Here is a 229,136-nt window from a genome sequence, read left to right as displayed (position 1 = left end):
TCGCTGAGCATGTCCCGCAGGACCTCGCCCGCGCCGACGCTCGGCAGCTGGTCCACGTCTCCTACGAAGAGGAGATGCGCGCCGGGCGCGACCGCCTTCACCAGCTTGTTGGCCAGGAGGAGGTCGAGCATGGACGCCTCGTCCACGACCACCAGGTCGGCGTCGAGCGGCCGCTCCTTGTCGTACGCGGCGTCTCCTCCCGGCTTGAGTTCGAGGAGCCGGTGCACCGTGGAGGCCTCGGCTCCGGTGAGCTCGGCGAGGCGTTTGGCCGCCCGGCCCGTGGGGGCCGCGAGGACGACCTTCGCCTTCTTGGCGCGGGCCAGCTCCACGATCGACCGGACCGTGAAGGACTTTCCGCAGCCGGGGCCGCCGGTCAGGACGGCGACCTTGCGCGTCAGAGCGAGCTTGACGGCGGACTCCTGCTCGGGGGCGAGCTCGGCGCCGGTGCGTCCTGCCAGCCAGGACAGGGCCTTGTCCCAGGCGACGTCCTGGAAGCCGGGCATGCGGTCCTCCGTGGTCCGCAGGAGGCGCAGGAGCTGGGCGGAGAGGGAGAGTTCGGCACGGTGGAAGGGGACGAGATAGACAGCCGTGACGTCTTGCTCTCCGTCAGGGCCGGGCACCGTCTCGCGTACGACCCCCTCCTCCTCGCCCGCGAGTTCCGCGAGGCAGTCGATGACCAGGCCCGTGTCTACCTGGAGCAGCTTCACCGCGTCGGCGATGAGGCGCTCCTCGGGGAGATAGCAGTTGCCCTGGTCGGTGGATTGCGACAGCGCGTACTGGAGGCCCGCCTTGACCCGTTCGGGGCTGTCGTGCGGGATGCCGACGGACTGTGCGATGCGGTCGGCGGTGAGGAAGCCGATGCCCCAGACGTCGGCCGCGAGGCGGTAGGGCTCGTTCTTCACTATGGAGATGGAGGAGTCGCCGTACTTCTTGTAGATCCTGACGGCGATGGAGGTGGAGACGCCGACTCCCTGGAGGAAGACCATGACCTCCTTGATGGCCTTCTGTTCCTCCCAGGCAGAGGCGATCATCTTGGTCCGCTTGGGGCCAAGGCCGGGCACTTCCACGAGGCGCTTGGGTTCGGTCTCGATGATGTCGAGGGTGTCGACGCCGAAGTGCGTGGTGATGCGGTCGGCCATGACGGGGCCGATGCCCTTGATGAGGCCGGAGCCGAGATAGCGGCGGATGCCCTGGATCGTGGCCGGCAGGACCGTCGTGTAGTTCTCCACCGTGAACTGCTTGCCGTACTGGGGGTGCGAGCCCCAGCGGCCCTCCATGCGGAGCGACTCGCCCACCTGGGCGCCGAGGAGCGAGCCGACGACGGTGAGCAGATCGCCGCCGCCGCGGCCGGTGTCCACTCGGGCGACCGTGTACCCGTTCTCCTCGTTGGCGTACGTGATCCGCTCCAGGACGCCCTCGACGACCGCGGCGCGGGCCGCGGGGACCGATCCCGTCGTCACTCCTGCTGGACTCGACATGATCCGACGCTACCGCCGCGCACTGACAGCGCGGGGCGCCTGTGGATAACTCCGGCCTTACAGACCCGTGGGGGCCCGGTCTCCCGACCGGGCCCCCACGGGTCTCCCCTCCCCTGCCGGCCCTCCGCGAATCCCCCCGGATCCCCCCTGCGGAAGCCCTGACACCAAGTACGACCCGCGTTGACCGGGAAGGGTTGTACGGATACGCCCACGGGTTTCCCGATCCCTGACCCGCCGCTTCGCGGCGGATCTTTCCCGCCCACCCACCCGATCACCCGGGATCACCCCGGGGCAATCGGGTGGGTGGGCGGGAAAGGCCTGTTCGCCGACCGAAGTCGCGGGGCGCACCCGCTAGGCCCAGGGGCCAGGTCAGGCGTACGCGATGTACCTCGTAGCCGTCTCCGACAGGAGTTCTCTGCCCTCCCTGGACCACAGGGTCTCGTTGAAGAGTTCCACCTCCACCGGGCCCGAGTAGCCCGCCCGCTCCACGTAGCCCCGCCACTCCCGCATGTCGATCGCGCCGTCCCCCAGTTGCCCGCGGCCGTTCAGGACGCCCTCCGGCAACGGCGTCACCCAGTCCGCCAGTTGGAAGGCGTGCAGGCGGCCCGCGGCACCCGCCCGGGCGATCCCGGCGGGTGCCTCGTCGTCCCACCAGACGTGGTACGTGTCCACGCACACCCCCACCTGCGACGCGGGAAACCGCTCCGCCAGGTCCAGCGCCTGCGCCAGCGTCGAGACCACGCAGCGGTCCGACGCGAACATCGGGTGGAGCGGCTCGATCGCCAGGCGCACGCCCCGCACCGCCGCGTACGGGGCGAGTTCCGCCAGCGCGTCGGCGATGCGTTCGCGCGCCCCGTGCAGATCCTTGCTGTCCGGCGGCAGTCCGCCGGAGACCAGGACCAGCGTCCGCGTCCCCAGCGTCGCCGCCTCGTCGATGGCCGCCTTGTTGTCCTCGATGGCCACCACGCGCGCGTACGGGTCGATCGCGGTGAGGAAACCGCCCCGGCAGAGGGTCGTCACCGTCAGGCCCGCGTCACGCATCAGCCTGGCGGTCTGCTCCAGGCCGTGGGCCGCAACCGGTTCGCGCCAGAGACCGACGCCGCGGATGCCCAGCTCACCGCACGCAGACACCAGTTCCGGGAGCGACAGCTGCTTGACCGTCATCTGGTTGATGGAGAAGCGCGCGAGTTCCTCGCTCAGTGCCGGCATTACTGGACTCCGTACACAGTGAGCAGGGACTTCATGCGGGACTCGGCGACGGCCGGGTCCGGGAACAGGCCGAGGCCGTCCGCCAGTTCGTAGGCGCGGGCCAGATGCGGGAGCGAGCGCGCCGACTGCAGGCCGCCCACCATCGTGAAGTGGTCTTGGTGGCCCGCCAGCCATGCCAGGAACACCACTCCCGTCTTGTAGAAGCGGGTCGGCGCCTCGAAGAGGTGGCGGGAGAGCTCGACCGTGGGGTCGAGGAGCTCGCGGAAGGCCTTGGTGTCGCCCGTGTCCAGGGCGCGGACGGCCTGCGCCGCCAGCGGTGCCAGCGGGTCGAAGATGCCGAGCAGGGCGTGGCTGAAGCCGTGGTAATCGCCCGCGATCAGTTCGGGGTAGTTGAAGTCGTCGCCCGTGTAGCAGCGGACACCGTCGGGGAGGCGGCGGCGCAGGGCGATCTCGCGCTGCGGGTCAAGGAGGGAGATCTTGATGCCGTCGACCTTGTCGGGGTGCGCGGCGATGACCTCCAGGAACGTGTCGGTCGCCGCGCCCAGGTCCTCGCTCCCCCAGTAGCCGGTGAGCGCCGGGTCGAACATCGGGCCGAGCCAGTGCAGGATCACCGGCTCGCCGGCCTGGCGCAGGAGGTGGCCGTACGTCTCCAGGTAGTCGTCCGGCGACTTCGCGGCCGCCGCAAGCGCCCGTGACGCCATCAGGATCACCTGCGCACCGGTCGACTCGACCAGGGCCAGCTGCTCCTCGTACGCGGAACGGACCGTCAACAGGTCTGAAGAGTCGCCGAGTTGATCCGTTCCCACGCCGCAGGCGATCCTGCCGCCCACCGACTTCGCCTCCGCCGCCGAGCGTCTGATCAGTTCCGCCGCGCCCGTCCAGTCCAGGCCCATGCCCCGTTGTGCGGTGTCCATCGCCTCGGCCACCCCGAGGCCCTGCGCCCACAGGTGGCGGCGGAAGGCCAGGGTGGCGTCCCAGTCGACGGCCGCCGGGGAGTCCGGGGAGACGTCGGCGAGGGGGTCCGCCACCACGTGGGCCGCCGAGAAGACCGTGCGGGAGGTGAGGGGCGGGCCACCGGCCTGCACGGACAGGGGTGCGTTGCGAGGCTCGTACGGGTACGTGGCGCCGTCCGCGCGGGGGAGCTGAAGCGTCACTGGGCGATCTCCGGTACGTCGATGCGGCGGCCCTCGGCGGAGGACTTCAGGCCCAGTTCGGCGAGCTGCACTCCGCGTGCGCCCGCGTGCAGGTCCCAGTGGTAGGGCGCGTCGGTGTACACGTGCTTGAGGAACAGCTCCCACTGTGCCTTGAAGCCGTTGTCGTATCCGTCGGGTCCTTGGTTGTCGGGGACCTCCTGCCACTCGTCGCGGAAGGAGTGGGTCGCGGGCAGGTCCGGGTTCCAGACCGGCCTGGGGGTCGAACCGCGGTGCTGTACGCGGCAGTTGCGCAGGCCCGCGACGGCCGAGCCCTCGGTGCCGTCGACCTGGAACTCGACGAGTTCGTCGCGGTTGACGCGGACCGCCCAGGAGGAGTTGATCTGCGCGATCGCGCCGCCGTCGAGTTCGAAGATGCCGTACGCGGCGTCGTCGGCCGTCGCGTCATAGGGCTTGCCCTGCTCGTCCCAGCGCTGCGGGATGTGGGTCGCGGTGAGCGCCTGGACGCTGCGTACGCGGCCGAACAGCTCGTGCAGGACGTACTCCCAGTGCGGGAACATGTCGACGACGATGCCGCCGCCGTCCTCGGTGCGGTAGTTCCAGGACGGGCGCTGGGCGCTCTGCCAGTCGCCCTCGAAGACCCAGTAGCCGAACTCGCCCCGGATGGACAGGATCCGGCCGAAGAAGCCGCCGTCGATCAGCCGCTTCAGCTTCAGCAGGCCCGGCAGAAAGAGCTTGTCCTGTACGACGCCGTGCTTGATGCCGGCGGCCTTGGCGAGGGATGCGAGCTCCAGGGCCCCCGCCAGGCCCGTGGCGCTCGGCTTCTCCGTGTAGACGTGCTTGCCCGCGGCGATCGCCCGCTTGATGGCGTCCTCGCGCGCGGAGGTGACCTGCGCGTCGAAGTAGATGTCGATGGTGGGGTCGGCGAGTACCGCTTCGAGGTCGGTCGAGACGTTCGCCCCGGCGTCAAGTCCGTGCCGCTCGGCGATCTCCCGCAGTGCGTGCTCTCTGCGGCCCACGAGGACGGGCTCGGGCCACAGCACCGTGCCCTCGGCATCGCCCAGGGCGAGCCCGCCCTGCTCGCGCAGGGCCAGGAGTGAGCGGACCAGGTGCTGGCGGTAGCCCATGCGTCCCGTCACACCGTTCATGGCGATGCGCACCGTCTTACGAGTCACCGGATGCCTCCGAGGATGCCCCGGCCTTCAGGCCGGGGAGGAATGGCCCCCTGCGAAGCAGGGCGGAAAGCGACGCATCGTCGGCAGGGCCATGCGTCGTCCACCCGCCACTGCCGTGATGCGACCCAAAGGGCGCAAGAAATCTCAACTGTCATACCTCCCGGTTAGATTGGCTGTCATGGCGACGGAACCGAAGAAGACGGAGGAGACCGGGCATGCCCGGTATACCTACCGTCTTCGGCTGTCGCCTTCGGCGCATGCCGCGCTCAGCGCGGAATGGGCACGGTGTATGGGGTCTCCCCTGCTCGAGCGAAGCCGAGAGCTTGGGGAAGGATCTGGAACGAGTGCGTTGCCCGTTCGAAAAAGGCCCAGCAGGCCGAAGAGAAGTGTGGTCCGGCGCGGTTGGACAAAATGCTGACCGAGGCCCGAGCCGCGCATGCGTGGCTGCGGGCGGGCAGTAGCGTTCCTCAGCAGCAGATCATCCGGGACTTCGGGAAGTCCCGCGCCAAAGCCCTCAAGGACATCAAGGTCCGCTTGCCGATGAGGCAGCGAGCCGGGATGCCGCAGTACAAGAAGAAGCACCAGGACGAACCGACGCTCAACTACACCCAGCGTGGCTTCCGGTTGAAGGACGGCCGTCTGCATCTGGCGGGCGGCATCGTCGTGGGCGTCGTGTGGTCGCGCGACCTGCCAGCGCCTGCGTCGTCTGTGCGAATCTACCGCGACTGTCTCGGGCACTGGTACTGCTCGTTCGTGGTCGCCACGACGACCGAGACCCTGCCCGCCACCGGGCGGGACATCGGCATCGACTGGGGCGTGAAGGAGACCGCGACCACCACTAGCGACGCCCACGACCTGCCCCATGCGCAGCACGGAAAGAACGCCGCCCAGCGTCTGGCCCACTATCAGCGGATAACGGCCCGCAGGAGGCCGAAGAAGGGACAGGCTGGATCGAAGGGCTACCACGAGGCGAAGCGGCAGACGGCGAAGCTCCACAAGAAGGTGGCTCGGCAGCGCCAGGACACCGGCAGAAAGTGGGCCAAGGCCGTGGTGCGGGACCATGACCGGCTCGCGGTCGAGGACTTCCGTCCCAGGTTCCTCGCCAAGTCGACTATGGCGAGGAAGGCGGCCGACGCCGCGATCGGGGCGACCAAGCACGCCCTGACTCATATGGCCCGCAAGCACGGCCGTGAGCTGCACCTCGTACACCCCGCGCACACCACCATGGACTGCGCACAGTGCGGAGCAAGAACCAAGCACGCACTACCTCTTTCGGAACGTACCTACGCCTGCACCGCGTGCGGAGCCGTATCCCCTCGGGATAAGAACTCCGCCCGCGTGATGCTGGTCCGGGCTGGTCTCAACCCGGCTGGTGCTGATCGTGTAAGAGCTGCCGGACCGCCGGTCCGCAGCCGCCGTGAGCCAGGAATCCCCCTCCGCCAGGAGGGGGAGGATTCAAAGAAGTCCCTCCGTACGCACGTAGGCGTATAGCAAGCGCTTTCTATCCAGGGAGAAGCTAGCCTGCCGCACAAGGTTCGGACAAGGGCTTCGGACCAGAGCCGTGACCGGAGGACGACGAGATGACCGTGACCCTGGCGGACGTGGCGGCCCGCGCCCAGGTCTCCCCCGCTACCGTCTCCCGCGTGCTGAACGGCAACTACCCGGTGGCCGCGGCCACCCGGGAGCGCGTACTGCGCGCCGTGGACGACCTCGACTACGTCCTCAACGGGCCCGCGAGCTCGCTCGCCGCAGCCACGTCCGACCTGGTCGGCATCCTGGTGAACGACATCGCCGACCCCTTCTTCGGGATCATGGCGGGCGCGGTCCAGTCCGAGATCGGCGGCCCCGGCGGGCGCGCGGGCGGCGAGCGCATGGCCGTGGTCTGCAACACGGGCGGCTCCCCGGAGCGCGAGCTCACCTACCTCACCCTGCTGCAGCGGCAGCGCGCGGCCGCGGTCGTCCTGACCGGCGGCGCCCTGGAGGACCCCGACCACGCGGCCGCGGTCTCCGCGAAGCTGGCGCGCCTCGCGGACGCGGGCACCCGGATCGTGCTGTGCGGACGGCCGCCACTCGCGGACACGGACGCGGCGACCGCCACCCTCACCTTCGACAACCGCAGCGGCGGCCGACGCCTCACCGAGCACCTCCTGACCCTGGGACACGTCAGGATCGGATACGTGGCGGGCCCCATGGAGCGCACCACGACCCGGCACCGCCTGGAGGGCCACCGGGAGGCGCTTGCGGCGTCCGCCGCGGACCACGGCGACCAGGACGAGCTGACCGTCCACGGCCCCTACACCCGCCGGTCCGGCTACGAGGCCACCCTCGAACTCCTGCGCCGCGCCCCGGACTTGACGGCGATCGTGGCCGCCAACGACACGGTCGCCCTGGGCGCGTCCGCCGCCCTGCGCGACCGCGGCCTGCGCATCCCGCAGGACATCTCGGTGGCGGGCTTCGACGACCTGCCGTTCTCGGTGGACGCGGTCCCCGCCCTGACGACGGTCCGCCTCCCGCTGCACGAGGCGGGCGCCCGCGCCGGCCGCCTGGCCACGGGCGCGGAGGAGCCTCCGCCGGGGGGCGTGGCGACGATCGGGGCGGAGCTGATGGTGCGGGGGTCCACGGCGCCGCCGGCTCGGTGAGTCCGCCATATCGTTTTCACCACCGGGAAACGGAGGCCCGCATGGCGACCATCACCATGGATACACCCAGCGCCTGGGACGTACTGGACGGCGTCAACCTTCCCGGCGGCTACCGCGTCGAGATCACCGCGGGGAAGATCATCATGACTCCGCAGGGTGAGCACCCGTGGAGAGTCGTCTTCGCGGCCGCCCCTCAGATCAAGCAGCGACTGGCCGGGCAGGGCACCGTCCTCTCCCGCGTCATGATCGACTTCCCCTCCGACCAGTACGGCTACGCACCCGACCTGGCAATCGTCGCCCCCGGCGCCGAGCGCAACAGCCGCGGCCGCTTCGAGTGGCACAGTCTGGAGGCGGTCATCGAGGTCGTCTCGAAGAGCAGCCGGGACGACGACTTCGCCAAGAAGGTCCATCTGTACGCCGAATGCGGCATCCCCGTCTACGTGGTCATCGACCCCGAGGACGTCGTCTGCACCATCCACCGCGGCCCGACCCGAACCGGGAGCTACGAGGACGCAACGGAGATCCCCTTCGGCCAGGATCTGGTCCTGCCCCTCCAGGGGCGTGACATCACCATCGCGACGGACAGTTTCCCGAAGGCCGGTGACCTGGACTGAGCCCGCAGGCATGGTGGTCATGGACGGCGCGGCGTACCGTTGACTCAGTCAAAGGTGACCCGTCCCGATGACCCCGGAGTGATCCGCGATGGCCCACGCCTCCGATACGCCCATCCATGAGATCCGCGCCTTCAACCGCTTCTACACGAATCTGATCGGCGCTCTCGACTACAGCCGACAGCTCTACGTCCCGTACACCCTCACCGAAGCCCGTGTCCTCTACGAGCTCGCGCATGCCTCCCATCTCGACGCGGCCGATCTGCGCTCCGAACTCTCCCTCGATGCCGGGTACTTGAGCCGTCTGCTCGGCAAACTGGAGAAGGGCGGGATCGTCGAGCGTGCGCCCTCCGTGCGTGATCCTCGGCGGCAGCGCATCACGCTCACCGCGCGGGGCCGCGAGACCGCCGATCTGCTTGACGAGCGGTCCAGGGAGGCCGTCGGCTCGCTGCTCTCGGGCGTCCCGGCCGCCGAGCGGCCCCGCCTCGCCACCGCGATGCGCACCGTGCGGGAGATCCTGAGCAATGGCGGGGGTGGGGCTGCGGTCTCGCGTCCGTTGCTCCGTGAGCCCGGGCCCGGTGATCTCGGGTGGATCGTGCAGCGCAACGCCGCCCTGTACGCGGCCGAGTTCGGGTTCAACGCCGATTACGAAGGCCTGGTCGCCCGGATCGTCGCCGACTTCGCGGAGGATCACGACCCCCATCTGGAGCGGGTGTGGATCGCCGAGCTCGACGGGCGGCCCGTGGGCTGTGTGATGTGCGTGCGCGACGAGACGCCGGGGACCGCCCGGCTGCGGCTGCTGCTCGTCGAGCCGGACGCGCGGGGGCGCGGCATCGGGGATCAACTCGTGGGTGCCTGCGTCGAGTTCGCGCGCGGGGTGGGCTATCGCGAGCTGGCCCTGTGGACCAATGACGTCCTCCGCGCCGCCCGCGCCATCTACCAGCGGCACGGCTTCGTCCTTGTCGAGGAGAAGCCCCACCGCTCGTTCGGTGTCGATCTCATGGGGCAGGACTGGCAATTGCGTCTGGGGAGCACCCCCTAGGGCCTGTCCGATGGGTCGGGCCGGTCTTCGCGCCGGGTGCCGGTTCAGCAGGGCCGAGCGGGCCCTGGTGCGTGCAGCTGCAAGGCGGAGGAGGGCGACAACGCGAATGGGGTCTCCCCTGCTCGAGCGGAGTCGAGAGCTTGGGGAAGTTGGCAACCGACGACAACGCCGCAGATGCGCGTGCCAGGGGTCGCGACCCCGGCAGGACCCATCGGACAGGCCCTAAGGTCTGCGTCATGAAACTCGCCTTCTCCACCCTCGGCGTGCCCGGACTCCCCCTCGCCGACGTGCTGAATCTGGCCACCGTCCACGGCTTCCACGGCGTCGAGCTGCGCGCGCATCCCGAGGAACCGGTCCATCCGGGGATCGGGCTCACCGAACGCGCCGACGCGGCCGCCCGGTTCAAGGACGCGGGCGTCGAGATCGTCGGAATCGCCGGGTACGCGCGCGTGGCCGCGCCCGGCGAGGACGGGCCCGTGCTCGACGAGATACGTTCGCTGCTCACCCTCGCCCGCGATCTGGGCGCCCCGTTCATCCGCGCCTTCCCCGGCGGCGGCACCGAGCAGAGCGCCGACGAGGCCGACGCGACGGCGGCCCGGCGGCTCGGCACCGCGGCCGAGTACGCCGCGGACTTCGGCGTACGCATCCTCCTGGAGACCCACGACTCGCACCGCACGGGCGCCGCGGCGACCCGCGTCCTCGGCGCCGTCGGGCATCGCAACGCGGGCGCCCTGTGGGACCTGATGCACACCTGGCTCGGCGGCGAGTCCCCCGCCGACAGCTACGCGGCACTCTCCCCGTACCTCGGCTACGTACAGGTGAAGGACATCGCGTCCGCACAGGACACGACTCCCCTGGCGCTCGGCGACGGCGTGCTGCCGATTGCCGAGTGCGTGGACGTGCTGCTCAGCGGGGAGCACCGGGACGGCTGGCTGTGCTGGGAGTACGAGAAGCGGTGGTACGAGGGAGCGGCTCCGCTGCCTGAACTGCTCGGTACGGGGAGGGAGTTCCTGTCCCGGCTCCTGAACCGCGCGGCTTGACTTCTGCTCCTGAACCGCGCGGCCCGACTTCCGCTCCTGAGCCGCGCGGCCTGACCCCGGCGAACGACGTCAGGCCGACCCCGCCCACGAGCAGCGCCGCGGCGCACCACCCGAGGCCGCTCACCGACTCGCCGAGTACCAGCGCTGCCGCCGACATGCCGAACACCGGGACCAGGAGGGAGAAGGGCGCCACAGTGGAGGCCGGGTGGCGGCGCAGCAGGTACCCCCAGGCGCCGAAGCCGAAGACCGTGGTGATCCAGGCGACGTAGACGATGATCCCTACACCCTGCCAGTCGAGGGAGCCGAGGGCTTCGAGGTCCCGCGAGGAGCCCTCGAAGAGGAGCGAGAGGCCGAGCAGCGGAAGCACCGGGACCGTGCTCACCCACACCATGAAGTTGAGGGCGTCGGGCGGGGACGCCTTGCGGGTCAGAACGTTGGATGCGCCCCAGCAGGCCGCCGCCGCGATGAGCAGCGCGAAGGCCATGAGCGTGCCGGAACCGCCCTCGTCGACGGCCGCGACACCGATGCCCGTCAGGGCGATGATCATCCCCAACAGGCGTACGCTGCCCGGCCGTTCGCCGAGCAGCGCGAAGGCGAAGACGGCCGTGAAAACCGCCTGGATCTGCAGCACGAGCGAGGAGATACCCGCCGGCATCCCGGCGTCCATGCCGATGAACAGCAGGCCGAACTTGGCGACGCCGAGGACGAGCCCGACGCCCAGAATCCACTTCCAGGCGACCTTGGGCGGCCCCACGAAGAAGACGGCGGGCAGCGCCGCCACCAGGAAGCGCAGGGCGGAGAAGAGCAGCGGCGGGAAGTGGTCGAGCCCCACCTCGATGACGACGAAATTGACGCCCCATACGGCGGCGACGAGGACGGCCAGGCAAACATGTGCGGGTCGCATGCGTCGAGGATCACCCGGCACGACCATGTAGGACCAGCGCGGATCTCTGCATGATGGGATGAAGCAACGCTAACGAATCACGTCCCGCATGGATGGATGGGTGGATCCCTGATGCTCGATCTCGCTCGGCTGCGCGCCCTGCACGCCGTCTCGGTGCACGGCACCGTCGGCGCCGCGGCCACCGCGCTCGGCTACACCCCGTCCGCCGTCTCCCAGCAGATCGCCAAGCTGGAGCGGGAGACCCGCACCACCCTCCTCGAACGGCAGGGCAGGGGCGTCGCGCTCACCGAGGAGGCACGTCATCTCGCCGCCACCGCCCAGGAGTTGATGGCGATCGTGGAGCGCGCGGAGACCGAGCTTGAGGAGCGGCGCGGGCTGCCCGCGGGACGCCTCACCATCGCCGCGTTCGCATCGGCGGCGCGCGGCCTGCTGCCGGGAGTCCTCGCGGACCTCGCCCTGCGGCACCCCGCGCTCGACGCCCGGATGTCGGAGATCGACCCGCACCTCTCCATCGACCTGGTCGCCAAGGGCGCGGTGGATCTGGCGGTCGTGCACGACTGGGACATCGCACCGCTGCCCACGCCTCCCGGCGTCGAACAGGCCGTCATCGGCGACGACCTCTGCGACCTCGTCGTGCCCGCAGGGCACTGGCTCGCGGGGCGGGCGTCCGTGCGCCGCGAGGAGCTGAAGGACGAGCGGTGGATCACCCAGCCGCCGGGGCTCGTCTGCCACGAGTGGCTGATCCGCACCCTGCGCGAGGCGGGCTGCGAGCCGGACATCGCGCACATGGCGGAGGAGAACCCCACGCTGGTCGCGCTGGTCGCCGCGGGGCTCGGCGTCGCGCTGATCCCCCGCCTCGGCCGCGGCCCGGTCCCCGACGGGGCGGTCACCGTGCGGCTCGATCCGGTGCCGGTGCGGCGGCTGTACGCGCTGTGGCGGGCCGGGGCTTCCCGCCGCCCCGCGATCGCCGAGGCGGTCAGGACCCTGCGTGAGCACTGGCCGGCGGCCGCTCCCGAGGCCGACGCAAGCACCCACTGAGCCCGAGCCCGGCAGGCTCGGGCGCGCGGCCCGACAGCACGGTCAGCCCGACCGCCCCGGACACCGCAAGGCCACGGCCCCGGCCACACGCAGAAAGCCCCCGCGGACACCCACTGAGCCCGAGAACGGCCACAGGCTCAAGCAGCGCACGCCGCCCCACAGCACGGCCACAACACCGCCAACCAGCCCGAACACCACAAAGCCACCGACCCGGCCACACACAGAAAGCCGCCGCGGACACCCACCGAGCCCGAGAACGGCCACAGGCTCAAGCAGCGCACGCCGCCCGACAGCACGGTCACGGTGCGGATCAACCAGCCCGAACACCACAAAGCCACCGACCCGGCCACACGCAGAAATCCGCCGCGGACACCCACTGAGCCCGAGAGCCCCGAAGCGGCCGCAAGCTCAAGCAGGGCGGGCCGCCCGTCAGCGCGGTCACGGTGACGCCGCGAGGTCACCGGCCCGAAACCGCCGCGGGGGCGCCCACCGAGTCCCTCCGTTCCCCGCCGTACCACTTTCCGGAAATAGCTCTCAGCCGGGAACCCACCCGAAGCGGCCGCCGTCCAAACGGCGTGCTGCCGGAGAGTCTCCGCGAGGCGGTGTCGGCATCGCTGCTGGCTGCGAACGCTGACCACCCTCTCCGCCGCCTGCGGCCGGCAGCATGCCGTCACCGGTGCGCCCCCCTCCAACAGCACCGGTGACGGCCCCTCACTCCTCCACAGTGGCCGCCGGATCCCTTGACCGGCAGAAATCTTCGGGATATCCGTGACTCTCGGAAAGTTTCCTTCAGCCGGTTTCCCCAGCCCGGCTCCGGTCCGGCATCCGTCCCCGAAGGACGTCCCCGAAGGAGCACACATGTCCCACCGCAACGCCTCCAGACGCACCCTGCTCGCCGCCACCGCCGTCGCCGCGACGGCCCTGGCCGCCCCGTCCGTGCACGCGGCGGGCAGCGGCGACCGCGACCGCGACCGGCGCCTCCGGGAGCGCATCTCCCGCATGAGCCTGGAGGAGAAGGTCGGCCAGCTCTTCGTGATGCATGTGTATGGCCACTCCGCCACCGAGCCCGACCAGGCGGACATCGACGCCAACCTCAAGGAACTGGGCGTACGCACCGCCGCCGAGGCCGTCGCCAAGTACCACCTCGGCGGCATCATCTACTTCGCCTGGGCCCACAACACCCGCTCCCCGCACCAGACCGCCGCCCTCTCGAACGGCATCCAGCGCGCGGCCCTCGCCCCGGACACCCCCGGGCAGTCCCCCACCGCGGGCATCCCGCTGCTCATCTCCACCGACCAGGAGCACGGCGCCGTGGCCCGCGTCGGCACCCCCGCCACACTGCTGCCCGGCGCGATGGCACTGGGCGCCGCGGGCTCGCAGGCCACCGCCCGCAAGGCCGCCCGCATCGCAGGCGCCGAGCTGCGCGCGCTCGGCATCCGCCAGAACTACGCCCCGGTCGCCGACGTGAACGTCAATCCGGCCAACCCCGTCATCGGCGTACGCTCCTTCGGCTCGGACCCCGAAGCGGTCGCCAGGCTTGTCGCCGCGCAGGTCAAGGGCTACCAGGGCACGGACATCGCATCGACGTCCAAGCACTTCCCCGGCCACGGCGACACCAAGGACGACAGCCACTCCAAGCTGCCGTACATCCACCACACCCGTGAGCAGTGGGAGACCCTGGACGCCCCGCCGTTCCGTGCCGCGGTGGCCGCGGGCATCGACTCGATCATGACCGCGCACATCGTGGTCCCCGCCCTCGACCCCGCCGAGGACCCGGCCACCCTCTCCCGCCCCATCCTCACCGGCATCCTGCGCGAGGAACTCGGCTACGACGGGGTCGTGGTGACGGACTCGCTCGGCATGCAGGGCGTGCGCACGAAGTACGGCGACGACCGCGTGCCGGTGCTCGCCCTGAAGGCGGGCGTGGACCAGCTCCTGAACCCGCCGAAGCCGGAGATCGCGTGGAACGCGGTGCTCCAGGCGGTCAGGGAGGGCGAGTTGACGGAGGCGCGCCTCGACGAGTCTCTGCTGAGGATCCTGCGGCTGAAGTCGAAGCTCGACCTGTTCTCCGACCCGTACGTCACCTCGCGCGGCGTCGACAAGACGGTCGGCACCCGCGCGCATCTCGCGGCCGCCGACCGGATCGCCGAGGAGACGACGACGCTGCTCCTGAACGAGGGCGGACTGCTGCCGCTGTCACGCCGTACGCACCAGGAGATCCTGGTGGTGGGCGCCGACCCGGCGTCTCCATCAGGCACGACGGGCCCGCCGACGACCGTCATCGGGCGGGAGTTGATCGAAATCGGCTTCACCGCGACGGTGCTTCCGACGGGCACGGCCCCCTCAACTACAAAGATTGCAGAGGCAGTTGCGGCGGCATCCGGCAAGGACGCGGTGCTCGTCGGCACGTACAACGTGGGGGCGGGGAGCGCCCAGATCGCCCTGGTGGAGGCCCTCGTCGCGACCGGCGTACCCGTCGTCGCCGTCGCGATCCGCAATCCGTACGACGTGGCACGGCTCGGCACGGTGGGCGCCTCGCTGGCCGCCTACTGCTGGACGGACGTCGAACTGCGCGCCGCCGTAAGGGTGATCGCGGGTCGCGCCGAGCCGCAGGGGCGGCTGCCGGTGCCGGTGCAGCGGGCGGACGATCCGGCGCAGGTGCTGTACCCCGTGGGCTACGGCCTGACGTACTGACCGTACGCCGCACAACCGGCGCACCACCGCCAACTGACCCAAAGCACCCCGTGCACCTGGCGTGCGCCCGCCCCGGCGGGTCACGCTGGGTGCACATATCGGGGGGTTTGCCATGCTGGCCATGCCTGGCTGGAACACGGCACGGCGCGTGGGGGCGAGGTGGGTGCCGGTCCTTGCGGTGCTCGCCGTACTCGTCGGCGCGGCCGGCTGCCAGAAGTCCACGGATCCGGGGGCGGGTTCGTCGGGCCGACTCGACGACGACCGGCCGTCCGCCTCGGTGTCATCCGGGTACGGAGCGGTCTTCCTCGCCGTGGACGAGTGCAGTTCGCGGGGGCGCGAGACGTTCACGGAGGTGTCGTGCACGAGTGAACGCGCGGCGGCGCGGGTGATCGCCCGCTACGACGGGAAGGTGGCGGAGGGCCCGTCGTGCCCCGCCCGTACCGACTTCGTCCTGCACATCAGCGAGGACCGGCCCGCGGTGGACGAGGACGGGAACGGGGCGGTGCCTCGCGGGTACGCGTGCATGCGGAACCTCGAGGCGCCGCATCCCGGTGACCCCGGGGGCGGGGGCGGTCCCCGTACCGTCGTCGGGGACTGCGTCTACAGCGCGGGGCGCGACGAGGTCCGCGAGACCGCCTGCGACGGGGCGGGCGCGAAGGCTCCTGAGTACCGGGTGACGACCTCGGTCTCGGACCGCGCCAAGTGCCCGCCTGCGACGGAGCTTTACGTGTCACTGGGGGGCGGGAAGCCGGTGGGGTGCGCGGTGCGGGTGTGAACGATCAAACGCCGGACGGGCTGGATACATCCAGCCCGTCCGGCGTTTGAGGACGAACTCGGCGGAGCCGGTGACTTACGGCCGCAGCGTCTGCTCCCGCTGAACGTCACGGCGGTCCAGCTTCGCGTCGTACGGAGCCAGCGGCTTCGCGGTGGCGGAGGACGTCGAGACCCCGGCCCACGCCTGGATCCGCTCCGTCGCCTTCGCCTTCTCGTCCGCGACGAGGCCCGCCACATTCGCACCATGGTTCGCGCCCGGCGCGGTGAAGACGTAGGAGTCGTGCTTACCGCCCGTGGCGGGGTGGAACGGCTCCGCACCCCACGGGTCGTTCGCCCCGTAGACGTACATCATCCGCTGCGAGTTCTTCCGCACCCAGCTGTCCACATCCCGCATCACACCCGGCTGGAACTTCATCGGGATCGAGCGCGGGACGAAGTTCCGCGGCGGCTGGTAGCCGTAGCGGCTCAGGTCGCCGAGCCAGGGCTGGGCGATGTCGGGCGAGCCCAGCTGCGTACCGGCCTGGTAGTAGTACGGCGTGTACGGGGTAAGACCCTGGTCCGTGTAGGAGGCCCAGCCGCCCACCTCGTCGACGTAGTCGAAGATCGCCTGGTCTGAGGCGGACTTGGCGTCGGGGACGTCGGCGCACGCGGCCTCCGGCTGGTACTGCCAGAAGCCCCACACCAGGTCGAGGACGACCGCCTCGTACGCCTTGTCGAGGTTCCCGACGGTCTTGAAGGTGTAGCCGCCCGCCTCGGCGAACGCGGCGTACTTCTTCTCCAGCGGCTCACGCCGCACGAGGGCCTCGCGCTGCACGGCCTCGAGGGCGGCCCGGCACTCCTTGGTGCCGACCGTCTCGAAGAACTCGTCGTAGGCCGAGTCCTCCTTGTTCACGACGTCGTTCGGCGCGACGTACGCGACGACGCCGTCCATGTCCTTGGGGTAGAACCGCTCGTAGTACGTCGCGGTCATGCCGCCCTTCGAACCGCCGGTGGCCACCCACTTCTTGTCGTAGATGGGCTTCAGCGCCTTGAAGATGCGGTGCTGGTCGCTCGCGGCCTGCCAGATGTCGAGTTTGGACCAGTCGGCGGGCTCGGGGCGGGACGGCGTGAAGAAGCGGTACTCCATGGAGACCTGGTTGCCGTCGATGATCCGCGTCGGCTCGCTGCGGCTCGGGTTGGTCGAGACTCCGTAGCCGCTGGTGAAGAAGGCGGTGGGGCGGGCGGTGTCCTTGTGCAGCACCGTCAGGCGCTGCTTGAAGGTGCCCTTGGAGGGGTGCCGGTGGTCAATCGGCTGGGTGTAGTTGAGGACGAAGTAGCGGTAGCCGGTGTACGGCTTCTCCTCGATCAGGCTCATGCCCGGTATCGCGAGGAGCCGGTCCTTTATGTCCGTGGCCGTTGCGTCGGCCGTCTTGTCGTTGGCCCGCGGCTCGGCGGCGGTGGCCGCCCCTGCCGCGGTCACTGTGCCGACGGTGCCTATGAGCACCACTAGCGACAGAAGCCATCTGAGCGCCTTGCGCATGCACTCTCCCCTAAGTTCGCGGTTGCGTCCGCCGGAACTTATCGGAGCAACTCGCTCACTACTAGGGGCTCTTGCGTCACACCAGGACGCAGTACGTCACAAAGGGGGCACTCTCCTCAGAAGCCACTGTCAGCAGTCGCCCTCAGCAGTCGCCCTCAGCACAGGATCCAGCCGGAGCTGGTGCTCCCCCGGCCCACCGTCCCCTTCACCCACACGCAACGGCGTCCCGCGTGCACCGTCACCGGGCCCGCGTGATGGGTGTACTGACCGGAGTCCTTGGCCGGGCGGTTGCCGCGGGCCTGGACGCTGACGGACATGGTCTTGCGGGCACCGGGGCGCTTGGCGAGGGTGAGGGCGCAGACGTATCCGCGCTTCTTGTAGATCTCGACCTTGCCGGTGCTGAAGGCGAGGGTGCGCACCTTGTGGCCGGCGCAGCGGGCCACCGAGGCCTGCGCCTGTGCCGTGCCCGCGCCGATGAGCCCGACCAGGACGGACGCCGCAAGGACGGCGGCACCGAGCGCGAGACGCCGCCGTATTCGACCGTTGCTCACCGGTTCCCCTCCCGCCACTTCCGCATCAGCGTACTGATGTACGGACGCGTGCCGAAGGGGGCGCGGTTGCGAAGCTGTCGCGATTCTTCGCGGCTTCCTTCACGGTTCCTGCGCGGCGATCACGCCGCCGACGGCTCCGCCTCCCCCACGAACGTCCGCCACAGCCGCGCGTACCGCCCGTCAAGCGCGAGCAGCTCATCGTGCGTGCCGTCCTCGGCGACCCGGCCGTGGTCCATCACGATCACGCGGTCCGCGCGGGCGGCCGTGGTGAGGCGGTGGGCGACGACCAGGGTGGTGCGCTTGCCCGCGATGCGGTCGGTGGCCTGGTTGACCTGCGCCTCGGTGGCGAGGTCGAGAGCGGCGGTCGCCTCGTCGAGGAGCAGGATGTCCGGGTCGACGAGCTCGGCGCGGGCCAGGGCGATCAGCTGGCGCTGTCCCGCGGAGAGGTTGCGGCCGCGCTCGGAGACCTCGTGGAGGTAGCCGCCGTCCAGGGTGGCGATCATGTCGTGGGCGCCGACCGCACGGGCCGCGGCCTCGACCTCGGCATCCGTGGCGTCGGGGCGGCCGTAGGCGATCGCGTCGCGCACCGTGCCCGCGAAGAGGTAGGCCTCCTGCGGGACGACACCGAGGCGGTGGCGGTACGAGGTGAGGTCGAGGGAGCGCAGGTCCGTGCCGTCCACCGTCACCCTGCCGCCGGTCGGGTCGTAGAACCGGGCGACCAGTTTGACCAGGGTCGACTTGCCCGCGCCGGTCTCGCCGACGAAGGCCACGGTCTGCCCTGCGGGTATCCGGAGGCGGACGTCGCTGAGGGCCTCCTCCTCATCGCCGTACGCGAAGTCCACGTCCTCGAAGGCGATCTCGCCGCGCAGGGACAGGACGTCGAGCGGCTCGTCCGCGGCCTTGGTCGAGGTGGGCTCCTGGAGGAGTTCCTGGATGCGGCCGAGCGAGACGGTGGCCTGCTGGTAGCCGTCGAAGACCTGGGAGAGCTGCTGGACGGGTGCGAAGAACAGGTCGATGTAGAGGAGGTAGGCGACGAGCGCGCCGGTGGTCAGCGTGCCCGCCTCGATCCGGCCCGCGCCGACCATGAGCACGGCCGCCGCCGCGACCGCCGAGAGCAGCTGCACGAACGGGAAGTAGATGGATATGAGCCACTGCCCGCGGATACGCGCACTGCGGTAGTCGGCACTCGCGTCGGCGAACTTCTTGCCGCCGGAGCGCTCGCGCCGGAAGGCCTGCACGATGCGCAGTCCCGCGACGGACTCCTGGAGATCGGCGTTGACCACGGACACCCGCTCACGGGCGAGTTCGTACGCCTTGACGCTGGAGCGGCGGAAGAAGAACGTGCCGATGATCAGCGGCGGCAGCGTCGCGAAGACGACGAGCGCGAGCTCCACGTCGATGACGACGAGCGCGACCATGATGCCGAAGAAGGTGACGACGGAGACGAAGGCGGTGACCAGACCCGTCTGCAGGAAGGTGGAAAGGGCGTCCACGTCCGTCGTCATCCGGGTCATGATGCGCCCGGTCAACTCCCGCTCGTAGTAGTCGAGTCCGAGCCGCTGGAGCTGCGCGAAGATCTTCAGGCGGAGGGAGTAGAGCACCCGCTCGCCCGTCCGTCCCGTCATCCGCGTCTCGCCGATCTGCGCCGTCCACTGGACGAGCACCGCGAGCAGCGCGAGCCCGGAGGCCGCCCACACCGCGCCGAGCGCGAGCTGCGAGACGCCCTCGTCGATGCCGTGCCGGATAAGGACGGGGAGCAGCAGGCCCATGCCCGCGTCGATGGCGACGAGGAGGAGGGCGAGGAGCAGAGGCTTCCCGAATCCGGCGAGGAGGCGGCGCAGCCCGTAGGACTCCTCGGGAGTGACGGCCCGCGCCTCGTCGATGCCGGGGGTGTCGGTCGCCGGGGGCAACGCGTCGACCTGGGCGAGGAGTTCGGGCGTCGCGGGCATCCCGGACAGCGCGGTGTCCTTGGTCTCGCGGTCGCCGACCCAGAGCTGCGGGGTGATGCCGCGCTCGGCGTCGAACTCGGCGTCGAGCTCCTCGCGCAGGGAGGTGTCCTCGGGGATCTCGACCGGCACCGCGCGGCCGGGCGATACGCCGCCCAGCTCGTCGGGATCGGTCAGCAGGCGCCGGTAGAGCGGGGAGTTCTCGGTCAGCTCCTCATGCGTGCCGATGGCGGCGAGGTGTCCGTCTTCGAGTACGGCGATGCGGTCGGCGAGATTGAGCGTGGACCGGCGGTGGGCGATGAGGAGCGTGGTCCGCCCGGCCATGACGCCGCGCAGGGCCTCGTGGATCTCGTGCTCGACCTGTGCGTCCACTGCCGACGTCGCGTCGTCGAGAACAAGCAGCCGGGGGTCGGTGAGGATGGCGCGGGCGAGCGCGATGCGCTGGCGCTGACCGCCGGAGAGGGTGAGCCCGTGCTCGCCGACGGTGGTGTCGTACCCGTCGGGCAGTTCGGATATGAAGCGGTCGGCCTGGGCGGCACGGGCAGCGGCCGCTATCTCCTCCTGGCCGGCGTCGGGCTTCCCGTAAGCGATGTTGGCCCGCACGGTGTCGGAAAAGAGGAACGAATCTTCCGGTACGAGCCCGATGGCGGCCCTCAGCGAGTCGGCCGTCAGCTCGCGCACGTCGTGCCCGCCGATGAGGACGGCGCCGTGCGTCACGTCGTAGAAGCGGGGCAGCAGCAGCGAGACGGTGGACTTGCCGCTGCCGGACGAGCCGACGACGGCGAGGGTCTCGCCGGGCCTGATCTCGAAGGAGAGCCCGTCGAGGACGGGCCGACTGTGCTCGTACGAGAACGACACGTCGTCGAACTCGACGGTCGCCGGAGCGTCGGCGGGCAGCTCCTTCTTGCCGTCATCGAGCGTCGGCTCGGTGTCGATGAGTTCGAGCACGCGCTCGGCGCCAGCCCGTGCCTGCTGGCCGACGGTGAGCACCATGGCGAGCATGCGGACGGGCCCGACGAGCTGGGCGAGATAGCTGGAGAAGGCGACGAACGTACCGAGCGTGATCTGCCCGCGCACCGCGAGCCAGCCGCCGAGGGCCAGCATCGCGACCTGCCCGAGCGCGGGCACGGCCTGCAGGGCGGGGGTGTACTTCGAGTTCAGCCGGATGGTCCGAAGGCGTCCCGCGAAGAGCTTGCGCCCGACCTCCCTGAGCTTCCCGGTCTCCTGCTCCTCCTGGCCGAAGCCCTTCACGACGCGTACGCCGGAGACGGAGCCGTCCACGACTCCGGCGACGGCGGCGGCCTGGGCCTGCGCGTACCAGGTCGAGGGGTGCAGGCGGTTGCGGCTGCGCTTGGCGATGAACCACAGGGCGGGGGCGACGGCGAGCGCGACGAGGGTGAGCGGCAGCGAGAGCCACGCCATGATCACGAGGGAGATCACGAAGAGCAGGATGTTGCCGATGGTCATCGGCAGCATGAAGAGCAGGCCCTGGATCAGCTGAAGGTCACTCGTCGCCCGCCCGACGACCTGCCCGGTGGACAGCTCGTCCTGCCGCCGCCCGTCGAGCCGGGTGATCGTGTCGTACATCTCGGTACGGAGATCGTGCTGGACGTCGAGGGCGAGGCGGCCGCCGTAGTAGCGGCGGATGTAGGTGAGGACGTACACGACGACGGCGGCGCCGATGAGGGCTCCCGCCCAGGGGAGCATGGACCGGGTCCGGTCCTCGACGACGTCATCGATGATCACCTTGGTGATCAGCGGGACGAGCGCCATGACGGCCATGCCGCCGAGGGAGGCCCCGAGCGCGAGCACGACGTCCTTCGGGTACCGCCACGCGTACCCGGTCAGCCGTTTCGCCCAGCCGGATTTCTCCTGCTGGACCCCGCCCCGTTGCTCCGTCACGTTCTGCCTCCCGTCGACCTGACCTGCCGAGAGGCACAACCCGGGGCGGGGCGGATTTCATCCCGCCGCAACAAAGAGTCGGCCCCAGGGTCACGAGGCCTGGGACCGGGGGACGACGGGATGGGATCGGGGAGCAGCCGACTTACGCCGCTGCTCCTGTTAGAAGGGGCCTGGGAGGGTCACGGAGATGCCGTTACCGGTGTCCACGACCACGACATTGCTCCAGACCAGGGTCATCGGCGGGCTGCACTTCGGCTTGAACGTGGCGGTGACCGTCACGGTGAAGTTCGCCTTGCCGTTCTGGACCGGGAAGACCCCTCCGCCACCGGTGGCCTGCTTGTTCTCGGCCGACGGCTCATTGCCGCCGCGGTTGACGCACTGGGCGTCGGCGGTGACGACGATGTTGACGGACTGCTGGTTGCCGAGGCCGGCTTCCTTGCCCTTGACGGTCAGGCTGCTACCGGAGGAGGTCACCGTGGGCGTGCCGACGAAGTGGGCATTGACGGCTGCGGCGGAGGGGGCGAGGAACCCCAGGATGCCGACTGCTACTCCTGCGGGCAGCAGCAGAATCGAACGACGACGACGTGGCATAGGAATTCACCTCATCGGAGAGCCACGACGCAGAAAATTACTGTGCGTGACTGATGGAGATCGCGCGGCTGCATAAATGCCGCAGATGCCCCTAGAATATGCCTAGTTGGAAAGTTGCACAAGGAACGAAGGCCACGCACAGTCACCGTCCGATGATCCGTGCGTGGCCTCTTCTCGTTCCCGCCGCTTGACTGTGCGTGGGCTCCTTGACTGTGCGTGGGCTCAGAGATGCGTCGGCTCGAACATCCGCAGCACCGCCGGCAGCACGACGACCGAAGGACCCGGAGCCGCCAGCGCCTTCGCCAGGTCGTCCCGCAGGGATTCCGGCGACGTCAGGACCCCCGGCACCCCGAAGGACTCCGCGAGTGCGACGAAGTCGGGCCGCGACAATTCCGTCGCCGTCGGTTCGCCGAAGGCGTCCGACATGTACTCGCGCAGGATTCCGTAGCCCCCGTCGTCCACGATCAGCCAGGTGACCGGCAGGTCGTGCTGCTTGGCCGAGGCCAGTTCCGCGATGGAGTACATCGCGCCGCCGTCGCCCGATACGGCGAGTACCGGCTTCGAGGGGTCCGCGGCCGCCGCTCCCAGCGCCGCCGGGAAGCCGTAGCCGAGGCCGCCCGCGCCCTGGGCGGAGTGCATCGTGTTCGGGTGGCGGGCATCGAAGGCCGACCACGCCCAGTACGCCAGGATCGTCATGTCCCAGAAGGACGGGGACGTGTCCGGAAGGGCCGCACGCACCGATGCGAGAACCTGCTGCTCCAGGGTGAGGTCCTGGGCGGCGATCCGGTCCCGGACCTTCGCGAGCACGGTCCGCACCCGCTCGGGGGCCGAGGCGTCCTCCCGGGGGGAGTCGATCGTCTCCAGGAGCGCCGAGAGAGCCAGCCGCGCGTCCGCGTGGACGCCCAGCGCCGGGTGGTTGGACTCCAGCTTCCCGGCGTCGGCCTCGATCTGGATGACCCGGCCGCGCGGCTTGAACGTGTGGTAGTTCGATGAGAGCTCGCCCAGACCCGAGCCGACGACCAGGAGGACGTCCGCGTCCTCCAGGAAGTCCGTCGTGTACCGGTCCTCCAGCCACGACTGGAGCGAGAGCGGGTGCTCCCAGGGGAACGCGCCCTTGCCGCCGAAGGTCGTGACGACGGGCGCGTTCACCAGCTCGGCGAGGGCGAGCAGCTTGCCGCTCGCGTCCGAACGAACGACTCCGCCGCCTGCGATGATCGCCGGGCGCTCGGCCCGGGACAGCAGGTCGGCCGCCACCGCGGTCAGCTCTGGGCGCGGCACGACCTCGTCCGGGGTCGCATCCATCGCCGTGACGACAGGGAGGGTCGTCTCCGCGAGCAGGACGTCCTGCGGGATCTCCACCCACACCGGGCCGTGCGGGGCGGTCAGCGCCGACTCCCAGGCCGCGGCGATCGCGGAGGGGATCTGCGAGGCCGTGCGCACCGTGTGCACGGACTTGACCACGTCCCTGAACGACGCCTGCTGGTCGCGCAGCTCGTGGAGGTAGCCGTGCCGGCCGCCGCCGAGGCCCGCCACCGGGATCTGGCTGCCGATCGCAAGGACGGGTGACGACCCGGCGGCCGCCTCCTGGAGCGCGGCGAGCGAGGTCAGCGCGCCGGGGCCGGTGGAGAGGAGCAGCGGGGCGACCTCTCCGGTGATCCGGCCGTACGCGTCAGCGGCGAAGCCCGTGTTGTTCTCGACGCGCAGTCCCACGTACGAGAGGGACGAGCGGCGCAGGGCGTCGAACATGCCGAGCGCGTGCTGTCCGGGGAGGCCGAAGACGGTGGTCGCGCCGAGGCCCTGGAGGGTCTCGACGACGAGATCGCCGCCGTTACGCCCGGCGGGCGGGTTCAGGGCGGCCTCGGTCTGGCGTGCCGTCGGGCGCAGTACCAGGTCGTGGTCGTGGGTCATGCGGCGTCTTCTCCTTCTCGCCCGGGCTGCGGCCCGGCGGGCGCTGCGGCCGCCGGGCCGCGCGCGACGGCCCGGCGTGTCCTGGTGTCCTACAGCCTTGCGGCCGTGGTCACTTCGCGTTCTGGTCCGCACCGGCGGCACGGCCGGCGGCTATCTGCCTGCTCATGATCGTCGTCAGCTCGTACGCCGTGTGGGAGGCCGCCACCGCCGTGATCTCCGCGTGGTCGTAGGCGGGGGCGACCTCGACGACGTCCGCCGAGACGAGGTTGCAGGAGGAGAGCCCCCGCAGGATCTCCAGGAGCTCGCGCGACGTCATGCCGCCCGCCTCCGGGGTGCCGGTGCCGGGCGCGTGCGCCGGGTCCAGGCAGTCGATGTCGATGGAGATGTACAGCGGGCGGTCGCCGATGCGCTGGCGCAGCTGGTCGGCGACCTCGTCGGCGCCGCGGCGGTAGATGTCCGACGAGGTGACGATGCCGAAGCCCATCTTCTCGTCGTCCGTGAGGTCCTGCTTGCCGTACAGCGGGCCGCGCGTGCCGACGTGGGAGAGCGCCTCGGTGTCGAGGATGCCCTCCTCCACCGCGCGGCGGAACGGCGTGCCGTGCGTGTACTCCGCGCCGAAGTACGTGTCCCAGGTGTCCAGGTGCGCGTCGAAGTGCAGCAGGGCGACCGGGCCGTGCTTCTTGGCGACGGAACGCAGCAGCGGGAGCGCGATGGTGTGGTCGCCGCCAAGGGTCATCATGCGGGCGCCCGAGCCGAGGAGGTCGTCCGCCGCGGCCTCGATCGTCTCGACGGCCTCGTTGATGTTGAACGGGTTGGCGGCTATGTCACCCGCGTCCGCGACCTGCGCGAGCGCGAAGGGGGAAGCGTCCTGAGCCGGGTTGTAGGGACGGAGCAGGCGCGAGGCCTCACGGATCGCGTTGCCGCCGAAGCGGGCGCCGGGGCGGTACGAGACACCGGAGTCGAAGGGCACGCCGACCACGGCGATGTCCGTCTTGCCGCCGACCTCGTCCAGGCGGGGAAGGCGGGCATACGTCGCCGGGCCCGCGTACCGGGGAATGCGGGAGGAATCGACGGGGCCACGGGGGGTCGGGGTCTCGGCGCTGGTCATGGTCGGTTTCCTCCTGCTGATGCGAGTGCTGCGTTTTCAAGTGTCGCGCGGCCCACTGACAACGAGCACAGTGAGCACCGGCCGTGGGCCGCGCGCAAAGCTAGACGGCCACCGGGGCTTCCGGTTCCGCCTCCTCCTGCGCTCCCCGCCCCGCGAGCCGCTCGCGCCACGCGGCGAGCACCACCGCGTCGGTCGGCTTCGTGGCGAGGGAGACGACGACGTACACGGCAAGGGACGTCAGGAGGCCGTAGTAGATGGGCTCGTTGGCGAGGATTCCGTAGCCCCACATGAGCCCGATGACCGAGAGGCCACCCGCGGCGACGGCCGCAAGCGCGCCGTCCGCCGTGCCGCGCCGCCACAGCAGCCCGCCGAGGATCGGCACGAGAAGGCCGGCGACGAGCAGGTTGTAGGCGACGGTCAGCGCCTGGACGACGTCGTTGAGCGCGATGGCGATGCAGACGACGGCGATGCCCATGATCAGGATGAAGAGGCGGTTGCCCTTCACCTCGTCGTGCGGCTCGTCGCTCGCTCCGTCGGCCTTGACGACGCCCCGCAGCCGCGACCAGATGTCGTTGTTGGCGACGGTCGCGCACGCGATCAGCGCGCCGGACGAGGTGGACATCACCGCGGCGAGCGCGGCCGCGAGGACCAACCCCCGCACGCCCATGGGCAGTTCGTCCCTGACGATGGTGGCGAAGGCCGCGTCCGCGCTCGGCAGCTTCGGGTACATGACCTTGGCGGCCGTGCCGATGACGGCGCCCGCGATCGCGTAGACCAGGCAGTACGTACCGGCGACGGTGCCTCCGTAGCGGGCGACCTTGTCGCTGCGCGCGGTGAAGACGCGCTGCCAGATGTCCTGGCCGATGAGCATGCCGAACGTATAGATCAGCACGTACGTGAAGATCGTCTCGCCGCCGATGCCCAGCGGATCGAAGTACTCGGTGGGCAGCTTGGCCTTCATCTCGCTGAAGCCGCCGGCCTTGACGACCGCGATGGGCAGCAGAAGGAGCAGCACGCCGATCGTCTTGACCACGAACTGCACCATGTCGGTGAGCGTGATCGACCACATGCCGCCGAGCGTCGAGTACGCGACGACGATGGAGCCGCCGAGGATGATCGCGAGCGTGCGGTTCATGTCGAAGATGACGTCGAAGATCGTGGCGTACGCGATGGTCGATGTGACCGCGAGCATCAGCGTGTACGCCCACATGACGACTCCGGAGATGACGCCCGCGCGGCCGCCGTAGCGGAGGTCGAGCATCTCGGAGACCGTGTAGACCTTCAGGCGGGCGATGCGCGCCGAGAAGAAGACGCTCAGCGCGAGCAGCCCGAGGCCGATGGTGACGACCATCCAGGCGCCGGAGAGCCCGTACTGGTAGCCGAGGCCGACGCCGCCGATGGTGGACGCGCCGCCGAGGACGATGGCGGCCATGGTCCCGGAGTACATCCACGGCCCGAGGCGGCGTCCCGCGACCAGGAACTCGCTCTTGGACTTGGCGCGACGCATGCCCCACCAGCCCATGGCGAGCATCCCGGCGAGATAGACGACGATCACTGTGTAGTCGACGGCCATAAAGGGGGCCTCCTTCGCGCACCTCGGTGGCGTGTCGTGCAGATGGGGGTGATGACCGGCCGTGGGGACATCCGCCCGTACCCGCGGCCTGTGGTCGGCACGACCTTAGGTGGCCTGAAAGCAACGCTGAAGTGTACGTTTCATCCACTCCCAGCGACCGAGATGGATGGAACGTCCACCATGGCCGACCCAGCAGTCCCCGGCACACCACCGGTCCCGCTCGCCGCGCTGCTCGCCCGCGAGGACCTCGGGCTGCGGCAGATCGCGGGCCCGGACGCGCGGACGGCGGGTACGGCCGTGCAGTGGGTACACACCTCGGAGATGGCGGACCCGTACCCCTACCTGCTCGGGGGCGAGCTGCTCCTGACGGCGGGCGTCCACATCACCGACCCGGCGGGCTCCGGGGCGTACCTCGACGACTATGTGGCCCGCATCGTCGCGGCGGGCGGCGCGGCACTCGGCTTCGGCGTCGCCCCCATGCACGACACGGTGCCGCGCGCCCTGGTGGAGGCCTGCGACCACTACGGGCTTCCGCTCGTCGAGGTGCCTCCGCGTACGACGTTCAGCGGGGTCGCCCGAGCGGTCTGGCGGCTCATGGCCGAGGCCAGGCACGCGGAGCTGCGCCGGGTGACGCAGGCCCAGCAGGCCCTCGCCACGGCGGCGGCACGGTCCGACCCGGTCCCCGCCGTGCTGCGGCAGCTGGCGTCCCGGCTCGGCGGCCTCGCGGCGCTGTACGGGCCGGAGGGGACGGAGCTGCAGGCCGCCGGGCAGACGCCGGATGCGGCGCGGGACTCCCTGCGGGAGCTGACCGAGGTCGTGCGCCGGGGCACGACCGCCGCACCGGCGTCCGCCGCCGACACGGCAGGGGGCGTCCACCTCGCCGCCTACGCGCTGGGCGGCGGCCGCGGCTTCGCGCTCGGGCTCGCCACGGAACGCCGCGAGCCGGGCGACCACACCATCGCGGGGGCGGCGGTCGTGCTGCTCTCGCTGCTCACCGGAGAACACCAGGGCGCCTCGGAGGCGGCCCGCTCCTCCGCCCTCGTACGGCTGCTGCTAGGTGCCTCCGCCGCCGAGATCAGCCCTCTCCTGGGAGGCGACCGCTGGATCGTGGTGCACGCGCGCGGGGAGGAGCACACCCCGCTGGCCGCGACGGCGCTCGGCGCGGCGCTGGGCAGCGGTTTGGTCGACCCGCGCGAGGACGACGTACGCCTGCTCGTCCCGGCGGACCGCGAGATCACCCCACCGAACGGCTGGACCCTCGGCGCGTCCGCGCCCGCCGCGACCGGCGAGCTGCCCGCCGCCGACGCCCAGGCGGCCCGCGCCCTGCGCCGCGCCGAGGCCACCCGCGCGCCGCTCGTCCGGCACCGCGATGCGGGCATCGCCGCGCTGGTCGCGCCCGCCGAAGCCGACGCCCACGCGCGCGTGCTGCTCGCCCCACTGGGCGCCAACGAGGCCCTGACGGAGACCCTGCGCACCTGGCTCTCCCTGCACGGCAACTGGGACCGCACGGCGACGGCACTGGGGGTGCACCGCAATACGGTGCGCCAGCGCGTCACGCGGTGCGGGGCGCTTCTGGAGGCGGACTTGGATGATCCGGACGTACGGATGGAACTGTGGTTCGCACTGGGCCGGGGACGGTAAAGGGGGCGGTACGGGAGCGCCCCGTAGGGGCGCGGGGCTGTGACATTTGCGGCTCCGCCGCGTGGGCGCGACAAGCCACAACGAACCCGCAGCCGAAGAACAACCCACCCCCGCCCAAGCACAGCGGCACAACTCACAGGCCCAGCCCTCAAGACGCCCCGGCCCCGCGGCCCCAGCACCGGCAGAATAGGGACCATGCCGATACCCAACCGCGCCGCGCTCGTCGACCATCTCGTACGCTCCCGCATCGCGGGCGACGTCGCCACCCCCCGCGAGAACAACCTCAGCCACTACAGGAAGCTCGCGAACGGCGACCGTCACTACTGGCTCGGCCTGGAGCTCGGCGACCGCTGGAGCGACGAGCAGGACGTCCTCGCGGTGATGGCCGAGCGGTGCGGTGTCATCGACGACGCGGAGTACCGGCAGGGGCAGGACACCATCGACCCGGAGCTGACGGTCGACGCCCTGGAGCGGATGGCCGCCCGCCTCCGGAAGGCGGCCGCGGGCAAGGAGCGGGTCCTTTTCGCGACCGGCCACCCCGGGGGGCTGCTCGACGTGCACCGCGCGACGGCCGCCGCCCTGCGCACGGCGGGCTGCGAGATCGTCGTCATCCCGGAGGGCCTCACCGCCGACGAGGGCATGGTCTTCCAGTTCGCGGACGTGGCGATGCTGGAGCGCGGTGCGACGCTGTGGCACACGCACTCCCCCGAGCCGATGAACGCGATCCTGGACGGCCTGGAGCGCGAGGGCCGCCCGCAGCCGAACCTGGTCGTCGCCGACCACGGCTGGGCGGGACGGGCGGGCCAGCGCGGCATCGACTCCGTCGGCTACGCGGACTGCAACGACCCCGCGCTGTTCATCGGCGAGGCCGAGGGCACCCTCCAGGTGACGGTCCCGCTGGACGACCACGTCACGAGCCCGCGCTTCTACGACCCGATGACGGCGTACCTCCTGGACGCGGCGGGGCTCACTCCGGAGTCCTGACTCACGGCCACGGGACTCACGGCCACGGGTTGAGGCCCTCCTCGCGCCGCTGCGCGAACCCCGGCGTCGGGTCCAGGTAGACGCGTCGTACGGCGGGGAATCGCGCCCGCAGCCGCCGCTCGGTCTGCTCACAGGCCCATTCGACCTGCGCCGCCGTGGAGGTGTCGCGGAAGTCGACCTTGGCGGCGACGAGCGCCTCGCGCGGGCCCTGGAGCAGCGTGGTCAGTTCGAGGACGGCTTCGACGTGCTCGGAGGCGAGGAGTTCCTCGCGGATGAGTTGCCGCGTCTCCTTGGGCAGCGGGCGCCCGATGAGCAGCTCGGAGTTGGCGTGCCCCAGGACCCAGGCGACGTACACGAGCAGCACGCCGATGCACAGCGACGCGACGCCGTCCCACACGCCGGACCCGGTGAGCTGCCCACCGAGCAGACCGGCCGCGGCGAGCAGGAGGCCCGCGAGCGCCGCCGTGTCCTCCAGGACGACGGCCTTGACCGCGGTGTCGGGGGTGTGGCGCAGATAGCGCTTGAGCTTCACCCCGAAGCGGTCCGCCTCGCCGCGCGCCTGCTTGAGGCCGGTGCGCAGCGAGTAGCTCTCCAGGATGGAGGCGACGCCGAGCACGATGTACGAGACGAGCGGGTCGCCCAGGTCCTCGCCGTGCGTGAGGGTGTGGATGCCGTCGTAGACGGCGAAGACTCCGCCGCCGACGAAGGTGGCGACGGAGGCAAGGAGCGCCCAGACGTAACGGGCGCCTCCGTAGCCGAGCGGGTGGTCCTCGTCGGGGGGCCGCTCGCTGCGCTTGAGGGAGACGAGCAGCATCAGTTCGGTGACCGTGTCGGCCACCGAGTGCGCCGCCTCGGAGAGCATCGCGCTGGATCCGCTGATGACGCCGGCGACGGCCTTGGCGAGCGCGATCCCGAGGTTGGCGACGGCGGCGACGATGACGGTGAAGGCGCTCTCGCCGCCGGACCCGGACGATTGCTCACTCATGTATCGGACGGTATGTCCGATCGGCGACGGCCGCGAAACCGGGCCGCCCGAAGGGACCCCCTAGCGGGGGACCCGGACCACACCCTCCTGGATCACCGTCACCGCGAGCTGCCCGTCCTGCGTCCAGATGCGTGCCTGGCCGAGGCCGCGCCCGCCGGACGCCGACGGCGACTCCTGGTCGTACAGGAGCCATTCGTCCGCCCTGAAGGGGCGGTGGAACCACATCGCGTGGTCGAGCGACGCCCCGACGACGTCGCCGACCGCCCAGCCGCCCCGGCCGTGCGCGAGCAGCACCGAGTCGAGCAGTGTCATGTCCGAGACGTACGTGGCGAGGCAGACGTGCAGCAAGGGGTGGTCGGCCAGCTTGCCGTTGGTGCGGAACCACACCTGGGAGCGCGGCTCCCGCGGCTGCCCGACGGTGCCCCAGGGCGGCACGTCCGCATAGCGCAGATCGACGGCCGCGCGGGCCTCGACAAGGCGCTCGGCGACATCGGCCGGCAGATGGCGCGGCAGCATCTCGGCGGCGGTCGGCAGCGTCTCCGGGTCCGGCGCGGGCGGCATCCCGGTCTGGTGCTCCAGGCCCTCCTCGTGCGTCTGGAAGGACGCGGAGAGATGGAAGATCGGCTGCCCGTGCTGGACGGCGACGACCCGGCGCGTGGTGAAGGAGCGGCCGTCGCGGATCCGGTCGACGGTGTAGACGATCGGCGCTCCCGGGTCCCCGGCGCGCAGGAAGTACGCGTGCAGGGAGTGGGCAGGCCTGTCGGCGGGGACGGTGCGTCCGGCGGCGACCAGGGCCTGTGCGGCGACCTGTCCGCCGAAGACGCGGGGCACGAGTGCCGAGCGGCTCATGCCCCGGAAGATGTCCTCCTCGATCTGCTCCAGGTCGAGCAGATCGAGGAGGGCTTCAAGTGGTTGGTTCATGAATCAAGTTCTACAGGGCGATCTTTACAGGCCCATGTCTTTCTCTACAGACCCATGTCCTTGGCGATGATCATCTTCATGACCTCGCTGGTGCCGCCGTAGATGCGGTTGACGCGGTTGTCCGCGTACAGGCGGGCGATGGGGTACTCGTTCATGAAGCCGTAGCCGCCGTGCAGCTGGAGGCACTTGTCGATGACGCGGTGCGCGACCTCGGTGTTGAACAGCTTCGCGGACGCGGCCTCGGCGGCGGTCAACTCACCGGCGTCCAGGGCCTCCAGGGCGCGGTCGGCGACGGCCTCGGCGGCGTCCACCTCGGCCTGGCAGGCGGCCAGCTCGAACTTGGTGTTCTGGAAGGAGGCGACCGGCTTGCCGAAGACCGTGCGCTCCTGCACGTACTGCTTGGCGAACCGGACGGCGGCCTTGGCCTGCGCGTACGCGCCGTAGGCGATGCCCCAGCGCTCGGAGGGCAGGTTGCTGCCGAGGTAGTAGAAGCCCTTGTTCTCCTCGCCGAGGAGGTCCTCGACGGGGACCTTGACGTCGACGAACGCCAGCTCGGCGGTGTCGGAGGTCTTCAGGCCGAGCTTGTCGAGCTTGCGGCCGATGGAGTAGCCGTCGGACTTGGTGTCGACGGCGAAGAGGGATATGCCGAAGCGGCGGTCCTCGGCGGTCGGCGCGGAGGTGCGGGCGCACACGATCACGCGGTCGGCGTGCACACCGCCGGTGATGAAGGTCTTGGAGCCATTGAGGACGTAGTGCGTGCCGTCCTCGGAGAGCTTGGCGGTGGTCTTCATGCCCGCGACGTCGGAGCCGGTGCCCGGCTCGGTCATCGCGAGGGCCCACATCTCCTCGGCGGAGACGAACTTCTCCAGGTAGCGCTTCTTCTGCTCGTCGGTGGCGAGCATCTTGATGTACGGCAGGGCGAGCAGCACGTGCACACCGGAGCCGCCGAAGGTGACGCCCGCGCGGGAGGTCTCCTCGTACTGGATGGCCTCGAACTTGTGCGTCTCCATGCCGGCGCCGCCGAACTCCTCGGGGACGTTGATGCCGAAGAGGCCGAGCTCGGCGAGCTTGTAGTAGAACTCGCGCGGCACCTCACCGGCGGCGAACCACTCATCGTGGACCGGGACGACCTCGGCCTCGATGAAGGCGCGCAGAGTCTCCCGGAACGCCTCGTGGTCCTCATTGAAAACGGTACGGCGCACGGAAAACTCCCTCTACCTCTACGACGACTAAGCGCTTGCTCAGCGCTCAGGCTACCCGGCAGTTACCAGAGCGTCCAGAGATGCATGTCACTCCCCGGCTGCCGAGAACGCCCCGCGCGCCAGGCGGTGCAGCAGCTCCGCCATGGCCGCGCGGCTGGGCAGCGCGTCGCGGCGGCTCAGGTGCGGCGTGGAGTTGAGCAGGCCGAAGACCGCGTGCACGGAGACCCGCGCCGCGTTCTCGGCGAGGTCCGGGTAGACCTTGCGCACGATGTCGACCCAGATCTCCACGTACTGCCGCTGGAGCTGGCGGACCAGCTTGCGGTCACTGTCCCGCAGGCGGTCGAGCTCGCGGTCGTGCAGGGTGATCAGGGAGCGGTCGTCGAGCGCGAAGTCGATGTGCCCCTCGATGAGCGAGTCGAGGACCCGCTCCGGCGAGCCGTCCGTGTCGGCCACGCACCGCTTGCCGCCCGTCAGGAGCTGGCCGCTGATGCCGACGAGCAGCTCGGCGAGCATCGCGTCCTTGCCCGCGAAGTGCCGGTAGAGGCCGGGGCCGCTGATGCCGACGGCGGCTCCTATCTCGTCCACTCCGACTCCGTGGAAGCCCCGCTCGGCGAAGAGCCGCGCGGCCTCTCTGAGGATCTGCTCGCGGCGGGTGGGGGCGTCGGTTCTGGTGGCCATGGAATTAATTCTAGACAGGTCGGTTAGCGCTCGTTAACCTGAAGGAAACGCGTTAACGCTCATTAACCGAGCAAGGGGGCTCGACGGATGCAGCAGGCACCAGTCCTTGGGAGCGCGGCTGATCCCGCGTCCGAGGCATGGCGGACGAACGAGGCGGCGCACACCGCCCTCGTCGAAGGCCTGCGGGCCAAGCTCGCGGCGGCCAGGCTCGGCGGCGGCGAGCGGGCGCGCGCCCGCCATGTCGCGCGCGGCAAGCTGCTGCCCCGCGACCGGGTGGACGCGCTGCTCGACCCCGGCTCGCCCTTCCTGGAGCTGGCACCGCTGGCGGCCGACGGGCTCTACGGCGGGGATGCCCCGGCCGCAGGCGTCATCGCCGGGATCGGCCGGGTATCCGGGCGCACCTGCGTGATCGTCGCCAATGACGCCACCGTCAAGGGCGGGACGTACTACCCGATGACGGTGAAGAAGCACCTGCGCGCCCAGGAGGTGGCCCTGGAGAACCGCCTCCCTTGTCTCTACCTGGTGGACTCGGGCGGCGCCTTCCTGCCGATGCAGGACGACGTCTTCCCGGACCGCGAGCACTTCGGGCGGATCTTCTACAACCAGGCGCGGATGTCCGGCGCGGGCGTCCCGCAGATCGCGGCCGTCCTCGGCTCGTGCACGGCGGGCGGGGCGTATGTCCCGACAATGAGCGACGAGGCGGTGATCGTCCGCAATCAGGGCACGATCTTCCTCGGCGGCCCGCCCCTGGTGAAGGCCGCGACCGGCGAGGTCGTGACGGCCGAGGAGCTGGGCGGCGGCGAGGTCCACTCCCGCGTCTCCGGAGTGACCGACCACCTCGCGGAGGACGACGCGCACGCGCTGCGGATCGTCCGCACGATCGTCTCCACGCTCCCCGAGCGCGGCGAACTGCCGTGGTCCGTCCGGCCGGTGGAGGAGCCCAAGGTCGACCCGCTGGGGCTCTATGGAGCGGTGCCGACGGACTCCCGCACCCCCTATGACGTCCGGGAGGTCATCGCGCGCGTGGTCGACGGCTCGCGCTTCGCCGAGTTCAAGGCGGAGTACGGCCAGACGCTGGTGACGGGCTTCGCCCACATCCACGGCCACCCGGTCGGCATCATCGCGAACAACGGCATCCTGTTCTCCGAATCCGCCCAGAAGGGCGCCCACTTCATCGAGCTGTGCGACCAGCGCGGCATCCCGCTGGTCTTCCTGCAGAACATCTCCGGCTTCATGGTCGGCAGGGACTATGAAGCGGGTGGCATCGCCAAGCACGGCGCGAAGATGGTGACGGCCGTGGCCTGCACGCGCGTACCGAAGCTGACGGTGGTGATCGGCGGTTCGTACGGCGCGGGGAACTACTCGATGTGCGGCCGTGCCTACTCCCCCCGCTTCCTGTGGATGTGGCCGAACGCCAAGATCTCCGTGATGGGCGGCGAGCAGGCCGCGTCGGTCCTCGCGACCGTCAAGCGCGACCAGTTGGAGGGGCGCGGCGAGGAGTGGTCGGCGGCGGACGAGGAGGCCTTCAAGGACCCGGTCCGCGCCCAGTACGAGCAGCAGGGGAACGCCTATTACGCCACGGCACGCCTGTGGGACGACGGCGTGATCGACCCCATGGAGACCCGGCAGGTCCTCGGCCTCGCCCTGACCGCCTGCGCCGAGGCCCCGCTGAGCGAGCCCGGCTTCGGCGTCTTCCGGATGTGAGGGGCGGACGATGAGCGGCTTCCACCAGAGGACCACACCGGGAAGAGGGACGATGTTCGACACCGTGCTGGTCGCCAACCGAGGCGAGATCGCGGTCCGCGTCATCCGTACGCTGCGGGCGCTCGGCGTCCGCTCGGTCGCCGTGTTCAGCGACGCGGACGCGGACGCGCGCCATGTGCGCGAGGCGGACACGGCCGTACGGATCGGTCCTGCACCGGCCGCCGAGAGCTATCTGTCCGTGGAGCGGCTGCTTGAGGCCGCGGCCCGGACGGGCGCCCAGGCGGTGCACCCCGGCTATGGATTCCTCGCGGAGAACGCGGAGTTCGCGCGGGCCTGCGCCGGCGCCGGGCTCGCCTTCATCGGCCCGCCCGCGGAGGCCATCTCCCTGATGGGCGACAAGATCCGCGCCAAGGAGACGGTCAAGGCGGCCGGTGTCCCGGTCGTGCCGGGTTCGTCGGGCAGCGGCCTGACCGATGCCCAACTGGCCGACGCCGCACGGGAGATCGGCACGCCCGTCCTGCTCAAGCCCTCCGCGGGCGGCGGCGGCAAGGGCATGCGCCTGGTGCGGGACGCCGCCCTCCTCGCGGACGAGATCGCCGCCGCCCGGCGCGAGGCGCGCGCCTCCTTCGGTGACGACACGCTGCTCGTGGAGCGGTGGATCGACCGCCCCCGGCACATCGAGATCCAGGTCCTCGCGGACGGCCGGGGGAACGTGGTCCACCTCGGCGAGCGCGAATGCTCCCTCCAGCGCCGCCACCAGAAGATCATCGAGGAGGCGCCCAGCGTCCTCCTCGACGAGGCCACGCGCGCCGCGATGGGCGAGGCGGCGGTCCAGGCGGCACGCTCCTGCGGGTACGCGGGCGCGGGCACGGTGGAGTTCATCGTGCCGGGCAAGGACCCCTCGTCGTACTACTTCATGGAGATGAACACCCGGCTCCAGGTGGAGCATCCGGTGACCGAGCTGATCACGGGCCTCGACCTGGTGGAGTGGCAGCTGCGGGTGGCGGCGGGTGAGCAACTGCCCTTCGGGCAGCAGGACATCACTCTCACCGGGCACGCGATCGAGGCCCGCATCTGCGCCGAGGACCCCTCCCGTGGATTCCTGCCGTCGGGCGGCACCGTGCTCGCGCTGCACGAGCCGCAGGGCGACGGCGTGCGGACCGACTCCGGGCTGAGCGAGGGCACGGAGGTCGGGAGTCTGTACGACCCGATGCTGTCGAAGGTCATCGCGTACGGCCCCGACCGCGCGACGGCGCTGCGGAAGCTGCGGGCCGCGCTCGCCCGGACGGTGACGCTGGGGGTGCCGACGAACGCGGGCTTCCTGCGGCGGCTCCTCGCCCACCCGGCCGTGGTCGCCGGGGAGTTGGACACGGGACTCGTCGAGCGGGAGGCGGACGACCTGGTGCCCGACGGGGTGCCCGACGAGGTGTACGAGGCCGCCGCGGCGGTGCGCACCGCCGCCCTGGAACCCACCGGTGACGGCTGGCGGGACCCCTTCTCGGCCCCCGACGGCTGGCGGCTCGGCGGCACCCCGGCGCCGCTGACGCACTGGCTCCGCGTACCGGGCAACGACCCCGTCGCGCACATCGCCGCCGAGAGTCCGCGCACGGTCGAGCCCGGCAGCGTCACGGTCCACCTGAAGGGCCTCACCCACACCTTCCACAGGGCCGGCGACTGGCTGGGCCGGGACGGCGACGCCTGGCACGTCCAGGACCACGACCCCGTGGCGGCGAACCTCAGCGGCGCCGCCCACAGCGGGGCCGACGCCCTCACCGCCCCCATGCCCGGCACGGTCACCGTCGTCAAGGTCTCCACCGGCGATCACGTGACCGCGGGCCAGAGCCTCCTCGTCGTGGAGGCCATGAAGATGGAGCACGTCATCTCCGCCCCGCACGCGGGCACCGTCGCCGAACTGGACGTCACGCCGGGTGCGACCGTCGCCATGGACCAGGTCCTGGCCGTGGTGCTCCCCGACGAGCCGGAGGAGGACAAGAAATGACCACCCCAGCGCAGCCCGGCCTCCCCATGGTCGTCCCCACCCAGGATCTCCCGCCCCGCGTCCGTATCTACGAGGTGGGCGCCCGCGACGGCCTGCAGAACGAGAAATCGGTCGTCCCCACGGAGATCAAGGCGGAGTTCATCCGCCGCCTGGCGGACGCCGGCCTCACCACCATCGAGGCGACCAGCTTCGTGCACCCCAAGTGGGTGCCCCAACTGGCCGACGCCGAGCAGCTGTTCCCGCTCGTGAGCGACCTCGTGCGGGACGCGGGCGCCAAGCTCCCCGTCCTCGTTCCGAACGGACGGGGCCTGGACCGCGCCCTGGCGCTCGGCGCCCGCAGCGTCGCCGTCTTCCTCAGCGCCACCGAGTCCTTCGCCAAGGCCAACCTCAACCGCACGATGGCCGAGGCGCTCGCCATGTCGGAGCCCGTGGTGGCCCGCGCCCGCGAGCAGAAGGTCCATGTCAGGGGCTATCTCTCCATGTGCTTCGGCGACCCCTGGGAAGGGCCTGTGCCCATCGCACAGGTGGTCCGCACGGCGAAGGCGCTCCTGGACATGGGCTGCGAGGAGCTCAGCCTCGGCGACACGATCGGTGTGGCGACGCCGGGCCATGTCCTCGCGCTGCTCGCCGAATTGAACGAGGAGGGCGTGCCCACCGACCGCATCGGCGTGCACTTCCACGACACGTACGGCCAGGCGCTCTCCAACACCCTCGCCGCCCTGCAGCACGGTGTGCGCACGGTCGACGCGTCGGCGGGCGGCCTCGGCGGCTGCCCGTACGCGAAGAGCGCCACCGGCAACCTCGCCACCGAAGACCTCGTATGGATGCTCGACGGCCTCGGTATCGAGACCGGCGTCGATCTCGGCCGTCTCACCGCCACCAGCGCGTGGATGGCCGCACAACTGGGCCGACCCAGCCCCTCCCGCACCGTCCGTGCCCTGACGGGCGCCTCCCACCAGGAGCAGTGAAGAACGATGGACCACCGTCTGTCCCCCGAGCACGAGGAACTCCGCCGCACCGTGGAGGAGTTCGCGCACGACGTCGTCGCCCCGAAGATCGGCGACCTCTACGAACGCCATGAGTTCCCGTACGAGATCGTCCGCGAGATGGGCCGCATGGGCCTGTTCGGACTCCCCTTCCCCGAAGAGTACGGCGGGATGGGCGGCGACTATCTCGCCCTCGGCATCGCCCTGGAGGAGCTGGCACGGGTCGACTCCTCCGTGGCGATCACCCTGGAGGCGGGCGTCTCCCTGGGCGCGATGCCGATCCACCTCTTCGGTACGGAGGAGCAGAAGCGTGAGTGGCTCCCCCGGCTCTGTTCCGGTGAACTCCTCGGCGCCTTCGGCCTGACCGAGCCGGACGGCGGCTCGGACGCGAGCGGCACACGGACCACCGCGGTGCGCGAGGGCGACGAATGGGTGATCAACGGCTCCAAGTGCTTCATCACCAACTCCGGTACGGACATCACGGGTCTGGTCACCGTCACCGCGGTCACCGGCCGCAAGCCGGACGGCCGCCCGCTGATCTCCGCGATCATCGTGCCGTCCGGGACGCCCGGGTTCACGGTGGCCGCCCCATACTCGAAGGTCGGCTGGAACGCATCGGACACCCGTGAGCTGTCCTTCTCCGACGTTCGGGTCCCTGCGGCGAACCTGCTCGGCGAGGAGGGCCGCGGCTACGCCCAGTTCCTGCGGATCCTGGACGAGGGCCGGATCGCGATCTCCGCGCTCGCCACGGGCCTCGCGCAGGGCTGCGTGGACGAGTCGGTGAAGTACGCCAAGGAGCGGCACGCGTTCGGGAAGCCGATCGGCGCCAACCAGGCCATACAGTTCAAGATCGCCGACATGGAGACGCGGGCGCACATGGCGCGGGTCGGCTGGCGGGACGCGGCGTCGCGCCTGGTGAGCGGGGAGCCGTTCAAGAAGGAGGCAGCGATCGCGAAGCTGTACTCGTCGACGGTCGCCGTCGACAACGCCCGTGAGGCCACGCAGATTCATGGCGGATACGGGTTCATGAACGAGTACCCCGTGGCCCGGATGTGGCGGGACTCCAAGATCCTGGAGATCGGGGAGGGGACGAGTGAGGTGCAGCGGATGCTGATCGCCCGGGAGCTGGGCTTCGCCGGGTAGCCCTGCAGCTTTCGAGGGACTCCGGTTGACCCGGGGCCTCCGAGGGCAGGCGCCAGGGGCCACTGGACACCACGTTAGGTTAGGTTAACCTAAGCGCTAGTTCCGGCCAGTGGCCCGTCGCCGTCCTCACGAAAGCAGAGACCCTCATGTCCCACGCCCGCCTCACCCAGCCCTCCCGTCGCGGCATTCTCGCCGCCGGCGGCGCCCTTGGCCTCACGGCCCTGCTGGCAGCCTGCGGTGACGACAAAAAGGGCGGCTCGGGCAAGGCGGACGCCTCGGACTCCGGGCCCTGGAGCTTCAAGGACGACCGCGGCACGACCGCCAAGAGCAAGTCCACGCCGCAGAACATCGTCGCCTTCACCGGCGTCGCCGCCGCCCTCTTCGACTACGGCATCGAGGTCAAGGGCGTCTTCGGCCCGACGAAGACCAAGGACGGCAAGCCCGACGTCCAGGCCGGCGACATGGACATCAGCAAGCTGACGATCCTCGGCAACGAGTGGGGCAAGTTCAACATCGAGAAGTACGCGGGCCTCGCCCCCGACCTTCTCGTCTCCACGATGTTCGACGACGCGGGCACCCTCTGGTCCGTCCCCGAGGAGAGCAAGGACAAGATCCTCAAGCTCGCCCCGAGCGCCGGCATCAGCGTCTTCGACCGCAAGATGACCGAGCCGCTGCAGCGCCTCCTCGCACTCGCCGAGTCGCTGGGCGCCGACGTGAAGGCCGACAAGGTCGTCAAGGCGAAGAAGCGCTTCGAGGCCGCGGCCGAGCGGCTGCGCAAGGTCGCCAAGGCGAACAAGGACATCAAGGTCCTCGTCGGCTCGGCCAGCCAGGACATCTTCTACGTCTCGGGCACAAACCTCTCCGCCGACCTGGAGTACTTCAAGTCCCTCGGCGTGAACTTCATCGAGCCGTCCGAGAGCGCCAAGAAGGCGAGCGGCGGCTGGTTCGAGAACCTGAGCTGGGAGAACGTCAACAAGTACGGCGCGGACGTGATCATGATGGACAACCGCACCGCCACCATCCAGCCCGCCGACCTGGACAAGCCGACCTGGACGAAGCTGCCAGCGGTCAAGGCCGGGCAGGTCATCCCCCGCGTCACCGAGCCCATTTACTCGTACGACAAGTGCGCCCCGATCCTCGAGGACCTCGCCGACGCGATCGAGAAGGCCAAGAAGGTCAGCTGAGCCAAGGAAGGCCAGCCGAGTCGACGCCCCGCTGAATCCGACATTCCGTCAAGAGCTGCCCCCTCCACGCATAACGGAGGGGGCAGCTCCGTTTCTGAGGCCCCTGGGTTCAATGAGGCGAGAAGTTAGGTTAGGCTTACCTCACTTCCCCAAATCACCTCACCCAGAGGACCGTTCATGCGCTCGCACCTGCTCAACGACACCACCGCGGAGCGTTACCGCAGCTCCGTGACCGAAGGAGTCGAGCGGGTGGCGGCCAGAATCGCCACCACCTCCCGCCCGTTCACCGGGATCTCCGTCGACGCGCTCGCTCCCCGCATCGAGGCCGTCGACCTGGACGAGCCCCTGCACGACACGATCGCCGCCCTGGACGAGCTCGACGAGCTCTACCTGCGTGACGCCGTGTACTTCCACCACCCCCGCTATCTCGCGCACCTCAACTGCCCGGTCGTCATCCCCGCCGTCCTGGGCGAGGCCGTGCTCTCCGCGGTCAACTCCTCGCTCGACACCTGGGACCAGTCCGCGGGCGGCACGCTCATCGAGCGCCGCCTCATCGACTGGACCGCAGAGCGCATCGGGCTCGGCCCGGCCGCCGACGGCGTGTTCACCAGCGGCGGCACGCAGTCCAATCTGCAGGCTCTGCTGCTCGCCCGCGAGGAGGCGGCCAAGGCCGGCAAGCCCGTCGACCGCCTTCGCATCTTCGCCTCCGAGGTCGGCCACTTCAGCGTCCAGAAAGCCGCCACGCTGCTCGGCCTCGGCAAGGACGCGGTCGTCTCCATCCCCACCGACCAGAACAAGCGCATGCAGACCGTGGCCCTCGCCCGCGAGCTGGAGCGCTGCCGCCGCGACGACCTCTCCCCCATGGCGGTCGTCGCCACCGCAGGCACCACCGACTTCGGTTCCATCGACCCGCTGCCCGAGATCGCCGGACTGTGCGAGCAGTACGAGACCTGGCTGCACGTCGACGCGGCGTACGGCTGCGGTCTGCTCGCCTCGCGCAAGAACCGGTACCTGATCGACGGCATCGAGCACGCCGACTCCGTCACCGTCGACTACCACAAGTCCTTCTTCCAGCCGGTGAGTTCGTCCGCCGTCCTGGTGCGGGACGGCGCGACGCTGAGCCACGCGACGTACCACGCGGAGTACCTCAACCCGCGCCGCATGGTGCAGGAGCGCATCCCCAACCAGGTGGACAAGTCCCTCCAGACGACGCGGCGCTTCGACGCCCTGAAGCTGTGGATGACGCTGCGCGTGATGGGCGCGGACGCGATCGGCGACCTCTTCGACGAGGTCTGTGCCCTCGCCGAGCACGGCTGGAAGATGCTGGCCGCCGACCCCCGCTACGACGTGGTCGTCGAGCCCCAGCTCTCGACGCTCGTCTTCCGCTACATCCCCGGGTCGATCTGCGACCCGTCGGCCATCGACCGGGCCAATCTGTACGCCCGCAAGGCCCTGTTCGCCTCCGGTGACGCCGTCGTGGCGGGCACCAAGGTGGGCGACCGCCAGTACCTGAAGTTCACCCTGCTCAACCCCGAGACCACGGCCGACGACATCGCGGCCGTCCTCGATCTGATCGCCGGCCACGCCGAGCAGTACCTGGGAGAGACCCTTGACCGCGCTTCCTGAGCCCCTCGACTTCATCGGCATCGGCCTGGGCCCCTTCAACCTCGGCCTCGCCTGTCTGACCGAGCCCGTCGACGAACTGAACGGCCTGTTCCTGGAGTCCAAGCCGGACTTCGAGTGGCACTCGGGCATGTTCCTCGACGGCGCCCACCTCCAGACGCCGTTCATGTCCGACCTGGTCACCCTCGCGGACCCCACTTCCCCCTACTCCTTCCTCAACTACCTGAAGGAATCGGGGCGGTTGTACTCCTTCTACATCCGCGAGAACTTCTATCCGCTGCGCACCGAGTACAACGACTACTGCCGCTGGGCGGCCGCGAAACTGTCGTCGATCCGCTTCAGCACGATGGTGACCGAGGTGACGTACGAGGACGAGAACGAGCTGTACGTCGTCCGCACCGACACCGGCGACACCTTCCGGGCCCGCCACCTCGTCCTCGGCACCGGCACCCCGCCGCACATCCCCGCGCCCTGCGCGGACCTCGGCGGGGACTTCATCCACAACTCCCGCTATCTGCAGGCCAAGCAGGAGCTCCAGCGGAAGAAGTCGATCACGCTCGTCGGCAGCGGCCAGTCCGCCGCCGAGATCTACCAGGACCTCCTGAGCGAGATCGACGTACACGGCTACCAGCTCAACTGGGTCACCCGCTCCCCGCGCTTCTTCCCCCTCGAGTACACGAAGCTGACGCTGGAGATGACCTCTCCGGAGTACGTCGACTACTTCCACGCGCTGCCGGAAGAGACCCGCTACCGCCTGCAGGACCAGCAGAAGACCCTCTTCAAGGGCATCGACGGCGACCTCATCAACGAGATCTTCGACCTGCTCTACCAGAAGAACATCGGCGGCCCCGTGCCGACCCGCCTGCTCACCAACTCGGCGCTGCACAGCGCCCGTTACGAGAACGGCGCCTACACCCTGGGCCTGCGCCAGGAGGAGCAGGGCAAGGACTTCGAGCTGAGCTCGGAGGGCCTGATCCTCGCCACCGGCTATCAGTACGTCGTACCCGACTTCCTGGAGCCGGTGCGCGACCGGATCCGCTGGGACGGCCGAGGCCGCTACGAGGTCGCCCGCAACTACTCCATCGACACCACGGGGCGCGGCATCTTCCTGCAGAACGGCGCCGTGCACGCCCACTCGCTCACCAGCCCCGACCTGGGCATGGGCCCCTACCGCAACGCCTACATCATCGGCGAGCTGCTCGGCTCCGAGTACTACCCCGTCGAGAAGTCCATCGCCTTCCAGGAGTTCGCCGTATGAGCGCCACCACAGGAGAGCTGACCCTCCGCCCCCTCGACCCCCTGAAGGACTCCGAGCTCCTGCACGGCTGGGTCACCCACCCCAAGGCCGCGTTCTGGATGATGCAGGACGCCAAGCTCCCGGACGTCGAGCGCGAGTACATGGCGATCGCGGCCGCCGAGCACCACGACGCGTTCCTCGGCCTGCACGACGGCGTGCCCGCGTTCCTCATGGAGAGGTACGACCCCGCGCACGTCGAACTCGTGGGTCTTTACGAGCCCCGACCCGGCGACGTGGGCATGCACTTCCTCACCGCACCGTCCGACGTCCGCGTGCCCGGCTTCACCCGCGCCGTGATCACCAAGGTGATGGCGACGCTCTTCGCCGACCCCGCCACCCAACGCGTCGTGGTCGAACCCGACGTACGCAACACGGCGGTACACGCCCTCAACGAAGCCGTCGGGTTCCGTCCCGCACACGTCATCCAGAAGCCGGAGAAGGAAGCCCTGCTGAGCTTCTGCACCCGGGAGCAGTTCGAAGCAGCAGTAACTGAAAGGGAGTTGGCGATATGACCCTGTCCGACGCCGTGGCGCACCTGACCCCCGAGCGCTGGGAGCAGGCCAACCGCCTCCTCATCCGCAAAGCCATCGCCGAGTTCTCCCACGAGCGGCTCTTCACCCCGGAGCCGCTGGGCGACGACACATTCGTCATCCGCAGCGACGACGCCCTGACCCGCTACCGGTTCAGCGCCCGCCGCCTGCGGCTGGACCACTGGCACGTCGACGCCGACTCGATCACCCGCCACCGCGACGGCGCCGAACTCCCCCTGGACGCCCTGGAGTTCTTCGTCGAGCTGCGCACGGCCCTGGGCCTGAGCGACGAGATCCTGCCGGTCTACCTGGAGGAGATCTCCTCCACCCTCTCCGGCACCTGCTACAAACTGACCAAGCCCGCGATCCCGGCCGCCGAGCTCTCCCGCTCCGGCTTCCAGGAGATCGAGACGGGCATGACCGAGGGCCACCCCTGCTTCGTCGCCAACAACGGCCGCCTCGGCTTCGGCGTGCACGAGTACCTCTCGTACGCTCCCGAGACCGCGAGCCCCGTACGCCTGGTGTGGCTCGCGGCGAGCAAGGAGCGGGCGGCGTTCACGGCGGGCGCAGGACTCGAGTACGAGTCGTTCCTGCGGGCCGAGTTGGGCCAGGAGACCCTGGACCGCTTCGACCGGAAACTCCGTGACCAGGGCCTGGACCCGGAGGACTACCTCCTGATCCCGGCCCACCCCTGGCAGTGGTGGAACAAGCTGTCGGTGACCTTCGCGGCCGAGGTCGCCCAGCGGCGCCTGGTGTGCCTGGGCGAGGGCGGGGACGAGTATCTGGCCCAGCAGTCGATCCGTACCTTCTTCAACTCCACCGAACCCGCCAAGCACTATGTGAAGACGGCGCTCTCCGTCATCAACATGGGCTTCATGCGCGGCCTTTCGGCGGCGTACATGGAGGCGACCCCGGCGATCAACGACTGGCTCGCGAACCTCATCGACACCGACGAGACGCTGAAGTCCACCGGCCTGACGATCATCCGCGAGCGCGCCGCCGTCGGCTATCGCCACCTGGAGTACGAGGCCGCGACCGACCGCTACTCCCCCTACCGCAAGATGCTCGCCGCCCTGTGGCGCGAGAGCCCTGTGACGTCCCTCGCCGAGGGCGAGCAGCTCGCCACCATGGCCTCGCTGCTGCACACCGACCGGGACGGCGCGTCCTTCGCGGGCGCCCTCATCGAGCGCTCCGGCCTCACCCCGGCCGAGTGGCTGCGCGGCTATCTGCACGCCTATCTGACGCCGCTCCTTCACAGCTTCTACGCGTACGACCTCGTCTTCATGCCGCACGGCGAGAACGTGATCCTGGTCCTGAAGGACGGCGTCGTACAGCGGGCGATCTTCAAGGACATCGCCGAGGAGATCGCGGTCATGGACCCGGACGCGGTGCTCCCGCCCACGGTCGAGCGGCTCCGCGTCGAGGTCCCCGAGGGCCAGAAGCTCCTGTCGATCTTCACGGACGTCTTCGACTGCTTCTTCCGCTTCCTGTCGGCGAACCTCGTCACGGAGGGCCTTGTCGACGAGGAGGGCTTCTGGGCGGCGGTCGCGGAGTGCGTCACCACCTACCAGGAGGCGACGCCCCAACTGGCCGACAAGTTCAAGCAGTACGACCTGTTCGCCCCCGAGTTCGCCCGGTCCTGCCTGAACCGGCTGCAGCTGCGGGACAACGAGCAGATGGTCGACCTCGCGGACCCGGCGGGCGCGCTGCAGCTGGTGGGGACGCTGAAGAACCCGCTCGCGTAAGCGGCCCCCCATAGGCCGAGTGGGGCTCCCGAGACGCTGCAGTCGATAGCGGCTGCGCCGCGGGTCGGGAGCCCCACTCATGCACGTACGCGAAGAGCTACTTACTGGGCCAAGGCACCTGAGGCGACTTGTAGTAGTCCATGCCCATCGCGTCCCAGCGCGGTCCCTGCGCGGCGAGCCGCACCTTGTACTTGTCCCAGTCGTGCGTCGACGCGGGCGACCAGCCGAGCTCGGCGATGCCCGGAAGGCGCGGGAACGCCATGTACTCGATGTGCTGGGAGGTCGAGATCGTCTCCGACCACAGCGGCGCCTCGACACCCTGGATCGAGTCCGCGGGCGCGCCCGTCAGGTACGTGCCCGGGTCCCAGTCGTAGCTGCGCTGCACCTCGACGTAGCCCGCCCAGGCCAGGCCGAGCGGGGTGTCCTTGTTGTACTTCATGTCCATGTAGGCGCGGTCGGCCGGCGAGAGGACCAGCTTGGTGCCGTTCTTCGCCGCGTTCGCGACCTGCTCGCGCTCGGCGGCACTGGTCGCGTCGTAGCCCCAGTACTGCGCGAGGGCGCCCTTCGCGGGTGTCGCGCCGGTCAGCTGGTGCCAACCGATCACGGTCTTCCCGTACTTGGCGACCACGGGCTGCACCTTGTTCATGAACGCCACATAGTCCTCGTGGCTGGTGGAGTGCGCCTCGTCGCCGCCGATGTGGATGTACTTGCCGGGCGTCATGGCGGCGAGCTCGCGGATCACGTCGTCCACGAAGTCGTACGTCACGTCCTTCTTGACGCACAGCGAGCTGAAGCCGACCTCGGTGCCGGTGTAGAGCGGGGGCGCCACGCCGTTGCAGTTCAGCTCGGCGTACGAGGCGAGCGCGGCGTTCGTGTGGCCCGGCATGTCGATCTCGGGGATCACTTCGAGCTGACGCGATGAGGCGTACTCGATGATCTCCTTGTACTGGGCCTTGGTGTAGTAGCCGCCCTTGCCGCCACCGACCTGCGTGGAGCCGCCGTACTCGGCCAGCTTGGGCCAGGAGTCGATGGCGATGCGCCAGCCCTGGTCGTCGCTCAGGTGCAGATGCAGCTTGTTGACCTTGTAGAGCGACATCTGGTCGATGTACCGCTTGACCTTGTCCACCGAAAAGAAGTGCCGCGATACGTCGAGCATGGCGCCGCGGTACTCGTAGCGCGGCTTGTCCTCGATGGTGCCGCCGGCGACCAGCCAAGGTCCGGTCTGCTTCGTCTTCCGCTCGGCGGCCGCGGGAAGCTGCTGACGCAACGTCTGCACGCCGTAGAAGAGTCCGGCGGCCTTGCGGGCGGTGATGGTGACGGAACCGCGCTTGGACTCCAGGCGGTAGCCCTCGTCGCCAAGCGACTTGTCCTCGGCGGAGAGCCGGAGGCGGATGCCGTCGCGCCCTTCGCCATCGGTGACCTTGAGCGCGTAGCCGGTGGAGGGACGCAGGACGTCCGCCAGATAGCCGCCGATCCGCTGCGCGTCACGCGAGTCGTCGACCCGGATGCGGGTCTTGGAGTTGATCTCGTACGCCGATCCGCCGGGGACGGCCGACGCGGGCGCCGGGATGACCTGGCCGAGCGGGGTCGGGGCGGGGGTCGTGACTGCCTCCTGACCGGACGGCACGGCGGCCACCGACGAGAGTCCGGCCGCGGCGACGAGCAGCAGCGAGCCGAACAGGCGGGTCGATCTGTGGTGCTCTCTCACAAGCGGGTCCCTTCGACGGGCCATCCCTGTGGTGCATCGCAACCGAACGGTCACCATGGGTACCTTGCGCCCCGCAGCGGGTCAAGGGTGTAGACCACTTCCGCCGCCCGCCGATGGAAGAATCGTCGCATGGCGGAAATCATCCAGCGCGACGGGACCTGGACCTTCGACGGAGAGACACTGCGCCTTGTGCCGGGACGCGACAAGAACGTGTCTCTGCTGCGCAAGTCGCTGGGGGAACTGGCCGTCCCCTTGGCCGCGTTGGCGGGTATCGCCTTCGAGCAGGGCAAGAAGTCGGGCCGGTTGAGGCTGCGCCTGCGGGACGGCGCGGACCCGCTCCTGCTGGCCACCGGCGGCAAGCTCTCGGACTCGGCGGACCCCTATCAGCTGACGGTGGAGCCGGACCGGTACGGGGTCGCGGAGTACGTCGTGGACGAGGTGCGCAACGCACTCCTTCTCGAACAGGTGCCGGCCGCGTCCTGCGAGAGCTATCTGCTGCCGGGGCCCTCCGTGCCGCTGTCGGTCTCCGCGGGGGACGGCACCGCAAGCTTCGACGGTGAGCACATCCGCCTGGAGTGGAACTGGAAGACGGAGGAGGCGAAGTCGGCCTCGGGCACGCGGTCGCTGGCGCTCGCGGATGTGGCCGCGGTGGAGTGGCAGCCCGCGGTCGGCCTGGAGAACGGATACCTCCGCTTCACCGTGCGGCACTCCCCCACCAAGGCTCCGCCGAAGTACGACCCGAACTCGGTCGAGCTGTGGGGCTTCAAGAAGGACCCGCTGATGGCGCTGGTCGCCGCGGCCGTCCAGGTGCGTCTGCCGCATCCCTCCGGGCCCGCCCCGGGCGAGGTTCAGGCCGCGCCCGCGTTGGCGGCGGCCCCGCCGGCGGGGCCCCCGGAACCGTCCGGGGACGATCATGACGCGCTGCTGCGGCGGCTCCGCGAGCTGGGGGAGCTTCATCAGTCCGGGATACTCACGGACGACGAGTTCTCCCTCGCCAAGCAGGCCGTCCTGAAGCGGATGTAAGCCGTCTGTAAGCCCTCGGGGCCGGATTTCGCCACGCCCCTGCCCGGAATCGGGCAGGATTGTTGCGTACGGAGGGGTATTCCTCCAGGATCAACGAATGCACGACGACCTGGTGGACCACCTGACCCGCAGCACCCCGCTCCAGCGGGGCGAAGCCCTGCGGGTCATCCAGGACGTGCTCGCCTACTTCGACGAGACGACCGAAGAGTTCGTCCGTCGCCGCCACCGCGAACTGCAAGGCCAGGGCCTGCTGAACGCGGCGATCTTCGAGCAGATCTCGGCGGATCTCGAATACCGCGCGGTCGCGCCGCCCGAGCTCAGCCTCAGACAGCTGCGCCGCATGATCTACGGCTAGAGCCCAGCAGAGATCACAAACCAAAAATCCCTCTTACGGCTAGGACACCCTCTATGTGCGGAATCGTCGGTTATATCGGCAAGCGTGACGTGGCCCCGCTCCTCCTCGAAGGCCTGCAGCGCCTGGAGTACCGCGGCTACGACTCCGCCGGCGTCGTCATCACGGGCCCCAAGGCCACCGGCCTGAAGATGGTCAAGGCCAAGGGCCGCGTCCGCGACCTGGAGGCCAAGGTCCCCGCCCGCTTCAAGGGCACGACCGGCATCGCCCACACCCGCTGGGCCACCCACGGCGCCCCGTCCGACGAGAACGCCCACCCGCACATGTCGGGCGACAACAAGGTCGCCGTCGTACACAACGGCATCATCGACAACGCCTCCGAGCTGCGCGCCAAGCTCACCGCCGACGGCGTCGACTTCCTCTCCGAGACGGACACCGAGGTCCTCACCCACCTCATCGCCCGCGCCCAGGCGGACAAGCTGGAGGACAAGGTCCGCGAGGCCCTGCGCCACGTCGAGGGCACGTACGGCATCGCCGTCCTGCACGCCGACTTCAACGACCGCATCGTCGTCGCCCGCAACGGCTCCCCCGTCGTCCTCGGCATCGGCGAGAAGGAGATGTTCGTCGCCTCGGACGTCGCCGCGCTCGTCTCGCACACCCGCCAGGTCGTCACCCTCGACGACGGCGAGATGGCCACCATCAAGGCCGACGACTACCGCACGTACACCACCGAGGGCTCGCGCACGACGGCCTCGCCGACCACCGTGGAGTGGGAGGCCGAGTCGTACGACATGGGCGGCCACGACACGTACATGCACAAGGAGATCTTCGAGCAGCCCGACGCGGTGGACCGCGTTCTGCGCGGCCGCATCGACGACCGCTTCTCCACCGTGCACCTCGGCGGCCTGAACCTGGACGCGCACGACGCCCGCAAGGTACGCCGCGTCAAGATCCTCGGCTGCGGCACCTCGTACCACGCGGGCATGATCGGCGCCCAGATGATCGAGGAGCTGGCCCGCATCCCCGCCGACGCCGAGCCGGCGTCCGAGTTCCGCTACCGCAACGCGGTCGTGGACCCCGACACCCTCTACATCGCGGTCTCCCAGTCCGGTGAGACGTACGACGTGCTCGCCGCCGTCCAGGAGCTGAAGCGCAAGGGCGCCCGCGTCCTCGGCGTCGTGAACGTCGTCGGCTCGGCGATCGCCCGTGAGGCGGACGCGGGCGTGTACGTCCACGCGGGCCCCGAGGTCTGCGTCGTCTCGACCAAGTGCTTCACCAACACCACGGTCGCCTTCGGCCTGCTCGCCCTGCACCTGGGCCGCATCCGCGACCTGTCGGTCTCCGACGGCAAGCGGATCATCGACGGCCTGCGCAAGCTGCCCGGACAGATCTCGGAGATCCTCAAGCAGGAGGACGAGATCAAGAAGATCGCGAAGGGCTACGCGGACGCCCGCTCGATGCTCTTCATCGGACGCGTACGCGGCTACCCCGTCGCCCGCGAGGCCTCCCTCAAGCTCAAGGAGGTCTCATACATCCACGCCGAGGCCTACCCGGCCTCCGAGCTCAAGCACGGCCCGCTCGCGCTCATCGAGCCCGCGCTCCCCACGGTCGCGATCGTCCCGAACGACGACCTCCTGGAGAAGAACCGCGCCGCCCTCGAGGAGATCAAGGCCCGCAGCGGCAAGATCCTCGCGGTCGCGCACCAGGAGCAGGAGAAGGCCGACCAGACGATCGTCGTCCCGAAGAACGAGGACGAGCTGGACCCGATCCTGATGGGCATCCCGCTCCAACTCCTCGCCTACCACACGGCGTTGGCGCTGGGCAGGGACATCGACAAGCCGCGAAACCTGGCGAAGTCGGTGACGGTGGAATAGTCCGGGCCCCGTAGGGGCGCGGGGAACTGCGCGACAAGCCCCCACAGCCCCGCACGGAACAGACAAGCGGAACGGGCCCTCTGCGTGCCACCAAGCGCAGAGGGCCCGTTCCCAGAGGGCCAGGGGCGCCCATTCCCCCGACCCGCGCCTGCATCAGCCGGTAGCCGTCACTCCACGGCCTGCAGGACGCCCCGGGAGAGCCGTGGGCCAGTTGGCGAGGGCCGCCGTCGCGCCGTACCAGGCGAGCAGGCCGCCGACCACGGCGAACCAGCCGCCCGCCTTCGCGAGCCCCGCGCTGTCACCGAACAGCGCCACGGCGATCAGGACGAGGGACACGAAGAGCAGTCCGTACGTCCCCCGCGCGAGCGCCGCGCCACCGGGTGCCCCCAGGGTCAGGCTGAGCGTGACGAGCGCGAAGAGCAGCAGGAAGAGGCCCGCGGCGTTGGCGGAGGCCTCGACGTCCGCCGTGATGCCCCAGGTGAACCAGAGTGCGCCGAGCGCGGTGAAGGCCGTACCGGTGAACGCGTCGCTGTCGCGGAACGCGAACAGACCGGCGACGAACAGCGCGACGCCGCCCACGAACGTCGCGAGGACGGCGGCGTCCGGCGCCGTCACCCCGTCGATCACTTCGGTGTGACCGATTCCGAAGGCCAACAGCGTGAGCCCCAGGGCGAGATGGCCGAGAGTCGAAGTGGTGCTTCCCGCAGAGACGTCTTTGTCCACGGCGGGCTCCCTTCAGGTGCGGTGTGCAGTTGTTGTGCCCCCTGTACGTACCCTTCACAAGGGAACAAACCACCTCTACGCACGAGTAGATTTATCTACAAGGGAGCGAAACAGGAAGGAAGTTGACGCCGCGACACCCGCATCTCACCTGGGACAACGGGACGTTACGGAATGACAACGACAGGCCGTTGCGCGCGGCGCGCGAGCCGGCCCGCGACCGAACCGAAGATGCGCCCCACGATCCCGTGCGTCGATCCGACGACGATGGCGTCCGCGGAGTACTCGCGGCCCACCTCTTCGAGTTCATGACAGATGTCGCCGCCCCGCTCGACGAGGATCCAGGGCACTTCGGCCAGATAGTCCGCACAGGCAAGCTCGAGCCCGAGCACTTCCGTGCGGTGGTCCGGCACATCGACGAAGACCGGCGGCTCACAACCCGCCCACACCGTGGTGGGCAGCCGGTTGGCGACGTGCACGATGATCAGGCCGGAGCCGGAGCGATGGGCCATCCCGATCGCGTACGAGAGCGCGCGCTCACTGGAGGTCGAGCCGTCGAAACCGACGACGACCCCGTGCCGGAAGGCTGGATCGCAGGAGTGACGTGGTTCTTCCGCCGCCTGGGGGGTCGCTGTCGGATCGGCGACCTGCCGCTTGCGGTCCGCGGGTTCGGAGAATTCGTGACCGGCCATGGGTGTCTCGGCGAAGGAGTCCTCTGTGGGAGGGTCGGCTTTGTTCGGGTCGTACGGCGCAGTATGGAGCTGTGTCCGGGAATCATCTTCCCAACCCCATACCCCTAAGGGTACGGCGACACTCCTCTCCTGCCCAGGTCCTGTCCAAGGCTGGGGACAGGCCCTGCGGGAGCCTCACGGCGTTCACCGGAGCATGCATGAGCGGCGCCCGTATGGCAATGGTTGCTGCCTCGTACAGGCGGTTTGGGCACCCTCCCGCGTGGCTGCCGTCAGCCACTGGGTTCACGCCAGTGACCGGCCGCGCGACCACGCGTTGAACCTCGGAACGCCACCGCCACAGGGAGCACGCCGTGCCACGACCGCCGACCGCGTCCGCACCCGTCGCACAGAGCCGCCGTCGCCCGCCCGAGGGGGCGCGCGAACGCCGGCGGGGCGGCGTCCCGGCGCCGCGCGCCGAGGAGACGCAGGCCACGCCGGCGCAGGACTCGGCGAGCGATGTCGTCCGCTGGGCCGCGTTCAGCTGCGTGCTGGTGCCCGTCGTCCTTGTCGGGTACGGGACGTCGCTGGCCGGGGCGGCCGGGTCGGCCGTCGGACTCGCCGCCGTGACGGGGGTCTGCCGGGTGCTCCTGCGGCAGTCCGAGCGGGGGGCGGCGCGACTGATCGCCGAGCAGGGATGTGCCCACCGGGGGCGGCACGGGCGCACGGGCGCGGGGGCGCACAGGGGCGGTCGGCATGCTGGTGGGTCCACGCCGGGGGACTGACCGATTCGCGCACACGCACCCGTAGCTTTTCAGCCAACTTCCCGCGGGCGCGCATTCCTTGGCCGAACGGGTACTCAACCCCGGTCCCACCAGGGCTGAAAGGTGTGAAAAAGGCGCTGGCACCCTACGGGGACCGGCCACGGAGCCGAGGCGCACTTCCCTGCAACGCCCGTGAGTGCAACGCTTCGTGATCGAATGCTTCACGCCAAGTTGCCATGTCGACATAGTGCCGGGTCCTTAACTGGTCACCCCGGCACCACGGGACGCAGTAGATTCGATCATGACTGTATTACGGCGGGGGACTGGTGGAGGACCGAGGGGAAACGTGCAGGAGCGACAGGTCCGACAAGAGCGCCGAGAACACAGAACACGCAGAGCGCGCCAAGAACAGGGAGCCGCGACGACCGAGGGGGGCTTAGCGCCATGAGCCACGACTCCACTGCCGTGCAAGAAGCCGCGGCTCGGAAACTCTCCGGGCGGCGCCGCCGGGAGATCGTCGCGGTGCTGTTGTTCAGCGGGGGCCCCATCTTCGAGAGCTCGATACCGCTCTCCGTGTTCGGCATCGACCGGCAGGACGCCGGGGTCCCGCGGTATCGGCTGCTGGTCTGCGCCGGTGAAGAGGGACCGCTGCGCACGACCGGCGGTCTCGAACTCACCGCACCGCACGGCCTGGAAGCGATCGGGCGGGCGGGCACCGTCGTCGTACCGGCCTGGCGGTCGATCACATCGCCGCCGCCGCCGGAAGCGCTCGACGCGCTGCGCCGCGCGCACGAAGAGGGCGCGCGCATCGTGGGCCTGTGCACCGGTGCGTTCGTGCTCGCCGCGGCCGGCCTGCTCGACGGCCGTCCGGCGACCACGCACTGGATGTACGCGCCGACGCTGGCCAAGCGATATCCGTCCGTCCATGTGGACCCGCGTGAACTCTTCGTCGACGACGGAGACGTTCTGACCAGCGCGGGGACCGCGGCCGGCATCGATCTGTGCCTGCACATCGTGCGCACCGACCATGGCAACGAGGCGGCGGGCGCGCTCGCCCGCAGGCTCGTCGTGCCACCGCGCAGGGCGGGCGGACAGGAGCGTTACCTCGACCGGTCGCTGCCCGAGGAGATCGGTGCGGATCCGCTGGCCGAGGTCGTCGCCTGGGCGCTGGAGCATTTACACGAGCAGTTCGACGTGGAGACGCTGGCCGCGCGCGCGTACATGAGCAGGCGCACCTTCGACCGCAGGTTCCGCTCGCTCACCGGGAGCGCTCCCCTGCAGTGGCTGATCACTCAGCGCGTACTGCAGGCGCAGCGGCTGCTCGAGACCTCCGACTACTCCGTCGACGAGGTCGCGGGCCGCTGCGGCTTCCGCTCGCCGGTGGCGCTGCGGGGTCACTTCCGCCGCCAGCTGGGCTCGTCGCCCGCTGCCTACCGGGCCGCCTACCGCGCCCGCAGGCCGCAGGGTGAGCGGTCCCTGGAGGCTGCCGCGGCCGCGGCGACCGCGCAGGCGGTGCCCGCCGCTGTCGTCGAGAGCGGTCCCGTACCGCCGCAGACACGGCGTACGGCGGCGGCGAGCGCCCTGGGACCGACGGCTTCGCTGTCGGCGGATCCGGGAAAGCCGAGCTCAGATGTGTACGCGCCAGGCCGTCCGCCTCTGCCCGGGCAGAGGAGCGCGCCGTAGGGTAAGACGCATGAACGATCGCATGGTGTGGATCGACTGCGAGATGACCGGGCTCTCGCTGACGGATGACGCACTTATTGAGGTGGCCGCACTGGTCACCGACTCGGAACTGAACGTGCTCGGCGAAGGTGTGGACATCGTGATCCGCCCGCCGGACGCGGCGCTGGAGACCATGCCCGAGGTGGTGCGCAAAATGCACACCGCCTCGGGGCTCCTCGACGAGCTGGCCGGCGGCACGACGCTGGCCGACGCCGAGGAGCAGGTCCTGGCGTACGTACGTGAGCACGTAAAGGAGCCGCGCAAGGCTCCGCTCTGCGGAAACTCGGTCGGTACCGACCGGGGCTTCCTTCTCCGCGACATGCAGACACTGGAGGAGTTCCTCCACTACCGCATCGTCGACGTCTCCTCGATCAAGGAACTCGCCCGGCGGTGGTACCCCCGGGCGTACTTCAACAGCCCGGACAAGAACGGCAACCACCGGGCACTCGCCGACATCCGCGAGTCCATCGCCGAGCTGCGCTACTACCGCGAGGCGATCTTCGTGCCCCAGCCCGGCCCGGACTCGGACACCGCGAAGACGATCGCGGCGAAGCACGTCCTGCCCGCGGAGTAGCGTCCGCGGAAGCCCTGTGTACGGGGTCCGCGCCGCATCTCGTACAGGGTCCGCAAAACGCGTGCGCGAGCACCCCTTCGGACCCTGTACACTTTTTCTCGGCCGGTCGGAAGAACGACAAAAGACCGGACATGGTGGGTGTAGCTCAGTTGGTAGAGCACCTGGTTGTGGTCCAGGTGGCCGCGGGTTCAAGTCCCGTCACTCACCCTGATTGATCAAGGCCCGATCCGCGAAAGCGGGTCGGGCCTTCTTCATGTCCTGATCTCTGGGAACAGAACGGGAACCGAGACGGCTATCCCTCCGCCGCCTTCGCGTACTCCTGTGCCATGCCTCCCGCGAAGTCGTACACGACGGCCGGTTCCTCACCCACGACCCATGCGTCGTGCCCGGGCGGGACCACGAAGACATCGCCCGGTCCGACTTCGGCCTCGCCTCCGTCGTCCATGCGGACGTGCATCCGCCCTTGCACGACATAGCCGTTGTGGTGGATCTCGCAGCTCTTGGTCCCCGCGATCGGCGCCACGGACTCGGACCAGCGCCAGCCGGGCTCAAAAGTACCCACGGCGAAGTCCAGCCCTGTGAGATGGACGGCTTCGAGGTGACCGCGGGGGAAATCACGCCGCTCGTCCGGCTTCTCGACCGCCTTGACCTCGATCATGACGACTGCCTCCATTCGGGACGTGCCCACACTCCCCCTTCATTCCATGGTCTGCCTGTCAACCGGGGGACGCCACTTGGGGGACCGCTGTGGGGTGGTGACGCCTTCACGTGATCATCGTTGTCAGTCCATGAAGAAGATCACTGCGATCGCTGTGCTCAGCGTCGCCGCCCTGGCCCTTGCCTCCCCCGCCCACGCCGACAACGGCGACAACTTCGGCAGAGGCGTGAACCCCGCGAACATCTGGAACCTCACCGCCGCTGCCGTCTGCTTGCAGGAGGTGGGCATCGTGCCGGTCCTGGGCAACCGGGTGGGCGACCACGCCAACAACTGCTTCAGCGGCAACGTGATCGACCAAGCGGGGAAGGCCCTGGCGCCCCTCCGCTGAACTCCCCTCCATCTGCCCCGCACCCGATCAGGTGCGGGGCTTCGTCACTTCGGGAGGGGCCGTCTAGTCGCCGTCGCCGCCGGACGACGACCGGCTCGAACTCCCGCTCTTCCCGGCGCCACCGACGGCCAGCGCCAGGATTCCGAGCAACACCACATTGACCATGGTCCCCATCCCCGTATTCGTATGCGTACGTATTCGTAAAGGCCTCAGGACGAGGCGCGTGGCACCAGTTCCGTGGGCAGGACGATCTGCGGGCGGTCCAAGCGGCGGGAGGCCGCGGGGCGGCGGTCGGATATCTCCGTGAGGAGTACGTCCGTCATCGTGCGGCCCATCTCCGCGATCGGCTGGCGCACGCTCGTCAGGGGCGGGTCCATATGGCGGGCGATCGCCGAATCGTCGAAGCCGACCAGGGCCACGTCCTCCGGTATGCGGCGGCCCGCGGTGCGCAGGATCTGCCGGGCGCCCGCCGCCATCACGTCGGATCCTGCGAAGACCGCGTCCAGGTCCGGCCTGCGGTCGAGCAGTTCGGCCATCGCGCGGCGGCCGCCCTCCTCGGTGAAGTCGGCGGGGGCGATCAGGTCCTCGTCGGGCGGCATGCCCGCCTCCGTCAGGGCGTCGCGGTAGCCGTCGAGGCGGCGCTGGGCGCCGTAGACGTCGAGGCGTCCTGTGATCGTCGCGATGGTGCGGCGGCCTCGGGAGAGCAGGTGCTGCACCGCCTCGCGGGCGCCGGCGAAGTTGTCGGAGTCGACCGAGGCGAGCGTCTCGTCGGCGGACCTGCGTCCGCTGATCACGGCCGGGATCTCCAGCTGTTCCAGGAGGTCGGGCAGCGGGTCGTCGGCGTGGACCGAGACCAGGAGTACGCCGTCCACGCGGTGCGCGGCCAAGTACTGGGCCAGGCGTCTGCGCTCCCGGTCGCCGCCCGCGAAGGTCAGCAGGAGCTGCATCTCCGTGTCGGCGAGGGCCGCGCCCACGCCGTGGATGATGTCGGAGAAGTACGGCTCGGCGAAGAAACGCGACTCCGGCTCGGGGACGACCACCGCGATCGAGTCCGTGCGGTTGGCGGCCAGCGCGCGGGCCGCCGTGTTCGGTACGTAGCCGAGCTCGGCCACCGCCTCCTCGACGGCGACGCGGGTGTGCTCGCTGACCCGCGGCGAGCCGTTGATCACGCGGGACACGGTGCCGCGGCCTACACCGGCACGCGCGGCCACCTCTTCGAGTGTCGGACGTCCCCCGCTGCGGCTCCTGGGCTGACGACTCCCCATCAATGCCTCCCCACCTCGCGCAATCTAACAGCCGGCCATGGTTGCAGGTCGCACACATCTACGACTTCCGCCACGGAAGGACCAACTCCCGCTGTCTGGTGCCTTGACACCCCCGGGCCGAGCCGCGACTCTTCAAGACATCACACATGGGAGCGCTCCCACCGTACCTGGCTCTTACACGACCCGCACGTACCCTGCCCCGATTCACACTCCACGCACCGCAGTTGACCAAGGGCGGCCGGCACGTCGGAGCACGAGGAGGACGCAATGCGCTTTTCACCTCGCACGTCCCGCAAGGCGGTGGTCCTCGCGGCCGTCGCCGCACTGGGCGCCGGCCTCCTTGCCGGCTGCGCCGAGGACAAGGAGGAGCCCGGCGGCTCCTCGGGCGGAGGCGGCGGAGGCGGCGAGGGCAAGACCACGCTGACCGTCGGAGTGTTCGGGGCTTTCGGTCTGGAGGAGGCCGGGCTCTACAAGGAGTACGAGAAACTCCACCCGGATATCAAGATCAAGCAGAACTCCGTGCAGCGCAACGAGAACTACTGGCCCGCGCTGCTCACCCATCTCAGCAGCGGCAGCGGCCTCTCCGACATCCAGGCCGTCGAGGTCGGCAACATCGCCGAACTGACCGGGACCCACTCCGACAAGCTGATGGACCTCGGCAAGGTCGCCGGAGTGGACGAGGACGACTTCCTCGACTGGAAGTGGCAGCAGGGCACCACCGACGACGGCAAGACGATCGGCCTCGGCACCGACGTCGGACCGACCGGCATCTGCTACCGCAAGGACCTCTTCGAGAAGGCCGGTCTTCCCAGCGACCGCGAGGAAGTGGCCAAGCTGTGGGCGGGTGACTGGAACAAGTACCTCGACGTCGGCAAGCGGTACCAGAAGAAGGCACCCAAGGGCACCTCCTTCGTGGACGGCGCGACCGGCGTGATGGCCGCCGTGCACGCCTCCGGCAAGGAGAAGTTCTACGACAAGGACGGGGAGCTGATCTACAAGGACAGCGCCACGGTGAAGGAGGGCTGGGACATCGCAGCCCAGTTCGCCGAGGCAGGACTGACCAGCAAGCTCCAGCAGTTCCAGCCCAGTTGGGACCAGGCGATCTCCAACGGCGCCTTCGCCACCATCACTTGCCCGCCCTGGATGCTCGGCTACATCAAGGACAAGGCCGGCGACAAGGGCGAGGACAAGTGGGACGTCGCCGCATCGCCCAAGCCCGGCAACTGGGGCGGCTCCTTCCTCGCCGTACCCGAAGCGGGCAAGAACAAGGAGGAGGCGGCCAAGCTCGCGGCCTGGCTGACCGAGCCCAAGCAGCTCGCCAAGCTCTTCGACGAGCGGGCCAGCTTCCCCAGCGCCGACGCCGCGTACGCCCTGCCCGAGGTGAAGGACGCCAAGAACCCCTACTTCGACAACGCGCCCGTGGGCCAGATCTTCTCCAAGGCCGCCGAGGGCGTGCCGGTCCAGCCCATCGGCCCCAAGGACGGGATCATCTCCCAGTACCTGGCCGACACCGGGATGCTCGGCATCGACCAGAAGGGAACCGCCCCCGACAAGGCCTGGGACAAAGCCGTGAAGACGATCGACAACGCACTGGACCAGTGAGCCGGAATGACCAGTGACGCACACGCCGCCGCGCCCTCCGAGCGGGAGGAGGGCGCGGCCCCCCGCGCACGGGCCGTCGCCCTGACCGATCCCGCCGACGAGCGCCGCAGGGAACGGAAGAGGGAACGCCGCAGCCGCCGCTACCGCTGGGACGTCAAATGGAGTCCCTACGCGCTGATCGCGCCGTTCTTCCTCTTCTTCATCGCCTTCGGGCTCTTCCCGCTGCTCTATACGGGGTGGGCCTCGCTGCACCGCGTGGAGCTGGGGACGCCCACCGACATGGAATGGGTGGGGCTGCGCAACTTCTCGCGCCTCATCGATGACGAGTTCTTCTGGAACGCGCTGCGCAACACCTTCACCATCGGCCTCATCTCGACCGTGCCGCAGCTCCTGATGGCACTGGGCCTCGCCCACCTCCTCAACTACCGCCTGCGCGGCTCGATGTTCTTCCGCGTCGCGATCCTCACCCCGTACGCCACATCGGTGGCCGCCGCGACGCTGGTCTTCGTCCTGATGTTCAGCCGCACCGACCACGGCATGATCAACTGGGCACTCGGGCTCGCGGGGATCGACGCGGTCGACTGGCAGAACGGCGACTGGACGGCGCAGTTGGCGGTCTCCTCCATCGTGATCTGGCGCTGGACCGGCTACAACGCGCTGATCTATCTCGCCGCGATGCAGGCCATCCCGAACGATCTGTACGAGTCGGCCGCGCTGGACGGCGCGAGCCGCTGGCAGCAGTTCCTGCACGTCACGATCCCTTCGCTGCGGCCGACGATCCTGTTCACCTGTGTCGTCTCGACGATCGGGGCGACCCAACTCTTCGGTGAGCCGCTGTTGTTCAGTCAGGGCGCGAGCCCCACCGGCGGCTCCGACCACCAGTTCCAGACCCTTGGCCTCTATCTCTACGAGCAGGGCTGGTTCAACCAGCACCTGGGACGTTCGTCGGCCATCGCCTGGACGATGTTCCTGATTCTTGTGCTGATCGGTCTCGTCAACTGGGTCATCAGCCGCCGGATCCGCAAGAGCGCGTGAGGGGATGACGTGACGACCACTCTGTCGAGAAGCGCGAAGAAGCGGGGCGCCGGCCGCCATCTGCACGGCGGCAAGCTGACGTACGCCGTGCTCATCGTCTTCACCATCGGCTCGCTCTTCCCCCTGGTGTGGACCGCGATCGCCGCATCGCGCAACAACACCCGGCTCGCCGAGACTCCCCCTCCCTTCTGGTTCGGCGGCAATCTCTTCAAGAATCTGGAGATCGCCTGGACCGACGCCAATATGGGCACGGCCCTGCTCAACACCCTGGTGGTGGCCGGCACCATCACCATCGGCACGGTGCTCTTCGCGACCCTCGCGGGCTTCGCCTTCGCCAAGCTCCGCTTCCGGTTCCGCAACACTCTGCTGCTCCTGGTGATCGGCACGATGATGGTGCCGCCCCAGCTCAGCGTCGTCCCCCTCTTCATGGTCGTGGCGGATCTCGGCTGGACCGACCAGCTGCAGTCCGTCATCCTGCCCACCCTGGTCAGCGCCTTCGGCGTGTTCTTCATGCGGCAGTACCTCAAGGAGGCGCTGCCCACCGAACTCATCGAGGCCGCACGGGTGGACGGGGCGAGCAGTCTGCGGGTGATCTGGCACGTGGTCTTCCCGGCCGCGCGCCCCGCGATGGCGGTCCTGGGCATGCTGACGTTCGTCATGGCCTGGAACGACTTCTTCTGGCCGATCATCGCCCTGACCCAGGAGGGCCAGCCGACCGTGCAGGTGGCCCTCGCCGGTCTGGGCCGGGGGCAGATCCCCGACCAGTCCGTGATCATGGCGGGCGCACTCCTTGGCACGCTGCCGCTCCTGATCGCCTTCGTGCTGTTCGGCAAGCAGATCGTGGGCGGGATCATGCAGGGTGCCGTCAAGGGCTGACCATCTGCGGGCGCCGACCACCCCTCCCTGCCAGTTCTCCCTTCAACTCTCCTTTCAACTCCCCCTTTCCGTACGAACCTTGGGAGCGCTCCTATGGCACGTGAGAACCTGCGCTTTCCGCCCGGCTTTCTGTGGGGCGCCGCGACCGCCGCGTATCAGATCGAGGGGGCCGCGCGGGACGACGGCCGCACCCCTTCCATCTGGGACACCTTCAGCCATACGCCGGGCAAGGTGCTCGGCGGGGACACCGGGGACGTCGCCGTCGACCACTACCACCGGTGGCGCGACGACGTACGGCTGATGGCGGGCCTGGGCCTGACCTCGTACCGCTTCTCGGTCTCCTGGCCGCGGGTGCAGCCCACCGGGCGCGGGCCCGCCGTCCAGCGAGGACTCGACTTCTATCGCCGACTCGTCGACGAACTGCTCGCCCACGGAATCCAGCCGATGGTGACCCTCTACCACTGGGACCTCCCGCAGGAGCTGGAGGACGCCTTCCCCAGCGGCTCCGCGGCGGGCGGCGGCTGGCCCGAGCGCGACACCGCGTACCGCTTCGCCGAGTACGCCGGGATCGTGGGCGAGGCGCTCGGTGACCGCGTGGAGATGTGGTCGACGCTCAACGAGCCCTGGTGCAGCGCCTTTCTCGGCTATGGCTCGGGGGTGCACGCCCCGGGCCGCACCGACCCCGTGGCCGCCCTGCGCGCGGCTCACCATCTCAACCTCGCGCACGGTCTCGGCGCCCAGGCGCTGCGCGAGCAACTGCCGGCCCGCGCCCGTATCGGCGTCAGTCTCAACCCGAGCGCGGTGCGCCCTCTCACCGCCTCGGCCGGCGATCTCGACGCGCGGCGCCGGATCGACGCGCTGGCCAACCGCGTCTTCACCGGGCCCATGCTCCGCGGAACGTACGACGACGATCTGATCGCCGACACCGCACGCCTCACCGACTGGTCCTTCGTCCAGGACGACGATCTGCGCATCACCCGGCACCCCCTCGACTTTCTCGGCATCAACTACTACGCGCCCGCCGTCGTCTCGGCCGCCACCGAAGACGCCGCCGCCGGACCGCGCAAGGACGGCCACGGGGCCAGCGAGCACTCCCCCTGGCCGGGCGCCGACGAGCATGTCTCCTTCCACCGGGCGCCCGGTGAGCTCACCGCGATGGACTGGCCGGTGGATCCGACCGGCCTCACGGACCTTCTACTTGAGTACACCGCTCAGGCTCCCGAGGTTCCGCTTTACGTGACGGAAAACGGCGCCGCGTACGACGACAAGCCCGGCGAGGACGGCCAGGTCCACGACCCCGACCGCGTCCGCTATCTGCACTCCCACATCGCAGCCGTGCACCACGCGATCCTCGCGGGCGCGGACGTACGCGGCTACTTCCTCTGGTCGCTCCTTGACAACTTTGAATGGGCGTACGGCTACAGCAAGCGTTTCGGCGCGGTCCATGTCGACTACGAGACGCAGGCCCGCACCCCGAAGTCGAGCGCCCACTGGTACGCGAAGGTCGCCGCGAGCGGCGAGCTGCCACGGGAGTACGTCGCCGACTGACCGCACCCAGAAGGGCGCCTCGACCGGGTGGGGGGATGCCGGTCGAGGCGCCTGGGGGGTGGTTGCTCAGGTGTGGACTCTGCGGGCTTTCCTCGCTACTTGTTGTACGCGCCGAACGCCTTCGTGAAGGCGAGCGGCTCCTGCTCGATCGATGAACAGGTCGGCTGCGCACCGTTGTTGGCGCCGCCCTCGCACGCCTTGTCGCGGGTCGACGACCACATGGCGAGCCAGCCGATGCCCTTCTCCTCGGCGAACTTCACCAGCTGTGTGGCGTCCTCCACCTTGAAGATCTCGGTGGTGACGTCGTTGACGCCGATCATCGGGGTGACCGCGACCGCCTTCCAGGCCTCCTCATCGGACAGCCCGAGTGCGCCCTTGATCTGCTTCTGCGTGGCGGTGGCGGCGTCAATGGCGTACTGGCCCATGTCACCGCTGTAGGACGGCCCGTAGTCCATCGCCATGATGTTGACGGCGGACACCTGCACGCCGTTCTTCTTGGCGTCGGCGACGAGGTCGACGCCCGGCTGGGTCAGCCCCTCGGGCATCACCGGCAGCGTGAACGAGACGTCCAGGCCCTCGTGTTCCTTCTGCAGCTGCGCGATGGCCTGCGCGCGTCGGGTGTTGGCGGCGGTGTCGGGCAGGGCAGCGCCCTCGATGTCGAAGTCGACCTTCGTCAGCTTGTACTTGTCGATGACCTTGCCGTACGCCTTGGCCAGTGCGTCGGCGGTATCGCACTTGAGGCCGAGCTCGGATCCCGCGGCTCCGCCGAAGGAGACCCGTACATCACCGCCCTTGTCGCGCAGGGCTCCGATCTGCGATGCGACCTTGTCGTCGTCGAGGCCGGTGGTGCCGCCCCACAGGGGCTCGCAGCCGCCGCCGGAGGTGATGAAGGCGAGGTTGAACTCCTTCACGCCGGTCTTGGTCGCCGTGTCGACGAGGTCGTACGCGGGGGCGAGTGAAGTGTCCACGAACGGGGCGAAGTTCGCCTGGGCGGCTGCCTTGGCGGGGGTCTGCTCCACCGGGGCCTTGGTCGCCTGGGCCGTTGCGGAGAAGGCGAAGGCGGCGCCGCCGACGAGGGCTGCTGCCGCGAGGCCGCCTATGACCTTTGCCTTGGTGCTTACCGTGCGCCGGTGCGTGGTGCTCATCGCTTGCCTGCCTTAGGGGTGCGGGGGGTGGGTGCGTGCAGCACGTTAGCCCCGCGGGGGCGCGGCATTTTGGGCATAGCGGGCGGGGGGCTGGATCTTAGGGTGGGCTTAAGGGAGCGATCGGGGGTGGTTAATTGTTCGCTGCCCGGTGCGGGTCGTGGGTGGATTTCCGCGCTCCGCGCGGGGTTTCCCCAGCCACCCGCCCATTACCCGGAGAGGTTTCATGCCACGTAGGGGCCTTACCCCGCAGTCGCTCGCCTTCGGCGGCGTACCGTGCCCCTGTGGCCCCTTGCCCCGGTCACCGGGCGTCGGCCGTCCAGTTGGATCCAGATACGGATCTCCGTGCCGCCCAGGACCGACCGCCCGATACGGACATCCCCACCCGTGGACTCCGCCAACTGCCGCACAATGTCAAGACCCAGGCCAGTGGACCCATCGGCACCCGATCCCGCGCCCCGCGCCAACGCGGCCTCAGGATCGGCGATCCCCGCCCCCGCGTCCGAGACCAGGACGATCACCGCGTCCTCGCCGCTGTGCACGTCCACCGCGAACGCCGCGCCCTCCCGCGTGTGCCGGAAGACGTTGCCCAGCAACGCGTCGAGCGCGGCGACCAGTTCGGGGCGTGCCACCGGTATCCACACCGGCAGGTCCACCCCCGCCACCCGCACCTCGCGCCCCTCGTCCTCCGCGAGCGCCGACCAGAAGGCCATCCGCTCCTGGATCACCTCGGAGGCGTCGCAGCCCGCGCCGGGGCCGACCGTGGCGGTCTGCGGCTTCGCGTCGCGGGCGGTGCGGATGATCGTGTCGACCTCGCGCTCCAGCTTCTCCACCGCCATGCGGGTCTGTTCCGCCACCGGGCCGTCCCCCAGCGAGGCCGCGTTGAGCCGAAGGACCGTCAGTGGAGTACGCAGGCGGTGCGAGAGGTCGGCCGCCAACTCGCGCTCGTTCGCCAGGAGTTGGACCACCTGGTCGGCCATGGAGTTGAACGCCACTGCGGCCAGGCGCAGTTCGGTCGGGCCCTCCTCCACGACTCTCGCCCCCAGCTTCCCCTCGCCGAGGTCGTGCGCGGCGCCCACCAGACGCTTGGCGGGCTGGACCATGCGTACGCCGAGCCGGTCCGCGACCGCCACGGACCCGATGATCAGCGCGATGCCGACGCCCGCGAGCACCAGCCACGCCGTGGTCACGCCGTTGCTGACCGCGCCCTCGGGCACGAAGATCTCGACGACCGCGATCTTGCCGGAGCTGAGCGCCGTCGGCTGGAGCAGCGCGAAGCCGCCGTCGACCGTGGTCGTCCGCGCCCGGCCCTCCTTGCGCGTGGTCTCCACCGCCGCCGCGTCCGCGCGCCCGTCGCCGATCTCCAGGGCGGGTGCCTTGTCGACGGCCGGTACGTAGACGGCCATCCGGCCCTCGCCGCCCGCCTCGGACGTGGCGACGGCCCGCATCAGCTGATCGCGGTCGGTGGTGATGGAGAGCGTGGGGCCCATGCCCGCGGCGTGCCGCTCGGCGTTCGAGAAGGCCCGGTCCCGCGCCATCTCCTGGATGACGAGCCCGAGCGGTACCGCGAAGGCGACCACGACCATCGTCGTGACGGCCAGGCACACCTTGACCAGGGCCCATCTCACAGCGGTGACTCCGTCAGCGGCGGCTCCAGCTTGACGCCGACACCCCGCAGCGTGTGCAGATAGCGCGGCCGCGCCGCCGTCTCGCCCAACTTCCGCCGCAGCCAGGACAGATGGACGTCGATGGTCTGGTCGTCGCCGTAACTCTGCTGCCACACCTCGGCGAGCAGCTCCTTGCGCGGTACGACGACTCCGGGCCGCCCGGCGAGGAAGGCGAGCAGATCGAACTCGCGCCGGGTCAGGTCCAGCCGCGTCCCGTCGAGCTCGGCCTGGCGCCGCAGCGGATCGATGGCGAGCCCGCCCACCCGTATCTCCCGGCCGGCGGGCGCCTCGCCCGCCGTGGTGCGCGCGCGGCGGAGGACGGCGGCCATCCGGGCCGACAGGTGCTCGACGGAGAACGGCTTGGTCAGATAGTCGTCGGCGCCGTCGTTCAGGAGCCGTACGATCTCGGTCTCGTCGTCCCGCGCGGTCGCGATGATCACGGGTACGTCGGTGATCCCGCGCAGCATCTTCAATGCCTCGGAACCGTCCAGATCGGGCAGACCGAGGTCAAGAATCACCACGTCAAAGCGGAAATGGGCGACCTCGCGCAGCGCCTCGAGGGCCGTGCCGACGCTGCGCACGGTGTGCGATGCCTCGGTCAGATGCCGGATGAGGGCGGAGCGTACGAACTGGTCATCCTCGACGACGAGCACACTTGCCATGGGCGGCACCGTACGCCATACGGACGACACCGGTCCTCCTGGGACACCTGTGCGGTGCGTGGTGCAGTATGGCTGGCGATGCGCAGAGGACTCGTACACGCAATGGCTTGGTCGCTCGCCACCGGCGCCGCGGTCACGCTGTCCTGGTGGGGTGTCCACACGGTGATGGCGGGCACGGCGTACGACCCGCCGCGCGCCGTCCCGCTCTCCGCAGGCGGCGGCGACGCCGATCCGCTGTCCTCCTCGACGCACCGCCCCGATCCGACGCCGACCACCGGCGCCACGCAGTCCTCGAAGCCGCCGAAGCCGTCGACGTCGCAGAAACCGTCCAAGTCCCCCGAGAAGGATCCGCCGAAGCCCCCGCCGAGCGGTTCCTCCACCCCCGCCGCCACGGCGGGCAACGTGAAGAGCTACTCGACCGACGGCGGCCGGGTCGTCTTCGACCTCGGCAAGGACTCGGCGACGCTGGTCTCGGCGACTCCGGCGGCGGGCTGGTCGGTCCAGGTGTGGAAGCAGTCGACCTGGATCAGGGTGGAGTTCACATCGGGCGCCGACAAGGTCTCAGTGTTCTGTACGTGGCACGACCACGCCCCGGCGGTCGAGATCAACGAGTACTGACCCGCACGGGACGGCTGCTACCGGAAGACCGACGGCGGCGGCGCGGGCGACGCGACCGCCCCGGCGTCCGTGACGGCGGCCGCACCCCCGCTGAAATCGGCGAGCGCCCTGCCGTGCTCGACCCGCGCCGGATGTGAGTCGCCCGCGCTGCGCCGGGTCAGCTCGGCGATCGGCAGCGGCAGGTCGCGGCCGACGAGCACCGCGTTGCCGAAGCGCTTGCCGCGCAGCACGGCGGGGTCGGCGATGAGCGCGAGCTCCGGGAAGACGGTGGCGGCGGTGGCGAGTTGGCCGCGCAGATGCGCGAGCGGCGGCCCGTCGGCGAGGTTGGCGGCGTAGTACCCGCCGGGCTTCAGGACCCTGCGTACGTCGGTGAGGAATTCCGCGCTGGTGAGATGCGCGGGCGTCCTGGCCCCGCTGAAGACATCGGCGATGACGAGGTCCGCCCAGCCGTCCGTGATCTTCGCGAGGCCTTCGCGGGCGTCGGCGCCGCGTACCCGTACGCGGGCCTGGGGGTCCAACGGCAGTTCGCGGCGGACGAGTTGGATGAGCGCCGTGTCGCGCTCGATGACCTGCTGGGTGGAGCGGGGGCGGGTCGCCGCTATGTAGCGGGCCATGGTGAAGGCCCCGCCCCCGAGGTGCAGGGCGTGGATCGGCTTTCCGGCGGGTGCCACGAGATCGGCCACGTGCCCGAGCCTGCGCTGGTACTCGAAGTCGAGATACGCCGGGTCGTCGAGGTCTACGTGGGACTGCGGGGCACCGTCGACGAGCAGCGTCCACGCACGCGGCCGGTCCCGGTCGGGCATCAGCTCGGCAAGCCCGCCGTCCACTTCCTCGACAACGGCCTCAACCGCGTCCCGCCCCCGCCTGTTCCTTGCCATCAGCCCATTATCCGCGCAGAACAGCACCCTCGCGCGCCCTGCTGCGGGCAGGGCTCAACGGCAACGGTCCGCGGCCTCGATGGTCCGGGCCGCCTGGCCAAGGGCGGCCCGCAGCACCGCGGGATCAGTGACGTCCTCGCCCCCGCCGGAAGGCGGCAACAGCCACCCCGTCCCCGCAACCGGCGGCGCAGGCACCGGATCCAGCTCGGCGGAGTACACACTCGCCCCGCGCCCGAAGGTCTGCGTACAGGCGCTCCCCGGCAGGTCCCACCCGTCCGCCGTCCCCGGCGGCACCAGAAAACCGAGGGTGTCGCAGCTCCCGTCGTGCAGCACGGGCCCGACCCCGTCGCCCTCACCCGCGCCCCGGCGCAGGATGTCGACGGCCTCGAGCCCCTGCCGGGCCGGCACCGTCACCAGGTCACAGCAGTCCGCAGGCCCCGGCGGCGAGGCAGGCGCCGCGCTGTGGTCCTGGCTCGGCAGATGGGCCGCCGTCGTCAACGACGCCCGCGATACGGCGTTCTCCGTGCCGATCTCCAACATGGGGACCCCTCCTCGCAAGGGTGGAAGCCGCGTCGCTCCCTCTCCACATGGTTCAACGCGAGGCGGCGTCAACAGCTACGGCGGCACGCCGCCGCAAAGGATGGCAGTTCATGGCAGATCGTGGGTGAGATATCCCGTTTGTAGCCAAACTCCGCGTGGCGCCCCAGTCACAGCGGGTACGTTCGTGCTCCGCCGGAACAGGGGCAGCACCGCTGGATCCACGAGAGATCCGGCACACTCCGGCACGATCCGCACGAGAGGGTCAGGCCATGGCGTCGTCACCGATGACATCGTCAACTCAGTCTCCACGACGGAATCTTCTCTTCCGGCAGTTGCGCGGACAGCGCTCGCCGGGTGAGTTCGCCGCCGCGGTCCGCCGGGCCGCTCGTGAGATCGGCGAGCGCGTCAGCTGCGACGCCCGTTACATCGGGCGCGTGGAGGCGGGCGAGATCCGCTGCCCCAACTACGCGTACGAGCGGGTGTTCCTGCACATGTTCCCCGGCCGGACGCTGACGGACCTGGGGTTCGCCCCCCGCTCGGCGGTGCGCGGGCGGGGGGCGCGCACCGAGTCCGAAGCGCCCGCGCCACACACCACGATCCAGCTGTATGAGTCCCCTCCGTCCGGGCCGCCCGGCTCCGCGTCCCACGAGTGCGACCCGTACGAGATCCAGAGTCACGAGGAGAGCGACGTGCGGCGTCGCGCATTCATGAGCGGCACGGCCACCGTGGCCGCCGCCTCTTTGGGCCCCTTCGGGCTCGCCGCCCAGGACCCGGCCGAGGCCGCCGCACAGCGCGGCGGCCGGGCGGGCGAGGCGGAGGTGAGCGCGGTCGAGGAGGCCGTGCGGAAGATCCGGCTGCTCGACGACCGGCACGGCGCCGACGGGCTCTACCGACGGGCCTCCGCGCCACTGAAGACCGCCTACGCCCTGCTCGACGCGGGCACCACCCGGCAGTCGACGGCGGACCGGCTGTACACGGGCGCCGGTGAACTGGCCATCTCCGTGGGCTGGTTGGCGCATGACTCGGGGCGCTTCGACGATGCGCGCTCGCACTACGCCGAGGCCCTCGCGACGGCCCGGATGGCCGGCGACCCGGCCCTGGAGGCGCACGCCTTCTGCAACACGGCCTTCCTGGCGCGCGACGCGGGGCGGCCCCGGGAGGCGGTGCGGGCGGCGCAGGCCGCGGCGCGGGCCGCCCGGCACCTCTCGTCGCCCCGGCTGCTCTCGCTGATCGCGCTGCGCGAGGCAGGGGGCTGGTCGGGGCTCGGCGACCGTGCGGGCTGCGAGCAGTCACTGGCCCGCGCGCACGCGCTCTTCGACCGGGGCTCTTCGGATGCCGACCCGGAGTGGATGAGCTTCTACGGAGAGGCCGAGCTCGACGGGCTCGAGGCGCAGTGCTGGTCGGCGCTCGGCGACTGGCAGCGGGCGGCCAGGCACGCCCGGCGCGCGGCGGGCGTGGCATCGGCGCAGACCCCGCAGTTCACCCGGAACATCGCCCTCTACACCGCGGAGCTCGCCGACGACCTGGCCAGGGCGGGCCGCCCCGACGAGGCGGCCACCGCGGGCCTGCGTGTGCTCACGCTCCTGGACGAGGTGCAGTCGTCCCGTATCCAGTCGATGCTCGCGACGACGGCGCGGGTGCTGCTGCCGCACCGGCGGGCTTCGGGGGTCGGCGGCTTCCTGGAGCGGCACGCCTCGCTGCCGCGGGCCGTGTAGCCGCGGCCGCTTTCGGCCTTCTGTGCCAGGTGCCCGCTTCTATGCCAGGTGCCCGGTCTCGTTCCACGACTCGATGGCCGGTTCGCCATAGGCCCAGCCGAGCGTCGAGAGTGAGGTCGGGTTGAGCCGGATGCGGGAGGCGAAGTCGACGCCGAGGCCCAGCCAGCGTGCGCCGATGGACCGCAGGATGTGTCCGTGCGCGAAGACCAGGACGTCTCGGTCGGCCTCGCGCGCCCAGGCCACCACCTCGTCCGCGCGGGCGGTGATCTGCTCCAGGGTCTCTCCCCTGGGGACGCCGTCGCGCCAGATCAACCAGCCGGGGCGGACCGCCTGGATGTCGGCCGGGGTCATCCCTTCGTAGGAGCCGTAGTCCCACTCCATGAGGGTGTCCCAGGTGGTGGCCCGGTCCCCGAAGCCGGCGATCTCGCAGGTCTCCCGCGCGCGGGAGAGGGGGCTCGTGCGCACCTCGACGTCCGGGAGGCCGTCGTAGGGAGCGCGGTTCAGGCGCTCACCCAGGAGCTTCGCGCCGCGGCGGCCCTCTTCCAGAAGCGGGACGTCCGTCCTGCCGGTGTGCTTTCCGGACAGGGACCACTCCGTCTGTCCGTGCCGGGCCAGCAGGATGCGCGGTGCCATGACGAGCCTTTCCGAGTCGACAGCCATCTGCTGCCAAAGGGCGAATTCTGCGGACAGGTGGCTGTCCGTACCCTCCATCATCACTCACGCACGAGGCCGCGATCACTCGTGCCCACAAGGAGCAACCCGCCCGACGATCTCAGCGTCTAAGACCACTGGAGGTCGCCTCGGGGGGGTATTCGCGTACGCCGTAAAGTGAGTCGGCCAGGACCGCGGTACGACCATAAGGTCGACCGCAGAAGAACAATGGATGGGGGGACCGGCCGGATGCCGCAGACCGACGCTCCGGGCACCGGGGGGAGCAGCGGGCACCGGCTTCGCTGGTGGACCGAGTTGCCGCTGATAGCCCTGGTGTACGCCGCGTACTCGGCGGGCCGGCTGCTCGCGCGCGGCGATGTGTCGACCGCCGTCGACCACGGCCTTGCGCTGCTGCGTGCGGAGAAGTTCCTGCACATCAACGCCGAGAGTCCGCTGAACCGTCTCTTCACCGCGAACTCCTGGATAGGCGTCCCTGCCGACTTCTGGTACGCCTCACTGCACTACCTGGTGACCCCGGCAGTCCTCATATGGCTCTTCCGTAGCCGCGCGGTCCACTATCGCGCTGCACGCGCGTGGCTGATGATCTCCACCCTGATAGGCCTGGTCGGCTTCACTCTCCTTCCGACGTGCCCGCCACGCCTGTTGACCGCGAGCCACGGCTTCGTCGACACCATGGCGCAGTACAGCGACTTCGGCTGGTGGGGCGGTGAGGCGAGCGCGCCGCGCGGCCTCGGCGGCATGACCAACCAGTACGCGGCGATGCCGAGCCTGCACGTGGGGTGGGCGCTGTGGTGCGGAGTGCTGCTGTGGCGCCACGGCCGCACTCCGCTGACCAGGGCCGTCGCGGTCGCCTACCCGCTGCTCACCACCATCGTCGTGATGGGCACCGCGAACCACTACCTGCTCGACGCGGTCGCGGGGATCGCCGTGATGGGCGTGGGCCTGCTGCTCGTACGGCCGCTGCTCGGCCTCGCGGACCGGGTGCGGGAGCGGTTCGGGCTTTCACCGGTGGGGGCGTGGCAGCCGTCGGCCGTGATCACATCACACTCCGGCTCGGGAACTGGGGGAGCATCGGGAGCGGGGGCGCTCAGCGGCTCGTCCGCCGCGCGGCGTGGCGCCTCGCACGCCCCAGAATCCTCAATTGTCAGTGGCGAGTGCCAGACTTCGACAGGTGAGCGAATTCCCCGACCGCGCAAGCGGCCTGCCGAGTCAGGAGCCGAGCCGGGTGCCCAGTCCGCCGACGCGGGGGACAGCACTGCGACAGCAGCTCGCTGAGCTGCGCGGACCTGACGTCCCCGCGAAGCCGCTCGACGCCCGTGCGCTCGCCGCCCTCGCCGCGAACCCGGGATGCCGGAGGCGCGCGCTGCTCGACGGTGCGGGGGTGGACAAGGCGACGCTGGCCCAGTCGCTCGGCTCCCCCGCCTCCTTCGGGCAGTCGCAGTTCGCTTTCATGCGGGGCAACGCCTTCGAGGCGCGGGTCAAGGCCGACGGCGGCGCGGAGCTGCTGCGGCTCGCTCATGCGCGGCTCGGGGGCGGTCCTGAGCCGGTGCCGGGCGAGTCGTCGGTCCCCGACCTGGCCGCGGTGGGCCCCGAGGGACGGGCCGCGCGTACGTCGCTCGCCCTGCGCGAGGCCACCTCGACGGAGAGCTGGACACTCCTCGACCACCCGATGCTGGCGCTGGACGTCGCGGGGACGCCGGCGTTCCTGGAGCCGGACGCGGTGGTGATCCATCCCGACGGCAGCTGGACGGTTGTCGAGATCAAGTCCTTCCCGATGATCGACGGTTCGGCGGACGCGTCGAAGGTGGGCGCGGCGGCACGCCAGTCGGCGGTGTACGCACTGGCGCTGGAGCGCGTGGCGGCCCGTATGGAGCCCGCGCCCCGGGTTCGGCATCACGTCCTGCTCGTCTGCCCCAAGGACTTCTCGAACCTCCCAGCGGCGTCAGCCATCGACGTACGCAAGCAACTCTCCGTGACCAGACGCCAGTTGGCGCGCCTCACCCGCATCGAGGACATCGCGGCCGCGCTGCCGCCGGGCACGACGTTCGACGTCAACGGCCCCGCCGATGCCCTGACGGCCGCGGTCGAGTCCGTCCCTGCGACCTACGCCCCCGAGTGCCTGGCCGCCTGCGAACTGGCCTTCCACTGCCGCGAACGCTCCCGTGAGGAAGGCGCGGTCACGTCCCTGGGCCGGGCGGTGCGCGGGGAGCTCGGCGGCCTGACGACGATCGCGGGAGTCCTCTCGGCGGCACGGGGCGTGACGGGCGATCCGACGGACCCGGCGGTGGCGGCGCTGCGGAGGGCGGCGGCGCTGCGGGCCGAGGCACTTTCTGGCGTGGGCGCCTTGGGCGGTCCTGCCGGGGGTGCTGAATGCTGACCCCCCTCGCTGCGCGGCCCGCCAACTGCTCTCCCGCCCACCCGCCCGTTCACCCGGAATCGGGCATTCCGCCGCGGAGCGGCGGGGTCGGCCACCGCGGTCCGCAGGTGAAACAGGAGGCCCCGTGTCACCGATCGACGAGCCCAGCCGCCCGCGCCGTCAGTCGACGGCGAGCGCCCGATGCCGGGTGAACGGGTGGGTGGGCGGGGAGAAACCGCCGCGGAGCGGCGGGGTCGGCCACCGCGGTCCGCAGGCGAAACAGGAGGCCCCGTGTCACTGATCGACAACCTCGCCCGTCTGGAGGCGGTGAGTACCGGGCGGGCTCAGCCGCGGGCCACGGTGCGGCATCGGCATCTCTCCCAGCGCCCGCTGGTCCTCGTCCCCCTCACCACCGCCGGTGAAGCCGGTGCCCCCCTGGGCGCCCTCGTCGGCACGGAGCGCACCGCGCCCCGCCTCATCGCCGTACCCCAGCCCCGCGACCGCGACCTCCGGTTCACCTTCCTCGCCCAACTCGCGGACACCGTCCTGGAGTACGTCGACTCGTACGCCGAAGAGGTCGAGGCGGCCGAGCGCAGCGAGACGGATCCGGAGACCGGGAAGCGGGTCAAGGTCGAGGTCGAACTCTGCTCGGACGCACCGCAGTTGATCGTCCCGAGCCGGGCCGGCATCGACTTCGTACGGCTCATCGGCCGTTCGACCCGCTTCCGCCGGACCGCCGAGCAGGACCCGGAGACGCCCTACCCCGCGCCGCCCCGCGTCCCCCTCCTCGGCCGCTGGCTGACGCACTTCGGGGAGCGTGCCCGCGTCCCGGGATCCTCGCTCCTCACCGCCATGACCGATCTGCTCTCGCGCCACTGGGCCACCGGCCAGAGCAGCCTGGAGGACCAGCATCTGGGCGCTCTGCTCGCCTGGATCGAGGCTCCGGAGGGCACCTCCGGAGCTGATGCCGCCCTCCGGGCGGAGCTGGCGCGGGACAAGGACGGCCAGCTGATCTGCCCGCCCGCGGGCCCCGCCACGGACCCCGCGTTCGACAACCGTCTGCTCGCCCCGGCCATCGAGCGCTACGACCGCGCGCGCGGCACCCTCGCCACCGCCGAGGACGGCGTCGAGGCGGACGCCCGCCTCGCCGAACTGGCCGCCGCCGAGCGGGAGATCCGTGCCCTGATCGACAGCAGGACCCGCCCCACCTGGGACGCGGTGTGGCGCGGCCTGGACGCGCTGTGCACACTCCCCGAGGCCCCGCACGCGGCGGACCGCTGGACCCGCGACCGCTGGTCGTTCACCGGCCACCGGGACCGCGTGACCGCGGGCGAACCCCCGCAGCCCCGCATCGACGACGCGGTCACGGCGGCCAACAAGCTGGCCACCCGCGAGCGCGAACAGGCCAGGCTCGAGGCCCAGGAGGCGCTCGACGACCCTCTGGTGATGGCGGGCCGCCGGCTCGCGGGAGAGGCCTTCACCGGCGAGGTGACGGAGGTGGTCATGGCGTACAGCGAGAGCAAGAACCCGAGGCCGCGCCCCCTGGTCACGATCCGGACGGACGACCGCCCGCACCTGACCGAGCGCACGAAGGTGTACCGCTCGCTCCAAGGCAAGCCGCAGACCGCCGAGTTCGTCGCGTACGAAGGTGAAGGCGCCGTCATTCTCCGCGTCACCGACAAGATGGGGCGCGGCAAGGAGCCTGATGCAGGCTCGGTACCGGAGAAGGGCGACCGGATCTGCTGGACGCTCTTCGAGCACGAGCAGCGTGGCGGGCCGAAGCTGCCCGACCCCGAGGAAACCCCCTGGACCCATGGCGGCCCGCCGGGCGACGCCGCCGAGAGCCCCGATCCCGTGACTCCGGAGGACACCCTGTGAGTCTCGCAGCAGCCCCCTTCGACCCCGGCGCGGCAGCGGCCAGGGCCACGGACGCGATCCTGCACGACACGTTGCACGGCGCGCACCGGGGTGTCGTGGTCGACTCACCGCCGGGCGCGGGCAAGTCGACCCTCGTGGTCCGCGCGGCCCGCGAACTGGCCGCAGCCGGGCGCCCGTTGATGGTCATCGCGCAGACGAACGCGCAGGTCGACGACCTGGTCCTGCGGCTCGCCGAGAAGGACCCCGAGCTCCCGGTCGGCCGTCTGCACAGCAGCGACCCGGACGCGTACGACAAGGCGCTCGACGATGTGCCGTCCGTGCGGACGTCCACGAAGGCCGCCGATCTGGCCGGGCTCGACGTGGTCATCTCGACCGCGGCGAAGTGGGCGCACGTCGAGGTCTCCAAACTCGACGGGCCCTGGCGGCACGCCATCGTGGACGAGGCGTACCAAATGCGCTCGGACGCGCTGCTCGCCGTGGCCGGGCTCTTCGAGCGCGCGCTGTTCGTGGGCGACCCCGGCCAGCTAGACCCGTTCTCGATCGTCGGCGCCGAGCAGTGGGCGGGCCTCGCGTACGACCCGTCGGCGTCCGCGGTGACGACGCTGCTCGCGCACAATCCGGAGCTGCCGCAGCACCGCCTCCCGGTGTCCTGGCGGCTCCCCGCGTCGGCGGCACCCCTCGTATCGGCGGCGTTCTACCCGTACACGCCCTTCCGCAGCGGCACGGACCACGGCGACAGGCAGCTCGACTTCGGGGTGCCGTCGGACGGTTCGGCCCCCGACCGGGTGATCGACGAGGCGGCGGAGTCGGGCTGGGGCCTGCTCGAACTACCCGCGCGGAACACGCCGCGTACGGACCCGGAGGCGGTACGGGCGGTGGCCCAGGTCGTCCGCCGCCTCCTGGACCGGGGCGGCGCGGCCACCTCGGAGCGCGGCCCTGACCCCACGCCCCTCACCGCCGACCGCATCGCCGTCGGCACCGCCCACCGCGACCAGGCGGCGGCGGTGCGCGCGGCCCTCGCGGACCTGGGGGTCTCGGACGTCACGGTGGACACGGCGAACCGGCTGCAGGGCCGCGAATTCGACGTGACGGTGGTCCTGCACCCGCTCTCCGGCCGCCCGGACGCCACCGCCTTCCACCTGGAGACGGGCCGCCTCTGCGTCCTGGCCTCCCGCCACCGCCACGCCTGCATCGTGATCTGCCGCGCGGGCGTCAGCGACCTCCTGGACGACCACCCGTCGACGGAACCGGTCCAACTGGGCGTGACGGTGAAGTTCCCGGACGGCTGGGAGGCGAACCACGCGGTACTGGCCCGGCTGGCGGAGCACCGGGTGGCCTGGCGGCCATAACCAGCACCCCGAAGGGGCGCGAGGCTGTGACATGAGCGGCTCCGCCGCGTGGGCGCGACCAGCCACAAAGCACCCGCACACGAATCCGCACATCCCGCGGAGCGAAAGGCCCCCTTGCGCGGCACGAGACAATAGAAGATGGCCGACGGCCGGAAATCGTACGAGGAGGAAGAACCATGGCGGAGCCCGAGCGGCCCCGGTCCGAACAGCGTCTGCGACCCGCGCCCCTGCTCTTCGAGCCCGCGGAGGCCGCCGCCGACCCGGAGCACTTCTTCGACCTGGAGTCGATGGAGGACCCCCGTGAGCTGCTCGACCGCGCCACCGAGCTGACCCACGCCTTCCGTGCCGCGACGGACCGGTCGATCGAGTTCCAGGCCATCGCGGCCGCCCAGCTCGCCGACCCGCGCCGCTTCGACCGCCTCACGCACGCGGCGATCGCCGAGCGCGCGCAGTGGACCGAGGACTACGCGAAGAAGATGGTCGAGTTCGGCCGGGACCTGATGCGCGGGACCGGCGCGAGGGACGCCTGATCGAACGCCTCTCCCCCGAACAAGATCACGGGGCATATGCCAGGAAGGCAAGGTACTCCCCCCACCCCCCTCTTGTCCCGATTTCTCATAACCCTCAGAAATAGAACGCCCACTACCGGTAGATGTATCTGCCATGAGCGGTCTTCGGGCGCCGGATGCTCGATCGCTTATGGGAGGAGGGCCCCGGCTCCGGCCCGGTCGCCGAGCACCGCGGCCGCATGCTGCTCTTCGCCACCCCCGGCACCGCCGGGCGGCTGCCCTCGCTGCTCGAGTGGGAGGAGTGGGGCCGCGCCGTCCCCTCGGCGCTCTGCCACGGCACGGGCGACGCCGTGACGGTGCCGCCGATCACCGCCGGACGGCGGGAGACGCGCACCCCGGGCCGGCTCGATTCCCGCTGGCTGGTCGCCCCCGACACCCGGCATCCCTGGCTCCCGGGACCCGAGGTGATGCTCTGGGCCTGCGTCCGCGCGGCCCGCGCCACGGCAGGCTCGGCGGTCCGTATATCGATTTTTCCTGGCGGCGATCAGGATGCTAAGGTCTACGACGTCAGCAGGCGCCGCTAGCTCAGTTGGTTAGAGCAGCTGACTCTTAATCAGCGGGTCCGGGGTTCGAGTCCCTGGCGGCGCACAGACGGTGAGAAGCCCCTCGCGGAAGCGAGGGGCTTCTTGCATGCCCGCACGAAAATGCCGCGAGGCCGGGTAGTCAGCCCACCGAGACCTTCACCGTCCACGCCCCCGTGGCCGTCCGCCCCTCGGCCTCGATCCGCACGTCGCCGCCCGGCACCGTGAAGCTCTCCCCCACCCCCACCGGCGCGTCCGCGAGCGGCGGATACACCGAGTCGCCCCAGCAGGCCTCCGTGTCCGGGTGGGCGTCGACGACCTCGACGGGGCCGCCGCCGGACGGCGGCTCGTTGCGTACGTGATAGGCGAGCACGCCCTCGGTGCAGGTCGCGTGGTCGTTGCCGTCGGCGCCCCGCGCCTCGATCGCGATCGCGCTGTCACGGCCCGTGCGGACGACCGCCAGCTTGGTGCCGCCGACGCCACCGCGCGCGGGCCTGACCGAGAGCGGCTCCAGGGTCAGCCGCCGCTCGCCGCCCGACACGCACACCACCTGCCGCCGGTCCAGCCAGCCGAGCTTCCACTTGTGCCAGCCGAAGAGGTCCGGGGAGAGCCCGAACTGGCTGCCCATGACGTCCCAGTCGCCGACGTACGTGTCCCAGTCGCCCTTGCCGTCGGTCGGCCGGTGGTAGAGATCGGGCAGGTCGAAGACGTGGCCCGTCTCGTGGGCGAGGACGTTGCGGTCCGGCGGGTGCCGCTCGAAGACCGTCACGATGCGCCTGATGTCCGCGCCATCGGCCCGCATCGGCCGGTCGAAGTTGACGACCTTCGTGGCGTCCGAGTCGACGCCGGGCGCGTCCGGGTCGGCGACGAGGTAGACGACGTCGTAGCGGGAGAAGTCGACGTCCGGGTCGGCCGCGGCCACCGCGTCGCGCAGATAGGTGCTGCGCCGCGACGCGTTCCAGTCGCGCTCTATGGCGTACGAGGTGGAGTCCTCCGGCATCTCGACCCACTCGCGCTGCGGATGCGGGCGCAGCGCGAACTTGCCGTACGAGGCGCGGTCGAAGAAGTCGCTGGTGGCGGGGAAGTGATCGGCGGCGAGCTCGTCGGGGTCGGTCAGCGGCGGGGAGTCGGGGAAGGAGAGGAAGATCATCACCGCGTCGAGGGTCCGGTCCGGGCGCGGATAGGCGGTGTTCCAGGTGTCGAGGCCCTCCGAGTGATGGGCCGATGTGCGCTGCAGGGCGCACGGGCCCGCCGTGGTCTTGGCGGTGGCGGGCCCCGCGACAAGGCCGGTGGCGGCGAGGGCGGTCAGGGACGTGAGGGCGGCGGCCGTGCTGCGCAGCCGGGGTCTCTCCCCTCCACGGGTGAGTCCCCAGGGGGGTAGCTGACGCGGCACGTCGACCTCCGGGTGCGGAATACGGGGCATCCCACCCACTCTGTGGTGCTTTAATCGCATTCGCCCTGTTTGCCTGGACCAGCCGAGTGAGGCGCAACGCCGAGCGCTCACGGAACGTCACAAGTAGTCGTCGCGCGAAGGCAGCGGCACAGGGGCGAGCAGAAACGATCTGCCGCCCGGCGCGCCCCGGCTCTGCCCGGCGCCCACACCGACTACGCGCTCCCCGCGGCCGCCACGCGGCGCCGTGCTGCGGCTGGAAGCGCCCGCTGGCCTGCCCCTATGATCGGCACACTTTCCCGCGTGGGCCCGGCCTCGCCGACCCTGCGCGGGCCCGGCCTCGCCGAACAACTGCACTGCGGGAGCGAGCGGTGAACGGAACGTCTGAAGGCCCCCTGCCCACAACGGTCGCAGCAGCCACAGCGGTCACAGCGCCCGGCCTCGCCCGGGCGCCCCTCACGGAACGTGGCCGCCGCGAGCCGGCCGATCACCGGGCCGCCTTCGGCGTCGCCCCGCTCGCCCTCGCCGTGGTCGACGCCGAAGGCCTCGTCATGGACGCCAACGACGCGCTCGCCGAGCTGCTCGGCGCCTCCCCCGTCGAGCTTGCAGGACGCCTCGCCGCCGACCTGGTGGATCTCGCGTCGGATGCCCGCACCTGGCACGCGTACCGCGAAGTGCTCCGCGGCCGACAGGCCAAACTGCGCTGCACCCGCCGCCTGAAGCACCCCGACGGGCACTCCCTGTGGGTGCAGCTCACCGTCTCCCCCATGCCCGGCGGCCGCACGGTGCTGCTCGCCGCCACGGACATCAGCGCGCGCCGCGAGCTCCAGGCCCGGCTCCGCCACCTCCAGATGCACGACCCGGTGACCCGGCTGCCCAACCGCAGCCTGTTCTTCGAGCGGCTCGCCGGGGCACTGGAAGCGGGTGCCTACGACGACACGGGCACCGGACGGGTCGGCCTCTGCTATCTCGACCTCGACGGGTTCAAGGCGGTCAACGACACCCTCGGCCACCGGGTCGGCGACCGGCTCCTCGCGGCGGTCGCCGAGCGGCTCACGCGGTGCGCCGACGACGCCGGGTACGGCAGGACCGCGGTGCCGCTGGTGGCACGCCTCGGCGGCGACGAGTTCGCGCTGCTCGTGGAGGACTCGACGGGCACCGACCAACTGGCGGATCTCGCCGATGCGGCGCTCAAGGCATTGCAGGCCCCCTTCGACCTGTCGGGCCAGCGGCTCTCCGTGTCGGCCTCCATCGGCGTCGTCGAGCGGCGTGCCACCGGGACGACGGCCACCTGCCTGATGCAGGCCGCCGACACGACGCTGTACTGGGCGAAGGCCGACGGCAAGGCACGCTGGACGCTCTTCGACCCCGAGCGCAACGCACACCGCATGACCCGCCAGGCGCTTGCCAGTTCACTGCGTCCTGCCGTCGACCGCGGTGAGTTCGTCCTGGACTACCAGCCGCTGGTGGGCCTCGACGACGGGCGGGTGCACGGGGTGGAGGCGCTCGTGCGGTGGCAGCATCCGCAGTTCGGGCTGCTCACGCCGAATCGGTTCATCGGATTGGCGGAGGAAGACGGTTCGATCGTTCAGCTGGGCCGCTGGGTGTTGCGTACGGCGTGCCGCCAGGCCCGGCAGTGGCAGCTCGACCACCCGGAACGGCCACCGGTCTTCGTGAGCGTCAATGTCGCCGTGCGCCAGGTGTGGGACTCCGACCTGGTCGCCGACGTCGCCGAGATCCTGGCGGAGACCGGGCTCGCCCCCGAACTCGTACAGCTGGAGCTCACCGAGTCCGCCGTGATGGGCTCGGCGGGGCGGCCGCTGCAGGCGCTGCAGTCGCTCAGCGACATGGGGGTGCGCATCGCCATCGACGACTTCGGCACGGGGTACTCGAACCTGGCGTATCTGAGCCGGCTCCCGGTGTCCGTCCTGAAGCTGGACGGCTCTTTCGTACGGGGTTTCCAGTACGACGCGGAAGCGGGCGAGGCGCACATCAACCCCGCCGACGAGATCATCGTGGAGGCCATGGTGCAGCTCGCGCACCGGCTCGGGCTCACGGTGACCGCGGAATGCGTGGAGACTGCGTCTCAGGCTTCGCGGTTGGAGGGGATCGGGTGCGACACGGGGCAGGGGTGGCTTTACTCCCGGCCCGTGTCGCCGGATCGTATCTCCGCGTTGCTGCGGGGCGCGGACTAGCCCGCCCACCCGCTCACCCCAGGTTGTACTCGTCCGCGATCAGTTCGTAGCTGCGCAGGCGGAGTTCGCCGCTGTGCGCGTTGGCCGTGATCATCAGCTCGTCGGCGCCGGTGCGCTTGGCGAGGTCGTCGAGGCCGGTGCGGACCTGGTCGGCGGTGCCGTGGATGACGTTGGAGTTCCAGTTGCCGATGAACTCCCGCTCCATCTCGTTGAATTCGTACGCCTCGGCCTCCTCCGGGGTGGGGACCAGGCCGGGGCGGCCGGTGCGCAGGCGGACCATGTTCAGGGCGGCGGCCATGACCTGGCGGCGGGCCTCCTTCTCCTCGTCCGTGGCGAGGGCCGATACGCCGATGAGGGCGTACGGGGCGTCCAGGACCGCGGAGGGCTTGAACGACTCGCGGTAGAGGTCGAGCGCCGGGATCGTGTTCTGCGCGGAGAAGTGGTGCGCGAAGGCGAAGGGCAGGCCGAGCACTCCGGCGAGGCGGGCGCTGAAGCCGGAGGAGCCGAGCAGCCAGAGCGGCGGGCGGTGCGGGGACTGGACGCCGCCGGGCGAGGTGGCCTGGACGGGGCCGGGTACGGCGTGGATACGGGCGTAGGGATGCCCGTCGGGGAAGTCGTCGTCCAGGAAGCGGGTGAGCTCGGCGAGCTGCTGGGGGAAGTCGTCCGCGCCTTCGTTGGAGGGGGTCCCCCCTGCTCGAGCGAAGCCGAGAGCTTGGGGGAGGTCCGTGCGGCGCAGGGCGGCGGCGGTCGCGCCGTCCGTGCCGGGGGCGCGGCCGAGGCCCAGGTCGACGCGGCCCGGGGCCATCGCCTCCAGGGTGCCGAACTGCTCCGCGATCACCAGGGGAGCGTGGTTGGGGAGCATGACTCCGCCGGAGCCCAGGCGGATGCGGGTCGTGTGGGCTGCCAGGTGGGCGAGGATCACCGCGGGCGATGAGGAGGCGACTCCCGGCATGGAGTGGTGCTCGGCCACCCAGTAGCGGTGGTAGCCGCGGGTCTCCGCGAGGCGGGCGATGTCCACGCTGGTCCGCAGCGCCTGCGTGGCCGTGCGGCCGGCCCCCACGGTCACCAGGTCCAGTACGGACAGCGGGACGGGGGCGGTTCCCTTCCGGGTGCCTCGGATGTCGTCGCTCGGGTCCACGGTCACGGTGCCTTGCCTCCTGCTGGGGTGAGTTCTTGCTCCGCAGGGTGCAAACAGGAGGGTGGCTCCGGTTTATTCCTTCGGCCTTCTGTGGGTGGGTGGGACAAGACTTTCCCGCCCACCCACCCGATTGCCCCGAGTCACCCGATTGCCCCGAGTCAGTTACCCCTTCACCTGGACCAGCGGCTCCTTCGTGAACAAGGCCCCCAGCGTCGGTGCGTTCACCCTTCGCGATGCCAGGCGCAGGGCCTCCCAGACCGTTACCTGGTTGGCCGTCAGGACCGACTTTCCGATTTCCTTCTCCAGGTCACTGACGTACGCCGCCGTGTGCAGTGCCGTGTCCGGGAGCAGCAGCGCCTCCGCATCGGGGTGGTCGCCCGCCAGGGCCATCGCCTTGACCTCCTCCCAGCCCCACGTGCCGACCTCCGCCGCCGTGATGATGCCGCTCCCCCGCGTCGAGACGACCTCGATGCCCGCCGCCCCGAGGAACGCGGCGAAGTGCGCCGCCACGTCCTGCGGATACGTCGCCGCGATCGCGACCCGGGTCGCGCCCACCTCACGTACCGCATGGGCGAAGGCGAACGACGTGCTGGACGCCGGGAGACCCGCCGCCCGGGCGAGCGCGCGGACCTGGTCGTGCGCGCCCTCCCAGCCGAAGACGAAGCTCGCGCTGGTGCACGCCCACACCACCGCCTCCGCGCCGGAAAGGCGCAGTTCCTCGACGCCCGCCGCGAGCCGCTTCGGCGAGCCCATCTCCAGGAGCGCGTCGACCCGGTGCGCGTCCTCGCCGATGTCCGTGTGGACGACCTGCAGCCGGACATCGCTCCCCAGCATCTGCTCCATGCGGGGGTAGTCGTCCTCAGCCGAGTGACCCGGATAGAGGAAACCAAGTGCGGTCACTTCCAGCCTCCTTCAAGGCAGCGGTGGTGGTCCTTCGGGCAGCCCCTGGGGCGGGTCGAGCGGCATGGCGTCCGGCACCGTGCCAGGACCGGGGACGGTGCCCGCGCCCGGCCTCGCGCTCGGAGTGATGAGCGCCTGGTAGGGCCCTACCGCATGCGTACCCAGCCGGCGAAGGGCGGACCACATCGTCACCTGGTTCGCGGAGATGACCGGAACCCGCAGCTCGGCCTCGAGCTGCGGGATGACGTCGTACGTGGGGAGGTTGGTGCAGCTGATGAACAGCGCGTCCACGCCGCCCCGCACCGCAAGCCGCGCCATGTCGGCCACGTCCCGGTAGGGCACCTTCCAGATGTGCCTGGTCAGGCCCAGATAGGCGCGGCCGCTGACGGTCACCCCGGCCTCGCCCAGATACTCCTCCAGGGACTGGGTCACCGACCAGGTGTACGGCGTGACGAGGGCGATGCGCCGTGCGCCCAGGTCGTCGAGCGCTTCGAGCAGCGCGCCCGAAGTGGTGACGGCGGCGACCGCGCCTTCGCGGGTCATCGCCTCGCACATCGCCCGCTCACCGGCGATGCCGCCGACGAAACTGCCCGACGTACAGGCGTACGCCAGGACTTCCGGCTCGGCGGCGCTCAGTGCGCGGACCGCCTCGCCCAGCGTCTCGTGCTCGCTGACCAGGCGCGCCAGGTCGAGGCTGACCTCGACGGGCACATACGGAGTGCGTGTCAGATGCAGGGAGACCTCGTCGGGAACCCAGCGCCAGAGTTCCCGGTCGAGGGCGAAGTCGAAAGGGGCGACGACACCTACACCGCGCTGAGGGTGTGGTCCGCCGAGGAAGGAGACGTCCATGAGCAGGCCCCAAGTTCGTGCGTGCGTGCATTGGAGGGACCGGCCGGGGGCCGGGAGATGCGGAACCGGCGACGCGCCGGGACGTCGGGACGGGGCAAGATGCACCAAGAAGGCGCTACAGAGAGTGCTACGACCTCGTACGGAGAGTACTCAGTTATGGGGTGCTTGTGATAGAGCACCTCTGTTGACGAAGGTAGTTTCAGGTGCGAGCGTGGTCAATCCGCGCATCTCAGACGGCCCTGGCCGACACGTATCTCAGGGAAGCGGACTCTCATTGCGAAACGGTTTCTCCCCGATGTCCGATTCGACACCCCAGACGCCCCATGCGACAGCCGATGCGACGCCCGCCGCCATGACCGACTCGTCGGCAGCCACCACCGTCCTCGTCCTCGACGCCCCACCCCCCGCCCCGCCGCCCCGCCTCGGCAGCCTCACCGGGCGCGCCCGGATCCTGCACGCGGACGCGGACACCCTGGCGGAGCAACTGCCACTCGCCGATGTGCTGCTGGTCTGGGACTTCCTCTCGGACGCCGTCCGTGAGGCCTGGCCCGGCGAGGGTCCGAGACCGCGCTGGGTGCACGCCGCGAGCGCGGGTGTGGACCGCCTCATGTGCCCCGAACTGGCCGCGTCCGACACCGTGGTCACCAACGCCCGGGGCGTCTTCGACCAGCCGATCGCCGAGTACGTGGCCGCGCTCGTCCTCGCGATGGCCAAGGACCTGCCGCACACCCTCCGCCTCCAGGGCGAGCGCACCTGGCGGCACCGCGAGTCCCAGCGGGTCGCCCGCACGCGCGCGTGCGTAGTGGGTTCGGGCCCGATCGGGCACGCGATCGTCCGTACGCTGAAGGCGCTGGGGATCATCACGGCGCTGGTCGGCCGCAAGGCGCAGCACGGCGTGCACGGCGCGGAGGAGCTCGACCGGCTCATGGCGCGCGCCGACTGGGTGATCTGCGCGGCGCCGCTGACGGACGCCACGCGCGGCATGTTCGACGGGCGGCGGTTCGGCATGATGCAGCCCTCCGCGCGCTTCATCAACATCGGGCGCGGTGCGCTCGTCGTCGAGGACGATCTCGCGGCCGCCCTGTCGAAGCGGTGGATCGCGGGCGCGGCGCTCGACGTCTTCGAGCACGAGCCGCTGCCGGCGGACAGCCCGCTGTGGACGGCGCCGGGGCTCATCGTGTCGCCGCACATGAGCGGGGACACGGTCGGCTGGCGCGATGAACTGGGCGCGCAGTTCGTCGAGTTGTACGAGGAGTGGGCGGCCGGGCGGCCCCTGTCCAACGTGGTCGACAAGAAACGTGGGTATGTACCGGGGCATTGATCGCTGCCCGACCCCCCTTCCCTCTGTCCTGAGGAGCGTGCGTGCATGACCGAGCTCACGGATCTCTCCGCCGTACAACTCGTCGACGGCTACCGGAAGGGCGAATTCAGCCCGGTCGACGCGACACGGGCCGCGCTGCGCAGGGCCGAGGAGGTGCAGCCCGCCGTGAACGCCTTCGTGCGCATCGACGCCGACGAGGCGATCGCGGCGGCCGACGCGAGTGCGGAGCGGTGGCGGCGGGGCGAGCCACGGGGTCTGGTGGACGGGGTTCCGGTCTCGGTCAAGGACCTCCTGCTTCAGCGCGGCGGGCCCACCCTGCGGGGCTCCAAGACTGTCCGTACGGAGGGGAGTTGGGACGAGGACGCGCCTTCGGTGGCCCGGCTGCGGGAGCACGGCGCGGTGTTCATCGGCAAGACGACGACGCCCGAGTTCGGCTGGAAGGGCGTCACGGACAGCCCGCGGAGCGGGGTCACCCGTAACCCTTACGACCACACGCGCACCGCCGGCGGATCGAGCGGCGGCAGCGCGGCCGCCGTGGCGTACGGCGCCGCGCCGGTGTCCCTGGGCACGGACGGCGGCGGCTCGGTGCGGATCCCTGGCGCGTTCTGCGGGATCTTCGCGCTGAAGCCGACGTACGGAAGGGTGCCGCTGTATCCCGCATCGGCGTTCGGCACCCTCGCGCACGTCGGGCCGATGACGCGGGACGCGGCGGACGCGGCGCTCCTGATGGACGTCATCAGCGGCCCCGACTGGCGCGACTGGTCCCAACTCGGCCCGGTGGCAGGCAGTTTCCGGGCGGGAATCGAAGGCGGCGTACGCGGTCTGCGCATCGCCTACTCGCCCGCGCTCGGCGGCCAGGTGGCGGTGCGGCCCGCGGTCGCGTCGGCGGTGCGGCGCGCGGTGGAGTCGCTGGCCGCGCAGGGAGCGTACGTCGAAGAGACCGACCCCGACTTCTCGGAACCGGTGGAGGCCTTCCACACCCTGTGGTTCAGCGGCGCGGCACGGGTGACGCAGCATCTGTCGTCCGCACAGCGGGAGTTGCTCGACCCGGGGCTGCGGGAGATCTGCGATCGGGGCGCCCGGTACAGCGCGCTCGATTACCTCGCGGCGGTCGACGTACGGATGGATCTCGGCCGCCGGATGGGCCGTTTCCACTCGACGTACGACCTGCTCGTCACGCCCACGCTGCCGATCACCGCCTTCGAGGCGGGGGCGGAGGTACCGAAAGGTTCCGGCCATCACCGGTGGACGGGGTGGACGCCGTTCACGTACCCCTTCAACATGACGCAGCAGCCGGCGGCGACGGTGCCCTGCGGGGTGGACGGCGATGGCCTGCCGATCGGGGTGCAGATCGTGGCGGCGCGGCATGCGGACGCGCTGGTGCTTCGGGCGGCTCATGCGCTGTACGAGGCGGGCAGCGCGGGAATCGCGCCGCCCGCGGTGAGCTGACCTTCAGGCGCGGCGGAAGTTCAGCGTCTCCCCCTGCGCGCCCCCGCGCCACAGGTCGTTGCAGGCCTCGGCCATCTGGTCGAGGCCTTCGACGACCTGGCCCCAGACGATGCCGGGGACCCAGCCGACGTCGCCGTTGAGGAGCAGGTTGTTGCGCTCGTAGAAGAGGGCCAGGTCGACGACGGTCGCCCCTGCCTTGACGTCGGCGGCCGGTTCGTACCCATAGGCCTGAGTGCCCAGCTGTGTTCCGTTGAAGGAGAAATAGCAGAGGTCGCCGGGGATGGGGGTGACTGTCGGGTTCTCCAGGGGCGGCTCGCGGTCCGCGAAAGCCGGAAAGAGGGCGTAGATCTCATTGCGGGCGTACTTCGCGTGATAGACGTCTTCGCTCAAAGGAAGTGCGTCCCACACCGCCGCGCAGGTGATCGGGGCCCGGTCGTCGAGCAGCCTTGCCGTGCACTGAACTCCCCGCTTGGCGAGGGAGACTTCGATGTATCGGTCTGCCATGTGTCCCATGCTCCTCCCAGGGTCAAGAGGACAACGATTGCATCAGGGGCCGAAATTGGCCCGCATATCTCGTGTCGAGTCGGGTAGCCGCGCGCCCATGGCTCCACCACTTTGGAACGACGCAGAGAGCAATGAGACAGAGGGCGCCCGGACACACGGCACGGGAGCGAGTGCGGTACCCAAGAACGCCATGGTCCGGCGGCGGTCACTCCTGTTCGGAGCGGCTGCGATCGGCGCGGTGGGCGCGCTCGGCGCCGCGGGCTGCAGCAAGGTGCCCACGGGCGACACGCTGGCGCGCCTGAAGTCGCAGGGCACGGTGCGGCTCGGCATCGCGGGTGAGGCGCCGTACGGGTACATCGACGAGGACGGAGAATTCACCGGCGAGGCGGTGGAACTCGCCAAGTTGATCTTCAAACGCCTCGGGATCGACAGTGTGCAGCCCGTGGCGACGGAGTTCGGCTCGCTCATCCCGGGCCTGACCACGCAGCAGTTCGATGTGGTCTCGGCGGGGATGTACATCAACAAGGAGCGCTGTCAGCAGGTCATCTTCTCGGACCCCGAGTATCAGATGCTGGACTCCTTCATCGTCCCCAAGGGCAACCCGAAGAAGCTCTTCAACTACCAGGACGCCTTCAAGGCCAAGGCGAAGATGGGCACGGGACCCGCGTACGCGGAGATCGAATACGGAGTCGCCGCGGGATACAAGCGGGGGGACATCTCCATCTTCCCTGACCCGGTCGCCGGCATGAACGCCGTCGAGGCCGGCCGCATCGACTTCTTCGCGGGCACGGCGCTGACCGGCCGCGGCGTGGTCCGCAAGAGCAAGAAGGCGGAGGCCACCGAGGCCTTCGCGCCCGTCGTCAAGGGCGAGAAGCAGATCGACGGCGGCGGCTTCACCTTCCGGCCCACCGACACGGAACTGCGCGACGCCTTCAACGTGGAGATCCACAAGATGAAGAAGAGCGGCGAGCTCTTCCGGATCCTGAAGCCGTTCGGCTTCACGAAGGACGAGATGACCACGCTGACCGCAGAGGAGCTGTGCAAATGACAGCGGGACTGTGGGAACACTGGGTTCTGCCCGGTATCTGGATCACCATCCAGCTGACGATCTACAGCGCGGCCCTCGCGACAGCCGTCTCCTTCGGCATCGGCATGGCGCGCACCCACCGGCTGCGCACGGTGCGCTTCCTGGCCGGTTTCTACACCGAGGTCTTCCGCGGCACCTCTTCCCTGGTGCTGATGTTCTGGATCTTCTTCGTCCTGCCGCAGCTGATCGGCTGGGCGCTGGTCCCGATGTGGGCGGCCGTGCTCGCGCTCGGACTCTCCTACGGTGCGTACGGCGCCGAGATCGTGCGCGGCTCACTCAACTCGGTCGCCCCGGCGCAGCGCGAGGCGGGGGTCGCGCTGAGCTTCTCCCCGTGGCAGCGGATGCGGCTGATCCTGCTGCCGCAGGCCATCCCGGAGATGATCCCGCCGTTCTCGAACCTGCTTGTCGAGCTGCTCAAGGGCACCGCCCTGGTGTCGCTGCTCGGCATCGGTGACGTGTCCTTCGCCGCGAACCTGGTGCGCCTTGCGACCACCGAGAGCCTGGAGATCTACTCGATCACCCTGGTCATCTACTTCGTGATCGCGTTCGTGCTGACGCGCGGGATGCGCTCTCTGGAGCGCAAGACCAAGGCGGGGATCGGGCAGAAGACCGAGTCCCGGGGCTTGATGTCCAGGCTCAACTGGCGTCAGGAGATGGAAGTTTCACAGTTCCCGAAGGGTTCAGGGGGTGCCTGATGAACAACGGTACTGACAAGTGGGACTGGGGTGCGGTCTCCGACTTCATGCCGCACTTCTGGGACGGCCTGCTCACCACCCTGCAGATCCTCGCCCTCGGCTCGCTGATCTCCTTCTCGGTCGGCCTGGTGTGGGCGCTCGCGTTCCGCGCGCCCAGCCGCTTCGTGCGCTGGCCGGTCGGCATCATCACGGAGTTCATCCGCAACACTCCGCTGCTCGTGCAGCTGTTCTTCCTGTTCTTCGTGCTGCCGGAGTGGGACATCCAGTTCTCCGCGCTGACGACCGGCATCATCGCGATCGGCCTGCACTACTCGACGTACACCGCGCAGGTCTACCGCGCGGGCATCGAGGCCGTGCCCGCCGGGCAGTGGGAGGCGGCCACCGCGCTGAGCCTGCCCTACCGCCACACCTGGACCGCGGTGATCCTGCCGCAGGCCATCCGCCGCGTGGTCCCCGCGCTCGGCAACTACGTCATCGCGATGCTGAAGGACACCCCGCTGATCGCCAGCATCGGCGTCCTGGAGCTGCTGCAGCGCTCGCGACTGCAGGCCGCGGAGACCTTCCAGTACACCGAGCCGCTGACCGTCATCGGCATCGCCTTCATCCTCATCGCCTATCCCGCCTCCCTCCTCATCCGAGCCCTGGAGCGTCGTCTTGTCGTCTGAGAACACCACCAACAAGGAAACGGTCAACCCGGCGGTGGACGGCAGCGAGCTGATCCGCTTCGACAAGGTCACCAAGAGGTTCGGCTCGAACACCGTCCTGGACGAGCTCGACTTCTCGGTGGACTCGGGCAAGCACGTCACGCTGATCGGCCCGTCCGGATCCGGCAAGACCACGATCCTGCGGCTGCTCATGACCCTGATGAAGCCCGAGGAGGGCACCATCAAGGTCGGCGGCCGTTATCTCACCCACGAGGAGAAGAACGGCAAGCTCGTCCCGGCGAGCGAGAAGTACGTCCGCGAGGTCCGCAAGAACATCGGGATGGTCTTCCAGCAGTTCAACCTCTTCCCGAACATGAAGGTGCTGCGCAACATCACGGAGGCCCCGGTCACCGTGCTCGGCCTGTCCAAGGACGAGGCCGAGGAGCGGGCCCGCGGGCTTCTGGAGCTGGTCGGGCTCACCGAGCACATCGACAAGTACCCGAACCAGCTCTCCGGCGGCCAGCAGCAGCGCGTCGCCATCGCCCGCGCCCTGGCGATGCGCCCGCAGGTGCTGCTCCTCGACGAGGTCACGTCCGCGCTCGACCCGGAGCTGGTGGCCGGTGTCCTCGACGTCCTCAGGGACATCGCGCACACCACGGACATCACGATGCTCTGCGTGACCCACGAGATGAACTTCGCCCGTGACATTTCGGACCAGGTCCTGATGTTCGACTCGGGCCGGGTCATCGAATCCGGGACCCCGGAGAAGATCTTCACCGAACCCGAGCACGAGCGGACCCGCGAGTTCCTCAGCGCAGTCCTGTGACTCCCCACTGTAATTGCCCAGGCTATGGCCTTGGGTGGTGACTCTGGCATATGCCAGGGTGGCGCGCTCCTGCTGAGAGGGCCGGAGCGCGCCACCAATCTTCCCAACAGCCGCTCCTTATCCGGCTCTTGGCGGCTATCGTGGGACGGAGCCCAGCTGTCCGGAACCGTTCCATGCAGGGGGAAGCCGTGGCGCTGAAGCATGAGCCGACCACGCCACAGCACTCGGTGCAGAGCGCACTGCGAGTGCTTGAGATCGTCGCCCGGCGGGGAGCCGGAGTGACCGACACCGAACTCGCCCGCCAGACCGGCCTTCCCGCGCCGCAGCTGACCACCCTGCTGCGGATGCTGCGCCGCGAGGGTTACGTCGAGCAGATCACCGACGGTGCGTACGTCACCGGAGAATCCCTCAACCGCCTCGGCTCGGCCCACCGCCGCGACCAGGCCCTGCGGCAGAAGCTCAAGGAGACCCTGGACGGCCTCCGCGACACGATCGGCGCCGCCGTCTACATCAGCCGGTACGAGGACGGCGAAATCAAGATCACCGACTTCGCGGACGGCCCCGGCACGCCCAAGGTCAACGAGTGGGTGGACTTCCGGTCGTCGGCGCACGCCAGCGCGGTCGGCAAGAGCCTGCTGACCCAGCTCGACCTGAACGGCCGACGCGACCACCTCTCCCGCCACAAGATGGCCCGCCTCACCTCGCGGACGATCACGAACGAGCGGGTGCTGCTCAACCGCCTCGCCGCCCAGCCGGCGACGGTCCCCGTCCTCGACCTCCAGGAGTACGCGGTCGGCACGGTCTGCGCCGCCGTCCCCATCACCGCGGGCTCCGCGGTCGGCTGCCTCGCCCTCTCCCTCCCGGTGGAGCACGCGCACCGGCTGCGGGAGGCCGCGGACACGCTGAATCGCGGGGCGGCGCCGGTGCTGCTCTCCCTTGCGATCTAGGGGCGGCGCCGGGGCCGCCGCCGGGGACCGTCCGGCGCGGTCCGGAGCACCCTCCGGGACCAGGTATTATTTTTGAGTCAGCAGGCGCCGCTAGCTCAGTTGGTTAGAGCAGCTGACTCTTAATCAGCGGGTCCGGGGTTCGAGTCCCTGGCGGCGCACTTTGCGAATTATTCGCTGACGTGGGGCTTCTCGGTTTTCCGGGGAGCCCCTTTCGCATGCCTGGCGGCTGGGTGATCACGTATGGGTCCGGGATGGGTCCGTGTGCCGGAGATGCGTCGGTGGAGGCATCAGCTGGGCGTGACCTTTCGATGGTTTCGCTGCATTTGTACGGAACTATTGAGTCTGGCCGTGGACAGAGCGGCGCCGGGTCCCGCCTCGGTGGGAGATGACGAGACCCCGGCGCTGCGTGGTTCCGGTGGGTCGCCAAGGGCTACGGCTTCCGCGTGGGCAGAGGCCGGACCGCGTGGTCGGGGTGTACGGATTGCTGGAGTCCGGCGGCGAGGAAGATCCGGGCGAGGGCTCCGGCGGCGTGGTGTTTCACCTCGTCCACGACGGAGGTGTACGTATCGCGGGTGATCGTCGAGGAGGAGTGGCCGAGCATCTCCTGGACCACCTTCGCGTCGACCCCGGCGGACAGGGCGTGGGTGGCGGCGCCGTGGCGCAGATCGTGCAGCCGGATCGGCGGGAGATCGGCCTCGCGGACGAGTTGTTGGAACTGTCCGGTCACCCATGCGGGATGGAGCGGAGTGCCGTCGTCGCCGGTGAACACGAGCCCGGTGTTGACCCACTTCGGGCCCTTCCCGATGCGCTGCTTCATCTGACGTCGGCGGTGCGCGGCCAGGACCGCGACGGTGGCCGTGTCGAGGGCGATGGTCCGCTCCCCCGCGTCCGACTTCGGTACGCCGGTTTCGACCTTCCAGCCGAGCTGCACGATCTGCGAGCGGATCTGCAGTGCGGCCGCTTCCAGATCGCAGTCGGCCCAGCGCAGCCCACACGCCTCACCCCGGCGCAGCCCGGTGAAGGCGATCAAGTGGAACAGCGGGCGGAGCTGTGTGTGGGTGCGGGCGCGGGTGAGGAACGCGGTCGTGTGCGCGGCATCCCACACCATCACCGGCGACGGCCGCTCATCCGTCTCGCGCGAGGCCCGGATCCGCTCCGGCGTCCACACCAGCGCCCTGGGGCGCTTGGCGGAGGGGAGTTTGACGAGCTTGGCGATGTTGACCTGGATCAGCTGCTGGGCCTGCGCGTCCGCCAGGGCCGCGCGCAGGGTGGCCCGCACGGACTGCTTCCCGGCCGCACCGATCGGCCTTGCGTGGGGCGAGAGTTCGGCCAGTTTCTTGCGAGCGGCGCGGGCTGCCTCCCATTCGCCGGCTTGCCACGCCTGGCTGGCGGTGTCGGTGAGGGAGTGGCGAGCGGCGTTGTTCTCGTTGATCTCGTCGTTGTGGTCGTCGATCACGGCGAACATCGCCTGCACATGGGCGACGCGGAGCCGGTCGAGCTGAACCTCGCCCAGGTACGGGATCAGGTAGAGGCGCAGATGGGACTCGTTGGAGCGGCGCGTGGTGGCGCGCAGATCGGCCTTGGCGGTGAGCCACTCGGCGAGCCACTCGCCGACGGTCATCTGCTCGTCCAGTGGCTGCCCGAACAGCACCTTGCGCCGCAGCACGTCATACGCGGGCAGCGGACGGCGGGTCTTGAGCGCCTCGTTGATCAGACCGACGATCGTGGTGCGGGCATGGCCGGGATGGTCGGCCTTCGGGGCCAGGGCCAGGGCCAGGGCCAGGGCCAGCAGATGGTGCACGTCGTTGAGGAGCTGCTCGGCTTCCGTGTGGGAGGCCAGGCCGCCCTGGCGGACTCGCTGGGCCGGGGCACCGGGGATCGGCGGCAGGTTCAACAGCACGTACCAGGTGCCGTGTTCGCGCGACCAGGCCCGGTTTCGGCGCCGTAGCTTCGGGCAAGACCGGCCCAGCTGCCGCTGCTTGGGGCGGCCGTCGGAGTCGGTGAGCGGCTGGCCGGTCTTCTTGTCGAGGGCGGGGACGCTGCAGCCGCAGCGCTTGAAGATCGAACCCTTCACGAGGATCTGCTCCCTTGCGTACGAGGAAGGAGTTCAGCGGTCCCCCACACGGCGGCCGGGCATCAGCACGACCCGGCCCGCGGTGGTGGAATCCGCTGGCGGACACGTCGATCCACGCTCCGGCTCCGCATCAAGCGCCAGCGGTTGTGCGGGAGTCGACCCATGTGGGTGTCCCACAGCGGCATCCGCCATCCCGGACACGCCGAGCAGTTCCCGCAGCCCAGCAGTGGGCACACGCCACAACCCACCGACGCGCACCAGCCGACACGGGAAACGCCCCTCACGCACCAACTGATTCGCAGTGGTCCGCCCGATTCCCAATACCTTCGCTGCCGTCGGCACATCCACCATCACCGGCAGCCCCAGCACCTCAGCCTCGGTCAACGCCTCAATCACAACTCCCCCTCACACCACAGAGATCCGAGAACACATGACACTCTCTATGGAGAATTCCGGCGCCGATCGTGCCAACCGATCCAGCGCCCGGCGCTCCGCTATCGGGCTGACCACCCCGATATCCGCCCGCCCCTCACCCGCCCAACGAAAGGGTGCATCCAGGCTGTGCCAACAGGGGCCCATCGGCCGACAACAGGGCGACAGAGGCAGGAATGTGGCCCCGGCTGGGCCGTAGCGACCCTGGGCAGGCCATGGCCATGTCGCACACCGGCTGGGTGCCGCCCGGCAGGGCAGTGGAATCGGGATGCTGTGGCTGCACCGATATACGGTCGGCCTCGCCCACTACCGGCTCGCGGGGCCCCTGACCTGTACTCATAGCCACCACAGGGGTGTCGCATCCCAGCGCGTACACAGAAGCGACAGCGGAAACGGCACCCGGTACGACAGGGCAAACGACAGCGAGCCAGTAGAGGGACAACTCCGGTATCACCACCCCGGCAGAAGCCGCCACCGCGTACGACGCCTGCAGGCACCACAAGCACGCAGAGCCCGCCCGCCGCAACGAGCAAATCGGGACAGAGACTTGTACCGATATGCAGGCTGGCCCCATCCACCATGACGGGTCCCCACGTGACCTACCCGTATACCACTGCGGGGGTGCTCCCATCCAAGCGGGACCCCGGACGGGACTCCCATGACGGGACGGGAGACGGGATCGCAGACAGGCAACCGGCCAGATCGACCATCCCCGTGCGAAAGCCCGACAGCCCAGCAGCAGCGATCCCCGGCAGCCGGGCCGCAGGCAGCGGTACCGTCGAAGTGTCCAGATCCGAAGGGATTCCGGGATGCCGTACGCCAGCGACACCACAGGCGAGCGCATCGGGCGACGCATCGCGCAAGCCCGCAAGGCCCGCGCCCTGAGCCAACTCCAGCTCGCCCAACGCATCCCCTGCTCGAAGTCGCTCATCGCGCAAGTGGAGCGCGGTCATAAACCCGCCACCCCGTCCCTGACCGCTGGCGCCGCCCGTGCCCTCGGTGTCCGCCTCGAACAACTCACTGGTCAGCCGTACGAGGACCCCCAGCGCGGCCGCGTACACGCGACCATCCGGACATCCAGAGGTCCATGCTGTCGTGGGACGTGCCCGACGAGGACCTCCCCATCCGCTCCTTCGACGAACTGGCCGCCGACGTCTTCCGCGCCTCCGCTCTCGGCCGCAAAGCCCAGTACGCCAGGCTCGGCCACATGCTGCCGCCCCTGCTCGACGAACTGGCCGCCGCCTGCCACACCGCCCAAGGGCCGGATCAGGAGCGCCTGTTCGGCCTGCTCGCGGAGACGTACAGCGGTGTGACCGCCATCGCCTACGCCGTTGGACTCTTCGACCTGCGCTCCCAGGCAATGGACCGCATCCAGTGGGCGGCACGCGAGTCGCACGATCCGCTGCGCGTCGGCCGTACCCAATGGCAGCGCGCAACCTTGTTCCTCCAAGCCGCCGCCTACGACCGCGGCATGCGGCTCCTGGACCAAGTGCGGCACGAGCTGGGCGGAGACATCACGGCCATGAACGCCCCGACACTGAGCGTGCACGGCTCTGTGCACCTGCGCTCCGCCATGTTCGCCGCACGGGCAGGCAACGCACCCACGGCCCGAGCCCACCTCGACGCCGCAGCGGACGCCGCGTGCCTCCTGGGACGGGACAGCAACCACTACGGCCTGGAGTTCGGCCCGACCAACGTCGCCATGCACCGCCTCGCCGTCGCCGTGGAAATGCACGACGGAGCAGAGGTCGCCCACCAGACCCAGCACACCCGCCTGCCCGCGCACGTCGCCCCCGTCCGGGCCGGCCACTGGTACCTGGATGCCGCGAAGGGCTGGCTCGACAACGGAAACCGCGACAAGGCATTCGCTGCCCTCCAGGCAGCACGAAAAGTAGCCCCCGAGCAGACCCGCAATCACCCCCAAGTACGGGAAGCCATCCAGACATTGATCCATCTGGAGCGGTACAGCAAACAGTCCCTGACGGGATTCGCCTCATGGATCGGCATCACGTGAAGTTTCACAAACCGTGAAACTCACTCAGCGCGCGCGGCAGCACCATGAAGCCCAGACCCCGGCGGGGTGGTGAAACTGCCCGGGGTGTGGCCAACGCTGCCCAGGAGCGCCGACATATCGACAACGGGCCGCGCCTGATCCACGGAGCCGAGGTGACCGCGTAATGGACAAGACGCGGACAACGCGGCTCCTGCCGTGGACCACCCCGGAAGGCAACCCCTGCTACCTCGTCGGCGACGGAACCGGGTACGTGTCCCACGTCGCCGACACCATCGAATCCGTTCAGCTCGGCATGGCCGGTGAACTCCTCGACCACATCCATGACCTGCTCGACGAACCCAAGGCAACGCACGATCAACTCCGCTTCGCCGTAGCCAGATTGAGCGAAACTCTGCGTGACGTAAAGCGGATCGCCGACAGCAGGGGAGCGCGCCTACCAGTCTCCGACGAGCCACCCTCACGATGACTAGCCCATAGGCGGTCACAGGCAGCAGATCTACCGCCCTCGCCGCACTTCGTAACAAGCAGGTCAGAAGCTTGCCGAATAGTTGGCCACGAAGACTGACCGTTGCAGGCCGCCTGAGATTTGCAGTCGATTGTGCATGGATGGTCACATCTTTCCCCTCCGGCCTTCAACACCCGAATAATCCCAGGGGTGTTGAAGGCCGAATACCAGCCACAGCATTGCTCATGATGTGCACCACAGCTACCGTTACGTCTCCGTGTCCTCCCTAACCACCAGCGAAGGAGGAAGTTTGTCAGCGCACTTTCCAACGGTCAGCGCAAGAAGCGGAATTCTGGGTAACAGCGGCAGCGGACCATCCCGGGCTGTTTTAGTCCAGTTCAGCGATCTCCTGCTGACCGAGGACAGCGCCATGCGGAACTACTATCGTCGATCCTACGCCCGCATGCGTGGCTACTACATGCCACCCCACTTCATGGAGATCCCCTACTGGATCCCCATCGTCGCCTCGATGCTGCCGGACGAGCACTTCCGCAAGGAATTGATGATTGTCGATGATCTCGACATCGCGCACAACGAGCTCGCAGAGGCCGCCAACAGCGACCTCTTCTTCTTCTCCGCACTAGACGCTAACATCGAGCAACTACTACACTTGGCCTCCACCGGCGCGAAAATGATCGTCGGCGGCTACGTCGACCCAGGGGTACTTGCCGAATTTCCCAACGTGAGATTCCTGCACGACGTCACACAGTTGCCCATCACGCTGCCTCGTTCGCGTCCTCGAAACACTCTCGACTACCGACTCTTCGATGGACTTCAGTGCATCCCCAGATTCAGCATGAGCAGTGGATGTTCCTTCCGGTGCAAGTTCTGCACCGTGCCCACCCAGGTTGTGCCAGCCGACCCTGAGGGATACGAATCCGAGATCGCCGCCTTCAAGCCTCTGGACTTCCATCTGGTTTTCCTCGATGACAAGTCTTTCGGAGATCCGGTAGCGAACAACTGGCGAGACTTGCGTCAGGTGCGAAACCTCTTTGAGTCTATGCACCAAGGGTTCGAAGGGTTCATCATCCAGACCCCGCCATCCGTGGCCAGCAGATCCGGGTTCCTGGATCAGTGTCGCGATATGGGGGTGCGGTACGTCGAGTTCGGTGTGGAGACCGCACATGACGGCCTCCTCAAGTATCTCCGGAAACCCTTTCGCACTAAGCATCTCTACGCGGCAAGTGAGACCATACGTGAACTGGGTCTCTACGTGATCCCCAACTTCATCATGGGCATACCTGGCGACGACTACCGAGGAACGGTTCGGTGGGTCGAGGAATTCGTAGACATCATGCCTGCTGTAAACATCAACTGGCTCGCCGCACACTTCGGCAACGAGCGCGGCGATCTCGGCCTTCCGGTCGAGACGTTCGGGGACCGAGACCAGAACACCATCGCCAAGAGCTGGCTCGCAAAGGACGAGACCACAGCCGGGCTGGCAGCAGTCGAAGAAATCTACGCCATCACCGAAAGCTACTGGCACGATCGCGTGACCTACCCCAGTGAACGGGCGACAGTACGGTGACCACAGAGACCTCTACCGTGCGCACTTCGATCCTGGAACGTGAACTCCGTCGCGCGCTCCACGACGCTGGCATTCGAGTATCCCCATGGCGAGAGGGCGTCGACTACTTCGCCGATCTCGCCCATAGCGACAAAGCCGGGATCATCGGAGTCGTGCGATCCCCTCGCCATGAGGTCCTGCCGACTGGCTACGAGGGCACCGTTGACTTCGCTGACACGCTCGCCAAGGAAGTGAAGGTTCTGGAGCTGTTGGGCGATGCGGGAGTGCCCGTTCCGTCTGTCATCGCCTGGCAACGTCGCAGCACCCCGCAAGGCGTCTCATGGATGCTGTGCGAGCACATCGAACACGAGCCGACAGCCGAGTTGGATGACGACCAGCAGCGGCAACTTGGTGGCATCACGCGAGCGATTCACTCCATCCAACCGGCTACGGCAGTCGGACGCCCACAGGGCTCTTGGCAGTCATACGCACGTGCGCGCATCACCGACCGGCTCCACGCCGCGGAGAAGTACTGCGCACACATTCCCGTGGAGACCGTGCTGTCTCGGTCCGCGATCGTCCTCTCGCATGCAGCAGGACAGGCGAGTGCGCTGCTCCATCTTGACCTGCGGCCACCCAATATCTGTGTGCGCAACGGGCAGATTGAGGCAGTGATCGATGTGGCGAACGCGATCACTGGTGACCCGTGGCTCGAACTGGCACGCATCCGCTTCTGCGGCCTGTTCACCAAGGCGTTCCAAACCGGATACGGCCTCAGTAGCGCCGACGTTCGACGACATGACCAACTCCTGAACTTCTATGAGTTGGACATCGCGGCGTTGCTGACCACTGTTGCTGCCGAAGAGATTCACGATCAAGAGCTGTTGAAGACCTCCCGTGACCGACTGGAGCAGCTGTGCGCACAGATCGTTCGCTGAGTCCGTTGATCCAGTCGTTTCCTTCAGTCGACCAGGTACCGACCAAAGGTCTGGTTCCCGCCCAGACGCTCTACTCCAGTACCGCCTGGCTAAGGCTTCTCGACCACCACGGGCACGGGTACGAATACGTACTGCTTCGCCAGGGGGCTGCTCGAAGCCTTGCACCCCTAACCGCAGGCTCCGCCGTGCACGTCCGGCGCTACCACCCTGACTTTCTTCTCGCCGACCACATACCCGCAGCAGCGTGCGTGGTTATCGGTCCTCGTACAGGCTACCGCAACGAATTACCTTCCAGCGGAACCTCTCTGACGACCGGCGACCTCACCAGAGGGCTTCAGGAAGCCGCGCGGGACCGTGCCGTCCTTCTGCCGTATCTCTCCAGCACCGATGCCGCGCAGCTCACAGCCGCAGGACATCCGGCGGGCCTCATAGCTTGGGAGGCTTGGCTCGATGTTCCTGGAGACGGGTTCAACGGCTACCTCAACTCTGTGGGGCGGAGCCGCAAGAACCAGATCAAGGGAGACTTGAGGCGGGTCTCCCACAATGGACTGACGTTTCAGGTGGCTCCTCTGGACGCGAGCGCGCCTTTCGAGGAGATCGCACGCCTTCTGGTCCTCCACGAGAAGAAGTACGACCCGTCTTACCAACGTCCGCCATCCGAGTTCCTTCCCTACCTCTCCTTGTGCGCCGACGTGCCAGGGGCCTACGTGATCCTGGCCTACCTGGACAGACACCTCATTGGATGTCATGTCGTATTCCACTACGGCGATGTGTTGTGGGTGAGGCTCTTTGGTGTGGACGAGTCTCTGAGGGAGAGCCGGAGTTCATACTTCAGCCTCTTCTACTACGAGCCCTTAAGACTCGCTCACAGCCTCGGAGCCAGAGCCGTGCACCTGGGCATCGGTGCCTCTGATACAAAACTAAGGCGTGGAGCCCGACTTGAACCCTTATGGACCGTTGCCTTGGTCCAGGACGATGAAATCGGGGAACAGGTTCGTCAAGGGCTCCGCTCACGGTCCTCTGACCTTCCGGACCCCTTGCCCGAATGCATCACTCCTCCGGATGCACCGTGACCATTGCTACCAGCAAAGCTGGTTTTCGTGAGCTGCTCGCCTCTTCCCCCTTCCGTCGGTTCTTCGTCTCTCGTGCAGTCTCACTGATCGGCGATGCCGCGGTCCCCACCGCACTGGCTCTCTCTATGACGGAACTCGGCTATTCCTCAGGATGGCTGGGGGGCATGCTGGCCGCCGCCATACTCCCGAAGGTCGCCTTTCTGGTTTTCGGCGGAATTATCGCCGACCGGGTCGCCAAGCGACCCCTCATGGTTGCTTCATCAATATCCTGTGGCATGGCTCAGCTCATCACCGTGGCCCTACTGGTCACCGGAGCCAACCTGTGGTGGGCATTAGCCTGCCAGGGAATCTATGGAATGTGCGTTGCCGCAGGCCATCCTGCGACCTTTGGCTATCTTCCCCACTGCGTCGAACGCCACCAACTGGGTGCTGCGAACGCGCTGATCGGCGGATGGACCGGTGGCGCCGCGCTGCTCGGCCCCGCTGTCACCGCTGCCTTCTCCGCCATGGGCGAGCCAGCGTGGGCTCTCGCATTCGACGGTGCATCCTTCCTCCTCGCGGCTGCCCTTCTGCACGGGCTGCCTCGCGGTGCAGCCGACGTGGATGAGAACAGCCAAGGTGGAGTATCCGCACTGCGGGACGGCTGGCAGGCAATGCGGGAGCTGCCCTGGCTGCTCCGCATGACCGTGGTCGACAGCACCATCCTCCTGCTGGTGTCCGCACCGTTCATGGTCTTGGGCCCTGGCCTGGTGACGCAGCGCATGTCGGCGAACGTCTGGGCACTTCTCATGCTGCTCTTCGCTGCGGGAGAGCTCGTCGGCAGCCTCGTCAGCGGTAAGTTGCCACTGCGCCGCCCGATCCTGGCGGCCGCTCTCAGCCTGCTCGCCCTAGGACTTCCCCCTCTATGCCTCGCCGCTGGTGCTGGTCTCGCGCCGTTGTCGGTGGCACAAGTACTTGCCGGCGCCTCGGTCGGTGCCTATGGCGTCCTGGTGTCCACCGTCGTTCAGGAATCCGTTCCACGAGAACATCTGGCCAAGGTCGGCGCTCTGTCCTCGATCGGTTCCTTCGCCTTCCTTCCCGTCGGCTATGTGATGGCACCGCTACTGGCATCGCTGGCAGGGCCCACACCACTCCTGTGGGCTGCCGCAGCTTGGACGGTCGTCTCCGTGGGCGTGCTCTCGGCAGACCAACGCCTGCGCGGGTTTCGCGGGCATAGGGAGGACTGATGCACACGACGACCTGGCGGACCATTCGGGAGGCCGTGACGCACCATCCCGGCGCGCTGTACTGTGCCGATGGTCTGCACCGATCGCGGCACTGGCTGCAAGCAGAGGAAGGCCGCGTCAGCCCCGACCAGTTCTACATCTGGTCCTCAGGAATCCTCGCCAGTTGCTACGCCATCCCGCACACCGCCGTGCACCGCACTTACGCGACGTGGGAGATTCTCTGCGGGGCGCCCATCGAGCACCTGATACAGCGCGCACCACAGCCCCAGCGGGAGTCCGCTTCCGCCGAGCTTGCATCAGTGCGCGCCCGCCTGTCCGCTGAGGCAACGGACACCCTCGCTGTTGTCACACCCGGCTGCGTCTTTCCCGGGATCACCCTTCCACAGGACGTCGACAGCGACGCCTTGCACACGCTTGCCAGGCAGGTGGAGGTGCAAGCCAGAGAACTGGGCTTGCCTGTAGTCGAGTTCGGAAATGTCCGCGACGACACTGCCGCAGGTCAGGTGCTGCACAAGACACTCCAAACTCGCGGTTACACCGCGGTGACCGTGGGGGCCGACGCGATCCTGGATACGTCTCCGTACGCGAACCTGGATGCGTACTTCGCGAGCTTCCGCGCTCACCGCCGCAACGTTCTTCGCAGAGAACGTCGCCTCTTCCTCGACACACACCCAACAGTCCGTGTCGACGGGCCCGACGGACTCACCGCCGATCTCGCCTCGCTCCAACTGGACCGCTACCGCCGATACGGGCATGAGGCCGACACCGGGGCCGTACACGACCGGTTCGCGCGAGCCGCCCGGATCCCCGGGCTCAAGGTCCTGCGCGCCGACGCCGTGGCGCAGCCGCCGTCCGCCACAGCACCTCAGCCCCTGGGATTCATCGCGTTCTACGAAGATCGCAGGACCCATAGGATCCTGACTCGGCTCGGGGCATTCGGGGATCGGAGTGCGGCCGTCTACTTCAACATCGCCTACTACGAACTCCTCTCGCATGCCGTCCAGGTGGGCGGAATGCGTATCCATTACGGCGATTCAACCTATCTCGCCAAAACGCTTCGGGGTTGCGAGCTCGCTCGGCTTACCTCCTACTTCCGCGCTGACGACGACGTGCTGCACAACGTACTCACGCAGGCAGGTCGTCTGCGAACAGCCCTGGAAGAGCAACAGCTCACCCAAACAACAGAGGGAGGGAGTCCCGTTGAATCCTGACGGTGTGCTCTTCGATGCTGCAGGAACGCTCTTCGACTTGATGCCACCCATCCCTGACGTCATCGCATCAACAGCAGAACGCCATGGCCTCTCCTGTTCCCCACCACGTGTAGAACTGGCCCTGAATCACATAGGCGGCACACTCGGATGGCCCGATGACGCACCTGATCCCCGCAGCCGCACACGTGCCTGGGCCACCTTCGTTCACAGCATCCTCAAGGAGACTGGCCTGGAGGCACCAAGCATCACAAGGCAGCGGATAGCCGAAGCGGCGGCGATCACGATCCTGGAGCCAGCGAACTATCGCGTTTTCCCCGATGTGATCCCCATGATCGAGCGACTCACGGCGGCCCGAGTTCCCATAGGTATCGTCTCAAACTTTGATGACCTACTCTTCGACATCCTCGACCACACCGGGCTTGCCAAGTTGTTCCCCACCGTACTGACGTCCTACCGCACCGGCAGCGTCAAACCAGACTCCCGAATCTTTCATCTGGCCACGCGAGCCATAGGCGCCGAACCGGAAGCCACTTACTACATCGGCGACTCGATCTATTCAGATATGGGAGGCGCGCTCAAGGCCGGACTGCACGGCGTACTCATCGATCGCGACGGAAGACACCCCACGTACTCGGGCGAAAAGATCACGTCACTCATGAATCTACACATGTCCATCGGATCCTGAACCAAGGTGTGAGCAATGGCTTCGCTCTCCACCGAACTGCTGCCATGAAGCTCATGTCATTGCCCCATGGGTCCGTCATGAGGCTGGACGTCGCGGAACGGCCTGACACCAAGCGGTACGATCCGCATGCCCGACTCGGCCATAACCTGCGCGATCTGGCCTAACTCGCCTCTGTCCGGCAGACATTGACACTCCCCGCACCCTCACCCAGCCAACTCCTAATCAGCGGGTCCGGGGTTCGAGTCCCTGGCGGCGCACAGACGGTGAGAAGCCCCTCGCGGAAGCGAGGGGCTTCTTGCGTTCCCGAGAAACATCCCTCGCTCCGGTGAGGACACTCCGCCGGGCGCGCCCGGATACTGGCACGGCCTCCTGCCCCGAGGAGCTCGTCATGCCGCTCATGCCATTCCGGCCGATCAGGCCGATCAAGCCGATCATCGACGCCACGGTCGTCCGGATGTTCCTCGTACCGGCGACGATGACGCTGCTCGGGCGCCGCGCCTGGTGGGCGCCGCCGTCGCTGCGGCGCATCCATGAGCGGTACGGGCTCCGCGAGGCGCCGTCCGCCGACGAGGTGCCGGTCAGGCAAGCACGACCCAGTCCATGACGAGCGCCGCCACCAGGCCGACGGCGAGCAGATAACTGCCGAGTCGGGTCCTGCCCCGCCTGCTGAGTTCGATCACCAGGCCGCAGAGGACGAGCAGCAGCCCGTACACCCCCACGACCAGGACGGACGACCGGCTCGCCAGGCGCACGGCGAGCACCACGGCCGCCGCGGCCATCAGCACCGAGGCCGCGGCGATCCGTATGCGCCTGGCCTGGCTCGGCGTGAGGCCTGCCCGTATCTGGTCTGACGTGCTCATGGTTCTGGATCGTAATCGACAGCGCCCCGAAGGGGCGCGGGGAACTGCGCGACCAGCCACGACGGCGTGGCAGACGACACACTCGACTCAGGCCCGCAGATACGCCAGTACCGCAAGCACCCTGCGGTGCGTCCCATCCCCCGGCGGCAGCCCCAGCTTGCCCAGGATGTTGCCGATGTGTTTGCCCACCGCCGCCTCGCTGACGACCAGTTCGGCGGCGATCGCCGCGTTCGACCTGCCCTCGGCGACCAGGCCGAGCACCTCGCGCTCACGCGGGGTGAGCTGCTCCAGGGGGTCGCGGCGGCGGCGCAGCAACTGCCGTACGACTTCCGGGTCCACGACCGTTCCGCCGGCCGCGACCCGCTCGACCGCATCGGCGAACTGCTCGACCTGGCCCACGCGGTCCTTGAGCAGATAGCCGACGCCGGTGCCGTCGCCGGTGTCCAGGAGCTCCGCGGCGTACGAACGCTGCACGTACTGACTGAGCACGAGGACCGGGAGCTTCGGCCGCTCGGCCCGCAGCGCGACGGCTGCGCGCAGGCCCTCGTCCTGGAAGCCGGGCGGCATGCGGACGTCGGTGAGGACGAGGTCGGGGTCGTGCCGCTCGACGGTGGCGCGGAGTTCATCGGCGTTGCCGAGCGCGGCAGGCACCTCGTGGCCGAAGCGGGTGAGCAGTCCGATCAGGCCCTCGCGCAGCAGCACGCTGTCCTCCGCGAGGACGATCTTCAGTCGGCGGCTGCTGGTGCTTGCGCTGGCTGCTGCTGGGCTCGGCACGGGATCTCCACGGACAGTACGGTCGGCCCGCCGGGCGGACTGGTGACCGTCAGTGTGCCATCGAGCACCGCGATCCGGTCCGCCAGGCCGGTAAGTCCCGTGCCGCTGCCGGGGTCCGCGCCGCCCTTGCCCTCATCTCGTACGTCGATGCGGAGGACGCCCTGCTCATGGCGTGCCCTGATGTGCGCGCGGGGCGCTTCGCTGTGGCGGGCGATGTTGGTGAGCGCCTCGCGGGTCGTGAAGTACCCGGCGGACTCGACGGGTTCGGGCAGGCGGGGCAGGTCCAGGTCGGTGTCCACGGGGACCGGGGAGCGGTCGGCCGCGTCCTCGATGGCGGCGGCGAGGCCGTAATCGGCGAGGACTTGGGGATGAATGCCCCGGATGAGCTCACGCAGTTCCGTGAGGACGTGCCCCGCCTCGTCGTGGGCCGTGGCGAGCTGGGCGGCCAGCGGGCTGCCGGGGGTGGCGTCGAGCCTGGCGAGGCCGAGGGCCATGGTGAGAGCGACGAGACGCTGCTGGGCCCCATCATGCAAGTCCCTCTCGATACGCCGCCGTTCGGCCTCGAAGGCATCCACTAGACGGGCCCTCGAACGGGTCACCTCCGCCAACTGACTGGTGAGTTCGGCCTCGCGGGGCGCGAGGAGGAGGCGGGCGAGGGCGGCGCGGGCGGCGGCGTAGCCGCCGAGGGGGTAGAGGAGCGGGGCGAGCAGGACCAGGCCGAGGAGGGCGGCGGCGAAGGCGGTCGGGTAGTCGCCGATCAGCCAGAGCTTGACGGCGCGGATCTCGCCGCCGTCGAGGGCGAGTTGAGCGGGGGCCGCGATGAGGAGGGCGGGGACGCCGGCGGTGCAGGCCAGGACTAGCAGGTCAAGGGGCCAGAGAACGAGGGCGAGCAGCGCGGTGTACGCGAGCTCGCGCCAGGTGGCCTGTTCCCTGAGCCGCAGCGTGAACCAGACGGGGATGCCGGGGGCGTCGGGGGTGCGGTGAGGGGTGGGCGCGGGGGCGGGGTCCATCGTGCGGAGGCGGCGGCGTTCCAGGGCGGCGACGGGGATGCCGGTGAAGGCGAGCAGGGCGAGGAGGGGGAGGCCGATGAGTACGAGGGTGAGCGCGACGCCGACGAGGGCTGCGGCGAGGCCACCGATGAGCACGACCACTCCGAGGACGACGCCTCCCCCGAGATACCCCAGGGCACGCCAAGGCGCACTGCCGGCCAGGTACCCCCGCCGCTGCAGCGCCGTCAACACGCTCTCTTGGACCATGGGGGGCAGGGTATGCGGGGCCGCGTCCGCTGCCGAGTGTCGGGCGGGTGGGCGGGAAAAGCCTGTTCGGCAAACCGCGACTGCGGGGCAATCGGGCGGGTGGGCAGGAAAGCCCTGTCCGGCAACCCGCGGCTGCGGCGCGCCGCTCAGCCGGCCAGCAGCCCCTCGCGGGCATGCGCGCGATACTCGGCCAGGAGCGAGGCGACGTCCGGGGGCGTCAAGGGGCGGTAGGCGGCCGCGCCAGGTGCCCGCCACCAGACAGGGTCACCGCATCGAAACCCCGCCCTCCGCAAAGCACCCCGCGCAACCTTGTTCGTCGCCGTCACCGGCATCTGCCGGACCACCCGCACGAAACGGGGTGCCATCTTCGTCCCCAAGTCCGGCTGGGAGAGCAGGAACTCGGCAAAGGCGAGGGGATCGAAGTCCGCCCCGGGACAGGGAGCGACCGCCGCCATCACCTGATCCCCGGCCACCGGATCCGGCACCGCGTACACCGCCACCGCCGCCGCCCCCTCATAGCGCGCCAGGATGTTCTCGATCATCGCCGCCGCCAGGTTCTCACTGTCCACCCGGAGCCGGTCGTCCGTGCGCCCCGCGAAGTAGAGGAACCCCTCCGCGTCGCGGTAGAAGAGGTCCCCCGTCCAGTACCAACCGCCCCGCAGCCGCGCCGCATCCGCCTCCGCATTGCGCCAGTACCCCTCGAAGGGACTGCGCCCCTTGTTTACCAACTCCCCTATCGCCGCATCCCCGTTGAGCAGCCGCCCGTCCGATGCGAACACGGCAGCCGGGCACTCCTCCAGCGTGCCGGGATCCACCACCGCGAGCTCGTCCCCCGGCGCCGCCCGGCCGATCGCCGCGGCCGGCGTCCCCGGCGTCCGCTGGATCGCCGCGCCGCCCTCGGACGACCCGTACCCCTCCACGAGCCGCACCCCGAACCGCTTCTCGAACCGCGCCGCGTCCACCGCCCCGGCCTCCGTGCCGAAGCCCATGCGGAGGGGGTTCCGGGTGTCGTCGGCCCGCTCGGGCGTCGCCAGGAGGTACTGGACCGCGCGGCCCACGTAGGTGAAGTACGTGGCCCCGTACGCGCGTACGTCGTCCAGGAACGCCGAGGCCGAGAAGCGCCGCCGCAGCGCCACCCCCGCCCCGGCCGCGAGCGCCGGCGCCCAGTCCGCGATCACCGCGTTGCCGTGGAACATGGGCATGCAGATGTAGTGGACGTCGGACGACTCGATCCCGAAGTGCGTGACCAGAGACTGCCCCGCCGCGGCCAGCCGGCCCTGGCTGCAGATCGCCGCCTTGGGCGCGCCCGTGGAACCCGAGGTGAAGTAGAGGAGCATCCGGGCGGCGGGCGTCGCGGCAGGGGATATCTCCGGGGTCGCGTCTGCGTACGGCGCGAGGAGTTCGCCATACGCGTCCGTGTCCGTCACCAGGACGCGTACGTCCGGAAGTTGGAGGCCATCGAGGAGCGGGAGGTGGGATCGTTCCGTGATCAGAACCCTGCAGTCCGTGTGGACGATGTCGCGGGCCAGCTCGGCGCCTCTGCGGGTGGGGTTGATGCCCGCCACCGCCGCGCCCGCGAGCGCCGCCGCGCTCAGCCACAGGGGGTACTCGGGGGTGTTGTCGAGCAGCACGCCGATGTGCGGCTCGGCTCCCCGGGGCAGCAGGTCCGCGAGGAGCGCCGCCCTCGCGGCCGCGCCGGAAGTTACCTGATGATGGGCCAACTCCACGTCCCCGAAGTGCAGTCCAGGACGGTGGTCACCCCATCGCTCCTGCACGAGCTCCGCGACCGTACTCCCAGCGCTCCCGGCGCTCCCAGTACTCTTCATGGCCGCGCACCATAATTGATGCCTCGTCAGATGGGGAGAGTGCTACGGGAGTTCTGACTCGAACATGCCGTTCGCCGTCACCACGAAGAAGACACAGAAGGCGATCATGACGCCGAAGAAGCAGAGCAGGCCTATCGTGCTCGCCGCGCTCTTGACGGGGCTCGGCGCGTGCGCCGTCGCCCTCTCGGGTCGGTCGGCCGTGTAGTGCACGGTGACGAAGTCGCCCTCGACGGTCGTCGCCGGGCCGTTCTCCTCCTCGAATCGGACCGTCCACACCGTGACGATCACGTGGTGCCCGCTCCTGCCGCCGGGGGTCGTCATGCTGCCGCTCCAGGGGGAAACGTGGGAGGGGGGAGTTCCACGAGCTGTGCGCGCGCCGCGGGGCGAGTTCTGCGGTCTAGACCAAGTCCAGATCATGGCCGGTAGCTGAACATGTCCATACCAAGTGTGGAGAGGGTTCGGTCGCAGCGATGGCGCGACCTCTCGACCAGGTCGCCGTTCGGGTCGTCGTTCGTCGCCACCCACGCACGGGCCTCGTCGGACGTCCGCCCGCCCGCCAACTGCCGCTCAAGAAGCCTGGGTTGACGCACCTCGCCCGGCGTCTGCACGTACCAGCACTCCCCCATCAGCTCCCGGGCCGCGCGCCAGCCGGGCAGATCGCAGGCTAGGTAGTTCCCCTCTGTGACGACGAGCCGGGCGGCGGGCGCGACGCGATGCCGGGCGGCCACCGGCTCGTGGAGGGTGCGGTCGTAATCGGGTACGTAGATGTCCGCAACGGTGTCATCGAGGACCCGGCCGAGCAGCGCGACGTATCCCCTGACGTCGAAGCTCGGCTCCGAACCCTTGCGGGAGGTGAGCGAGAGCCGCTCCAACTGGGCGTTCGACAGATGGAATCCGTCGAGCGGCAGATAGGCGGCGCCCTCACCGATCGCCGCCACAAGGGCACGCGCAAGCGTCGACTTGCCGGCACCGGGCGGCCCCGCGATCCCGAGGAGGGTGCGGGGCCGGCCTGCGGTCAGCTGCCAGGCGTCCTTGGCGAGGGCGGTCAGTTCGGGCGTCGCGGGGTCAGCGGTCTCCATGACCCGTATAGAACGCCACCGTGAGGTCCTTGACCAAGGCCTTGCGCTCGTAGTCGTCGAGCTCGACCAGGCCCCGGGTGGTCAGCCGGGTCACCGTGTCCTCGACGGAGTCCACCACCGACGTGAGCACGGTGTCGCGGTGCCGGGCGTCCAGTGCGGCGACCCGGCGCAGGCGCATGGTCTCGGCGACCTCGGGGGCGTACTCGATGCGTGTCGGCTGGGCCGAGAAGACCTCGATGCCGATCGGCTCGGCCTCCGCGGCGAGCATCCGGGTCAGCGCGTCGCCGACGGCGTCCGCGTCGCGCAGGGTCGGGGTGTCGTCGCGGAAGGCGTCGGCGGGCAGCCGGGAGAGCACGCGGGCCGTCGCCGCCTCGACGCACTCGCGCAGATACTCCTGGTGGTCGGCGACGCCGAGGGTCGCCCGCGCCGCGTCCTTGACCCGCCACACGACGAGGACGACGACCCGCAGCGCGACCCCGCCCCGGTCCACGGCCGGCATCGGCTCACTGCGCCAGTGCCTCAGGCGTACGTCGACGCGGCGGCGCAGGAGCAGCGGGTTGACCCACATCAGTCCTGTCCTGCGGACGCTGCCGCGGTACCGCCCGAAGAGGGTGAGCACCCACGCCCTGCCGACCCGGCCCCGGGCCAGGCCCCCGAACCCGAACAGGGCGAGCGCCCCGGACCCGGCGAGCGAGGCCCACTGCGCGAGGCCGATCCCGCTGTACTCCGCGGCCTCCGGCAGCCCCGCCGCCCTCGCCAGCGGCTCGGGCAGCACCCCGGCCCAGCACAGCGCGGCCGCACACCCGGCGGCACCCGCGGCGCCGCCGAGCACGCCGACCCCGCCGGGCAGCACCCGCGCGGGCCGCTCGGCGATGGCGGGGTCGACCGCGGGTACGGGACGCGCCGCCGCGGGCCGCGGCGCGGTCCGCCGGGCAGTGGTGCGCGGCTGCTCGCCCGTGCCCTGCCGCCGCCGCACGACCGCGGGCGGCAGCGAGACCCCGGCGTCGTCCGGGTCGTCCCGGAAAAGGAGGTGCAGCGGGATCTCGGTGGTGGCCTCGCTGTGGATGAGCCGCTGCGAGCGGGCGGCGGGGTCCGGCTGCCCGTCGGGGTGGGATGGCTGCGGGGTCTGTGGCTCTGATGCCGCCGTCGCACTCATCCTTGCCTCCGCTTCATTCGTACCTCGATCTCATACGTAACCGAGTCACATTCGTGCCCCGGTCCGACCTGTGGCCCGTCCTCACACGCGCCACCCCGGCCACGCCCCCTCACGAAAAGAGCCGCCGCCACGTCTCGGGCCCCGGATAGCCGTCCGCCGCGACGCCCCGCCAGCCCTGCGCGCGCTGGAACGCCTCGACATTGCGGCGGTCGCTCTCGCTCCAGCGGGGGCCAGGACCCTCGGCGTAGTGCTTGCCGAAGCCCTTCTTCACCAGTTGCCTGCCGAGCTTCTCGATCGACGGGCTCGACTGCCCGGGGCGGAACACTCCCCTGCCGGGGTACGCGGGGACCTTGCCGTGGGCGACCCCGGAGCCGGCGACCGCCCCCGCAGCGGGGATGTCGCGGCCCTTGCCCTTCATCAGGTAGGACCACGTCGTCGGACCCGGCAGGCCGTCCGCGTCCGCGCCGGTCCAGCCCTGTGCCCGCTGGAACGCCTGCGTGGCCCTGCGGTCCGCGTCACCCCAGCGCGGCCCTGGACCCGTGCTGTAGAAGCGGCCGCCGCCCCGGCCGACCAGCGCCTTGCCGAGCCGGGTGACGTACTTGTTGTCCGCTCCGGGGCCGAACGATCCCGCTCCCGGGTAGCGCGTTCCCGTGCTCGGCCCCGAGACGCCCGGAGTGCCGTCCGTCACGCCCTTGTAGCGGTAGGCCAGATAGCGGCCCGCATTGCTCCAGTAGGCATAGGGAGTTGTCCGCTTCCGGGCATGGGGGCGAGCCTGTTCGTAAGCCGTATAGCTCATGCGCGACGCGTCCGTCCAGCCGCCGAAAATCGTCACGTGCGAACCATTCTGGGGGTTCGCCGGATTGTGGAAGAGAAGGATGTCCCCGGGCTTCAGCTGGGCCTTCGTAATACGGACCGCGTACGCCGAAAGGCTTCCCGTCCATTCATTGCCGCCGAGATCCCACGCCATCGAGACAAAGCCCGAGCAGTCCTGCCGGTATCCGTCGGACCAGAAGGCGTCCATGCTGTACGGCACCTTCGCGGCGACCCACTTCCCGGCCCGCTGCAGGATCTCGGCCCGCGTCGTCGCCCGCACCGCGGAGCCCGCCGCAGGGCCCGGAGCGCCCAGCGCGTCCGGCGCTCCGTACAGCGCGCTGGTGCCGCCCTGCGGGCCAGGACCGTCGTCCCCGGGAACGGCGGGACCGGCCGGCGCCCGCGGCACCCCCGGCGTCGCCGCCGCCGGGGGCACCTGTCCGCCGCCGAGCACCGTGCCCGCCGCCGCGGCGAGCACCAGGGCCCGGCGAGCCCCGTGCGCCGCGGGGTGACCACCAAGACGTACGGGAAGTCCCAGTGCCAGGTCCCTTCGCCGCTGAATACATCCGGGGCAGTCGCAGTCGCTCTCGGGCTCGAATTCCTCGAATACGGGAGCACCGTCCATGCGATTCCCCTCACACTCCGGATAAGAATGTCCGCGTCGCATCTGCACGATCGTCAGTTTCTCAACTGTCCGGCGATATCGCATGTTGACGGTCCGAAAGGTGGATCCACCCCCGTCGCCGTCTCCCATTGACGCCCCGGCCGCCCCCTGGACCGGCCGGGAGAATCCCCCGGCCCGCCGCCCGCGAGGCCCTCGGTGGTCCGGAGCATCCGTCGGCATCCGGTAGAGTTCTCCAGGTCAGCAGGCGCCGCTAGCTCAGTTGGTTAGAGCAGCTGACTCTTAATCAGCGGGTCCGGGGTTCGAGTCCCTGGCGGCGCACAGACTGCGAAAGCCCTCCGTTCACGCGGGGGGCTTTTGTCATTCCCGCGCAGGGTCGCCGCCTGCGCCGCTACCGCTACCGTTGCGCCATGGCGCGCGACATCCAGGAGCGGATCAAGAAACTCATCATCGACCAGCGGCTGCCCTCCGGCGCCTCCCTGCCCACCGAACCGGAGCTGATGGAGCGCCTCGGCGTCAGCCGGAACTCCGTACGAGAGGCGCTCAAGGCCCTCCAGGCGATGGGGATCGTGGAGATCCGTCATGGTTTCGGCACTTATGTCGGACCCATGTCGATGGCGCCCATGATCGAGGGCCTCGCCTTCCGCACGGTGGCCGGCCACTATCGGGGCGAGGACAGCCTGCTCCAGCTCCTTGAGCTGAGGGAGGCCGTGGAGACCGGGCTCATCGCGCGCCTCGCGGGCGCCATTCCGGCCGCCGACCTGGCCGAACTGGACGCCCTCGTGGATCAGATGGAGGCCGAGGCGACGGCGCAGGGCACCCGGAACGGCCGGGACGCCACCGTCCACGCCGAGACCGACCGCGCATTTCACGCCACTCTTTACCGATGCCTGCGCAACCCGCTGCTCGGCGAGGTCCTGGAGGCGTTCTGGGACGCCTTCCATCGGGTGCGCACCGACCTGGTGGACGTACCGCACGATCCCAAGGTCACCTGCCGCCAGCACCGCGACATCCTCGATGCGGTCCGCTCCGGGGACGCGGTCCGAGCCGAGCGGGCAATACGGGAACACTTCGGTAATATTCGAACGCGATTGAGCTCTCCCGCCCCATAGATTTCCCCAAATCGCTCGTATGACCGGTAAACACCTTGTTTCGCTCTTGCGATCATGGCTAGGGGCGTAGAACCTTGTGCTGGAGCCACTGGCTCTCATGAGGCAGGCGGTACGGGGCAGTTGGGGGGCCTCGAAACCAGCCAGGGGAGCTGCGGGGACGGGGGTCCCGTTCATGAACGGATGCCTAGGGGGGCATCATGCAACCGGAAGGTTGTCGTCCCCGTCTAAGGGGACGGTGGCCTGCCACTGATGCGTCCGTGAAGGTCGAGGGGGACCGGACCGGGCGGAAGGACCAACGAACACGCGGGTGACCGCGTGCGGGGGGATGACTCATGACGTCGACGCCGACGGGCGCGCGGCCGGACGACCCGTCACAGACGACCCAACTGCGGGTGCCATCGCACCGGACGGGCGGGTTCCGGCGTATCAAGAAGGCGCTGCCGAGATACGACTACGAGCACTACAGCCGTCTCGCGGGGCCGCTCACGCAGCCTGACCCGACCAAGCCGTACAAGGTGCAGTACCGCTCCCTGCTCTCGCAGGAGCCGCACCGGATCCGGGCCGCCCTGATGCTGGGCGCCGCGCCGCTGCTCTCCCTTGTGCTGCTCGCCTGGCTGCTCCAGCCGACGCACTGGACCGAGCGCGACTACGTGGCCAACGACTGGCTGCCGGTGCTCGACATAGTCATGCTCATATCGATCGGCCTGATCGAGTTCTTCCGCTGCATGAACGTGCTGTCGAACGCGCACGCCACACTCGTCGCCCGTGACCCGATCCCCGTTGTACCGGAGACCGGCACCAGAGTCGCCTTCCTCACCTCCTTCGTGCCCGGCAAGGAGCCGCTGGAGATGGTGACGAAGACCCTGGAGGCCGCGGTCAAGATCCGGCACCGCGGCCTGATGCACGTCTGGCTCCTCGACGAGGGCGACGACCCCGCGGTCAAGGAGGTCTGCGCGCGGCTCGGCGTGCACCACTTCTCCCGCAAGGGCGTCGCCAAGTGGAACCTGGCGAAGGGCCCGCACCGCGCCAAGACCAAGCACGGCAACTACAACGCCTGGCTGGACGCGCACGGCGACGACTACGACTACTTCGCGTCGGTCGACACCGACCACGTCCCGATGCCGAACTACCTGGAGCGGATGCTCGGCTTCTTCCGCGACGAGAACGTCGGCTTCGTCATCGGCCCGCAGGTCTACGGCAACTACGACAACTTCATCACCAAGGCCGCCGAGTCCCAGCAGTTCCTCTTCCACGCCCTCATCCAGCGTGCGGGCAACGCCTACGGCGCCCCGATGTTCGTCGGTACGAGCAACGCCGTACGCATCAAGGCACTGAAGCAGATCGGCGGTCTGTACGACTCGATCACCGAGGACATGGCGACGGGCTTCGAGATCCACCGGGCCACGAACCCGAAGACCGGCAAGAAGTGGAAGTCGGTCTACACCCCGGACGTGCTCGCGGTCGGCGAGGGCCCCAACGCCTGGACGGACTTCTTCACGCAGCAGCTGCGGTGGTCGCGCGGTACGTACGAGACCATCCTCAAGCAGTTCTGGAAGGCGCCGTTCTCGCTGCCGCCCGGGCGGCTCTTCAACTACACGATGATGGTCATCTTCTACCCGATGTCCGCCATGAACTGGATTCTGGCCGCGCTCTCCTGCGCGCTGTTCCTCGGCATGGGCGCATCGGGTGTGAACATCGACCCGACGATCTGGCTGATGCTGTACGGCAACGCGTCGGCGCTGCAGATCGGCCTCTACATCTGGAACCGTCGCCACAACGTCTCGCCGCACGAGCCCGAGGGCTCCGGCGGTGTGGCCGGCATGGTCATGTCCGCGCTCTCCGCGCCGGTGTACGCGCGCTCGCTCCTGGACACCGTGCTGCGCCGCAAGAGCAAGTTCGTGGTGACCCCCAAGGGCGATTCGGCGAGTCCGGACACACTGTTCGGCACGTTCCGCATCCACCTGTTCTTCATTCTGGTCTTCGGCGGTTCGATGGCCGCCGCGTTCGTGTACGACCATTCCCACCCGGCGATGCTGATCTGGGCCACGTTCGCCCTGCTGATCACGGCCGCGCCGATCTTCGCGTGGCGCTGGGGCATGCGGCAGGAGAAGAAGAAGCGCAAGTCGCGGCATGGGGCAGGACCTTCGGGGCCGCCGTCCGGCGGGGACCCGATGGTGCCGCAGCAGCGCGACACCACGGCACAGCTGCCGCAGGCGCCGCACGCGGTACAGGCACCACAGGCACCACAGGCACCGCACGCGCCGCAGCAGAAGCCCAGTTGGGCAGCGACCGACCAGACCATGCAGATTTCCCTTGGGGGACGTAAGAAATGAAAGACCGTTCCAGCCGCCGCCGCGCCCGCCGCATCGCGATAGGCGCGGCGGTGGTCATAGCGCTGGCCGGGATGAACGGCCCGTGGCTGTGGCGCGTGGGTTCGGAGAAGTACCACGACTACAAGATCAACAAGCCGGAGTACAAGGCCGACAACGGCCACTGGCAGGTCGTGAACTTCCCCGAGGAGTACCGCCAGAACACGATCCACGCGGCGCTCCTGCACACCGGCAAGATCCTTCTGGTCGCCGGGTCCGGCAACAACCAGAAGAACTTCGACGCCAAGAAGTTCGACACCCGCCTGTGGGACCCGGTCAAGAACACCATCAAGAAGATCAAGACGCCCGTCGACCTCTTCTGCACCGGCCACACTCAGCTGGCCAACGGCAATCTCCTCATAGCCGGCGGCACCCAGCGCTACGAGAAGCTCAAGGGCGACATCACCAAGGCCGGCGGCCTGATGGTGGTGCACAACGAGGACCCGGACAAGCCGATCACGCTGCCGCCGGGCACGAAGTTCACCGGCAAGAAGAATGGCAAGACGTTCGTCTCCAAGGACCCGGTCGTCGTCGAGCGCGCGAAGAAGGTCTTCAACAAGCAGACCGGCGCGTTCGTACGCAACGAACCGGGCCTGGGCCGGGTGTACGTCGAGGCGCAGAAGAGCGGCTCGAAGTACGAGACGGGCACGCAGGACAACTACCGCGTGCAGGGCCTCAAGGGCGCCGCGACCCGCAACACGTACGGCATCGCGCAGAAGCTCGCCCTGGACAAGAAGGACTTCCAGGGGATCAAGGACTCCTTCGAGTTCGACCCGGTCGCCGAGAAGTACATCAAGGTCGACCCGATGAACGAGGCGCGCTGGTACCCCACGCTGACCACGCTCTCGGACGGCAAGGTGCTCAGCCTCTCCGGCCTGGACGAGATCGGCCAGCTGGTCCCGGGCAAGAACGAGATCTACGACCCGAAGACCAAGAAGTGGACGTACACCAAGCAGGTCCGCCAGTTCCCGACCTACCCTGCGGTCTTCCAGCTGGAGAGCGGCAGGCTCTTCTACTCGGGCTCGAACGCGGGATACGGCCCTGACGACGTCGGCCGCAAGCCCGGCACCTGGGACCTGGAGAAGAAGGGCAGCTGGAAGACGATTCCGGGGATGAGCGACCCGGACCTCCTGGAGACCTCCAACACGGTGGAGCTGCCGCCCGCGCAGGACCAGAAGTACATGGTGGTCGGCGGCGGCGGTGTCGGCGAGTCCAAGAAGTCCAGCAAGAAGACCCGCATCGTCGATCTCCTGGACGACAACCCGAAGTTCGTGGACGGGCCCGAGCTGGAGAAGGGCACCCGCTACCCGCAGGCATCGACGCTGCCCGACGACTCGGTCCTGATATCCGGCGGTTCCGAGGACTACCGCGGCCGCAGCGACTCGAACATCAAGCAGGCGCGGATCTACGACGCCAAGACCGGCGAGATGCGCCGCGTCGCGGACCCGGAGGTCGGCCGCAACTACCACTCGGGCTCGCTCCTGCTGCCCGACGGCCGCGTGATGTTCTTCGGCTCCGACTCGCTCTACGCCGACAAGGCCAACACCAAGCCCGGCGAGTTCGAGCAGCGCATCGAGATCTACACGCCGCCGTACCTGTACCACGGCTCGCAGCCGACGCTCAGTGACGGCCCGAAGGAGATCAAGCGGGGCGCGTCCGGCACTTTCAAGTCGAAGCATGCCTCGTCCATCAAGACGGCCCGCCTTATTCGGCCGAGCGCGTCGACGCACGTGACGGATATCGACCAGACGTCGGTGGCCCTGGACTTGAAGAAGTCCAGGGACGGGGTGACTGTGACGATCCCGAAGGAGCGGAGCCTGGTGGAGTCGGGCTGGTACATGCTCTTCGTCACGGATGATCAGGGGACTCCGAGCAAGGCTCAGTGGGTCCACGTGCCGTAAGCAGCGCCCCGTAAGGAGCGCCCCGTAGGGGCGCGGGGAACTGCGCGAGCAACCAACGAAAAGCCGCAGTCGCGTCTGCCGAGATACCTGGCAGACGCGACTGCGGCTTTTATGTGGCTGATCGCGCAGTTCCCCGCGCCCCTAACGGGCCGCCTTCGCCAGGCCCAGTGCGTACTCGGGCCACCACTCTCCGGCCTTGGGGCCACCCCGGCACGTACCGTCCGACTCCCCGGGGCGCTTGACCCAGAGATACGCGTCGACCAGCGGGTCGGAGGTCTTGGTGGACGGCGCCTCGCCCAGAGCGCGGCCAGGCGGATTGCACCAGGAGTCCTTGCCCTTGGTGTACGCGCCGTTGCCGTTGCGCGCGGTGTCGATGACGAACGGCTTGTTGCCGATCTTCGCCGACAGCTTCTTGCCGAACTCCGTACTGGCCTCGGTGGTCTGGAAGTTGGAGACGTTCACCGAGAAGCCGTCGGCCTGCTCGACGCCGGACCACTTCAGGGGCTCCCAGAGCGAGTCCGGGTTCTTCCAGCCCGCGTTGCCCGCGTCCAGGTACACCTTGGTGTTCTTCAGGGACTTGAGCTTCTCGATGGCGCCCTTGAGCAGGTCGTATCGCTCTTCGTGGAACTCCTCCGGCGTGCAGTTGTCGACCATGTGGAGCACCGCGTCGGGCTCCAGGATGACCGTGGTCTTGCGGTCGCCGATGCCCTTGGCGACCTGGTCGATGAACTTCCTGTACTCGTTGCCGTCGGCCGCGCCGCCGCCCGAGTACTGACCGCAGTCGCGGTGCGGGATGTTGTAGAGGACCAACAGGGCGTCCCGGTCGGCCTTCTCCGCGGCCTCGGTGAAGCCGCGCGCCTGTTCCTCCGCGTTCTCCGGGACGATCCATTCGGCGACCGGCTGCTCGGCGATCTGCCGGATCAGCTCCGCGTCGTCCTTCTTGCCGTCCTTCTCGTACGAAGCGACCTGCTTGGCCGCGTTGCCGTCCGGGTTGACCCAGTACGGGTCGGTGCCCTTGGGCTGCTGCTTTACCGGCTGTCCCGACGACTCGTTGTCCTTGCCGGAGTCATCGGAGGAGCACCCCGACAGCAGCAGCGCAGCCCCCGCAAGCGCCGCCGCAGCCTTCACCCCCCTGGCCGCGAATCCGTGTCCGCGGCCGGTGCCTTTGTGGTACATCCACTCCCCCTTGGGTGCACTGTCCGATTCTCAATCCTGACATACGCACTCCCTGCCCACGAGGCCCGCCCGTCCGCTGCCGGGAGCTGTTGGAGACCTGTTACAGCGCGGCGCCAGAGGGTAGGCGCAGGCTGCGGGGTGCCCCTCTCTGGGAGGAGATCATGCGGGACCACACCTCTGAACTACGGCTGGCTGAAGTCCTGGTGGAAGCCTCGGACACACTCGCCGACGACTTCGATCCCGAGCTCTACCTCAGCCGTGTCGCAGGCCACTGCGTCGAGTTGCTCGAAGCGACCGCGGCCGGGGTGCTGGTCGACGGCGACTACCTGCCCGCCCTCGTCGCGAGCGGTCACCCCCAGCCGCTCGCCCTCGACCTGCTCAAGACCCAGCAGGGCGGCGGCCCGTGCGTGGACAGCCTCGGTACGGGACGGGCCGTGCCGCCCGTCCGGCTCACCACCGCCGAATCGGCGCGCCGCTGGCCCGAGTTCACGGCGCGGGCCCGGGCGTATGGCATCGGGGCGACCTACGCGGTTCCGCTGCGGCGGCGCGAGACGACGCTGGGCGCGCTCAACCTCTTTGTGGCCGACGCGTCCCACGGCGGCGCCGCGGACGGTGAGTTGCGCCTTGCTCAGGCGATCGCCGACATGGCCGCGGTCGGCCTGCGCAACCACCGCACTTACACGGAGTATCGAACGCTCACCTCCCAGCTCCAATCGGCCCTGACCAGCCGTATTCGAATCGAACAGGCCAAAGGCATACTCGCCGAGCGCTGGCATACCTCAGTGGACGAGGCCTTTGCCGCTTTGCGACGGTACGCACGTCGAGAACGGCTGGTCATAGCGGTGGTCGCCACTTCGGTGATCGAAGGCTCGCTCGACGACGCAGCGCTGCGCGACGACTGGTCCGAACCATCCGGGGAAGCGCCCTGACATCCACCGCCACCTGCGGTGATCACAGAGGGGAAGCAGATCACAACATGGCGTCAATCGACCTCTAGGCTCCCGGGCTCATCCGTTCTAAAGTCATCTCCAACGGCCCAAGCCCCCGGCCGGACCGAACCGTTCCGCACCGTCGGGACGGCCTCCGAACCTCCCGCGCCGGCGCCGGGTTACTCCCGCAGCTCGTGCGCGCGCGGTCGAGGACCAGCCCGGTCGACGGCTCCGGGGGGAGCGGGCCGCCGACCGGGCCAGGTTGTTCGCGTACGCATGATCTGGCTACGTCCTGGTGCCGGTGAGGTAGGCGGACACCACCACGTTCGCCGAGTACGCCCTGGTCGCCGGGTCGAAAGTGCCGCCACAGGTGATGAGCCGGAGCTCGGCACGGCCGTCCTCATGAGGGCCGTACGCCTTCTTCGCGTCGAAGCGGTCGCGGCTGAGCACCTGGACGTCGTCCACGGTGAACTCGGCGACCGAGCCGTCGTCGCGGGTCACCCGGACCTTCTCGCCGGGGCGCACGGCGCTGAGGTCGTAGAAGACCGCGGGGCGCGTCTCGGTGTCGACGTGGCCGACGAACAGGGACGTGCCCGCCGCACCGGGGCGCGTCCCGCCGCCGTACCAGCCGACCGTGCCCGACTGCTCGAAGGGCGGCGGGTCGATCGCGCCGTCCCGGTCGAGGCCGCGGGCCACCACGGGCGCGCGCACGTCGAGCGAGGGCACATCGACCCGCTGCGGATTCGCGGGGGCCAACGGCTTGTGCGCGTGCGGGAGTTCGACACCGAAGGGCCGGCCGACCGCCGCGACGTCGCCGGTCGTGGGGCCCGAGTGGCCGCCGCTTCCGTCCGTGATCTCGCTGCCCCACAGCCAGAGCCCGACGAGCAGCACCGCCCAGGTGACGCCGGTGAGGAGCCCGCTGGTGCCGGACGGGCGTTCACCGCCGGACATGACGTTCGGCGCCCGTCACTCGGAGCGGCGCCGGCGGACGCTGCGGACCGCCACCGCCACGGCCGCGACCCCGGCGAGGACCAGGCCGATCACCGCGTGCAGGGTGCCGGGTCCCTCCTCCTCGGCGGTGACGGCCACCTGCGCGGTGCCGCCGCCGCCCGCGCGGACCGGCGCCTCGGGGGCCGGGGTGTTCTGCCCGACCTGGACGCTGCCGGCGCCCTGGTGGGGGTGGCCGTCGCAGATGACGGTGACGTCGTACGTACCGCCGATGTCGTTCTTGATCATGGCCGAGCCGTTGAGGGAGTACTTGTCGCCGTCACGCCCGGTGAGCTTGACCTCCCCCGTGAAGGCCCCGGAACTGGCGACCCCCGTCGTCCCCTCACACCCCGTGACGCTGACCTCCACCCGACTGCCGGGCTCGGCGCTGGACGGCGTGATCGTGGCATGCACTTTGCCCTGGTCATGGGCGTAAGCGGGGGCCGCGGCGGCGACGAGGACGACCGCCACGACTATGCCACGCAAGGTGAGCGAGCCTCTACGCATCGTAAACCTCCTCATATGAGGTTCACGCGCAGAGCCCCACCTCGCATCTTGATGCGGGTAAACGGGTGGGCGGGCGGGAAAAATTCGCCGCGAAGCGGCGCCTAAATCCGCTCAACAAGATCAGCAATAGAATCCACAACGTTCGAAGGCTGAAACGGATGCCGATCAATATCGGCACGAGAGGTCAGCCCAGTAAGCACCAGAAACGTCTCCATCCCCGCCTCCAGTCCGGCAAGGACATCCGTGTCCATGCGGTCACCGATCATCGCGCTGGTCTCCGAGTGCGCCCCGATGGCATTCAACCCGGTCCGCATCATCAGCGGATTCGGCTTCCCCGCGAAGTACGGATTCTTCCCCGTCGCCTTGGTGATCAGCGCCGCGACGGCCCCGGTCGCCGGCAGCGGCCCCTCGGTCGAGGGCCCGGTCTCGTCCGGGTTGGTGCAGATGAACCGCGCCCCGCCATTGATCAGCCGTACGGCCTTCGTCATGGCCTCGAAGGAGTACGTGCGGGTCTCGCCGAGCACCACGTAGTCCGGGTCGTGGTCGGTCAGGACGTACCCGATGTCGTGCAGGGCGGTGGTGAGCCCCGCCTCTCCGATGACGTACGCCGTGCCGCCGGGCCGCTGGTCCTCCAGGAACTTGGCGGTGGCGAGCGCGGAGGTCCAGATGTTCTCGACCGGGACCTCGAGGCCCATCCGGGTCAGCCGGGCCTGGAGGTCGCGCGCGGTGTAGATGGAGTTGTTCGTCAGGACCAGGAAGGGCTTGCCCGACTCCCGGAGCTTCTTGATGAACGCGTCGGCGCCAGGGATCGGGACGCCCTCGTGAATGAGCACGCCGTCCATGTCGGTGAGCCACGATTCGATGGGCTTGCGCTCTGCCATGGGGTGCACTCCTGCGGTGTACGGGTTGGCTGGGGCGCCGGGACAGCTCTGTGCCGACGCCCCCAAGCCTAATCAGGAAGCCGTGATCTTGACCCCGTCGATCACCCAGTACCAGTTGTTGCCCCCGGTGTAGCGGAAGCGGACCTGGGCCTTGCTCGCGCCCGCGGGCACATCGAGCCGGACGCTCTCGACGACGGAGGGCGTGTCCGCCGTGTACGTCTTCACCGCGACCGGGGCGCCGCCGTCGTACGAGACAAGCACCTCGCCCTTCTGCGGGGCCTCCTGGCGGTAGTACGTCGTGTACGTGAGCGTGGCGGGGCGGCCGCCCGTCACGTCGTACGCGGGGCTGATCAGTGTCGAGTCGAAGGTGCCCGAGAAGGTCTTGTCGGACCATTCGTCGCCGTCGGCGACCGCGAAGACGTTGCGGGCCCGGATGTTGAGCTCGCGCTGCTGGTCGCGCTCGGTCTTCGTCCAGAATTCATCCGTCGTGAAGGACCAGCCGCGCCACTCGGTGATGCCGCCGGTGCCCATCTTGGAGTTGTCGACGCTCCAGCCGCTCGGCGGTGTGTGCGTGAAGCCGATGACGCCGGAGCCGATACCGCCCTCGTCGACCGGGCCCGTCAGCTTGGCCCGCAGGGCGTCGAAGTCGTCCGGCGTGGGCTGCTGGATCGGGCGGCCGTCCAGGCCCCAGGCCGGGTCGATCGCCACTCCCAGGTGGGCGAGCGCGCTCGCGGCGATGTCCGGCATGCGTACGTCGTGACGGACCGAACCCGGGGCGACCGTGGAGCCGGTGGCGATCATGAACGTCTGGCGCTCGGGCCAGCTGGAGCCGCCGTGGCCGCCCGGGTCGGTGTGCCCGTGGTCGGCGGTGATCATGATGAGCCAGTCCTCATTGCCGTACGTGGCACGGGACTTGACGGCGTCGACGATCCGGCCGACCTGGGTGTCGGCGCCGTGGATCGCGTCGAGGTAGGCCTGGCTCGCGGCGCCGCTGTCGTGGCCCGCGTGGTCGATGTTGTCGAGCTGGACGAAGACGGCGTCGGGGTTGCCGCTCTTGACCTCGGCGACGGCGCGGGTGGTGGTGCCCGCGTCGTACTCGGCGGACGGCGTGGAGACCCGGGCATCGACCTTCGCGGAGAAGATGATGTCGGTGATCGGGGCCCAGGACGAGACCGCGTACGTCCGCAGGTTCGGCTTCGCCGCCTCGACGCGGGTCATGAAGTCCGGGTACTTGGCGAGCTGGTGGCCGGTGAAGTCGTTGTTGAGCACCTTGTGCTTGTCGGGCCAGACGCCGGTGATGAGCGTCGACCAGCCGGGGCCCGACGAGGTGGGGGCGAGCGGGTTGGCGTAGATGGCGCTGGGGGCGGTGAGGCCGGCCGACATCAGAGCCTTGAGGGCGGGCGCGTCCGCGTCCTTGATTCTGTTGAGCAGGGCACCGTCCAGGCCTATGACCAGGACCTTCGGGGTCTTGGCCGCCGCGCTGGCGACGGCGGCCAAGGGTCCTGCGGCAGCGGCGAGTGCGGCGGTGGAGACGAGGAACGAGCGGCGGGACATACGGGGCGACACGTGGTCCTCCAGTCGGAAGGGGGCGGGAGCGGGAGCGCAGACCAGCGCCCCCGGAGAGCCAGGGGCGCTGGGTCCATACCCGTTATCTTTTCGCTACCGAACGGCCGCGAACAGAGGCGCGGCGGTGAACTCTCGTGATTCCAGGTGAACTTGAGGTCAGCTGCCGGTGGCCGACTTCCAGTCCTCCACATACGTCTGGAGGTTCTCGGAGATGTCCGCCCAGTCCGGCTCGAAGACGTCGACACCCTCGACGATCTTGTCGAGCGCGACCGCGTTGGCGTCGGTGGCCTTGATGTCCTTGCGCGCCGCGAAGCCGCCGCCGATCTCGCTGACCTGCTGCTGCGCCTTCTGGCTGAGCAGGTAGTCGAGGAACTTCTTCGCGTTGGCGCTGTGCGGGGCCTTGTTGACGAGGCCTGCCGCGTAGGGCAGAGCGAAGGTGGTGCGCTTGCCACCCTCCTTGGCCGGGAACCAGATGCCCAGGTTCGGCATGTCCTTGGACTGCGCGTAGTTCATCTGGACGTCGCCGTTGGCTGCGAGCAGCTCGCCCTTGTCGACCTTCGGCGCGAGCTTGCCGGTGGAGGCGGAAGGACCGACGTTGTTCGTCTGGAGCTTCTTCAGATAGTCCATGGCGGGCTTCTTGCCGCCGAAGTCGTGCATCGCCTTGATGAGCACGGCGGTTCCGTCGCCCGCGACGCCGGGCGTGGAGTACTGGACCTTGTCCTTGTACGAGCCGTCGGTGAGGTCCTCCCACGTCTTGGGCGCCTTGCCGCCCGGCAGCTCCTTCTTGTTGTAGATGAAGCCGAAGTAGTTGTTCACGACGGAGGTCCACTTGCCGTCGGCGGCCTTGTCGGCGCCGTCGACCTCTTCCGAGCCCTTGGGCTTGTAGGCCTGCAACAGGCCCTTCTCGTCGGCCTGCTGGATGAACGGCGGCAGGGTGATGATGACGTCGGCCTGCGTGTTGGACTTCTCGCGGACGGCGCGCTGCACCATCTCGCCGGAGCCGCCCTCGACGTAGTTCACCTTGATGCCGGTCTTCTTCTCGAAGTCCTTGAAGACCTGGTCGTACCAGCCGTCGCCGTTCTCGCCCTTGAGGCCGTCGGCGCTGTAGACGGTGACTTCCTTGGCGTCGGACGCGGAGGAGTCGCCGCCGCACGCGGTGAGCGATCCGGCGAGTACGAGGCTGCCGGAGACGGCGGCGAACGTTCTGATGCGCGTGGTGTGACGGGACATGACGTTTCCTACTCCTTGAAGAACCTTGAAGAACCTTGACGTGCCTTGACGTGCCTTGGGGGGGGACGGACAGTTCACGGACGGACAGTTCAGCGATAGGAGGCGCGGGTGCGGATGCGCGAGACGGCGAAGAGCACGAGCAGCGTCGCCGCCATCAGGACCACCGCGACGGCCGCACCGGTGAAGAGGGAGCCGCGGTCGGTGGCCGCGTAGATCTGCACGGGGAGCGGCATCCAGTCCGGCGGGTAGAGCATCATCGTGGCGCTCAACTCGCCCATGGAGAGCGCGAAGCAGAGCCCGGCGGCCGCGTTCAGGGACGGCAGCAGGAGGGGCAGCTTCACCTTCCACAGGACGTACGAGGGCCGGGCACCGAGCGATGCGGCGGCCTGTTCGTACGCCGGGTCGAGACGCACGATGGCAGCCGAAACCGACTGGTAGGCGAACGCCGTGACAAGAATCGTGTGCGCGAGGATCACGATCCAGCGCGTGCCGTTGAGGATCATCGGCGGCTTGCTGAAGGCGACGAGGATCGCGAGGCCGACGACGACGGACGGCACGGCGACGGGCAGCACGAAGAGCGTGTCGAGCACGCGCTTCCCGCCCTTCTTCAGCGAGGCGGCGGCGAGCGCGGCCCAGGACCCGACGGTCAGCGCGAGCAGGCTCGCGCCGATGGCGGTGACCAGGCTGGTGGTGAGCGCCTTGAGGGATTCCCCGCGGGTGGCCGACTCGTAGTGCTCGGCCGTGAAGCCGGACGGGAAGGCCCCCGACCAGTGCGACGAGAACGACGCGGCGAGGATGACGAGCAGCGGCAGCGCGAAGAGCGGAAGGAAGAAGACGAAGAAAAGAACCCAGGTGGCCCATTTCCCCTTGCGGCTATGCACCAACACGACGGCTCACCACCCGGTAGAGGCTGTAAAGGCCCACGGAGATCGCGATGTTGACGACGGCGACGACACAGGCCGCCGGATAGTCGGATTCGAGAATGGCCTTGCTGTAGACGAGCATCGGCAGGGTCGTCACACCCTTCGCCCCGGTGAAGAGCACGATGCCGAACTCGTTCAGACACATGACGAGTACGAGGCTGCCACCGGCGGCGAGGGCGGGCAGCGCCTCGGGCAGGATGACCCGCCGGACGATACGGGCGGGCTTGGCACCCAGGCTGGACGCGACCTCGATCTGCGCGGTGTCGATCTGCGAGAACGCGGCGAGCAGCGGGCGCATCACGAAGGGCGTGAAGTACGTGATCTCGGCGAGGAGAACACCCCACGGAGTGGTGAGGAACTGAAAGGGACCGTCGGCAGCCCCTGTCACATCCGTCCATATCCCGTTGGCCATGCCCTTGGTGCCGTAGATGAACAGCAGGGCGAGGGTGATGAGGAAGGACGGAAAGGAGAGAAAGACGTCGATGAACTTGGCGACGGCTTTCCCTCCCGGGAACGGCACAAAGGCGATGACCAGCGCGAGCGCGAACCCGAGCACAAGACACCCCACGGTCGACCCCACGGCCAGCCACACGGTGGTCCCGAGCGCCTCCCGAAACGCCTCCGATGCGAACACATCGGAGTACGGCTGAAGGGACGTCCCCCCGGTGTCGGGCTGCACGGACTGCTGGACGACGAGGGCGATGGGGTAGAGAAAGAAGACCCCGAGCAGCGCGATGGGGGGCAGGGCCCACACCCACCTCGGTATCTTCAGGGGCGGCTTGTCCTTCCGCGCGGGCGCGGTCAGCGTGGCGCTAGCCATCGGTCACCCCCGCACCCAGCAGCACGGCGTCCTCAGAGGCGAAGTGCAGCGTGACGGAGTCACCAATCCCCGGCGGATTCCGCAGCTCCCGCAGATCCGCCTTCACCCGCTGCCCGCCGACATCCACGTACAACCGATGCGTGGCCCCCCGCCACTGCACCTCGGCAACACTGCCCGTGAGGGCATTGGGCCCATCCCCGAGCCCGACCAGGTGCGGCCGCACGCACAGCGTGGCAGCCGCCCCCACCACCGCCTCCCCGGTGTCCACCTTCAGCGACGCCCCTTCGAAGGAGACGCCCCCGTCGGCAACCCGCACCGGCAGCAGATTCGCATTCCCCACAAAGGACGCCGTGAACTCACTCCGAGGCGCCCGGTAAAGCTCCTGCGGAGTCCCGCAGTCCTGCAGTCGAGCCCGGTCCATGACGGCGATCCGATCGGCCAACGTCAAGGCCTCCACCTGGTCATGGGTGACGTACAAAATGGAGACGTCCGGCAACTCCCGGTGCAACCGGGCGAGTTCCGCCAGCATCCCCGACCGCAACTGCGCATCAAGCGCGGAAAGCGGCTCGTCGAGCAACAGCACCCCCGGCCGAATGGCCAACGCCCGCGCGATGGCGACCCGCTGCTGCTGCCCTCCGGACAGCTCCCGCGGGAACCGCTTCGCATACGCCCCCATGCCCGTCATTTCCAGCGCCTCGGCGACCCGCCCGGGAATCTCGGACCTGGCCACCTTCTGCGCCTTCATGCCGAAGGCGACATTGTCCTCGACCCGCATGTGCGGAAAGAGCGCGTACTGCTGGACGACCATGCCGATCCCCCGCTGATGCGGCGGAAGTCCGGTGACATCGCGCTCGCCGATGAACACCCGCCCGCAGGCGGGCTTCACGAATCCGGCGACGGCCCGCAGCGCGGTCGTCTTTCCGGAGCCCGATGGCCCGAGCAGGGCCATGACCTCGCCGGGCTCGACGGTCAGGTCGAGCGCGTCGAGGACGACGTTCTTGCCGTAGGCGACCGAGACGCGCTCGAAGCGAATACCGCTCCGCGCGGGTACGGGTACGGGTACGGGGGTGCTGTCACTCACGCGTCAACACCCCTGAGTATGCCCGGGAGTTCGGCGACGGACCCGAGCACATGAGTGGCCCCGGCGCCCCGCAGCGCGGCATCGTCGTGTGCCCCGGTGAGCACACCGGCGACGACACCGGCCCCGGCCCGCGCCCCGCTCTTCATGTCGTACGCCGTGTCGCCCGCGACGGCTATCTGCTGGACGCCGTCCACCGCCCCCGTCCGCAGGAACGCGCTCAGGACCATGTCCGGATAGGGCCGCCCGCGGCCGCCCGCGTCGGCGGGGCAGAGCGTCAGCTCGACCAGGTCACGCCAGCCGAGCGCATCGAGGATGGCGTCCTGCGTGACCCGAGCGAACCCGGTGCTCAACACGACTGCGAGGCCGTCCGACTTGAGCTCTTCGATGGCCTCCCGGGCCCCGGCGATCGGCGCGATGCGCCCGCCGTCCACCAGCTCCCCGTACGCCTTCTCGAAGGCCACGTTGGCCCGCTGGGCGAGTGCTTCCGCTCCGAACAGGTGCCGGAAGACGGAGATCTTGGACTCACCCATGGTGGCGCGCACATAGTCGAGCTTCGCGGCGTGGTCGGCCGATCCCGGCTGCACGCCGAGCTCCTGCGCGGCGACGGCGAAGGCCTGCTCGACCAGGCCTCCGTCGGCGACGGTGGTCCCGGCCATGTCCAGCACGACCAGACCGATGCTCTTCGCGGTCAATTCACTCACCATCCCAGCTCGTCGGCTGTCTTCTCGGCGATCGCGGGCGAGCAGGTCATGCCGCGCCCGCCGGGCCCGGTGACCAGCCACACGCCGTCGCGCACCTGCTGGCGGTGCACGACCCGGCTGGTGTCGACGCACTGCGCGTACACCCCGGCCCAGCGCCGCTCGATCTTCGGCAGCGGCCGCCCGAGGAAGCCCCCGACGACCTCGGTGAGGTGGTCGTAGGGGTCTTCGAGGGTGTCGAAGGCGAAGGGGTGCTCGTACTCATGCGTGTCGCCGATGGTCAGGCCACCGTCCTTGCGCTGCACCATGAGCAACTGCATCTTGTGCGCGGCGGCGGTCGGGGCTTGGTCCTGCCCGGCGTTGAGCACGTCGAGGGCGTCCGACTTGTACGCCGGGTAGTAGCGGAAGCTGTCCGCGTCGGCGACGGAGGTGGTGAGCGCCTCGCCGAGGGGCTCCGTCTGCATCATCTGCAGGCGCACGCGGCGCACGGGCAGATCCGGTCCCGCCAGCTCCCGCACGAGCCCGCCGAGCCAGGCGCCGGTGGCGAGCACGACGACGTCACCGGTGTGTACGTCACCGTGGTCGTCCCGCACCGCGCTCTCGCCGACGACCTCGCGGACCTCGCGCCCCGGCAGGAAGGTGTAATTCGGCGACGCCAACAACGCCTCCCGCAGCCGGAGTTGAGCCGTGCGCGGCTCAACAGCAGCATCCCGCTCGCACCACAGGGCGGAGCTGAACGCGCCGCGCAGGGCGGGGTTGACCGCGCGGGCCTCGTCGGCGGTCAGCAGCTTGTAGCCGCGCTCGGCCGCGTCGGGGCGGGCGAGCGCGGCCTCGGCGACGGCGTGCTCGCGTTCGTTGCGTACGAGGGTGAGGGAGCCGTTGGCACGGAAGCCGAGACCCGGCACGCGCTCGCCGATGCCCTGCCACAACTCACGCGCCCGCAGCGCGGTTTCGAGCTCTTCGCCACCGGCGCGACCACTCACCCATATCTGCCCGAAGTTGCGCAGCGAGGCTCCTCGGGCCTCGGTCTCTCGCTCGATCTGTACGACCTCGTGGCCGCGTTCCACTGCGTGCCAGGCGTGCATGGTTCCCACCACGCCGGCTCCTACGACGATGACTCTCACGACGGCAACGCTCCTGGGGACGGGTGACCCGCATGGGGCCGGACGGCAACGGGACGGTGAACGGCCACCCAAGGTTGGCCTAGACCCGTTACATTCCCGTTATCGTCGTGGATCGATCGCGGTTCGGGGAGGGTCGGGGAGGGAAGGTTCAGCCGCTGTCGCTGTCGCCGCGGCCGCCCAGGTGGGTGGTGAAGGAGAAGCGGTCGCCCCGGTAGAGGGTGCGCACCCGCTCCAGCGGATGGCCGGAGGTGTCGCGCGATACGCGGTGGATCAGCAGCATCGGGAGCGCGGGGGGCGTACCGATCAGCAGCGCCTCGCGAGGCGTGGCAAGGACCGTCTCGATGCGCTCGTCGGCGTCCCCGAAGGAGATGCCGAGCCGGTCACGCAGATAGGCGTAGAAGGAGGAGTCGGGCTCGAAGTCACGGTCGAGCTCGGGAACGCGGGCCACGGAGACATACGTACTCTCGAGCCCGACCCGCTCCTCATCGGCGAGCAGCACACGCTCCATGTGCCAGACGGGCTCTCCCTGCTTCACCCCGATCTCGGCGGCGAGGGGCCCGGGGGCGGGGAAACGGTCGAGGGAGATGAGATTTCGCCCGGGGGTACGCCCCTGCCGACGCACCCCTTCGGTGTAACTGGCGAGGGAGAGCGGCTGCTCCAGCTTGGGCCCGGCGACAACGGTCCCCCGCCCCTGCCTGCGCAGCCGCCCTTCGAGCAGCAGCTCACGCAGCGCCTGCCGCACGGTCTCCCTGGCGACTTCGTACCGCACGGCCAGATCCCGCTCGGTCGGCAGCGTCTGCCCGTCCCCCAACTCCTCTATCAGGACGGCGATCCGGGCCTTGACGGCGTAGTACTTCGGGATGCGCCCGTGCTCGGGGATCCCGGAGCGGATGGGCGCTCCGGGGGCCTGATCGAGCAGGTGGGCGGGCGGGTGCGGGGAGTTCGGGGAGTTCGGGTTGTCCACGGAGGGATGTTCGCAGACGTGGGTGAACTGGAAGGTGAACGGCGGGTGCTGGGCCTCGCGGCGCGTCTACCGGTCCCGTCAGGGGCGCGGGGCGCCGACCGGTCCCGTCAGACGCAGGGCACCGCCCCGGCCCCGTCAGGGGCGCGGGGAACTGCGCGACCAGCCACGACGCACCCGCAGATTCCGCACCGGCCTTCCCGCGAAGCGCACGGCCGCGCGGGGCCACCGTCAACGCCTCCAGCCCGCGAGGAATCGCCTCGCGCCCACCATCAAGCCCCAGCCGCAGGCGAACAGCACCACGGCAACGGCACCGACGCGCAGGAGCGTGCCTGGCCCGGTCGCGGCGAGCTCGTCCGCGTACGAGGAACCGTCGCCGTCGGACGTATCGCCCTCACGACCACCGCCACCACCACCGCCATCACCACCGCCGTCACCGCCGCCGTCACCGCCGCCGTCGGCGCCCCCGGTGTCGTCACCGCCCCCGTCCCGCCCCCCGTCGCCGTCGGCCCCGTCCTCGCTGATAGCGAATGGGTAGTCCCTGGACTCCCCCACCCAGTCCCCGTCATCGTCACGGCGCTGGACAATCGCGGCGGAGGCCACCGCGTGCTCCGAGCGCGCGTCGGAGGTGAAGGAGAGCCGCACCTTGACGCCGATGCGCTTGCCCGCGCCGACCGTGAACCCGGGGAAGTCGCCCCTGCCGCCGTCATCGAGGACGCCGACGTTCTCGTCCCGGTCGGTCCGCTCGAACCGCACGGGCCGCCACCGTGTGCCGTCGTGGAACTCCAACTGAATCTGCCGGGGCTTCAACTCGCGCTCCCGGTCGACGATGACGACCACGGGGTGGATGTTCCCGCAGGTGCCCCGCGTGGTGTTGGCCAGTTCGACGGTCCATCCGCGAAAGCCGCCGCCGGGTTCATAGGCGCCGGGGCCATCCTGGATCTGCGTACCGATGGGAAATTCCCCGTGGACGGCGGAGGCGCAGGTCGGCCGCGGAACCTGGCCCAGAGGTCTCCCCGCCGCCTCCACGCCTGCTGCCGCCCCCGCCACAAACGTGGCGGCAGCGGCTGCGGTGACGCCGGATGCGAGGTGGCGGCGGAGTCGCATGTGGGCCTTTGCTGAGCACGGATCGGGCGGGCGGAAGCCACTGGCCATGGCCCGAGACCCTGCCACGCGGGCCCGGCCGCCCCCGGCCCCGCCACAGCTCCATGCGCCCGAGTGGCGGCGGCAACTCCCCTGATTCAGCGGATCTTCGGTCAAGTCGGATTAGCGCCCCGAAGGGGCGCGGGGAACTGCGCCACAAGCCACGACGCGCCCGCAGACAAGCACGGCCCGAGGACCAGCCCGTCCGGCGCTTGAGGACGAGCTCGGCGAAGCCGGTGATCCCCCGGTTCAGTAGAGCCCCCGCTCAAGCAAGCCGCAGCTACCCCGCCCTCCCGAACACCGGCGCAAGCACCAGCTGCGCCGCGCCCTCCGCCACCCCGCGGCCCCCGCCCGAAGCCACCGCCACCAGAACCTCCCTGTCGCCGCCGCCCCTCCGGACGCGCTCGGTGACGACCTCGCCCACTCCGCGTACGAAGGACTCCTCGGCCGCGAAGACGGCTCGGCCGCCCAGGAGTACGCGGTCGATGTCCAGGAGGCCGACCAGGTTCGCCGCGCCGACGCCAAGGGCGCGGGCCGCCTCGGCGGTGTCGCCGCGGGCCACCGCCGCGAGGCACAGCGCCTCGATGCAGCCGCGGTCGCCGCAGCCGCACCGCGGGCCGTCCAGCTGGATCACCTGATGGCCGAATTCGCCGGCGCCGGTCCGCGCGCCACGGTAGAGGCCGCCGGAGAGGACGAGGCCCGCGCCGAGTCCCGTACCCAGGTGCAGATACGCGAAGGAGTCCGCCACACCGCCGAGGGCCAGGCCGAGCGCGGCCGCGTTCGTGTCCTTGTCGACGACGACCGGCAGCCCCAGCCGCCCGGCGAACGCGTCCCGCAGCGGAAACCCGTCCCACGCGGGGAACCCGGTCACCCGATGCAGCACGCCGTCCGCGTGGTCCAGGGGCCCCGGCAGCGCGATGCCGACGCCGAGGAGCCGCCCCGGATCCCCCGGATCCCCCGGGTCCGGGGGATCCCCCGAGGGACGGACCAGCTCCCGCACCACCTCCACCGCCGCATCGACCACCGCGTCCGCGCCCGCCCCGAGGTCCAACGGGGCCCGGCGTTCCGCGACCACCCGCCCCGTCAGGTCCGCGAGTACCGCGGTCAGTTCGTCGCGGTCGAGATGGAGGCCGACCGCGTGACCGGCCTCGGGGACGAGGCGCAGGAGCGTCCGCGGTTTGCCCCCGGTCGACGCGCGGCGCCCCGCCTCCGCCGCAAGACCCTCCCTACGCAACCGTGCGGTGATCTTGCTGACGGCCTGCGGTGTGAGCCCCGTGCGCTCGGCGATCTCCAGGCGGCTTATGCCGTCCCCGCCCGCCGTGCGCAGCAGGTCGAGCACGAGGGCGGCGTTGTGCCCGCGCAGCGCGAGCAGGTTCACCCCGGCGCCCGCCCTGCCGCTACCGGTGCCACTACTACGACTACTACGACTACCGCCGCCGACCGCCCTCGCATCATCAGTGCTGTTCACACCCCCAGTGTCGCCCACGCTTGCGCTTTAGCAACAGCGTTGCTTAAGTGGAACGCATGACTGGTACAGGCTCCCCTCTGCGCGTGGCCCTCATCGGATACGGCCTCGCGGGCTCCGTCTTCCACGCCCCGCTGATCGCCGCCACCGAGAGCCTCGCCCTCGACACGGTCGTCACGTCGAACCCCGAGCGCCAGGCGCAGGCCCGCGCCGAGTTCGGCGACGAGCTGCGGTTCGCCGCGACGGCCGACGAGCTGTGGGACCGCGCGGACGAGCTCGACCTGGTCGTGATCGCATCCCCGAACAAGACGCACGTCGCGCTCGCGCACGCCGCCCTCAAGGCCGGCCTCCCCGTGGTCGTGGACAAGCCGATCGCGGGCACCGCCGCCGAAGCCCGGGAGCTCGCCGCACTCGCCGACGACCGCGGCCTTCTCCTCTCCGTCTTCCAGAACCGCCGCTGGGACAACGACTTCCGTACGCTCCAGAAGCTCGTCGCCGACGGCGAGCTCGGCGACGTATGGCGCTTCGAGTCCCGCTTCGAGCGCTGGCGTCCGCAGCCCAAGGGCGGCTGGCGCGAGTCCGGGAACCCCGAAGAGATCGGAGGTCTCCTCTACGACCTCGGGTCCCACGTCGTCGACCAGGCCCTGGTGCTCTTCGGCCCGGCGATGTCCGTGTACGCCGAGTCGGACGTCCGCCGCCCCGGCGCGGAGACCGACGACGACACATTCATCGCGATCACGCACGCGAGCGGCGTCCGCTCGCATCTGTACGTCAGCGCCACCACCGCCCAACTCGGCCCGCGTTTCCGCGCGTTGGGATCGACGGCGGGCTACGTCAAGTACGGCCTCGACCCTCAGGAAGCGGCTCTGCGCGAGGGCGAACGCCCCACGGGCGACGGCACCTGGGGCATCGAGTCCGAGTCGCTGTGGGGCCGCTTCGGCTCCGGCGAGTCCCCGCTGACCGGCGGCGGCACCCCGGTCGAGACACTGCCGGGCGACTACCCGGCGTACTACGTCGCCGTGGCCGCCGCGATCCGCGGCACCGGCACGAACCCGGTCTCCGCGTACGAGGCCGCAGCGGCCCTGGACGTCCTGGAGGCGGCCCGCCGCTCGGCGCGCGACAGCGTGACGGTGATCGTATGACGACGTCTGCCACGCCCGCCGCGCCGACGGTGGACGAGCTGGAGTCCCAGGAACTCCGCCTGGTGCTCCCCCACTTCACGTACGAGGACGCCTGGGCGCTCGGCACGCTCCTGGTCGACCTGGCCCGCGAGCGCCGCGCCCCGGTGGCCGTGGACATCACCCGCGGCGGCCAGCAGCTCTTCCACGCGGCCCTGCCGGGATCGACCCCGGACAACGACGCCTGGATCAGCCGCAAGCGCCGCGTCGTCGAACGCTACGGCTGCTCGTCCCTCCTGGTCGGCACGCGTTTCCGCGCCAAGGGCACGACGTTCGAGGAGTCTTCGCGCCTCGACCCGGACGCGTACGCGGCACATGGCGGCGCGTTCCCGATCGCGGTGAAGGGCGCGGGGGTGATCGGCACGGTGGTGGTGTCGGGCCTGCCGCAGCTGGAGGACCACGCGATGGTGGTGTCGGCGCTGGAGCACTTCATGCCGTGACGCTCCAGCGCCGAGGGGTCGACTCGGCCGTCAGGCGAGCTCGGAGGTGTCGAGGTCGAAGCCGAAGGGGTCGGGCAGGGGGAGCTTGGCGCCGAAGGCGACGCGGGACTCGTGCACGTATCGCCCGCCCACGGGCTCCCAGAACACGGTCACCTCACCCCGATGCCGGTCAATGAGCAGATAGACCGGCATCGCGGCCTGGGCGTAGGCGTCTCGCTTTTCGATCCGATCGACTTCAGCATCCCCTTCGGTCCCCGAGGTGACCTCGACGACCATGAGCACGCCCTCAGGATCGGACCAGGACGGCTGCCCTCGAAAGTATCCGTGCGGAGCGACCGCGCCGTCGACTCTGGCTCGTCCCGCGCGGTAGGCCGGGACGGCCAGGCCTCGTTCCTCGTACAGCCACAGGTCGGCGCGCTCCGAGATGATCTGGCGCGCGACAGTACGAGACGCTTCGGAGTGGTCACCGTCCGGAGCCGGAGTCACCAGGATCCTCCCGTTGATGAGCTCGACCTGAAGGCTCTCAGGCGCTGCTTCGGCGAGCGCTTCGAACTCCTCAAGCGTCACTTCATCGGGCGCGACAGTCATGCGGGCCTCCTTACGTGACCAGACTACGCACCGTACCGGCTAGGCGTCCTTCAGTTCCTGTCGCTGGCGCCCCAGCCTCTCGATCTCCAGCTCCACCACATCCCCCGCCCGCAGATACGGCTTCGGCTCCGGCTGCCCCATGGCAACGCCCGCCGGCGTACCCGTGTTGATGACATCCCCCGGGTACAGGGTCATGAATTGGCTGACGTAGCGCACCACTTCCGCCACGGGGAAGATCTGCTGGGACGTGGAGCCGTCCTGCTTCAGCTCGCCGTTGACCCAGAGCTTCAGGGACAGGTTCTGCGGGTCGGCGACCTCGTCCGCCGTCACGAGCCACGGGCCCAGCGGGTTGAACGTCTCGCAGTTCTTGCCCTTGTCCCAGGTACCGCCGCGCTCGATCTGGAACTCGCGCTCCGACACGTCGTGCGCCACCGCGTACCCGGCGACGTGCGCGAGCGCCTCCTCGTCGGACTCCAGGTAGCGCGCGGTGCGCCCGATGACGACCGCGAGCTCCACCTCCCAGTCGGTCTTGACCGACTTGCGCGGGACGAGCACGGTGTCGTCGGGTCCGACCACCGTGTCCGCGGCCTTGAAGAAGACGACGGGCTCGGCGGGCGTCGCGGCCCCGGTCTCGGCCGCGTGGTCGTGGTAGTTGAGCCCGATGCACACGACCTTGCCGATCCGGGCCACCGGCGGCCCGACCCGCAGCCCCGCCGCGTCGAGCGCGGGCAACTCGCCCGACTCGGCGGCGGACCGGATCCGGTCGAGCGCGGCGTCGTCGGCGAGCAGCGCGCCGTCGATGTCCGTGACGGCCCCTGACAGGTCCCGCAGGGTGCCTTCGGCATCGAGCAGCGCCGGGCGCTCGGACCCCGCCGTACCGACTCGGAGCAGCTTCATGGTCAATCTCCCTTGGTCGAGCGCGGCCGGTCTGCTCTGACCGGGCCGCGTGGCCAGGCCTCCGACGGGTTGCGGCCATCGGAGGTTTGGTCGATCGTCCAAGGTCACCGTCCACTCCGCAAGACCCTGTTCACGGAGCGGACCATTACCCGGCGGTAGCCAACGCCCCGGCGCCGACCGGCATGTCCCGGTACAGCACCGCACGCTCGACCGCGCTCCAGGTGGTGCTGGTGACGACGTACAACGCGGCGGCCAGCGGCACGAAGGCGACGGTGAACAGGGTCATGAAGGACATGAACGGCATGACCTTCGTCATCGCGCCCATGCCGGGAATCTGCTCCCCCGCGTCACCACCGGCGCCCGGAGTGCCCGCCGCCATCTGCTTCTTCGTACGCAGGAAATTGAAGGTGGCGACGGCCGCGACGATCGCGAAGAGCCCGAGATAGACGAGCCCCTGCGCCCCGAAGACCCCGCCATCGCCGAGAGCGTCGGCCCACCGCCCGCCGAGGGGCGCGGCGAAGAGCTTGTGGTCGAGCAGCGCGTTGGCCTCGCCGCCGATCCGCGAGCTGGAGAACAGGTGGTAGAGCAGGAAGAACGCCGGAAGCTGGAACAGGCTGGGCAGGCACCCGGAGAGCGGCGAGACCTTCTCCTTCGCGTGCAGTTCGAGTACCGCCTTCTGCAGCTTCTCGGGATTCTTGGCATGCTTCTTCCTCAACTCCGCGATCTGCGGCGAAAGCTTGGCGCGCGCCTTCTGGCCACGGGCCGAGGCCCGCGACAAGGGGTGGACGAGGAGTCGTACGCAGGCGGTGAAGAGCACGATGGCGGCGGCCATCGCGGAGGCGTGGAAGACCGGCTGGAGCAGATCGGCGATGGAGCCGACCAGGTCGGCGAAAAGGGACATGAAAGCGGACATGGAGGAGCCCTCCGGGGGTCTCGTCGTGCCGAGGAAGAAGTGCGTTTCGGCGTGACGGCCCACGTGGGGGCTGGGCACTGCTCGGTGGTAGCTGTGTGCGCCCTACGCGGCCGTCGGGACGAGACGTCCCGGTGCTCGGGGTCGCCTGCGCCCCGCGGCGTCGGGGTCGCGCTGAGGCAGGAAGGCCGTCCGCTTCTCGCGGTCGCGGATGGCCGTACGCACCCGCGTGCGGGGCACGGCGGGCGCGCAGCGCGCGGCGATCAGGGAGCAGAGGGCGAGCGCGGACCCGGCCGCGGCGGTCGCGGCGAGCGCGACGGCGGCGGTGAGGCTACTGGCGTCGAGGAGAACGACTTCGACGAGGAGGAAGAGGAGCAGGCCAGTGGGCCGCAGGGCGCCCTTCCACTTGCGCAGCGCGTCCTGCACCATTCCGGACCCCCTCTCCCTCTCCAGCTACTGATCACTCGCCGATACGACATATCGCGTACTGCCGTTATACAGGATCGACTTCGACGGCCGTAAGGAGCCTTCGCGGCGCGAGCAGCGCCCGGCTGACCGGATCCGCCGGGTCCGGATCGAGCCCGGGCCCCGGCACCATCTCGACGTCCTCGACGGGTACGAGGATGCCGCAGGCGGGGCAGTCACCGACGGCTCCCAGTTCCGCGCCGCAGGCCGCGTGCAGGAAGTGCCGCAGCGGCTCGCTCTCCGGGAAGTTGTCCCGCCCCCAGGCGCCGAGCGCGCGCACGGTCGGCCAGAGAGCGCGGCCCCGCTCGGTCACGACGTACTCGTGCCGCGAAGGCACCTGCGCGCACGGCCGCTTCTCCAGGACTCCGGCCGCGACGAGCGTCTGGAGGCGCGCGGCGAGGACCGCGCGGGGGATGCCGAGGTGGACGAGGAAATCGTTGTAGCGCCGCACGCCGTAGAGCGCGTCGCGGACGACGAGCAGCGTCCAGCGCTCCCCGACGACCTCAAGCGCGCGGGCGATGGAGCACTCCTGCGCCGCGTAGTCCTTGCCGAGAGCCATGGCCCCACTGTAGCCACTTTCCCGATTCAAGGTTCATTCATTGAACTTGAGCTGCTACGGTCATCGACATCGCCAGGTTCAATGAATGAACCTTCCTGACTTCCCGTTCGGCTATGCGCCCCCTGGAGGAGCCGGCCATGTCCCAGCCCGTACGCACTGCTGCCCCCGCCGCTCCACGGGCGGCCGCCCCACCCACCGCGGACGCGCGCCCGACGGCCACCCTCACCGTCACCAGCGCCGCCACCGCAGTGGCCCTGATGACGTACACCGCGCCGATGGTCACGCTCCCCGACACGGCCGCGTCCCTGCACACGCCGCTCTCGGCCCAGGCCTGGCTGCTCAACGGCACACCGCTCGGCCTCGCGGCCCTTCTCCTGGTGGCGGGCAGCCTCGCCGACGACTACGGCCGCCGCCGGATCTTCCTCTCCGGGACGGTCGCGCTGGGCATCACCACGGCACTCGGCGCCCTCGCGACGTCGACATGGCTGTTCACCCTCGCCCGGGTCGCCCAGGGCGCGGCGAGCGCGGCGATCCTGGCGGCCAGCCTCGGCCTGCTGGTGCACGCGTACCCGGCGGGTCCCGGACGGGTGCGGGCGACGGGCATCTGGGGCGCGTTCGTGAGCGGGGGCATCGCGGTGGGCCCGGTACTCGCGGGCGGCATCGCATCGCTGGCCGACTGGCGCTTGGCGTACGCGGTGTTGGGGGCGGCGGCGCTGGTGGTGGCCGCCTTCGCCCCGCGCGCACTGACGGAGTCCCGGGCCCCGCGCGGCGGCCGCCCCGATCTGGCGGGGTCGCTGACGCTGGGCCTGGCCCTTGTCTCACTGGTGGCGGCGCTGACGCTGGGCAGGGACGGCTGGCTGCGGGCGCCGGTGGTGTTGCTGCTCTTGGCGGCCATCGCCCTGATCGCGGCGTTCGCCGCGGTGGAACACCGCACGCCGTCCCCCATGCTCGACTTGACCCTCCTGCGCCAGGCCCCGTTCCTGGCGTCATCGGCGGGCGGCTTCTTCACGGGCTTCGCGGTGATCGCCCTCTTCAGCTACCTCCCCACGCTGCTCCAGCAGACGCTCGACCTGTCCGCGATGAGCACGGCGGCGCTGCTCATGATCTGGTCGGGTACGTCCTTCGCCGTGGCCCTGCAGGCGCGCCGCCTGGCAGGCAAGATCTCCCCCCGCCACCAACTGGCCCTCGGCTTCGCCCTGCACGCGGCGGCGGTCCTGACGATGCTCCCCGCGGCGGCCGCGGGCCCCTGGCCGCTGCTCCTCCCCGGCCTCCTGATCTCGGGCGCGGGCAGCGGCTTCCTGAACGCGGCGCTTCCGCTGCTCGCGGTGTCGTCCGTGCCGGCCGAGCGCGCCGCGATGGGCTCGGGGGCGAACAACACGGCGAGGTACATCGGCTCGGCGGCGGGCGTGGCGCTGATGATCGCGGTGTCGACATCGTCGGGCTCACCGGGTCACGGGGCGCAGGTGGCGCTGGTGGTTTCGGCGGGCCTCGGGGTGGTGGGGGCGGGGTGCGTGGCGCTGCTGCGGGGGCGCCGGTGATGACGGCGGTGATAGCGGCGGCGCGCTACCGGCCGGTCAGCGGCACTACGGGAAAGGCATGGTCCTGCCAGATCAGGCGGGAGGCTTCCTCCGGGTAGGTGGTGATCTCTGACCGGGTGCCCGGGCGGGTGGTGATCGCTGACCGGGGGCCGAAGACCATGGCGAGGCGTCGCCCGGTGTCGTACGCGGGCCAGCCGGGGTCGCCATGGGCGGCGAAAGCGGTCCATGCGGCGCGCATACGTGCGGACAGCGCCTCCGCCTCCGGAACCGGGCCTTCGCCTCCGCCGATCAGGACGGCGGGCTGGCCGCGGTCCAGGTTGCCGAAGACGAGCGGTACGTCGAGGCCGTGGCAGGCACCGAAGGCACCGCCCATGCCCGGTGCGCGCCAGGTCAGCTCGTACAGGTGGGCACGTCCGCCGCCGACGGCCTGGGCCTGGGCGAGGTGGAGACTCGGCATGCGGAACAACCAGTCCGAATGCACGACTTCGTACAACTCCTCCGGCCCCGCGTCCGGAAAACCGTCGCGGTATCGACGCGCTCCGTCCCGCCCCGGCGCGAAAACATCCAGGGCGGCCGCCGCCTGCTCCTGACTCACCTGGCCGAGCAGCCCTTCGACGGCGGTGAACAGCCGCTGTTCCTCCCGCGTGTGACCGACGAGGAGCTCGACGCCCCGGCCGGCGCCGTCGGCAAGAGCCTGCCAAGGGGTGGCGGGCAGCACGTCCCCGTCGACAACCGGCGAGAAAAGAATCTTCCTATGCGCGACCTGACCCCAGCGTTCCGCCCACTGCTCCGTCTTGGCGCCGACGGCGTCACCGGCGGCCGACAGCAGATCCGGTGCCACCGCGGACAGGTCGGCCACCGTGGGCCGCAACCCCAGCTCGGCGGCGCAGGCCGAGGCGATGTCGGCGGCGAGCTCCGGCGAGAAGTACGTACCCTGCACGCTCTGCGCGACGGCCCGCCCGAAGAGCCCGGCCGCACTCGGCATCGCGAGGAGCGCGGCGACCGATCCGGCGCCCGCCGACTGGCCGAAGACGGTGACACGGTCCGGGTCGCCGCCGAAGGCCCGGATGTTGTCGCGCACCCACTCCAGGGCGGCGACCTGATCCAGCAGCCCCCGGTTGGCCGGCGCCCCCTCGATCTGCCCGAACCCCTCAAGCCCCACGCGGTAGTTGAACGTGACGACGACAACCCCACCTCCGCGATCGCCCTCCTTCGCCAGCCGCCCGCCGTCGTACTCGGGAAGACCGGACATGCCGATGGTGTAGGCGCCGCCCTGGATCCACACCATCACGGGCAGCCCGGGGTCAGACCCCGGCCCCGGCTCAGGCGACCAGACGTTAACCGTGAGCCAGTCGTCGTCGCCCGCCGCGTCCCGCGCCAGCGCGTCCATGCCGAAATGACCGCCCTGAGGGGGCGGCGGCCCGTACGACACCGCGTCCCGCACCCCGTCCCACCCCCGTGCCGGACGAGGCGCCGCGAACCGCAGCGGACCGACAGGCGGCTCGGCGAAGGGAACACCACGGAAGACGGCCACACCGGCCGCGCGGCAGCCGCGCAGCACTCCGGCTGCCGTACGGACTTCGATCGGCTCGGGCGGGACGACGGCGGTCATCGCAGCTCCCTCTTGGGACGGTGAAACGCGACTGAGGTCGCCCGCCCCGGACACCTGCGATGGTCCCGCCGCATCAACCCGCATGCCAGCGATTTACGGCTGACCTACCTACCGGGGCCGCATGGACTGCAGCTTCCCCCACACGATGAGCCGGTACTTGGAGGTGTACTCGGGGGTGCAGGTGGTGAGGGTGATGTAGTACCCGGGCGAGCTGTAGCCATGGCTGGCCTTGACGCGACTGCGAGGCACGGGCGCGATGACGCCGCTGTCACCGGCGGAGGTCTGCGCGAGGGTCTTGTCGACGACGTACGTGTAAACGGCCCCCTTGGTCTCGACGACCAACTCGTCCCCACCCCTCAGCCGATCGATCCGCCGGAACGGCTCACCGTGGGTGTTCCGATGCCCCGCGAGGGCGAAGTTCCCGCCTTGGCCGGGCTGAGCGGTGCGCCCGTAATGCCCGACGTACCCCTTGTTGAGTACGCCGCTCTTGCTCACCCCCTCCGCGACGGGAACCCGGATCCCGACCCGAGGGATGCGGAGGACGGCGTAGGCCTGGTCCCAGCGGGGGGCTGGGGCTGGGGCCTGGGCGGCCTGCTGCCGGCGCCGGGGTTCGGGCGCCGGACCGGCGTCTGCCGGGTCAGGGGCGGCGGCATCCTGCGGGGTCTCGGAGGGAACAGGCTCCTCCCCCGTCACGGGATCCCCGGAGTCACCCTTCCCCCACTCCTCCTCAAGGGCATGGACCTGGCGCTCGGCGCCTTCACGGGCCTGCCGATTGGTCCACCAGAGCTGATGGGCGACGAGAAGGAGGAGTACGACGCCGAGGGTGACGCCGACTTCGGCGAGGTTCCAGAGCAAACGCACCGGAAAGGCCCCGCGTCGCCTCCCCTGCACAACAACAGGAATCCGCTCCCGCACCGGCACCCTCCTCTCCAAGGCCGCCCGCACGATAAAGCCAACGCGCCGAACAAGCCATGCCCACGAGTCATACCCAGGAGCCGACGCCGATCGCCCCGGCAACCCTCCTGCAATCCACCCCCTCGGCAGTACGGTGTCCCGTATGCGCCCCGACACGCCTGCCGACCACATCGCCGAAGCCGAGCGCCTTGAGCGCACGGCCGGCCTGTATCCCGAGGACGCCGAGCAGCTCCTGCTCCAGGCCGCGGCCCACCTGGAGCTAGCCGGCGAACGCGACCGCGCGACAACGCTGTACGACCGCCTGCTCGCCCCCGACGCCCCGCACCCGGCGTCGGCCCCGGTCCTCATCCGCGCCCTGAAGGCGTCGAACCTCTGGGAGTACGGCCACGAGGCGGAGGCGCGGGCGATCATCGACGGCGTACGGACCGCGTCCCCGAGGGACCCGGCCCCCTGGGTGATCGTGGCGGAGTCCCTGGAATCCCACGACGAACTGACCCAGGCGCAGGAGACGTACACGGCGGCTCTTGACCTCCTCCTCCAGGACGCGTCCGACGCCACCCCGACCTACGAACAACGCCCCCTCCTCTTCGGCCGCCACCGCGTACGCCGCCTGCTGGGCACAACGCACGACGCCTGGGACACGTTGGCGGACGAGGTCTCGACATCCCCCGTCCCCCTGGACGAACTCCACGACCCCAAGCGCATCTGGTCCCTGGGCTCGGACAACCCGGCGGAACTCCGCGCGGAAATCTCCCGAATCCAGGCGGAGTTGGGCTCGTACAGGGAGGCGCTGTCGCGCCCGTTCCCGGTAGCGGTCCTCCACTGGCCCTCAACGGAACTGGAAGAACTCCTGACGGCGTACCCGTCCCTGGAAGCGGAATACCCGTCCCACGAGGCGCACTTGTCGACCATAGAGTCGTCACTCAGGGAACTGGCCGCGTCGGGCACCCCGAACCTGGGAATCGTGACGGGCACGGTCCCGTCGTACGAGGCGTTCGCGGCGTCGGAGGGGTCCGATCCGACGGATGTGTCGCTGCTGCCGCAGTATGCGACGACGTTGGCTGCGCGGGGGCGGGCTGTGGGGTGGCCTCCCCGGCCAGAGGCTGCTTGTTGGTGTGGGTCGGGGCGGGTTTATGGGGAGTGTCACGGGCGACCGTAGCGGCACGGCGGACCGCCTGAATCCAGCCTTCGGGGCCCTTTCAAGGCCATTGGTCAAGCCCTTGGCCCCATACCTCTGCATCCATGCCCGCACTGAAACTCCTGTGCGATACCGTCGCAAGGGAACGTCGGGGCTGCCGAGCTGTTGCCTCTGCTTGCGCAGACCCGGCCCCGCGCTCCCGAGGACATCACAGCCCATGCCCCATGCGCCCTCCGCCGACCGGCACTTCGGCGTGCCCGCCGACGGCCTCACGCAGGCGCCCCGCCGCAAAGGCACAGGGCATCTCGGCTGCACTGATCCAGCGGTGAGCCCGGTCGGCCTGCACCCCGAATAGCGCCAAGCGCTCATTCTGAAATTTCACGGCTCCACCAACTTCCTGGAGCCAGGCAAGTACTCGGGGTACTGGCGTTAACGCGCGGCCCGGCAAGGAGACACAGTGAGCAGCGAACTCGGCGGAATGTACGACGTCTTCCGCAACCTCCTCGAAACCAGCACGCCCACCGAAGCGGTGAAGCAGCTGGAGATTCTGGGGGTCGACGACGAGCGGATCCAGCGCATCCGCGAGTTCCACGAGCACCAGTTGCTCTCCATCAAGGAGATGGAGGAGCCGCGGGTAGCAGTCAACGGCAACCGGGAGACCTGGTACACCGGCCCGCGCGAGAACGACCGCGCGTGGCCCGCCATCCAGCGGGAATTGGAGAGGTCGGGCTGGGGCCCGGACGCGATCGAGGACCTCGATTCTGCTTCCACGCGCGTCGTCTCGCTGCTCAACCACCCCAAAGAACCCGAGTTCTCGACACGCGGCCTGGTGGTCGGCTACGTACAGTCCGGCAAGACCACCAACTTCACCTCGGTGATGGCCAAGGCGGCCGACCGCGGCTACAAGCTCTTCATCGTGCTCGCCGGGATCCACAACGGCCTGCGCCGCCAGACCCAGGCCCGCCTCGCCCAACAACTGGTGGAGTCGAACCCGACGAACTGGTCCCAACTCACCGGTCTCGACCGCGACTTCGTCCCGACGGAGAACGCCGCGTCCTTCTTCGGCGGCAGCAACAGCACCCACGTGCTGTGCGTGGTGAAGAAGAACGCCACCGTGCTCCGCAAGTTCGCCCGCTGGCTGGAGTCGGCCTCCGACTACCTGCAGCAGGCCCCCGCTCTGGTGATCGACGACGAGGCCGACCAGGCCAGCGTCGCCACCACCTCGATCAACCCGCTGATCCTCCGCATCCTCGACACCCTGCCAAAGGCGGCGTACGTCGGATACACCGCGACGCCCTTCGCCAACGTCCTCATAGACCCGGCGGCGAAGGACCTGTACCCGAGCGACTTCATCGCCAACCTGCCCCAGCCCAAGGCCCACTTCGGCACGGAGGTCCTCTTCGGTCGGTACGCCCTCGACGGCGAGGACCCCGAGGACGTGGACGACGGGCACGACATGATCCGCAGCGTCCCCGCCGAGGACATCCCCCTGGTCAGCCCCTCAACGAGGGCGGACGCCGACGGCTTCACTCCCGAGATCACCGACACCCTCGAAAAGGCCGTCCAGTACTTCTGGCTCACCACGGCCGCCCGCCGGGTACGCGGCACCGGCAACAAGCACGCCACCATGCTGATCCACACCAGCATGCGCATCCAGGTCCACAACAGCTTCCGGGTACCGCTCAAGAAGATCCGCACGCACGCCCTGGGACACCTGGACGACGCCGACACCCTGCGACGGCTGCGCGCTCTCTGGGACGAGGAGACCGCACGGGTGCCCGCCGAGGACTTCGGGGAGACGAAGGTCCCCTTCGACACTCTCCTGGAAGAGCTGCCGGGCGTGATCGGCGACTGCCGGATCATCATGGACAACTCCGACAGCGAGGACACCCTCGACTACGACAACGGCCCGGTGGTAGCCATCGCGGTCGGCGGCAACAAGTTCTCCCGAGGCCTCACCCTGGAAGGCCTCGCCGTCACCTACTTCGTCCGCGCGGCTTCGGCGTACGACACCCTGCTCCAGATGGGCCGCTGGTTCGGCTTCCGGCACGGCTACGCCGATCTCCCTCGCGTATGGATGACGGACGAACTCCACGCCGCCTTCCGGCATCTGGCCACGGTCGAGGCGGACATGCGTCGCGACATCGACGTGTACCTCCACGAGAACGAGACGCCGCAGACGTTCGCGGTCCGTCTGCGCACCCACCCGGTGCTGCGGGTGACCGCCGCCGCCAAGATGCAGTCCGCGATCAGGGCCAGCGCGGCCTACGGCGGTCGCCGGATTCAGACCCGCTACTTCCACACCCGGGCCGAATGGCTGCGCGACAACCAGGATGCCGCCCGCGACCTGGTGCGTCGAGCCGTCGCGGAAGCCGTCACCCAGGACTCGCGCCCCGAGGACGGCCGACACATCCTGCACGGGGTGGCGCACACCGATGTGCTCGACTTCCTGGGCCGATACCGCTTCCACGAGAGCTCCCAGGAGTGCGACGCCGAACTGATCTCCTCATACATCCGGCGCCGTGTTCAGCGAAGCTCCCTTCTGCGCTGGAACGTCGCGATCGTCGGCAACCGCGCGGGCGACCCCGACACCGACTTCTCGTTCGCCCCGGACATCGCCGTCGGTCGCATCACCCGTGCCCGCCTCCAAAGCCCCACGGGAGAACCGGACTTCGCCGACATCAAGACCCTCATGAGCCGGGCCGACGCCACCGTCGATCTGGCGGATGTCCCCCGTGGGCTGGAGGAGGACGAGATCAAGCGGGAGCGGCGCAGGCAGCTCCCGGACACCGGCCTGATTGTGCTGTACCCGATCGACAAGGACTCCCGCCCCTCCGAGCTCCGCAAGAAGTTCCGTGAGCCGCTCGGCGCCGAGGATCACGTGATCGGCATCGGGCTGGTCTTTCCCGAGCCCCGGCAGCAGGACAGCACGGTCGACTGGGACGGCAGCTATATCTCGGCGGACCTCTCCGGCATCCGGCTGGAGGACACCGACGACGAGGACCAGCGCACCGTCGAGGGCGAGGACGCCGCGTGACCGACATATTCCGGCGGGCGTTGGAGGAGAGCTGGCGGGATCTCCTGCTCGCCCCCGTGTCCGCGGACAATCGGCTGCGCACCGCCCCGCTGCCGGTCACCACCTCGCGCGGCCCGGTCCTCGCGGCCGTCGACCACGAGGGTCATCGACATCTGCTGATACCCATCGCCGGAAATCAGCACGTCCGTGAGATCCGCGACGGCCAGGTCCTGCGCCTGCGCAGGCGCCCCCTGGAGGACGAGGAGGTCTACCAGTACTACGCCGACCTCGGCTGCCTGCGCCGCGACCTCGACGACGTGTTCACCGGACTCGGCGAGAACGTCCTGCGGGAAATGGCCCGACTCGGCGAAGACGAGCAGACTCCCGCTTCCTCCCAGGCGCTCAAGAGCCTGCACCGCGTCCTGGATCGCTGGCGGGCTCTGTTCCGTACATCCGGGACGCTGCTGGGCCCGGAACAACTCGCGGGCCTGTACGGCGAACTGGACATACTGCTTCGGCTCCTCACCGAGAACCCCAGCGCCCACAGACTGTGGACGGGGCCGAGCGGCAGCCCGCACGACTTCAGCTCCGGAACCGACGCCGTCGAGGTGAAGACCACGACCGGCGACGCACTGCGCGTACGCGTCCACGGCCTGCGCCAACTGGAACCACCCGAGGGTGGCTCCCTCCAACTCGCCTGCATGCGCGTCGAGCGTGTTCCCGAGGGCGGCGAGGGGACGAGCGTCGTGGACCTGGTGGAGCGGGCGCTGCGACTGTGCGACGACGAGAGCACGTTGCTCGGTCTCCTCGCCGAGGTCGGGTACCTCACCGTCGACGCGGAGCGCTACCGCACGACCAACTTCATCGTACGCGAAGAGCGTTGGTACGCGGTGGCCGCCGGCTTCCCCCGCATCACGACGGCCGACCTCGCCCTGGCCGAGGTACCCGGCAACGTGACCGACGTCGAATACACGGTGGATCTCACCGTGCCCTCGCCCAGCCCTCTGCCGATGACCGGGGTGGAGAGGCATCTGGCCGCCATGCTCGGGGGGAGCAAGTGACAGACACCCGCACCGAACCGCAGTGGTACTCCCAGCCCTTTCCGCCGGAAGGCGCGAGCGCGGCCGAGGGCATCCTCAACCAGCTCGGCCGCCCCGAGTTGGACCTGCTCACCGTCCTTGTACGCGAAGCCGCACAGAACAGTTGGGACGCCAAGGACCCCGGGCACAGCGGACCGGTCCGATTCGGCATCGACCTCAGGTACGTCGGCCCGGCGTATGCCGACACCTGGCGCAGGCTCCTGTTGAACGGCGCTCCCTCGAACGACCACCTCGCCCTGCGCGACGCACTTCGCGCGGGCATTCGGATCATGACGATCTCCGACCGGGGTACCAACGGTCTCGGCGGCCCCATTCGCGCCCACGAGATCTCCAAGGACCGACAGGACTTCATCGCCTTCGTACGAAACGTCGGCGAACCCCGCGACACCAAGCTCGGCGGCGGTACATACGGCTTCGGCAAGGCCATCTTCTACCTCTTGTCCAGCCTCCACACGGTGCTCGTGCACACCCGCTGCCGCAATGAAGACGGGGAACTGGAGACCCGCCTGATCGGCTGTGCCCTGTCGCATCGCTATCGAGCGAAGGATGCGGAAGGAGTCGAGACGCAGTACACCGGCCGGCACTGGTGGGGCGACGCCTCCGGGGACGTGATCGACCCCCTCATCGGCGCCGCCGCGGAGGAGACGGCGCGTCGCCTGGGCCTCACGTCGTTCGGCGACGACGAGACCGGTACCAGCATCGTCGTCCTCGACCCCCAACTCGACGGCCTGGAGCCCAAGGAGGCCGCCGCCTACCTCTCCGAAACAGTGGCCTGGCACCTGTGGCCCAAGATGCTGGAGCGCTCCGACGGCACCCCGCCCATGCGGTTCTCCGTCACCTGCGAAGGGCGCGACTTCCCCATCCCGGATCCGCGCACCACGTCCCCGCTCAACCTCTTCGTTGACGCCTACCGCCAGTTGGCCACGGACGAGGGACGAACACTGTCGTGCCAGAGGCCCATCAGGGAGTTGGGGCGGCTGGGCCTCGTCCAACGCCCGGTCGTCCCTCGCGAGCCTTCCCCCGCCGCGCGCCGGGCCATGGAGATGGTGCAGGTCGAACGGTCCGTGCACCACGTGGCGCTGATGCGCCCCGCGGAGCTTGTGGTCACCTACTGGCCGGGGCGCGAGACCGGTGCCGAGCTCCTCTCGTACGCAGGCGTCTTCCGCGCCGACGAGGAGATGGACGCCACGTACGCAGGGGCCGAGCCCCCGACGCATGACGCGTGGAACCACCAAGGTCTGGAGGGCCAGGACCGTACCTTCGTCCGCACCACCTTCACCCGTCTCAAGGAAGCGGTCGACGAACTCCTCGAGTTGGGCGGATCCACCCGAGAGGGCTCGGCGAACGTGGCGCTCGGCGCGGCCAGCGCCCGCTTCTCCCCACTGGTCGGCGGTGCCTGGGGAACAGGGGGCGCCACGGACTACGGCACCACGTCCACGGGCCGCGCCACAGCGGCGCCGGACGACGACGAGGAGCTGCCGGACCGGCGCGCCCGCGCAGACTCGCGGCGCGGCGGCCGAGGCGCGGACGCAGCCGACGCTGCCTCGCCCTCGGAGAACGGCACGGCCCGGGCTCCCCGCCCCCGCGTGAAATATTCGGGCGAGACCACGTACGAGGAGCGCTACGGGCACTCCGTCCTTGTGCAGGCGTTCACCCTGCCCGCGCCGATCGTGCAGCGCGTCCGCGTCGAGCTGGCCGTGGCACTTCCCGGCACCGGCAACCGTGAGACCGACCCACCGGCGGGCGCCGCCATGCCCGGCCTCGTCGGCTGGGAGGACCCGACCGGCAAGCTCCACGCCACACCCACCCTCGTCATCGAGGGCGGCGACGACACGGTCTGGCGTGCCGTCGTCCGCCCGGCCCCGGACACCATCACGGAGATCACCGTGAAGACCCAGGCGGTGATCGTCTCGTGAGCAGGCTCGCCCTCCCCTACCGCTCTCCCGCCGCCTCCTGCGTCCGGGCCGAGCCGTGGCAGCTCGTCCTCGACGGCGCCACCACCGACCTTCCCGAGTCACTGGACTTCTGGGACTACCGCATGGACGTCGAGCTGAGCCGCACCATGTATGTCGACCTGACGGCGGCACGCACGGGAGCGGCCCTCACCGACGGCGCGGTGCTCACCCTCGCGGCCATCTGGACTGCCTCCGGCTCCAACCTCCGGGGTTCCGTTCAGCGGGTTCCGCTCACCGGCGATGGTGTACGCACCGTGGAGCTGCACGCCGTCCTGCCGGGCGCCCAACTCGGAGGCGTGCTCTCCCTGGAAACGGTGCTCGTCCTCTCCCGTACGGCCGGGACGGCCGCCCCCTTCGCGCCGCGTCGCGCCGGGTCACTGCTCTGGGACGACGCGGCGGCACTGCGCCTCCAGGGCGATGCACCGCTCTTCCCTATGACGGTGATCGACTTCGCCCACACCTCGTTCAGGGACGGCGCGGCCTGGCACCTGCAACTCGGCTCGGACCTCAACGCCGCGGCGATGGGCTCCATGCTTCTCCTCGTCAACGAGAAGGCCGAGGAGGTGTCCGTCGCCTTCGCACACGCAGCCAGGCCCGGCCCGGTGGATCGCGTCGTCCTCTCGATGGTGTACTCCGACTGCGCCCGGATCATGGTGGAACATGCCCTGCTCAAGGAGGAGTTCGTCGACGACGCGGACTTCCCCGAAGACTCTCTGGGTACCACCCTCGTCAATCTCTTCCACCAGCTCTTCCCCGGCCGCACGATCCAGGACCTGCGGCAGCTCCGACAGAACTCGCCGAGCCTGTTCGCCTCCGAACTCCAGGCCGCGACCCGCATCCTCCAGGAGGCGTGATCCATGGCTCTCCTCTATCCCCGCCTCCTTGCCGGACAGGCCAGGCCGCTCCACCAGCAGTACAAGGAGATGGCCCCTCGCGACCTGGCCGAACATGTCGCGTACCGCCACGAGTCCGCGGTCTACGTCGCCACCGGCGGCGACCGGATCGAGGAGAGACAACTGCGCAAACTGCGGGCCCGTGTCCTGGAGGTCGCCGAACGCGCCGGCTTCCCCGAGGAGCCCTCCCGTGCGGCCCGGGCCCGCTTCGACCTCGACCTGGCCTCGCTCCTGCACACCGAGATGGACCTGATGCCGGCCGAAGCCGCGTCCGGCGACGTCTGGGCCTTTCTCGCGCTCGTGGTGCTCCCGGACGTCGCACACTGGCGCTACCCGCGCCCGCCCGGCGACCGCGTGATGGCCAGCGACCTCACCCGACACGTCTTTGGCCGCCTGTGGTGGCGCGCGCATCTCGTCCGCGATCCGGCGGCCCCCGAGCCGTACGCGGCGCTCGACATCCTCGGCGAGGCCGCCTTCGACCAGATCTATGCCCGCCGCAAGTCTCTCGGCGGCAGCCCCCATCTCGTACGCAACATCCTCCACGCATGGGCGGCAGTCGACCTGCGCGGCCTAGCCGAGCGCGAGGTGCTGCGCGACTTCCTCAAGCGGCTCCTCAGGCTCGCCCCCTTCGTCATCTTCGAGGCTTTGGACGACACCGAGTTGCAGGCCGAACTGCGCGCCGTGGCCGAGGAGTCCGTGGCCGCGTTGAGGCCCGAGGAAACGCGGCCGGCCATCGCGGAGCCCGTACCCACACCCGCGATCTCATCAGAGCCCGTACAGAGCCCCATACACGATCTCCTCGCCCCGTTTGAGGCGGCAGCCGCCGCGTTGTGGCCCGACAAGGCGCAGCCGGCGACGCCAGAACCCCCACCCACACACGCGATCCCGCCAGAACCCGTACTCAGCCCCGAACACGATCTGTTCGCCCCTTTCGAGGTGACAGCACAACCACCCGTATCCCCAACCCGTCGCCTCACCTCCCTGGAGCTGTGCGCGGGTGCCGGCGGCCTCGCGCTGGGCCTGGAAAGCGCGGGCTTCGACCCCGTCCTGCTGATCGACAACCGCCCCGTCGCCCTCGAAACCCTGCGTCTCAACCGACCTGCCTGGTGGGTGCACGAGGCGGACCTGAGCACACTCGATCCAGCCTCGGTCCTTCAGCAACCGGGCGTGCCGGGAATCGACCTGATCTCCGGCGGTCTGCCCCGGCTGAAGGCTGCAGCCGCCGTCGCCCGCGAACGCGGCAACGACCACGAGCTGGCCGTCTTCCACGCCACCCTCGCTTTCACCCGGCTGCTGCGTCCCCGCGCCCTCCTGATCGAGAACGTGCCGGATCTGGTCACGAGCGATACGTACGCACCGCTCCGGGAGGCCGTGCAGCAAGAGTTGTCCTCGAGTGGCTACTCCCTGCGCTGGTTCGTTCTCAACGCCGCCGACTACGGCGTGCCACAGGACCGGAAACAGGGCATCCTCCTCGCCTTCGCGAGCACCTCGGCGGCCGAGGCGTTCCGGATTCCGCCGCACTCTCCCGAACCTCCGATCAGCGTCGGCCAGGCGCTCGGCCCGTCCATGGCAGCCCGTGGTTGGCCTCGCGCCGCCGAGTGGGCGGCACAGGCCACCGATGTCGCTCCCACCCTCGTCGGCGGTTCCTGGGAACGCGGCGGCGCCGACCTGGGACCGACCGGCTCCAAGAAGGTCTGGGCCCGCATCGGCGTGGACGGCGGCACGGTCGCCGACGAGGCGCCGGGCCCCTACTTCAAGTGGAACCCGGCCCTGGGCCGCGAAGGAATGATGGCGCTCACCGTCGAGCAGGCCGCCCTGCTCCAGGGCTTCCCCAAGGATTGGGCCTTCGCGGGACGCAAGACGGCCCGCTACCGCCAGGTCGGCCACGCCTCCCCGCCTCCTGTCGGCGAGGCGCTGGGGCGCGCGATCCATGCCGCGCTCCGGACCGCCTGACGTGACCGGTACTCCGGCTTCCTCCTCACCCCGTCATCACCGATAAACTCGCTCACCATGACCGTCGCTCTGCCTCACCAGCGCCCACCTGCGGGTTTCCACATCGTGGACCTTTTCGCCGGCCCCGGCGGACTGGACATGGCCGCGACGGTCCTTGGAATCCCCTCCCTGGGGATCGAATGGGACGCGAATGCAGTCACGACACGTGCCGCGGCGGGACTCCGGACAATCCACGGCGACGTGCGGAGTTACGGTCCTGCGGACTTCCCCGAGGCAAATGTCCTAGCCGGCGGCCCACCCTGTCAGAGCTTCACGGTCGCCGGCACCGGGGCCGGTCGCCGCGCCCTGGACGACGTGCTGAAGTTCGTGCAGCGCCTCGTCGACCGCGACACACGCGCCAACATCGACGCCGACCTCGCCGAGATGGACGACAAGCGCACAGGGCTTGTCCTGGAGCCGTTGCGCTGGGCGTTGAACGCCATCGACGACGACGAGCTCCGCCCATACGACGCCATCGTCCTTGAGCAGGTGCCCGCTGCCCTGCCCGTCTGGAAGGCGTACGGCGAGGCCCTCGCCCATGAGGGCTACTCGGTAGCCCACGGCATCCTGCACACCGAGGACTTCGGCGTCCCGCAGACCCGCCGCCGCGCAATCCTCGTCGCCCGCCGTGACGGGCGCACGGCGGCCCTCCCCACTCCCACACACCACCGCTACCGCAAGGGCGCCCCACGCCCGGCGGGCGATCTCGTGCTCCAGAGCTGGGTGGCCATGGAGGACGTACTGACGGAGCGCACCGTCCCCTTCCGAGTCGTCTCCAACTACGGCACCGGCGGCAATCCGAGGCTCCGCGGCAGGCGCCGCTCCTGCGAACCCTCGGCCACGGTGACCGGCAAGGTCTCCCGCAACCGCATCGTCACCGACGACGCGGCGGAGAGCGATCTCGGCAAGCTGCATTCGAGCGAAGCGGGACAGCTGCAGACCTTCCCGAAGCGGTTCCCCTGGTCCGGCGGCGACGTCTCCCAGCAGATCGGCAATGCCGTTCCGCCCCGTCTCGGCATCCACGTCCTCAGCGCCGCTCTCGGCCTGGCGGCTCCGGGCGAGAAAGTGTGGCAGGCCCTCGCCGCCTGGTCCCCGCCGGTCCGTGACGAGGCCGAGGTCGACGCCGCACACTGAGATCGTGCCCGCCTCACGCCCGACCCCCTCGTCCCGCGCCGTCTCCGCCCGCATGAGCAAGCAACGGTCACGGGACACCAAACCGGAAGTGGCCGTCCGTCGGTTGCTCCATTCCGCCGGCCTCCGCTACCGGCTACAGCGACCCGTGCCCGGAATGGTCCGCAACACGATCGACATCGCCTTCCCCGGACCTCACGTCGCCATCTTCATCGACGGCTGCTTCTGGCACGGCTGCCCCGAGCACGCCACCTTCCCGAAGTCGAACCCCGAGTTCTGGCGCGAGAAGATCGACAAGAACGCCATGCGCGACACCAGGACCACCGCCCACCTCGAATCCCTCGGCTGGACCGTCCTCCGCTTCTGGGAGCACGAGAAGCCGGAACAGGTGGCCGCCCAGGTGACCGCGGCGCTCCGATCGGCGAAGAACGCCGGGCGCTCTGCGCCCAGGAGCCAATGACCGGTCCCGGGCGGCAGGGCCACCGGCTCCCGAACCAGGCATCCCGATCGACCGCGAACCGGGTTGGTTCGACGTGCCTCCGAGCTGGGCTGCGCCGATCGCGAGGCGCAGCACATGGTCGACATTCGCATGAAGCGGCAGGAGCTGCTGGAACTGGCTGAGACGCCACAAGTGACGGTCCAGATACTGCCGTTCTAGGCGGGTGCGCACGCCGCCGCGGTGGGGAGCTTCGCGCTTCTTCGGCCAGAGCCAGGACTTGGACGTGGTGTACGTGGATCTCCTCGACTACGGGCTCTTCATGGAGAGGCCAACGGAGCTCGAGGGATACAAGTTGGCGTGCGATTACCTTCGTGCGCAGGCCCTTGATCTACACAGGGTCCTCGTACGTGATTCGAAGCGGCGAGGTGAAGACGTGATCGCCGTCCGGCCGTACGCCTGGGGTGAATTCGTCTGGACCCTGAGGGACGTCTCGTCTGCCTGACGTCACTTGGGGCGAAGCTTCGGCGACCCGGTGATGGACATGTTGCCGGGGCCGCCCGCTGTTACGAGGTTGGCGGTTCCGGGCCGGCCATCAAGGGCGCTCCTTCGTCGCGTCGGCTCCGCCGATTCCGCTGCGCTCCACCCTTGACACCCACCCCTCCACCGCAGGTGAACGCCGACCGGGCGGCCCGAGAAGCGGGGCTCTCGGGGACTGGGGGATGGGTCATCCGGCTTCGCGGCCGGGTGCGGACTTGTCCGTACAGCGCATCGCCCGCTGGAGGGGTGCGCAACCGGTCCGGGGATCAGTCCCGGCTTCGTCAAGCGTCTGCCGACCGGATCTACCGGGGTGACCGCAGCTTCCGAAGTGGCCGTCACACGCCACGAGTTGGGGGGGCGGCGGCCGGGGGGGTGGGGGACCTACTTTGGGAAAGTTGCGTTCTGGCGCAAGGGGGGCGCACGCAATAGGCAAACGCAACTTTGCCGAAGTAGGTCACCCACACCCCCAGCCAGCCAGTCAGCCAGCTCGGGCCGGTCGTCAGACGCTTGACGAAGCCGGGACCCATCCCCGAGCGGACCGCGCACCCCTCCCACCCGTCCCACCGGGTGCGCTGCAACGAACCAGTCCGCACCCGGCAGGAAAGCCGGATGACCCATCCCCCAGTCCCCGTGAGCCCCGCTTCGTGGCCGCCCGGTCATCACGCTTCTCGCGGTGGAGGGGTGGGTGTCAAGGGTGGAGCGCAGCGGAATCGGCGCAGCCGACGCGGAGCGCCCTTGACTCCCGGCCCGGAACCGTCAACCTCGGGACAACCGGGCGGCCCCGGCGCGAACACACCGCCGGATCACCGAAGCCCCCTGACCTCCACAAAACCAGCGCTCACGCGCCATCGGCTTGCGTTCGGGCGTCTTCGAGCACAAGCGTTGGGCTTGGATGCTTCCCTCTTTCGTTAAATTCCGTCATTGATCGCCTGTGTAAGGAGCCGTCGTGCCAAGGGGACCCCTGTCTGCCGCCGAGAGCGAGTCGTGCGCGTCTCGCACCACCCCGCCGCCCCTGCTCGACGTCGAGGCCCTCTTTCCCGCCATCGCGCCCCTGCGTCGCGAAGCCGTGCGGTTGCATCCTCGGCGGGGGCAGCCCGGGCCGCGGGACAGTTCCGTGGGTGGGCCTCTGTTGTGGCCAGCCGCGGATGCCTGGCCTCGCTGTGGGGACTCGCATCCGCGGACCCGGTTCGCGCCCACCGACGATGGCGATGCGCAGGCCATGGTGCCGGTGCTTCAGCTGTACGCGCGTGACGTTCCCGAACTGCCCTTCCCTGAGGGCAGTGACGTACTGCAAGTTGTGTGGTGTCCCTTCGATCACGACGCCGGGTACGTACCACGGCCCGAGATCTTCTGGCGGGACAGTGCGCGGTGCGTGCCGCTCGTCGAGGAGCCGCCGCGGCCCGTTGGCGCCCATGGCGACTATCTGCCGGATCCCTGCGTGCTGCACCCCGAGCGTGTGGTCGAGTATCCGAACTGGGATCTCGACGACGCGCTGGCCGAGGACCTGGAGGAGACGTTCGAGGAGATGGAGGACCGTGCCGAGGAGGACGGGAGTCCTTGCGCCTACTGGTCGCATCTCAGCGTTGCTCCCGGCATCAAGGTTGATGGCTATCCGAGTTGGACCCAGGAGCCTTGCTGGCCCACCTGCCCCGGCCCGTGCGGGCAGCGTATGCGGCATCTGGTGACCATCAAGAGCGCCGAGTTCGACGGGGCTTCCTGGCGGCGTTGGGTGCCTGTCGAGGAACGGTCCGGCGCGGGGGACGGAGGGTGGAGCGTGTTTGAGCTTCCTTACGAGGAGCGGAACGCCCTGCAGTGCGCGCCCGGCATCATGCTCGGCGACATGGGTGGCATGTATCTCTTCGTCTGCGGGCACGGCTGTCCCGGCATGCCCTTCCGGTACCACTCAGACTGTTCGTGAATGGGGTGGCGGGCTCTCCCCATGCGCCGCCCTCAGGATGAGGCGCCGTAGCGGGTCGCCATCTCTGCCGCCCGGTTACGCAAGGCCGTGCGCAGCGACTGCGGCGTCAGGGCCTCCGCGTCCGTGCCGAGTTGCCACAGCGCCCACTCGGCGTGACGGGGGTCCTGAAAGGTCACCTCCAGGCACAGCCAGCCCTCTGCGTCGGGGACGGGGTCTTCCGCGCGAACTGCCAGGGCCGTGTCCAGCAGCTCCTCGCGTCGTGTCGGGTTCACGCGTATCAGCACGGTGATGTGGTCGCTGTCGGAGAGGAAGCGCGCGGAGCGTTCCTGCCAGATCCGGTCCAGATCTACGCGGTTCGGTCGCTGTGCCGGTTCGGGGAGTTCCTCTGCGGCCAGCAACCGCGACAGGCGGTACGTACGGTCCGCGCCGGATCTCGTGGCCAGCAAGTAGCCCCGGTCTCGTACGGTGACCAGGCCGATCGGGTCCACCGTGCGCCACTGCGGCGCCTGGCCCGTGGCCGCGTAGTGGATGCGCAGCTTGTGGCCGGCGAGCACCGCGCGCCTGACCTCGAACATGGCGGTGGTGTCGGGTGCCTCCCCGGTGGCCTGCCTGCGTGAGAGCAGGTCGGTCTCCGGGTCCACGAGGAATCGCTGGACCGCGTCGCTAGCGGTGACCCGGTGGCCTTCGGGCAGCGCGTCGACCACCTTCCGCATGGCCGAAGCAAGTGCCGAGCCGAGGCCGAACGTCTGCTCCCCGCGACCCGATCCGGCGGTCAGCAGGGCGAGGGCCTCGTCGTGATTGAGACCCGTGAGCTCGGTCCGGAAACCGGGTGACAACGCGAAACCGCCGTACCGCCCGCGTTCGGCGTAGACCGGGACGCCAGCCGCGGACAGCGCCTCGATGTCGCGCAGCACAGTGCGGGTGGATACCTCCAGCTCACGGGCCAGCGTGTCCGCAGTCAGCCGACCGCGCTGGCGCAGGAGCAGCACCAGTGACACCAAACGGTCGGCGCGCATGCGGGAACTTTAGCGAGATACGTGACCAAGGATGTCGTGATTAGTTGCGAGGCTCGTTCACGGGACGTCGAGACAGCCGGTGGCCACCGAACGCCACCGAGGCGATGGACGTACGTCCCCCAATGAATCTAAGAAGCGAATGGAGCTGACGTGACAGTGGAGCGAACTGCGGTCAACCCGGTTACCTGGTCCGCGGAGTTGGGATTCAACCAGGGTGAGGTCGTCTCCGGGCACACCCGGACCCTGTACGTCTCGGGGCAGACCGCGATGAGCGATGACGGCAAACCCCAGCACGACGGGGACATGGCGGCGCAGTTGGCGCTGAGCATCGACAACTTGGAGGCCGTGCTCGGCGAGGCCGGCATGTCTCTCGCCAACCTCGTCCGGCTCAACGTCTACACGACCGACGTCGAGCTGCTCTTTCCGCACTACGGCGTTCTGGCGGGGCGGTTGGGCGCCGCAGAGGTGGCGCCGACCAGCACGATGCTCGGGGTGACCCGGCTTGCGGTCCCCGGCCAGATGGTCGAGCTGGAGGGCACCGCCGTCGCGTGATCCCCGACTCGACGACGACTCCGGGGGGCCGCCCTAGTCCACCCGCTCCTCCCAGTCGATGCGGTGGTCGAACTGCCAAGTCCCCCATACCGAACCGGCTCCCACCTTCGTCGCCATCGGCAGCACCGCGTCCCGGAGCGCGCGGGTCAGCGGGCCCGCCGGCTTGGGGGACGCCGTGCGGGCCGCGGCCGATGTGGATGTCGGCGTGGACGTGGCGTGTTTGAGGATGCGGGCCACTCGGGGGCGGCGTAGGGACTCGTATGCCCTGAAGGCCTTGGAAGGGGGCAAGTCCCGCAGGCAGCGGGCCAGTTGGACCCCGCTCTCCGAGGCGAGGGATGCGCCTTGGCCTGACGTGGGGGGTGTTGCGTGCGCCGCGTCGCCTATCAGGGTCATGCGGCCTCGGCTCCAGGTGCTGAGTGGGGGCATGTTCTCCGTGGGGCCCGTGATGAGGAGGGCGGGGGCCGGGGTGGACTTGAGGAGTTCCGTTGCCGCTGTGCGGTCGTCCGTGAACGCCTCCGTCAGGCGGTTCAGCCACGTCGCCGCGTCCACCGCGCGGGTCTCCGCCGTCGTCATGGGTTCGCGGTGGGGCAGCGTCGCGGACCAGACCGCCGAGCCGTCGTCGAAGATCTGGTACGTCATGTACGCGCGCTTGCCCAGGCATTGATGCAATACGCCCGAGGTGGAGGGGAGTTCGGCCTCCGTCACCCTCGCCGTGAAGGTAAGTGTCCCGCTGTAGTGGGGAGTTGGGGCCGAGGGGTCGATCAGGGGGCGGACCGTCGAGCGGAGGCCGTCCGCGCCGATCAGGATGTCCGCCCTCGCCAGCGAGCCGTCCGCGAAGCGGGCCGTGACGCCCGTGCCGGTGTCCGTCGCGTCCAGCAGGCGCTTGCCCCGGTGAATGGGGATGTCGCGGCGTGCCGCCTCCTCGTCGATCGCCTCGTGCAGGTCCGTGCGCCAGACGAAGCGGGTCGGCGGAAGGTCGGGGTGTGGGGTCAGGCTCGCGAGGTGCCTGCCTGTCCAGCTGCGCAAGGACGTTGACGTCACCGGGGTGCCGATCTCGCTCACCACGTCCGCCGCGTCGATCGCGGACAGGGCCTGCTGGCCGTTGGGGGCGATCGTCATGCCGGGGCTCGGGCCCACGCGCCGCCTGGAGTCGTACGCCTCGTACACCGTTGCCTCGATGCCCGCCTTGTGCAGCGCCATCGCCGCTACCGGGCCTGCGATGCCACCCCCGATGACCAGGGCGGTTCGGGCGCGGGTGGGGGTTCGCGCGGTCATTTCTGCTATCGGTCCCTCGTCGGGTGCGGCCCTGCTGTTCTCATGCGCTGCGGGAGCGCCTCGGCGGCTCGGCGTGCGCCCTCACCAACCTATGTGGGGCAGGGGCCCTCGCCGCAAGGCTTTCCGGGCGGCGCGTTAGCCTCGGCCGCAGATGTATTGAGGACGTATCGGCCGGAAGCAACGGACAACGGAAGCGAGGCAGGCATGGCGAAGGTACCGGCAGCAGCAGTGGCCGCCACGGGGCTTGTTGGGGGGTTCGCCGTCGCTCGGTGGACGAAGAAGCGGCCGCTCGGTGGCGTCGTGCTCGCCGCCGCGGGGGCCGCCGCCGCGAAGGAGTGGCAGGCCAAGGCGGGCGGCAGGACCGCCGCCGCGCTCAGCACCGTGTACGTCGCCGCCTTCGCGGGGTCGCATCCGCTGGCCAAGAAGGTCGGGGCGTGGCCCGCGGTCTTCGGGGTCGCCGGGGGTGTGGGGCTTGCCAGTTGGGTGCTTGCGGACCGGCGGGGATGAACTGGGCTGGGGCGGCGGCGGGTTCAGGCCTGGCCGCCGCCCCCAAGGGGACAGCTCACGCCCCGCTGTCCCTGAGCGGATAGCTCAGTCCTCGCTGTCCCTGAACAACCGCGCGAAGCCCGCCACCATCAGGACCCCCGTCCCCATCACCAGCGTGAAGAACGCCCACGCCACCGGCCACACCGCCGCGTCCGGTTGCGGGTGGCTGTCGAACGAGACGTACATCAGGGTCGCCGGAGGTCCCGCCACCAGGAGCAGCGCCAAGACGAGGCGGTCCCGGAAACCGAAGTAGGCCGCGAGGGCCAGCATCGACACCGCCAGGAAGACGACCCCCGGCGCCGACACCGGTGACGTCTCGTTGATCGCGCCCGGCGTCTCGGGGCGATTGCGCAGATCCCAAGGGAGGCAGACCAGGTACGCCGCGGCCGCCAGCGCGGCGCCCGCGACGCGGGTCGCCCAGCGCTCCAGCGCGGGGCGCTTCGGCAGCGGGCTCAGCAGGTTCGCCGCGGCACCGTGCGGTATGCGCGGTATCGCGCTCATGTGCATCGACTTTGCCGTCATGCGTACGAGGCTGCCGGGCGGGGCGGTGGGGCGGACAGAGTACGCGTACTCAGATCGACGGCGGGGCTGGCGGCGACCCGGTCCCCTTACACGCCCCGCGTTCCCCTGAACGTCATCCGGTACGCGCCCGGCGACACCCCAAGCCCCGCCTGGAAGTGCTGCCTCAGCGACGCCGCCGTGCCGAAGCCCGCGTCCGTCGCGATGCGGTCGACCGTGTGGTCCGTCTCCTCCAGGAGCGCCCTCGCGCGGTCGACCCGGCGCTGGGTCAGCCACTGCATCGGGGTGAGGCCCGTCTCCTCGCGGAAGCGGCGGCTGAAGGTGCGTACGCTCATCGACTCCCGGTCAGCCATCTCCCGAAGCGTCAGCGGCTCCCCCAGACGCGTCAGGGCCCAGGAGCGGGCCCGGCCCGTCGAGGCCGTGCGGGGTTCCGCCACCGGGCGGCGGATGTACTGGGCCTGGCCGCCCTCGCGATGTGGGGGTACGACGTTGCGGCGGGCCACGTCCGCCGCCACCGCCGCTCCGTGGTCGCGGCGGATCATGTGCAGGCAGAGGTCGATGCCGGCCGCCTCGCCGGCCGAGGTCAGGACCTCGCCCTCGTCCACGTACAGGACGTCCGGGTCGACCGTCACGGTCGGGAACGTGCGGGCGAACAGGTCGGTGGAGAGCCAGTGCGTCGTCGCCCTGCGGCCGTCCAGGAGGCCGGCTGCCGCCAGGACGAAAGCGCCGGTGCAGATGGAGGCGATGCGGGCCCCGGTGCCGGTGGCGGACTTGAGCGTTGCGGCGAGGGCCGGTGGCAGGGCGCCCGGCAGGAGTGACTCGTCCTCCTCGTGCGAGGCGGGGACGATGACCGTGTCTGCGGTCGTGATGGCCTCGGGGCCGTGTTCCGCGTAGATGGGGAAGTCGGCGTCCGTGCGGATGAGGCCGGGGGTCATGGCGCAGGTCAGGGGCTTATAGAGGGGGGTTCCTGAGGGCGAGCGGGCGTTGCCGAAGAGCTGGTGGATCAGGCCGAGCTCCATGGGGAGTACTCCGTGTCTTACGAGGACTGCGAGCTTGTGGGACGTCACGCCCCCACCCCCCGCGAAACCGTATAAATCACCAACCCCGCCAACGACCCCACCACCGTGCCGTTGATCCGAATGAACTGCAGGTCACGCCCAATATGCGCCTCGATCTTCTTCGACGTGTGCTCCGCGTCCCAGCCCGCCACCGTGTCCGTGATCAGGGACGTGATCTCGTTCTGGTACGTCGTGACGACGTACACCGCCGCGCCCTCCACCCAGCCGTCGACCTTCTCCTGCAGTCGCGCGTCCGTCGACATGCGCGCGCCGAGCGAGAGCAGGGCGGCCCGCACCCGTAGGCGCAACTCGCTGCGTTCGTCCTCCGCCGCGGCCACGATCATCTGGCGTACCGCCGCCCAGGCCGAAGCGATCAGGTCCTGCACCTCGCCGCGGCCCAGGACCTCACGCTTCAAGCGCTCCACCCGCTCGCGGGTGTCCGAGTCGGACTGGAGGTCCGCGGCGAAGTCGGCGAGAAAGCGGTCGACGGCGCCGCGCGCCGGATGCTCCGGCATGTCCCGCATCTCGGCGAGGAAGCGGAGCAGTTCCTTGTAGACGCGCTCGCCGACCTTCTTGTCGACGAATCGCGGGGTCCAGCCGGGGGCGCCGCCCTGCACCGCGTCCATGACCGACTCGTCGTGCTCCACCAGCCAGTCGTGGGCGCGTACGCAGACCAGGTCCACGACGCGTTTGTGGCCGCCGTCCGCGACCACCTTCTCCAGCATTTTGCCGATGCCCGGCGCGATCTCCTGGGCGTCGGCACGGCGCGTGATGGCCTCGCCGACGACCGCCTGGACGTCGGAGTCGCGCAGGACCGTCAACGCTCCGCGCAGCGCCGTCGCCAGTTCGGCCGTCACTCGGTCGGCGTGTGCGGGCTCGGCGAGCCAGGCGCCCAGGCGGCTGCCGATGCCCACGGCTCGCAGGCGGTCGCGTACGACATCGGACGAGAGGAAGTTCTCGCCTACGAAGTCGCCCAGGGATACGCCCAGTTGGTCCTTCTTGTTCGGGATGATGGCCGTGTGCGGGATGGGAATGCCCAGCGGGTGGCGGAAGAGTGCCGTCACCGCGAACCAGTCGGCGAGCGCGCCTACCATGCCCGCCTCGGCGGCCGCGGCGACATAGCCCGCCCAGGCTCCGGCGCCCGAGTTCTGCGCCCACTTCGCCAGGACGTAGACGAGTGCGACGAAGACGAGGAGGCCCGTTGCGGTGATCTTCATCCGGCGGACGCCGCGCTGCTTCTCCTCGTCGGCGGCGCTGTACATGAAGCCGCCGCCCCGCGCCGGGCCGTCCGCGGCGCGTGAAGGACGCGGCCCGCGGGCATGCTGCCCAGTGCCCGCTTCCGCCGCCTGTGCCGCTTCTGCCGCATCCTCCGGATTCGATGGTTCCGTACGATCCACTCAATCCACCTGGCCCGTTCGCGTCGTCCTCATCCGCATTGTCCCCATCTCTGCGCGTCCCTTCCTGGCGAGCGCGTCCCTTCCTGACGACTCCTGGAACGGACGACAAGTTCCCGGCGTCTCATTGGTCGGAGGGGGGCAGTGTCGGCCGCCTCACGGCCCATGACGCATCATGGGGTGATCACATCGGAGCCTCGGGCTCCCCCTGCTCGAGGAGACACAGCCCGCATGACCAAGCGTCACGGTTATGCCCTGCTTGCCGCGGTCCTCGCGGTGATAGTGGTGATTTCTGCCGCCATATACGTCGGTGTGTCACGCACCGACGACGGTTCGCAGGACACCATCAGCGCGGGTCCGCGCTCTCCGCGCAACTCCGCGGCGCCGGCCTCCGCGGGTACCTGGGTGGGCACCTGGGCGGCGTCCCCCGCGGCCGCCGAACCGAACACGCATCAGCGCGGCTTCGCGGGCCGCACGATCCGTAACGTCGTGCACACCAGCGTCGGCGGCGACAGCGCCCGCATCACCCTGTCGAACCTGTACGGCCGCCAGCCGCTGAGCATCACGCACGCCTCGATCGCCATCGCCGCCGGGTCGAACAACCCGGCAGCCGCGCCGGACACGCTGCGCCGCCTGAACTTCAACGGCAACACGTCGGTGGTGATCCCCGCAGGGCAGCAGGTGATGAGCGACGCGGTACGGCTGCGGGTGCCGCACGACGGGGACCTGCTGGTCACGACGTTCTCGCCGACCCCGTCGGGACCGGTCACCTTCCACCCGCACGCCCGCCAGGTCAGCTTCGTCGCCGAGGGCGACCGCACGGAGGACCCGAACGGGCAGGCGTACACCCAGCAGAGCACCTCGTGGCGCTATCTGTCGGCCGTGGACGTCCTGAGCAACGAGTCGGACGGCACCGTCGTCGTCTTCGGTGACTCGCTCACCGACGGCATCTCCTCGACCGTGGGCGCCAACGCCCGCTGGACCGACGCGCTCGCCGACCGGCTGCGCGACGAGTCGGGCGCCCCGCGCTACGGCGTCGTGAACGAGGGCATCAGTGGCAACCGCATCCTCTCGGACGGCAACGGCACCCCCGCCGACAACCCGAGCGGCCTATCGCGCTTCGACCGGGACGTGCTGAACCGAACGGGTGTCAAGGCCGTCGTGATCGCGCTCGGCGTCAACGACATCCTCCGCAACCCGCACCAGAACGACCCCGACCGGATCGTCGAGGGCCTGCGCGAACTCACCCGGCAGGCGCACACCCGCGGCCTGCGGGTCGTCGGGGCCACGCTCATGCCGTTCGGCGGGCACCGGGGGTACGAGACGGAGCTCGAGGACGTGCGGCAGGCGGTGAACAAGGAGATCCGGGAGGGCAACGTCTTCGACGAGTTCGTCGACTTCGACAAGGCCCTGCGGGATCCGTACGACCCCCGCAAGCTGCAGGGCCAGTACGACTCGGGCGATCATCTGCACCCCAGCGACGCCGGCTACCGCAAGATGGCCGAGACGTTCAACCTGGCGCATCTGAGGGGATCCGCGGCCGCCGAGCTGTAGGCGTGCCTGGCGTGCCTGGCGTGCCTGGCGTGCCTGGCGTGCCTGCCGGGGGCCCGTGAGCCCCCGGCCCACGCTCACTCCAGCTCTCGGCGCTCCCGGCGCCTGCGCTCGTGCATCTCCCGCCACTCGTCGCGGCGCTCCAGGCGCTCGCGCCGCCGCCGCTCCTTCATGCGCAGCTTCTCTTCCTTGAGCCGCAGCTTCTCCTGCCTGCGCACCTTGCGGTCCACGCCGACGCCGCCCATCAGAGCGAAGCCCTTGACGACCACGCGCGGGGAGTCGGGGGTGCCCACGCCCGTCGCCTTGTCGTCGAAGCCGCCCATGATGCCGAAGCCCTTGACGACGACGTTCATCTCCGGCGGCACGACGACCTGCAGGCCGCCCATGATCGTGTAGCAGCGGATCTCGACGTCCCGCGTCGCGAACCGCGCCTCGCGCAGGTCGATCTCGCCGCCGCCCCACATCGCGAACGCGGTGAACGTCCGCCCGACCGTCCAGCCGCCCTTGCGGGTGAAGCCGCTCCAGAAGGCGAAGGCTCCGGTCGACGTGGCCTCGCCGCCCATCCGCTCGGCCCAGTCGATGGCGTCGGGGTCGTCGCTCACCGGCCGCTTCACCATGGACACCCGCCCGGGGTGCGAGGGGAGATCGCGGGTGATGGGCGCCAACTCGCCGTATGTACGGGCCTTGTACGTCGCGTCGAGGCGCTCCTCGAACTCCGTCATGTCGAGGCGGCCCTCGGCCATCGCGTCCCGGAGTTGTTCGGCGACCCGCTCGCGGTCGGCGTCGGATGCCCGGAGTTCGGGGAGTTCTTCACTCATGAAGAGCAGCCTACGAGACTCATGAAGTGCAGCCTATGAGGTCGCCTTCTCCGCGTACATCTTGGCGATGACCGCCTCGATGTCGGGCTCCCTGACCGAGAGATCGGCCATCGGATACTCGGCCGCGATCCGCGCGACAAGCGGAGCCGCCGACTCCGCCGCCGGGAAGGCGAGCCACTGGCGCGGCCCCTCCACCTTCACCACCCGCGCCGAATCGACCTCGATGGGCGGGAGTTCACGCTCCAGGTCCACGACCAGGGTGCGCTCGCTCTCCCCTACCTCGTGCAGCCCCGCGAGGGCACCGTCGTACATCAGACGCCCGTGATCGATGACCATCACGCGCTTGCAGAGCTGCTCGATGTCGGTCAGGTCGTGCGTGGTGAGCAGGACGGTCGTGCCCGCCTCGGCGTTCAAGTCCCGTAGAAATCCCCGGACCTTGGCCTTGCTGATCACATCGAGGCCGATCGTCGGCTCGTCCAGGTACAGGACCTCCGGATCGTGAAGGAGAGCCGCCGCGATGTCGCCGCGCATCCGCTGCCCGAGCGAGAGCTGCCGCACGGGGACGTCCAACAGCGCGCCCAGTTCGAGGAGTTCGACGCACCGGTCGAGGTTCTCCTTGAATCGGCCGTCCGGGATCCGGTACATCCGGTGCATCAGCCGGTACGAGTCGATCAGCGGCAGGTCCCACCAGAGCGTCGTGCGCTGGCCGAAGACGACGCCGATACGGCGGGCGAGCTTCGTCCGCTCCCGCGAAGGATCGATGCCCGCGACCCGCAATCGCCCCCCGCTCGGCGTGAGAATCCCCGTCAGCATCTTGATCGTCGTCGACTTGCCCGCGCCGTTCGGCCCGATGTAGCCGACCATCTCACCGCGCGGCACGGTGAACGAGATCCCGTCGACGGCCCGCACCTCGCGCCGCTCCCGCTTCAGGAATCCGGTCTTCTTGCGTACGTCGAAGACCTTCTCCACGCCGTCGAGCTCAATGAGGTCTGGTTCCAAGGCAGTTCAGCTCCCTGTGCTGCGGTACGAGCGAAGACCGGCGCGCCAGGCCAGACCGGCGAGGGCGATACAGGCGGCGGCGACCAGCGGCGGCGCGAACGCCACCCACGTCGGCAGGTCGAGCGGGTAGGGCCGGCCAAGGACGTACAGCGCGGGCAGCCAGTTGACGAAGGCCAGCGGCAGGACGAAGGTGACGCCCCGCACCAGGTCCTTGGCGAAGACGGTCGGCGGGTACTGGAGCAGCGTGGTGCCGCCGTAAGTGAAGGCGTTCTGCACCTGGGACGCGTCCTGCGCCACGAACTGGAAGGCACCGCCCGCCACGAAGACGGACCCGAAGATGACCGCGCCGCAGACCAGCATCAGCGGGACCATCAGCACCTTCAGCGGGGTCCAGCCGACGTCCAGGACCACGAGCGCGTAGCCGAGGACGAGCGCCCCCTGCGTGACCCGTCCGATCCGGTGCAGCCCGAAGCGGTCGGCGGCGACCTGCGCGATCATCGGCGCGGGCCGGACCAGGAGCGTGTCGAGCGTGCCGTCGCGCACCCGCCTGCCGAGCCGGTCCATGGAGCCCATGGCAAGATCCGCGAAGCCGAACGCGGTGCACGAGACGCCGTACAGGAAGGCGATCTCGGCAAGCGAGTAGCCGCCGAGCCGGTCCACCTGGGAGAACATCAGCAGGATCGCCACGAAGTCGAACGCGGTCACCGCGAAGTTGCCAAGGGCGGTCATCGCGAAGGACAGGCGGTAGGCCATCAGGGAGCGGATCCACATGGCCGAGATCAGCCGATAGGCACGAAGGCCCTCCCGCACCTGCCGCACGTCAGCCACCCTGGACCACCACCCGGCGCGTGGCGACAGCCTGGAGCAGCCGCCCCGCGGTGAGCAGCGCCACCGCCCAGCCGATCTGGAAGGCGTACGCCGCAAGGAGGCCAAGGCCGGTGTGCTTGCCGAGGAACACATCGGCGGGCACCTGGAGCAGCGCCGACCAGGGCAGCGCGCGGGCGAACTCGCCGAGGGCGCCCGGGAAGACGTTCAGCGGGAGCACCATCCCGGAGAAGAACGTGCCCGCGAGCATCGCAAGCTGTGCCGCTCCGGAACCGTCCATCAGCCAGAACGCGGAGAGCGCCACCAGGAACCGGATCGCGAAGCTGACCACCATGCCGAGCGCGACGGCCACCAGGAACGCCACCCAGGTCAGCACGTCCGTGGGCAGCACCAGATCGAAGACGAGCGCGCCGACCACCATCGGCACGACACCGCGCCCGAGCAGCTGGTACAGCGCCCGGCCCAGATCGCTCGCAAGCCACCAGGCCTGCAGGTCGGCGGGCCGGTACAGATCGATCGCGATGTCCCCGGTGCGGATCCGCTCGATCAACTCGCCCTCGAAACCGCCGCCCATCAACGCCATCACCGTGAGCATCGCCTGCCCCAGCCACACGTACGTCAGGGCCTGCGCCTGGTCGTAGCCGCCGAGCCCCGGCCGTTCATCCCAAAGGGCGATGTAGGTGTAGGCGAGGATCAGCCCGAAGACGGTATTCGTGAAGACCCCGGCCAGGGTCGCGATCCGGTAGGTAGCGTACCGCCTGAAGCCTCCCCGGGCGACGGCCGCGTACAAGCGGAACCGTCCTGTACGCACACGCATCCCCTTTAGAGAGAGCCTTGCCCTGTTCCGGGCCAAAGGGTCGGAGCCTAGTGCGGTCGATGTGGCCCGTGCCAGGCAATTTCCACGCCCGGCGCGTGCCTGGCGCGGAACGCGCGAAGTGACAGTGTGCAATGGGTCGTACGAGGCGTACGTGACGTACGACGCGAACCGGGAGTTCCACCAGACATGAGCAGCGACGAGCCGCAGCAGCAGGGTGCCGAAGGGCCCAAGGGCTGGGCGCCCCGCGAACCGGTGGAAGACCCGGCCGCCCCGGACACGCAGGACGCCAAGGGCAAGAAGGGCAAGAAGCCCAAGCGCCCCAAGCGCAAGGGCTGGCGGCGGATCTTCCCCACCTGGCGCATGGTCCTCGGCGGCTTCATCCTGATCATCCTGCTGTGCGTCGGCGGCTTCGTCGCGGGCTATCTCATCGTCGACATCCCCCCGGCCAACGCGGCGGCGACCGCGCAGAGCAACGTCTATCTGTACGCCGACGGCACCCAACTCGCCCGCGACGGCGAGGTCAACCGCGAGAACGTCCCCCTCAGCCAGATCCCCAAGAAGGTCCAGCACGCCGCGCTGGCCGCCGAGGACCGGGACTTCTACAGCGAGTCCGCCATCGACCCGAAGGCGATGATCCGCGCGGCCTGGAACACCGTCACCGGCAAGGGCAAACAGTCCGGCTCCACGATCACCCAGCAGTTCGTCAAGAACTACTACCTGGGCCAGGAGCAGACCGTCACCCGCAAGGTGAAGGAGTTCTTCATCTCGATCAAGCTGGACCGCGAGGTGAGCAAGGACGACATCCTGGCCGGCTATCTCAACACCAGCTACTTCGGGCGCAACGCGTACGGCGTGCAGGCCGCCGCCCAGGCGTACTTCGGCAAGGACGTCGACGACCTGAACACCGCGCAGGGCGCCTACCTGGCGACGCTCCTCAACTCCCCCAACGCGTACGACGTCGCGACGCACCCCGAGAACAAGGCGCTTGCCGAGGGCCGCTGGAACTACGTCCTGGACGGCATGGTCAAGGAGGGCTGGCTCAGCGCGGCCGACCGGGCGAACGTGAAGTTCCCGAAGCCCAAGGAAGCCAAAGGCGCGTCCGGCCTCTCCGGGCAGCGGGGCTACCTCGTACAGGCCGTCGAGGACTATCTGACGACCAACAAGATCGTCGACGAGGACACCCTCGCCAAGGGCGGCTACCGCATCACCACCACGCTCCAGAAGGACCGCCAGGACGCCTTCAAGAAAGCCGTCGACGACCAGGTGATGTCCAAGGTCGACAAGGACGCCCGCAAGATCGACAGGAACGTCCGCGCGGGCGGCGCGTCCATCGACCCCGACACCGGCAAGGTCGTCGCGATGTACGGCGGCATCGACTACACGAAGCAGTACGTCAACAACGCCACCCGCCGCGACTACCAAGTGGGCTCCACCTTCAAGCCGTTCGTCTTCACCTCGGCCGTGGAGAACGGCTCGGTCACCCAGGACGGCCGCACCATCACCCCGAACACCATCTACGACGGCACCGACCAGCGCCCCGTAGAGGGCTGGGACGGCGGGACGTACGCCCCCGAGAACGAGGACAACGTCGACTACGGCAACATCACCGTCCGCGAGGCCACCGACAAGTCCGTCAACTCGGTCTACGCACAGATGGCCGTCGACGTCGGCTCGGACAAGGTCAAGGACACGGCCGTCGCCCTCGGCATCCCCGAGTCCACCCCCGACCTGACCGCGTCCCCCTCCATCGCGCTCGGCCCGTCCACGGCCTCCGTCCTCGACATGACGGAGGCGTACGCGACGCTCGCCAACCACGGCAGGCACGGCACGTACACGATGGTCGAGGAGGTCACCAAGGACGGCCAGGAAGTCGAACTGCCGGAGCAGGACACCGAGCAGGCGGTGAGCCGCGAGGCCGCCGACACCACCACGTCCGTCCTGCAGAGCGTCGTCGACGGCGGCACCGGCACGGCCGCACAGGCCGCGGGCCGCCCCGCCGCGGGCAAGACCGGAACCGCCGAGGAGGACAAGGCGGCCTGGTTCGCGGGCTACACCCCCGAACTCGCCACGGTGGTCGCCGTGATGGGCCAGGACCCGGAAACGGGCGCGCACACCCCGCTGTACGGGGCGCTCGGCCAGCCCCGCATCAACGGCGGCGCCTATCCGGCGCAGATCTGGGCGCAGTTCACCAAGGACGCCCTGGCGGGCGAGCCCGTGCAGGACTTCGACCTGCAGCTGGCGGAAGGCGCCGACCTACCGGTGATCCCGGACCCGACGGACATCGGCGAGGACCCGATCACCGGCGGGGCGACCACGGGCGGGGAGGAGACCCCCGGTCAGGACCAGGGCCAGACGCAGGGGCAGGACCAAGGGCAGACGCAAGGCCAGACCCAAGGCCAGGACCAAGGGCAGACGCAGGGCCAGGACCAGGGACAGACCCAGGGCCAGACAGACGGTGGCGCCACCGACGGCGGCGCCACGGACGGCGGGGCGGTCGACGGCGGCCAGACGGACGGCGGCGCGGCCCAGGGCGGCCAGACCGACGGAGGCGCCGCGGACGGCGGCGAGGCCGACGGAGGCGCCCTGGGCGGCCTGACGGACGGCTCGACGACCAGAAGCCGGCCCGAGTGATCCCCTAGTGCCCCGAGGTCGCCTTCAGACCCACCACAGCGACCAACAACAGAACAACGAAGAAGATCCGGGCGGCGGTCGCCGGCTCACCGAGCACCATCATCCCGACCACCGCCGCACCGGCGGCACCGATGCCGACCCACACGCCGTACGCCGTACCGATGGGCAGCGTCTTGGCGGCGTGCGACAGGAGCATCATGCTCGCGACGATCCCGAGTCCGGTGAACACGCTCGGCCAGAGCCGGGTGAACCCCTCGGTGAACTTCATCCCGATCGACCAGCCCACTTCGAGCAGACCGGCGACGATCAACAGAACCCAGGCCACGACGGCACCTCCGGCAACAGGAACGCGGGAACGCGTTCTTCTTTGGGGGTGCGTCGTCTTTGCGGAATCCCGGTACGGCGCGTCTCGTCGGGTTCCCTCAAAGGTAGCAAAGGACACGCAGAAGGGGCTGGTGAGGATGGTCACCAGCCCCTTGCTCAAGCCCTGGGCGTCCTACAGATACAGGCCGGTCGAGTCCTCGGACCCCTCGAACCGATCGGCGGCCACGGCATGCAGATCGCGCTCGCGCATCAGCACGTACGCCACGCCCCGCACCTCGACCTCGGCCCGGTCCTCGGGGTCGTACAGAACCCGGTCCCCCGGCTCGACCGCCCGCACGTTCTGCCCGACGGCGACCACCTCCGCCCAGGCCAGACGCCTGCCGACGGCGGCGGTCGCGGGGATCAGGATGCCGCCGCCCGACTTGCGCTCGCCATCGGCGGTGTCCTGCCGCACGAGCACACGGTCGTGCAGCATCCGGATGGGCAGCTTGTCGTCGTGGGAACCGCGTCCCTTGCTGTTGGCGCTCACGCCCCGAACCTACCTGCCGCGGGCACGCCCGTACGATCCCGGGTCAGCCCTTGCGACGCCGCGAGGACACTGTCATCAGCCCCACGAGCCCCACGGCCACCAGCGCCACCGGCACGATGCGCTCAAGGCGCGGCGCCCCGTCCTCGCGGACGAGCTGGCCCTTCACATCGGAGATGATCCGATTCGCCCCGACGTACACCCGCCCGAGGGAGTTGTCCACACTCGCCACAACCTTGGCCTTGGCATCCCCGACGATCGTCTTCGGGTGGACCCGCACCCCGATCTCGTCGAGCGTCTCGGCGAGCGTCTCGCGGCGGCGCTTGATGTCCGCCTCGATCTGCGCCGGGGTCCTGATATCCGACGTGTCCGACACCGCGCTGCCTCCGTGGTCGTGTCCGGCTGTCTGTTCCTGCTGATACGTATCCCCGACAGTCTGTCAGCTCCATGCGCACCGCACCCCACGGCACCCCTATTACGCTCGACTCCACCACCACACATTTCTTACGAACACCCCGTGCGAGGAGACCGAAGATGAGCGAGCGACTGCAGCCCGGCGACACAGCCCCCGCCTTCACCCTGCCCGACGCCGACGGCAAGGACGTCTCCCTCGCCGCCCACAAGGGCCGCAAGGTCATCGTCTACTTCTACCCGGCCGCCCTCACGCCCGGCTGCACCAAGCAGGCCTGCGACTTCACGGACAACCTCGACGTCCTTGCGGCGGCGGGCTACGACGTCATCGGTGTCTCCCCCGACAAGCCGGAGAAGCTGGCCAAGTTCCGCGAGAAGGAAAACCTCAAGGTGACGCTGGTGGGCGACCCGTCGAAGTCCGTCCTCGAGGAGTACGGCGCCTTCGGCGAGAAGAAGCTGTACGGCAAGACGGTGACGGGCGTGATCCGCTCGACGATCGTGGTCGACGAGGCGGGCAAGGTGGAACACGCCTTCTACAACGTGAAGGCGACGGGCCACGTAGCCAAGATCATCAGGGACCTCGGCGTCTGAGACCCCGCTCCGACGGTCGCTGTCGGCCGTCGCGGCCCCGCCGGTAGCATGAGCGCCGTACGCGGCCGTGGTGGAACTGGCAGTCACGCTGGGTTTAGGTCCCAGTGGGGTAACTCCCGTGAGGGTTCGAGTCCCTCCGGCCGCACGGACATTCACGAAGGGCGCCCGTTCCCACGGGCGCCCTTCGTCGTGTCCTGGCCGGTCAGCCGAGCAGCTCCCGAACCACCGGCACCAACGCCCGAAACGCCTTCCCCCGATGGCTGATCGCGTTCTTTTCGTCGGCGGAAAGCTCCGCGCACGTGCGCGTCTCGCCCTCCGGCTGGAGGATCGGGTCGTAGCCGAAGCCGTTCGTGCCGGACGGGGCGTGGCGCAGGACTCCCCGCAGCTGTCCCTCCACCACTCGCTCGCGGCCGTCCGGCAGGGCGAGGGCCGCGGCGCAGGCGAAGTGGGCGGTGCGGTGGGTGTCGGCGTCGATGTCGCCGAGTTGGGCCAGCAACAGCTCCAGGTTCGCGCGGTCGTCGCCGTGTTTGCCCGCCCAGCGGGCGGAGAAGATGCCGGGGGCGCCGCCGAGTACGTCGACGCAGAGGCCGGAGTCGTCGGCGACGGCGGGAAGGCCGGTGGCGCGGGCGAGCGCGTGAGCCTTCAGCAGGGCGTTCTCGGCGAAAGTCACGCCGGTTTCCCTGATGTCGGGGATCTCGGGGTAGGCGTCCGCGCCGACGAGGTCGTGAGGCAGACCTGCGTCGGCGAGGATCGACCTGAGTTCCGTGATCTTGCCGGTGTTGCGGGTGGCGAGGATGAGGCGGGTCATGGGGATCAGTATCCGCGCCCGCCTTCCGCTACGGCGTGCAGACCTTCGTCAGTTCGCCGGCCGCGTCCACCACCGGACCGACGTCCGGTGTCGCGTCGCCGTCCTTGATGGCCTGGCGGACGTTGTCGACGGCCTTGTCGACGTCGTCGACGGCCTTGTTCACGTCGGCGTCGTCGGTCTTGTCGCCGATCTCGTCGAGGTTCTTGCCGATGTCGTCGAGCGCCTTGTCGGCCTGTGTCGGGTCGTTGGCCGCGCCCTCGACGGCCGTCTTCAGGTCGTCGACGCTGTCGGCGATGGAGTCGGCGGTCTGGACGCAGTCGAGCGCCTTGTTGACGGCGTCGCAGCCGACAAGGCCGATGCCTGCCGGCACGGCGATCAGGACGGCGGTGACGGCGGTGGCGATACGTCGGTGGCGCGCGGCCATGGTTCGGTCCCTCCCCAGGGGGTGCGGACGGGCGCACGGCTTGGCCCGCGCGCCCGTACTCGTAAGAACGCCCCTCAGGGGCTGGTTGGTTGCTTCAGCTGGTCGGTGAGCCGTGCATCTACTTGATCGCTTAGGGCCCACGGGTGACCTTACGGGGTGCAGACTTCGGTGACCTTGCGGCCCGCGCTCACGACGGGGCCGAGGTCCGGGGTCTTGTCGCCGTCGTCGACCGCTTCCTCGACGTTGTCCACGGCCTTCTTCATCTCGTCGACGGCGTCGCGGACGTCCTGGTCGTCGTTCTTGTCGCGGATCTCGTCGAGGTCCGACTTGATGTTGCCGAAGGACTCGTCGGCCTTCTCCGGGTAGAGGGCCGCCTCTTGGGCGGCCTTGCGCAGGGCGTCGGCGCCGTCGGAGACCGCGTCGGCCGCGCGGACGCAGTCCACGGCGTCGCCCGGCTCGCAGGCGGCGAGTCCGAGCGCTCCTGGGACGACGAGCAGGGTCGTGACGGTGGCGACGGCGAGACGGCGGTGACGCGCGACCATGGGTGAAGCCCTCCCCGGGACACGGGTGAGCGCGCGGCCTGGCCCGCGCGCCCGTCGTATCCGTGACAACGCCGTCGGGGATCGGACGGTTGACCGGCAGCCGTCAACCGGCGGCGCGGACAGCGCGATTCAGCCGTTCCGGAGCGTCGCTTCCAGTGCCTGGCGCTGGAGGGCGGCGAGTTCGTCGCAGCCGCCGACGGCCAGGTCGAGCAGCGCGTTGAGTTCCTTGCGGTCGAACGGCTCGGCCTCGGCGGTGCCCTGGACCTCGACGAAGCGGCCGTCGCCGGTGCAGACGACGTTCATGTCGGTGTCGGCCTTGACGTCTTCCTCGTAGCAGAGGTCGAGGAGCGGTACGCCGCCGACGATGCCGACGGAGACGGCGGAGACGGTGCCGGTGAGGGGCTTGCGGCCGTGCTTGATGAGCTTCTTGCCCTGGGCCCAGGCGACGGCGTCGGCGAGGGCGACGTACGCGCCGGTGATGGCGGCGGTGCGGGTTCCTCCGTCGGCCTGGAGGACGTCGCAGTCCAGGACGATGGTGTTCTCGCCGAGCGCCTTGTAGTCGATGACGGCGCGCAGGGACCGGCCGATGAGGCGGCTGATCTCGTGGGTGCGGCCGCCGATCTTGCCGCGTACGGATTCGCGGTCGCCGCGGGTGTTGGTGGAGCGCGGCAGCATCGAGTACTCGGCGGTGACCCAGCCCTCGCCGCTGCCCTTGCGCCAGCGCGGCACGCCTTCGGTGACGGAGGCGGTGCAGAAGACCTTGGTGTCGCCGAAGGAGATGAGGACGGAGCCCTCGGCGTGCTTGCTCCAGCCGCGTTCGATGGTGATGGGGCGGAGCTGTTCGGGGGTGCGGCCGTCGATGCGGGGCTGTGAGGACATGGGTTGAGCCTATCCGGACATAGCTGAGGGGCCCTTCCCCGTGGTCGGGTCGTGGTGGGGAAGGGCCCCTCGGCGGTGAGTTCAGTCGCTCACATCGTGTCTTCGATGTCAGCTGCTCACATCATGTCTTCGATGTCCGCGGCGATCGGGTCGGCGTCCGTGCCGATGACGACCTGGATCGCGGTGCCCATCTTGACGACGCCGTGGGCGCCTGCGGCCTTCAGGGCGGCGTCGTCGACCAGGCTCGGGTCGTTGACCTCCGTGCGGAGGCGGGTGATGCAACCCTCGACCTCTTCGATGTTGTCGATGCCGCCGAGCCCGGCAACGATCTTCTCAGCCTTGCTGGCCATGGTGTTCTCCCTGTTCTTAAGGACGCGGCCTCACCACACCGTAGGTCCGCTTTGTCACGGTAACGCACGGTTGGAGCATCTTCGCGGGCGGATACGGCACTCGTGACCAATGATGACGATCAAGGTGTCGCCCCTCTCGGGACGGCGCCCCCACCCGTTCCGCAACTGGTCTACACCAGTTTTCCACGACCGCCAAACCTGGCTCGCTCCGGGAGGACGCCCATGAGTGCGAACGCTGCCGCAGCACCCCGGCCGAGCCCTTGGAGCAACTTCTTCCAGGGGCTCCAGAAGATGGGGCGCAGCCTGCAGCTGCCCATCGCCGTGCTCCCTGCCGCGGGCATCGTCAACCGCCTCGGGCAGCCCGACGTCTTCGGCGACGACGGGCTCGGCTGGACCGACGTCGCCAAGGTCTTCGCCGGCGCGGGCGGCGCCCTGCTCGACGCCGACCTGGGTCTGCCGCTGCTGTTCTGCATCGGCGTCGCGATCGGCATGGCCAAGAAGGCGGACGGCTCGACGGCGCTCGCGGCGGTGGCCGGCTTCCTCGTCTACCGGGGGGTGCTGCACCAGTTCCCGGTGGACTGCCCGGGCGGGGCGAAGGCGGTCGCGACGGGCTGTCAGGTCACGGACGGGACCGTCACCGCCTTCGCTTACCAGAACCCGGGCGTCTTCGGCGGCATCATCATGGGCCTCCTTGCGGCCTTCTTCTGGGTCCGCTTCCACCGCACCAAGCTGGTCTCCTGGCTCGGCTTCTTCAACGGCCGCCGGCTCGTCCCGATCATCATGGCGTTCATCGGCATCGTCTTCGCGGTGCTGTGCCTGTGGATCTGGCCGCCGGTCGGTGACGGCCTGGAGAGCTTCTCCGACTGGCTTGAGGGTCTGGGTGCCTGGGGTTCGGGCATCTTCGGTGTCGCCAACCGCGCGCTGCTCGTGATCGGCCTGCACCAGTTCCTGAACGTCCCGCTGTGGTTCCAGTTCGGCTCGTACACCAAGCCGGACGGCACCACGGTGCACGGCGACATCAACATGTTCCTCAACGGGGACCCGAGCGCCGGCATCTACACGACCGGCTTCTTCCCGATCATGATGTTCGCCCTCCCCGCGGCCTGCCTCGCGATGTACCACTGCGCACGGCCCGAGCGGCGCGAGGTGGTCGGCGGCATGATGGTCTCGCTGGCGCTGACCTCGTTCGTCACGGGCATCACCGAGCCGATCGAGTACTCCTTCGTCTTCATCGCGCCCCTCCTGTACGTGGTGCACGCGGTCCTCACCGGCGTCTCGATGGCGGTGACCTGGGGCCTGGGCGTCAAGGACGGCTTCAGCTTCTCCGCGGGCCTCATCGACTACGTGATCAACTGGGGCCTTGCCACCAAGCCATGGCTGATCATTCCGATCGGATTGTGCTTCGCGCTCGTGTACTACGTCGTCTTCCGCTTCGCGATCACCAAGTTCGATCTGACGACCCCGGGCCGCGAGCCCGAGGAGGAGGTCGAGGACGTCACCAAGGCCTGACCGCCCGCCGCTCGCCAGCCCTTAGGAAGGCCCCCGGATCCACGATCCGGGGGTCTTTTGCCGTTCATTTCGCGTTATGGCCGACCCCACAAAACTCGTGGGTTCCTTACGTCACCTTCACCGTGCTACAACAGGTCTACACCACTTAATGGTGTAGACCACGCGGCCGTCCCGCCGCGGCCCCCGGAGACGCCGCCGTCCCCCACTTCCCTGTCCCAGGCGGCGCCTTGCCCACTGGAGGAAGTTGTGTCCACGGCCAGTTCCGCTCCCGCGGCCGAGAAGAAGAAGGGCGCCGGCGCGATGGCTGTCATGCAGCGCATCGGCCGCAGCCTGATGCTGCCGGTCGCCGTGCTGCCCGCCGCAGCCCTCCTGGTCCGTTTCGGCCAGGACGACATGCTCGGCAAGGAGTCGTTCCCGACCTTCATCAACAAGCTCGCCGGCTATATGGCGGCGGGCGGTGGCGCGCTGCTCGACAACATGCCGCTGCTGTTCTGTGTCGGCATCGCGATCGGCTTCGCGAAGAAGTCGGACGGCTCGACGGCCCTCGCGGCCGTGACCGGCTACCTGGTCTTCCAGAAGGTGCTCGCCACCTTCACGGACAAGAACCTGCCGAAGGTCGCCTCCGTCGTCGACGGCAAGATCGTCATGAACGAGGCACCGGTCAACGCCGGTGTGCTCGGCGGCGTCGTCATGGGCGTCATCGTTGCCCTGCTGTACCAGAAGTTCTACCGGACCAAGCTGCCCGACTGGGCCGGCTTCTTCGGCGGCCGCCGCCTCGTCCCGATCCTGTCGGCCTTCGCGGGCCTACTCGCGGGTATCGTCTTCGGCCTGATCTGGCCGGTACTCGGCACGGGCATCCACAACTTCAGTGAGTGGCTGGTCGGTTCGGGCTCCGTCGGCGCCGGCGTCTTCGGTGTCGCCAACCGTGCACTGATCCCGATCGGCATGCACCACCTGCTGAACTCCTTCCCCTGGTTCCAGGCCGGCACGTACAACGACGGCGGCGTGGACTACCACGGTGACATCGCGCGCTTCCTGCACCACGACCCGACCGCGGGCCAGTTCATGACCGGCTTCTTCCCGATCATGATGTTCGCCCTCCCCGCGGCCTGCCTCGCGATCGTGCACTGCGCCCGTCCCGAGCGCCGCAAGGTCGTCGGCGGCATGATGTTCTCGCTCGCGCTCACCGCGTTCGTGACCGGTGTGACCGAGCCGATCGAGTTCACCTTCATGTTCATCGCGCCGGTCCTGTACGCGATCCACGCGGTGCTCACCGGTGTCTCCATGGCCCTGACCTGGGCGCTCGGCATGAAGGACGGCTTCGGCTTCTCGGCGGGAGCGGTCGACTTCTTCCTCAACCTCGGCATCGCGAGCAACCCATGGGGCCTGGCCCTTGTCGGCCTCTGCTTCGCGGCGGTCTACTACGTGGTCTTCCGCTTCGCGATCACCAAGTGGAACCTTCCGACGCCGGGCCGCGAGTCCGACGAGGAGCTCGCCGAGCTCCTGAAGGCCGAGTCGAAGTAGCTCCGCCACTGGGCATGACATGACGAAGCCCCTCGCCGTTGACCCCAACGGCGAGGGGCTTCGTCATGTTCTGCGGGACCTAGACCTCGTACGACCGACCCGGCACCGCGATCTCCGCAGGACCCCCGTACACCGCGCGGGCGTCCGCCAGGTTCACCTGCGGGTCCGTCCACGGCGGGATGTGGGTGAGCACGAGCCGCCGCGCACCCGCCCGCCGTGCTGACTCGCCGGCCTCGCGGCCGTTGAGGTGCAGGTCGGGGATGCTCTCCTTGCCGTGCGTGAACGCCGCCTCGCAGAGGAACAGATCGGTGTCCGCGGCGAGTTCGTCGAGCGCGTCGCACGCACCGGTGTCCCCCGAGTACGTGAGGGACCTGCCGCCGTGCTCGACACGGATGCCGTACGCCTCCACGGGGTGCCGCACCTTCTCCGTACGGATGGTGAAGGGCCCGATCTCGAAGGTGGCCGGCTTGACCGTGTGGAAGTCGAAGACCTCGCTCATGGAGGAGGCGGAGGGGGTGTCGGCGTACGCGGTGGTCAGGCGCTGTTCCGTGCCCTCCGGTCCGTAGACCGGGATGGGGTCGCAGCGGCCGCCGTCGTGCCGGTAGTAGCGCGCCACGAAATAGGCGCACATGTCGATGCAGTGGTCGGCGTGCAGATGGCTGAGGAAGATCGCGTCGAGGTCGTAGAGACCGACATGGCGCTGCAGCTCGCCCAGGGCGCCATTGCCCATGTCGAGCAGCAGCCGGAAGCCGTCGGCCTCGACGAGGTAGCTCGAGCAGGCCGAGTCCGCGGACGGAAACGACCCCGAGCAGCCGACGACGGTGAGCTTCATGGAGCTGGAACCTCCGGGGGCGAAACGGGGGTTGTGCGGGGGCCTAGCGGGGGCTCGCGAAGGAACCTGCCAGAGGCTCTTCGAGGAGTTCTGCGATCCGTCGAGCGTAAGGCGCAAAAGGGCCGGTCGCTCCTCCGTCGCGGGCCGTTGTGGGGGAACTCACCTGCGCTGTCACCGGTTCGGCTGCCATCCGGGGTCCAGTTGTTCGAGGTCAGGCCCGGGGGCACGTCCAGGGCACAGCACGCCGCGTTACACCGGACGGCGCAGGGCGGCTCAGCTGCGCTCGCTGCCGCTTATCTGCGGATTTGGCATCGGAACGCAAGAGCTGTCGCCGACCGGGTGATCCCGGACCGCACGAATCCCGCTTCACAACTCCCTGATCCCGGCGGCCCCGTAGGCAGCCGAGCGCGGGAGAGGGTGCGCGCCGGTACCGTCAGCGGTATGGATACGTCATGGTGGCTCGCGCTCGCCGCTGTGGTGGTGCTCGCCGTGGTCGCCGCGGTGGTGGACGGCCGGGGTCGCGGCAGCCGCGGCCCTCGCGGGCGGACCACCCGGCCGCCGGGCCGGCCACGCGGGCCGCGGCGCAGGCTGCCCGCGCCCAAGCCCGCGGAGATCTGGTGGGCGAAGGTGCCGTACGAGGACGGGCCCGGGGGCAAGGACCGGCCCTGTCTCGTGCTGTCCGTGCGGGGCGAAAGCGCGGTCGTCGCGAAGATCACCAGCAAGTACCACGACGAGCGGGCCGGGGTGATTCCGCTGCCACCCGGCTCCGTCGGGGACGCGCACGGCCGGCCCAGTTTCCTGGAGACGGACGAGTTGCGGGACGTGCCGGTGTGGGAGTTCCGGAGGCGGGCGGGGATTGTGGACCCGGCGCTGTGGGATCAAGTTCGCTACCTGGCGGGGTAGGACGCACAACGCCGGACCGGCTGGAAGATCCAGCCCGTCCGGCGTTTGTGGGGAGTCCCGGCGTTGGTGGGGAGTCTCAGAGACCCCTACGCCCAGAGTTGCCCCTGCAGAGTCTCGATGGCCGCCTCCGTCGTCGGGGCCGTGTAGACGCCCGTCGACAGGTACTTCCAGCCGCCGTCGGCCACGACGAAGACGATGTCGGCGGACTCGCCCGCCGCCACCGCCTTCTTGCCCACGCCGATCGCGGCGTGCAGCGCGGCCCCGGTGGAGACGCCCGCGAAGATGCCCTCCTGCTGGAGCAGCTCCCGCGTGCGCGTCACGGCGTCCGCCGAGCCGACGGAGAACCGGCTGGTCAGGACGGACGCGTCGTACAGCTCGGGGACGAAGCCCTCGTCCAGGTTCCGCAGGCCGTACACGAGGTCGTCGTAGCGGGGCTCCGCCGCGACGATCTTGATGTCCGGCTTCTGCTCGCGCAGGAAACGGCCGACGCCCATCAGCGTGCCCGTCGTGCCGAGCCCCGCCACGAAGTGCGTGACGGAGGGCAGGTCCGCGAGGATCTCCGGGCCGGTCGTCGCGTAGTGCGCGCCCGCGTTGTCCGGGTTCCCGTACTGGTAGAGCATCACCCAGTCGGGGTGCTCGGCCGCCAGCTCCTTGGCGACACGGACGGCGGTGTTGGAGCCGCCCGCCGCCGGGGAGGAGATGATCTCCGCGCCCCACATGGCGAGGAGGTCACGCCGCTCCTGCGAGGTGTTCTCCGGCATGACACACACGATGCGGTAGCCCTTGAGCTTGGCCGCCATCGCGAGCGAGATGCCGGTGTTGCCGGACGTCGGCTCCAGGATCGTGCAGCCGGGCGTCAACCGCCCGTCCTTCTCCGCCTGTTCGACCATGTGCAGCGCCGGACGGTCCTTGATGGAACCGGTCGGGTTCCGGTCCTCCAGCTTCGCCCAGATGCGGACGTCGTCCGATGGGGACAGGCGCGGCAGACGGACCAGGGGCGTGTTGCCCACGGCCGCCAGCGGGGAGTCGTAGCGAGGCATCCGGGATCAGACCATGCCGCCGGCCACGGCCGGGAGGATCGTGACGTTGTCGCCGTCGGTGAGCTTGGTGGTGATGCCGTCCAGGAAGCGGACGTCCTCGTCGTTCAGGTACACGTTCACGAAGCGGCGCAGCTTGTCGCCTTCGACGATGCGCTCGGCGATGCCCGCGTGCCGCGAGTCGAGGTCGGCGAAGAGCTCGGCGAGGGTGTCCCCACTGCCCTGGACGGCCTTCTCGCCGTCGGTGTAGGTGCGGAGGATGGTCGGGATGCGGACCTCGATGGCCATGGCTGAGGGCTCCTGTCGGGAGAAGTCACGTGGTGGGCGCGCGGCGGCCCGGTCGTGCGGGTGCGTGGTGCTTGATGCGTAATGCGTGGTGCAAGGGCAGGACGCGGTGGTGGCGCCGCGGCTCACGGCCGTACGGCGGCAGCGGTCAGCGTGGACAGATCGCGCTTGAGAGCCTGCACAGATCGACGTGCAGACGCGCAACGAGCAGCATGCCCGGCATCTTGTCGCTCACGTCGTGGGGAACCATGCGGTCATCGTATCGATTCCCGGTCCGGGTTCTGGAATGTGATCTCGCATGCTGGACGGATTACGTCCATCACGTGGATGGCGGGAGATAGGTGACCGTCGGCGCCCCGGTCGCGGGGTGTACCGAGACCTCTGCCGTCACCCCGTACACCTCGGCCAGGAGCTCGCTGGTCAGGACCTCCTTCGGCGGTCCTGACGCGACGAGGCGGCCGCCGTCGAGAACGTACAGACGATCGCAGTAGTACGCAGCGAGATTCAGGTCGTGCAGGGCGAGCAGGTTGGTGGTGCCGAGCGAGCGGACCAGGCCGAGGATCTCCAGCTGGTAGCGGATGTCCAGGTGGTTGGTCGGCTCGTCGAGGATCAGTACGGCGGGCTGCTGCACCAACGCCCTTGCCACCAGGGCGCGTTGACGCTCGCCGCCGGAGAGCCCGGCGAAGGTGCGGTGCGCGAGGCTCGCCGCGCCGACCCGCCCCATGGCCGCCCGGGCAAGACGCTCGTCCTCGGCGGTGTCGGCCTCCCAGAAGCGTTTGTGCGGGGAGCGGCCCATCGCGACGATCTGCCGGACGGTGAGCTCGAAGCCGCCGTGGCCGTCCTGCGGGACCGTGGCGATGCGGCGGGCGCGGGCCTTGGCGGACTGCGCCGCCAGGTCGTCGCCGTCCAGGAGGACGCGGCCGCCGGTGGGCGTGAGGGTGCCGTACACACAGCGCAGGAGCGTCGTCTTGCCGCTGCCGTTGGGGCCCACGATGCCGACGGTCTCGCCGTCGGAGGCGTGCAGGGTGACGGCGTCGACGAGGAGGCGGCCGCCGGGCGCCCGGCAGGAGAGGTTCTCGGTGCTCAGGGCGGTCATACGGCCGCCTCCCTGCCACGGCTGCTGCGCAGCAGCCACAGGAAGAACGGGCCGCCGGTGAGCGCGGTGAGCACCCCCACCGGGATGTCCTGCGGCGCGGCGACCGTGCGCGCGGCGAGGTCGGCGGCGACCAGGAACACCGCGCCCGCGAGCGCCGCGACCGGCAACAGCGCCCGGTGCGATGCGCCGACCAGCATCCGGGCGGCGTGCGGCACCATCAGGCCGACGAAGCCGATGGCTCCGCTGTACGCGACGAGTACGGCGGTCAGGAGCGAGGCGAGGACGAAGACGGCGGCGCGGAAGCGGGCGGTGTCCAGGCCGAGGACGGTGGCGCCCTCCTCGCCGACGAGGAGGAGGTCCAGGGGGCGGGCGAGGGCGAGCAGGAGCGCCGTGCCGACGATCAGTACGCCGGTGGGGAGGGCCAGCATGTCCCAGCGGGCGCTGCCGAGGCCGCCGAGCGTCCAGTACAGGACCTCCTGAAGGTGGTCCGCGCTGTCAGCGGTGACCAGGATCAGGCTGGTCAGGGCGGAGAGGATGTACGAGACGGCCACGCCCGCCAGGATCAGGCGGCCGCTGGCGAAGCTGCCGCCGGTGCTTCTGGCCAGGGTGTAGACGAGGAGCAGGGAGAGGAGTGCGCCCGCGAAGGACGCGGCCGGGATGGTGACCGTGATGGACAGGCCCGCGCCGACGCCGAGGGCGCTGCCGAGAACTATGGCGGCGACTGCTCCGGCGGATGCGCCGGAGGAGACTCCCAGGAGGAAGGGGTCCGCGAGGGGGTTGCGGACCAGGGCCTGGAGGACTGTGCCGATGACTGCCAGGCCCGCGCCTACGGCTGCGCCCAGCAGGACCCTGGGCAGGCGGGCGTCCAGCACTATCGTCCGGAAGGGAGAGGGGCCCGCCCTTCCGGTGACTATGTCCAGTACGTCGGTCACGGGGATGCGGACCGAGCCCAGGGCCAGGCCTGCGGTTGCCGCTGCCGCCAGGGCTATGAGGAGCCCGGTGATGACGGCTGGGTAGGGCGGTTTCCTTTCCCCGACCCCGCCCCTTCCTAGCGCCGGGACCGGCTGAGAAGTGCGACTCACAGCTGGTCCGCCAGCTTCTTCACCGCATCCGGGGCCCGCACCCCCGTCACCACATCCGACAGCGGCAGCACCGCGAACCGCTTGTGCTTGATCGCCGGGACGTCCGCCAGGAGCGGATCCTCCAGCAATCGGCGCTTCTTCTGGGCGACCGTCGTGCCGCCGTAGTCGAGGATCAGGATCAGCTCCGGCTTACGGTCCACCACCGACTCCCAGGACGCGTCACCGAAGGACTTGTCCAGGTCCGCGAAGACGTTGCGGCCGCCCGCGCGCTTGATGATGTCGTTCCCGATGCCGCGGCCGCCCGCCGTGAAGGCCGTCTTGTCACCGCTGTCGTACACGAAGACCGGGAGCGGCTTCCTGTCCTTCAACTGCTTCTCGGTTTCGGCAAGTTGGCGCTCGGCGCCGCTCACCCAGCGGTCCGCCCGTGCCCGTACCCCGAAGGTGGAGCCGGCCTCGCGGACCTCCCGGAAGACGTCCTTCATGGTCACCGGGCGCTTTGCGCAGCCCTCCACGTCGAGGCGGGTCTTGATACCGGACTTCGCGAGCGCCGCGCGGCTGCGGCCCTCGCCCGCGAGGAAGGCGCTCGGGTAACCCCCGTACACGAAGTCGGGGTTGGCGGCGAGCAGCTTCTCGTAGGAGGGGTACTCCTTCGCGAGGACCGGGACGGACGCGTACGCCTTCGCGTACGACGGGAGGACCTTGTCGTCCAGGTAGGCCGTGCCCGCCATGCGGTCCGCAAGGCCGAGCTCCAGCATCACTTCCGTCGCGTGCTGGTTCATGGTCACGGCGCGCTTCGGGGGTGCCTGGTACGTCGTCTTCACGCCGCAGTTGGTGACCGTGTACGGGAATCCGGCCGCTTTCGGGCCGCTCCCCTTCCCGGATTCCTCGTCCGCCGGGGACGAGCACGCGGCGACGAGCGGGGCCAGCAGGGCGCCGGCCATGAGTACGCGCAGAGGTCGGGACATGGCTGAGCTGTGCCTCCTCCAGGGGATTCCGCGTCCCCTGCATCCGTGGGAGAGGGCGGCAGGTCAGTTCCTGACTGCCCCACCCGCGCAGGGTGGGGTCACAGTGGCGGGACCGTGCCGGATTCGCACCGGCTTCCTGGGTCCTGCCGCCTCAAAGGTGGGGCTCAGTATGCCTGGACGACCTTGACCTCTTCCTCGGTGACCTCGCCGTCCACGATCCGGTAGGAGCGGAACTGGAAGTCGCCCGCGCCGTCGGTGTCCGCAGTGGAGACCAGGACGTAGTGCGCGCCGGGCTCGTTCGCGTACGTGATGTCGGTGCGCGAGGGGTACGCCTCGGTCGCCGTGTGCGAGTGGTAGACGATCACCGGCTCCTCGTCGCGGTCGTCCATCTCGCGGTAGAGCTTGAGGAGGTCCGTCGAGTCGAACTCGTAGAACGTGGGCGAGCGGGCCGCGTTCAGCATCGGGATGAAGCGCTCGGGGCGGCCGGTGCCCTCCGGGCCCGCGACCACGCCGCACGCCTCGTCGGGGTGGTCCTTGCGCGCGTGCGCGACGATCTGGTCGTGGAGGGCCTGGGTCAGGATCAGCATGGGAGCCAGGATAAGCAGAGGGGCCGATCCGTACCGAGGGATGGTACGGATCGGCCCACATGCTGGGATCAGCAGGGATCAGGCGGGAGTCAGGACTTGATCGCGTCCTGCGGCTCGGCGTCGCCGCCACCCGTCGACTGCGCCTTGCGCTTCTCCATGACCAGGTAGCCGACGCCCAGGATGAGCGCCCACACCGGGGCGGCGTAGAGCGAGATGCGCGCGTCCTTGTCGATGCCCATCATCACGATCACCATGCCGATGAAGAGCAGCGCGAACCAGCTCGTGTACGGCGCTCCCGGAGCCCGGAAGGTGGACTGCGGCAGCTCGCCGCGGTCGGCCTTGCGGCGGTACTTGATCTGACAGACCAGGATCATGATCCAGGCCCACATGCCGGAGATGGTGGCGAAGGAGACGACGTAGTTGAACGCCTCGCCCGGCCACTGGTAGTTGATCCAGACGCCGACCAGCATCAGGGCCGCGGAGAAGGTGGTGCCGACCAGCGGCAGGCCGTTCTTCGTCAGCTTGGTGAAGAACTTCGGGCCCTGCCCGTTGAGGGCGAGGTCACGCAGCATGCGGCCGGTGGAGTACATGCCGGAGTTGCAGGAGGAGAGCGCGGCCGTCAGGACGACGAAGTTGACGATGGCGGCACCGATGCCGAGACCCATCTCCTCGAAGGCCTTCACGAACGGCGAGACGCCCGGCTTGAAGGTGGTCCACGGGACGACCGACAGGATCATGATCAGCGCGCCGACGTAGAAGACGGCGATGCGCCACGGCACGGTGTTGATGGCCTTGGGCAGGACGGTCTTCGGGTCCTTGGACTCGCCCGCGGTGACGCCGACCAGCTCGACGGCGAGGAAGGCGAACATCACGATCTGCAGGGTCATCAGCGTGGAGCCGATGCCGTTCGGGAAGAACCCGCCCTGGTCCCACAGGTGGCTCACGGAGGCTGTGTCGCCGGCGTCGGAGAAGCCGATGGTGAGGATGCCGGCGCAGATGAGGATCATGCCGATGATCGCGGTGACCTTGACCATCGAGAACCAGAACTCGAGCTCACCGAAGAGCTTCACGGAGATCAGGTTGGCGCCGTACAGGATGACCGTGAAGATCAGCGCGTACGCCCATTGCGGGATGCTGCCATGCGTCCAGAACTGCATGTATTGAGCGGCCGCTGTGACTTCCGTGATGCCGGTGACGACCCAGAAGAGCCAGTACGTCCAGCCGGTCACGTATCCGAAGAACGGGCCGATGAACTCGCGCGCGTACTCCGAGAAGGAGCCCGAGACGGCGCGGTACATGAGCAGCTCGCCCAGGGCCCGCATGATGAAGAAGATGACGAGGCCGGCGATGGCGTACGCCAGGATGAGGCTGGGGCCGGCCTTGTGAATGGCCTTGCCCGCGCCGAGGAACAGGCCGGTGCCGATGGCACCGCCGATCGCGATCATCTGGATCTGGCGGGCCCCTAGCCCGCGCTGATAGCCCTCGCCGGACGAACCGGACGAGCCACTGGCCTGATCGGCCCCATTGCCGTCGTGATGCTCTTCGACCTGCACTGAGGTCATGGTGACGCCTTTCTCCACGCTGATCCGTGCCCGCAGTCGCGTATGGCCACGGATCAGGTCCTGATCCCCCCGGATATGGATGGAGTGCTACCGGCGGTCTGCCGGCCCGAGCGCCATCGGTGACATGGGTGGCGTCACCGAGTGGTCGTGAAGATTTATCACGGTCGCAACAGTGATCGACTCAGCCACGTGTGGCACACACCACTGGAAGAAGCGGACAAAATTCCCCCGCGGCGTCATACGGGGGCATTGAAGTGACGCGATCGTTATCCGGATTTGAGGTCCCGCTGAGCGAACACCTGTTACAGGTGCCGCCTACATCGATTTCCGGCCCGAGTGAGCCGTTCCACTACACGATCAACGTGCCGACCAGCGTCTCCTGCAGACCGCCCAGCCACAGATAAGCCATCACCATCGGTTTACGCGGATCCGAGTCCGGCAGCTGATAGAGGAGGTCCGTGTCCTCCTCGTCAATGACGTCGAGGCGGGCGCCGATCGCGAGCCGGAGGTCGTTGAGGGCGCCGAGCCAGTGCCGGGACTCCTCCGCCGACAGCTTGAGGACGGCGCCGCCGTCACCGGCCGCCGTCATGGAGTCCAGGCAGCGGATCACGACGAGCGCGTCGTCCCGCTTCTTGGCCCGCAGGTCGTTCTCGGTGAAGCGCCTGAACTCCGCGGAGTACGCCCGCAGTTCGTCCTCATCGACCTTCTCGCTGCCCGGTCCGCCGTACGCGTCGGGAAGGAGACGCTGGAGCACCGGGTCGGTCGGCGGCTCGCTGGGACCCTCCGCGAACAGCTCGGCGAGCGGGTCGTCGGCCGCGTCATCGGCCGGGCCCGGGCCGATCAGCTCCAGGAGCTGGACGGCGAGGGAGCGGATGATCGAGATCTCGACCTCGTCGAGCGCGACGGCGGCGCCGCCCCCGGGGATCGCTTCGAATTGTCCTGGCATCAGATGCGTCGCTGCTTCCGGTCCACTGCTAACGGCCTGCTACTTGCGGTCCTGCTGAAGGGTGGCCCACAGCCCGTACCCGTGCATGGCCTGGACGTCGCGCTCCATCTCTTCGCGCGTGCCGGTGGAGACGACGGCTCGGCCCTTGTGGTGCACATCCATCATCAGCTTCGTGGCCTTGTCCTTCGAGTACCCGAAGTACGTCTGGAACACGTACGTCACGTAGCTCATCAGGTTGACCGGGTCGTTGTGAACGAGCGTGATCCAGGGGACGTCCGGCTCGGGGACGGCGAACGTCTCCTCGGCCGATTCCGGGCGGGTGATCTCTGCGGGAGCCGTACTCACTTTTCCCATGCTGCCACCCACAGGGGGGCCACGCACAAACGGCTCCCCGAAATCGTCAGAGTGACGAGATCAGGGGTAGCATCCGTCGTATGAACACAGCGGACCTTGGGCTGCCGGTGGATGTTCCGTCGACGGCTCTCTTCACCGATCACTACGAGCTGACGATGCTGCAGGCAGCGCTGAAGGCGGGCACCGCCGACCGGCGCTCCGTCTTCGAGGTCTTCACGCGCAGACTGCCCGAGGGACGGCGCTACGGAGTGGTGGCCGGCACCGGGCGGGTCCTGGACGCCGTGGAGAACTTCCGCTTCGACGCCGACGTCATCGGCTTCCTGCGCGAGCGCCGCGTCGTCGACGAGGAGACCCTGCAGTGGCTCGCCTCGTACCGCTTCCGCGGTGACATCTGGGGCTATCCGGAGGGCGAGGTCTACTTCCCGGGCTCGCCGATCCTGCGCGTCGAGGGCTCCTTCGCGGAGTGCGTGCTCCTGGAGACGGTGATCCTCTCCATCCTCAACCACGACTCGGCCATCGCGGCCGCCGCATCCCGGATGGCATCCGCCGCCGGCGAGCGCCCGCTGATCGAGATGGGCGCGCGGCGCACCCACGAACTGGCGGCCGTCGCCGCATCGCGCGCCGCGTATGTGGGCGGCTTCACCACCACGTCCGACCTGGCGGCGGGCTTCCGCTACGACATCCCCACGGTCGGCACGTCCGCGCACGCCTTCACCCTCCTGCACGACAACGAACGGGACGCCTTCCGCGCCCAGGTCGCCTCGCTCGGCCCCGGCACGACGCTCCTGGTCGACACGTACGACGTGCCCGAGGCCGTCCGCACGGCCGTCGAGGTCGCCGGGCCCGAGCTCGGCGCCGTGCGCATCGACTCCGGCGACCTGCTCCTGGTCGCACACCGGGTGCGACAGCAGCTCGACGAGCTCGGCGCGACGAAGACGAAGATAGTCGTGACGTCCGACCTCGACGAGTACGCCATCGCATCGCTGGCCGCGGCGCCCGTCGACGCGTACGGCGTGGGCACCCAACTGGTCACCGGGTCCGGGCACCCCACCTGCTCGATGGTCTACAAGCTGGTGGCCCGCGCGCACTCGGCCGACCCGAAGGCGCAGCTGGAGCCGGTCGCCAAGAAGTCGCTCGGCGGCAAGACGTCCATCGGCGGCCGCAAGTGGGCCGCCCGGCGGCCCGACGAGCACGGGGTCGCCGAGGCCGAGGTGGTCGGCACGGGACCGGTGCCGGTGGAGCTCGCCGATCACGAGCTGCTCGTCGAGCTGATCAAGGGCGGTGAGGTGGTGGCGCGCGAACCGCTCGACACGGTCCGCGACCGGCACGCGGCGGCACGGGCCCGGCTTCCGCTCTCGGCCACGCAGCTGTCGAAGGGCGAGGCGGTGATTCCGACGGAGTACGTCTGACGCCGGGGGCGGCCGGTTGCCCGCACGCCGGGGCAGCCGAACGCCCCCTCCCGCAACGCACGTGAAGTCTCTACGCTCGGTTCATCCGGCCGAGTCCCCGCAGCTACCAGCCAGCCTTGCCGACCGAAGGACACCCGATGCGCCGCGCTCTGATCGTCGTCGATGTGCAGAACGACTTCTGCGAGGGCGGCAGCCTCGCGGTCGCCGGGGGCGCGGACGTGGCCGCCGCCATCACCGAGCTGATCGGCCAGGCCCCGGCGGGCTACCGGCACGTGGTGGCCACGCGGGACCACCACATCGAGCCGGGCGACCACTTCTCCGACCACCCGGACTATGCCCGCTCCTGGCCACCGCACTGTGTGGCGGGGACCGAGGGCATCGGCTTCCACCCGAACTTCGCGCCGGTGGTCGCGTCCGGGGCGATCGACGCGGTCTTCGACAAGGGGGCCTACTCGGCCGCGTACAGCGGCTTCGAAGGGGTCGACGAGAACGGCGTATCCCTTGCGGACTGGCTGCGGGCGCGGCACATCACCGAGGTGGACGTGGTCGGTATCGCCACGGACCACTGTGTGCGGGCCACCGCGCTCGACGCCGTGCGGGAAGGATTCAGCACGGTGGTCCTCCTGGACCTGACCGCGGGCGTCGCGGAGGCGACGACGGAGCGGGCCCTGGAGGAGCTGCGGGAGGCGGGCGTGGAGCTCACGGGAAAGCCAGTCGTCTAGGCGCGCCCCGAAGGGGCGCGGGGAACTGCGCGACAAGCCACGACGCACCCGCAGAGGCCATTCCGGAGCGCTCACACCCCGGACGGCCGCGCCCCCGGTCTCTGACGCTTCAGGGCGCGGATCGGATGCCAAAGCTCAGCCGCAGCGTCCGGCGCAGTACGCCATATCAGCCCGTCGGGGTGATGAAGGACCGCCGTGATCTCATCCGGTGTAGGCGGCTCCGCGTTGCCCCGCAGATAGACCGCCCGCAGCCCCAGATTCCGCAGACGCGTCAGCGCCCTCGCCCGGTTCACCGCATGCACGATCATCCGGACATTCCCGCCGCACACCGACGGGCTCGGCAGCGTCAGAGCCACCACCACGGTGCCGTTCGGCAGCCTGCTGAAACCTCCTGCGGACATGGTTGGTCACACCCCCGTAGAACATCGCACGAGGCCCCTGGCCGGACCTCGCGTCAATAAGAAATCCACAGCACGCACCTAAACACGATCGGCCGCCGCCCGCTAGAGGGCGACGGCCGATCATGGCTTGACCTGCGAAAATGCGAATTACTTCACCGAGGGAGCCACCTGGACCGTGATCGTCGAGCCATCCTTGGGCTGCTTGACGATCTTGATCTGAGTGTTGGTGTCAGTGACCTTCACGCTTCCCGTGGGGTTCTCCTCGAACCAGTAGGAGCCCTTGTGGTCGTCGAAGACCGGGACGCCCTTCTGGGACTTGATCTTCAGCGCCACGTCCGCGTTGTGGAGCGTGAACGCGTCCGTCCCGTACTTGCTGAACGGCGCGTCGAACGGCTGGATCTTGTTCCGGAGCAACGTGCCGTCCGCCCACTTCAGCGGCTTGGCGTGCGCGTCCACCGGCAGGATCAGACCCTGGCCGGGGTGCTTGCTGACGTTGTTGTCCTTCTGCGAGGTGTCCCACTGCCAGACCATCAGGCCGGTCTGGTACGCGTAGTGCTCGACCCAGTCCGGACGGGACTTGGAGAAGCCGAAGTTGTACGGGCCGACCTTCAAGGTCTTGTCGTACGACACGTACTGGCGGTTCTCCGCGAGGTAGTACTGGTCGTAGTCCTTGGTGAAGGACTCACCGATGCGTGAAAAGCCCTTGGACGTCCAGCCGTTGTCGTCGCCCTCGGCGCCGTCCTCGAAGAGCTTGGCACCGTCCGCCGTAATGGCGAGCTTGTCCGCCGCGAAGCCCTTTCCGGCCGTGCCGCCGTCCGTCGCGTACCGGAAACGGAGGTCGACCTTCTTGCCGGTGTACGCGTCGAGCGGGAAGGCGAGCTTCTTGTACGCACCCGAGACACCCGTCAACGCGGGCTTGTCACCGGCGTCGCGCGGGATGGCCTTGCCGTCCGCGGTGCCGTCCACGGGCGTCCAGTTGGCGCCGCCGTCCGTCGACACCTCGGTGTAGAGGTAGTCGTAGTTGGCCTCGATGTCCCACCAACCGTCAAGGGACAGCTCGGCCTTGGACTTGCCGGTCAGGTCGACCGACCGCGTCAGGGTGTTCTTGAGATCGTCGCCCTGGTCGCTCCACCACTGCTTGGAACCCTCGGTCGGCTTGACCACCGTGGTGGTGACGGCCTTCTTCGGCAGCTCGACGACGAGCGCCTGCTTGTTCCTGGTGTTGTACTCCGAAACACCCAGCTTGTGCGTCGACTTGGTCGCCGCCTTCGCCTTGGCGTAATCGAGCCAGCCCAGCTGGAACTTGTCCCAGGCGGTCATGTCGCCGGGCAGGTCGCCGATGGCGTCCTTGCCGGTGCCGAGCCAGGATCCCGCCGACATCAGCGACCAGAAGCCGACCGAGTTCTCGGCCTTGCCCGTGGTGTCGTACAGGTCGGGCAGGCCGAGGTCGTGGCCGTACTCGTGGGCGAAGACGCCGAGGCCGCCGTTCTCCGGCTGCATCGTGTAGTCGCCGACCCAGATGCCCGAGTCGCCGATCTGCGTGCCGCCCGCCTTGTTCTCGCCGGGACCGGTCTTGCCCGCGTCGTTGCCGTACGCGTACCAGCGGTGCGCCCAGAGGGCGTTCTTGCCCTCGGCGCCGCCGCCGGCCGACTCGTCCTCGCCCGCGTGCACGAGCTGGAAGTGGTCGATGTAGCCGTCCGGCTCGTTGAACTTGCCGTCGCCGTCGAAGTCGTAGCGGTCCCACAGGTCGTACTTGGCGAGGTCCGCCTTGATCTGTGCGTCCGTGCGGCCCTGGGCCTTCTGGTCCTTGGTCCAGGCGGTGACGCCGTCCTTCACCGCGTCCCAGACGTTGGCGCAGTTGGTGTCGCCGCAGTAATTGGAGCCGTACCGCGCCTCGTTGTAGTCGACCTTGACCCAGTCGGAGACCTCGCCGTCGACCGAGTAACGGCCGGACGAGGTCTTCTCGTAGTAGGTCTTCAACGAGTGCTTGGTCTTGCCGTCAGCATCCTTGCCCTCACCGAAGTAGAGGTCCTGGAAGTGCTTCTGGTTGTAGTCCTTCTGCCAGGCCGTGCTGTTGTCCTTCGCACGGTCCGGCTCGGCTATTTTGTTGTGCGCCGGCCCGGGTGCGCCACCGTACTTCTTGACCGGCTGCTCGGGTCCGTCGGGACCGTCCGGGTCGTACATGGTGGTGTCGTCCACCTTGTCCCCGAACTCCACCAGGATCGTGAAGATCTTGTCGGTCTGCTGCCGGCCGAGCTCTACGTACTTCTTGTCGTCGAGCTTCACGACCTGCGAGCCGTCGCGCTTCTGGATCTTGGCGTCGCCCGCGACAACCTGCTCCAGGGCCGACTGGCGCTGCTGGGCCTGCTGCTTGCTGAACGGCCCTTCGAGGTCGTGGTCGACCTGAGCCTTGGCCCGGCTCGGGTCCTGCCGGTCGATGGCGGGAGCCGCGCCCCCACTGCCTGACCCGCCGTCCTCGGCGGATGCGGTGGCTGCCGAGAACGTGGCGGCGGCCGCGGCCATCGCCACGGCAGCCGCAGTGGCTCTGAACGTCCGTCTTCTGACTGTCACTTGATGCTGTCCTCCCCCGCGTACGCGCGGGGGCGGACGAGTCCCGGTCGGAGGAGGTCCGCGCGCGATACGCGTCACAAGTGACGACATTCGACCGGAGATGCGGGAGAAAAGACAGACCTTGACTTGAACAGGCCAACTGCACTATGCAGTCGCGGAGATCCGCTATCCGGACGCGTGCGCCCGCCCGTAAGCATGGTCAACGGGCGCGTCCCACCGTCCACTTGGTGGACGCCATGAACCCGTGCGCCCCCTGTGCTGCCGCACCGTGGGTTAGGTCACGCTTACCGCCCGTTCCCGTCGGGCATGCAGCGGAATAGAGTCAATCGACGGTGCGCTACAGCGCGCGACGGCACTTCTCAAGTCGCCGCAGCCGGGCGCCCTTTGATTCGTGTACAGCACTACGGATCCACGGTTATACAGCACAACTCATACGGTTCGACACCCCTCCGCATCCGCTGTTTCCGAGGACGGATTACGCCATGCCTCGTCCCATGCCGCTGCCTCGTCCGACCCCCGCGCAGCTCACCTACGGCTCACTGACCGTCGTCTTCTCGACGCTCGCCATGCTGCTGCTCTCCCAGACGAGTTCGGGGATCGGGGTCGCGCTGATAACCCTCACCGCGCTCGGCCTCGGGTTACTGGTCGCCATGACCGTTCCCCAGCCGAAGCCCGCCGCTCCGGCCGCGCGGGTCGCTCCCGTCGCACGCGCCGCCGAGCAGCGCGTGCCGGTTCAGCGGGCCGCCGCCGCGCCGGTACTTGCCGAGTCCGTACGCGAACCAGCGGGCCCGTGAGGATCACGAGCCCGCTGTTGTCACTGAGGCAGCCGCCGCCGGGCGATGCCGAGTGCTGTCAGGTGGTGCTGACCACCACCGTCTTGGCCGCCTTGTCGTGCAGGCCCTGCTTGTAGGGCTTGTCGAAGAAGCTCCAGCCGCCGCAGATGGCCGTCCAGATGCAGGCACAGCAGAACGCGAACGGGATCCACAGGACGGCCGCGCGGGCGAGCGCGGTCTGCAGGGTGGGCGTCGCCCCGTCGTTGAGGTTCGCCACCCGCATCCCCAGCCACTTCTTGCCGAGGGTCTGGCCCGTCTTGGCGATCAGGAAGCTGTCGTACGCGATGTAGAGCACGGCGGCGAGCAGGGACTGGCCGAAGCTCTTGCCGTACTCGACCTTGTCCGGGTCGACGTCAAACTCGTTCGTCCCGAACAGCCATGAGAGCAGCCCGACGACCACGCCGACGAGGATCATGTCGATGATGCGGGCGAGGACGCGTTTCCCGCTGTCCGCCAAGGGTGGCATCCCGGCGAGGGGATCCTGCGCGCCGTATCCGCCACCGCCGCCGTAGGGATCACCGCCGTCTCCGCCGTACGGCGGTGGGGCCGGCGGGGGCTGCTTCCGGAAGGGGTCGTTGTCGTCGTCGGGGGGCGGCGGGTACGGCGGCGGTTCGCTACTCATGGGGCGAGTCGACCCTGAGGGGACGATGCCCGCACGCGGCGAGCGGCTGTACGGGTTAAGGGGCCCCGCGCTAGCCCGCCACGAACGTGCCCGCCGCCTTGTCGTGCCAGCACTGCCGCCACGGCCGGTCGAACAGGCCCCACAGGACGCCCACGACCCCGATCACCAGCACCCCCGGCACCGCATACACCAGCCACCGCTTCAACGCCGCCCCGAACGACGGCGCCTCGTGCTCCCCCATGTCCCGCACCTCGATCCCCAGCACCTTCTTCCCCAGCGTCCGACCCCACTTGGCGGTCGGCAGCGCTTCGTAGAGGACGCCGAAGACGAGCAGGACCGCCAGGACCATGCCCAGGTAGCCCGCCGTGGTGCCGTCCAGGAGCCACACCGTGACCTTCTCGCCGGACATCTTCGCCGCGTCGATCTTGCTGTCGACGTGATCGGCGGCCTTCGTGCCGAGCGGCAGCGCGGCCGCACCGGTGACCGTGGCGAGCACGACCGTGTCGATGAGCCGCGCCGCGAACCGCTTGCCCATCCCCGCGGGCCGCGCCGCCGCCTGGGCCTGCGCCGCCGCGAGGAACGGATCGTTGGCGACCGGCTTCCACGGCGCCACCGGCTGCTGCGCCTGGCCGTCGGACTCGGCGAGCTGGTGGACCTGCTGGGCCCAGGAGGGCGAACCGCCACCGGGCCCCGAGGTCACCGGCGACGGCGCGCCGCCGTGTGCACCGCCTTGCTGCGGAACGGAAGGCTGCGCGGGAGCGGGAGCGGCCTGCGGAGGAACAGCGGCCTGCGGCGCTGAGGACTTCGGGCGCAGGGCCCTGATCGCCATGGTGCCTTCGGTACCGGCCGATGGCTGCTCGTTCGCCGCGGTGGGCCGCACCGGCCCACTGGGCCTGCGGAAGGTGACGGTGCCGTCGGTTGCCGGAGGCGGCTGCTTGGCGGGCGTACCCGATGTACCCGATGTACCCGACGTACCCGACGTATCCGGCTTGATCGCACGGATCTGTACCGTGCCAGGCCCCTCCTCCCCCGGAGAGGGAGAGGGAGAAGCAGAAGGGGAGGAAGGCTCCGGCTGCTGTGGCGGGCGTTCGCTCGGCACCCGTGGATCCCGCGGATCGCCCTGGCCTTCCGCACCCCACGACACCCGCCGGTCCTGCTCGCCGCCGAGACCGGTCTGCCGGCCCGCGTCCGCCTGCCACGCCGAAGCGGGCTCGGGCCTCGCCCCGTGCTGGGCCTCGGCGGCAGAGGGGGTGGCGGCGTCGGAATCGGCGGGGCTGTCCGTCGCCTCCGGCATCGGCTCCTCGTCGAAGAAGACCGGACCGGTCTCCTCCGCAGCGGGCGCGGCGGGCGCCGCGGGAGCCGCGGGAGCCGCCGGTGCCCCACCCGCGCCGGGCGGTGCGGGCAGCGTTTCGCCGTCGGACGGGGCGGGACGGCTCGTACCGGGCACCCAGGCCGCGCCGTTCCAGTACCGGACATATCCGGGAATGGACGGATCGGGGTAGTAGCCTTCGCGGGGCCTGTCGTCGCCTGGGGCCGGAGTTGGGGCGCTCATGTCCGTCGTCCCGTATCTGCTCGGGGGTCTTTTTGAGGCTCCACATCTATCAGACCTCCGCCTCCGGCTGTGCGGGTCCTGCCCTTCCGGCCCCCATCGGGGCACAGTTCAGCGGTGCCGCGCACCCTCCGCGCACACTGGGCGAACCTCCGAGAAAAAACTTTCCGGAAGTCGCGTAATGCTCCGGCCACCTCGCGCTCTCTCCTTGCACGGGTCCGCTCCCAGGACCCCGAACAAGGAAGGAACGCACCGACATGCACACCGTGGTGGAACGCGAGCTTGAGCTCAAACTCGTCCTCTCTCCGGAACGCGCCATCCCCGTCCCGGCCCGCCTCACCTACCGCACCGACGACCCCTACGCCGTCCACATCGCCTTCCACATCGCCTCCGAGCACCCGGTGAACTGGACGTTCGCCCGCGAGCTCCTGGTCGAGGGGGTGTTCAGGCCCTGCGGCCACGGCGACGTCCGGGTCTGGCCGACCAAGGTCGAGGGGCGCAGCGTCGTCCTGATGGCGCTGAGTTCACCCGACGGTGACGCTCTCCTCGAAGCGCCCGCGCCCGCCGTCTCCGCCTGGCTCGAGCGCACGCTGCGGGTGGTCCCTCCGGGCTCTGAGGCCGAGCAGCTCGGCATCGACGCCGGCCTGGCCGAGCTGCTCACGCCGACCCCGGCCGACGACCTCTGGCTGCGCGACCCGTGGCCGAGCGACGAGTCGCATGAGGGAGGCGAGTGAAGAGTCAGAAGAGCTTGCCCGGATTGAGGAGGGAGAGCGGGTCGAAGGCCGACTTGATGGCGCGCTGCATCTCCACGCCCACCGGGCCGATCTCGCGTGCCAGCCACTCCTTCTTCAGGACGCCCACGCCGTGCTCGCCGGTGATCGTGCCGCCGAGTTCCAGGCCGAGGGCCATGATCTCGTCGAAGGACTCGCGGGCGCGGCGGCCCTCGTCGGGGTCGGCCGCGTCGAAGCAGACGGTGGGGTGGGTGTTGCCGTCGCCGGCGTGCGCGCAGACCCCGATCGTGAGGCTGTACTTATCGGCGATGCGGTCGACGCCTTCGAGCATGTCCGCGAGCCTGGAGCGCGGCACGCACACGTCGTCGATCATCGTCGTGCCTTTGACGGCTTCCAGCGCGGTGAGCGACAACCGCCGTGCCTGTAGCAGCAGTTCGGACTCGGCGGCGTCCTCGGCGGGGACCACCTGGGTGGCGCCCGCGGCCTCGCAGAGCGCGCCCACGGCGGCGAGGTCGGCCGCCGGGTCCGGAGTGTCGAAGGCGGCGAGGAGCAGCGCCTCGGTCGTCTCGGGCAGACCCATGTTGGCCAGCGCGTTCACGGCCCTGATGGTCGTACGGTCCATGAGCTCCAGGAGCGAGGGGACGTGCCCCCCTTCCATGATCTTGCATACGGCGTCGCAGGCGGCCTCGGCCGAGCCGAACTCGGCGGCCAGGACAAGCTGTTGCGGCGGCTGCGGCTTCAGCGCGAGGACCGCGCGGACGACGATGCCGAGGCTGCCCTCGGAGCCGACGAAGAGGCGTGTGAGGTCGTAGCCCGCGACGCCCTTTGCCGTACGCCGCCCGGTGCTCATGAGCCGTCCGTCGGCGAGTACGACGTCGAGGCCGAGCACGTACTCCGCCGTCACTCCGTACTTCACACAGCACAGGCCGCCCGAGGCCGTGCCGATGTTCCCGCCGATGGTGCAGGTCTCCCAACTCGACGGGTCCGGCGGGTAGTAGAGCCCGTGTTCGTTGACTGCGCGGGAGAGGGCGGCGTTGACGACGCCGGGTTCGACGACCGCGATGCGGTCGACGGGGCTGATCTCCAGGATGCGGTCCATCTTGACCAGGGACAGCACGATGCAGCCGTCGCTGGCGTTCGCGCCGCCGGACAGACCCGTGCGGGCGCCCTGCGGGACCACCGGGATCCTGAGCTCGGTCGCCGTGCGCATGACGTGCTGGACCTGCTCGACGGTGCGGGGCAGGACGACGACGGCGGGGGTGCCGGCGTCGCAGAAGCTCGCCATGTCGTTCGCGTACGAGGACGTGATGTCGGGGTCCGTGAGGACGGCCTCGGCGGGGAGGGCCTCGGGACCTACACAGAGGAGTTCGATGAGTGTGCGGCTCATGATCACAGCCTCGCACCCGGGGCCATCGGTGTGAACCCGTGTGCGACGCCGGTCCGCATGCCGGGATGTGCTCTTCGTATTGACGCACAGTGTGCGTCATGAAGCCTTCGGTGAAGCGCGTACTGATCGCCTCCGTCGCCGGGTGTGTGGTGCTCGGCGGCGTACTCGTGGTGCTGCCCGACGGCGGCGGGCAGGCGGCGCCGCCCGCGCTGGGGCCCGCCGGGCGGGCGATCGCCGCGGCGGGTGCGGGGGTGCCTGCGTCGCTGCCGGACCTCGCGGTGCTCATCGGGGAGCGGGAGGCGCATCTGCGGGCGCATCCCGCCGACGACCACTCGTGGGCGGTGCTCGGGGCCGCCTACGTCGAGCGGGGGCGGCGGACCGCGGACACCGCGTACTACCCCAAGGCCGAGCAGGCGTTGCGTACGTCGCTGAAGGCGCGGCCCGCCGGGAACGTGGAGGCGCTGACGGGGCTTGCGGCGCTCGCGAACGCGCGGCACGACTTCCGTGGGGCGCGGAAGTGGGGCGAGAGCGCGCTCAAGGAGGCCCCGAAGCGCTGGTCGACGTACCCCGTCCTGATCGACGCGTACAGCGGCCTGGGCAACGCGAAGGCGGTGGGCAAGGCGCTTGAGACCCTGCAGGAGCTGCGCTCGGGCAGCCCCGTGATGGTGCGGGCCGGGCAGGTGTACCGGGACCGCGGCTGGCGCGAGGACGCGGCGGCGACGCTGACGGACGCGGCGGCGCTGGCGGAAGGGCCCGCGGAGAAGGCCTTGTGCCTCCACCGGGTGGGCGAGCTGGCGTGGGAGCGGGGCGAGCCGACGGAGGCCCTGCGCTACTACGATGCGGCGCTCGCCGCGGACCCGGACCACCACCCCTCCCTGGCGGGGAAGGGCCGCGCGCTCGCCGCCCTCGGCCGTACGCCGGAGGCGCTGAACGCCTACCGTAGTGCGCTGACCCGGCAGCCCGCGCCCGAATACGCCCTGGCCTTGGGCGAGTTGTACGAGTCGCTGCGCCTGATTCCGGCGGCGCGCGCGCAGTACGACGTACTGAGGGCCCGGGTGAAGCAGGAAGAGGTCAACGGCGTCAACGACGAACGGGTCCTGGGCCTGTACGAGGCGGACCACGGCGACCCGGACGAGGCGGTGCGGCGTCTCCGGGCGGAGTTCAAGCGGCATGCGAGCCCGGAGGTGGCGGACGCGCTGGGCTGGGCGCTGCACCGGGCCGGCGACGACGAACTGGCCCTGAAATACGCCACGAAGGCAACGGACAAGGGCCCGCGCAGCGCGCCCTTCTCGTACCACCGGGGCGAGATCGAGCGGGAGCTCGGCAGATACGGAGCGGCCCGCCGCCACATCGGCGAGGCCCTCCGCATCAACCCCTACTTCTCCCCGCTGCTGGCCCCGGCGGCCCAATCAGCCATGGAGTCGCTCGGCGACCCCCCGGAGGGCGGCCCGGAACAGATGTACGCCCCAGCCCCGAAGCCGATGTACGCCCCGTCCCCGAAGCCGACCCGGGAACCCTCGGTCAGAGATTCCCCCGCTTCTCCTGCTCCCGCTCGATCGCCTCGAACAGGGCCTTGAAGTTGCCCTTGCCGAAGCCCATCGAGCCGTGGCGTTCGATCATCTCGAAGAAGACCGTCGGGCGGTCCTGGACCGGCTTGGTGAAGATCTGGAGCAAGTAGCCGTCCTCGTCACGGTCGACCAGGATCTTCAGTTCGCGCAGGGTCTCGACGGGGACGCGGGTCTCACCGGCCCAGTCGCCGAGGGTGTCGTAGTACGAGTCGGGAGTGTCCAGGAACTTGACGCCCGCCGCGCGCATCGTGCGTACGGACTCCACGATGTCGTTCGTGGCGAGCGCGATGTGCTGGACGCCCGCGCCGCCGTAGAACTCCAGGTACTCGTCGATCTGGGACTTCTTCTTGGCGATGGCGGGCTCATTGATCGGGAACTTCACCTTCAAAGTGCCGTCCGCGACCACCTTCGACATCAGCGCGCTGTACTCCGTCGCGATGTCGTCGCCCACGAACTCCTTCATGTTCGTGAAGCCCATGACCTTGTTGTAGAAGGCGACCCACTCGTTCATCTTGCCGAGTTCGACGTTGCCGACGCAGTGGTCGATCGCCTGGAAGGTCCGCTTGGCCGGCGGCTCGACGATCGGGGAAGCGGACGAGAAGCCGGGCAGGTAGGGGCCGTCGTAGCCGGTGCGCTCGACGAGGGTGTGGCGGGTCTTGCCGTATGTCGCGATGGCGGCGAGCACCACCGTGCCGTTCTCGTCCTTGAGCTCGTACGGCTCGGTGATCCCGCGCGCGCCGTGCTCGACGGCGTACGCGTACGCCGCACGCGCGTCCGGCACCTCGATGGCGAGGTCGACGACGCCGTCGCCGTGCTCGGCGACATGGCTCTCCAGGAAGTGCCCCCAGTCCGTCGACGCCTTGATGACGGAGGTGAGGACGAACCGGGCGGCGCCGTTCGTGAGGACGTAGGAGGCGGTCTCGCGGCTGCCCGTCTCCGGGCCCGCGTACGCCACGAGTTTCATTCCGAAGGCCGTCGAGTAGTAGTGGGCCGCCTGCTTGGCGTTGCCCACGGCGAAGACGACCGCGTCCATTCCCTTGACCGGGAAGGGATCTGCCTCGCGCGCGGTGTGGGGGGTGCCGGAGGTGGCCGAGGTGGGCTGGGTGTTCGCGGTAGCTGCCATATCCGCAGGCTCCCGCCGTATCGCAAGGTGCGCAATAGTTCGCGTTTTTGCTGGGCAATCTGACCAGTGGCAGGTCAGTATGGCGGGGCTATCTGTACATGATGACCACCGCCACAGAGGAGACCGAGGCCACCATGACGATCGATCATCTGGACGGCAGGCTGATCGTGCTGCTCGCCCGCGAGCCCCGTATCGGCGTCCTGGAGGCGTCCCGGCGGCTCGGCGTCGCGCGCGGCACCGTGCAGGCCCGGATGGACCGCCTTCAGTCGAACGGAGTCATCCGCGGCTTCGGCCCGGACGTCGATCCGGCGGCCCTCGGCTACCCCGTCACCGCCTTCGCCACGCTGGAGATCAAACAGGGTCAGGGGGCCGATGTACGGGCGCATTTGGCGACCGTCGCCGAAGTGCTCGAACTGCACACGATCACCGGCCACGGCGACATGCTCTGCCGCCTCGTCGCCCGGTCGAACGCGGATCTCCAACGTGTGATCGACCGGGTGGTGGGTTTTGATGGCATCGTCCGGGCCTCCACGGCGATCGTCATGGAGAACCCTGTTCCGCTGCGGATCATCCCGTTGGTCGAACAGGCGTCAGGGGACGCCTGACGCGGGTAGGTAGGGATACGAACAACGGGCGCCGGGAGACTCCCGGCGCCGTGTCCACCACTGACTGCGAGGTGAGCAGTTCATTGAACCCTCTCCCGCCGAAGCACGGAGATTCCTGGCTCACGTCGGCTGCGGGTCATCGACCCACCAGCTCTTACACGCTCAACACCAGCCGGGTTGGAACCAGCCCGGGTGTATGAAGTTTTGGAGGGCACCGCTCATGCGCGCTTGGCTCTCGCAACGCATGCCAATGATCCTAACAGCCAATGGTGAGACGGGAATTCGCCCTGGCGGAGGTACCCGGTGAACTTCTGGGACTACCTCGGCAACCGCCACCAGCAGTTGCTGACGGACGCGTACCAACACGCAAGCGCGGTCTTCCAGTGCATGGTCGTGGCGACCGTCATCGGAGTACTGATCGGCGTCATCACGTACCGCAGCGAGTGGGCGGGCAATCTGGCCACGACCGCCACCTCCACCCTGCTGACCATCCCGTCGCTCGCCATGATCGGTCTGCTGATCCCGATCGTCGGGCTCGGTGTCGCGCCGACCGTCATCGCACTGACCCTGTACGGGCTGCTCCCGATCGTGCGCAACGCCATCGTCGGCCTGCGTGGCGTCGACCCCTCCCTGGTCGATGCCGCGAAGGGCATCGGGATGTCGCGGATCGCCCGCCTGATGCGGGTGGAACTGCCGATCGCCTGGCCGCCGATCCTCACCGGCATCCGTGTGTCGACGCAGATGCTGATGGGCATCGCCGCCATCGCCGCGTACGCGTCGGGCCCCGGCCTCGGCAACGAGATCTTCCGCGGCATCGGCTCGCTCGGCAGCAAGAACGCGCTCAACCAGGTGCTCGCGGGCACGCTCGGGATCATCATCCTGGCGCTGCTCTTCGACGCCGCGTACGTCCTGATCGGCCGCCTTACGATCCCGAGGGGTATCCGTGTCTGAGACCACCGCGACCGCCGAGGACACTGCGGCCCCGGCCGCCACGACCGGCGCGACGATCGAGCTTGAGAACCTCACCAAGCGCTACCCGGGCAGCAGCGACCCCGCCGTGGACAGCGTCAGCATGGAGATCAAGGCGGGCGAGATCGTCATCTTCGTCGGCCCGTCGGGCTGCGGTAAGTCGACCACGCTGAAGATGATCAACCGGCTCATCGAACCGACCAGCGGCCGCATCCGCATCGGCGGCGAGGACGTCACCGACATGGACCCGGTGAAGCTGCGCCGCAAGATCGGCTACGCGATCCAGGCGTCGGGGCTCTTCCCGCACATGACGGTGGCTCAGAACATCGCGCTCGTACCGAAGATGATCGGCTGGGGGAAGTCGCGGATCAAGGACCGGATCGAGGAGATGCTCGACCTGGTCGGGCTCGACCCCGTCGAGTTCCACAACCGCTATCCGCGCCAGCTCTCCGGCGGTCAGCAGCAACGCGTGGGCGTGGCAAGGGCGTTGGCGGCCGATCCGCCGGTGCTGCTGATGGACGAGCCGTTCGGCGCCGTCGACCCGATCACCCGCGACCACCTCCAGGACGAGCTGATCCGGCTCCAGCACGAGCTGCACAAGACGATCGTCTTCGTCACCCACGACTTCGACGAGGCCATCAAGCTCGGCGACCGCATCGCGGTCCTGCGGGAGCGCTCGCACATCGCGCAGTTCGACACCCCGGAGGCCATCCTCACCAACCCCGCCGACGACTTCGTCTCGGGCTTCGTGGGTGCGGGCGCGGCCCTGAAGCGGCTGAACCTCACCCGCGTACGCGATGTGGAGATCGCGGACTTCGCGACGGTGACCGTCGACGACCCGTTGCAGGAGATCTTCAACAAGCTGCGGGCCAGCGGCACCAATGAACTGCTGCTCCTCGACAAGCGCGGCCGCCCCTACAAGTGGCTGCGGCGCGGCGACCTGATGCGCGCCAAGGGCTCCCTGGCCCGCGCGGGCACCCTCGTGCACGACACCGTCACCCGCGACGCCACCCTGCGCGACGCGCTCGAAGCGGTCCTCACGGACAACGCGGGGCGGGTCGCGGTCACCGGGCGGCGCGGCGAGTACACGGGTGTGGTGGACATGGAGACCCTGATGAACTCCGTCCACGAAATGCTGGAGGCCGACCGGCTCGACGCCGTGGAGCACCAGCACGAACTGGAGGAGCAGCGCGCCCTGTTGACCCACCATGAGCAGGAGGGCGACGGAGGGGCGGCGAAGGCGTGAGCGGCATCCCCGGGAGCAACCCCCGGATCCCCGAGCACAGAACGTCCCCCGGCAACGGGGCCGACGACGACCGGCCCGAGGGCGAGCACGACGTCAAGGGCCACCCGTTCCGCGACTCCGGAGAGGGCGAGCCGGAGCCCGCGCCCCCGCCGGACACGGGCCAGGCGCGGCGGATCGGCTGGCAGAAGCTCACCTTCCTGCCCGCGGTGCTCGCGGTGATCCTCCTGATCACCTGGTGGTGGTTCGAGCAGGCCGACCTGGACTCGATCGCCACGAACGCCCTGGCGGACGGCAATGTCTGGCTCAGGCTCCGTCAGCACATCCAACTGACGGCGATCTCCACCTTCTTCGTACTGATCATCGCGATCCCGCTGGGCATCCTGCTGACCCGCAAGAAGCTGCGCAAGGCGGCGCCCGTCGCCATGGCCGTCGCCAACATCGGCCAGGCGACCCCGGCGATCGGTCTCCTGGCCCTCCTGGTGATCTGGATCGGCATCGGCGAGAAGGCGGCCCTGATCGGCATCATCATCTACGCCGTCCTGCCGGTCCTCTCCAACACGATCGCGGGCCTGAACGCCAATGACCCGACCTTGCTGGAGGCCGCGCGCGGCATCGGCATGTCGGCGTGGGGGGTCCTGGGCAAGGTCGAACTCCCGCTGGCCGTACCGCTGATCCTCGCGGGTGTGCGCACCGCGCTCGTACTGAACGTCGGCACGGCGACACTCGCCACGTTCGGCGGTGGCGGCGGTCTCGGCGACCTGATCACCACCGGCATCACCACGCAGCGGATGCCGGTGCTCATGCTCGGCTCGATCCTGACGATCGCGCTCGCACTCCTTGTGGACTGGCTGGCTTCGCTGGCCGAACTGGTCCTTCGTCCGCGCGGGTTGGAGGCGGGTTCATGAGGGTTACGTTGCGTACGGTGGCCGTCGGCATGCTGGGCGGGGCCCTGCTCGTGAGCTGCGGGCTCACCAGCGGCAGCCCCATGGTGGACGACGTCAAGCCGGGCACGATCGGCGAGGGGCTTCCCCTGAAGGGCGCCGATCTCACCGTCACCTCCAAGGAGTTCACCGAGCAGCTGATCCTCGGCGCGATCATGGGCATCGCCTTCGAGGCGGCCGGCGCGGACGTCCTCGACCGGACGGGCATCCAGGGCTCGATCGGCGCCCGCGAGGCCGTCAAGGGCGGTGACGCGGACGCCATGTACGAGTACACGGGCACCGCATGGATCACGTACCTGGGCAACTCCGAACCCATCGACGATCCGCAGCAGCAGTGGCAGGCGGTGCGCGACGCGGATCTGAAGAACGGCGTCACCTGGCTGGCGCCGTCCACGCTGAACAACACCTACGCCCTGGCCATGAACCAGAAGAACAGGGCCAAATACAAGACAAAGACCCTCTCCGACGTGGCCGCCCTCGCCAAGTCGGACCCGAAGGCGGTCACGCTGTGTGTGGAGAGCGAGTTCGCCTCGCGCGAGGACGGTCTGCCGGGCATGCAGAAGGAGTACGGGATGAGCATCCCGAACTCCAACATCACCAAGATGGACACCGGGATCATCTACACCCAGGCCGCCAAGGGGACGTGCACGTTCGGCGAGGTCTTCACCACCGACGGCCGCATCAAGGCGATGAACCTGACGCCGATGGAGGACGACAAGCACTTCTTCCCCAACTACAACGCGGCTCCGGAAATCAACAGCAAGGCGCTGAAGGAACACCCGGAGATGGCGGAGGTCCTGACCCCCATCACGAAGAAGCTGAACAACACGGTGGCGCGGGAGCTGAACTCCAAGGTGGATGTGGACGGGCAGGATCCGCATGAGGTGGCGAAGGACTGGCTGGTCGAGGAGGGGTTCGTCAAGGAGTAACTTACAAAGACTCCGTTGCAAAGAGAGTGTTGCAACGAAGTCTTTGCATGTCTACGCTGAGGAGCATGACGGAAGAGCCGGAGCCTCGGAAGGTTCACACCCTCACCCCCCACTCGCTGCGGGGACTCGCCCATCCCCTGCGCATGCAGCTGCTCATCTCGCTGCGGCGGGATGGCCCGGCGACTGCCTCCCAACTGGCCGACCGCCTGGGCGAGTCCAGCGGATCGACGAGCTATCACCTGCGCCAGCTGGCGGCCCACGGTTTCGTCGAGGATGCCCCGGAGCGCGGCAAGGGACGCGAGCGGTGGTGGCAGTCGGCGCACCAGGGGACACGCCTCGACGAGACGCTCATGAACGACCCGGACCCGACGGTGCGCGGCGCGGTCGGCGTCTACCTCCACGAGGTCGCAACGTTCCACGCCACAGAGCTCTCCACCTGGATCGGTACGCAGCACGACTGGCCCGCGGAGTGGGCGGAAAGCTCGGACATCAGCGACTACACACTGCGCCTGACGCCCGAGATCACTGTCGAACTGGCCGCCAAGGTCAACGAACTCATCGAGAGCTACCGCGAGTTGGCGGTCGACGAGGACACCCCCGGATCCGCCAAGGTGCGCCTGCACACCCACGTCTTCCCGACGCACTACACCGAGTGAGAGGTCTCAGCCATGCACCCCGACATACACCTGCGGCTACACCACTCCCGAGCCGCGGAGCTGCACTTAGCGGCACCTGAACGCTCCAGGCACCCCCATCTACGTACTCAACTGGGCTGGACCATGGTCGAGTTGGGCCTGCGCCTGGTCAGCAGCTCGGAACCTTGCCGCCCCGCTCCAGGGACCGCAGCGCGTCGATCGTGCCCTCAAGCGTCGTGACCGGAATCAGTTGAAGCCCCTTCGGCTTCTCCGCCTCCGCGTCCGCGCACTCGGCCTTGGGGACCAGGAAGACGGTGGCGCCGTCGCGCCTCGCGGCCTGCGTCTTCATGGAGACACCGCCGACCGGGCCGACCTTGCCGTCGGCGGAGATCGTGCCGGTGCCCGCGATGTCGCGGCCGCCGGTGAGGTCGCCGCCGCTGCCGTTCCCGTCGATGAGGTCGATGATGCCGAGGGAGAGGAAGAGGCCCGCGCTCGGGCCGCCGATCTTGCCGAGGTCGACCTCGACCTTCACCTTGTCCGTACCGTCCACGCCGCTCTCGTCGAGGTAGGCAAGCGCGGCCCGCGTGGCGGTGTCCTGCGACTTCTTCATGTCGCCGAGGTTGTGCTTCTCGACTTCCTTCACGTCGTCGCCGGTGGGATAGACCGAGTCCTTGGGCATCACGGACCGGTCCGTACGGAACCAGCCGTCCACCACGTCGCTCAGGCTGACGTCCGTCTCGGGGCCCGTGGCCACGATCGTCGTCATCCGCAGCTGCCCCTTGGGCTCCCGGGTGGGGGCGCCGGTGATCGTGATGACCCGCTTGCCCTCGCTCTCCCCGAGTACGTTCGCCGTCGACCCCGGCTGGGCCACGACGAACGGCAGCGGCACCAGGCCCGCGACGGCGAGCAGGGCGACCACGGGGACGGCGCAGACGCCGAGGGCCTTGGGGCGCGAGAGGCTGGAGAGGCTGGAGAGGGAGAACACGGGATCAATCTAACGTGACCGGATCAGCACGCTCGCCTCACCTCAAGGCATCGGCCACCTCACGCGCCGCGTCCACCACCCGCGGCCCCACCCGCTCCGGCACGGAGTCCGCCAGCATGACGACGCCCACGCTGCCCTCTATCCCGGTGACACCCACCAGGGGCGCCGCCGCCCCGCTCGCACCGGCCTCCAGCTCGCCGTGGGTGAGCGCGTAACCGGGGTCGGTCCCCGAGCCCTGGCGCGCCGCGAGGATCGCGCGTCCCGCGGCCCCGCGGTCGAGGGGGTGGCGGAAGCCCGTCCGGTAGGCCACGTGGTAATCCGTCCAGGTGGGCTCGACCACGGCGACCGCGAGGGCCTCCGTGCCGTCCACCAGCGTCAGGTGCGCGGTGGCACCTATGTCCTCCGCGAGGGAGCGCAACGCGGGCAGCGCGGCCTCCCGCACCAGCGGATGCACCTGGCGACCCAGCCTGAGCACCCCGAGGCCCACCCTGGCCCGGCCACCCAGGTCCCTGCGGACCAGCGCGTGCTGCTCCAGGGTGGCGAGCAGCCGGTACACCACGGTGCGGTTCACACCGAGCTTGTTCGACAGCTCGGTGACGGTGAGTCCATGATCGGTGTCGGCCAACAGCTTGAGGACACGCAGTCCTCGGTCGAGCGTCTGGGAAGTCTCCGCGGTCACGACGCCCACTCCTTAGGTGAGGGTCGACGGCCCCTTTACGCGGCGGTTGCGTCGCCGGTCCCGTGGGCGACGCGCGTCAGAGGCCGCCGGTCGGAACTCCGGCTGCGCTCCGCGGCGGCGCTGCCACGGGGCGTTTACGTTGCGGGGGACAGTAGCGAGGCCGTCCCGCTCAGCGGAAGACTCCGTCCAGAATCCGGGCACCTCGATGCGAGCTGCGCCCCTCATTGCCCCATTACGCGGGGCACGAGCAGTGTGGTGTGCACCACCTCTCCACATGGAACACACCCTTCCGTGGCGGGCCCGCGCAAGGACCCCAGCGACCCCGGCGGCCCCAGCGACCTCAGCGCATCCGCGTAGCCCACTCCCCGACCTTCGCGATGCGCTGCCGCAGCTGTCCCGCCGTCGCCTCCGCGCTCGGCGGGCCGCCGCAGGTGCGGCGGAGCTCCGTGTGGATCACGCCGTGCGGCTTGCCGCTCTGATGGACGTACGCGCCGACCATCGTGTTGAGCTGCTTGCGCAGTTCGAGCAGCTCCTTGTGGGAGACCACGGGCCGCCGCTCGGCCGGGAGTTCGAGAAGATCCGCCTCCTCGTCCGGCCGCTTCTTGCTGTGCGCTATCTGCCGTGCCTGCCGCTTCTGGAGCAGCATCTGCACCTGGTCGGGTTCGAGCAGACCGGGGATGCCGAGATAGTCCTGCTCCTCCTCGCTCCCCGGGTGCGCCTGCATACCGAATTCGGCACCGTCGAAGAGCACCCGGTCGAACACGGCGTCGGACTCGAGCGCCTCGAAGGAGAACTGCTCCTGCTCCCCCGTGTCCTCGTCCTGCTCCTTGTTCGCCTCGTCCATCTCCTTCTCGGACTCGGCGTAGGGGTCCTCTTCCCCTTCCTTCTTCGGCTTGTCGAGCGCGTGGTCGCGCTCGACCTCCATCTCGTTGGCGAAGCCGAGCAGGTCGGGGACGGTGGGCAGGAAGACGGACGCCGTCTCGCCGCGCCGCCGTGACCGCACGAAACGCCCCACGGCCTGCGCGAAGAAGAGCGGAGTGGAGATCGTGGTGGCATACACACCCACCGCGAGGCGCGGGACGTCGACGCCTTCCGACACCATGCGGACCGCGACCATCCAGCGGTCGTCCCCGTCGCTGAAGTCGTCGATCCGCTTCGATGCGCCCGTGTCGTCGGAGAGGACGACCGTCGCCTTCGTCCCGGTGATCTCCCGGATCAGCTTGGCGTAGGCGCGCGCGGAGTCCTGGTCGGAGGCGATGACGAGCCCGCCCGCGTCCGGGATGGCCTTCCTGACCTCGGTGAGCCGCTGGTCGGCAGCCTTGAGCACGTTCGGCATCCACTCGCCGCGCGCGTCGAGGGCCGTCCGCCAGGCCTGCGAGATCGCGTCCTTGGTCATGGGCTCGCCGAGCCGCGCGGCGATCTCATCACCGGCCTTCGTGCGCCAGCGCATGTTGCCGGAGTAGGAGAGGAAGATGACGGGCCGGACGACGCCGTCGCCGAGCGCGCTGCCGTATCCGTACGTGTAATCGGCGGAGGACCGCCGGATGCCGTCGTTACCTTCCTCGTACGTGACGAAGGGGATCGGGTTGGTGTCGGACCTGAACGGCGTACCGGTGAGCGCGAGCCGCCGCGTCGCGGGCTCGAACGCCTCCAGGCAGGCCTCGCCCCAGGACTTCGAGTCACCGGCGTGGTGGATCTCGTCGAGGATGACGAGGGTCTTGCGCTGTTCCACCCGATTCCGGTGCAGCATGGGCCGCACGCCCACACCCGCGTACGTGATCGCGACGCCGTGGTACTCCTTGCTGAGCGGGCCCGCGCTGTACTCCGGGTCCAGCTTGATCCCGATGCGGGCCGCCGCCTCCGCCCACTGCTTCTTCAGGTGCTCGGTCGGCGCGACCACGGTGACCTGCTGCACGACATGGTGGTGCAGGAGCCAGGACGCGAGCGTCAGCGCGAAGGTCGTCTTGCCGGCCCCGGGCGTCGCGACGGCGAGGAAGTCACGCGGCTGCTCCTGCAGATACCGCTCCATCGCACCCTGCTGCCAGGCACGCAGCTTGTTGGCCGTGCCCCACGGGGCCCGGCCGGGAAAGGCGGGAGAGAGGTGGTGGGAGGAGGCGGAGTTGGCGGCGGTGGTAGTCACGGTCTCCGGTTTTGGCACTCGGGTGCGGACGACAGCTGCGTACGACAGGTACGTACGACAACCGGGCCACCCTACCGGTGACCCTGCCGCTCCCCGGGGTTGACGGCGTCACGTCCACCCCGGGTGCGACAGGGGTCACATGGCCTCGTGCAGCCCTCGCAGCCGCCGGGAGATCAACCCCACATCGTCCAGGCCGCCGCTCGCCACCTCGATGACCAGCTTGTACGCCTCGTCCTGGTCCACGTCGACCATGTCAGCGCCGTTGAAGTCGAGGAACACGACGGTGCTCATCCACGCCATGCGCTTGTTGCCGTCGACCAAGGGGTGGTTCACGGCAAGCGACTGGAGCAGCGCGGCGGCCTTCTCGAACAGGTCCGTGTACGCCTCGATGCCGAACATCTGCGACTGGGGACGGTGGACGGCCGAGCTGAGGAGCCCCAGATCACGTACTGCGACTTCCTGCTCCCCACAGGCAAGCTCCGCCAGGTCCAGGACCTCCTGGACCGTGAGGTACTTCATCTACTCCCCCAGCCTCCGCAGCAGGTCGGCGTGGCCCGCCGCGTACTTGGCCCCCAGACGGCGGACGGTCGCGCGGTCCGCCTCCTGCTCCAGATACCGGTCGATCGCCTGAAGCACTATGGCGTGCATGCTGCGCCCCTCCTCCTCGGCACGCAGCTTGAGCGCCTCTTGCTGATCGTCGCGCATACGAAGGTTCATAGCCATACCACGATGGTACCGCCTATGGGGTCATGGCGGTACTGGTTAAGGCGACCGCTCCCGCAGCCGCGTCCCCACCCACGCCCCCACCAGGGCGACCGCCGCCATCGGCAGGAAGACGGCGACGAAGGCCCCTGGATGGGACCCGCCCGCCTCGCCCACGCCGTGCCCCGCGCCCACCATTCCGCCGCCGAGCGCGGCGAAGGCGGCCCCTCCGGCGGCGAGCAGCAGGGCATTCGAGAGCCCGTCGGAGATCTGCAGGGCGGCGGAGTTCGCGCCCGCGTCCTGCGGCGGCGAGAGCCTGAGCAGCAGCACGCTGGTCGATGCGATGACCATGCCCATGCCGAAGCAGCCGAAGCCCCAGGCAACGGCGACGATCCACACGGGCACGGCATGGATGAGCACGCTGGGCGCGGCGACGATGGCGGAGGCGACAAGGATCATGCCGATCACCATCAGCTTGCTCCGGTGGGGCTCCATACGCGGCCGCGACTGTACATACGACCCGAGCGCCCAGGTGGCGCCGCCCACCGCCAGCGAGAGCCCGGCCATGGTCGGGCTGAGCCCCCGCTCGGTGACCAGCATCAGCGGCACGAAGGACTCGGCGGCGATGAAGGACCCCGCGGCGATGCCGCGCAGAAGCACGACGGAGGGCAGCCCGCGCAGGGCCCGGTAGGCCCCGCGGGGCAGCAGCCCGAGCACTGCCGGGACGAGTACGGCGGCACCGACCGCCGCAGGGAGCAGCGACAGCCAGCGCAGATCCTGACCCGCGTACTGGAGGAGCCCGGCCCCCAACGAGATCCCCAGGGCGAGCCGGATGCGCCGCCGGTCGAAGGCCTCGACGGGCGCGGCGGGGTCGACGGGCCCGGAGGCGGTGCGCCGGATGGCGGGCAGCGCGAGCGCGAGCGGCCCGACGACAAGAACAGGGATCCCGACGAAGACCCAGCGCCACCCCAGGTGCTCCGTGACGGTCCCGGAGACCAGCGGCCCGACCACGGACGGCACGACCCAACTGGCCGCGAACGCAGCGAGGATGGAGGGGCGCAGATGCTCCGGATAAGCCCGGCTGACGACGACGTACAGGGCGACGATCACAAGCCCGCCCCCGAGCCCCTGCACGGCCCGCCCGAGGATGAACATCCACATGGCCCCGGCGGTTCCGGCAAGCAACAGCCCCGCGGCGAAGGCGGCGATCCCGCCGGCAAGCGGCCCGAGCGGCCCACGCCGATCGGCCCACTGCCCGGCGAGCACCATCCCGAACACCTCCGCCCCTGGACCCCTCGGGCGGCGATATCGGTGCGTCGAGCGGCCGATGACCCCTGTCCGAAGTCGCTGCCCTTCTGGTCCCTTGGTCGTACGTCTCCGACTCCCCGAATCAGCAGGCGCCGTCGGTGACCTCGGCGCTCACGAGGTAGTCCTCGCGCGAAACGTGCATGCAGTAGACGTCCTTGGTGTGGGCGGTGCTGACTTCGTAGCGGTCGTCGGACGCCTCGTGCACCCGGAGTCCGATCGCATGGGCAGGACCCTCGCCGGTGGCCTCGATGGCACGTTCAATGCGCCCCGCATAGCCACTGCTGTAGCCGCTCTCGAGTCCCTCCGGACTGTCGTCGTAAGCGCCGTCGAGCTCATCGGTGACCGCGTACACGGCATCGTGGAGCTCGCCCTCGCTCCACCGCGTACTCGTGTAGAAGTAATAGACCCCGCCACCGGCGAGGAGCAGCAGCACCACGATGAGGAACAGCCCCACAGGGCTGTTGGCGTTCAAGACGTACCGGCTCGTCCCCCAGTTGCTGCGGACAAAGACGGGCTCCTGGGCATCGTTTGGGCTGCTCATGCCAAGAACTTTACGATCGCCCGTTCCCGGATGCGTACGTCACGAAGTCGGCCCATGCGGTTGGGGCGAAGGCGAGTTGGGGGCCCTGGGGGGTCTTGGAGTCGCGGAGGTGGATGGTGGTGGGGGTGGTGGCTACCTCTACGCAGTCACCCGACTCGTTGCTACTGCTGAAGCTGCTCTTGCGCCACTCCAGGGCGATCTCGACGCAGTCCTCGCCGTTACTGCTGCTGCTGTAGCTGCTCTTGAACCAGTTCAGCTCGGAGGTTTCCCCGGCAGAGGCCTTGCGGATCATGTCTCTCCCAGCACTTGCTCGATGAAGGCGCGCGACTCCCGTGGCGGAAGAGCCCGGGCCCGGATGATTCCATACCGCAGTTCGAGGATGCGGAGCTGCCTCAGATCGGAGACCGGACGGCCCCCGAACTCACCGTCAGAGCGGCCCATTGCCGTGCCATCCCCGAACTTCAGCAACTCAATCAGGCCGCCCGTCCCGGGGTGGTCACCACAGACCGTCGGCATCACCTGAATCTCGACGTTCCGCAACTCCCCAACCTCCAACAGGCGTTCGAGCTGTCGGCGCAGGACCATTGTCCCTCCGATCGGCCGCCGCAGCGTCACCTCTTCCTGGACGAAGCTGAACTCAGGCGCAGGCGACCGCTCGAAGATCGACTGGCGTGCCATTCGCGCAGCCACCAGGCGCTCCAGCTCCTCGTCCGAGTACGCGGGCCGACGCGTCCCCAAGAGCGCCCGCGCGAACTCGTACGTCTGCAAGAGGCCATGGATGTTGTGATTGCTGTACAACCCCAACTCCACCGCCCTCTCCTCCAACTTCGCCAGCTCCCGCACCTTCTTCGGATACCGAGCCTCCCGCATCTCCTTCTTCATGGCGGAGACAAGCCCACCCGCGCCAAGGACCTCATCGACCTTGTCCAGATACTCGGGACGAGGGATCCGCGCCCCGCGCTCGATCTTCCGGATCAGGTCCTCCCCGTACCCGATGGCCTCCCCGAACTCCGCCACGCGAAGGCCCGCAGCCTCCCTCCGCAACTTGAGATGGTGACCCGCCATCTCGACCACCGCACTGATCTCGTCCTCGGGGTCGACGTCCCAACCAGGCTCATCCGCCCCGTCGTTACGCCCCACATCACCACGCCCAACGTCCACCGCGCCCACCTCCGACGTGCCGTCCAAGCCCAACGCGCACTCGTACCCAGACGTCACCCGGGACAGCCGGGACAACCCGGGACAAGCACCGGACAAACGCGGTACGCACAGCCCGCACCGCTATTCACGGTACGCACGAACGACCACGCTGAGTGACGTGAACCAAGAATCCGTCCGACCCCGGACGACCCAGACCCCCGTACACCAGTTCACGATCCTGCTCTCCGCCACACGCAGAGGCGCCCGCCTGGCACGGCTGCTCGCGACCGATCAACTCCGCACATGGGGACTGCCGTTCGAGACGGCAGAGCAGATCGTCGCCGAGCTGGCGAGCAACGCCGCACTGCACGGCCACGTACCCGGTAGAAGCTTCCGCCTGGCCCTGACACTCACCGAGACGGCCACGCTCCGTATCGAGGTGACCGACGCACGAGCGGACCGCCACCCACCGGCCGAACCCCAACTGCCCTCCCCGGACGCTGAGTCAGGCAGAGGGCTGCTCCTGGTCGCGGCACTGTCCGACCGGTGGGGTACGGATCTGCGCCCGGCTCCCTGCAAAACTATCTGGGCGGAAATCGAAACCGCCCCGCCCACCCCCTGTTCGTGAACGCCGTATGGCAGTCCCGTTGCAGCGGCAGCTGATCCCTTGGCGGGCCCGCCGGCCACGGCTACGTTCAAGGAGTCAGGTCGACGACTTGGCCGTGTGCCCGAGTGGTTTAGGGGCTGGACTGCAAATCCAGTAACGCGGGTTCGATTCCCGCCACGGCCTCTGAATGAAGAGGTGACCCCCTATGGGGTCACCTCTTTTTCATTGCGTTCATTGCACCGGGTTCCCGTGAAGCATCTCTCATTTTCTCAGGGGAACCACACGAACATGTAACTCCAACTACTCGTTCCAGTAACGGAGTTGGGCTGGCCCTCGCATTTCTCCACATACTCCGGAGACAGTTCTGCGACACCACTCGGCACCTCGACTCCAGGGGGAGAATTGCGTATTCACGCGAAGAGAGCGTGCACGGCCGCCATGGCCGCGGCCACCGCCGTGGCCCTCGCCGCAGGCATGACCGGCCCGGCATCGGCGAAGGCGGATCGCGACCGCGAGCGTGCGGCAACAGCAACGGCAGCAGCGCAGGGCGAGGCGCGCACGCCCGCCACCGCCCGGCATCACATCACCCTCATCACCGGCGACCGCGTGAGCGTCGACGCCAAGCGCCGCGTCACCGCGATCAAACCGGCCGCGGGACGCGAACGCATACCCGCACGGACGCTTCGCACGCCGACGGGCCACACTCTGGTGATCCCGGCCGACGCACAGCGTCTGATCGCAACCGGGAAGCTCGACCAACGCCTGTTCGACATCACCGAGTTGAGCAAGAAGGACAACCGCAGGGCCCAGCAGAAGGGCCTCAAGCTGATCGTCGACTACAAGGGCGCCGCAGCCGGGTCCCGGTCCGATCTGCGGGCCGCTGGTGACACGACCGTACGCCGGACCCTGAAGACCCTGAACGCCGACGCCATCACCACGCCCGCCAAGGACGCACCCGACCTGTGGAAGGCCCTCACCACCGAGCGGGGCGACTCCACCGCGTCCACCGCATCCGGCATCGACCGGATCTGGCTGGACGGCACCCGCAAGGCGAGCCTCGACAAGAGCGTGCCGCAGATCGGCGCCCCCAAGGCGTGGGAGGCCGGTTTCGACGGCAAGGGCGTCAAGATCGCCGTCCTGGACACCGGCGTCGACGCAACCCACCCGGACCTCAAGGGCCAGGTCGCCGCCGCGAAGAACTTCACGACCTCGCCCGACACCAAGGACCGTGTCGGCCACGGCACGCACGTCGCATCCACCGCCGCGGGCACGGGCGCGAAGTCCGGCGGCAAGTTCAAGGGCGTGGCGCCCGGCGCCAAGCTCCTCAACGGCAAGGTCCTCGACGACACCGGCGCCGGCTCGGACTCCGAGGTCATCGCGGGCATGGAGTGGGCGGCCGACCAGGGTGCCGACATCGTCAACCTCAGCCTCGGCGGCGACGACGAGGCCGGTGTCGACCCGCTGGAAGCCACCGTGAACAAGCTCTCCAAGGACAAAGGCATCCTCTTCGCGATCGCCGCGGGCAACGACGGGTATCCCCGCAGCGTCGGCTCGCCCGCCAGCGCGGACGCGGCCCTCACCGTCGGCGCGGTCGACGACAACGACAAGCTCGCCGACTTCTCCAGCCAGGGCCCGCGCGTCGGCGACGGCGCCATCAAGCCCGACGTGACGGCACCCGGCGTGGACATCACCGCGGCCGCCGCCCCCGGCAGCGACATCGAGAAGGAGGTCGGCCAGAAGCCCGACGGCTATCTGACGATCTCCGGTACGTCGATGGCGACCCCGCACGTGGCAGGGGCGGCCGCCCTGCTGAAGCAGCAGCACCCGAACTGGAAGCACGCCGAACTGAAGGGCGCACTCACCGCATCCACGAAGGACGGCGGCCACAAGTACACGCCCTACCAGCAGGGTTCGGGACGCATCGCCGTCGACGAGGCCATCAAGCAGACGGTCGTCGCCAAACCCGCGTCCCTCAACTTCGGCACCCAGCAGTGGCCACACACCGACGACAAGCCGGTCACCAAGAAGTTGACGTACAAGAACCTGGGCAGCGAGGCCATCACCCTGGACCTCACCGTGCAGACCACGAACCCCAAGGGCGACCCGGCCCCGGCCGGCTTCTTGAAGCTCGCCGCGAAGACCGTGAAGGTCCCCGCCGGTGGCACGGCGGCCGTCGACCTGACCGCCGACACGAAGCTCGGCGGCACGGCCGACGGGACGTACTCGGCGTACGTCGTGGCGACCGGCGCGGGCCAGACGGTCCGCACGGCGGCCGTGGTCGACCGTGAGATCGAGCGGCATGAAGTGACGATCAAGACGATCGGCCGTGACGGGAAGCCCGCGCCGCACTACCAGACGCTGTTCGCGGCCATCACCGGAGGCGACAAGGGCGAAAACCTCTCCCCGTACGATAAGTCCGGGACGGCCAAGGTGCGCGTGGCGAACGGCAGTTACCTCATGGACTGGTCGGTCTTCGTCGACCCGGACAACACCGCCAAGGGCACGGACTGGCTGGTCCGGCCGAAGCTGACCGTCGACAAGGACATGACGGTGACGCTGGACGCCCGCAAGGCGAAGCCGGTCGATATCAAGCTCGCGGTCCCCGGCACCAAGCAGATCTCCGTCGGAACCACCTATTGGTACGAGGGCTACGGTTTGATCCCCCCGACCAATTCCTTCAAGGGCCTGCGCACCGCGCACCTCGGCCCTGAGGTCCCGGACGGCCTCACCCAGCAGTGGCTCGGGACGTGGGCGAAGGGTGCGGACACTCAGTACGAGATGTTCCTCGGCGGCAAGGTCAAGAAGCTGGCGACCGGCTACACCAAGCGCCTCAGGCCCGCCGACTTCGCCACGGTGAAGGTCGGCATGGGCGCGTCGTCCCCCGGCCGGAAGGGTTCGCTGTCCCCCTACGCCTTCGTCCCGGGGTCGCACGGCACCGCGCGGAACATGCCGGAGCAGAAGCTGCCGCGCACCAGGACGCTGCACCTGTCCGCGCTCGGCGCGACGAAGTGGGCCATCGACTTCGAGCAGTACGGCGGCGAGGACGAGGACGGCGATCCGATGGAGGAAGGCCTCTGGAGGCTTCTCCCGCCGAAGACCTTCAAGGCGGGCAAGACCTACCAGGAGACCTTCAACACCGGTGTCTTCGGCCCCACTCTCGACGCCGGCGCCGGCTACGGCATCTTCCGCAAGGGCGACGAGCTGGGCGCCGACATCCCCCTCGTCGCGGACGGCAAGGGCCACGAGGGCTCTTCCTTCCCCTCGGCAGGGAAGTCGACGCTGTACCGCAACGGCACGAAGATCGCCGAGAACGATGATCCGGTGACCGGCAGCAGGCCCTTCAAGGTCCCCGCGGGTGAGGCGGATTACAGGCTGACGACATCCATGAAGCGCAGCACGAAGCTGTCGCGGGTGACAACACGCGTGGACGCGAGCTGGACGTTCAGCTCCGCACGGGCAGAGAACGCTCAACTCCCTGCCTCCACGGTCCGCTTCACCCCGAAGCTGAGCCTGGCGAGCACGGCCCCGGCAGGCGCAAGGCAGTCGATCCCGCTGAAGGTACAGGGTCCGGCCGCAGACCCGGGGAACCTCAAGTCCCTCACGGTGTACGCCTCTTACGACGCCGGCCGAACATGGAAGAAGACCCCGGTCATGGAAGGAAAGATCACCGTCAAGAACCCTGCCGCAGGCAAGTCAATCGCGCTCCGCGCGAACCTCACGGACAAGCAGGGCAACAAGTCAACGCTGTCGATCTACGACGCGTACCTCGGCAAGTAACAAGTCACCAGCCTTCGGCAGGCACCACGTCACGCCCGGCGTCTTCCACCGGGCGTGACGTTCTGCCGTCGCATACGAAGCCGACCGCACAGTCAGCCCCACGGCAGAGCAGTAGGGGACCAACTCCCAAGAGGGCGCATCACACAACCCGCACGCCCCCCAACCGCCAGAACACAACTTTCCCAAAGTAGGTCCCCCACCCCCCTGATGCGGGGCCCTGCACCGAACAAGTCCGCACCCGGCAGCGAAACCCGGTGACCTCCCGGCAGCCCCCGTGAGCCCCGCTTCGTGGCCGCCCGGTCATCACGCTTCCCGCGGTGGAGGGACGGGTGTCAAGGGTGAAGCGAAGCGCAATCGGCGCAGCCGACGCGACCGAAGGGAGCGCCCTTTACACCCGTCCCGGAACCGCCACACTCCGGCCAATCGGGCGGCCCCGGTACGAACACAACCGCCGGGTCACCAAGAGACCCGCGCCTCACCCAGCCCCGCCAGAACCGCGTCCACCGTCTCATCCACCGTCAGATCAGAGCTGTCCAGCCACAACCCGACCCGCGGGGTCTCACCCCGCAGCCCCGCGTCCAGATCCTCCACCGTCCACGCCCCGTACCCCGTCTTCCCACGCCCAGCCTCCCGCGCGGCCACCACCTCAGACCTCGGAGCAAGCACGACGACGTACACAGGACGCGTACGCAACAACTCCACGTACGTCTTCAACTCCTCGCCCAGAATGACGTCCTGGACAACCGCGACGAACCCCGCACCCGCGTACGCATCCGCAGCCGAAGCCGACAACCGATACCGCAGCCGAAGCTGAGCCTCAGCCTCCCCCGACGCACCGGGCTCATACTCCTGCCCACCCGACACGATCATCCGGCGGAAAACATCACCCCGCACATGCGCAGCCCTCGGCAACCGTTCCGCCAGCGCCTGCGCCACCGTGGACTTACCGGACGCCATGATCCCGGTAATGACGACGACCCCGCCCGCCAAAGCCGAAGGAGAAGGAGAAGGAGAAGGAGAAGGAGAAGGCAACGTCACGTAGCCACCGCCGCCTGCGGCCGAATCGGCAGCCGATTAACAGGCCGCCCCGTAGCCGCCCGCACCGCAGAAGCAACCGCCGCCGGCGACGTAACAACCGGCACCGCACTGGCCGCCTTCGCCCCAAACGGAGCAACGACGTCCCGCTCCTCCACCAGCTTCACGATGCGAATATCCGGAATATCCAAAGCGGTCGGCAACGCGTAGCCCGTCAAATCAGGGTGCCGCACAAGCCCCCGCGGCGTCCGCAAGTTCTCCGTCAACGCCGCCCCCACCCCCTGCGTAACCCCCGCCTCGATACGAGTCTTCAGCTGCGCCGGGTTCAGAATGCGCCCCACGTCCTGGGCCACCGCCAGCTCCACCACCCGTACCGAACCGATCTCGACATCGACATCGACCACGGCACGGATCGCACAGAACGCCATCCCCACAAAGGCATCACCCTGACCGGCAGCATCCAACGGCTCCGTCGGATGCGGCCGGCACTGCGCCGTGGCCCACAGCTCCTTGCCGTCCATCGCCTCCGTAACCGTCGTCGACAACACCCCGTCATACGACGTGATCTTGCCGTCGGTGATCTGAAGCAGCTCAGTGGACATACCGAACTTATGGGCAAGCGGCTGCAACAACTGCGTACGCACCATCTTCGCCGCACGCTCCACCGCACCACCCGAAACCCACGTGTGGCGCCCGTGACAACTCGGCCCCGCAGGCGGCTGATCCGTATCGACGGGAGCGACACGCACGTCATCGATCCCCAGCGTCTCCTGAACGATCTGACGAGCCAGAGTCGTAAAACCCTGCCCCGTCTCGACCGCCGCACAGATCACCGTCGCGACACCGTCATGGACCTTCACCGTGGCCGTGGAGACCTCGTCCGCGCCCTCGGCGCCCAGGAGTTGGACCATCCCGAGGCCGTAGCCGACACCCCGCCGCACCGCCGCAGGATCCCCCGCGCCCTCAGGGCCGCCGGGCAGCAGCCACTCGTCCTCGGGCGTGTCCTTCGGCAGCTCGGGCAGCGGGAAGTCCCGTACGGCGGCGAGGAGTTCGGCGACCGGCGCCGGGCACGTCACGGTCTGGCCGGTGGGCAGGATGTCACCCGTCGCCATCGCGTTGCGCAGCCGCAGCTCCGCCGGGTCGATGCCCAACTTCTTCGCGATCTTGTCCATCTGGGCTTCGTACGCCGCGCACACCTGCATGGCGCCCTCGCCCCGGACATGCCCGGACGGCGGGTTGTTGGTGCGCACAGCCCAGCCCTCAATGAAGGCATTCGGCACCACGTACGGCCCACACGCAAACGAAACAGCCGCCGCCAACGCATCCGAAGACGTGTCCGCGTACGCCCCCGCGTCGAGCAGTACCTGCGCCTCCACCTTCACCAACTTGCCGTCGGCGTCCGCGTGATGGCGGTACCGGAGCAGCGTCGGGTGACGGTGGGCGTGGCCCAGGAAGGACTCCTCGCGGGTCGCCGTCAGCTTCACCGGGCAGCCGGTGGTCAGGGCGAGCAGGCCGAGCGGGAGGTGGAAGCTGGCGTCCTCGCGGTCGGCGGTCGCACCGGGCACGCCGGTGACGACGACCTTCACGATGCCCGGGTCGATGCCGTAGCAGGACGCGGCCATGTCGCGGTCGGTGTGCGGGTCGGTGGAGGCGATGTAGAGCTCAACGCCGCCGTCAGGGCGGGGCACGGCAAGACCCGCCTCCGCGCCGATCGGCGCGGGATCCTGGCGGCCGATGCGGTAGAGCCCCTCGACGACGAGCTCGCCCGCCGCCTCCGGGTCGCCGTGCCGCAGCGGGATGTGCCGGATCAAGTTGCCGTCGGGGTGCAGGGGTTCGGCCGCGAAGGCCTTCTCCGGGTCCGTGACGGGATCGAGGATCTCGTACTCGACGAAGATCGCCGCGGCGGCCATCCGCGCCGTATCCGGGTGATCGGCGGCGACGGCCGCGATGGGCTCGCCGTGGTGGCGTACGACATCGGACGCGAAGACCGGACGGTCCGGGGTCTTGCGGCCCTGCAGCGCCTCGCCCGGCACGTCCTCGTGCGTGACGACGGACCGCACGCCCGGCATCTCGCGCGCCTGCGACGTGTCGATCGACACGATGCGCGCGTGCGCGTGCGGGGAGCGCAGGACGGCCGCCCAGAGCAGCCCCTCCGCCCACAGGTCGGACGCGTAGGGGAACGTGCCCTCGGTCTTGGCTCGGGACTCGGCGGACGGCAGCGACGCACCGATGCCGTGCGGCAGGGGTTCGGGGCCGGGCTGCGGCTCCGCTGCGGTCGCGGCGCTCGCGCCCCCCGCGGCTTCGTTGCTCACGCCTGGCCTCCGTCCTGGCCGTATGGTCCTTCGTACGTTGCGTCGTGCGCCGCCGGGTTGACCCTGCCGGCACCGGGGCCCGCCTGGTGCGGGATGCGCGGGACGTCCGGCGGGTCGTCGGGGCCCGACGGCCCAGACGGCTCTGCGGCGGCCGCGGACGCCTCGCGCTCGGCCACCACCTCGTGCACGGCGTCGAGCACACCTCGGTAGCCGGAGCAGCGGCAGAGGTTGCCGCACAGCGCGCGGCGGGTCTCCAGGTCGGACGGGGCGGGGTTGCCCTCCAGGAGGTCGTGCAGCGTCATCGCCATGCCCGGTACGCAGAAACCGCACTGGACGGCACCGCAGTTGGCCAGCGCCCGCTGCACGTCGGAGGGCTGCCCGTCGGCGGCGAGGCCCTCGACGGTGCGCACCTCGCTGCCGGCGGCGGTGGCCGCGGGCACCAGACAGGAGGCGACGAGGCGCCCGTCCACCTGGACGTTGCAGGCACCGCACTCGCCCTGCGAGCAGCCGTCCTTGGCGCCCGCGAGGCCGAGGCGCTCGCGCAGCACGTAGAGCAGGGACTCGCCGATCCAGGCGTCGGTGACGGGGCGGTCGGTGCCGTTGACGCGCAGGACGTAGGAGCAGAGGGGGTGCTCGTCGCCCAACGCGGAGGAGGTGGCCGGGGGGTCTTCGGGGGCGGCTTCAGGCTCGGGCTCAGGCTCGGGCTCGGCTTCGGCTTCCGGGGCGGCCGGTGCATCGGGCGACTCCACGGGGGCGTGGTCCGTCACGTCGGCCGATACGGGCTCGGGCGCAAGCTCAGGCTCAGGCTCGGGAACAGGCGCGGGCACGGGCGCGGGCACGGACTCGGGTTCGACCGCGACCTGGGGCTCGGCCTCGACCTCGACGGCGGGCGGCGACTGCACCTGCGGCTCGGGCTCCGGCTGCGGCTGCGGCTGCGGCTGCGGCTCCGGCTGCTGCAACTGCGGCTCCGGCGTCGGCGCCGGAGACCACGGCGCCCCCGCCCCCGCGCCCCCCGTAGCCCACGGAGCAGCCGCGCCACCCGGCAGCGTCGCAGGCGGCGTACCGCCCCACTGCTGAGCGAGGGACGACGTAGTGAACTCGCCCGATTCGTCCGGAAGATCACCATCGGCGACGGGAATCGACCACTGCCCGGTGACATCGGCAGGCGCGGGCGCGGGTGTCCCGGCCGGGACACCGCCACCCTCCGCCTCATGGAAGCTCCACTGCCCGGTGGCCCCGTGGTCGTAGCCCTGCTCCGGAACGGACGGCTCGGGAGCCACCTCGCCCGCGACCGGCCACTGCACGTTCTGCACACCGGAAGCCGCCCCGGCGACCGCCCCGGTCACATCGGTCGGCATGACCCACGTCCCGGTGGCCGCCGGGTCCGTGGCGTCGGCGGTCGTCGGCGTGACCGTTATCTGCGGCGGCACATAGCCGTGGCCGGGCGCGGCGAGCGGAGAGCCGTCGAGGAGGCCTTCCGGCAGCTGCACGAAGGCCGTGGCGTCCGAGTCGTACTCGCCCTGCGGGTGCGGCTGCCAGCCGCCGTTGTTGTTCTCGTCGTCGCTCACGACAGCGCCCTCCCCAGTGCCCGTCGGGCCAGCGCGGCGACGGTGCGCCGCAGGTGCAGTACGGCGGGCGGATGCGGCTGCGGGGAACCGTCCTCCGCCGGTGGCTGGTCGGGGATGCACGCGGCGGCGACGTACTCGCCGAAGGCCGTCAGCGCCTCCGGCACTATCGCCCGCTCGCCGTCCCAGTCGATCAGCGATGCGACCCACTGCTCGGCCTCCAGGGGCCGCAGCGGCATCGGCGCGACGGCGCCGACCGCGCAGCGCACTCCGCGCCGCGCGGGGTCGAGCACGAGCGCGACCGACGCGATGGCGCGGCCGGGTCCGGTGCGTCCGGTCGCCTTCAGGAAGACCTGCGGCGCGTGCAGCAGCGGAAGGCGTACGAAGCCGATGAGCTCGCCGGGGCGGAGCATGTCCATCCCGGCGAGCAGATGCGAGACGGGCACCTCGCGGCGTGCGCCGCCGGGGCCCGCGATGATCAGTACGGCTTCCAGGGCGGCAAGGACGGGCAGCGTGTCACCGGTGGGCCCTGCGCTCGCGATGTTGCCGCCGAGCGTGCCCGCGTTGCGGATCTGCGGGGGTCCCGCGGCGCGCGCGGCGGCCGCGAGCGCCGGGAAAAGGGCCGCGAAGTCGGGCCGCCCCACGCGTGCGTGGGTGAGTCCGGCGCCGAGCAGCGCGTGACCGTCCTGGTACTGCCAGCCGCGGATCTCGCTGATGCGGCCGAGGCCGACGAGCGCGGCGGGGCGAAGGAGCCCCGCGTTGACCGAGGTCATGAGGTCGGTGCCGCCGGCGACGGGCACGGCGGCGGGCATCGCGGCGAGCGCCTCCACGGCCTCGTCGAGCGTCCCAGGCAGCTTCGCCGTCTGCGCGGTGAGCGCCGCCTGCGGTGCGTGTGTGGTCAAAACCGGCTGCCCCTTCCCGATGCCCGGCGGCTTTCTCGCCGTTCCCACCGTTACGCCTGTTCCGCCGTACGGTACGTGCTCACTGCCCGGACGTGGCAACTCTGGCACATGTTCCCCGGCCCCCGGCGCGGGGGTCCGCTAGGAGACATTCATCCGCAGACCTGGGAGATGTGCCGGTTTCGCACGCCCTCACCGGTCGGCGGGAATTGCCACTCTTCGGTGAACCTTGTACGACTTTCTTCCGGCCGCTCACGGTCCCAGCGCGGGCGGCCCGACACACGCACTATGGGGTGCCTCTCACACGTTTGGGGGCGACCCGTCGATCGGGCGTCCGAGCACACCGGGGCGCCGCTGCCACGGCAACGGGCCACCGGGCGGCCGGTAGTCGACGCCGAGGGCATCAAGTCGCATGTAATGAGCGGTCATTCGCCGCTCGAAGTCCGCGAAGTCACGCTCGGCGGGGTCCGGGAGCGCGCTCCAGGCGACCTCGGCGAAGGCGGCGAGACGCGGGAACACCTGGTAATCCACGCGTGCGTGGTACTCCATCACTTCGGTCCACACGTTGGCCTGGGTGCCGAGAACGTGCCGGCGCTCGTCGTCGGTGAGCTCGGGCGGCAGCGGCTCGAACCGATACACGTCCTCGAGGGTACGGACGTACCCGATAGGGGCAGGCTCGTCGGCCCCGCCATGCTGCCGGTGGTCCAAGTACACCTGCTGCTCGGGACACATGACGACGTCGTGTCCCGCCTTGGCCGCCGCGATCCCACCCCCGTATCCACGCCAGGACGAGACCGTCGCCCCCTCCGCGAGCCCGCCTTCGAGGATCTCGTCCCAGCCGATGAGCCGACGCCCGCGCGCGGACAGCCACTTGTCGAAGTGCCGGATGAACCAGCTCTGCAGACCGTCCTCGTCACCGACCCCCAACTCCTTGATGCGGGCCTGCGCGGTGGGCGACTGCTTCCACTGGTCCTTGGGGCACTCGTCGCCGCCGACGTGGATGAAGGTGGAGGGGAAGAGTTCGAGCACCTCCTCGAAGACGCCCTCGTAGAAGCGGAGGGTCTCCTCGGTCGGGGCGAGGACATTGGGGTTGACGCCCCAGGTGTCCCAGACGCCGAGGGATGAGGTGTCGACGACGTCGGTGTTGCCGAGCTCCGGGTACGCGGCGATGGCGGCCTGCGAATGCCCCGGGATGTCGATCTCGGGTACGACGGCGATGTGCCGGGCATCGGCGTACGCGACGATCTCGCGGATGTCGTCCTGCGTGTAGTAGCCGCCGTGCGGCGTCTCGTTCCACAGCTCGGATGCGCGGTGCCCCCACTTGGAGCGCGGCCGCCAGGACCCGACCTCGGTGAGCTTCGGGTGGCGCTTGATCTCGATGCGCCAGCCCTGGTCGTCGGTGAGGTGGAAGTGGAAGACGTTCAGCTTGTGCGCTGCGAGCAGGTCGAGGTAGCGCAGGACGCCGTCCTTGGGCATGAAGTGCCGGGACACGTCGAGCATCATGCCGCGCCAGCGGAAGCGGGGGGCGTCCTCGATGACGACCATCGGTACGGTCCACTCCCGCCCCGGAGCGACGGGGGCCCGACGGAAGGCGTCGGGGCCGAGGAGCTGGCGGAAGGTCTGCGCGCCCCAGAAGACGCCGGCGGCGCTGCCGCCCTCGATGCGGATCACGTAGCCGTCCACGACCAGGCGGTACGCCTCATCCGCCATCGCGGGATCGATCCGCAGCACGATCCCGTTGTCGTTCCCCCCGTCGGGGAACGGCAGCCCGGTGGCCGCTCCCACCGTGTCGCGCAGCCACCGCGCGACACCCTCGGTGCCGGGCAGGGCATGCAGCACGGTCTCGTCGTCCAGGGGAAAGAGGCCCTCTACGGGCGGTACCCAGTGGCTGCTGCTCGGCGCCGGGATCAGTTGCTCAAGGGTCATGCCGCGAGACTTCCACGCGATTGCACAACGCAAAAGGGGCGTTGCGGCACATGCAACGCCCCTCAGCGCAGAAGTCAGCGGACCGGGCCGGAGGCTACTTCTTGCCGTCCTTGCCGCCCTTGTCCTTGTCGCCACCGGCGCCCATGGACTCGTAGATCTCCTTGCACATGGGACAGACGGGGTACTTCTTCGGGTCACGACCCGGCACCCACACCTTGCCGCAGAGCGCCACGACGGGCGTACCGTCGAGCGCGCTCGCCATGATCTTGTCCTTCTGGACGTAGTGCGCGTAGCGCTCGTGGTCGCCGTCACCGTGCGACACCTTCGGCGTCGGCTCTACGAGGGTCCCCGTACCTGCCCCGCGCTCGGGCTCGGGCTCAAGAGTGCTCATGGCATCCAAGGGTACCTACGCCTGCCGCGTACGGGCATCGCCTGTGTCCGTACGCTGCGTGTGCGTTTCGGAGCGCCGCCCCCATACGAGGTGCACCCCGAGCCCCACCCCCGCCACCGCGGCCGCCGCCCACGGGAGCCGCTCCGGTGGGAGTCCCGCCGACAGGGCGAGGCCCGCCAGGCCCGAGCCGACCGCGCTGCCCAAGTAGAGCGCCGAGTTGTTGAGGGCCAGGGCCACCGTGCCGCGTTCGGCGCGCAGGGCGAGGAGGCGGTGTTGTTGCGGGACCTGGAAGGCCCAGCCCGCCGCACCCCACAGGACCAGGGCGGGGTGGGCGGCGGCGCCCAGGAGCGGCAGGGCCGCCTCCGCGAGGATCAGGGAGAGGAGCAGCCCCGTCACCAGAGCCATCACCCGGCCCGTCCGGTCGACCAGCGGGCCCGCGCACACGCTGCCCAGGATCCCGCCGATCCCCCACGCCCACAGGTAAGGGGCGACGCCCCCTTCGCCCACCCCGCCCGCGTCCGCGAGCACCGGTGCCAGATACGTGTAGAGGCCCAGGCTCGCCACGGCCGCGAGGAACGAGACCCCTACCACCGGCACCACCGCGCGGTCCGTGAGCGCCCCGAGCCGCGCCCGTACCGGCACCGGCGGGTCCGCGGGGACCTGCGTCAGCCAGGCCGCAAGCCCCGCGAGCGCGAGCGCCCCGAGCCCGGTCACCGCCCACATCGTGGCGCGCCAGCCCGCGCGTTCGGCGAGCAGCACGCCCAGCGGCACCCCGAGCACCGTGCCCGTACTCATCCCGCCCATCACCAGCGCGAGCGCCCGCCCGCGCCGCTCCTGGGGCGCGAGGGCGGAAGCGGCGGCGGTGGAGAGCGCCGAGTAGACCCCGGCACCGACGCCCGCCACCGCGCGGGAGAGCAGCAGCACAGCCAGCGACGGCGCGAGGGCGGTGAGGCCGTTGCCGAGGGTGAAGACCCCGAGCGAGGCGATGATCAGCACCCGGGGCCGCACGCCCTGCACCAGCCCGGCGACGAGCGGCGCACTCACCGCGTACGCGAGGGTGAAGACGGTGACCATCTGCCCCGCGAGCGAGACCGTCGTCCCCAGGTCGGCCGCCACCACCGGCAGCAGCCCGGCCATCACATAGGCGTCGAGCCCCAATGTGAAGGCCCCCAGCATCAGCAGCCAGATCTTGCGCACAACACCCCACCCATTTCCCTCGTACGAAGCGGCCTGCGAGCCGCGGGAGGGAAACGTAGGCAGCGCTCAGACGCCCGGGGAAATGTCCGTAGGCACGCATTTATGCTGGGGAAACATGGATGAGCAGGCACCACGCCCGGACCTGGCCTCGATCGACCTCCGCCACCTCCGCGGATTCCTGGCGGTGGCCGAGGAGCTGAACTTCACGCACGCCGCGGCAATCCTGCGCACCGGCCAGCCTGCCCTGACCCGCACGGTCCGCTCCTTGGAGAAGACCCTCGGCACGCCGCTGCTCACCCGCACCACGCGCCGCGTGGAACTCACCGAGGCCGGCCACCGCCTCCGCGAGGAACTCACCCCGCTCCTCAAGCGCCTGGACACGACCCTGCGCGACGTCACCGGCGGCGAACCCCCGCTCCTGCGCCTCGGGTTCACCTCCCTGCTCCCGGAGGCCTGCGTCGCCCGGATCAACGCCTTCAAGACGGCGACCGGCGCCGGCGTCCGCCTGGTCCGGCGCGACGCGCCCCTCGCGGGCCTGACCACGGGCGCCTGCGATGTCGCGGTGGTCCGCGGCGACATCCCGCCCGACGCCGCCGTACGCACCCACCTGCTCCTGCACGAGCCCCGCATCGCCGTGGTCGCACGCGGGGCGGCCGAGCTGGCAGGGCGCCGCGTGGTGGACTGGACGGAGCTCGCGCACCACCGCCTGGTCGTGAACACGGTCACCGGCACCACCCGCCCCGACCTGTGGCCCGAGGGCCTGCGCCCCGAACTCGCCTGCACCGCCGACAACTTCGACGAATGGCTGGAGGCGGTGGCGGCGGGCCACGGAGTGGGCGTGGCCCCGGAGCCGGTGGCCCGCAGGCACTCCCACCCCGCCCTGCGCTACGTACGCCTGAAGAACGCCCCACCCGTGGCCGTCCACCTGGCCGTCCCGTCCCGTGACGCACATCCACTGGCCGAGCGGTACCTTGCGGGCACGGCGAACGCCCGGCAAGCAACGGTCAGTTGAGCGAAGGATCGTCCGGATACGTGGCCACCATCGCCAGCTCGCTGCGCTGCCTGCGCAGCACCGAGCGCCACAGCCGCTCGGGATCCGGGGACGAGACGTCGCCGGGCTCGGACTCGACCACGTACCAGGCGCCCTCGACCAGCTCGTCCTCCAGCTGGCCGGGGCCCCAGCCCGCGTAACCGGCGAAGATCCGCAGGGAGCCGAGGGCCGGGGCCAGGAGCTCGGGCGGGGCGTCCAGGTCGACAAGGCCGATCGCGCCGTGCACGCGGCGCCAGGCCAGGGGCCCCTCGTCGCCGGGGATCACCGCGACGCCGAGCGCCGAGTCGAGCGAGACCGGGCCGCCCTGGAAGACCACCCCGGGCGAGCCCGCCAGGTCGCCCCAGCCCTCCAGGATGTCCGCGACCTCCACCGGCGTCGGCCGGTTGAGGACCACGCCGAGCGAGCCCTCCTCGTCGTGGTCGAGCAGGAGCACCACCGCGCGGTCGAAGTTCGGGTCCGCCAGGGCAGGCGTGGCCACGAGCAGCCGCCCTGTGAGCGAGGACACCTCGGTCATGAACGACATGATCCCGCATCTTTGCCTCGCGGGGGGAGGCAATGCGCGTACGCGAGTGAATGCAGCTCAGGGCGCAAAGAAGCGCCGCGAGCGCACACCGGAACCGGTGACCCGGAGTGTCCGGTTCCGAACGGTTCGTGTTGTCACGGACTTCTGACAGGTTTGGCGCGCACTTGGCCTTACGGAAGGGGGGTACGCGCCCATTACGCTTGCCCTTTGGTCCACCCGTCCATCTCATCGGAACGCGAGATTCATGACCGTCACCGACGATGTACTGCTTGTCCACGGCGGAACCCCGCTGGAGGGCGAGATCCGTGTCCGCGGCGCGAAGAACCTCGTGCCCAAGGCCATGGTCGCCGCGCTGCTCGGCAGCGCTCCGAGCCGGCTGCGCAATGTCCCGGACATTCGAGACGTACGTGTCGTACGCGGGCTGCTACAGCTGCATGGCGTCACGGTCCGCCCCGGCGAGGAGCCGGGCGAGCTGATCATGGACCCCTCGCACGTAGAGAGCGCCAACGTCGCGGACATCGACGCCCACGCGGGGTCGTCGCGCATCCCGATCCTCTTCTGCGGCCCGCTCCTGCACCGCCTCGGGCACGCCTTCATCCCCGGCCTCGGCGGCTGTGACATCGGCGGCCGGCCGATCGACTTCCACTTCGAGGTGCTCCGCCAGTTCGGCGCGACCATCGAGAAGCGCGAGGGCGGCCAGTACCTGGAAGCCCCGCAGCGGCTGCGCGGCACGAAGATCAAGCTGCCGTACCCGTCCGTGGGCGCCACCGAGCAGGTCCTCCTGACGGCCGTGCTCGCCGAAGGTGTGACGGAGCTCTCGAACGCCGCCGTCGAGCCCGAGATCGAAGACCTGATCTGCGTCCTGCAGAAAATGGGCGCGATCATCGCCATGGACACCGACCGGACCATAAGGATCACCGGTGTCGACAGCCTGGGCGGCTACAACCACCACGCCCTCTCGGACCGCCTGGAGGCCGCCTCGTGGGCTTCCGCGGCCCTGGCGACCGAAGGCAACATCTACGTCCGCGGCGCCCAGCAGCGCTCGATGATGACGTTCCTGAACACCTACCGGAAGGTGGGCGGTGCCTTCGAGATCGACGACGAGGGCATCCGCTTCTGGCACCCGGGCGGCTCGCTCAACGCGATCGCCCTGGAGACGGACGTACACCCCGGTTTCCAGACCGACTGGCAGCAGCCGCTGGTCGTGGCGCTCACGCAGGCCGCAGGGCTCTCCATCGTCCACGAGACGGTCTACGAGTCCCGTCTGGGCTTCACCTCCGCGCTCAACCAGATGGGCGCTCACATCCAGCTCTACCGCGAGTGCCTCGGCGGCTCCGACTGCCGCTTCGGGCAGCGCAACTTCCTGCACTCCGCGGTCGTCAGCGGCCCGACGAAGCTGCAGGGCGCCGATCTGGTCATCCCCGACCTGCGCGGCGGCTTCTCGTACCTGATCGCGGCCCTCGCGGCGCAGGGCACGTCCCGCGTCCACGGCATCGACCTGATCAACCGCGGCTACGAGAACTTCATGGACAAGCTCGTGGAGCTCGGCGCGAAGGTGGAGCTGCCGGGGCGGGCACAGCTCGGCTGAATACCCGGTTACCACTGGGCTTTGTCGACGCATATCGGCCGGCAGGGCGCGTGGGGTGAGTGGATCGACCAGTGGACAGCTGAGG

General features: G+C 69.6%; 205 protein-coding genes, 6 tRNA genes, 6 pseudogenes and 2 riboswitches (1 of these 219 cut by a window edge). Of the genes and pseudogenes, 103 read left to right on the top strand and 114 right to left on the bottom strand.

Annotated elements, in window-relative coordinates:
- From AB0O76_RS01605 to AB0O76_RS01590, 4 genes are all read right to left on the bottom strand, one after another.
- Positions 1-1,478 carry the 5' portion of an ATP-dependent RecD-like DNA helicase gene (locus AB0O76_RS01605; protein ID WP_365483855.1) on the bottom strand. It extends 832 nt beyond the left edge of the window, so only the first 1,478 of its 2,310 coding nucleotides appear in the window; it begins with the start codon at positions 1,476-1,478; the stop codon falls past the left edge of the window.
- Positions 1,479-1,847: 369 nt separating this feature from the next.
- Positions 1,848-2,687 (bottom strand): sugar phosphate isomerase/epimerase family protein, encoded by an 840-nt coding sequence (locus AB0O76_RS01600; RefSeq protein WP_365483852.1) that lies wholly within the window; start codon positions 2,685-2,687, stop codon positions 1,848-1,850.
- Complete coding sequence (locus tag AB0O76_RS01595) at positions 2,687-3,841, bottom strand: dihydrodipicolinate synthase family protein (protein ID WP_365483849.1); 1,155 nt, start codon at positions 3,839-3,841, stop codon at positions 2,687-2,689. Before AB0O76_RS01595 ends, AB0O76_RS01600 begins: the two co-directional genes overlap by 1 nt.
- On the bottom strand, positions 3,838-5,013 hold the full coding sequence (locus AB0O76_RS01590) for a Gfo/Idh/MocA family oxidoreductase (protein ID WP_365483845.1): 1,176 nt from the start codon (positions 5,011-5,013) through the stop codon (positions 3,838-3,840). The genes AB0O76_RS01595 and AB0O76_RS01590 overlap by 4 nt, the downstream gene beginning before the upstream one ends.
- 178 nt (positions 5,014-5,191) lie before the next feature.
- On the opposite strand from AB0O76_RS01590, the pseudogene AB0O76_RS01585 reads away from it, so the two are divergent.
- The 5 genes and pseudogenes from AB0O76_RS01585 to AB0O76_RS01565 all read left to right on the top strand — a co-directional run.
- Positions 5,192-6,504 (top strand): annotated as a pseudogene (locus tag AB0O76_RS01585) (transposase).
- An 89-nt stretch (positions 6,505-6,593) separates the two neighbouring features.
- The gene (locus AB0O76_RS01580; protein ID WP_365483842.1) at positions 6,594-7,652 is read left to right on the top strand and encodes a LacI family DNA-binding transcriptional regulator; all 1,059 of its coding nucleotides are present in this window, start codon (positions 6,594-6,596) and stop codon (positions 7,650-7,652) included.
- Positions 7,653-7,693: 41 nt separating this feature from the next.
- A complete protein-coding gene (locus tag AB0O76_RS01575; protein WP_365483839.1) occupies positions 7,694-8,266 on the top strand; it encodes a Uma2 family endonuclease in 573 nt (190 codons plus the stop codon).
- 88 nt (positions 8,267-8,354) lie between these two features.
- On the top strand, positions 8,355-9,305 hold the full coding sequence (locus AB0O76_RS01570; RefSeq protein WP_365483836.1) for a bifunctional helix-turn-helix transcriptional regulator/GNAT family N-acetyltransferase: 951 nt from the start codon (positions 8,355-8,357) through the stop codon (positions 9,303-9,305).
- Between the two features lie 236 nt (positions 9,306-9,541).
- Positions 9,542-10,261: pseudogene (locus AB0O76_RS01565) on the top strand (sugar phosphate isomerase/epimerase family protein); the annotation flags it as partial.
- Here the strand turns inward: AB0O76_RS01565 and AB0O76_RS01560 are convergent.
- Positions 10,212-11,249: an EamA family transporter gene (locus tag AB0O76_RS01560; protein WP_365483833.1), complete on the bottom strand. Its 1,038-nt coding sequence runs from the start codon at positions 11,247-11,249 to the stop codon at positions 10,212-10,214. The pseudogene AB0O76_RS01565 and the gene AB0O76_RS01560 sit on opposite strands and share 50 nt — an antisense overlap.
- A 111-nt stretch (positions 11,250-11,360) precedes the next feature.
- On the opposite strand from AB0O76_RS01560, the gene AB0O76_RS01555 reads away from it, so the two are divergent.
- From AB0O76_RS01555 to AB0O76_RS01545, 3 genes are all read left to right on the top strand, one after another.
- Complete coding sequence (locus AB0O76_RS01555; RefSeq protein ID WP_365483830.1) at positions 11,361-12,287, top strand: LysR family transcriptional regulator; 927 nt, start codon at positions 11,361-11,363, stop codon at positions 12,285-12,287.
- Between the two features lie 858 nt (positions 12,288-13,145).
- A complete protein-coding gene (locus AB0O76_RS01550; RefSeq protein ID WP_365483828.1) occupies positions 13,146-14,981 on the top strand; it encodes a glycoside hydrolase family 3 protein in 1,836 nt (611 codons plus the stop codon).
- Positions 14,982-15,093: 112 nt separating this feature from the next.
- Positions 15,094-15,756, top strand: coding sequence for a hypothetical protein (locus AB0O76_RS01545; RefSeq protein WP_365483825.1), 663 nt, complete (start codon positions 15,094-15,096; stop codon positions 15,754-15,756).
- A 75-nt stretch (positions 15,757-15,831) separates the two neighbouring features.
- Here the strand turns inward: AB0O76_RS01545 and AB0O76_RS01540 are convergent, their stop codons facing one another.
- From AB0O76_RS01540 to AB0O76_RS01510, 7 genes are all read right to left on the bottom strand, one after another.
- Positions 15,832-17,274, bottom strand: coding sequence for a S28 family serine protease (locus AB0O76_RS01540; protein WP_365483822.1), 1,443 nt, complete (start codon positions 17,272-17,274; stop codon positions 15,832-15,834).
- Between the two features lie 155 nt (positions 17,275-17,429).
- Entirely contained in the window at positions 17,430-17,825 is a 396-nt protein-coding gene (locus AB0O76_RS01535; protein WP_365483819.1) for a hypothetical protein, read from the bottom strand.
- Positions 17,826-17,944: 119 nt separating this feature from the next.
- Positions 17,945-21,673, bottom strand: coding sequence for an ABC transporter ATP-binding protein (locus tag AB0O76_RS01530; RefSeq protein ID WP_365483816.1), 3,729 nt, complete (start codon positions 21,671-21,673; stop codon positions 17,945-17,947).
- 159 nt (positions 21,674-21,832) lie between these two features.
- The gene (locus tag AB0O76_RS01525) at positions 21,833-22,264 is read right to left on the bottom strand and encodes a hypothetical protein (RefSeq protein ID WP_365483814.1); all 432 of its coding nucleotides are present in this window, start codon (positions 22,262-22,264) and stop codon (positions 21,833-21,835) included.
- Between the two features lie 222 nt (positions 22,265-22,486).
- Positions 22,487-24,172: a thiamine pyrophosphate-binding protein gene (locus AB0O76_RS01520; RefSeq protein ID WP_365483812.1), complete on the bottom strand. Its 1,686-nt coding sequence runs from the start codon at positions 24,170-24,172 to the stop codon at positions 22,487-22,489.
- 109 nt (positions 24,173-24,281) lie between these two features.
- Positions 24,282-25,280, bottom strand: coding sequence for an agmatinase (gene speB, locus AB0O76_RS01515; protein WP_365483809.1), 999 nt, complete (start codon positions 25,278-25,280; stop codon positions 24,282-24,284).
- 100 nt (positions 25,281-25,380) lie between these two features.
- On the bottom strand, positions 25,381-26,853 hold the full coding sequence (locus AB0O76_RS01510; RefSeq protein ID WP_365483806.1) for a sodium:solute symporter: 1,473 nt from the start codon (positions 26,851-26,853) through the stop codon (positions 25,381-25,383).
- A 180-nt stretch (positions 26,854-27,033) separates the two neighbouring features.
- On the opposite strand from AB0O76_RS01510, the gene AB0O76_RS01505 reads away from it, so the two are divergent.
- Entirely contained in the window at positions 27,034-28,494 is a 1,461-nt protein-coding gene (locus tag AB0O76_RS01505) for a PucR family transcriptional regulator ligand-binding domain-containing protein (RefSeq protein ID WP_365483804.1), read from the top strand.
- Between the two features lie 195 nt (positions 28,495-28,689).
- A complete protein-coding gene (locus tag AB0O76_RS01500; RefSeq protein WP_365483801.1) occupies positions 28,690-29,478 on the top strand; it encodes a phosphatase in 789 nt (262 codons plus the stop codon).
- Between the two features lie 16 nt (positions 29,479-29,494).
- Here the strand turns inward: AB0O76_RS01500 and AB0O76_RS01495 are convergent, their stop codons facing one another.
- The 4 genes from AB0O76_RS01495 to AB0O76_RS01480 all read right to left on the bottom strand — a co-directional run bounded on the left by AB0O76_RS01495 (position 29,495) and on the right by AB0O76_RS01480 (position 33,264).
- The gene (locus tag AB0O76_RS01495) at positions 29,495-30,463 is read right to left on the bottom strand and encodes a cation diffusion facilitator family transporter (protein WP_365483798.1); all 969 of its coding nucleotides are present in this window, start codon (positions 30,461-30,463) and stop codon (positions 29,495-29,497) included.
- 60 nt (positions 30,464-30,523) lie between these two features.
- Positions 30,524-31,384: an acyl-CoA thioesterase II gene (locus AB0O76_RS01490; RefSeq protein WP_365483795.1), complete on the bottom strand. Its 861-nt coding sequence runs from the start codon at positions 31,382-31,384 to the stop codon at positions 30,524-30,526.
- Between the two features lie 44 nt (positions 31,385-31,428).
- A complete protein-coding gene (locus AB0O76_RS01485; RefSeq protein ID WP_365483792.1) occupies positions 31,429-32,586 on the bottom strand; it encodes an acyl-CoA dehydrogenase family protein in 1,158 nt (385 codons plus the stop codon).
- Positions 32,587-32,673: 87 nt separating this feature from the next.
- Positions 32,674-33,264 (bottom strand): TetR/AcrR family transcriptional regulator, encoded by a 591-nt coding sequence (locus tag AB0O76_RS01480; RefSeq protein WP_365483790.1) that lies wholly within the window; start codon positions 33,262-33,264, stop codon positions 32,674-32,676.
- 87 nt (positions 33,265-33,351) lie between these two features.
- On the opposite strand from AB0O76_RS01480, the gene AB0O76_RS01475 reads away from it, so the two are divergent.
- From AB0O76_RS01475 to AB0O76_RS01435, 9 genes are all read left to right on the top strand, one after another.
- Complete coding sequence (locus AB0O76_RS01475; protein ID WP_365483787.1) at positions 33,352-34,968, top strand: carboxyl transferase domain-containing protein; 1,617 nt, start codon at positions 33,352-33,354, stop codon at positions 34,966-34,968.
- A gap of 52 nt (positions 34,969-35,020) precedes the next feature.
- Positions 35,021-36,967, top strand: coding sequence for an acetyl/propionyl/methylcrotonyl-CoA carboxylase subunit alpha (locus AB0O76_RS01470; protein ID WP_365483784.1), 1,947 nt, complete (start codon positions 35,021-35,023; stop codon positions 36,965-36,967).
- The gene (locus tag AB0O76_RS01465) at positions 36,964-37,935 is read left to right on the top strand and encodes a hydroxymethylglutaryl-CoA lyase (RefSeq protein ID WP_365483782.1); all 972 of its coding nucleotides are present in this window, start codon (positions 36,964-36,966) and stop codon (positions 37,933-37,935) included. Before AB0O76_RS01470 ends, AB0O76_RS01465 begins: the two co-directional genes overlap by 4 nt.
- A 6-nt stretch (positions 37,936-37,941) precedes the next feature.
- Positions 37,942-39,096, top strand: a complete 1,155-nt coding sequence (locus AB0O76_RS01460; protein WP_365483779.1) for an acyl-CoA dehydrogenase family protein — start codon at positions 37,942-37,944, stop codon at positions 39,094-39,096.
- Between the two features lie 146 nt (positions 39,097-39,242).
- The gene (locus AB0O76_RS01455; protein ID WP_365483778.1) at positions 39,243-40,280 is read left to right on the top strand and encodes an ABC transporter substrate-binding protein; all 1,038 of its coding nucleotides are present in this window, start codon (positions 39,243-39,245) and stop codon (positions 40,278-40,280) included.
- Positions 40,281-40,457: 177 nt separating this feature from the next.
- Positions 40,458-41,906, top strand: coding sequence for an aspartate aminotransferase family protein (locus AB0O76_RS01450; protein ID WP_365483775.1), 1,449 nt, complete (start codon positions 40,458-40,460; stop codon positions 41,904-41,906).
- Positions 41,890-43,161, top strand: a complete 1,272-nt coding sequence (locus AB0O76_RS01445; RefSeq protein ID WP_365483772.1) for a lysine N(6)-hydroxylase/L-ornithine N(5)-oxygenase family protein — start codon at positions 41,890-41,892, stop codon at positions 43,159-43,161. The genes AB0O76_RS01450 and AB0O76_RS01445 overlap by 17 nt, the downstream gene beginning before the upstream one ends.
- Positions 43,158-43,712, top strand: a complete 555-nt coding sequence (locus AB0O76_RS01440) for a GNAT family N-acetyltransferase (RefSeq protein ID WP_365483769.1) — start codon at positions 43,158-43,160, stop codon at positions 43,710-43,712. The genes AB0O76_RS01445 and AB0O76_RS01440 overlap by 4 nt, the downstream gene beginning before the upstream one ends.
- Entirely contained in the window at positions 43,709-45,475 is a 1,767-nt protein-coding gene (locus tag AB0O76_RS01435; RefSeq protein ID WP_365483766.1) for an IucA/IucC family siderophore biosynthesis protein, read from the top strand. The genes AB0O76_RS01440 and AB0O76_RS01435 overlap by 4 nt, the downstream gene beginning before the upstream one ends.
- Before the next feature lie 97 nt (positions 45,476-45,572).
- Here the strand turns inward: AB0O76_RS01435 and AB0O76_RS01430 are convergent, their stop codons facing one another.
- A complete protein-coding gene (locus tag AB0O76_RS01430; protein WP_365483763.1) occupies positions 45,573-47,183 on the bottom strand; it encodes a beta-N-acetylhexosaminidase in 1,611 nt (536 codons plus the stop codon).
- A 129-nt stretch (positions 47,184-47,312) separates the two neighbouring features.
- On the opposite strand from AB0O76_RS01430, the gene AB0O76_RS01425 reads away from it, so the two are divergent.
- From AB0O76_RS01425 to glmS, 3 genes are all read left to right on the top strand, one after another.
- Positions 47,313-48,206, top strand: a complete 894-nt coding sequence (locus AB0O76_RS01425; protein WP_365483760.1) for a DUF4429 domain-containing protein — start codon at positions 47,313-47,315, stop codon at positions 48,204-48,206.
- Between the two features lie 97 nt (positions 48,207-48,303).
- Positions 48,304-48,561 (top strand): hypothetical protein, encoded by a 258-nt coding sequence (locus AB0O76_RS01420; RefSeq protein ID WP_266866703.1) that lies wholly within the window; start codon positions 48,304-48,306, stop codon positions 48,559-48,561.
- A 53-nt stretch (positions 48,562-48,614) separates the two neighbouring features.
- The gene (glmS, locus tag AB0O76_RS01415) at positions 48,615-50,432 is read left to right on the top strand and encodes a glutamine--fructose-6-phosphate transaminase (isomerizing) (protein WP_365483757.1); all 1,818 of its coding nucleotides are present in this window, start codon (positions 48,615-48,617) and stop codon (positions 50,430-50,432) included.
- A gap of 153 nt (positions 50,433-50,585) precedes the next feature.
- On the opposite strand, the gene AB0O76_RS01410 is transcribed toward glmS, so the two are convergent.
- Both AB0O76_RS01410 and AB0O76_RS01405 read right to left on the bottom strand, forming a co-directional pair.
- Entirely contained in the window at positions 50,586-51,155 is a 570-nt protein-coding gene (locus AB0O76_RS01410) for a GPR1/FUN34/YaaH family transporter (protein ID WP_365483754.1), read from the bottom strand.
- 164 nt (positions 51,156-51,319) lie between these two features.
- Positions 51,320-51,844 carry a universal stress protein gene (locus AB0O76_RS01405; RefSeq protein ID WP_135333169.1) on the bottom strand — a complete coding sequence of 175 codons (525 nt, stop codon included), beginning with the start codon at positions 51,842-51,844 and terminating at the stop codon, positions 51,320-51,322.
- Between the two features lie 524 nt (positions 51,845-52,368).
- Between AB0O76_RS01405 and AB0O76_RS01400 the strand changes: the two genes are divergently transcribed.
- The 4 genes from AB0O76_RS01400 (at position 52,369) to AB0O76_RS01385 (ending at position 55,087) form a co-directional block, all read left to right on the top strand.
- On the top strand, positions 52,369-52,605 hold the full coding sequence (locus AB0O76_RS01400) for a hypothetical protein (RefSeq protein WP_365484420.1): 237 nt from the start codon (positions 52,369-52,371) through the stop codon (positions 52,603-52,605).
- Positions 52,606-53,028: 423 nt separating this feature from the next.
- The gene (locus AB0O76_RS01395) at positions 53,029-54,267 is read left to right on the top strand and encodes a helix-turn-helix domain-containing protein (RefSeq protein ID WP_365483751.1); all 1,239 of its coding nucleotides are present in this window, start codon (positions 53,029-53,031) and stop codon (positions 54,265-54,267) included.
- Between the two features lie 10 nt (positions 54,268-54,277).
- Positions 54,278-54,880, top strand: a complete 603-nt coding sequence (gene orn, locus AB0O76_RS01390; RefSeq protein WP_360765869.1) for an oligoribonuclease — start codon at positions 54,278-54,280, stop codon at positions 54,878-54,880.
- 134 nt (positions 54,881-55,014) lie between these two features.
- Positions 55,015-55,087: transfer RNA gene (locus tag AB0O76_RS01385), tRNA-His, on the top strand.
- 85 nt (positions 55,088-55,172) lie between these two features.
- Here AB0O76_RS01385 and AB0O76_RS01380 read toward each other — a convergent pair.
- Positions 55,173-55,538 carry a cupin domain-containing protein gene (locus AB0O76_RS01380; RefSeq protein WP_365483747.1) on the bottom strand — a complete coding sequence of 122 codons (366 nt, stop codon included), beginning with the start codon at positions 55,536-55,538 and terminating at the stop codon, positions 55,173-55,175.
- Positions 55,539-55,668: 130 nt separating this feature from the next.
- Here AB0O76_RS01380 and AB0O76_RS01375 point away from each other — a divergent pair, with 130 nt between their 5' ends.
- Complete coding sequence (locus tag AB0O76_RS01375; RefSeq protein WP_365483744.1) at positions 55,669-55,926, top strand: hypothetical protein; 258 nt, start codon at positions 55,669-55,671, stop codon at positions 55,924-55,926.
- 209 nt (positions 55,927-56,135) lie between these two features.
- Here AB0O76_RS01375 and AB0O76_RS01370 read toward each other — a convergent pair whose 3' ends face one another.
- Positions 56,136-57,191 carry a LacI family DNA-binding transcriptional regulator gene (locus AB0O76_RS01370; RefSeq protein ID WP_365483741.1) on the bottom strand — a complete coding sequence of 352 codons (1,056 nt, stop codon included), beginning with the start codon at positions 57,189-57,191 and terminating at the stop codon, positions 56,136-56,138.
- 267 nt (positions 57,192-57,458) lie between these two features.
- Here AB0O76_RS01370 and AB0O76_RS01365 point away from each other — a divergent pair, with 267 nt between their 5' ends.
- From AB0O76_RS01365 to AB0O76_RS01350, 4 genes are all read left to right on the top strand, one after another.
- Complete coding sequence (locus tag AB0O76_RS01365) at positions 57,459-58,793, top strand: ABC transporter substrate-binding protein (RefSeq protein ID WP_365483738.1); 1,335 nt, start codon at positions 57,459-57,461, stop codon at positions 58,791-58,793.
- A 6-nt stretch (positions 58,794-58,799) separates the two neighbouring features.
- Positions 58,800-59,828: a sugar ABC transporter permease gene (locus AB0O76_RS01360; protein ID WP_365483735.1), complete on the top strand. Its 1,029-nt coding sequence runs from the start codon at positions 58,800-58,802 to the stop codon at positions 59,826-59,828.
- 9 nt (positions 59,829-59,837) lie between these two features.
- Positions 59,838-60,704 (top strand): carbohydrate ABC transporter permease, encoded by an 867-nt coding sequence (locus tag AB0O76_RS01355; protein WP_365483732.1) that lies wholly within the window; start codon positions 59,838-59,840, stop codon positions 60,702-60,704.
- 93 nt (positions 60,705-60,797) lie between these two features.
- Positions 60,798-62,252 carry a GH1 family beta-glucosidase gene (locus AB0O76_RS01350; protein WP_365483729.1) on the top strand — a complete coding sequence of 485 codons (1,455 nt, stop codon included), beginning with the start codon at positions 60,798-60,800 and terminating at the stop codon, positions 62,250-62,252.
- Between the two features lie 95 nt (positions 62,253-62,347).
- Here AB0O76_RS01350 and AB0O76_RS01345 read toward each other — a convergent pair.
- The 3 genes and pseudogenes from AB0O76_RS01345 to AB0O76_RS01335 all read right to left on the bottom strand — a co-directional run.
- Positions 62,348-63,247, bottom strand: a pseudogene (locus AB0O76_RS01345) (chitinase); the annotation flags it as partial.
- A gap of 389 nt (positions 63,248-63,636) precedes the next feature.
- Positions 63,637-65,022, bottom strand: coding sequence for a HAMP domain-containing sensor histidine kinase (locus AB0O76_RS01340; RefSeq protein WP_365483726.1), 1,386 nt, complete (start codon positions 65,020-65,022; stop codon positions 63,637-63,639).
- Complete coding sequence (locus AB0O76_RS01335; RefSeq protein ID WP_365483723.1) at positions 65,019-65,723, bottom strand: response regulator transcription factor; 705 nt, start codon at positions 65,721-65,723, stop codon at positions 65,019-65,021. Before AB0O76_RS01335 ends, AB0O76_RS01340 begins: the two co-directional genes overlap by 4 nt.
- A gap of 78 nt (positions 65,724-65,801) precedes the next feature.
- Here AB0O76_RS01335 and AB0O76_RS01330 point away from each other — a divergent pair, with 78 nt between their 5' ends.
- A complete protein-coding gene (locus tag AB0O76_RS01330; RefSeq protein WP_365483720.1) occupies positions 65,802-66,341 on the top strand; it encodes a hypothetical protein in 540 nt (179 codons plus the stop codon).
- A gap of 17 nt (positions 66,342-66,358) precedes the next feature.
- On the opposite strand, the gene AB0O76_RS01325 is transcribed toward AB0O76_RS01330, so the two are convergent.
- Together AB0O76_RS01325 and AB0O76_RS01320 are read right to left on the bottom strand one after the other, a co-directional pair.
- Positions 66,359-67,219 (bottom strand): fused MFS/spermidine synthase, encoded by an 861-nt coding sequence (locus tag AB0O76_RS01325; RefSeq protein WP_365483717.1) that lies wholly within the window; start codon positions 67,217-67,219, stop codon positions 66,359-66,361.
- Between the two features lie 54 nt (positions 67,220-67,273).
- Positions 67,274-67,759 (bottom strand): hypothetical protein, encoded by a 486-nt coding sequence (locus tag AB0O76_RS01320; protein ID WP_365483714.1) that lies wholly within the window; start codon positions 67,757-67,759, stop codon positions 67,274-67,276.
- A 269-nt stretch (positions 67,760-68,028) separates the two neighbouring features.
- On the opposite strand from AB0O76_RS01320, the gene AB0O76_RS01315 reads away from it, so the two are divergent.
- Positions 68,029-69,474, top strand: coding sequence for a tetratricopeptide repeat protein (locus AB0O76_RS01315; protein WP_365483711.1), 1,446 nt, complete (start codon positions 68,029-68,031; stop codon positions 69,472-69,474).
- Positions 69,475-69,513: 39 nt separating this feature from the next.
- On the opposite strand, the gene AB0O76_RS01310 is transcribed toward AB0O76_RS01315, so the two are convergent.
- On the bottom strand, positions 69,514-70,107 hold the full coding sequence (locus tag AB0O76_RS01310) for a histidine phosphatase family protein (RefSeq protein ID WP_365483708.1): 594 nt from the start codon (positions 70,105-70,107) through the stop codon (positions 69,514-69,516).
- 267 nt (positions 70,108-70,374) lie between these two features.
- Between AB0O76_RS01310 and AB0O76_RS01305 the strand changes: the two genes are divergently transcribed.
- The 7 genes and pseudogenes from AB0O76_RS01305 (at position 70,375) to AB0O76_RS01275 (ending at position 76,886) form a co-directional block, all read left to right on the top strand.
- Positions 70,375-71,421 (top strand): phosphatase PAP2 family protein, encoded by a 1,047-nt coding sequence (locus tag AB0O76_RS01305; protein WP_365483705.1) that lies wholly within the window; start codon positions 70,375-70,377, stop codon positions 71,419-71,421.
- Positions 71,372-72,523: a hypothetical protein gene (locus tag AB0O76_RS01300; protein ID WP_365483702.1), complete on the top strand. Its 1,152-nt coding sequence runs from the start codon at positions 71,372-71,374 to the stop codon at positions 72,521-72,523. Before AB0O76_RS01305 ends, AB0O76_RS01300 begins: the two co-directional genes overlap by 50 nt.
- Before the next feature lie 270 nt (positions 72,524-72,793).
- Positions 72,794-74,380, top strand: coding sequence for a hypothetical protein (locus AB0O76_RS01295; RefSeq protein WP_365483699.1), 1,587 nt, complete (start codon positions 72,794-72,796; stop codon positions 74,378-74,380).
- Positions 74,377-75,729 (top strand): AAA domain-containing protein, encoded by a 1,353-nt coding sequence (locus tag AB0O76_RS01290; protein WP_365483697.1) that lies wholly within the window; start codon positions 74,377-74,379, stop codon positions 75,727-75,729. The genes AB0O76_RS01295 and AB0O76_RS01290 overlap by 4 nt, the downstream gene beginning before the upstream one ends.
- Positions 75,730-75,905: 176 nt before the next feature.
- Positions 75,906-76,259: a hypothetical protein gene (locus tag AB0O76_RS01285; protein WP_365483694.1), complete on the top strand. Its 354-nt coding sequence runs from the start codon at positions 75,906-75,908 to the stop codon at positions 76,257-76,259.
- 137 nt (positions 76,260-76,396) lie between these two features.
- Positions 76,397-76,822 (top strand): annotated as a pseudogene (locus tag AB0O76_RS01280) (hypothetical protein); the annotation flags it as partial.
- A tRNA-Lys gene (locus AB0O76_RS01275) sits at positions 76,813-76,886 on the top strand. The pseudogene AB0O76_RS01280 and the gene AB0O76_RS01275, both read left to right, overlap by 10 nt.
- A gap of 75 nt (positions 76,887-76,961) precedes the next feature.
- Here AB0O76_RS01275 and AB0O76_RS01270 read toward each other — a convergent pair.
- The gene (locus AB0O76_RS01270) at positions 76,962-78,242 is read right to left on the bottom strand and encodes a M6 family metalloprotease domain-containing protein (RefSeq protein WP_365483691.1); all 1,281 of its coding nucleotides are present in this window, start codon (positions 78,240-78,242) and stop codon (positions 76,962-76,964) included.
- Positions 78,243-78,580: 338 nt separating this feature from the next.
- On the opposite strand from AB0O76_RS01270, the gene AB0O76_RS01265 reads away from it, so the two are divergent.
- Positions 78,581-80,404: an EAL domain-containing protein gene (locus AB0O76_RS01265; protein ID WP_365483688.1), complete on the top strand. Its 1,824-nt coding sequence runs from the start codon at positions 78,581-78,583 to the stop codon at positions 80,402-80,404.
- 13 nt (positions 80,405-80,417) lie between these two features.
- Here AB0O76_RS01265 and AB0O76_RS01260 read toward each other — a convergent pair whose 3' ends face one another.
- The 3 genes from AB0O76_RS01260 to AB0O76_RS01250 all read right to left on the bottom strand — a co-directional run bounded on the left by AB0O76_RS01260 (position 80,418) and on the right by AB0O76_RS01250 (position 83,291).
- Positions 80,418-81,548, bottom strand: coding sequence for an LLM class flavin-dependent oxidoreductase (locus AB0O76_RS01260; protein ID WP_365483685.1), 1,131 nt, complete (start codon positions 81,546-81,548; stop codon positions 80,418-80,420).
- 156 nt (positions 81,549-81,704) lie between these two features.
- Positions 81,705-82,442, bottom strand: a complete 738-nt coding sequence (locus AB0O76_RS01255) for a decarboxylase (RefSeq protein ID WP_365483682.1) — start codon at positions 82,440-82,442, stop codon at positions 81,705-81,707.
- Between the two features lie 12 nt (positions 82,443-82,454).
- On the bottom strand, positions 82,455-83,291 hold the full coding sequence (locus AB0O76_RS01250) for a decarboxylase (RefSeq protein ID WP_365483680.1): 837 nt from the start codon (positions 83,289-83,291) through the stop codon (positions 82,455-82,457).
- A gap of 352 nt (positions 83,292-83,643) precedes the next feature.
- Between AB0O76_RS01250 and AB0O76_RS01245 the strand changes: the two genes are divergently transcribed.
- Positions 83,644-84,612: a D-2-hydroxyacid dehydrogenase gene (locus tag AB0O76_RS01245; RefSeq protein ID WP_365483677.1), complete on the top strand. Its 969-nt coding sequence runs from the start codon at positions 83,644-83,646 to the stop codon at positions 84,610-84,612.
- 45 nt (positions 84,613-84,657) lie between these two features.
- Positions 84,658-86,061 (top strand): amidase, encoded by a 1,404-nt coding sequence (locus tag AB0O76_RS01240; RefSeq protein WP_365483674.1) that lies wholly within the window; start codon positions 84,658-84,660, stop codon positions 86,059-86,061.
- A 3-nt stretch (positions 86,062-86,064) separates the two neighbouring features.
- Here the strand turns inward: AB0O76_RS01240 and AB0O76_RS01235 are convergent, their stop codons facing one another.
- On the bottom strand, positions 86,065-86,565 hold the full coding sequence (locus AB0O76_RS01235) for a DUF3830 family protein (protein ID WP_365483671.1): 501 nt from the start codon (positions 86,563-86,565) through the stop codon (positions 86,065-86,067).
- Positions 86,566-86,755: 190 nt separating this feature from the next.
- Between AB0O76_RS01235 and ehuB the strand changes: the two genes are divergently transcribed.
- From ehuB to AB0O76_RS01205, 6 genes are all read left to right on the top strand, one after another.
- Positions 86,756-87,613, top strand: coding sequence for an ectoine/hydroxyectoine ABC transporter substrate-binding protein EhuB (ehuB, locus tag AB0O76_RS01230; RefSeq protein ID WP_365483668.1), 858 nt, complete (start codon positions 86,756-86,758; stop codon positions 87,611-87,613).
- Positions 87,610-88,347 carry an ectoine/hydroxyectoine ABC transporter permease subunit EhuC gene (ehuC, locus tag AB0O76_RS01225; RefSeq protein ID WP_365483665.1) on the top strand — a complete coding sequence of 246 codons (738 nt, stop codon included), beginning with the start codon at positions 87,610-87,612 and terminating at the stop codon, positions 88,345-88,347. Before ehuB ends, ehuC begins: the two co-directional genes overlap by 4 nt.
- Entirely contained in the window at positions 88,347-89,012 is a 666-nt protein-coding gene (gene ehuD, locus AB0O76_RS01220; RefSeq protein WP_365483662.1) for an ectoine/hydroxyectoine ABC transporter permease subunit EhuD, read from the top strand. The genes ehuC and ehuD overlap by 1 nt, the downstream gene beginning before the upstream one ends.
- On the top strand, positions 89,002-89,817 hold the full coding sequence (ehuA, locus tag AB0O76_RS01215; RefSeq protein ID WP_365483658.1) for an ectoine/hydroxyectoine ABC transporter ATP-binding protein EhuA: 816 nt from the start codon (positions 89,002-89,004) through the stop codon (positions 89,815-89,817). Before ehuD ends, ehuA begins: the two co-directional genes overlap by 11 nt.
- A 188-nt stretch (positions 89,818-90,005) precedes the next feature.
- On the top strand, positions 90,006-90,764 hold the full coding sequence (locus AB0O76_RS01210) for an IclR family transcriptional regulator C-terminal domain-containing protein (RefSeq protein WP_365483655.1): 759 nt from the start codon (positions 90,006-90,008) through the stop codon (positions 90,762-90,764).
- Between the two features lie 84 nt (positions 90,765-90,848).
- Positions 90,849-90,922 (top strand) — tRNA-Lys (locus AB0O76_RS01205).
- 272 nt (positions 90,923-91,194) lie between these two features.
- Here the strand turns inward: AB0O76_RS01205 and AB0O76_RS01200 are convergent.
- Both AB0O76_RS01200 and AB0O76_RS01195 read right to left on the bottom strand, forming a co-directional pair.
- Complete coding sequence (locus AB0O76_RS01200; protein ID WP_365483652.1) at positions 91,195-92,838, bottom strand: tyrosine-type recombinase/integrase; 1,644 nt, start codon at positions 92,836-92,838, stop codon at positions 91,195-91,197.
- A 33-nt stretch (positions 92,839-92,871) separates the two neighbouring features.
- Positions 92,872-93,189, bottom strand: a complete 318-nt coding sequence (locus AB0O76_RS01195; protein WP_365484418.1) for a helix-turn-helix domain-containing protein — start codon at positions 93,187-93,189, stop codon at positions 92,872-92,874.
- An 890-nt stretch (positions 93,190-94,079) separates the two neighbouring features.
- Between AB0O76_RS01195 and AB0O76_RS01190 the strand changes: the two are divergent.
- From AB0O76_RS01190 to AB0O76_RS01145, 10 genes and pseudogenes are all read left to right on the top strand, one after another.
- Positions 94,080-94,226: pseudogene (locus tag AB0O76_RS01190) on the top strand (helix-turn-helix domain-containing protein); the annotation flags it as partial.
- Positions 94,227-94,357: 131 nt separating this feature from the next.
- Positions 94,358-95,284, top strand: a complete 927-nt coding sequence (locus tag AB0O76_RS01185) for a transcriptional regulator (RefSeq protein WP_365484458.1) — start codon at positions 94,358-94,360, stop codon at positions 95,282-95,284.
- A gap of 163 nt (positions 95,285-95,447) precedes the next feature.
- Entirely contained in the window at positions 95,448-95,750 is a 303-nt protein-coding gene (locus AB0O76_RS01180) for a hypothetical protein (protein ID WP_365483649.1), read from the top strand.
- A 409-nt stretch (positions 95,751-96,159) separates the two neighbouring features.
- The gene (locus AB0O76_RS01175; RefSeq protein ID WP_365483646.1) at positions 96,160-97,317 is read left to right on the top strand and encodes a radical SAM protein; all 1,158 of its coding nucleotides are present in this window, start codon (positions 96,160-96,162) and stop codon (positions 97,315-97,317) included.
- A gap of 17 nt (positions 97,318-97,334) precedes the next feature.
- Positions 97,335-98,234, top strand: coding sequence for a phosphotransferase (locus AB0O76_RS01170; protein ID WP_365483643.1), 900 nt, complete (start codon positions 97,335-97,337; stop codon positions 98,232-98,234).
- 5 nt (positions 98,235-98,239) lie between these two features.
- The gene (locus tag AB0O76_RS01165) at positions 98,240-99,307 is read left to right on the top strand and encodes a GNAT family N-acetyltransferase (protein ID WP_365483640.1); all 1,068 of its coding nucleotides are present in this window, start codon (positions 98,240-98,242) and stop codon (positions 99,305-99,307) included.
- On the top strand, positions 99,304-100,533 hold the full coding sequence (locus tag AB0O76_RS01160) for an MFS transporter (protein WP_365483637.1): 1,230 nt from the start codon (positions 99,304-99,306) through the stop codon (positions 100,531-100,533). The genes AB0O76_RS01165 and AB0O76_RS01160 overlap by 4 nt, the downstream gene beginning before the upstream one ends.
- Complete coding sequence (locus AB0O76_RS01155; RefSeq protein ID WP_365483634.1) at positions 100,533-101,744, top strand: hypothetical protein; 1,212 nt, start codon at positions 100,533-100,535, stop codon at positions 101,742-101,744. Before AB0O76_RS01160 ends, AB0O76_RS01155 begins: the two co-directional genes overlap by 1 nt.
- Complete coding sequence (locus AB0O76_RS01150; protein WP_365483631.1) at positions 101,734-102,429, top strand: HAD-IA family hydrolase; 696 nt, start codon at positions 101,734-101,736, stop codon at positions 102,427-102,429. Before AB0O76_RS01155 ends, AB0O76_RS01150 begins: the two co-directional genes overlap by 11 nt.
- Positions 102,430-102,817: 388 nt before the next feature.
- Positions 102,818-103,033 carry a hypothetical protein gene (locus AB0O76_RS01145; protein ID WP_365484455.1) on the top strand — a complete coding sequence of 72 codons (216 nt, stop codon included), beginning with the start codon at positions 102,818-102,820 and terminating at the stop codon, positions 103,031-103,033.
- Here AB0O76_RS01145 and AB0O76_RS01140 read toward each other — a convergent pair.
- The 8 genes from AB0O76_RS01140 to AB0O76_RS01105 all read right to left on the bottom strand — a co-directional run bounded on the left by AB0O76_RS01140 (position 103,008) and on the right by AB0O76_RS01105 (position 110,815).
- Positions 103,008-103,289, bottom strand: a complete 282-nt coding sequence (locus AB0O76_RS01140; protein WP_365483629.1) for a hypothetical protein — start codon at positions 103,287-103,289, stop codon at positions 103,008-103,010. The genes AB0O76_RS01145 and AB0O76_RS01140 overlap by 26 nt on opposite strands.
- Before the next feature lie 87 nt (positions 103,290-103,376).
- The gene (locus tag AB0O76_RS01135) at positions 103,377-104,063 is read right to left on the bottom strand and encodes a response regulator transcription factor (RefSeq protein ID WP_365483626.1); all 687 of its coding nucleotides are present in this window, start codon (positions 104,061-104,063) and stop codon (positions 103,377-103,379) included.
- Entirely contained in the window at positions 104,015-105,319 is a 1,305-nt protein-coding gene (locus AB0O76_RS01130; protein ID WP_365483623.1) for a sensor domain-containing protein, read from the bottom strand. The genes AB0O76_RS01135 and AB0O76_RS01130 overlap by 49 nt, the downstream gene beginning before the upstream one ends.
- Positions 105,320-105,465: 146 nt before the next feature.
- Complete coding sequence (locus AB0O76_RS01125; protein WP_365483620.1) at positions 105,466-107,145, bottom strand: AMP-binding protein; 1,680 nt, start codon at positions 107,143-107,145, stop codon at positions 105,466-105,468.
- 42 nt (positions 107,146-107,187) lie between these two features.
- Entirely contained in the window at positions 107,188-107,466 is a 279-nt protein-coding gene (locus AB0O76_RS01120) for a hypothetical protein (protein WP_365483617.1), read from the bottom strand.
- A 92-nt stretch (positions 107,467-107,558) separates the two neighbouring features.
- On the bottom strand, positions 107,559-108,224 hold the full coding sequence (locus AB0O76_RS01115; protein ID WP_365483614.1) for a nucleoside/nucleotide kinase family protein: 666 nt from the start codon (positions 108,222-108,224) through the stop codon (positions 107,559-107,561).
- Positions 108,211-109,380, bottom strand: a complete 1,170-nt coding sequence (locus tag AB0O76_RS01110) for an SPFH domain-containing protein (protein ID WP_365483611.1) — start codon at positions 109,378-109,380, stop codon at positions 108,211-108,213. The genes AB0O76_RS01115 and AB0O76_RS01110 overlap by 14 nt, the downstream gene beginning before the upstream one ends.
- A 109-nt stretch (positions 109,381-109,489) precedes the next feature.
- On the bottom strand, positions 109,490-110,815 hold the full coding sequence (locus AB0O76_RS01105; RefSeq protein ID WP_365483608.1) for a peptidoglycan-binding protein: 1,326 nt from the start codon (positions 110,813-110,815) through the stop codon (positions 109,490-109,492).
- A 244-nt stretch (positions 110,816-111,059) separates the two neighbouring features.
- Between AB0O76_RS01105 and AB0O76_RS01100 the strand changes: the two genes are divergently transcribed.
- The 4 genes from AB0O76_RS01100 to AB0O76_RS01085 all read left to right on the top strand — a co-directional run bounded on the left by AB0O76_RS01100 (position 111,060) and on the right by AB0O76_RS01085 (position 116,194).
- Positions 111,060-111,133, top strand: a tRNA-Lys gene (locus AB0O76_RS01100).
- An 89-nt stretch (positions 111,134-111,222) separates the two neighbouring features.
- Positions 111,223-111,924, top strand: coding sequence for a FadR/GntR family transcriptional regulator (locus tag AB0O76_RS01095; RefSeq protein WP_365483605.1), 702 nt, complete (start codon positions 111,223-111,225; stop codon positions 111,922-111,924).
- A gap of 332 nt (positions 111,925-112,256) precedes the next feature.
- Positions 112,257-114,257 (top strand): glycosyltransferase family 2 protein, encoded by a 2,001-nt coding sequence (locus AB0O76_RS01090; protein ID WP_365483602.1) that lies wholly within the window; start codon positions 112,257-112,259, stop codon positions 114,255-114,257.
- Positions 114,254-116,194 (top strand): kelch motif-containing protein, encoded by a 1,941-nt coding sequence (locus AB0O76_RS01085; RefSeq protein WP_365483599.1) that lies wholly within the window; start codon positions 114,254-114,256, stop codon positions 116,192-116,194. The genes AB0O76_RS01090 and AB0O76_RS01085 overlap by 4 nt, the downstream gene beginning before the upstream one ends.
- 141 nt (positions 116,195-116,335) lie before the next feature.
- Here the strand turns inward: AB0O76_RS01085 and AB0O76_RS01080 are convergent, their stop codons facing one another.
- Entirely contained in the window at positions 116,336-117,370 is a 1,035-nt protein-coding gene (locus AB0O76_RS01080) for a glycoside hydrolase family 6 protein (RefSeq protein WP_360766051.1), read from the bottom strand.
- Positions 117,371-117,531: 161 nt separating this feature from the next.
- On the opposite strand from AB0O76_RS01080, the gene AB0O76_RS01075 reads away from it, so the two are divergent.
- On the top strand, positions 117,532-118,299 hold the full coding sequence (locus tag AB0O76_RS01075; RefSeq protein WP_365483596.1) for a GAF and ANTAR domain-containing protein: 768 nt from the start codon (positions 117,532-117,534) through the stop codon (positions 118,297-118,299).
- A 285-nt stretch (positions 118,300-118,584) separates the two neighbouring features.
- Here the strand turns inward: AB0O76_RS01075 and AB0O76_RS01070 are convergent, their stop codons facing one another.
- From AB0O76_RS01070 to AB0O76_RS01010, 13 genes are all read right to left on the bottom strand, one after another.
- Entirely contained in the window at positions 118,585-119,250 is a 666-nt protein-coding gene (locus AB0O76_RS01070; RefSeq protein WP_365483593.1) for a class F sortase, read from the bottom strand.
- Between the two features lie 15 nt (positions 119,251-119,265).
- Positions 119,266-119,793, bottom strand: coding sequence for a hypothetical protein (locus tag AB0O76_RS01065; RefSeq protein ID WP_365483590.1), 528 nt, complete (start codon positions 119,791-119,793; stop codon positions 119,266-119,268).
- Between the two features lie 101 nt (positions 119,794-119,894).
- Complete coding sequence (locus tag AB0O76_RS01060) at positions 119,895-120,674, bottom strand: HAD-IIA family hydrolase (protein ID WP_266866608.1); 780 nt, start codon at positions 120,672-120,674, stop codon at positions 119,895-119,897.
- 72 nt (positions 120,675-120,746) lie between these two features.
- Complete coding sequence (locus AB0O76_RS01055) at positions 120,747-122,228, bottom strand: alkaline phosphatase family protein (protein WP_365484415.1); 1,482 nt, start codon at positions 122,226-122,228, stop codon at positions 120,747-120,749.
- Positions 122,229-122,396: 168 nt separating this feature from the next.
- A complete protein-coding gene (locus AB0O76_RS01050; protein ID WP_365483586.1) occupies positions 122,397-123,470 on the bottom strand; it encodes a 2-aminoethylphosphonate ABC transporter substrate-binding protein in 1,074 nt (357 codons plus the stop codon).
- Between the two features lie 89 nt (positions 123,471-123,559).
- Positions 123,560-124,357: an ABC transporter permease subunit gene (locus tag AB0O76_RS01045; protein ID WP_365483583.1), complete on the bottom strand. Its 798-nt coding sequence runs from the start codon at positions 124,355-124,357 to the stop codon at positions 123,560-123,562.
- The gene (locus AB0O76_RS01040; RefSeq protein WP_365483581.1) at positions 124,344-125,213 is read right to left on the bottom strand and encodes a 2-aminoethylphosphonate ABC transporter permease subunit; all 870 of its coding nucleotides are present in this window, start codon (positions 125,211-125,213) and stop codon (positions 124,344-124,346) included. Before AB0O76_RS01040 ends, AB0O76_RS01045 begins: the two co-directional genes overlap by 14 nt.
- Positions 125,206-126,294 (bottom strand): ABC transporter ATP-binding protein, encoded by a 1,089-nt coding sequence (locus tag AB0O76_RS01035; protein ID WP_365483578.1) that lies wholly within the window; start codon positions 126,292-126,294, stop codon positions 125,206-125,208. Before AB0O76_RS01035 ends, AB0O76_RS01040 begins: the two co-directional genes overlap by 8 nt.
- Positions 126,291-126,950, bottom strand: coding sequence for an HAD family hydrolase (locus tag AB0O76_RS01030; RefSeq protein WP_365484412.1), 660 nt, complete (start codon positions 126,948-126,950; stop codon positions 126,291-126,293). Before AB0O76_RS01030 ends, AB0O76_RS01035 begins: the two co-directional genes overlap by 4 nt.
- 41 nt (positions 126,951-126,991) lie before the next feature.
- Positions 126,992-128,116, bottom strand: a complete 1,125-nt coding sequence (locus AB0O76_RS01025) for a TIGR03364 family FAD-dependent oxidoreductase (RefSeq protein WP_365483575.1) — start codon at positions 128,114-128,116, stop codon at positions 126,992-126,994.
- Between the two features lie 148 nt (positions 128,117-128,264).
- Complete coding sequence (locus AB0O76_RS01020) at positions 128,265-129,080, bottom strand: GntR family transcriptional regulator (RefSeq protein WP_365483572.1); 816 nt, start codon at positions 129,078-129,080, stop codon at positions 128,265-128,267.
- 228 nt (positions 129,081-129,308) lie between these two features.
- The gene (locus tag AB0O76_RS01015; protein WP_365483570.1) at positions 129,309-130,184 is read right to left on the bottom strand and encodes a cell wall protein; all 876 of its coding nucleotides are present in this window, start codon (positions 130,182-130,184) and stop codon (positions 129,309-129,311) included.
- A 316-nt stretch (positions 130,185-130,500) separates the two neighbouring features.
- On the bottom strand, positions 130,501-131,598 hold the full coding sequence (locus AB0O76_RS01010; RefSeq protein ID WP_365483567.1) for an ROK family transcriptional regulator: 1,098 nt from the start codon (positions 131,596-131,598) through the stop codon (positions 130,501-130,503).
- A gap of 146 nt (positions 131,599-131,744) precedes the next feature.
- Here AB0O76_RS01010 and AB0O76_RS01005 point away from each other — a divergent pair, with 146 nt between their 5' ends.
- Positions 131,745-132,827 (top strand): Gfo/Idh/MocA family oxidoreductase, encoded by a 1,083-nt coding sequence (locus AB0O76_RS01005; RefSeq protein ID WP_365483564.1) that lies wholly within the window; start codon positions 131,745-131,747, stop codon positions 132,825-132,827.
- Entirely contained in the window at positions 132,824-133,303 is a 480-nt protein-coding gene (locus AB0O76_RS01000; protein ID WP_365483561.1) for a heme-degrading domain-containing protein, read from the top strand. Before AB0O76_RS01005 ends, AB0O76_RS01000 begins: the two co-directional genes overlap by 4 nt.
- 30 nt (positions 133,304-133,333) lie before the next feature.
- Here AB0O76_RS01000 and AB0O76_RS00995 read toward each other — a convergent pair whose 3' ends face one another.
- The 5 genes from AB0O76_RS00995 to AB0O76_RS00975 form a co-directional block, all read right to left on the bottom strand.
- Positions 133,334-133,891 carry a Uma2 family endonuclease gene (locus tag AB0O76_RS00995; protein WP_365483558.1) on the bottom strand — a complete coding sequence of 186 codons (558 nt, stop codon included), beginning with the start codon at positions 133,889-133,891 and terminating at the stop codon, positions 133,334-133,336.
- A gap of 39 nt (positions 133,892-133,930) precedes the next feature.
- A complete protein-coding gene (locus tag AB0O76_RS00990) occupies positions 133,931-134,788 on the bottom strand; it encodes a fumarylacetoacetate hydrolase family protein (protein ID WP_365483555.1) in 858 nt (285 codons plus the stop codon).
- A gap of 145 nt (positions 134,789-134,933) precedes the next feature.
- Complete coding sequence (locus tag AB0O76_RS00985; RefSeq protein ID WP_365483552.1) at positions 134,934-135,701, bottom strand: YidC/Oxa1 family membrane protein insertase; 768 nt, start codon at positions 135,699-135,701, stop codon at positions 134,934-134,936.
- Between the two features lie 102 nt (positions 135,702-135,803).
- Entirely contained in the window at positions 135,804-136,127 is a 324-nt protein-coding gene (locus AB0O76_RS00980) for a DUF6412 domain-containing protein (protein WP_365483549.1), read from the bottom strand.
- 64 nt (positions 136,128-136,191) lie between these two features.
- A complete protein-coding gene (locus tag AB0O76_RS00975) occupies positions 136,192-136,722 on the bottom strand; it encodes a helix-turn-helix domain-containing protein (protein WP_365483546.1) in 531 nt (176 codons plus the stop codon).
- A 137-nt stretch (positions 136,723-136,859) separates the two neighbouring features.
- On the opposite strand from AB0O76_RS00975, the gene AB0O76_RS00970 reads away from it, so the two are divergent.
- A complete protein-coding gene (locus AB0O76_RS00970; protein WP_365483543.1) occupies positions 136,860-138,260 on the top strand; it encodes an MFS transporter in 1,401 nt (466 codons plus the stop codon).
- 25 nt (positions 138,261-138,285) lie between these two features.
- On the opposite strand, the gene AB0O76_RS00965 is transcribed toward AB0O76_RS00970, so the two are convergent.
- Positions 138,286-139,872: a carboxylesterase family protein gene (locus AB0O76_RS00965; protein WP_365483540.1), complete on the bottom strand. Its 1,587-nt coding sequence runs from the start codon at positions 139,870-139,872 to the stop codon at positions 138,286-138,288.
- 108 nt (positions 139,873-139,980) lie between these two features.
- Positions 139,981-140,733 (bottom strand): class E sortase, encoded by a 753-nt coding sequence (locus tag AB0O76_RS00960; RefSeq protein ID WP_365483537.1) that lies wholly within the window; start codon positions 140,731-140,733, stop codon positions 139,981-139,983.
- A 196-nt stretch (positions 140,734-140,929) separates the two neighbouring features.
- Between AB0O76_RS00960 and AB0O76_RS00955 the strand changes: the two genes are divergently transcribed.
- The 11 genes from AB0O76_RS00955 (at position 140,930) to AB0O76_RS00905 (ending at position 154,906) form a co-directional block, all read left to right on the top strand.
- Entirely contained in the window at positions 140,930-141,946 is a 1,017-nt protein-coding gene (locus AB0O76_RS00955; RefSeq protein ID WP_365483534.1) for an SEC-C domain-containing protein, read from the top strand.
- A 196-nt stretch (positions 141,947-142,142) separates the two neighbouring features.
- Entirely contained in the window at positions 142,143-142,280 is a 138-nt protein-coding gene (locus AB0O76_RS00950) for a hypothetical protein (protein ID WP_365483531.1), read from the top strand.
- A gap of 102 nt (positions 142,281-142,382) precedes the next feature.
- On the top strand, positions 142,383-144,962 hold the full coding sequence (locus AB0O76_RS00945) for a Z1 domain-containing protein (RefSeq protein WP_365483529.1): 2,580 nt from the start codon (positions 142,383-142,385) through the stop codon (positions 144,960-144,962).
- A complete protein-coding gene (locus tag AB0O76_RS00940) occupies positions 144,959-146,002 on the top strand; it encodes a PD-(D/E)XK motif protein (protein WP_365483526.1) in 1,044 nt (347 codons plus the stop codon). The genes AB0O76_RS00945 and AB0O76_RS00940 overlap by 4 nt, the downstream gene beginning before the upstream one ends.
- On the top strand, positions 145,999-147,957 hold the full coding sequence (locus AB0O76_RS00935; RefSeq protein WP_365483523.1) for a hypothetical protein: 1,959 nt from the start codon (positions 145,999-146,001) through the stop codon (positions 147,955-147,957). Before AB0O76_RS00940 ends, AB0O76_RS00935 begins: the two co-directional genes overlap by 4 nt.
- Positions 147,954-148,850: a hypothetical protein gene (locus AB0O76_RS00930; RefSeq protein WP_365483520.1), complete on the top strand. Its 897-nt coding sequence runs from the start codon at positions 147,954-147,956 to the stop codon at positions 148,848-148,850. Before AB0O76_RS00935 ends, AB0O76_RS00930 begins: the two co-directional genes overlap by 4 nt.
- A 3-nt stretch (positions 148,851-148,853) precedes the next feature.
- Positions 148,854-150,842, top strand: a complete 1,989-nt coding sequence (locus tag AB0O76_RS00925) for a DUF6339 family protein (protein WP_365483517.1) — start codon at positions 148,854-148,856, stop codon at positions 150,840-150,842.
- A gap of 57 nt (positions 150,843-150,899) precedes the next feature.
- Positions 150,900-152,015: a DNA cytosine methyltransferase gene (locus tag AB0O76_RS00920; protein WP_365483515.1), complete on the top strand. Its 1,116-nt coding sequence runs from the start codon at positions 150,900-150,902 to the stop codon at positions 152,013-152,015.
- A 52-nt stretch (positions 152,016-152,067) separates the two neighbouring features.
- The gene (locus tag AB0O76_RS00915; protein ID WP_365484409.1) at positions 152,068-152,472 is read left to right on the top strand and encodes a very short patch repair endonuclease; all 405 of its coding nucleotides are present in this window, start codon (positions 152,068-152,070) and stop codon (positions 152,470-152,472) included.
- Positions 152,473-152,728: 256 nt separating this feature from the next.
- On the top strand, positions 152,729-152,953 hold the full coding sequence (locus tag AB0O76_RS00910) for a hypothetical protein (protein WP_365483512.1): 225 nt from the start codon (positions 152,729-152,731) through the stop codon (positions 152,951-152,953).
- A gap of 1,254 nt (positions 152,954-154,207) precedes the next feature.
- Entirely contained in the window at positions 154,208-154,906 is a 699-nt protein-coding gene (locus tag AB0O76_RS00905) for a DUF1963 domain-containing protein (RefSeq protein ID WP_365483509.1), read from the top strand.
- Positions 154,907-154,938: 32 nt separating this feature from the next.
- Here the strand turns inward: AB0O76_RS00905 and AB0O76_RS00900 are convergent, their stop codons facing one another.
- Positions 154,939-155,922, bottom strand: a complete 984-nt coding sequence (locus AB0O76_RS00900; RefSeq protein WP_365483506.1) for a WYL domain-containing protein — start codon at positions 155,920-155,922, stop codon at positions 154,939-154,941.
- Positions 155,923-156,078: 156 nt separating this feature from the next.
- Here AB0O76_RS00900 and AB0O76_RS00895 point away from each other — a divergent pair, with 156 nt between their 5' ends.
- The gene (locus tag AB0O76_RS00895) at positions 156,079-156,474 is read left to right on the top strand and encodes a RidA family protein (protein WP_365484407.1); all 396 of its coding nucleotides are present in this window, start codon (positions 156,079-156,081) and stop codon (positions 156,472-156,474) included.
- A 33-nt stretch (positions 156,475-156,507) separates the two neighbouring features.
- Here AB0O76_RS00895 and AB0O76_RS00890 read toward each other — a convergent pair whose 3' ends face one another.
- Entirely contained in the window at positions 156,508-157,749 is a 1,242-nt protein-coding gene (locus AB0O76_RS00890) for an NAD(P)/FAD-dependent oxidoreductase (protein WP_365483504.1), read from the bottom strand.
- Positions 157,750-157,953: 204 nt separating this feature from the next.
- On the opposite strand from AB0O76_RS00890, the gene AB0O76_RS00885 reads away from it, so the two are divergent.
- The gene (locus tag AB0O76_RS00885; protein ID WP_365483501.1) at positions 157,954-158,256 is read left to right on the top strand and encodes a hypothetical protein; all 303 of its coding nucleotides are present in this window, start codon (positions 157,954-157,956) and stop codon (positions 158,254-158,256) included.
- Between the two features lie 84 nt (positions 158,257-158,340).
- Here the strand turns inward: AB0O76_RS00885 and AB0O76_RS00880 are convergent, their stop codons facing one another.
- The 3 genes from AB0O76_RS00880 to AB0O76_RS00870 form a co-directional block, all read right to left on the bottom strand.
- Positions 158,341-158,817, bottom strand: a complete 477-nt coding sequence (locus tag AB0O76_RS00880) for a hypothetical protein (RefSeq protein ID WP_365483499.1) — start codon at positions 158,815-158,817, stop codon at positions 158,341-158,343.
- 86 nt (positions 158,818-158,903) lie between these two features.
- Positions 158,904-159,833 (bottom strand): helix-turn-helix domain-containing protein, encoded by a 930-nt coding sequence (locus AB0O76_RS00875; protein ID WP_365483496.1) that lies wholly within the window; start codon positions 159,831-159,833, stop codon positions 158,904-158,906.
- A gap of 44 nt (positions 159,834-159,877) precedes the next feature.
- Positions 159,878-161,134, bottom strand: coding sequence for a DUF445 domain-containing protein (locus AB0O76_RS00870; protein WP_365483493.1), 1,257 nt, complete (start codon positions 161,132-161,134; stop codon positions 159,878-159,880).
- A 363-nt stretch (positions 161,135-161,497) separates the two neighbouring features.
- Between AB0O76_RS00870 and AB0O76_RS00865 the strand changes: the two genes are divergently transcribed.
- Positions 161,498-162,820 carry an SGNH/GDSL hydrolase family protein gene (locus AB0O76_RS00865; RefSeq protein ID WP_365483492.1) on the top strand — a complete coding sequence of 441 codons (1,323 nt, stop codon included), beginning with the start codon at positions 161,498-161,500 and terminating at the stop codon, positions 162,818-162,820.
- Positions 162,821-162,894: 74 nt separating this feature from the next.
- On the opposite strand, the gene AB0O76_RS00860 is transcribed toward AB0O76_RS00865, so the two are convergent.
- From AB0O76_RS00860 to AB0O76_RS00845, 4 genes are read right to left on the bottom strand one after another with little or no spacing between them, the layout of a single operon-like run.
- Positions 162,895-163,635, bottom strand: a complete 741-nt coding sequence (locus AB0O76_RS00860) for a DUF1707 domain-containing protein (RefSeq protein ID WP_365483489.1) — start codon at positions 163,633-163,635, stop codon at positions 162,895-162,897.
- A gap of 33 nt (positions 163,636-163,668) precedes the next feature.
- Positions 163,669-164,634, bottom strand: coding sequence for an ABC transporter ATP-binding protein (locus tag AB0O76_RS00855; RefSeq protein WP_365483486.1), 966 nt, complete (start codon positions 164,632-164,634; stop codon positions 163,669-163,671).
- A 6-nt stretch (positions 164,635-164,640) separates the two neighbouring features.
- Positions 164,641-165,405, bottom strand: a complete 765-nt coding sequence (locus AB0O76_RS00850) for an ABC transporter permease (RefSeq protein WP_365484404.1) — start codon at positions 165,403-165,405, stop codon at positions 164,641-164,643.
- Positions 165,406-165,454: 49 nt separating this feature from the next.
- Complete coding sequence (locus AB0O76_RS00845; RefSeq protein ID WP_365483483.1) at positions 165,455-166,276, bottom strand: ABC-2 family transporter protein; 822 nt, start codon at positions 166,274-166,276, stop codon at positions 165,455-165,457.
- A gap of 186 nt (positions 166,277-166,462) precedes the next feature.
- Between AB0O76_RS00845 and AB0O76_RS00840 the strand changes: the two genes are divergently transcribed.
- On the top strand, positions 166,463-168,907 hold the full coding sequence (locus AB0O76_RS00840; protein ID WP_365483480.1) for a transglycosylase domain-containing protein: 2,445 nt from the start codon (positions 166,463-166,465) through the stop codon (positions 168,905-168,907).
- 4 nt (positions 168,908-168,911) lie between these two features.
- Here the strand turns inward: AB0O76_RS00840 and AB0O76_RS00835 are convergent, their stop codons facing one another.
- The 3 genes from AB0O76_RS00835 to AB0O76_RS00825 form a co-directional block, all read right to left on the bottom strand.
- Complete coding sequence (locus AB0O76_RS00835; protein ID WP_160505255.1) at positions 168,912-169,232, bottom strand: SMR family transporter; 321 nt, start codon at positions 169,230-169,232, stop codon at positions 168,912-168,914.
- 47 nt (positions 169,233-169,279) lie between these two features.
- Positions 169,280-169,351, bottom strand: a riboswitch (guanidine-III (ykkC-III) riboswitch).
- 52 nt (positions 169,352-169,403) lie between these two features.
- Positions 169,404-169,706, bottom strand: a complete 303-nt coding sequence (locus tag AB0O76_RS00830; RefSeq protein WP_365484401.1) for a co-chaperone GroES — start codon at positions 169,704-169,706, stop codon at positions 169,404-169,406.
- A 97-nt stretch (positions 169,707-169,803) separates the two neighbouring features.
- Entirely contained in the window at positions 169,804-170,133 is a 330-nt protein-coding gene (locus AB0O76_RS00825; RefSeq protein WP_365483477.1) for a DUF3618 domain-containing protein, read from the bottom strand.
- Positions 170,134-170,291: 158 nt separating this feature from the next.
- On the opposite strand from AB0O76_RS00825, the gene bcp reads away from it, so the two are divergent.
- Positions 170,292-170,759 carry a thioredoxin-dependent thiol peroxidase gene (gene bcp / locus AB0O76_RS00820; RefSeq protein WP_360766165.1) on the top strand — a complete coding sequence of 156 codons (468 nt, stop codon included), beginning with the start codon at positions 170,292-170,294 and terminating at the stop codon, positions 170,757-170,759.
- Positions 170,760-170,820: 61 nt separating this feature from the next.
- Positions 170,821-170,904, top strand: a tRNA-Leu gene (locus AB0O76_RS00815).
- Between the two features lie 57 nt (positions 170,905-170,961).
- Here the strand turns inward: AB0O76_RS00815 and rdgB are convergent.
- The 5 genes from rdgB to AB0O76_RS00790 all read right to left on the bottom strand — a co-directional run bounded on the left by rdgB (position 170,962) and on the right by AB0O76_RS00790 (position 173,762).
- Positions 170,962-171,567, bottom strand: a complete 606-nt coding sequence (gene rdgB, locus AB0O76_RS00810; RefSeq protein ID WP_365483473.1) for an RdgB/HAM1 family non-canonical purine NTP pyrophosphatase — start codon at positions 171,565-171,567, stop codon at positions 170,962-170,964.
- Positions 171,568-171,595: 28 nt separating this feature from the next.
- Complete coding sequence (locus tag AB0O76_RS00805) at positions 171,596-171,991, bottom strand: hypothetical protein (RefSeq protein ID WP_365483470.1); 396 nt, start codon at positions 171,989-171,991, stop codon at positions 171,596-171,598.
- A 149-nt stretch (positions 171,992-172,140) separates the two neighbouring features.
- Positions 172,141-172,533 carry a hypothetical protein gene (locus AB0O76_RS00800; protein ID WP_365483467.1) on the bottom strand — a complete coding sequence of 131 codons (393 nt, stop codon included), beginning with the start codon at positions 172,531-172,533 and terminating at the stop codon, positions 172,141-172,143.
- A 129-nt stretch (positions 172,534-172,662) separates the two neighbouring features.
- Positions 172,663-173,412, bottom strand: a complete 750-nt coding sequence (rph, locus tag AB0O76_RS00795) for a ribonuclease PH (protein ID WP_365483464.1) — start codon at positions 173,410-173,412, stop codon at positions 172,663-172,665.
- Positions 173,413-173,528: 116 nt separating this feature from the next.
- The gene (locus tag AB0O76_RS00790; RefSeq protein WP_160505264.1) at positions 173,529-173,762 is read right to left on the bottom strand and encodes a glucose PTS transporter subunit EIIB; all 234 of its coding nucleotides are present in this window, start codon (positions 173,760-173,762) and stop codon (positions 173,529-173,531) included.
- A gap of 222 nt (positions 173,763-173,984) precedes the next feature.
- On the opposite strand from AB0O76_RS00790, the gene AB0O76_RS00785 reads away from it, so the two are divergent.
- Together AB0O76_RS00785 and AB0O76_RS00780 are read left to right on the top strand one after the other, a co-directional pair.
- Positions 173,985-175,271, top strand: coding sequence for a PTS transporter subunit EIIC (locus AB0O76_RS00785; protein ID WP_365483461.1), 1,287 nt, complete (start codon positions 173,985-173,987; stop codon positions 175,269-175,271).
- 246 nt (positions 175,272-175,517) lie between these two features.
- On the top strand, positions 175,518-176,795 hold the full coding sequence (locus AB0O76_RS00780) for a PTS transporter subunit EIIC (RefSeq protein WP_365483458.1): 1,278 nt from the start codon (positions 175,518-175,520) through the stop codon (positions 176,793-176,795).
- 79 nt (positions 176,796-176,874) lie between these two features.
- Here the strand turns inward: AB0O76_RS00780 and AB0O76_RS00775 are convergent, their stop codons facing one another.
- A complete protein-coding gene (locus tag AB0O76_RS00775) occupies positions 176,875-177,627 on the bottom strand; it encodes an MBL fold metallo-hydrolase (protein ID WP_365483455.1) in 753 nt (250 codons plus the stop codon).
- A gap of 441 nt (positions 177,628-178,068) precedes the next feature.
- Here AB0O76_RS00775 and AB0O76_RS00770 point away from each other — a divergent pair, with 441 nt between their 5' ends.
- Positions 178,069-178,530 (top strand): type II toxin-antitoxin system PemK/MazF family toxin, encoded by a 462-nt coding sequence (locus AB0O76_RS00770; RefSeq protein WP_365483453.1) that lies wholly within the window; start codon positions 178,069-178,071, stop codon positions 178,528-178,530.
- Between the two features lie 86 nt (positions 178,531-178,616).
- On the opposite strand, the gene AB0O76_RS00765 is transcribed toward AB0O76_RS00770, so the two are convergent.
- The 10 genes from AB0O76_RS00765 to clpS form a co-directional block, all read right to left on the bottom strand.
- Positions 178,617-179,570 carry a cysteine synthase gene (locus tag AB0O76_RS00765; protein WP_365483450.1) on the bottom strand — a complete coding sequence of 318 codons (954 nt, stop codon included), beginning with the start codon at positions 179,568-179,570 and terminating at the stop codon, positions 178,617-178,619.
- Between the two features lie 6 nt (positions 179,571-179,576).
- The gene (locus AB0O76_RS00760; RefSeq protein WP_365483447.1) at positions 179,577-179,855 is read right to left on the bottom strand and encodes a MoaD/ThiS family protein; all 279 of its coding nucleotides are present in this window, start codon (positions 179,853-179,855) and stop codon (positions 179,577-179,579) included.
- Positions 179,856-180,000: 145 nt separating this feature from the next.
- A complete protein-coding gene (locus tag AB0O76_RS00755; RefSeq protein ID WP_323178622.1) occupies positions 180,001-180,102 on the bottom strand; it encodes a putative leader peptide in 102 nt (33 codons plus the stop codon).
- A 69-nt stretch (positions 180,103-180,171) separates the two neighbouring features.
- Entirely contained in the window at positions 180,172-180,948 is a 777-nt protein-coding gene (locus tag AB0O76_RS00750; RefSeq protein WP_365483443.1) for an ABC transporter ATP-binding protein, read from the bottom strand.
- Complete coding sequence (locus tag AB0O76_RS00745; RefSeq protein ID WP_365484398.1) at positions 180,945-181,952, bottom strand: iron ABC transporter permease; 1,008 nt, start codon at positions 181,950-181,952, stop codon at positions 180,945-180,947. Before AB0O76_RS00745 ends, AB0O76_RS00750 begins: the two co-directional genes overlap by 4 nt.
- A 74-nt stretch (positions 181,953-182,026) precedes the next feature.
- Positions 182,027-182,995 carry an ABC transporter substrate-binding protein gene (locus tag AB0O76_RS00740; RefSeq protein WP_365483440.1) on the bottom strand — a complete coding sequence of 323 codons (969 nt, stop codon included), beginning with the start codon at positions 182,993-182,995 and terminating at the stop codon, positions 182,027-182,029.
- 43 nt (positions 182,996-183,038) lie between these two features.
- Positions 183,039-183,187, bottom strand: a riboswitch (cobalamin riboswitch).
- Positions 183,160-183,582, bottom strand: coding sequence for a M67 family metallopeptidase (locus tag AB0O76_RS00735; protein WP_365483437.1), 423 nt, complete (start codon positions 183,580-183,582; stop codon positions 183,160-183,162). (Overlaps the previous riboswitch by 28 nt.)
- Positions 183,583-183,671: 89 nt before the next feature.
- A complete protein-coding gene (locus tag AB0O76_RS00730) occupies positions 183,672-185,144 on the bottom strand; it encodes an amino acid permease (protein ID WP_365483434.1) in 1,473 nt (490 codons plus the stop codon).
- 349 nt (positions 185,145-185,493) lie between these two features.
- Positions 185,494-186,090, bottom strand: coding sequence for a DUF2017 domain-containing protein (locus AB0O76_RS00725; protein ID WP_365483431.1), 597 nt, complete (start codon positions 186,088-186,090; stop codon positions 185,494-185,496).
- Between the two features lie 39 nt (positions 186,091-186,129).
- The gene (clpS, locus tag AB0O76_RS00720; protein WP_365483428.1) at positions 186,130-186,444 is read right to left on the bottom strand and encodes an ATP-dependent Clp protease adapter ClpS; all 315 of its coding nucleotides are present in this window, start codon (positions 186,442-186,444) and stop codon (positions 186,130-186,132) included.
- Positions 186,445-186,524: 80 nt separating this feature from the next.
- On the opposite strand from clpS, the gene AB0O76_RS00715 reads away from it, so the two are divergent.
- On the top strand, positions 186,525-187,853 hold the full coding sequence (locus AB0O76_RS00715; protein ID WP_365483425.1) for a nicotinate phosphoribosyltransferase: 1,329 nt from the start codon (positions 186,525-186,527) through the stop codon (positions 187,851-187,853).
- 137 nt (positions 187,854-187,990) lie between these two features.
- Positions 187,991-188,575 carry an isochorismatase family protein gene (locus AB0O76_RS00710; RefSeq protein WP_365483423.1) on the top strand — a complete coding sequence of 195 codons (585 nt, stop codon included), beginning with the start codon at positions 187,991-187,993 and terminating at the stop codon, positions 188,573-188,575.
- Positions 188,576-188,646: 71 nt separating this feature from the next.
- On the opposite strand, the gene AB0O76_RS00705 is transcribed toward AB0O76_RS00710, so the two are convergent.
- Both AB0O76_RS00705 and AB0O76_RS00700 read right to left on the bottom strand, forming a co-directional pair.
- Positions 188,647-188,976 (bottom strand): hypothetical protein, encoded by a 330-nt coding sequence (locus AB0O76_RS00705; protein WP_135330850.1) that lies wholly within the window; start codon positions 188,974-188,976, stop codon positions 188,647-188,649.
- A gap of 147 nt (positions 188,977-189,123) precedes the next feature.
- A complete protein-coding gene (locus AB0O76_RS00700; protein ID WP_365483419.1) occupies positions 189,124-191,547 on the bottom strand; it encodes an immune inhibitor A domain-containing protein in 2,424 nt (807 codons plus the stop codon).
- Between the two features lie 500 nt (positions 191,548-192,047).
- Between AB0O76_RS00700 and AB0O76_RS00695 the strand changes: the two genes are divergently transcribed.
- On the top strand, positions 192,048-192,341 hold the full coding sequence (locus tag AB0O76_RS00695; RefSeq protein WP_365484396.1) for a hypothetical protein: 294 nt from the start codon (positions 192,048-192,050) through the stop codon (positions 192,339-192,341).
- 58 nt (positions 192,342-192,399) lie between these two features.
- On the opposite strand, the gene AB0O76_RS00690 is transcribed toward AB0O76_RS00695, so the two are convergent.
- Positions 192,400-193,002: an RDD family protein gene (locus tag AB0O76_RS00690; protein ID WP_365483416.1), complete on the bottom strand. Its 603-nt coding sequence runs from the start codon at positions 193,000-193,002 to the stop codon at positions 192,400-192,402.
- A gap of 70 nt (positions 193,003-193,072) precedes the next feature.
- Positions 193,073-194,554, bottom strand: a complete 1,482-nt coding sequence (locus tag AB0O76_RS00685; RefSeq protein ID WP_365483413.1) for an RDD family protein — start codon at positions 194,552-194,554, stop codon at positions 193,073-193,075.
- A 254-nt stretch (positions 194,555-194,808) separates the two neighbouring features.
- Between AB0O76_RS00685 and AB0O76_RS00680 the strand changes: the two genes are divergently transcribed.
- A complete protein-coding gene (locus tag AB0O76_RS00680) occupies positions 194,809-195,285 on the top strand; it encodes an SsgA family sporulation/cell division regulator (RefSeq protein ID WP_365483410.1) in 477 nt (158 codons plus the stop codon).
- A 4-nt stretch (positions 195,286-195,289) separates the two neighbouring features.
- On the opposite strand, the gene AB0O76_RS00675 is transcribed toward AB0O76_RS00680, so the two are convergent.
- On the bottom strand, positions 195,290-196,669 hold the full coding sequence (locus tag AB0O76_RS00675) for an FAD-linked oxidase C-terminal domain-containing protein (protein ID WP_365483407.1): 1,380 nt from the start codon (positions 196,667-196,669) through the stop codon (positions 195,290-195,292).
- 98 nt (positions 196,670-196,767) lie between these two features.
- Here AB0O76_RS00675 and AB0O76_RS00670 point away from each other — a divergent pair, with 98 nt between their 5' ends.
- Entirely contained in the window at positions 196,768-198,246 is a 1,479-nt protein-coding gene (locus AB0O76_RS00670) for a tetratricopeptide repeat protein (protein WP_365483404.1), read from the top strand.
- Here the strand turns inward: AB0O76_RS00670 and hppD are convergent.
- A complete protein-coding gene (gene hppD, locus AB0O76_RS00665; protein ID WP_365483401.1) occupies positions 198,191-199,360 on the bottom strand; it encodes a 4-hydroxyphenylpyruvate dioxygenase in 1,170 nt (389 codons plus the stop codon). The genes AB0O76_RS00670 and hppD overlap by 56 nt on opposite strands.
- 134 nt (positions 199,361-199,494) lie before the next feature.
- On the opposite strand from hppD, the gene AB0O76_RS00660 reads away from it, so the two are divergent.
- The 6 genes from AB0O76_RS00660 to AB0O76_RS00635 all read left to right on the top strand — a co-directional run bounded on the left by AB0O76_RS00660 (position 199,495) and on the right by AB0O76_RS00635 (position 204,706).
- Complete coding sequence (locus tag AB0O76_RS00660; protein WP_365484393.1) at positions 199,495-199,965, top strand: Lrp/AsnC family transcriptional regulator; 471 nt, start codon at positions 199,495-199,497, stop codon at positions 199,963-199,965.
- Between the two features lie 303 nt (positions 199,966-200,268).
- Positions 200,269-200,916 carry an ABC transporter permease gene (locus AB0O76_RS00655; RefSeq protein ID WP_365483398.1) on the top strand — a complete coding sequence of 216 codons (648 nt, stop codon included), beginning with the start codon at positions 200,269-200,271 and terminating at the stop codon, positions 200,914-200,916.
- Positions 200,909-202,180, top strand: a complete 1,272-nt coding sequence (locus AB0O76_RS00650; protein ID WP_365483395.1) for a betaine/proline/choline family ABC transporter ATP-binding protein — start codon at positions 200,909-200,911, stop codon at positions 202,178-202,180. Before AB0O76_RS00655 ends, AB0O76_RS00650 begins: the two co-directional genes overlap by 8 nt.
- Before the next feature lie 26 nt (positions 202,181-202,206).
- Positions 202,207-203,085, top strand: a complete 879-nt coding sequence (locus AB0O76_RS00645) for an ABC transporter permease (RefSeq protein ID WP_365484390.1) — start codon at positions 202,207-202,209, stop codon at positions 203,083-203,085.
- Positions 203,082-204,050 carry a glycine betaine ABC transporter substrate-binding protein gene (locus AB0O76_RS00640; RefSeq protein WP_365483392.1) on the top strand — a complete coding sequence of 323 codons (969 nt, stop codon included), beginning with the start codon at positions 203,082-203,084 and terminating at the stop codon, positions 204,048-204,050. The genes AB0O76_RS00645 and AB0O76_RS00640 overlap by 4 nt, the downstream gene beginning before the upstream one ends.
- 65 nt (positions 204,051-204,115) lie before the next feature.
- On the top strand, positions 204,116-204,706 hold the full coding sequence (locus AB0O76_RS00635; protein ID WP_365483389.1) for a helix-turn-helix domain-containing protein: 591 nt from the start codon (positions 204,116-204,118) through the stop codon (positions 204,704-204,706).
- A 148-nt stretch (positions 204,707-204,854) separates the two neighbouring features.
- Here AB0O76_RS00635 and AB0O76_RS00630 read toward each other — a convergent pair whose 3' ends face one another.
- From AB0O76_RS00630 to AB0O76_RS00590, 9 genes and pseudogenes are all read right to left on the bottom strand, one after another.
- Positions 204,855-205,670 (bottom strand): S16 family serine protease, encoded by an 816-nt coding sequence (locus tag AB0O76_RS00630; protein ID WP_365483386.1) that lies wholly within the window; start codon positions 205,668-205,670, stop codon positions 204,855-204,857.
- Between the two features lie 37 nt (positions 205,671-205,707).
- The gene (locus AB0O76_RS00625; RefSeq protein ID WP_135330836.1) at positions 205,708-206,349 is read right to left on the bottom strand and encodes a helix-turn-helix domain-containing protein; all 642 of its coding nucleotides are present in this window, start codon (positions 206,347-206,349) and stop codon (positions 205,708-205,710) included.
- Positions 206,350-206,689: 340 nt separating this feature from the next.
- Positions 206,690-208,489 (bottom strand): DEAD/DEAH box helicase, encoded by a 1,800-nt coding sequence (locus AB0O76_RS00620; protein WP_365483383.1) that lies wholly within the window; start codon positions 208,487-208,489, stop codon positions 206,690-206,692.
- Between the two features lie 135 nt (positions 208,490-208,624).
- Positions 208,625-209,008, bottom strand: a complete 384-nt coding sequence (locus AB0O76_RS00615) for a type II toxin-antitoxin system death-on-curing family toxin (RefSeq protein ID WP_365483380.1) — start codon at positions 209,006-209,008, stop codon at positions 208,625-208,627.
- A complete protein-coding gene (locus AB0O76_RS00610; protein ID WP_365484387.1) occupies positions 209,009-209,206 on the bottom strand; it encodes an Arc family DNA-binding protein in 198 nt (65 codons plus the stop codon).
- Between the two features lie 45 nt (positions 209,207-209,251).
- Positions 209,252-210,469, bottom strand: a pseudogene (locus AB0O76_RS00605) (MFS transporter); the annotation flags it as partial.
- A gap of 112 nt (positions 210,470-210,581) precedes the next feature.
- Positions 210,582-211,040, bottom strand: coding sequence for a hypothetical protein (locus AB0O76_RS00600; RefSeq protein WP_365483377.1), 459 nt, complete (start codon positions 211,038-211,040; stop codon positions 210,582-210,584).
- 10 nt (positions 211,041-211,050) lie between these two features.
- Positions 211,051-211,332, bottom strand: coding sequence for a DUF397 domain-containing protein (locus AB0O76_RS00595; protein ID WP_365483374.1), 282 nt, complete (start codon positions 211,330-211,332; stop codon positions 211,051-211,053).
- Entirely contained in the window at positions 211,329-212,201 is an 873-nt protein-coding gene (locus AB0O76_RS00590) for a helix-turn-helix transcriptional regulator (RefSeq protein ID WP_365484385.1), read from the bottom strand. Before AB0O76_RS00590 ends, AB0O76_RS00595 begins: the two co-directional genes overlap by 4 nt.
- A 148-nt stretch (positions 212,202-212,349) precedes the next feature.
- Between AB0O76_RS00590 and AB0O76_RS00585 the strand changes: the two genes are divergently transcribed.
- The 3 genes from AB0O76_RS00585 to AB0O76_RS00575 all read left to right on the top strand — a co-directional run bounded on the left by AB0O76_RS00585 (position 212,350) and on the right by AB0O76_RS00575 (position 216,564).
- Complete coding sequence (locus AB0O76_RS00585; RefSeq protein WP_365484382.1) at positions 212,350-212,808, top strand: ATP-binding protein; 459 nt, start codon at positions 212,350-212,352, stop codon at positions 212,806-212,808.
- A gap of 90 nt (positions 212,809-212,898) precedes the next feature.
- Positions 212,899-212,970: transfer RNA gene (locus AB0O76_RS00580), tRNA-Cys, on the top strand.
- A 255-nt stretch (positions 212,971-213,225) separates the two neighbouring features.
- Positions 213,226-216,564, top strand: coding sequence for a S8 family peptidase (locus tag AB0O76_RS00575; RefSeq protein ID WP_365483371.1), 3,339 nt, complete (start codon positions 213,226-213,228; stop codon positions 216,562-216,564).
- Between the two features lie 456 nt (positions 216,565-217,020).
- On the opposite strand, the gene AB0O76_RS00570 is transcribed toward AB0O76_RS00575, so the two are convergent.
- The 7 genes from AB0O76_RS00570 to AB0O76_RS00540 form a co-directional block, all read right to left on the bottom strand.
- Positions 217,021-217,554 (bottom strand): AAA family ATPase, encoded by a 534-nt coding sequence (locus tag AB0O76_RS00570; protein ID WP_365483368.1) that lies wholly within the window; start codon positions 217,552-217,554, stop codon positions 217,021-217,023.
- Between the two features lie 44 nt (positions 217,555-217,598).
- A complete protein-coding gene (locus AB0O76_RS00565; RefSeq protein WP_365483365.1) occupies positions 217,599-219,911 on the bottom strand; it encodes a molybdopterin cofactor-binding domain-containing protein in 2,313 nt (770 codons plus the stop codon).
- A complete protein-coding gene (locus tag AB0O76_RS00560) occupies positions 219,908-221,479 on the bottom strand; it encodes a (2Fe-2S)-binding protein (RefSeq protein ID WP_365483362.1) in 1,572 nt (523 codons plus the stop codon). Before AB0O76_RS00560 ends, AB0O76_RS00565 begins: the two co-directional genes overlap by 4 nt.
- The gene (locus AB0O76_RS00555; protein WP_365483359.1) at positions 221,476-222,378 is read right to left on the bottom strand and encodes an FAD binding domain-containing protein; all 903 of its coding nucleotides are present in this window, start codon (positions 222,376-222,378) and stop codon (positions 221,476-221,478) included. Before AB0O76_RS00555 ends, AB0O76_RS00560 begins: the two co-directional genes overlap by 4 nt.
- 297 nt (positions 222,379-222,675) lie before the next feature.
- Positions 222,676-224,301: a beta-N-acetylhexosaminidase gene (locus AB0O76_RS00550; protein WP_365483356.1), complete on the bottom strand. Its 1,626-nt coding sequence runs from the start codon at positions 224,299-224,301 to the stop codon at positions 222,676-222,678.
- 94 nt (positions 224,302-224,395) lie between these two features.
- On the bottom strand, positions 224,396-224,692 hold the full coding sequence (locus AB0O76_RS00545; RefSeq protein ID WP_135336496.1) for a DUF3039 domain-containing protein: 297 nt from the start codon (positions 224,690-224,692) through the stop codon (positions 224,396-224,398).
- A gap of 15 nt (positions 224,693-224,707) precedes the next feature.
- Complete coding sequence (locus AB0O76_RS00540; protein ID WP_365483353.1) at positions 224,708-225,889, bottom strand: MFS transporter; 1,182 nt, start codon at positions 225,887-225,889, stop codon at positions 224,708-224,710.
- A 115-nt stretch (positions 225,890-226,004) separates the two neighbouring features.
- Here AB0O76_RS00540 and AB0O76_RS00535 point away from each other — a divergent pair, with 115 nt between their 5' ends.
- On the top strand, positions 226,005-226,901 hold the full coding sequence (locus AB0O76_RS00535) for a LysR family transcriptional regulator (RefSeq protein WP_365483350.1): 897 nt from the start codon (positions 226,005-226,007) through the stop codon (positions 226,899-226,901).
- On the opposite strand, the gene AB0O76_RS00530 is transcribed toward AB0O76_RS00535, so the two are convergent.
- Positions 226,894-227,454, bottom strand: coding sequence for a YqgE/AlgH family protein (locus AB0O76_RS00530; protein WP_365483347.1), 561 nt, complete (start codon positions 227,452-227,454; stop codon positions 226,894-226,896). The two genes, AB0O76_RS00535 and AB0O76_RS00530, sit on opposite strands and share 8 nt — an antisense overlap.
- 253 nt (positions 227,455-227,707) lie before the next feature.
- Between AB0O76_RS00530 and murA the strand changes: the two genes are divergently transcribed.
- On the top strand, positions 227,708-229,051 hold the full coding sequence (gene murA / locus AB0O76_RS00525) for a UDP-N-acetylglucosamine 1-carboxyvinyltransferase (RefSeq protein WP_365483344.1): 1,344 nt from the start codon (positions 227,708-227,710) through the stop codon (positions 229,049-229,051).
- The last annotated feature ends 85 nt before the right edge of the window (positions 229,052-229,136 follow it).

Source organism: Streptomyces sp. NPDC086554 (assembly GCF_040686095.1).
GTDB lineage: Bacteria > Actinomycetota > Actinomycetes > Streptomycetales > Streptomycetaceae > Streptomyces.
This window is presented reverse-complemented; position numbering and strand designations above follow the sequence as displayed.

Coding starts and splice junctions, on each gene's coding strand:
- AB0O76_RS01600 (WP_365483852.1), bottom strand. CDS start 2,687: ATGCCGGCACTGAGCGAGGAACTCGCGCGCTTCTCCATCAACCAGATG.
- AB0O76_RS01580 (WP_365483842.1), top strand. CDS start 6,594: ATGACCGTGACCCTGGCGGACGTGGCGGCCCGCGCCCAGGTCTCCCCC.
- AB0O76_RS01575 (WP_365483839.1), top strand. CDS start 7,694: ATGGCGACCATCACCATGGATACACCCAGCGCCTGGGACGTACTGGAC.
- AB0O76_RS01570 (WP_365483836.1), top strand. CDS start 8,355: ATGGCCCACGCCTCCGATACGCCCATCCATGAGATCCGCGCCTTCAAC.
- AB0O76_RS01560 (WP_365483833.1), bottom strand. CDS start 11,249: ATGCGACCCGCACATGTTTGCCTGGCCGTCCTCGTCGCCGCCGTATGG.
- AB0O76_RS01555 (WP_365483830.1), top strand. CDS start 11,361: ATGCTCGATCTCGCTCGGCTGCGCGCCCTGCACGCCGTCTCGGTGCAC.
- AB0O76_RS01550 (WP_365483828.1), top strand. CDS start 13,146: ATGTCCCACCGCAACGCCTCCAGACGCACCCTGCTCGCCGCCACCGCC.
- AB0O76_RS01545 (WP_365483825.1), top strand. CDS start 15,094: ATGCTGGCCATGCCTGGCTGGAACACGGCACGGCGCGTGGGGGCGAGG.
- AB0O76_RS01540 (WP_365483822.1), bottom strand. CDS start 17,274: ATGCGCAAGGCGCTCAGATGGCTTCTGTCGCTAGTGGTGCTCATAGGC.
- AB0O76_RS01525 (WP_365483814.1), bottom strand. CDS start 22,264: ATGCCACGTCGTCGTCGTTCGATTCTGCTGCTGCCCGCAGGAGTAGCA.
- AB0O76_RS01520 (WP_365483812.1), bottom strand. CDS start 24,172: ATGACCCACGACCACGACCTGGTACTGCGCCCGACGGCACGCCAGACC.
- speB (WP_365483809.1), bottom strand. CDS start 25,280: ATGACCAGCGCCGAGACCCCGACCCCCCGTGGCCCCGTCGATTCCTCC.
- AB0O76_RS01510 (WP_365483806.1), bottom strand. CDS start 26,853: ATGGCCGTCGACTACACAGTGATCGTCGTCTATCTCGCCGGGATGCTC.
- AB0O76_RS01505 (WP_365483804.1), top strand. CDS start 27,034: ATGGCCGACCCAGCAGTCCCCGGCACACCACCGGTCCCGCTCGCCGCG.
- AB0O76_RS01500 (WP_365483801.1), top strand. CDS start 28,690: ATGCCGATACCCAACCGCGCCGCGCTCGTCGACCATCTCGTACGCTCC.
- AB0O76_RS01495 (WP_365483798.1), bottom strand. CDS start 30,463: ATGAGTGAGCAATCGTCCGGGTCCGGCGGCGAGAGCGCCTTCACCGTC.
- AB0O76_RS01490 (WP_365483795.1), bottom strand. CDS start 31,384: ATGAACCAACCACTTGAAGCCCTCCTCGATCTGCTCGACCTGGAGCAG.
- AB0O76_RS01480 (WP_365483790.1), bottom strand. CDS start 33,264: ATGGCCACCAGAACCGACGCCCCCACCCGCCGCGAGCAGATCCTCAGA.
- AB0O76_RS01475 (WP_365483787.1), top strand. CDS start 33,352: ATGCAGCAGGCACCAGTCCTTGGGAGCGCGGCTGATCCCGCGTCCGAG.
- AB0O76_RS01470 (WP_365483784.1), top strand. CDS start 35,021: ATGTTCGACACCGTGCTGGTCGCCAACCGAGGCGAGATCGCGGTCCGC.
- AB0O76_RS01465 (WP_365483782.1), top strand. CDS start 36,964: ATGACCACCCCAGCGCAGCCCGGCCTCCCCATGGTCGTCCCCACCCAG.
- AB0O76_RS01460 (WP_365483779.1), top strand. CDS start 37,942: ATGGACCACCGTCTGTCCCCCGAGCACGAGGAACTCCGCCGCACCGTG.
- AB0O76_RS01455 (WP_365483778.1), top strand. CDS start 39,243: ATGTCCCACGCCCGCCTCACCCAGCCCTCCCGTCGCGGCATTCTCGCC.
- AB0O76_RS01450 (WP_365483775.1), top strand. CDS start 40,458: ATGCGCTCGCACCTGCTCAACGACACCACCGCGGAGCGTTACCGCAGC.
- AB0O76_RS01440 (WP_365483769.1), top strand. CDS start 43,158: ATGAGCGCCACCACAGGAGAGCTGACCCTCCGCCCCCTCGACCCCCTG.
- AB0O76_RS01435 (WP_365483766.1), top strand. CDS start 43,709: ATGACCCTGTCCGACGCCGTGGCGCACCTGACCCCCGAGCGCTGGGAG.
- AB0O76_RS01425 (WP_365483760.1), top strand. CDS start 47,313: ATGGCGGAAATCATCCAGCGCGACGGGACCTGGACCTTCGACGGAGAG.
- AB0O76_RS01420 (WP_266866703.1), top strand. CDS start 48,304: ATGCACGACGACCTGGTGGACCACCTGACCCGCAGCACCCCGCTCCAG.
- glmS (WP_365483757.1), top strand. CDS start 48,615: ATGTGCGGAATCGTCGGTTATATCGGCAAGCGTGACGTGGCCCCGCTC.
- AB0O76_RS01405 (WP_135333169.1), bottom strand. CDS start 51,844: ATGGCCGGTCACGAATTCTCCGAACCCGCGGACCGCAAGCGGCAGGTC.
- AB0O76_RS01395 (WP_365483751.1), top strand. CDS start 53,029: ATGAGCCACGACTCCACTGCCGTGCAAGAAGCCGCGGCTCGGAAACTC.
- orn (WP_360765869.1), top strand. CDS start 54,278: ATGAACGATCGCATGGTGTGGATCGACTGCGAGATGACCGGGCTCTCG.
- AB0O76_RS01380 (WP_365483747.1), bottom strand. CDS start 55,538: ATGATCGAGGTCAAGGCGGTCGAGAAGCCGGACGAGCGGCGTGATTTC.
- AB0O76_RS01375 (WP_365483744.1), top strand. CDS start 55,669: ATGAAGAAGATCACTGCGATCGCTGTGCTCAGCGTCGCCGCCCTGGCC.
- AB0O76_RS01370 (WP_365483741.1), bottom strand. CDS start 57,191: ATGGGGAGTCGTCAGCCCAGGAGCCGCAGCGGGGGACGTCCGACACTC.
- AB0O76_RS01365 (WP_365483738.1), top strand. CDS start 57,459: ATGCGCTTTTCACCTCGCACGTCCCGCAAGGCGGTGGTCCTCGCGGCC.
- AB0O76_RS01360 (WP_365483735.1), top strand. CDS start 58,800: ATGACCAGTGACGCACACGCCGCCGCGCCCTCCGAGCGGGAGGAGGGC.
- AB0O76_RS01350 (WP_365483729.1), top strand. CDS start 60,798: ATGGCACGTGAGAACCTGCGCTTTCCGCCCGGCTTTCTGTGGGGCGCC.
- AB0O76_RS01335 (WP_365483723.1), bottom strand. CDS start 65,723: ATGGCAAGTGTGCTCGTCGTCGAGGATGACCAGTTCGTACGCTCCGCC.
- AB0O76_RS01330 (WP_365483720.1), top strand. CDS start 65,802: ATGCGCAGAGGACTCGTACACGCAATGGCTTGGTCGCTCGCCACCGGC.
- AB0O76_RS01325 (WP_365483717.1), bottom strand. CDS start 67,219: ATGGCAAGGAACAGGCGGGGGCGGGACGCGGTTGAGGCCGTTGTCGAG.
- AB0O76_RS01320 (WP_365483714.1), bottom strand. CDS start 67,759: ATGTTGGAGATCGGCACGGAGAACGCCGTATCGCGGGCGTCGTTGACG.
- AB0O76_RS01315 (WP_365483711.1), top strand. CDS start 68,029: ATGGCGTCGTCACCGATGACATCGTCAACTCAGTCTCCACGACGGAAT.
- AB0O76_RS01310 (WP_365483708.1), bottom strand. CDS start 70,107: ATGGCACCGCGCATCCTGCTGGCCCGGCACGGACAGACGGAGTGGTCC.
- AB0O76_RS01305 (WP_365483705.1), top strand. CDS start 70,375: ATGCCGCAGACCGACGCTCCGGGCACCGGGGGGAGCAGCGGGCACCGG.
- AB0O76_RS01285 (WP_365483694.1), top strand. CDS start 75,906: ATGGCGGAGCCCGAGCGGCCCCGGTCCGAACAGCGTCTGCGACCCGCG.
- AB0O76_RS01270 (WP_365483691.1), bottom strand. CDS start 78,242: ATGCCCCGTATTCCGCACCCGGAGGTCGACGTGCCGCGTCAGCTACCC.
- AB0O76_RS01250 (WP_365483680.1), bottom strand. CDS start 83,291: ATGGACGTCTCCTTCCTCGGCGGACCACACCCTCAGCGCGGTGTAGGT.
- AB0O76_RS01245 (WP_365483677.1), top strand. CDS start 83,644: ATGACCGACTCGTCGGCAGCCACCACCGTCCTCGTCCTCGACGCCCCA.
- AB0O76_RS01240 (WP_365483674.1), top strand. CDS start 84,658: ATGACCGAGCTCACGGATCTCTCCGCCGTACAACTCGTCGACGGCTAC.
- AB0O76_RS01235 (WP_365483671.1), bottom strand. CDS start 86,565: ATGGCAGACCGATACATCGAAGTCTCCCTCGCCAAGCGGGGAGTTCAG.
- ehuB (WP_365483668.1), top strand. CDS start 86,756: ATGGTCCGGCGGCGGTCACTCCTGTTCGGAGCGGCTGCGATCGGCGCG.
- ehuC (WP_365483665.1), top strand. CDS start 87,610: ATGACAGCGGGACTGTGGGAACACTGGGTTCTGCCCGGTATCTGGATC.
- ehuD (WP_365483662.1), top strand. CDS start 88,347: ATGAACAACGGTACTGACAAGTGGGACTGGGGTGCGGTCTCCGACTTC.
- AB0O76_RS01195 (WP_365484418.1), bottom strand. CDS start 93,189: ATGGTGGATGTGCCGACGGCAGCGAAGGTATTGGGAATCGGGCGGACC.
- AB0O76_RS01185 (WP_365484458.1), top strand. CDS start 94,358: ATGCTGTCGTGGGACGTGCCCGACGAGGACCTCCCCATCCGCTCCTTC.
- AB0O76_RS01180 (WP_365483649.1), top strand. CDS start 95,448: ATGGACAAGACGCGGACAACGCGGCTCCTGCCGTGGACCACCCCGGAA.
- AB0O76_RS01175 (WP_365483646.1), top strand. CDS start 96,160: ATGCGGAACTACTATCGTCGATCCTACGCCCGCATGCGTGGCTACTAC.
- AB0O76_RS01155 (WP_365483634.1), top strand. CDS start 100,533: ATGCACACGACGACCTGGCGGACCATTCGGGAGGCCGTGACGCACCAT.
- AB0O76_RS01145 (WP_365484455.1), top strand. CDS start 102,818: ATGCCGCTCATGCCATTCCGGCCGATCAGGCCGATCAAGCCGATCATC.
- AB0O76_RS01140 (WP_365483629.1), bottom strand. CDS start 103,289: ATGAGCACGTCAGACCAGATACGGGCAGGCCTCACGCCGAGCCAGGCC.
- AB0O76_RS01130 (WP_365483623.1), bottom strand. CDS start 105,319: ATGGTCCAAGAGAGCGTGTTGACGGCGCTGCAGCGGCGGGGGTACCTG.
- AB0O76_RS01125 (WP_365483620.1), bottom strand. CDS start 107,145: ATGAAGAGTACTGGGAGCGCCGGGAGCGCTGGGAGTACGGTCGCGGAG.
- AB0O76_RS01120 (WP_365483617.1), bottom strand. CDS start 107,466: ATGACGACCCCCGGCGGCAGGAGCGGGCACCACGTGATCGTCACGGTG.
- AB0O76_RS01115 (WP_365483614.1), bottom strand. CDS start 108,224: ATGGAGACCGCTGACCCCGCGACGCCCGAACTGACCGCCCTCGCCAAG.
- AB0O76_RS01110 (WP_365483611.1), bottom strand. CDS start 109,380: ATGAGTGCGACGGCGGCATCAGAGCCACAGACCCCGCAGCCATCCCAC.
- AB0O76_RS01105 (WP_365483608.1), bottom strand. CDS start 110,815: ATGGACGGTGCTCCCGTATTCGAGGAATTCGAGCCCGAGAGCGACTGC.
- AB0O76_RS01095 (WP_365483605.1), top strand. CDS start 111,223: ATGGCGCGCGACATCCAGGAGCGGATCAAGAAACTCATCATCGACCAG.
- AB0O76_RS01090 (WP_365483602.1), top strand. CDS start 112,257: ATGACGTCGACGCCGACGGGCGCGCGGCCGGACGACCCGTCACAGACG.
- AB0O76_RS01085 (WP_365483599.1), top strand. CDS start 114,254: ATGAAAGACCGTTCCAGCCGCCGCCGCGCCCGCCGCATCGCGATAGGC.
- AB0O76_RS01080 (WP_360766051.1), bottom strand. CDS start 117,370: ATGTACCACAAAGGCACCGGCCGCGGACACGGATTCGCGGCCAGGGGG.
- AB0O76_RS01075 (WP_365483596.1), top strand. CDS start 117,532: ATGCGGGACCACACCTCTGAACTACGGCTGGCTGAAGTCCTGGTGGAA.
- AB0O76_RS01070 (WP_365483593.1), bottom strand. CDS start 119,250: ATGTCCGGCGGTGAACGCCCGTCCGGCACCAGCGGGCTCCTCACCGGC.
- AB0O76_RS01065 (WP_365483590.1), bottom strand. CDS start 119,793: ATGCGTAGAGGCTCGCTCACCTTGCGTGGCATAGTCGTGGCGGTCGTC.
- AB0O76_RS01060 (WP_266866608.1), bottom strand. CDS start 120,674: ATGGCAGAGCGCAAGCCCATCGAATCGTGGCTCACCGACATGGACGGC.
- AB0O76_RS01055 (WP_365484415.1), bottom strand. CDS start 122,228: ATGTCCCGCCGCTCGTTCCTCGTCTCCACCGCCGCACTCGCCGCTGCC.
- AB0O76_RS01050 (WP_365483586.1), bottom strand. CDS start 123,470: ATGTCCCGTCACACCACGCGCATCAGAACGTTCGCCGCCGTCTCCGGC.
- AB0O76_RS01040 (WP_365483581.1), bottom strand. CDS start 125,213: ATGGCTAGCGCCACGCTGACCGCGCCCGCGCGGAAGGACAAGCCGCCC.
- AB0O76_RS01030 (WP_365484412.1), bottom strand. CDS start 126,950: ATGGCCGGGACCACCGTCGCCGACGGAGGCCTGGTCGAGCAGGCCTTC.
- AB0O76_RS01015 (WP_365483570.1), bottom strand. CDS start 130,184: ATGCGACTCCGCCGCCACCTCGCATCCGGCGTCACCGCAGCCGCTGCC.
- AB0O76_RS01005 (WP_365483564.1), top strand. CDS start 131,745: ATGACTGGTACAGGCTCCCCTCTGCGCGTGGCCCTCATCGGATACGGC.
- AB0O76_RS01000 (WP_365483561.1), top strand. CDS start 132,824: ATGACGACGTCTGCCACGCCCGCCGCGCCGACGGTGGACGAGCTGGAG.
- AB0O76_RS00995 (WP_365483558.1), bottom strand. CDS start 133,891: ATGACTGTCGCGCCCGATGAAGTGACGCTTGAGGAGTTCGAAGCGCTC.
- AB0O76_RS00990 (WP_365483555.1), bottom strand. CDS start 134,788: ATGAAGCTGCTCCGAGTCGGTACGGCGGGGTCCGAGCGCCCGGCGCTG.
- AB0O76_RS00985 (WP_365483552.1), bottom strand. CDS start 135,701: ATGTCCGCTTTCATGTCCCTTTTCGCCGACCTGGTCGGCTCCATCGCC.
- AB0O76_RS00980 (WP_365483549.1), bottom strand. CDS start 136,127: ATGGTGCAGGACGCGCTGCGCAAGTGGAAGGGCGCCCTGCGGCCCACT.
- AB0O76_RS00975 (WP_365483546.1), bottom strand. CDS start 136,722: ATGGCTCTCGGCAAGGACTACGCGGCGCAGGAGTGCTCCATCGCCCGC.
- AB0O76_RS00970 (WP_365483543.1), top strand. CDS start 136,860: ATGTCCCAGCCCGTACGCACTGCTGCCCCCGCCGCTCCACGGGCGGCC.
- AB0O76_RS00965 (WP_365483540.1), bottom strand. CDS start 139,872: ATGACCGCCGTCGTCCCGCCCGAGCCGATCGAAGTCCGTACGGCAGCC.
- AB0O76_RS00955 (WP_365483534.1), top strand. CDS start 140,930: ATGCGCCCCGACACGCCTGCCGACCACATCGCCGAAGCCGAGCGCCTT.
- AB0O76_RS00950 (WP_365483531.1), top strand. CDS start 142,143: ATGCCCCATGCGCCCTCCGCCGACCGGCACTTCGGCGTGCCCGCCGAC.
- AB0O76_RS00925 (WP_365483517.1), top strand. CDS start 148,854: ATGGCTCTCCTCTATCCCCGCCTCCTTGCCGGACAGGCCAGGCCGCTC.
- AB0O76_RS00920 (WP_365483515.1), top strand. CDS start 150,900: ATGACCGTCGCTCTGCCTCACCAGCGCCCACCTGCGGGTTTCCACATC.
- AB0O76_RS00915 (WP_365484409.1), top strand. CDS start 152,068: ATGAGCAAGCAACGGTCACGGGACACCAAACCGGAAGTGGCCGTCCGT.
- AB0O76_RS00905 (WP_365483509.1), top strand. CDS start 154,208: ATGGTGCCGGTGCTTCAGCTGTACGCGCGTGACGTTCCCGAACTGCCC.
- AB0O76_RS00900 (WP_365483506.1), bottom strand. CDS start 155,922: ATGCGCGCCGACCGTTTGGTGTCACTGGTGCTGCTCCTGCGCCAGCGC.
- AB0O76_RS00890 (WP_365483504.1), bottom strand. CDS start 157,749: ATGACCGCGCGAACCCCCACCCGCGCCCGAACCGCCCTGGTCATCGGG.
- AB0O76_RS00885 (WP_365483501.1), top strand. CDS start 157,954: ATGGCGAAGGTACCGGCAGCAGCAGTGGCCGCCACGGGGCTTGTTGGG.
- AB0O76_RS00880 (WP_365483499.1), bottom strand. CDS start 158,817: ATGACGGCAAAGTCGATGCACATGAGCGCGATACCGCGCATACCGCAC.
- AB0O76_RS00875 (WP_365483496.1), bottom strand. CDS start 159,833: ATGGAGCTCGGCCTGATCCACCAGCTCTTCGGCAACGCCCGCTCGCCC.
- AB0O76_RS00870 (WP_365483493.1), bottom strand. CDS start 161,134: ATGTACAGCGCCGCCGACGAGGAGAAGCAGCGCGGCGTCCGCCGGATG.
- AB0O76_RS00865 (WP_365483492.1), top strand. CDS start 161,498: ATGACCAAGCGTCACGGTTATGCCCTGCTTGCCGCGGTCCTCGCGGTG.
- AB0O76_RS00860 (WP_365483489.1), bottom strand. CDS start 163,635: ATGAGTGAAGAACTCCCCGAACTCCGGGCATCCGACGCCGACCGCGAG.
- AB0O76_RS00850 (WP_365484404.1), bottom strand. CDS start 165,405: ATGTGGATCCGCTCCCTGATGGCCTACCGCCTGTCCTTCGCGATGACC.
- AB0O76_RS00845 (WP_365483483.1), bottom strand. CDS start 166,276: ATGCGTGTGCGTACAGGACGGTTCCGCTTGTACGCGGCCGTCGCCCGG.
- AB0O76_RS00840 (WP_365483480.1), top strand. CDS start 166,463: ATGAGCAGCGACGAGCCGCAGCAGCAGGGTGCCGAAGGGCCCAAGGGC.
- AB0O76_RS00830 (WP_365484401.1), bottom strand. CDS start 169,706: ATGCTGCACGACCGTGTGCTCGTGCGGCAGGACACCGCCGATGGCGAG.
- bcp (WP_360766165.1), top strand. CDS start 170,292: ATGAGCGAGCGACTGCAGCCCGGCGACACAGCCCCCGCCTTCACCCTG.
- rdgB (WP_365483473.1), bottom strand. CDS start 171,567: ATGACCCGCCTCATCCTCGCCACCCGCAACACCGGCAAGATCACGGAA.
- AB0O76_RS00805 (WP_365483470.1), bottom strand. CDS start 171,991: ATGGCCGCGCGCCACCGACGTATCGCCACCGCCGTCACCGCCGTCCTG.
- AB0O76_RS00800 (WP_365483467.1), bottom strand. CDS start 172,533: ATGGTCGCGCGTCACCGCCGTCTCGCCGTCGCCACCGTCACGACCCTG.
- rph (WP_365483464.1), bottom strand. CDS start 173,412: ATGTCCTCACAGCCCCGCATCGACGGCCGCACCCCCGAACAGCTCCGC.
- AB0O76_RS00790 (WP_160505264.1), bottom strand. CDS start 173,762: ATGGCCAGCAAGGCTGAGAAGATCGTTGCCGGGCTCGGCGGCATCGAC.
- AB0O76_RS00785 (WP_365483461.1), top strand. CDS start 173,985: ATGAGTGCGAACGCTGCCGCAGCACCCCGGCCGAGCCCTTGGAGCAAC.
- AB0O76_RS00775 (WP_365483455.1), bottom strand. CDS start 177,627: ATGAAGCTCACCGTCGTCGGCTGCTCGGGGTCGTTTCCGTCCGCGGAC.
- AB0O76_RS00770 (WP_365483453.1), top strand. CDS start 178,069: ATGGATACGTCATGGTGGCTCGCGCTCGCCGCTGTGGTGGTGCTCGCC.
- AB0O76_RS00765 (WP_365483450.1), bottom strand. CDS start 179,570: ATGCCTCGCTACGACTCCCCGCTGGCGGCCGTGGGCAACACGCCCCTG.
- AB0O76_RS00760 (WP_365483447.1), bottom strand. CDS start 179,855: ATGGCCATCGAGGTCCGCATCCCGACCATCCTCCGCACCTACACCGAC.
- AB0O76_RS00755 (WP_323178622.1), bottom strand. CDS start 180,102: ATGGTTCCCCACGACGTGAGCGACAAGATGCCGGGCATGCTGCTCGTT.
- AB0O76_RS00750 (WP_365483443.1), bottom strand. CDS start 180,948: ATGACCGCCCTGAGCACCGAGAACCTCTCCTGCCGGGCGCCCGGCGGC.
- AB0O76_RS00740 (WP_365483440.1), bottom strand. CDS start 182,995: ATGTCCCGACCTCTGCGCGTACTCATGGCCGGCGCCCTGCTGGCCCCG.
- AB0O76_RS00735 (WP_365483437.1), bottom strand. CDS start 183,582: ATGCTGATCCTGACCCAGGCCCTCCACGACCAGATCGTCGCGCACGCG.
- AB0O76_RS00730 (WP_365483434.1), bottom strand. CDS start 185,144: ATGACCTCAGTGCAGGTCGAAGAGCATCACGACGGCAATGGGGCCGAT.
- AB0O76_RS00725 (WP_365483431.1), bottom strand. CDS start 186,090: ATGCCAGGACAATTCGAAGCGATCCCCGGGGGCGGCGCCGCCGTCGCG.
- clpS (WP_365483428.1), bottom strand. CDS start 186,444: ATGGGAAAAGTGAGTACGGCTCCCGCAGAGATCACCCGCCCGGAATCG.
- AB0O76_RS00715 (WP_365483425.1), top strand. CDS start 186,525: ATGAACACAGCGGACCTTGGGCTGCCGGTGGATGTTCCGTCGACGGCT.
- AB0O76_RS00710 (WP_365483423.1), top strand. CDS start 187,991: ATGCGCCGCGCTCTGATCGTCGTCGATGTGCAGAACGACTTCTGCGAG.
- AB0O76_RS00705 (WP_135330850.1), bottom strand. CDS start 188,976: ATGTCCGCAGGAGGTTTCAGCAGGCTGCCGAACGGCACCGTGGTGGTG.
- AB0O76_RS00690 (WP_365483416.1), bottom strand. CDS start 193,002: ATGAGTAGCGAACCGCCGCCGTACCCGCCGCCCCCCGACGACGACAAC.
- AB0O76_RS00685 (WP_365483413.1), bottom strand. CDS start 194,554: ATGAGCGCCCCAACTCCGGCCCCAGGCGACGACAGGCCCCGCGAAGGC.
- AB0O76_RS00680 (WP_365483410.1), top strand. CDS start 194,809: ATGCACACCGTGGTGGAACGCGAGCTTGAGCTCAAACTCGTCCTCTCT.
- AB0O76_RS00675 (WP_365483407.1), bottom strand. CDS start 196,669: ATGAGCCGCACACTCATCGAACTCCTCTGTGTAGGTCCCGAGGCCCTC.
- AB0O76_RS00670 (WP_365483404.1), top strand. CDS start 196,768: ATGAAGCCTTCGGTGAAGCGCGTACTGATCGCCTCCGTCGCCGGGTGT.
- hppD (WP_365483401.1), bottom strand. CDS start 199,360: ATGGCAGCTACCGCGAACACCCAGCCCACCTCGGCCACCTCCGGCACC.
- AB0O76_RS00660 (WP_365484393.1), top strand. CDS start 199,495: ATGACGATCGATCATCTGGACGGCAGGCTGATCGTGCTGCTCGCCCGC.
- AB0O76_RS00640 (WP_365483392.1), top strand. CDS start 203,082: ATGAGGGTTACGTTGCGTACGGTGGCCGTCGGCATGCTGGGCGGGGCC.
- AB0O76_RS00635 (WP_365483389.1), top strand. CDS start 204,116: ATGACGGAAGAGCCGGAGCCTCGGAAGGTTCACACCCTCACCCCCCAC.
- AB0O76_RS00615 (WP_365483380.1), bottom strand. CDS start 209,008: ATGAAGTACCTCACGGTCCAGGAGGTCCTGGACCTGGCGGAGCTTGCC.
- AB0O76_RS00610 (WP_365484387.1), bottom strand. CDS start 209,206: ATGAACCTTCGTATGCGCGACGATCAGCAAGAGGCGCTCAAGCTGCGT.
- AB0O76_RS00600 (WP_365483377.1), bottom strand. CDS start 211,040: ATGAGCAGCCCAAACGATGCCCAGGAGCCCGTCTTTGTCCGCAGCAAC.
- AB0O76_RS00595 (WP_365483374.1), bottom strand. CDS start 211,332: ATGATCCGCAAGGCCTCTGCCGGGGAAACCTCCGAGCTGAACTGGTTC.
- AB0O76_RS00575 (WP_365483371.1), top strand. CDS start 213,226: ATGGCCGCGGCCACCGCCGTGGCCCTCGCCGCAGGCATGACCGGCCCG.
- AB0O76_RS00550 (WP_365483356.1), bottom strand. CDS start 224,301: ATGACCCTTGAGCAACTGATCCCGGCGCCGAGCAGCAGCCACTGGGTA.
- AB0O76_RS00545 (WP_135336496.1), bottom strand. CDS start 224,692: ATGAGCACTCTTGAGCCCGAGCCCGAGCGCGGGGCAGGTACGGGGACC.
- AB0O76_RS00535 (WP_365483350.1), top strand. CDS start 226,005: ATGGATGAGCAGGCACCACGCCCGGACCTGGCCTCGATCGACCTCCGC.
- AB0O76_RS00530 (WP_365483347.1), bottom strand. CDS start 227,454: ATGACCGAGGTGTCCTCGCTCACAGGGCGGCTGCTCGTGGCCACGCCT.
- murA (WP_365483344.1), top strand. CDS start 227,708: ATGACCGTCACCGACGATGTACTGCTTGTCCACGGCGGAACCCCGCTG.